Origin of the sequence: Devosia sp. WQ 349K1 (genome assembly GCF_016595685.1) — a bacterium.
Classification (GTDB): domain Bacteria; phylum Pseudomonadota; class Alphaproteobacteria; order Rhizobiales; family Devosiaceae; genus Devosia.
In genome coordinates this window covers 1-228,834 of the sequence record NZ_JAENGO010000004.1, presented here as the reverse complement: position 1 = coordinate 228,834, position 228,834 = coordinate 1, and the positions used below count along the sequence as shown (strand labels likewise).

Below are 228,834 nucleotides of genomic sequence, written 5' to 3'. Positions count from 1 at the left end.
TGTCTTCATAAGCAGGGCCGATACCACGGCGGGTGGTGCCGATCTTGAGACCGGAGTTGGCGTCTTCACGGATGCCGTCGAGTTCACGATGGACCGAAAGGATCAGCGGAGCATTGTCCGCGATACGCAGGATTTCGGGGGTGATTTTAACGCCCTGGGCACGCAGCTTGCTCATTTCCTGAACAAAGTGGTGAGGGTCGACGACGACGCCATTGCCGATAACCGAAAGCTTGCCCTGCACGAGGCCAGACGGCAGCAGAGCCAGCTTATAGCTGACGCCGTCGATGACCAGCGTGTGGCCGGCGTTGTGACCACCGTGGAAGCGCACGACAACGTCGGCGCGGTCCGCTAGCCAGTCCACAATCTTGCCCTTGCCCTCGTCGCCCCACTGAGAGCCGACGACAACCACATTCGCCATAATCAGTCTTCCTCTAGAATGCGCGTCCGGGTGTCGGACACGTCAAAAACCCGACGCTGCTGTGTCGAGCTACCAGATCAGGACTTACCCATCCGCGCGATATTGTCAGTTCATATACCGACGGATAACTCTAAGTCGGAATGTCCTTACATCACATGGCGTCAATGACAAAGCCGCAAGAACACCAAAACAGCGCCTTATCGTCCCAGATTCTCAATCAGCCCTATCTTCTGCTTGTATTGGCTCCTCTTTTTTGGGGCGGAAACGTCGTCGCAGCCAAATTGGTAGCCGATGAAATAGACCCATTTTTGCTGCTGGCGAGTCGGTGTGTTTTGGCGACCTTGTTCATTCTGCCGTTTGCATGGACGGCGTTGAAACGTGATTGGTCGGTTGTACGGATGTATTGGCCTGTGCTCATGGCCTTTGGCGCTGTGGGCTACGCGCTCTTTAACGTGCTGCTGTATTTGGGTCTTCAAACCACGACAGGGGTGAATGCCGCGATTGTGCAGGCGGCACTGCCAATGCTCATTCTGGCGGCAAATTTCTTCGTGTTCCGGGTGCGTGTGCGGCCCCTACAGGTATTGGGCGTGGTTCTCGCCATTCTCGGTGTCGTCTATACGGCCACACATGGCGACATTAGTCGCTTACTGACGTTGAACGTGAACCACGGTGACGGCTTTGTGATCCTCGCTTGCCTCGCCTACACCGCCTACACCCTCGCGCTGAAATATCGGCCGAAGATGGACATCATGAGCTTTATGGCTGTGACGTTTACGGGAGCGGCTATCACTGGCGTGGTGATGTTGGCGCTTTTCGGGGGCGGTCTCGGGCAGGTGGCCAAGCTTGCCGATATGCCGGGAGCGGTGTGGCTGGTGATCGCTTATGTGGCGATTTTCCCATCGATGTTCTCGCAGGTGGCCTACGCCCGTGGGGTGGAACTGGTAGGGGCAAACCGCGCGGCGCCAAGCCACAATCTCATTCCAGTTTTTGGGGCTTTGGGCTCGCTGCTCCTCTTGGGCGAGGCGCTGCAGCTTTACCACGTCATTGCTGCGCTCATTATTGTCGGCGGGATTATCTTGGCTGAAGTCGCTGCGCGCAAAACCAGAGCCTAAACAAAAACGGCGCTCCGAAGAGCGCCGTTTCGTTGTCGTCGAATGTGGCTTGATTAGAAGCGCAGAGCCTTAGCTTGCTTGACGCCTTCCAAAGCGGCGATCTGAGCGAGCTGTTCTTCGGTCAGTGTGCCGTCGATGGAGACCAGAGCAATCGCGTCGCCGCCAATGTCGGCACGGCCGAGATTGAAGTTGGCGATGTTGATGCCCAGCGTGCCGAGGAGCGTGCCGAGACGACCGATGTGGCCTGGCTTGTCTTCGTTGGTGACATAGAGCATCGAGTCGGAAAGCTCGGCTTCCATGTTGATGTTCTTGACCTGAATGACGCGTGGCTTGCCGTTGGCGAAGATGGTGCCGGCGATGGCGCGTTCCTGCTCAGCGGTGATCACTGTCAGGCGGATGTAGCCTTCATAAGAACCCTGCTGGTCGCGGTTGGTGGTTTCCACCACGATCGCGCGATCCTTAGCAATTTGCGGAGCCGAGACCATGTTGATGTCGCCAAGCGATGGCTTGAGAACGCCGTTGATGGCGGCGGCGATCATTGGCTTGGTATTGAGCTGAGCGACCGAGCCTTCGAACTCAATACGGATGCCCTTGATGGCGGTTTCGGTCAGCTGACCAGCAAAGCCGCCCAGAGTTTCAGCAAGCTTGACCCATGGGGTCAGGCGCGGTGCTTCTTCTGCCGAGATCGATGGGAAGTTCAGCGCATTGGTGATTTCGCCGGTCATCAGGTAAGCCGAAATCTGTTCAGCAACCTGAAGGGCGACGTTTTCCTGAGCTTCGGTTGTCGACGCGCCAAGGTGTGGCGTGCAGATGACGTTTGGAAGTTCGAACAGCGGGTTGTTCTCGGCTGGTTCTTCGAGGAACACGTCGAGAGCGGCGCCAGCAACGTGGCCGGACTTGAGAGCGTCGTAAAGGGCTGCTTCGTCGATGAGACCGCCGCGCGCGCAGTTGATGATGCGAACACCCTTCTTGGTCTTGGCGATGGTTTCCGCATTGAGGATATTGCGGGTCGCGTCGATCAGCGGGGTGTGCAGGGTGATGAAATCGGCACGAGCGAGGAGGTCTTCAAGCTCAACCTTTTCAACGCCCATGGTCTGTGCGCGTTCTGGGGTCAGGAAGGGGTCGAAAGCGACGACCTTCATCTTGAGACCCTGTGCGCGGTCGGCAACGATCGAGCCGATGTTGCCAGCGCCGATGAGGCCAAGGGTCTTGTTGGTGACTTCAACACCCATGAAGCGGTTCTTTTCCCACTTCGACGCGCGGGTCGATGCGTCCGCTTCTGGAAGCTGGCGGGCCAGAGCCATCATCATGGCAATGGCGTGTTCTGCCGTGGTGATCGAGTTGCCGAAGGGGGTGTTCATCACAATGATGCCCTTCTTGGTCGCAGCCGGAATGTCGACGTTGTCGACACCGATACCGGCGCGGCCAACAACCTTCAAATTGGTTGCTGCAGCGATGATCTTTTCGGTGACCTTGGTGGCCGAACGGATGGCAAGGCCATCGTAGTTGCCGATGACTTCAAGGAGCTTTTCCTTGTCCTTGCCGAGGTCCGGCAGGTAGTCAACTTCAACACCATTGTCCTTAAAGATCTGGACGGCGGTTGGGCTCAGCTTATCGGAAACGAGAACTTTTGGCATTTGGGGAACGTCCCTGAATTTGGTGTGCTTGCGGTGAACCACCCCCACCTAACCTCCCCCGCGAGCGGGGGAGGGATGGCTCCGAGTTTGGCAAATGTGTTGGTGCCGACTCGATCAGCCCCTCCCCCGCGGGCGGGGGAGGAAAGGGAGGGGGAAGCGAGAACTTAAGCGGCTGCCTTGAGGGCGGCCTTTTCTTCAGCGAAGGCCCAATCGAGCCATGGGGTCAGAGCTTCAAGATCGGAAGCTTCAATGGTCGAACCTGCCCAGATGCGCAGGCCAGCCGGAGCGTCCTTATAGGAACCGAAGTCGTAAGCGACGTTGAGCTTATCGAGACGGGCAACGATGGCCTTGGCAAAGGCTGCCTGAACGTCGGCGTCGAGCGCTGCGATTTCTGGATCAACGATCGAGAGGCACACGGATGTGTTCGAGCGCTGGTCTTCGTTCTTGGCCAGGAAGTCGACCCAGTCGGTCTTGGCAACCCAATCGGCCAGAACCTTGTAGTTCGCATTGGCGCGGGCCTGCATGGCCGGAAGACCACCGATCTCTAGGCCCCACTGCATCGCATCAATCGCGTCTTCGATGCAAAGCATGGAGACGGTGTTGATGGTTTCTGCCTTAAAAATGCCTTCGATCAGCTTGCCGCCCTTGGTCATGCGGAAAATCTTCGGCAGAGGACGGTTTGGCTTGTAGGTTTCGAGGCGTTCGACAGCGCGTGGCGACAGGATCAGAATGCCGTGGGCTGCTTCGCCGCCGAGGGCCTTCTGCCAGGAGAAGGTGACAACGTCGAGTTTGGCGAAATCGAGGTTCTGGGCAAACGCGGCCGAGGTGGCGTCGCAAATGGTCAGGCCTTCGCGGTCCGCTGGGATCCAGTCTGCGTTTGGTACGCGAACGCCCGAGGTGGTGCCGTTCCAGGTGAAGACAACGTCACGGGTGAAGTCGACCTGGGTGAGGTCTGGCAGTTCACCATATGGAGCTTCGAGCGTGCGGACGTCTTCAAGCTTGAGCTGCTTGGTCACGTCGGTGACCCAACCAGCGCCGAAGGATTCCCAAGCGAGCATGTCAACGCCGCGAGCGCCAAGAGCGCTCCAGAGGAACATTTCGACTGCGCCGGTGTCGGACGCAGGAACAATACCGATACGGTAATCAGCCGGAACCTGAAGCAGTTCACGGGTCAGGTCGATGGATTGCTGGATGCGAGCCTTAGCGATCTTTGCGCGGTGCGAACGACCGGTCAGCGCGCCTTCAAGGGCAGCGATGGTCCAACCTGGACGCTTCGAGCACGGGCCCGACGAAAAATTTGGGTTTGCCGGTTTTACTGCCGGTGCAGTCAGGGGCGAATTAGCCATCTTCTAGCGGCCCTCCCAGGCCTATGGTCTCGCGTTAGGGCGAGATGTCCTGAGGCCGCCAATACGCCTTGCATGGCAGAGTCGTCAAACAGAATTTTAGAGGCGCGTCGATTTCCTAGCGAATGTGGCTGGACTGAGCAGTTCTGGCTTAAGCGCTTGGACTACCGTCCAATTGCACGATGTTGGGTGCTGGTGCGCCCGCAATGGTGTCGGCAACATAAGCCCCACGGGAACCCAGAGGGCGCGCGGGGCCTAGGGTCGAGTCTCGGCCGGTTTGTAACTCAATAGATGCGTTCAAGACTGCGCCGACAATGACGATGGTGCTCGAGAGCCAAATCCACGTCATGAGGCCGATGACGGCGCCCAGTGAGCCGGAAGCTGCGTTGTGCTGCGGGAAATTGGTAACGTACCAAGAAAACCCGACCGAGGTCGCGGCGAGAAGGATCAGCGATATGAGCACGCCCGGCATGATCCAGCGCCACTTCGCCTGACGGCGACTTGGGCCCCAGCGATAGAAGGCTGACACCATAAAGGCGAGCGTGGCGAGCATGACAGCATAACTGCCGAGCCGTACGGCCCAATCGAGACCGAATGCCGGAAAAAATTGCAGCACCGCAGGCATGACGAGAACAACAGTGAGCACGACGACGGTGACGATTGCGCCAGCGAAGGTGAAAAACAGCCCCAGCGCGTTGACTGCTATGAAAGAGCGCCGTTCTTTCTCTTTGTAGGCGACGTTCATCGCTTCAAAGAGGGCTTTGACCCCCGCGCTGGCACTCCACAGGGCGATGACAAGCGAGAGCAAAAACGTCCACCCTAGGCTGTCATTTGATGCGGAAATGAGGCGCGTGAGTTGATCATTCAGAAGGTCCAGCGCGCTTGGAGGCATGAAGCCGGACAGCAATTGGATGTGATTGAGAACGCTGTTGCTGTCGTTAAACAGGCCATAAAGCGTGACCACGGCCGAGAGTGTGGGAACGAGCGAAAGCAGCACGAAGAAGGTTACGCCTGCTGCGGTGAGCAAGATGCGGTTCTCGAGAAAGTCGCTGACGACACGGAAAATAATCTCTTTCCAGCCGGACAATGGAATGTGCCAAGGCGCGTTGGCATGACGGCCCAGAGCTGCCCCTGATGTTGTTTCCGCAGCGTCCATTAAGTGCCCCACCAGTCAGCCGTGTCGTGTTTGGGTCAATGTGGAATGCTGGTCGCTGGTTCCGTGCGGTGGGCGGGAGCTTGGATGACAGTTAATCGACAAAACCACACCTCTTGGCGTGCTAGCGCTTGCCTGCCCGGCGGGTGGGTGACAAAAGAATGGTCACTGCCCCAATAGAGGTGCTCCATGATCAAGCAAGCCTTTGCCCAAGTCGTTGCCGTTATCGGCGCAACCGCGATTTCGCTGCGTCACCGTAACGACAATCTGACCACACGTTCGTTCGGCCTCAATCCCGCTATCCCAACCGCAAAGGCGCAGGGCACTGTGCCGACGCTCAAAATGCCGACGGGCAAAGGCTGGATTGGGGACCATAAGCCGACTGCAGCTGCTGGGCTGAAGGTCAATGCGTTTGCAACTGGTCTTGATCACCCGCGCAACATGCTGGTGCTGCCCAATGGCGACGTTCTGGTCGCAGAATCCATGGGTGAGGCTGGTAAGCCGTCCAACATTTTTGACTGGGCAATGCATGTGACCATGGAGCGCGCTAAGGCCTCTGGTTCAAGCGCCAACCGCGTGACGCTGTTGCGTGATGCTGATGGCGACGGCGTGGCCGAAGAACGCCATGTGATCGTTGACAACGTCCGCCAGCCCTATGGTTTGGTTTACCTCGATGGCACGCTGTACGTTGGTGCCAGCGACAAGGTTTTGGCCTTCCCCTATGAGCTTGGGCAGACCAAGATAACTGGTGCTGGCAAGGTTTTGATGACGATGAAGGCGGGCGGTCACTGGACCCGTAACCTCATCGCCAGCGCTGATGGCAAGAAGCTCTATGTCGCTGTTGGTTCGCTCAGCAATATTGCCGACGCCGGCATGGAAGTTGAAGAAGACCGCGCGGCGATCCACGAGCTGGATCTTGTCACAGGTCAGTCGCGTATTTTTGGTGCCGGTCTGCGCAATCCAGTTGGCATGGCTTGGGAGCCGCAGACCAATCAGCTTTGGACGGTTGTCAACGAACGTGACGGTCTGGGCGATGAAACACCACCGGACTATCTGACCTCGGTGGTTGATGGCGGCTTTTACGGCTGGCCCTATTGCTATTGGGATCGCGTGGTCGATGAGCGCGTGCCGCAGAATGCAGATCTCGTGGCGCGTGCATTGCAGCCTGATTATGCCCTCGGTGGGCATACGGCGTCGCTGGGGTTGTGCTGGTTGCCGGGAGGCACCTTGCCTGGGTTCCCGCAGGGCATGGCTATCGGCCAGCATGGTTCGTGGAACCGATCCAAGTTGTCTGGCTATAAGCTGACTTTTGTTGCTTTTGAAAACGGTAAGCCTGTCGGCATGCCGCGCGATATTCTCACCGATTTCCTGTCGGCTGATGAGAAGTACTCGTATGGCCGTCCTGTGGGCGTGGCATTGGCCGCGGATGGCGCGGTGCTGATGGCGGATGACGTTGGTGACGTGATCTGGCGCGTAACAGGCGCTTAAGCGTTCCAGTTGCTCATATGAAAGGACCGGCGCTGCGAGGCGCCGGTCTTTTTTATTTCCGATGCGGTGTGGCAGCCGCGATTGGATTATTTTTTAGTTGAAGCGATAACGAACAGTGCCGCGAACCTCATGGGTCCAGCTATCGTCTAAGCGATATGGGTAGGTTGGTGAGCTGTTTTCGATGCGGTTGATGTAGACCGCGCGGTAGCCAACGTCTGCGACCACCTGGCCGAAGTCATAGCCAAGGCCGACCATGCCCGCTGCGGCAAAGCTGGTATTGCCACCCCAAGAGTCGGGGAGGCCTGGACCTTCGGTGATCAGACGGTTGATCGCCACACCGGCACCGGCACCAACATAACCGAACGTGCCGCCAGCCGCGCCAAAGCCATCGCCGAAGCCGAAGTCGTAATAGGCGTTGGCGAGCAGAAGCGTCGAACGCAGCTTCAGTTTGTGGTCGCCCGCAGCAAGGCTTGCATGACCCGCTGGGACAGTGATGCCCAAGCCGTCGTTATGCAGGTAATCGGCCGTGACGTCCATGCGCAGGCCTGTGCCGGTTTCGTAACCCACACCGGCGCCGGCTGAGAAACCAAACCCGGTTTTGTTCGTTTCATAGCGACTGTTAGGCAGGGTGTAGTGATCGGCATTGCGCGCCCAAAGGAAATTGCCGGCTAAGCTGCCGCGCAAATACATCGAGCCAGCATAGCCGTAGTCAACATCCGGGATGTCGATGCCCGCGCTTGGGGGCGGAATAAAAATATCGGCGGCATTGGCTGGTGCCGCCATGCCAAAGGCAGCTGCTGAGAGCAGCGCAGCGGTTAGGGTACGCATCATAAGTTCCTCGGTTGCCACGAGACCAGTTGTCTCCTGCAATATGCGCAGAACTCATTAAAGCGCTCTTAACCTAACCGCTTAACTATGCAAAATTATAAAGTGCTGGGGCTCAATAAAAATACAAATACTTAATGAGCGCCCCTTAAATGCTTTAGGCGACTTGTTTGATTGCTGTCTCAATTTGGCTGACGACGGTTTCAACCAGTGAGGCGTCATCGGCTTCGCCCATAACGCGAATGACCGGCTCTGTGCCGGAGGCGCGTACGATCACTCGGCCACCTTCACCCAACGTCGCCTGACCATCTGCAATGGCCTGAATTACCTGCTTGTTTTCAAGCGGCTTGCCGGACTTGAATTTGACGCTGCGCAAGAGCTGCGGGACTTTTTCAAAGCGGGCGCAGATCGAGGAAATGCTGCCACCTTCTTCCTTGAGGACCGCCAACAGCTGGAGCGCGGCAACGAGGCCATCGCCCGTGGTGGTGAAATCGGACAAGATGATATGCCCGGACTGTTCGCCACCGACGTTGTAGCCCTTGGAGCGCATGGTCTCGAGTACGTAACGATCGCCCACCTGAGTGCGTTCGAGCTTGAGGCCGAGCTTGGCTAGGTGGCGTTCTAGGCCAAGGTTCGACATGATGGTGGCGACAATGCCGCCGCCGACGAGCATATCGCGCTTTGCCCAGCTTTCAGCGATGACAGCCATGAACTGGTCGCCATCGACGACGCGGCCCTTCTCGTCAATGATGATCACGCGATCAGCGTCGCCATCGAGAGCGATGCCGATGTCGGCGCGGACTTCTTTGACCTTGGCGGCAACAGCGTCTGGCGCGGTCGAGCCCACCTTGTGATTGATGTTAAAACCATCGGGTTCGGCCCCGATGGTGAAAACTTCTGCACCCAGCTCCCAAAGCGCGACTGGAGCGACCTTGTAGGCAGCGCCATTGGCGCAGTCGACGACGATCCGTAGACCTGACAGATCCATGCTGCGGGGCAGGGTACGCTTTGCGTATTCGATGTAGCGCGTGCGCGCTTCTTCGTCACGATGCGCACGGCCGATGTCACGCCCCTTGGCGAGGTGACGGGACATGTCGCTGTCAATCAGTGCTTCGATTTCTTTTTCAAGCTCGTCGGAGAGCTTGTAGCCGTCGGGGCGGAAAAGCTTGATGCCGTTGTCGTCATAGGGGTTGTGCGAGGCCGAGATCATCACGCCCAAGTCGGCGCGCAGGGATCGGGTCAACATGGCAACAGCAGGTGTGGGCATTGGGCCCAGCAAATAGACGTCCATGCCGACAGCGGTAAAGCCCGCCGTCAAAGCCTGTTCGATCATATAGCCGGAGCGGCGCGTGTCTTTGCCGATAACGACGCGATTGCGGTGATCGCCGCGCACGAACTTGGTGCCAGCGGCCATGCCGACCTTGAGCGCGAGTTCAGGAGTGAGCTTGTCGCCATTGGCTAAACCGCGGATGCCGTCGGTACCAAAATATTTGCGCGCCATGTTTCGCTCCCGATTCACTGGTGTTGTTTTTAGAATACCACTTGGAGTGGAATAGCCGAGACGGCCACAAAGAGAAAGGGCCACCCTTAGGTGACCCTTTTAAGGCGTAGAGATTAAGCGTTAGCTTTCAGGCTGCGGTTCCATGCCTGGTTCTTCGCCGCCGTCATTTTGCTTTTTTGCACCCTTGCCAGCCGCGGGAACGCCCGAAGCCTTTGGAGCAGACGGGCCATCATCTGGACGGACGGGCTGCTTGCCATCCATGAGGGCACGGAGTTCGTCGCCGGTGAGGGTTTCGAATTCCAGAAGGGCCTGTGCAATCGCTTCCCACTGGTCGTGGTAGGTCGTGAGAATGTCACGAGCAGACGCTTCGCCGTCTTCGATAAGCTTGCGTACTTCCTGATCGATCAGTTTGGCGGTTTCATCCGACATATTGGTCGACTGGGTGACCGAGTGACCGAGGAAGACTTCCTGATCATTGGACTTGTAGCGCACACGACCGAGGCGTTCGCTCATGCCCCATTCCATAACCATGGAACGCGCTAGGCTTGTTGCCATCTGAATATCGCCAGATGCACCCGATGTGACCTTTTCAGGACCAAACTTTATGATTTCCGCTTCACGGCCACCGAACAGCATGGTCAGACGCGCAAGCGCCTTTTCACGGCTGAAGGAATAGGTGTCGTTTTCTGGAAGGGTCATCACCATGCCCAGCGCGCGACCGCGTGGGATAATGGTCGCCTTATGGATCGGATCGATGCCAGCAACCTTGAGAGCGATGATGGCGTGGCCAGCTTCGTGATAGGCGGTCAGCTTCTTTTCGTCGTCGGTCATGGCCATGGTGCGACGCTCTGCGCCCATCATGATCTTGTCCTTGGCGTCTTCGAATTCCTGATGGGTGACGAAGCGCTTGTTCTTACGAGCGGCCATAAGGGCAGCTTCGTTGACGAGGTTCATCAGATCCGCACCCGAGAAACCCGGAGTACCGCGCGCGAGCACCTTGAGGTCAACGTCTGGGGCCAGTGGCACCTTACGGACGTGAACCTTGAGGACCTTTTCACGACCCGAAACGTCTGGGTTCGGCACAACGACCTGACGGTCAAAGCGGCCTGGACGCAGAAGCGCAGGGTCGAGAACGTCCGGACGGTTGGTCGCTGCGATCAGGATGATGCCTTCATTGGCTTCAAAGCCGTCCATCTCGACGAGGAGCTGGTTGAGGGTCTGTTCGCGTTCATCGTTACCGCCGCCAAGACCGGCGCCACGCTGGCGACCGACGGCGTCGATTTCGTCGATAAAGATAATGCACGGCGCATTCTTCTTGGCCTGTTCGAACATGTCGCGAACGCGCGATGCGCCCACGCCGACGAACATTTCAACGAAGTCAGAGCCGGAAATGGTGAAGAACGGCACATTGGCTTCACCTGCCACCGAACGGGCGAGCAGGGTCTTACCAGTACCTGGAGGGCCGACAAGCAGTACGCCGCGCGGTATACGACCGCCCAGACGCTGGAACTTGCCTGGATCGCGCAGGAATTCGACGATTTCTTCGAGGTCCTGCTTGGCTTCATCAACGCCAGCGACGTCTTCGAAGGTGATCTTGCCCTGGGTTTCGGTCAGGAGCTTAGCGCGCGACTTACCAAAGCCCATCGCGCCGCCACGACCGCCGCCCTGCATCTGGCGAATAAAGAAGAACCACACGCCAATGATGACGATGAACGGCAACCAGCTGGACAGCAAGATGGACCAGAATGGGCTCGATTCAGGGGCGCGAGCAGTGATGCCGACATTGCGTTCTTCGAGGCGCGTCACGAGATCTGCGCCCTGAGGAATGATCGTCTCAAAGCGGGTGCCATCATTCAAAACGCCGGAAACGACGTTATTTGTGATGGTCACATTGGTGACACGGCCCGCATCAACATCCGAGACGAACTGGCTGTAGCTCTTTTCGCCGACGTTCGAGGTCCGCGATGTCGATTGAAAGACCTGAAATAGGCCCATCAACATGAAGAGTACGACCAGCCAGATGGCAAAGTTGCGGAAATTTCCGTTCATTAATCCTGTCCCGGAGAGGCCGACGCGGAGAGCGCCGGGTATTGGGCAAATGTAAGTCCCCGCGTGGGGTGTTACAAGGGTGATGCCTGTTCCGTTCTGGACGAGATGTCCAGTCTTTTTGTAGCGAGAGCGTTAATGAAAATCGCAACTCGCCGGTATTTCGGATCGTGCACCCTTGTTGATCAGTGCCCCAAAGCAAGGGGCACTGCTTATTATTGAGTTCGAGCAGCCTGTTGAACTGCTTCTTGCACTTTTTCAAATGCACGCACTTCGATCTGGCGAATACGCTCGCGGCTCACGTCATATTGCTGGGCCAATTCCTCAAGCGTTGAGGGGCTTTCCTTGAGGCGGCGGGCCTGGAAGATGGCACGTTCGCGATCGTTAAGGACTTCCATTGCCTGGTTCAAATAGCCCATGCGTTCGGTGTATTCCTCGGTCTCGCCAAGCGTGGTTTCCTGATCTGGCGTGTCATCGACAAGCCAATCCTGCCACTCTGAAGAACCTTCGTCAGCGCGCATGGGCGAGTTCAGCGACGCATCACCCGAAAGGCGAGCATTCATCTGGACCACATCGGCTTCGGTGACCTTGAGTGTTGTCGCGATTTGCTTGATCTGATCAGGATGGAGCGCGCCATCCTCGAGCGCCGCAATTTGTCCCTTCACCTTGCGAAGGTTGAAGAACAAGCGCTTTTGCGCAGCGGTCGTGCCGATTTTGACCAAGCTCCAAGAGCGCAGGACATATTCTTGGATCGCAGCTCTAATCCACCACATGGCATAGGTGGCCAAGCGGAACCCCTTTTCGGGCTCAAAACGCTTAACCGCATGCATCAGACCGACATTGCCCTCTGAAATTACTTCCGAAATTGGCAAGCCGTAGCCGCGGTAACCCATGGCAATTTTGGCGACGAGGCGCAAATGGCTGGTGATCAGCTTTTGCGCTGCGGCAGGATCTGTGTGTTCTTTATAGCGTTTGGCGAGCATGTATTCTTCATCGGGTTCCAGCATTGGGAACTTCCGAATTTCTTGAAGATAACGGCTCAAGCCTCCCTCAGACGAGAGTACAGGCAAATTGGTCTGGGCCATTTATACGCACCCCTTTCAGCATCCCCCACTTAGCGCGGGCAGAAATACCACTCCCATCCATGTCGGCACAGAAGTGGATGTAGCCTCAATATAGGACACAGTTTGGCAATTTTAAGAGGACTGAACGCGATGCCGCGCACAATCCTCTCAATGCGAACCGAACTTTGCCGACTAGGCAGAACTCCTAGTGTTTGGATATTGTTCCGACACAGTCTGGTGACTATCGCGCTAGCGCCTTGTCATAGACTTGCAGCGCTTCTTCCAGTTCAGCCAAATCATCAGGGAGTTCGGCATCGAACATCATTTCTTCGCCAGTGGCGGGATGTTCAAAGCCCAACTCGGCAGCGTGAAGCGCCTGTCGACCTAAATTGCGGACGATGTCTGCGAGCTCTTCGGGCAAACGATTGACTTTGGTCGCGTAGCCGGGCGCGTAAAGCTGATCGGCCACGAGCGGATGGCCGATGTGGGTCATGTGCACACGGATCTGATGGGTGCGGCCCGTTTCAAGCTGACACTGGATGCGTGTCACATCCCAGCCCTCGCCGCCATAGCGCGCTTCCACAGCATAATGGGTGATCGCTTCGCGCCCACTCTTCAACACAGCCTGTTTCAGTCGATTACCCGGATCGCGGCCCAATGGAGCATCGACGGTGCCCAGACCTGATTGGGTGGTGCCCCATGCGAAGGCGATATAGGCGCGGTGCAGGGGACCGGTGCGCCCATGGTCCGCAAACTGGGCGGAAAGGTGCTTGTGGGCCTTCTCGGTTTTTGCGGCCACCATGACGCCGGACGTGTCTTTGTCCAGACGGTGGACAATGCCGGGCCGCTTGACGCCGCCAATGCCTTTGAGACTGTCTCCGCAATGGTAGATCAGAGCGTTGACAAGCGTGCCGTTCGGCGAGCCGGGCGCTGGGTGCACAACCATGCCAACTGGCTTGTTAATGACGATGAGGTGATTGTCCTCATACAGGATTTCGAGCGGGATATTTTCGCCCTGTGGCTCTGGATCTTCCGGAGGCGGGGCCTGAAGCACAATAGTTTCACCGGCCTTTAGCCGATAATTGGGTTGGCTTACGGGCTTGCCGTCGATAGAAACAGCGCCGCCGAGAATGAGTTCTTTGATGCGGCTACGGCTAAGGACATCATGTTCCTTGGCCAGAACAGCGTCGAGGCGACCACCGGCAAGTGTTTCGTCTATAGAAATTTCTACGGGCTCGCCCTCAACCTCGAAATCGGTATCGTCAGCCATGAGTAATCCTGATCAGAACCAGCCCGATAATGCCGACATGGAATTGTCGCCAGAAGCCAAGGCTGCGTTTGGCAAAGCACGCCGATCGTTCGCATGGTCGATCAGCATAATGTTGTTGGGCTTTATGGCGATTGGCTTTGCAATTGTCTATCGCGTGATGCGCGACGCACCGCCGCCTGCCACCGTCGCCACAGTCAGCGTGCCTGTCGGTAGCGAAGTTCTCTCTTCACTTAATATCGACGGCACAGTTCAGGTTACCTATCGCGCAGGCGAAAGCACGCTGCTCAATGTTTACGATTCGAGCACTGGCACACTGCTGCGCACGATCGAGATCGCAAAGCTCTAAGGTTTAGTTGCCGCGCAGCTCGCGCAGTGCGGCCAATCGATCAGTCACTGTTCCGCGCTGGGTGACAGCTGGTGCGGGCAGGAGATCTTCGGTTTCGCCATCGTCGGCAAAGCGTTTGATACGATCAAACAGGCTTTCTTCGATGACGGTGACAGCTGGTTTTTCTTCGGCGGCATAGACCAAGCGGCTGATGCCGCTGGCAACATCCATCAACTCGCGCCGAAGCACCGCTTCATCGAAATCATCGCTCGCCCAAGTCTCGTTAATGCTGGTTTCGAGCGCCAAGACCTGCTTGCGCAATGCGTCGGACGCCTCAAGGCTCGACAATTCGTCCGCCAGCAGACTTTGCCCTGTTTCGACTTCGTTGGCCTTTGATGGCTTGGTCAAAATCGCGTTCAGGCGCATTTCTGCGCGATTTAGGCTGGCCTCGGCTTCGCTCAGCTCAATGGGCGTGGCTTGCTCACGGGGCTCAGTTTCGCCACGGCTAAAGCGTCTTAGATCAAGATTGAGGCTTGCGACTTCTTTTTCCAGCTCGGCGACGCGCGCCCGCAGCAGGGACTCCCGCTTTTCGCCTTCAGCGCTGAAGGCTGCGTGTTGCTCGCGTTCCGTCCTGATCTGGACGGCGTCAACACGCGCTTGTGCAACGTCGCCCAATTGCTCGGAAAGGCGCTGACGCAGACTTTCGATTGTGAGTTCAAGTCGGCGTGTTTGTAGGGCGAAGTCGGCGCGCAAATGATCTTTGTCAGCTCGAAATTCGGCCATAGAGATTGGCGTGGCCGCTTCAATTCTGCGCTTGGTCAGGCGTACTGCGCGGCGCCAGACTGCGGGCATGATGACCAAGGCCATCAACCCTGCAAGCAGCAGGCCTAAAACGAAGTACATAATATTCTCGACCAACATAAAGCCAACTCTCCGGCTGCGCTGAGAGCTCGAGGTGCACCCGGACACAGCAATTCTACAAGGCGTTATAGCCTTTGGCGTTCCCCAATCTTAGCGAGAATTTGAGCCGCCGTCACGATCAAGCCAAAGCGCGCTTCGGCTTGATTAAAGGGGAGGGGCCTATCTAGAAGGGATTCCAGGTGGGTTGGGCTGTGAAGTTGAGATAGCCAACGTTAATTCCAAGGCGCGCACCGACACCGGAGCGGATTGGAACGATCACAACGTTGTCGCGCTTGGTGACAGTCATGCCGAAGCCGCCAAACACATAGGCGGAGCCATCGACGCCCGGATAACGTCCAAGAATTTCCTGAACGTTATTGAGGTTATAGACCAGCATCATGACTTTGGAGCCATCGCCGCCAATGTCGAAGCCGATGCTTGGGCCTTGCCAATAGATTTGGAACTGACCGGCATTGCGGGTGTGAACGACACCCTCGCCATATTTGGCGCCGAGGAACAGCGCGCCGCCAGCTTCCTCGCCGAGAACGTAGCCATTGGGCAGGCCGAACTGGCTCACTGCCTTCTCAACAACCGAGGCGAGGCCCTGGGCGGCACTGCCAAAGAATTGCTGTCCGCTCTCGACAAGTTCCTGACCAGAGTAAGTATCGCTGAGAGAACCCTGTGCATAAGTGGGAGCGGGGGACAGCGCCACTGCGGCTAAAAACGCTGCCAGCTGGGTTAGGCGCTTGAACATACATAAAACTCCCTTATTCGAGGCATGCGTCTTACGAAGACTTTAAGGTCTTGCCGCCACACTGGAGATGCGCCGGCCTGCCACTCGATCGTCCTCATGATGAAGCAAACCTCTAAACAAAACTTAACCATGATCGCCGCCTTCCTGCCATTCTTCTGGCTGGTTTCGGCCGTTTTTGCGCCTGCACAGGCGCAATCACTCGTCACCTATATTCTCACCGATCCCCTCACTGGCGTTGCCATTGAGGGCATGGATCCAGTCTCCTATTTTACTGACCCTGCACCATTAAAAGGTCAGCCTCAGTATGAGTACACTTGGATGGGGGTGCCCTGGCAGTTTGCCAACGAGGCAAATATGCAGGTGTTTATGGGCCATCCCGAAGTCTACTCCCCACAATATGGGGGGCATGGTGGCATGAGCATGGCACGAGGCTTCGTTTCTGATGCCGATCCCAAAATCTACACCGTTTTTAAAGGGCGGTTGTTCTTATTCTATTCGGCGGCTAATCGGGAAGCATTCCTCTTAGCCCCAGATGCGGCAGCCTTAAAAGGCGCTGAACATTGGGTCACATTGTCCAAAACGCTTTCAATACGGTAGTGCGTTCGACAAACGACCTTTATTCTTCCCCTGAACTGATTCCTCATAAAGCTTTGGAGCATAGGCGCATGGCCGATATCATTGAGCTCAATGCAACTGATCTGGCGGCTATGCTTTGCTCGCGCGTTTGCCACGATCTCATCAATCCCATTGGCGCAATTGGTAATGGCCTAGAAGTGCTTGCAGACCCTTCGCAGGGTGAAATGGCGGAAGGCGCGCGCGATTTGATCGCCAACGCGGCCACGCAGAGCCGAGCAAAGCTTGAGTTCGCTCGTTTGGCTTATGGCGCGTCGTCAACTTCGGGCACCGATATCGACACACGCGAATGCGAACGCGTTGCGCGCATTCTGTTCGAGGTCGAAAAGGCCGATCTTGAGTGGAATGTGCCACTGATCCTGCTGCCAAAGCATAAGGCAAAGCTCTTCATGAACATGCTGCTGATCGCAGCAGGTTCGGTGCCGCGCGGTGGTCAGGTAACCGCCAAGATCTCTGGCGGGACCGGCGAAGAAAAGTTTGAGTTTTATTCAAAGAGCGACACCGAAAAGCGTCAGCGCACATTGGTCCCTGCGGGCGCAGCGGGTCTGGTCATGGGCATTCCTGAAGAGGGTTATGTTGATGCGCGTGGCATTCAGCCATTCTATACGGGCCTCCTCGCGCGCATGACCGATATGGAACTGACGATCGGTCTTGAAAATGAGCAGTTCTATTTTACTGCAACGCCAAAGATGAAATCAGCTGAGACTGCAGGAAATACGGCGTCTGAGCAGGCTTAATAACCTTTCGCCAACCAGTTAGACTGCATAGTCCCCGGAACGACATTCGTTCCGGGGCTTTTTTATGCGCACGTGCCTAATCGTTGATGACTCTAGCGTCGTCCGTAAGGTTGCCCGCAGGATCCTGGAAGATCTCGACTATATTGTCGACGAGGCCGAGGATGGTCAGGAGGCAATCGAGAAATGTCGCGAGACCATGCCTGATGCCGTGCTGGTGGACTGGCACATGCCCATCATGAGTGGCCTCGAATTCATCAAGCTGTTGCGTACCTATGTTGGTGGTGAAAAGCCTCGCGTGATCTATTGCACAGTTGAACACGACATTGGCGCCATTGCGCTCGCCCTAAAGGCGGGAGCCAATGACTACATGATGAAGCCTTTTGATCGCCAGTTCCTAGAGATCAAATTCGACCCGCAATTGCTCTCTGCTTAGAGCGGGTCTGCTCTGGTAAAAGTGAGGTCAGACAAGACGCAGCCCTCAGCTTGGCCAAGTGTGAAGCCATCTTCGGCTTCTGAGTAAGGGCAGGTCATCGGGAACTGGGCTGCGCCCAGCCGTCCACTGGCCTCGCTTAAGGTCAGCTCTCCCTCTGCCATAACAAAGCGTCCGGAAACTTGGCGGTTGAGACTATCGGAGAGCGTGAAGCTGCCGGTATCGAGCAATGTCAGCTTGAGTCCGCGCTGTGTTTCGTATGTCGTTCCATTTAGGCTCGGCGCTATGGCCTGAGCGATATTGGTTTCGACGCTCTGTAACGCCGTTGAGCGTTGTGTAAGGTTGCGCGTCAGCTCTTCGACCTGCGGTTGGAGCGTTGTGATCTGCTCTGAATAGGCCGCGACCTGAGTTTCAAGAGTGGTTTTGGCCTGCGTCAGATCTGCCAGTTTAGCCTGAGCCTCTTGTGCCGCTGCGTTCGCCGTTTCCGTCGCGAGCTTTGCTTGCGCGAGGCGGTCCTGAGCCTCAAGGAGCTCGGTTCGTGAGGATTGTAGTTCTGACTGAAGGTCCGCAAGAGTTGCTGAGTTCGTGGCGACCTCTTGGGCCATTTGCGCAACATTGGTTGTCGCCGTCTGTTCTTGTCGACGCGCCTCCGTCAAGCGCGTGTCCACTTCGCTGAGTTGACGTGAGGCAGACTCCGTCTCCGCCTGGATAGAGGCCTGCCGCGACGCTGCTTCATTGAGCAATTGTTTAGCGGCGTCAGCCTGTTCGATCAGGCCCTGCGTTGCAGATTTGGTGTCTTCGAGGTGTGTGACGGCCTGTGCCAACTCATTCTGGCGGGCTTCGAGTTCGGTTGAAGCTGCCGTGAACGCGGTGCTCACCGACCCCAACTGTTGTTCAACATCCAAAAGCTTGGCATTGGCTTGCGCAATTTGCCCATGGGTGCGGTCACGCTCCGCCAAGGTGGCGGATAGCTGATCGCGCTCGCTTGTGAGCAGGGCAAGTGTCCCCTGCTGTTGGCGGTCCGAAAGGCCTGCGTTGATCCACATGGCTACGAAAGCAATCCAGCCAGCGACAGCTAAGACCAGTAGCACAAGGGGGAGAGGTTCGCGGAGGCGGCGCGATAGGTCGGTCATGGTTCTGCTCTCAACAGCGTGTTTGAAAGCGGAACGACATCAGGCGCGCGCCAGTTCCGATGGCGGTGCCCATAAAGAAAAACCTCGCGCTGTTGAGCACGAGGTTTTTGGAACGATCTGGGGGATCAGATTTAAGCGACGTTCTCGCTGTAAACGTCTGCCTCATCGGGCTCGCGCAGCACGTAGCCACGGCCCCAAACGGTTTCGATGTAGTTCTTGCCACCGGTGGCAACCGAGAGCTTCTTGCGAAGCTTACAGATGAACACGTCGATGATCTTGAGCTCGGGCTCGTCCATGCCGCCGTACAGATGGTTGAGGAACATTTCCTTGGTCAGGGTCGTGCCCTTACGCAGGGAAAGGAGTTCCAGCATCTGGTATTCCTTACCGGTCAGGTGAACGCGCTGACCCTGAACTTCGACGGTCTTGGTGTCGAGGTTAACAAGCAGGTCACCGGTCGAGATGACCGACTGGGCATGGCCCTTGGAACGACGGACAATGGCGTGGATGCGGGCCACGAGTTCGTCTTTGTGGAAAGGCTTGGTCATGTAGTCGTCGGCGCCAAAGCCGAGACCGCGGACCTTGTCTTCGATGCCAGCCAGACCCGAAAGGATCAGAATTGGCGTCTGGACCTTAGCGACGCGAAGCGTGCGCAAAACCTCATACCCGCTCATGTCGGGCAGGTTCAGGTCCAGAAGAATGATGTCGTAGTCGTAGAGTTTACCAAGATCCACGCCTTCCTCACCGAGGTCGGTGGTGTAGACGTTGAAACTTTCGGACTTCAGCATCAGTTCGATGCTCTGCGCTGTCGCGCTGTCGTCCTCAATAAGGAGTACCCGCATTATAATCCCCTTGTCATGTCGTTCCTGCTGGAACTTGCGGTAGGCAAGGCCAGATTGCCCTTTCCGCTCCAACCCTACTGGATATGACTGAACCCTAAGTGCAATTAGTTAACAAAGTTTAATTCTGATCCGCAATACGCAAAACGCGTTAGGGTGAATTAAGTTTAAATCGTTGAAAAACTTAGGAAAATTGCCTGAAAAATTCTTAAAGCATTACGTTAAGAAAGCCCTTCAATGGACTCTCTCGACTCAGGCATTTGGCGGTGGGGGTAAGGGTTTCGCCCAAGTCTGGGCAGGGGACACATATCCCCAATCATGAATGCTGATAGCGATTTTCAGTTAACGTTCAGTTACCCTCGTGAGGAATTACGCATGCCGATTCGCTCTCCCCGGTAACCTTTACCGCGCGACGGCCATATGGAGCGCATATAGGAAATATGAAGGCCCTTATCTCAGCCATAGACGCGGTCGAGGAAGTGGAGGTTTTTGGGCGGGTGAAATCCGTGCAAGGCCTGCTCATCGAGGTTGCCGGCCCTGTGCGTGAATTGCGCGTCGGTGGTCGGGTTGAGATCATCAACAGCGACGGCACAGTGCTGTTCGCTGAAATCATCGGGTTTCGGGACGGTCATGCGCTTTGCCTCCCATTTGGCGAGCTCGGTGGGGTGCGGCTAGGCTGCAAGGCGATTTTCCGGCGCCATGATGGCGCGGTAAATCCGAGTGAGGCCTGGCTCGGGCGCGTTGTGAACGCGAATGGCGAGCCGATCGACGGCAAGGGGCCTTTGCCGCGTGGGGCTATATCCTATCCGCTGCGTCAGTCGCCGCTGGCCGCTCACGACCGTGTCCGTGTTGGTGAGCCTATCGAGCTTGGCGTGCGATGCCTCAACACCTTCACCACGATGTGTGAAGGGCAGCGCATGGGTATTTTTGCTGGCTCGGGCGTGGGCAAGTCGGTGCTCATGTCTATGTTGGCCCGCAATACGGACGTCGACGTTTCCATCATCGGTTTGATCGGTGAACGTGGGCGCGAAGTGCATGAGTTTATCGGCGAGTATCTCGGCGAAGAGGGGCTCAAGCGCGCTATCGTTGTGGTGGCGACCTCGGACGAAGCGGCGCTGATGCGGCGGCAGGCATGCTATATGTCTATGGCTCTGGCGGAGTATTTCCGCGATCAGGGCAAACGCGTCTTGTGCATGATGGACAGTCTGACGCGCTTTGCTATGGCTCAGCGTGAAATCGGGCTGGCTGTTGGTGAACCGCCGACCGCGAAGGGTTATCCGCCCACAGTGTTCACAGAACTGCCTCGTTTGCTCGAAAGAGCGGGGCCAGGAACGCCTTTGACGGGTTCTATTACAGGTCTATTTACCGTTTTGGTGGAAGGTGATGATCACAACGAGCCAATTGCGGATGCCGTGCGCGGGATTCTCGATGGGCACATTGTGATGGAGCGCGGCATTGCCGAGCGGGGACGTTACCCTGCCGTCAATGTGCTCCGGTCCATCTCGCGTACAATGCCGGGGTGCGTGCCTGAAGAGGTGCGACCAACCCTGACACGAGCGCGAGAACTCATGTCCATTTTCTCGGACATGGAGGAGCTGATCCGGCTGGGGGCTTACCGGAAAGGGTCAGATCCGCTTGTGGACCGCGCAATCGCTATCAACCCGAAGCTTGAGGCTTTTTTGAGCCAGCGACGGGATGAGGTGACATCGATCCAGGACGGTTATGCCGGGCTGGCTGAGATTATCGCTGAAGCGGATGCACGGGGCTGATGGAGCAATGCGTGTATGGCAGGGCTCCGGAACTGACTTGGTGTGTAAGGAGTACAGGTCGTGAAGTCGCGCAATGAGAGTCTGATTAGACTCAAGAAATTTCAGGTGGATGAGAAGCGTCGCCAAGTCGCCCAGATCGAAATGATGATCGCCGACTTCGAACGCATGGCCACCGAACTCGATCAGCAGATCGAGATCGAACAAAGCAAAACCGGTATTACCGATATTGCTCACTTCGCATACTCAACCTTTGCTAAGGCAGCGATGGGTCGTAGAGACAATCTGCTCGCCTCGGCAAACGATATGCGGGTGAAACTGGAAGCGGCGCAGGATGCGCTGGCCGAGGCGCTCGAGGAGCTCAAGAAGATCGAGCTGCTTGATCAGCGCGAGCACCAGCGTGAACGTGATGAGCAGAACAAGCTCGAGCAGGCTGAATACGACGAAGTCGCTCGCTTGCGCTATCGCCGCTAAATACAGGTTAAAGAATACGAATAGGCCCGCCGTAGCGGGCCTATTGCTTTTGATCTCTCGAGATCAGATTACATCGCTGGTGCTGGGGTCACTTCGGTTGCTGGAGCAACAACAGCATCGGTTTCCCAAACGAAGTCTGGGGCGCTGGTCAGCGCTTCGGCGGTTGTTGGCATGACCCAACGTTCGGTGTTGTCAAAGGCGATCGCGTGGTCGAGGGCGGTGAAATCGACAGCAACGTTCTTTTCACCGATGCCGAGGAAACCGCCAACGCCCAGAACAACGGCCTGGATCGAGCCATCAAGGCCGATCACGAGATCCTTCACTGTACCGATTTCTTCAGCAGTGTCGGTGGTGTCTGAGTAAACTGGCGCGCCGATCAGCTTGCTGACGACGGCATCACCGTCGAGCACGACGTAACCGGTCGCCAGATCGATTGGCTGGCGGGTTGCATGCGCCAAGTCGGTCGCTGCATTATTTGCGGCAGCCGAGGCATTGGCAGCAGCATTGTTCGCGGCGGCACCTGCATTGTCTACGGCGTTATCGACAGCGGCGCCCGCGTCCTGTGCAGCGTCCTTAACTGCATCTCCGGCGTTCTGCATGGCGTTACCGGCCGCATCAAGAGCATTGTCGACCTTCTGGCCAACGGTTGGTTCTGCTGGGGCGACCACTACGGCGTCCTGGGCAATGGCACCCATGCTCAAAACAGCGGTCAGTGCGGTAGTAGCAAAAAGCGTGCGGATCATTGTAAGCTCCAATGGTTCGTCGTTGCGATGAACAGGGCCGTGCGGTGCAAAACTTGGCTGTGGCGCACCGTGCGGCCCATTATGTTTGAAACAACGCGTCTTCGGCGGCAGCCGTTCCGTTAAAATTTACTTTGTCGGTTTAGTGAAAATGAAAAAGCCGGTCGTTGGATGCCAACGCCGGCCTTCTCTGCCTCCCGTTAACGGGCTCATATCATTTAATCTTCCGCGCCTGCGCTAGGGCAGGGGATGATTATGACGCGCGCAATGTTTGTGCACTTAGGAGCCGACATTGCATCGACATCCTTAGCTTATCGGAAGTTATCTAAAGCAGCACCTCAAGGGCGTGTTAATGATTAACGATCCGCTAATCGATCAGCTGCGCAGTATCCTTGTCATAGGTGCGCATGGCTCGGTGTGGCATGCCGCCATCCTCAAACTCAGGCCCAAACGCAACAAACCCCAAGCTTTCATAAAAGCCTAGTTTGTCGGATTGGGCGCCAAGGAAGAAGCGGTCGTGCCCTTGTTCGGCTGCGGCGCTCATGGCTGCACGAAGCATGGCCTTGGCTATCCCGCGTCCCCGGAAGCTCTGTCGCACGGCCACCCGGCCGATTTTGACGTGCTCATCAAGAAAGATCAGCCGCAGTGTGCCTACAACTTCGCCCTCTTGGATGGCGACGAAATGGGTTGCGGTGAGATCATAGTCATCCATTTCGTCTTCTTCGGGGACTTTTTGTTCCCATACGAAAACTTCCCTGCGCAGGCCGAAGGCGGCGTTGCAGAGGGTGGAAAAAACCGGAACGGAAAGAATAGTGGTGCTCATGCCCCTCTTGTAACGACCAAGAGGGGCATGGCGCTAGACGCTGCCGACTGTTTTCAGGCGAACGCGTGGATGAACTTCGTTCTGGCTCATCACAAAGGTCTGCGGACGGAAGCGCTCTACGATCGAGCGAACGTGCGGACGAATTGAAGGCGATGTGATCAGAACTGGCATTTCGCCCGCCTGCGCTGCCTTTTCATAAGCGGCTTGCACGCCGGAAATGAATTGCTGCAGTTTGGATGGGGCCATAGCGAGATGGCGGTTATCCGCGTCACCAACCATGGCCTCAGCGAAGTCGCGTTCCCATTGTGGCGAGAGGGTCAACAGCGGCAAGCTGCCATCCTGACCCAGATTGGCTGCGCAAATCTGGCGCGATAGGCGCGAGCGAACATGCTCGGTAATGGCCTGCACAGAGCGACCTGCACCGGCGATTTCTGCAATGCCTTCGAGAATGGTCGACAGATCGCGGATCGAGATGCGCTCGGCCAAGAGAGCCTGCAGGACGCGCTGGATCCCCGAAACCGTAATCTGGCTCGGGATGATGTCTTCCACGAGCTTTTGCTGATCTTTCGGCAGGCCGGAGAGTAGAGACTGCACATTGGCGTAGCTGAGAAGATCGGAGACGTTGGCCTTGAGGATTTCGGTCAGGTGGGTCGATATGACGGTGGACGGGTCGATGATCGAAAGGCCGCGCAGCTCTGCCTCGTCGCGCAAAGCGGGATCGATCCAAGTTGCGGGCAGGCCAAAAGTTGGCTCCACAGTGGAATGGCCCGGGAGGTCGATCTTGTTGCCATAGGGGTCCATAACCATCAACTGGTTCGCAAAGATCTGCCCTGCGCCTGCTTCAACTTCCTTGATCCGAACTTTGTAGTCGTTGGGTTCAAGTTGCATGTTGTCGAGAATGCGGACAGGCGGCATGACGAAACCAAGCTCCATCGCCAACTGGCGACGCAGAGCCTTGATTTGCTCAGTCAAACGATCCGAACCATTACCATCGTCGCGTACAAGGCTCAGTAGGCCATAGCCCAGTTCAAGCTTGAGATCGTCGATTTTGAGGCTGTCGCTGATCGGAGCCTCAGCCAAAGGTGAGCCGGGAGCATTGGCCGGAAGGCCCGGTGCGCCGCCGGGTCCGGGCAGCGCCGACTTCTTGAGGGCGTTTGCTGCGTCATCGGCCGTTCTTAAAGCTTTCGACTTTGAGGCGCGGAACGCGGCATAGCCGACGCCGCCTGCGAGCGCCAGAAACGGTATAACCGGCATGCCGGGCAACATAGCCAGCATGGCCATAACAGCAGCGGACATGCCAAGGGCGCGCGGATAGCCAGAGAACTGCGAGCTAAGAGCTTTGTCAGCCGCGCCGGCAACGCCGGACTTGGACACCAGGATACCCGCTGCGGTCGACACGATCAGGGCTGGGATCTGGGAAACCAGGCCATCGCCGATGGTGAGAAGCGTGTAAACATTCGCAGCTTCACCAAAGTCCAAGCCTTGCTGCATCACGCCGATAAGAATGCCGGCAGAGATGTTGATAAAGGTAATGATCAGGCCAGCGATCGCGTCGCCGCGTACGAACTTGGACGCACCGTCCATGTTACCGAAGAAGGCGCTTTCCCCTTCCAGCTCGGCACGGCGCTTTTTGGCGGTATCTTCGTCGATCAGGCCTGCGGATAAGTCAGCGTCGATCGCCATCTGCTTGCCGGGCATAGCGTCGAGGCTGAAGCGAGCCGCCACTTCGGCGATACGGCCAGAACCCTTGGTGATAACGATGAAGTTCACAATCACCAGGATGATGAAAATCACCGTCCCGATGACGAAATTGCCACGGGTCACGAAGTTGCCGAAGGCCTCAATAACGTGACCGGCTGCAGCGGTGCCGTTGTGCCCTTCCGACAGGATCAAGCGCGTTGTGGCTAGGTTCAAACCCAGACGCAACATGGTCGCGATCAGCAAAACGGTCGGGAAGGAGGAGAATTCCAGAGGTTTCTGGATGAAAAGGGCAGTCATCAGGATCATCACAGAGAAGACGATCGAGATGGCCAGGAGTAGGTCGACCAGAATAGCGGGCAGTGGGACGATCAGGATAACGATCAGACCCATGACGCCGGCGGCTAGGGCAACGTCGCCCGAGCGTAGGACTTGTAGGATCTGCCCGAGATCGGGCAGACCAAAATTGTTACGCGAATTCGTGGATTGGTCAGTCATGCTCGCTCACGAACGGCTTGGCCGCGATAAACGAAGTCCGCGCATAGCGCTCGTTTCGCTGCATTCCGATTAACTCGTGGTTCTGCACAACCGCTCCTTTAAGCGCTCCGCCGTTCGCCTGGCTCAGGAACATGTAACCCTTCATCGGTGTACTGGTTGAGCTTATTGCGCAGCGTGCGGATAGAAATCCCCAGAATGTTTGCCGCGTGGGTACGATTCCCTAGCGTATGATCCAAGGTATCGAGAATGAGGTCACGTTCGACGTCGGCAACGGTGCGCCCAACAATGGCGCGATTCATCGCCTGGGCCGTTTGAGCCGCCATCTGAGCCGGGGAGGTAGCACGGGCTGCCTCAGCGAGACCCATGCCGTCTGGCAAAACGATCGACTCGGGACCAATGGTGTCGCCAGAAGACAGCAGCACAGCGCGGTGAAGCGTGTTTTCCAGTTCACGGACGTTGCCTGGCCATGGAGCCCGAACGAGGGCGTCACGGGCTTCAGGCGACAGCTGGCGCGGCGGAATGCCATTTGCCTTGGCGTACTTCGCGACGAAGTGTTCAGACAAAATGACAACGTCGCCCGGCCGCTCGCGCAGTGGAGGCAGCTTGAGGTTCACAACGTTGAGGCGGAAGAGCAAGTCTTCGCGGAACGAGCCTTCACGCACAGCGTCGCTGAGGTTGCGGTTCGAAGTCGCGAGAATGCGGATGTCGACCGGGACTGGCTTGCCGCCACCGACGCGGTCAATGACGCGCTCCTGAATGGCACGCAGCAGCTTTGCCTGCAGGCGAACATCCATTTCTGAAATTTCGTCGAGCAGCAATGTGCCGCCAGAGGCTTCTTCAAACTTGCCAATACGGCGCGCGACCGCGCCGGTGAAGGCGCCCTTTTCGTGGCCGAAGAGTTCGGATTCGAGCAAAGCTTCTGGGATCGCGGCGCAGTTGACCGAGATAAACGGCTTGTTGGCGCGCTTGGAACGAGCGTGGACGAACTTGGCCACAACTTCCTTACCCGTGCCGCTCTCACCGGTGATCAGGATCGAGGCTTCCGAGCCAGCGATCTGCTCGGCCATGCGGACAACGCGTTCCATGGATGGATCGCGGAAGAGGAAGTCCGAACTTTCGCGTGCAACTGCGGAAATGACAGCGGCAATGAGCTCCGCGTCGGGTGGCAAAGGAATGTATTCCTTGGCTCCGGCGCGGATCGCGTTGACCGCTGCTGCGGCATTGGCTTCGACGCCACAGGCGACGACCGGTATAACAATGCGTTCTGCTTCCAGAGCGGCGATTAGGCCGGTGATGTCCATCATGACATCGACCAGCAGCAGGTCAGCCCCTTTGCCAGAACGAAGCGAAGCCAGCGCAATCTCAACCGAGGGGGCGTGAGCGACTTTGGCTCCCCCATCCATAGCCATTTTGGTTGCCGTCGAGAGCTGACCCTCAAGCGCACCGATAATGAGAAGGCGCATGGCAGAGCTCCTATTGTGGCTTGATAATTTCGGTCATGGTGACACCCAGCCGGTCATCGACCAGCACGATTTCACCACGAGCAATTAGGCGGTCGTTGACATAGATTTCCACGGCTTCGCCAACTTGGCGGTCGAGCTCGATGACCGTCCCGGTATCGAGTTTGAGCAGCTGAGAAACAGGCATTTTGGTCCGGCCGAGAACGACCGAAACGCGTACTGGTACGTCAAAAACGGCCTCGAGGTCGCCCGCGGTCCGTTCGACATAGGTGACGTCGCGTTCGGCGCGCTCGGGCGCATCCATTTCGTCGAGCAGGCTCTCTAGTGTGTTGTCAGGATCGGCCATTAACCGCTCTCCTTCGCATTCGGGTTGCGCTGACGCGCAGCAAGATAGTCAGAAATTTGGCGTTCCATTTGAATGGTTGTTTGGCCGATGTCGCGTACGATACCGCCATTGACCCATTCCATACGGCCATCGCCAAGGCGAATGTCTTCGTCACCCATGATTACCAAACGCCCGGCAAAACCCGTGGCATTGACGTGTTGGGTGGCTGACTCGCGAATAGCGTCGGCCATTTCGGGGTGGCACCGCACCACAAGGTGCGGAACGGCCCCTAAGCCTTCGAGGCACTCTGCTATCAAAGCTTCGAGCTCAACCGTCGGCTGGCGTGCGACGAGTTGATGCGCGAGCTTTTTGCTAACAGCCAGTGCCAAGCTTGCGGCTTCTGACTGGTGGCGCAGGATGGCTTCATCCAGCGCCTGGGCGTAGGGTGCCACTTGGGTCGCTAGTGTCGTGCCGAGTGCGGCGATGGTCTGTGCTGCGGTGTTGGCAGCATTGCGTTCGCCTTGTGTTACACCCTCAGCGAACGCTTCGCGTTTGGCGTCGGCTATCAGCTGCGCCACCAAATCCTCGGGGATTGAGGGAACTGGTGGCGGAGCGGGTGCTTCCGCTTCGGCAGGAACATGTCTGATCACGTGTCCAGGTTCTTCGCCCAGATCGAGATCGAAAAGATAGCGGACCGGTTGGGCCATGGTTAAGCCACCATCTGGTCGTCGGCTTTGGACTTAAGGATGACGATCTCGCCCTTGGCCGCGAGATCTTTTGCCGTTGCCACCAAGCGGGTCTGGGCTTCGTCAACATCCTTGAGCCGGACCGGGCCCATATCGCGCATATCGTCTTGCAAGACCTTGGCAGCGCGACCAGACATGTTCCGGTAGAACACATCCTTGACGGTATCGCTGGCCCCCTTAAGGGCGATACCGAGGTCACGCTTGTCGAGGCGTGCAAGCAGGGTCTGGATGGCCGACGTGTCGAGCCGTGCCAGATCCTCAAAGGTAAACATGAGCGCTTTGATGCGCTCGGCATCGTCTCGGTTAATCTCCTCAAGACTTGTAATGAAGCGCGATTCAGTCTGACGATCGAATGCGTTGAAGATTTCAGCCATCTGTTCGTGGCTGTCGCGACGCTTCTGGTGGTTGAGCGTGGACATGAACTCGACGCGCAGCGTGTTCTCGATTTTCTCGAGAATTTCCTTCTGCACAGGGTCGAGGCCAAGCATGCGCTGCACCACGTCCATCGCCAATTCTTCTGGCAGGACGGCGAGGACCTTGGAGGCGTGGTCCGGATCGATTTTGGACAACACCACAGCGATGGTCTGCGGGTATTCGTTTTTGAGATAGGCGGCCAGAACATCCGCCTGAACGTTCGACAGCTTTTCCCACATATTACGGCCAGCCGGACCGCGGATTTCTTCCATGATCGCGTCCACACGTTCCTGCGGCAGGAAGGAGAGGAGCAAGCGTTCAGTGGAGTCCGTGGTGCCGGTCAGATTGCCGTGCGAGGAGATGTTCGTGACGAAATCGATCATCAAATCGTCGAGCATTTCCTGCGTGATCGGGCCCAGACGAGCCATGGCGCGGGAAAGCTGACGGATTTCGACTTCGTCGAGTTCGTCAAAAATGGGCTTGCCGTAATCAGGACCGAGCGCGAGGACGAGGGCTGCGGCCTTCTCGTCGCCCTTAAGGGTGCGCTGCTGACCGCCAACCTGCAAGAGTGCGCCGGCGCCGATTTGAAGGTTCTGATCTTTGCCAGACTGAGAAACGAGGGTCATTTCGATTACGCCGCGCTGCCGAGCCAGTCACGCACGATAAGTGCGGCCTGCTTGGGGTTTTCTTCAACGAGCGTGCCGACGGTCTTGAGCGTCTGCAGCTGGGTTTCGCCCATGGACTTGGCGTTAGCCACCCACGCTGGGGTTTTGTCCTTGGGTTGGAGCAACTGCTCGTCGAGCAGCTGTCCGTCGGCAGTGAGGACGGCGTGGTTGCCGAGCTCAGCTGCTTCGGGCAAAGCAAGCGTTTCGGTTTCTGGGCTCAGAACCTTCTTGAGCAGAGGGCGCATCACAAAGAACACGAGGGCCAGAGCGATGAGCAGGGTGACGGCCATTTCGGCGCCATTCATCAGGTCATCACGGGTGAAGTCGAGAAGGCCTGCGGTGTTGTCGGTGCCGACGCCAGCAAGGCCTGGGCGTTCGGCAAACTGCATGTTGACCACTTCAACAGTGTCGCCACGTTCTGCCGAGAAGCCGACTGCTGAGCGAACAAGGGTCAAAATTTGGCTGACTTCGTCGGCGCTACGCGGATTGTAGGCGAGGTTGCCGTTGCCGTCGTCGGCATAGCTACCGTCCACAACCACAGCAACGGAGAGGCGCTTAACAGCACCCGGCTCAGTGGTGGCTACCTGGGTGGTACGATTGATTTCGTAATTGGTGGTCTCTTCGAGCGAGGTGCCCTGTTCAGCAAAGCCATTGGCAGCGTTCTCGCTGGCGCCTGGAAGCTCGTTTGCAACCGTGACCTGACCATTTGCGCCGTTCGACAGGGTCTCGCTTTCACGCGACTGGATAGAACGTGCAACCTGGCTTTCTGGGTCAAAGGTTTCTTGCGTTACGGTCTGGCGATTGAAGTCGAGCTCTGCTGCAACTTCAACACGGGCGCGCCCTGCACCAACCACGTTTGCCAGCATGTCTTCGATGCGGGTGCGCATGCGGTTTTCATAAGAAAGCGTGCGCTCTTCATTCTTGGCGGTAACGAGGCTGCCTTCGTCGCCTTCGGCGCCCGAGGCGAGCAGATTGCCCTGGTCGTCTACGATGGAGACGCGGGTTGGGTTCAGGCCTTCAATGGCCGAGGCGACCATGTGCTGAACGGCGCGAATTTCGTTGTTCGAAAGTTGACCGCGGACCGAAAGTACGATGGAGGCTGAAGGATCCTTGCGTTCGCGACGGAATAGTTCACGCTCTGGCAGAACCAAATGCACGCGCGCACTTTTGATGCGGGTCAGGGACGTGATGGTCCGTGCGAGTTCGCCTTCAAGGGCGCGAACATTGTTGATGTTCTGGACAAAGCTGGTCGCGCCGAGCGTCGACTGCTGGTCGAAAATTTCATAGCCCACTTGGCCGCGGGTCGGCAGACCTTCGCCAGCAAGCTGCATACGGACGGTGGTGATCTGATCGCGCGGGATCAGAATGGTGTCACCGTCGCCGCGAATTTCGTGCGGCATGTTGAGCGTCTGCAGCTCGGTAATGATTGCCGATGAATCTTCTAACGTTAATCCAGAATAGAGGGGCGCCAGATTTGGGGTCTGGGCGCGCATGATAAGAAACCCGAAAAATCCGAGCATGAGAACCGCAACGAGAGCCATTGCCGCAAGGCGGGCCATTCCGATCCGGTTGATAAATGTAGTTAAGGTTTCCACGCGTTCACTCTGCGACTCGTTCGGTCGCTGGAGCCCCCACCAACCGCTGGGCAAAATTTACCTATTTGATGGTTAACAAGGTGTTAACCGATTGCCGCATTTTGCAAATACCCGGCAATAACTGCCTGCCACCCAAGCATTTGCTGGGGAGGCACGTTCGTCATAAGCTGTGGATTTACAATGCGAAAACCCGCCAGCTTTCGCCGGCGGGTTAAGATTTGTGGCAGACTTGTGACTGACCCTTTTTGAGGGTCTAGGGAAGATGCAACTGTGGGAAACCCAAGTTGGGCCGGAGCCCTACGCATTTTATCCCTCTCGGTAATGCTGAATCCAAGTGGTGCGCAGCCCCGCAAGGCCGTGCTTGTCGATGGCTGCCTGCCAATTGAGAAACTCATCGACGCTGAGCGTATAACGCTCACATGCTTCTTCTAGGCTTAGCAGCCCACCGCGAACGGCAGCAACAACTTCGGCCTTCCGACGGATAACCCACCGTCGTGTATTGGCTGGGGGCAGATCCGCAATAGTTAGCGGGCTGCCATCCGGGCCAATAACGTACTTCACGCGAGGACGCATCTGTACGGTCATTTTACTCTCTACTCAAACCTGACCATATGATGGTGAGAGTAGGGCAGTGGCCTTAAAATACCCCTAAGGGGAAACTTACAATAGGTTAACAGTAGCGTGTGATTGCGGACAGCTTTTGGCCTGCACACGGCAGTCTATTTCAACTGCCAGTGGCGGGTGGCGGTGTCGTCACTTGGCCGGTGCTGCGCACGCTGGTGACGTCCTTGAGGGCGACCTTGTTGCGTCCAACGGTGAGGACCGGCTCAGCACCGCTAAAATCGACGGCGGTGACGACTCCAACGCTGGAGGTCGATATCGAAATGGCGTTGCCGCTCACATTGGTGCCGGTGATCTCGATTGTGTAGACGCCGTCGGGCTGCTTGTTGCCGTCCGAACCCGCTCCGGTCCAGAGGAAGTTGCCGACGCCCGCATTGAGCGAGCCCTGCTCCACATAGACCACGCTGCCTGTCGCATTCTTGATGGTGACCGTCGCGTTGGCGACGGGTGAGGCGGCGTTGTACGTCCACATCGCCCCGCCCTCTTTGAGCTCCCCAGTTTTGCCCGAGGCGGTCACTTCCTTGCCAATATAGGAGACCGCATCGACGCGACCCTGATTCTGCGTATTGGCCAGCAGAGCTTCCAAGAAGTCATTGGTCTTGAGCTGCTGCTCAACCCCAGTGAACTGAACCAGTTGTTGGGTGAACTGGTTCGTATCCAAGGGGTCGAGCGGATTTTGGTTTCTTAGCTGCGTCGTCAGAATCGACAGGAATGTGTCAAAGTTCTGCGCGATCGTTGATCGCGCAGTTGACGAGGCCGACGTGGTTGATGAGCCAGTTACGCCGTTTACAGCCATTTGAGTTCACCTAAGCAAGGATGTTGAGCCCGCTAGCTTGGAGTGAGCCGCGGTAGAGCGTGACCTGTGGAACAGGTTCGGATGTCGTATCGTCGGATTCGAGCAACGCTTCTGCGCGATCAAATGGGCTGCCGTCGCGATTGGCTTGCTGGTCATTCTGCTTGAGTGAGAATTCGAGCGTAGCGCGATGGGCATCGATGCCGGCTTGTTGCAGCGCACGTTCAAGTGCGCGCTGGTCGCGTTGCATCATGTCGAGGGTTTCTGGCCGTTCGACAATCAGTTTGGCGTTCAACTGACCATTCTGGTCCACGTCGAGACGCACATCAATGCGACCCAGCTCGGCTGGATCTAGGCGAATCTGGAAGCGGGAGATGCCGCCCTCCATCTGCCTGGACATTTCAAAGGCTATCGCCGGAATGTTGAGCTGTTGTTGGCTCGACAAATAGGTCTGCGGAATAGTGCGCAGGGCGGCAGCTTCAATTTTTATGTCTGCGGTTTGCGCAGTTGGAACGTCAACGATCTGGGTCGACGCTGGAATTATATCTGCCAGCTTGGCAGTGGTCGGGGCAGCCACAGGGCGACGGTCAGCAGGTGCGCCGTCGTTCGACTGCTTGGCGTCACTGTTGTCATCGCCTGAAGATGCCGTGCCGGTTTCGGCAAACTTGGGCTCGGAAAGTGTCGTCGGCGCCGAAGACGTGTCCTCAGCACTGCCTGCCAGAAGCTGGTCGGACATTTTGAGCGACGGAACTGCCAATACCGGGCCGGTGGGTTGGTCTGCTGCTGATTTGGCGAGGCGGAGAAGAGATTGCTCGACGTCATTGGGGCGCGGCTTGTCGCCGGCAAGTCCCAAAGAAGCGAGCTTGTTGGCGTCGACTTCGCCAGCCTCGATAGCGGCAAGCAGCTTGGCCAATTTCTCATTGATCTGCGCGATAGCTTCCGCGGCCTCGGCAGATTTATCGAGGCCGTTGGTGCCCCCGAGCGACCGGATCAGCGTGGCGAAATAGCCTTCTGCCGAGGTCGCATCGTTCGGCACGCCATTGAGCAGCGCTGTGAGATCAGCTGAAGCGGTCAAAGCTTCAAAATCGACGCCCATCTGATTGGCCAGCTGGCTCAACGTGTTGTTGATTTGCGCCAGCAATTCAGGGTCCAATGCCTGGCCACTTTCCAAGCTGTCGCGGAGCTGCGCCAGAGCGTCGCTCAACGCAACCAATTGTGTGGTATCGATAGGCGGCGGCACCGGCGCAGCTGTGGGATCAACGACTTCGATTTCTTCGTTGTCTTCAATAGGAGCGGGTTCGTGCTGGTCACCGGCAGAATTAGTCGGCTCAGTAGGAGGCGGGGCATCCTTCTTGGGAGCAGGTTCCACCGCTTTGCTCGTATTGGTGCCTGAAAGCAGCGCTGCGAAATCGCTGCCGCCTGAGTTTTTGCCATTGCTGGGCTGGCTCTGCTGGCTTGCAAATGCCTGAGCCGCCGCACTGGAGCTGCCACCATTGATAGCGAAAGAATTAGGAGCCACTGGGAGCCTCAATACACAATACTGAGCGTTGTGATGCAAAACCCCTGCCATTTTGAGGTCTGCTCAGTAAACTCAAGGATTTCAGTGGTGTAGCGGGATTGTTATGCGGTAGCCGCTCTGGGTGTCCGAGTAAGAACTACCGTGTTGGGGCAAAAGCTGCCGGGTAGGAATGGACAGCGCTAACGCTTCGGCGTAGAACGCGCCCCACAGTTTCCGCTGGCCCTTGAACCCATCCGGACACAAAAGAGAAATGTTGAACTCGCTTGATATTGCCAAGCGCCCCGAAGACACTCGCGTTGTTGTCGCGATGTCCGGTGGCGTAGACTCCTCCGTTGTTGCTGGCCTTCTTGCCCGTCAGGGCTATGAAGTTGTCGGCGTTACGCTTCAGCTTTATGACCATGGCGAAGCCACCCACCGTAAGGGTGCGTGCTGTGCTGGCCAGGACATTCATGATGCGCGTCGCGTTGCTGCTAAGCTCGGCATTCCGCACTATGTTCTCGATTACGAAGAACGCTTCAAAAACTCGGTGATTGAGCCCTTCGCCAATGCCTACCAGCAGGGCGAAACGCCGGTGCCGTGCATTGCGTGCAATCAGTCGGTTAAGTTCGTTGATCTGATGACGGTCGCGCGTGACCTTGGTGCCGATGTTTTGGCAACGGGGCATTATGTGCAGGACCGTATTGGGGCCGACGGCAAGCGCGAGCTTTACCGTCCGGTCGATAGCGACCGCGACCAGACGTACTTCCTCTTCGCCACCACTCAGGACCAGCTCGACTTCTTGCGCTTCCCGCTCGGCGGGATGGGCAAGCCGCAGGTGCGTGAACTAGCGCGTGAGCTCGGGCTTGAGATTGCGGAAAAGCACGACAGCCAAGACATCTGCTTTGTGCCGCAGGGGAAATATTCCGACATCATCCGCAAGATGCATCCGGAAGCCTTCTCGACGGGCGAGATTGTGCATTTGGACGGGCGCGTGCTCGGCGAACATGACGGTATCGTCAATTACACTATTGGTCAGCGTAAGGGGCTCGGCGTTGCTGCCGGGGAGCCGCTTTACGTGATTAAGCTCGAGCACAAGACCGGGCGCGTCATTGTGGGTCCGCGCGAAGCGCTCAAGACCCATACCGTGCGTTTGCGCAATGTGAACTGGTTGGGTTCGGTGCCGTTGGCCGAAGCAGCGTCGGGTAATGGCGCCCCTGTGGAAGTGAAGGTGCGGTCCACGCGTGGTCCGCAGCCCGGCGTCATTCAAATGCGTGACGGCGAGGTTTATGTGACCTTGGTCACTGGCGAATACGGCATCTCGCCCGGGCAGGCTTGCGTCTTCTACGTTGACGATAGCCAAACCAGCCAAGTCCTCGGCGGCGGCTTTATCGCTGAAGCCGTGCCGCAGGCGCTGGTGGCATAGTTTGAAATTGAAGTGGGCCTCATCAATTCGGTGAGGCCCATTTTGTTTATTGGGCTGGTGCCACTTCGACCTGGGCTGGCGTTGCCGTTTTGGCAGCGTTGTTCGCTTCCTTCAGCGCCTCATAGGTGTGCAGACCACCCATCGACATCGAAATGGTGATGATGGCCAGCAGCGCGCCCATGCAAAGAATGAGAATGCGTCCACTGGTTAGGCCGAAGGGGAGGGGCTTTTTCTCGGTCATTGGCTCGTTCCAAACTTTTTTACCGCACACACCCAAGGAGTGGTGCTTGTGGGGCGTCTTACTCTGCACAATAGCTGTTCGAGTAAAAATGTGCATGCTCAAGTGATGGGACTGTCCGCCGCACCAGAGCCAAAAACTTCAGCGACGAGCCATGCGCTAGCGATCCGCGCGCGCAATGGTGATCCTGAGGCTTTTGGCGTGCTTATAGCTGAGCACTATGATGCAATCTACCGTACCGCTTGGCGGTGGTGCGGAAATCGAGACGACGCCGAAGACATCGCTCAGGAAGTTTGCGTCAAGATCGGCCAGGCCATTGCCGGGTTTGACGGACGCAGCGCTTTTTCAAGTTGGGCCTATCGCATTACGTTCAATGCCGTGCGCGACTTTCAACGCGCGCGGCAAACACGTGGGAACTATGCCAAGGCTTATTCGCAGGTCTCACTCGATAATCGGCCAGCCGAACAGGAAATGGCCACCACAAGCAATGAGCTTTGGGCGGCGGTGCGCACACTTCCTGAGAAACAACGCGACGCTGTGCTCTTGGTCTACGCCGAAGAGCTGAGCCACGCGGAAGCCGCAGACATTATGGGTATCAAGGAGGCCACTGTGTCCTTCCATGTCCACGAAGCCCGCAAGACTTTGAGGGGGTTCTTATGAGCCACCAGAACGATCCATTTTCCTCGTTGAACCGCGTAGAGCCGCCAGCACCGCGAAACGATGCGCGCGCTCGTGCTTTGGCCGCCGCGAGCGCTGCCTTTGCGACGGCTCAGGCCGAGGGAGCGCAAAAAAACGAAAGGCCGACCCAAGGTTCTGCTTGGGGGAACCGTCTTATGTCCATCATCAAAAACCTCTCGAAGGGTTCGATCATGGATATGCGTCTTCCTATCGGCAGTTTGGCCATTGCTCTCGTTGTGCTGCCACTCGGGTATCATCTGTATAACTCGACGGCGCTGACCCAAGCCCCGTCTGTTGTTCAAACCGAAGCAGAAACGCAGAAGCTTGAAGTGGTGCCGGCCGAGCCCGCTGTTGTGCCAGAGGTATTGGCAGAAGCTGCGCCCGCTATTGCGCAAGAAGCGCCTGCGGCGCCCGCGCTCGACATGGCCATTGCCCCGCCGCCCGCGCCATTGCCATCAGAGGCGATCATGCGTGCGCCAGCGCCATCGGTTGGAGCCATCGCCACCCGCCAAGCGGCGCCGATGGTGCAGGGCGGTGCACCTATGGCCGCAATAGCCGAAAACCCTGTAGGTGGCAGTTTTACCGAGTTTGACGAGCAACGCCTCAAGGTCGCGGCTGAAGAGCCGGTTTCGACATTTTCCCTTGATGTTGATACGGCCAGCTATGCCTTCACGCGCCGAGCGCTCAACGATGGCTTCGTGCCGCCAGCGGACGCTATTCGTATCGAAGAGCTGATCAATTATTTTCCTTATGATTATGCCGCGCCGGAGGCGGATGGCGCGCCGTTCTCCTCTGAGGTCAAAATCTTCCCGACGCCGTGGAACAATAAGACCCAGATCATGCAGATCGGCATCAAGGGTAGCGATGTGGTGCATGAAGAAACCAGCAGTAACCTGGTGTTTCTGATCGATACGTCTGGATCGATGGAGTATGCCGACAAGCTCCCGCTGCTCAAACGCGCCTTTGCGCTTCTGCTGGATCAGCTGTCGGATGACGATACAGTCTCCATCGTCACTTATGCAGGCTCTGCTGGCGTGGCGCTCGAGCCTACGAGCGCGAACAATAAAGCCAAGATCATGGACGCACTTGATCAGCTCTACGCCGGAGGCAGTACGGCTGGGGCGGAAGGGATTGAGCTCGCCTATAAGCTGGCTGAGCAAGCCAAGATTGCAGGGGGCACCAATCGGGTGATCCTCGCCACCGACGGTGATTTCAACGTGGGTATTGATGACCCGCGTGCCCTGGAGAAATTCATCGCGATCAAGCGTGACAGTGGCATTAGCCTGTCTGTTTTGGGTTTTGGGCGGGGCAATCTTGATGATGCGACCATGCAGGCGCTCGCCCAAAATGGGAACGGCAATGCCAGCTATATTTCGAGCTTTGCTGAAGCTCGAAAAGTGTTGGTTGAGGAGGTGGGTGGAACGCTCCACACCATAGCCAAGGACGTCAAAGTTCAGGTCGAGTTCAATCCGGCAGTCATCGCCGAGTATCGTCTGATTGGTTACGAGACCCGCGCATTGAACCGCGAGGATTTCAACAATGATGCGGTGGATGCGGGCGAGGTCGGTGCCGGGACGACTGTAACGGCGCTTTACGAAATTACCCCGGTGGGATCGGGTGGGGAGCACGTAGACCCGCTGCGCTATGGGCAGACCTCGCCAACTGGGGCGGCCGAGGAAATCGCCTTTTTGAGAATGCGCTATAAGGCGCCTGAAGGCACCGTTTCCGAGCTAATCGAAGTGCCAATTACGCCCGAGGTGGTTTATGGCGACATTGTCGATGCTGGCGTTGACGCACAGTTTGCCGCCGCTGTTGCCGCCTTTGGTCAGAAGCTGCGAGGCTCTTCTTATGGGAGATCTATGAGTTGGGATGAGATCAAAACCCTCGCGCAAGCTGGGCGAGGCAATGACGAGGGAGGGTATCGTGCTGAGTTTATCCGCCTCATCGGCGACGCGGCAGCGCTACAGCCAGACCGTGCGGTAAAATAATAGGAGGGGCCGGACAAACCGGCCCCTTGTTTTTTGGTTATGCTGGCAGATGCCTAGACGGAGGAGAGCGGACTGTGCGGGGATTTGATTTTTCGACTTGGCAGGGAGTGCTCACAAGTCTGATTGGCATCGCTTTGTTTGCTCTGGTTGGTATTGGCATTCGGCTGGTGATGATGACGACTATTCAGCAGCGCCAGCAGCGAATGAACCGGCAAATCAATGAGCGGCTTAAAACACTGATCGCTGCCTATAAGGTTTTGGGTGGCTCCTTTACGGGACGCCTATCGGTTGATCCGCGCCATTTGCGTGACATCCGTGCAGCAGAAAAAGCCGCTGCCGAAAGTGGGGAGGTCGAAAGCTCTCCGCGTACGATGAGTGACGAAATGTTCGAACGGGTGCGCCAGGTGCGCGATGCGGTGGAGGCCGCACTGTCGGACATTATTCTTTTGGGCACTGATGAACAGGTTCGGCTTGCCGAGAAGGCGGCGCGAGAGTTGGTCGCTGGCAATCAAATCCATACCCATGACCTCGTGGTGTCGCTGCGCAATTATATTCGTGACGCGCTTGACCTAGATCCCATTCCCAAAGACCTCGAAATTCCGATGCAAGGTCCCACACGTCCTGCCGCTGGCGGTGCTCGTGGCGGACGTGGCGCGGGTTCAGGCGGTGGACGTGAAGGAGGCGGTGGCCAAGGGGGAGGGGGCGCCGGTGGCACTGGCGGCGGGATGGGAATGGGACTTGGCATGGGAGGGCGCGCGGCAGACGACGGGCTCCCGCCATCTCGACCATAGGGCACAAAAGCAAAGGCCGGAGTTTCCTCCGGCCTTTAGTTTTTATTCGAGTGGTTTCAGGCCCGCTTCGATTTGAGCGCGGTGCGGCTCAAGGAATGGTGGTAGCGCTAGGCTTTCGCCCAGAGTTTCCATTGGTTCGTCGGCAGCAAATCCGGGAACGTCTGTCGCCAGTTCGAACAGGATACCGTTCGGCTCACGGAAGTAGAGCGAGGTGAAGTAGAAGCGCTCCACTTCGCCCGAGGAGCGAATGCCGAAGCTGTTGATGCGATCGATCCAGGCGCGCAGATCATCCTGATCCTTGGTGCGGAAGGCGACATGGTGCACCCCACCAGCGCCCGGGCGAGCCCGTGGCAGATCTGGGTTGACCGAGACATGCACTTCAGCGCCCGGACCGCCGGGACCCATTTCGTAAACGAAGACCTCGCCCTTGCTGTCGCGCGCCGGATAGTTGCGCACCTGACGCATGTTCATGACGCGGGTCAGCATGGCATCGGTTGGAGCCAACTCCGGCACAGACAGCGTGATCGGGCCAAGGCCGATAATCTGCTTGTCGGCAGGAACCGGCGACTTCGCCCAAGGAACAACCTTGTTCTTGTCGTCGACGAGGAGGCGGAAGCGTTGGCCTTCGAAATCCTCAAAATCCATCGATACATGGCCAAAGCGTTCTTTGATGCCGCTGGTCGCCACATTCTGATCAGCCAGATGCTCCTTCCACCATTGCAAGGTCGCTTCGCTATCAACACGCAGGCCGGTGCGGCCGACGGTGTGATTGCCGCGCTGTTCACGCATGGTGGGGAAGTCGAAGAAGGTCAGGTCCGCGCCCGGCGAGGCAACGCCGTCACCATAAAACAGGTGATAGGCCGAGGTGTCGTCCTGATTGACCGTCTTCTTGATCAGACGCATGCCCAGGGTCTTCGTGTAGAATTTCAGGTTGCGCGGTGCATCTGCCGTCACTGCCGTCAGATGGTGAATGCCGCCAAGTTCCAGGGTCATTTTGTATTCTCCTAGCGCGGCGCCAGTGCGCCGTTGTTCGAGACTGAATGTATGTCAGGATTAGGGGTTCAGAAACTGCGTAATAAGCAACGGATTGGTGTCGATTGATGAACAGTCGGGCGCAGCAGAAATAGAAGAGCCCCGACCGAGGCCGGGGCTTTGTGATTGGGGACTATGAGACGGATCAGTTCGCCTGTGGGGTCATGAACGTCTCAATGAGATATTTCCAGCCGCCAGAGTAGCGCGCGTATTCCTGAGCGCATTTGCTGACACGGCTGAACGGGACAAGATTGAGATCATCCGTTTTCGCGATCCATTCGGCTTCACGACCGACGATGAATTCAGGGTGGTCATTGTAGAAACTATTGAGCATCGTGCCGCCCGAGACAACGATCTCGGCATAGGTTTCCGGGGCGGCACCCATGAGCAGACACATGATGTCGATGCTGCGCTTGGCACCGAACGTATGGGTGTCGGCCCAATATCTTTGGTTCACCTCCACCCCCACCGGAAGCAAGCTTTCAAAGAAGTAGGCACCCAGTAGAGCGAGGCGTGAGGAGCGCTCCTGCAGGGGTTGCCCGGGTTCATCTGCCGCGAGCAAAAGGAAGGTGGCGAACTGGTCTACGGCATCTTCTTCGCGGCCCGTGACGGGTAGTTCGAACAAATCGACCATGCCGTGGCCGATCTCGTGGAGCATTACGAATGCTGTTGAGCCGAGAAGAACTTCGACCTGGTCGGCCCACTTAAAGGCGTTCCGATAGGTGTCCTCTTTCTCCTGAAAGCTCTGGTTGAACCCGGTTAAGAGCTCGTAGCACATACTTATTTCTTTTAAGGCCGGGCTCCAGTACGCGTTGGATTCCCCGCAGTTCTTAAATCGGACCGGTACGTCCTGCGGCAGGGCAATCTGATCGGCAAGTGAGTCCAGCAAGCCAACGAACGCTGGCTCGTTCTGCAGCGTCGTTCGTACGAGCGCTTCTGCGCGCGTTGTCGTTTCCTCGAAGGAGACGATGAACCGGTGCTCGCCGAGTTGCTGACCGGCCGCTGCACCAGGTTCGAGAGCCTCAAGGTCAGCTTTTTCGATCAGGGTTGGCGTTTCAACATTATCTGCGGCGCCGGTGTCCTGAGCCAAGACTGCGGTTACGCCAAGGGAGAGAACCGCTGTGGCAAGAACGAGAGATGTGAGTTTCATGTGTGTCTCCTCGTTCCCGCTCAGTTCGACTTCGGGGTCATGAAAGTTTCAATCAAATAGTCCCAGCTCGCCTCATATTTGGCATAGTCCATAGGGCACAGCCGAGCGCGCATCCACGGGATGAGATTGAGATCGTCCGCTCGGTTCAGCGCTTCAACCAGTGCAGGACCTGTGAAGGCGTCTGGGTTCTGCGCGGCGTAGTCGGCGATCATGGTGAAACCGGGCATTACTGGTAAGGAGTAAGCGTCGGGATCGGAGCCAAATACCATGCAGAGCATGTCCATGCCGCGCTGTTGCGCTAAGCTGTGCTCATCGCCCCAGTAGTGGCGCGGCGCACGTTCCATCGGCAGTTCTGTCCTCATCATGCCATAGGCGGCCAAGAGGGCTAGGCGCGACGGGCGCTCCGCCAGTGCCTGATCCTCTTCATCGGAGTTGGTGACGATAAAGATTGCAAATTGATCGACCACGTCTTCTTCGCGGCCGGTGATGGGCAAGTCGAAGAGTGTCACCATTCCATGGCCGATTTCGTGCAGGAGCACGAAAAGCGTTGAGCCAATGGTGACTTGGCGGTGGTCCGCCCATGGGAAAATTGGTGCGAACTTGTTGTCCAGCGTCGAATAATCATCAAAGAACTGGGCCGCGAGTTCGTAGCACATGGTTACGGTATGGTCGTTGCGGCTCCAGTAGGCATTGGGTTCGCCGCACTCTTGGAAAATCACGGGCACGGTTTCAGGAAGGGCGATCTGGTCGGACAGCTCGTCGAGAACGCTGGCAAAAACGCCAGTTCGTTCAAGCATATTCTTGATCAGAGCGAGTTCGTTGTTTTGTGTCGGAGCGAACTCTAAGGTGAATCTATATTGGCCAAGTGCATCACCGACGACTTCCCCGGGGAGTAGTTCGAGCGGGACGCCGGCTTCTAAAGCCATGAAATCTTGGTTGGTCTCGCTTGGCTCTGCTTGCGCAAAAGCCGGATTTAGGGCCAAAGCCAACATCCCCACTGCGCCGAAACACGCAAGTCTCATACTTATTCTCCTGCCCGCAATTTGTGCTCGCTCAGTGATTTACGCTGATCGCCTAGGGCGCGGTCAAGGATGTTCTGTAAATAGTACTTACTGATTTTTGCCGGTATGCAGCGGGTTAGGCTCAAGCACGGGCTTGGATTAGCTTCGCATGATTTTACTGAGTGCTTTGCCCTTGGCCAATTCATCGACCAATTTGTCCATGAAGCGGATGTTCTGAACGGTCTCATCGTCGATGTCTTGAACGCGGACACCGCAGATCACGCCCGTTATGAGTGACTTAGCAGGATTGAGTTTTGGCGCTCGGGCAAAGAAGGCTTCAAGCGTGCGTTCATCTGCTATCGCCTCGGCCAGGCTCTGCGCATTGTGGCCGGTGAGCCAGAACAAGACCTGGTCGAGTTCCTCTTTCGAGCGTCCTTTACGCTCAATTTTTTGCAGATAGAGCACATAGATTTTGCCGAATGTGTAATTGAATAGGCGTGTGTGATCGCTATCCATGTTCTGGCTCGTTCCAGTTAAGAGTATGGTGATTCACAAAACTTGCGAGAAATTATTGACTATGCTGAAATCCCTGCGGAGGATTTCATGACGAAGAATATTTCTATTGTGGCTCTCGCGCTTATCGCGATTGTTTTCTGTTTTCCGGTATCTGACAGCTTTGCGCAAGAAGGAACGCGTTGTAACATTAAGGGCAACGTCAGCACTCGTGGCGAGAAGATCTACCACGTTCCCGGGCAGCGTTATTACGCCGAGACCCGCATTAGCGCGTCGCATGGAGAGCGCTGGTTTTGTTCCGAACAAGAAGCTCGGGCCGCAGGCTGGCGTCGATCGAAGGTGTGAAGGCGGCTATAGTTCGTGACATCGGCCGGCTGACCATTCCATTCGCGGCGGTAATGTCGTTGAGTTGTGGTTCTGACTTCGGGTGATTGATCCTGCGTCTATTTGTGGATCGACATTCTGACAGGCTGTGAAGGGGCGGGGATAAGTCCACTTCACATTCCTGCAATCCTATTTTCATCCCGCCGCTTGTCGCGCTACAAGGGCGAGAACAAAGGATGAACAATGGCTCCGCTGACTCTCAACCGTAAGCTCGCTATTCTCGCCGATGCAGCCAAGTATGATGCGTCTTGCGCGTCGAGCGGCACGGCGAAGCGCAATAGTTCGGACGGCAAGGGGATTGGCTCGACCGAGGGGAGCGGCATTTGCCATTCCTATGCACCCGATGGCCGCTGCATTAGCCTGCTCAAGCTGCTGCTGACCAATTTCTGCATCTATGATTGTGCTTATTGCATCAATCGTTCGTCCTCCAATGTTCAGCGCGCGCGGTTCTCTGTCGAAGAGGTCGTCAACCTCACGCTCGATTTTTACCGTCGCAACTATATTGAAGGCCTTTTTCTATCATCGGGGATAATTAAATCGCCGGACCATACGATGGAGGAGATGGTGCGCGTGGCCAAAGCGCTGCGCGAAGTGCACCATTTCAAGGGCTATATCCATCTTAAGGTTATCCCAAATGCCGCGCCGGAGCTGCTTATTGAAGCCGGACGGTGGGCCGATCGCCTCTCGACCAATATTGAGCTGCCGACCGACGTGGCGCTGGAAACCTTGGCCCCCGAAAAGCGACCATCGGAAATCCGTACGGCCATGGCCAATTTGCGGGGCAAATTGGATGAGGCTAAGCCCGATAAAAAGCCGCTGTTGAGCAAGGCTAAAAAGCAGAAATTCGCGCCTGCCGGGCAGTCCACGCAGATGATCGTGGGCGCAGACGGGGCCAATGACAGCGCAATCCTTACCCGCGCGGCCGGGCTTTATTCGGGCTATCGGCTGAAGCGGGTGTACTACTCTGCATTTTCGCCCATTCCCGATGCATCGTCGCGCCTGCCGCTGAAGGCACCGCCGCTGATGCGGGAACATCGGCTCTACCAGGCCGATTGGCTTATTCGGTTTTATGGATTTGATGTCCCTGAAATTGTTTCGGGTGGGGATGATCAGGGGCTGCTTGATCTTGCGATTGACCCCAAATTGGCTTGGGCCCTGAAACAGCGACAGAATTTTCCCGTGGATGTGAACCGCGCTGATCGGGAAATGTTGCTGCGCGTGCCTGGGCTTGGCGTGCGTAGCGTTGATCGCATCATCGCTTCTCGTCGGTTCCAGCGCCTGAGGCTTGAAGATGTGGCGAGGATGGCCGCGTCTATCGACAAGGTTCGACCCTTTATCGCGGCCTCTGATTGGACGCCGGGCGGGTTGACCGATGATGCAAAGCTTCGTGAGCGCCTCGCGCCGCCACCTGAGCAAATGAGCTTGTTTTAAGCGCTATGTTGGCGATCCGACTGATCAAGCCCAACGATCTTGACGAATGGCGCGGCAAGGCGCGTCGCCTGTTGGCGGCAGGCGTTGCGCCGCATGACGTTGTTTGGCGCTATGGGACAGACCAAAACGGGCTGTTCGAAGCGGGGGAGGAGCTGCTGCCGGAAGCCAATGGCCCCGTGGGATCCGTGCCGAAGGAATTTATTGAGCTGGCGCGTGGCGCGATACAGCACTCCGATCCTGCTCGGTTCGACGGGCTTTATCGATTGTTGTGGCGGCTGCAAAAAGACCGCTCTCTGGTGCATGTCGCCTCTGATCGCGACATGCTTCTGCTGACGCGGCTCGCCTCCGGGGTGAGACGAGACAGCCACAAAATGAAAGCCTTTGTGCGGTTTCGGCGGCTCGAAGACGAGAGCTGCGCCAATGGCGAACATTTTTTCTCGTGGTTTGAGCCGGAACACTTTGTGCTCGAGGCGACGGCGCCCTTTTTCGTACGCCGCTTTGCCAGCATGGATTGGGCCATTATCACACCCTCTGCCAGCGCCTTTTGGGATACGGAGACGCTCACTTTTGGGCCTGGTGGCCAAAAGAGCGATGTTCCGCAAGAGGATAGCGTCGAGGACGATTGGCGCACCTATTATCGGTCCATTTTCAATCCGGCGCGGTTGAAGGTGTCGATGATGAAATCGGAGATGCCGGTCAAATATTGGAAGAACCTGCCTGAGGCCGAAGAGATTGGAAGCCTCATCCGTGATGCCAAGGCAATGGAATTGCAGATGATTGCGCAGGCAAGCTCGCAACCGCCAGCGCGCCATATGCGGATGCAGGACCGCGTTGTGGCATCGCAGCCGGTAGATATTGAAATCCTCGCCGACGCGCGGGAGGCAATTCATTCTTGTAAAAACTGTCCGCTTCACGAATTCGCCACCCAGCCCGTGTTTGGCGAAGGTCCGGAAAACGCAGAGTTTTTGTTTATCGGGGAACAGCCCGGCGACAGCGAGGACCTGGCGGGAAAGCCCTTCATTGGGCCTGCGGGGCAAGTGTTTGATGAGGTTTTGGGTCGGGTCGGGATCGACCGAAAAAAGATCTATGTGACCAATGCGGTCAAACATTTCAAATTTGAACCGCGGGGCAAGCGCCGGATCCACCAAAGGCCTAACGCTGGCGAAGTTCAAGCGTGTCGGTTCTGGCTCGATATGGAGATTGCTATGGTGAAGCCCAAAGTAATCGTGGCCTTGGGCGCGACAGCGGCCGAGAGCTTGCTCGGTCGGCGCGGCGTTTCTATTGCCGAGAGCCGCGGGAAGCCGTTCGCATTGGACAATGGTGCGCTCCTTTTTGTGACCAATCACCCCTCCTATCTCCTAAGGCTGCCGGACCCTGCAGTGCGGCAGGAGGAAATGGAAAAGTTCCAATCGGATCTGACACTTGTGCGAAACCTCATGATGGAAAAGGATATTCACAGCCTTGGTGCTGAAGCGCTTGACTTCAAAAGCAGACGGTTTTAGTAAGTCGCTCATCGGCGCACAACGCTGATGCCCTTGAGGCGGAGTAGCTCAGTTGGTTAGAGCGGCGGAATCATAATCCGTGTGTCCCCAGTTCAAATCTGGGCTTCGCTACCAATTTTAAGGCCCTGAAAACGAAAGTTTTCGGGGCCTTTTGGTATTCGGCGTTCTGTTTTTTGGTCGGCTTATGCTGCGGTTTTCGTGGCAGGGGACGACGCTATGCTCTGCTCAAACTTGCACAATTGTTATCAAGAGGAACCACCCACGCCGCCTGAGGTTTCGTTGTCATGACGTGATTTTAGGATGGTCGGGATGAAGCTGACGCGACGGAATGTGTTGCTCGGATCGGGAGGTCTTCTTCTGGCGGGTGCTGGCGCGATCACAATTCCCATGGCGTTGCGTCCGGGCAGTTTACAGGCGTCTAAGTCGCGTGCCCGGCCTGTGAGTGGGCAAGGAACCCCGCCAGCGGAAGCCGACGTTGTCATTATCGGCGCGGGGATCATGGGCGTCTCCACGGCGCTCTTTCTGGCCGAAAAAGGCCTTTCAGTCGTCGTTTGCGAAAAGGGCCAAGTGGCGGCGGAGCAATCGAGCCGAGCCTATGGTCAAGTCACCAATTTTGGTCTGCCGCAGGAGGTTGTCGAGCTTGGCCAGCAGAGCAAAATGCTCTGGCAGGGGATGAACGCCCGGATTGGGCAAGATACGAGCTATCGGGCCTATGGGCGGGTGCAGGCTTTCAAGGAAGACAGCGAGATCGAAGAGGCGCGTGCGTGGCTGGCAAAGGCCGAAGCCGTGGCGCCTGTTCAGGCTCCTATTCGGGCTCGATTTGTCGAGGGGGCAGAGCTGGAGCAGCTGTTGCCCGGGGCGCAATCGGAGTGGAAAGCTGGGTATTATCAAGATGATGATGGCGGGATGGAGCCTGCGTTTGCAGCGCCTGCTGTTGCCGAAGGAGCGATGGCGCGGGGCGTGACCATTGTTACCGAGTGTGCTGTGCGCGGGTTTGAAACTGAGGGTGGGGCGGTGTCCCATGTCATCACCGAAAAGGGGGGCGTGCGGACCAAGGCCTTGGTGGTTGCGGGTGGGAGCTGGTCGCGGTTGTTCCTTGGCAATGCCGATATCAACTTCCCGGTTCTGCCGGTTTACCTGTCCCAGCAACGCATTGCTGGGGTGGAGGGGCCGCCAGCGGTGGGGGCCGCAGGAAGGGTGGTTTGGCGCAAGGAAGTGGACGGGAGCTATTCGAACGGTCCTCGTTTTATGACCGCTCCGATTTTGCGCGATAGCTTCTCGCTGCTGTTTGATTTCCTGCCGGTTCTGCCGGAAATGCTTTCTGGTGATACGCCGCTTGATATGACTTTAGGCTCTGATTTGCCTCGGTCTTTTGGCATTGAGCGCTCTTGGAAGCTCGATCAGCAAACGCCGTTTGAGCGGGCCCGTATTGTGGCGCCAACGCATAATGATGGCACGCTGGATGCCTCTTTCGGCTGGCTGAAAGACGAGTTTCCGGCGTTCAAGGAGGGGCGTGTTATCGAGCGTTGGGGTGGCATGGTCGATGTCGCTAAGGACGAGATTCCGGTGATCAGTCCGGTGCCGAGTACGCAGGGACTTTTTGTCATGGGCGGATTCACTTTCGGCCTGACGCAGGGGCTTGGCGCGGGGGAGCTTATGGCGGATCTGGTCGCCGGGGATGTGCCGAAAATTAACGCCAAGAACTTTGAATTGGCGCGGATCACTGCGGGTTGAAATGTTTCTTTTCCACAGCGGGTGTTCTTGCTTGCGCGGAAAAAAGACATGTCCTATAAGGCCCTCGGTTCGCAGCAATGTTGCGAATTATGGTTGCCCGGGTAGCTCAGTTGGTAGAGCAGCGGATTGAAAATCCGCGTGTCACTGGTTCGATTCCGGTTCCGGGCACCACTTATTTCCCTAAATTGAAAACATGATCAGTCTAGCTGATCGCTCGTGCTGCACGAGTGGGCGTTGCTGTGGCTTTTGGCTGGCACTTATGGGCTTGAGCTTGGGCGCGGGATGGGCCTTTGGGGGCTTGTTGATGGCCGCAAGCGAGGCGGCTATGGGCGCTAAAGCTTGAGACATGTTGGGGATTTCAGACAGCGCAGTTGGCGCGGTGATGGCCGTCGAAATTCGACTGGCGGTTTCTCGATAATATCTCAAATTGATAGGGCGGGGATGGCGCTCAAAACTAAGGGCTACACCGAGGTGCAGCCCTTGAGAAAATGCGTGACGTCTAAACTCGATTAGACGAGCGTTGCGGTGATGGTTTCAAAACCCGGTGCGGTGATGGTGATGGTCTTGCCGTTGAGCGGCAGAGCGCCAATGCGCGCGCCGGTGATGATCACGTCGCCTGCCTTGAGTGGGGTGCCGCGCGAAACTGCGTGGTTGGCGAGCCAAGCGAGCGAGCGCAGCGTGCGTTCGGTGGTTGGGCCTTCGGTGACCTTGCCAATGGACGCGCCATCAACCAGCAGATCCATTTCCAGCGTGCCCAGTTCGGCCAGATCATCAAAGGAGCGGGACGCGCCGAAAATCACGGCGCCATTACTTTGCAGATCGGCAATGCCGGCGAGCGATGGGGTGGCTGCTGGATTGGCAAAGCGGGGTGCGAGGATTTCAATGGCCAGCTGCGTGGTACCAATGGCGGCGAGCACGTCCGCGGGGCCATAGGCGCCATCAAACGCTGGTAGGTCGCTCTTGAGCGTCACCGCAACTTCAGCCTCGACAAGCAGAGCGGCTTTGGTGTTGAGCGCGATTGCGTCGCCCGCTGGGAAGACGAAGCTGGCAGGAATAGGGGAGGTAAGTGGCTCAGCGTCGGCAGGATAGGGCTGCACTTTCCATGCGCCAATCGGGCCGAGCGCGGCGACGACTTCGGACTGCACCACATAGGCCTCAGCGCGGTCTTTGGGGACGAGGTTTTCGTCGAGGGTTTCGATCAGTGTTCCGGCATTATGCTGGGCAAGCAGAAGATTGGACAAGGCGAGCGACATAGAATTTCCTCGTGGTCTAGCGCGCGGGGGAGCGGGTTTGGCGATCAGAATATGGCCGTTAAGGCCAGCCAGGCGGCGAAGGCAAAGGCTGCAACGACGCCTGAAACGATAATGACTGAAACTATGGCTGTGACCGTGCCTGCGATGACCCATAGGCCATCACGCTGGATGAGCCCGAGCGCCAGAATGCAGATGGCAATGGCGGGGAGCATGTTGCCGAGCGGGATGGGCAGGAAAAGCACGATCGCCAGAACGAGCATGATCGCGCCGATGATGTATTCGGCGGGCGGCTTGGTCAGGACAGTGAGGCGCGGGCGCATAAGGCGTTCGGCCTTTGCCAGCCACGGGCCAATTTTATTGAGGATGCGGGCGAAGTCCGCCCGCGCAAACGAGCGGTCAGCGATCAGGGCAGGCAACCAAGGGGCGCGGCCCAGCATGAGCTGCGCGGCCAGAAACAGCAGCGGCGCACCCAAAACGCCCGAAACGCCGGGTGGCACGGGGATGGTGTTGGGGACGGCAAAAACAAAGAGCATGGCCGCAATGGCCCGCTGGTCGAGTTCGGCTAGAAGATCGCGAATGAAGATGCGGTCACGGTCGGTGCGGTCCGCGATCCGCTGCAGAGCGGTAGAGAGGCTATAGGCTTCGTCGGTAACGCTTGCGCTGGGATCTTCATTCAACATTGGCAATCCTTGGCCGAAAGGAGGAGCGCTGTAAGATCAATACCCTACAGCGCGCCAAAGGATTAGTCCTCTTGTTGCCCGGTCAGGCTGAGCAGCAGTTGGAAGATATTGATGAAGCTGAGGTAGAGCGAGAGTGCGCCCATCACAGCGAGCTTCTGATTGCCTTCAACGCCGTTATGTTCGGAATACTGGTCCTTGATCGACTGGGTATCCCAAGCGGTGAGGCCGAGGAAAACCAAGATGCCGATGATCGAGACCGCGAACTGCAGGACGCTCGAGCCGAGGAAAATGTTGACGATCGAGGCGATGACCACGCCGATCAGACCCATGATCAGGAAGGAGCCGAACTTAGCCAGGTTCGCCTTGGTGGTGTAGCCGTAAAGGCTCATCACGCCGAACATGGCCGCGGAGATAAAGAAGGTGCGGGCAATGCTCGCGCCGGTAAAGTTTAGGAAGATCGAGGCCATCGAAAGGCCCATGATGCCGCAGAAGGCCCAGAACATGGCCTGTGCCGCGCTGGCCGAGAGCGAGTTGATCTTGAACGAGAAGAACATCACGAAGCCCAGTGGGGCGAACATCACCACCCACTTGAGCGGCGACGAAAAGATCGGGACATAGAGCGCTGGCGTGTTGCCAACGAAGAAGGCAACCAGCCCGGTGATGACCAAGCCCAGACCCATGTAGTTATAAACGCGCAGCATGTGCTGGCGGAGGCCTTCGTCAAAAGCGGCGTTGCTCTGGGTCGCGGCCGCAGTGCCCCACCGCATATTGGGCTGAGATGACATCTTATTGGTACTCCATTCAAATATGCTTTCAGCGCGTGTGAGCGCCGCAATCACTGGTTTTGGTTTATCTCGTGAATTGACAAGGGCATAGGCTAAAGGCGCGCGGAAGTTCAGAAATTTGGATTTTCCGGCGGCACGCGCTGTGTCGCGCCAGTTCAGACCCTTGCTTACGCGAAATTGAGCGCTTTCATCTGCTGGTAGAGCGTTCGGAATTGGCCGTGGCGGGCAGCGTAAAACGCTGAGTTGGCGGCATTGGGCACAAAGGTTTTGTCGAAGTGGACGAGACTGCGGACGGCCGCAGGCAGGGAGGCGAAAACTTGGCTGCCAACGCCAGCGATAATTGCTGCCCCGAGCGCTGCAGTGGCGTCGCCGTTGGCGCGCGCAAGCGGGATGCCCAAGACATCGGCGCGAATTTGACACCACACATCGGACTGTGCGCCACCCCCGCCAATGCGCAGGGTTTGGGGGGCGAAATCGGCTGAGCTGATGAGGGCTTCAAGGGCCCAGCGGGCCGAGTGGGCGACCCCTTCGAGCACGGAGATGGCCATGTCGCCGGGCGTGGTGGCCGAGGAGAGATTGGCGAAAACACCGCGCGATTGCGCATCCCAGATCGGGGCGCGTTCGCCCGCCAGGTGGGGAAGGAAAAGCGGGGTTTGGGCGGTGATGTCGACATCTTTCGCCAGTGCCGCCAACTCGCCGATGGGGCGATTGAGGAGGCCCGAAAGCCATGTGAGCGAAGCGCCGCCCGACTGAGTGGGGGCGGCGTGCATGCGAATGCCCTGATAGGGCGGGAAGAGAATGACGCCGGGGGTTGGCACAACTGTGTTGGAGACAATGCCCATGACTTCGCTGGTGCCGGATTGGTACATGGCGTCGCCGTGTTCAACGACGCCGCAGCCGAACATGCCTGCCCAAGCATCCATGGCGCCAACGCAGACCGGCGCGCCAGCACCGGGAAGGTCCGACTTTACCGTGCCGACGACGTGTTCATAGGAAAAGAGCGGGGGGAGGCGCGCCTCGGCGCCGGGGAGCAGATCGAGCAGCTCGGAGACATAGGCGCCAGCCTCGTTGACGAGGCCGACAGCGGCGACTGGATCGGAGGCGAGTGCGCCTGTGAGCTGGAGAGCGATGTAGTCTTTGGGAAGCAGGACCTGCCAAGTCTGGTTCCAAACTGCGGGTTCTGTGCGGGCAATATAGGCCATGCGCGAGAGGGCGTGGCTGGCGTCTATCGGCACGGGGCCGCCGAACCAGCGGGTTTTCTGTTCGGTGGTGACGGCGTCGTCGAGCTTGGCGGCATCGGCGGCGGCACGGGTGTCTTGCCACGTGAGGGCTGGGCGCAGAGCCTTTCTGTCTTTGCCAACAAACACATGAGAGTTGACCTGCGAGGTGAGGCCAATGCCCGCTAGCTCAGACAAATCCGCGACCTTGGCAAATTGGGCGAGGGCGGCGAGGACACTTTCAACCCAAGTATCAGGGGATTGCTCGGCCTTGCCAGCCTCTGATCGATCCATTGGGTGGGGGCGCGAAAAGCTCGAAATTTGCTGGCCGGAGGCATCAATGAGGATGGCTTTGGTCGCGGTTGTCCCGACGTCAATACCGATTAGGGTCAGGGCCATGCTCGTCTCCGTCCAATTCGCTACTTGCTCAGCGCTATTTGGCTCATATAGTGCCCCCACCACAAAGGAAAACAACCGTAGGCAATTGGTTTGCCTCCGGAAATTATGTGGAGGGAATTTTTCCAATGTCGCGCACAAAGCTCGCCGTATCCGGCTTGGCTCTTACGCTTGCAGTTTTGTCTTCGAGTGCCGCATTCGCCGCGAGCAAGGTGGCGATTGTCACCCCTTATATGGCGCAGCCGGGCACGCAATTTTACGTTGAAGCCTTCCAGGACTATGCCGAGGGGCAGGACTGGGATGTCAATGTTATCGACACTGCAGGCGACGTCGCCGCTGTCATCAGCCGCATTGAAGATCTCGTCATTCAGGGTGTTGATGCCATTGTGATCAACGTTGACCCGGCACAGGTGACTGCAGGGCTGCAGACCGCCAAGGACGCTGGCATTCCAGTGTTCGGCATGGATGCGGGCGCTGATAGCCTGCTCGTGACCAATGTGACCTCCAATGGCTATGCCATGGCGGCCGAAACCTCGACCTATGTTGCTGATCGTATCGGCGGCGAAGGCAATGTGGTGATGTTCATCTTTGAAGCCTTCCCACCGGTGCAGGTGCGTGGCGTTGTGGCTGATGCCGTGTTTGGCAACTTCCCCGACATCAAGGTGATCGACCGCGTAACCCCAGACGTGTCGGACGGCGGTATCGCCGATAGCCGCGCCAAGATGGAAGCAATCCTTGCGGCAAACCCAGAGCCAGGCAGCATCAAGGCTGTGTGGGCGGCTTGGGATCAGCCAGCATTGGGCGTGCTACAGGCGATTGAAGCGGCTGGGCGCGAAGGCGAAGGCATCATCATCACCGGTATCGACGCCAACCCACAGGCCAAGGAAGCGATTGCTGCTGGCGGCAATTTCGAAGCCTCGGTGGCGCAGGACTTTGCGGGCATTGGCGCGGCAACGGCTGACGCAGTTGCGCGTGTTCTTGCCGGCGAAGACATCCGCCAGTCGGCGATTTATGTGCCAACCAAGCTCGTAACTTCGGCAAACGCTGCCGAATAAGTTGCGCGGGCTCAAATTTCCGCGTTAAGGGAGTGGCCATTATGGCCTCTCCCACTCCGCTTCTTTCCGCGACCCGAGTTACGAAATCCTACGCGGGCGTGCCTGCGTTAAAAGGGGCGGACCTTGTGGTCGCTCCCGGCGAAATCCATGCGCTTATGGGCGAAAATGGCGCGGGGAAATCGACGCTTATCAAAATTCTCGCCGGGGTGGTGACGCCCGATAGCGCTGAGATCCGTGTTGACGGCACGCTGGTGAGTATCGAAAGCACCAAGGCGGCCTATAATCTGGGCCTGCGATTTATCCATCAGGAATTCAACGTTGTGCCGACGCTGTCGGTGGCCGAGAACATTTTCATTGGCCGCGACTATCCGCGCCGGGCGGGTGTTTTTGTCGATTGGGCCGCGCTGAACTCGGAAGCGCAGCGGGCGCTGACGCGGCTGGGGATCGACCATATTGATCCGCGCCGCACGCTGGGCGAGCTGTCGCTGGGCGATCAGATGCTGGTGCGCATTTCGGCGGCGCTGCTCGATGACGCCAAGGTCTATGTGCTCGACGAGCCGACGGCGGCGCTGACGCGCGACGAGAGTGAGCGGCTGTTCAAGGTTTTGCGCGAGATTCGCGCCTCGGGCAGCTCGGTTCTTTATGTGTCGCACCGGCTCGATGAGATTATGGCGCTGTGTGACAAGGCCACAGTGTTGCGTGATGGCACCTCCATCGACAGCGGCGCGATGAGCAATATTACGCAGGACGATCTCATTGCTATGATGATCGGGCGGCGGGTGGACGAGGCTTTCCCTAAGGCTGTGTCGCAGCCGGGCGAGGGCGAGGCTTTTGCGGCTCAAGCGCTGATGGCCAAGGGTATTGGACCGATTGAATTTGCGGTCCGTCCCGGCGAGATTTTCGGCATTGCCGGGCTTTCCGGTTCGGGGCAGGGCGAATTGGTCCGGGCGCTGTTTGGCGACCAGAAGATCACGAGCGGGCGCTTAACCCTCGACGGGGTGGACTATGCGCCAAAATCGCCGGGCGCGGCTTGGGAAGCGGGCGTTGCCTATGTGCCGCGCGAGCGACGGGCTGAGGGGCTGTTCATGCAGCGCCCGATCTATGAGAACATTACCGTTGCCCATTTGAAGCGCCATAGCGCGGCGGGCGTCTGGCTCAAGCCGGGGCATGAAAAAGCCTATGCGAGCGAAACCGGCGCGGCGATGCGCCTTAAGGCGGCCAGTGTTGGCCAGCCGGTTTATGAGCTCTCCGGCGGCAATCAGCAGAAGGTTGTCTTTGGCCGCGTGGTGGCGGGGCCGCCAAAACTGCTGCTCTTGGAAGAGCCGACGCGCGGCGTCGACGTGGGCGCCAAGTTTGATATTTACACCATTTTGCGCGATCTGGCGGCCAAGGGCACGGCCATCATTCTGGTGTCGACCGATCTGCCGGAGCTTTTGGGCATGAGCGACAGGATCGCGGTGATGCGCGAGGGGCAGTTCGACACCATTGTCGAGGCTCAAGGGCTCGCGGAAGACACTCTTATCAATCTTTGCTACGGCCGGGCCTCCGGCGTGAAGGTGGCCTAATATGCAGCACATTCGTCGCTACGGCACGCTGATCGGCTTTATCGCCATCGTTCTGTTCTTCTCGATCATGCTGCCGGGTACATTCCCGACCGCGCGCAACTGGCTCAATATCACCCAGCAGGTGTCGATGTTGATGGTGGTGGCGGCGGGCATGACCATTGTCATGACCATGGGGGATTTTGACCTCTCGGTGGGTTCCACTGCCTCGCTAGCGGGGATTGTCGCTGCGCTGATGATGGCGGCGGGGATGCCGGTGAGCACGGCTGTGCTCGGGGCGCTGGCGATCGGCCTGCTTGGCGGGGTGGTCAATGGCGTGATGGTGAGCTTTGTCGGGATTTTGCCCTTCATCGCGACGCTGGCGACCATGACCATGTTCTCAGGGCTGGCCTTTGTAGTCAGTGGCGGTAAGACGATTTCGGGACGGGCTATTCCGGAAGACTTTGGCACCTTTGCGCGTGGGGGGATCCCGTTGGGCGAATGGGGCGGGGTGGCGATCAGCCTGCCGAACCTCTCCATTATCGCGATTTTGGTGGTCTTTGCCGTGTGGGTGCTGTTGGAGCAGACGACGTTCGGCCGTCGCCTCTATGCCATTGGTGGGAATATGGAAGCGGCGCATTTGGGCGGCATTCCGGTCAAGCGGTTGCGCACGATTGCCTTTGCGCTCACCGGTTTTGCTGCGGCGGTGGGGGGCATTATGTATGCCAGCCGCGTGGCATCGGCCAATCCGGTGCAGGGCTCGGGACTGATGCTCAATGCGATTGCGGCGGTGTTTTTGGGCTCGACCATGTCGCGGCATGGTGAGCCGCGTATTTTGGCGACAGTCGTGGGCGTGTTGGTGCTCGGGGTGTTGGACAACGGGCTGACGCAGATGAGCGTTGATAGCTATATCCGACAGATTCTGGTGGGCGCGCTCATCTTGCTGGCAGTGGGCTTGGGCTCGCTGAGCAAGGCGCGGCGCTAATCCAGCGCAGACACGAACCAAACGCCGCGTTGATGACGCGGCGTTTTTTGTTGGTTGTGGGGCAGTTGGCGGCGTTGTGGGCGGCAAAATGATGGAAGCCTGTGGACAGCGAAAAAACTTGTGTTCACACACGCGTCTAGCAATTGCGAAGCGCGAAATGATGCCCTAGAAAGCGGGTGTTCGCAGACGTAAGGCGAGCAGGTTGCCCGGGTAGCTCAGTTGGTAGAGCAGCGGATTGAAAATCCGCGTGTCACTGGTTCGATTCCGGTTCCGGGCACCACTTTTCCCCTCCAAAAATTCAAAACGTTTCCAACGATGCCGGTTGTGGCGTTTGCGCGGCTTTGCGCCTAGAAATGGGTCTGCATTTGGTGGCGTAGGCGGAGGGCGAGGAGCAGGCCGCGGGACGCCATAAAGCTGACGAGGGCGATCCAGAGGCCGTGGTTATGCCAGAGCGGGATGATCGTGGCGGTGAGGCCGAAGAAGATCAGGGCCGACGCGAACATCATATTGCGCAGATCGCGCGACCAGCTGGCGCCGATAAAAACACCATCCATGAGGAAGGCGAGGAGGCCTGTAATCGGGATGAGCAAGGTCCACCAATAATAGGTTGAGATAAGCTCGGACACCGTTTCGTTCGGCGACATGGTGGCGATGAGGACATCTTTGCCAAGGAGCAGAACAGCGACGTAAATTGCCGTCGCTATGGCGCTGAATTTGGCGGCGAGAGCAATGGCGGCTTTAAAGCCCGCCGCATCGCGCCCGCCGACAAAGCGGCCCGAAAGCTGCTGGGTTGCAGTCGCCAGCCCATCCATCACCGCGCCGGACATATAAAAGACTGTCATCAACACGGCATTGGCGGCCATGACGTCAGGCCCGAAACTCGCGCCAATGCTGGTGAACGAGGCCAAGACGATAATGAGCGCGAGCGAGCGCAGAACCATATCGCCATTGACGAGCAGCATGCGACGGACCGCTGTCCAGTTCGGCACGGCGGCGAAGGCGCGTCGCCAATTTGGACGCAGTTGGGTCGTGAGCAGTGCGGCCCCAAAAAGCGCGGTGAGCGTTTCCGCGCAAACAGTGGCAAAGGCCGCGCCTTGTAGTCCCCAATCCAGATGCCAGACGAAAAAGATCGAGAGGGCGATATTGCTCAGGTTCAGGACGAGTTGCAGAGCAAAACCCTTGTGCATTTCACCTCGCCCGAGCACCCATCCCGTGAAGCAATAGGTGAGGAGCAGCATGGGCGCTGACCAAACGCGGATGCTGAAATAGGTCGCTGCGGCTGCGCGGATCTCGTCGCTGAGACCCATCAGGCCGAGCCCGAGATGTTCAGCGGGAAGCTGCAGGCCGATGGCGAGAAGGCCCAAGGTGAGGGCAATGACAATGGCGCGGAGGGGAACGGCCAGGGCTTCGCTGGTGTCTCCGGCGCCAAGGGCCTGAGCGGTCATGCCAGTGGTGGAGGAGCGCAGAAAATTGAGGCTAAAAAAGAGGAAGTTCAGGAGGATATTGGCGGCGGCGACGCCACCGAGCAATGCTGTGTCGCCAAGGGGCGCGAGTACTGCCAGGTCCACCGCACCGACGAGCGGCGTCGACATCGACGCCAACATGACAGGGGCGGCCATGACCAAGAGCGTGCGTGCAGTGACTTGTGGCTGCCGGCGGTCATGCATGTGCTCGAGGTCCAAAATCGCTAAATTGGTAGTGTGGTCATATCACCTGATAAAAACTTGCCATATAGTGGGTTATGGTTTTCTTTTCGCTGGCTGTGCTGGGCAAGAGCGCGTATTTTGCGAGCTGGACAAAAGAATTTGGGGGCGGGGATGGCAGATAACGGTGGAAGCGCCGGTGGTGTGAGTCAGTTATCTCGCCGTGTTGAAAAGAGTCCAACGCTCGTCGAGGAAGTTACCACTCGACTATTAGCCGATATTCGCACTGGCAACTTGCAGCCCGGCGCGCGCCTGCCAACCGAACGCGAAATGATGCAGCAACTGGGCGTGTCACGAACTGTGATCCGCGAAGCCGTTGCGCAATTGCGTGCCAGTGGCGTGGTGACGACGCGTCAGGGGCTTGGTGCTTTTGTATCGGCCGGTGCCCATCACCGTACTTTGCAGATTTCCCCCAATGACATGAAAGTCGTGGGTGATCTGATCAATTTGAATGAGCTGCGACTGGCGATCGAGGTTGAGGCCGCAGCGCGTGCGGCGGCACGGGCCAGCGCTGAAAGCATAGAACGCCTGCGCACGGCTCTGGACGATATTTCCGCAGCGATTGATCGTGGCGAAGACGGTGCTGAGGAAGATTTCCGGTTCCACCAAGCTGTCGCGGAAGCATCTGGTAATCCACATTTTCCCCGAACCTTGGATTTCCTCGGCCAGTATAGCGTGCCACGCCGCGCGACCAATGTTGGTGGCGTGAAAGACGCGTCCTATCTCAGCCGACTTCAGAACGAGCATCAGCAGATTTTTGATGCAATCAACGATGGCAATGCCAATGCTGCGCGTGATGCAATGCGCCAGCATCTCGAAGCGAGCTTGGCGCGGCTAGGGCGGTTGGCGCAGCAGGCACTCTAACGTCGAGCGGACGACGATGCAGGCTGAAACACTGCTTTCTGGGGCTTGAGATCGGGTCGTCGTACAAGTAAAGCTGGGCCCATGATACCAGCTGTAAAATCGCCCGATGTGATGGCCGTGAGCTATCAAAACTTCCTCGATCACCTCAGGGTTGCGGGATTTTCGGGTGATTTGGAAACGGGCTTAGGTCATCGCCTTGTCCAGTCGACGGACAACTCGATCTATCAAATCGTTCCGGACGCTGTCGCTTACCCGCGTAGCATAGCCGACTTGCAACTGATCGCCAGCCTTGCGCGCGAGGAACAGCATCGCTCGATCATCCTGCGGCCTCGTGGTGGCGGCACTGGCACCAACGGTCAGTCGCTGGGCAATGGGGTGGTCGTTGATATGTCTCGGCATATGAACAAGATCTTGGCGATTGACCCGGTCCGTCGCGTTGCCATTGTTCAGCCCGGCGTCGTCAAGGATCAGCTGCAAAAGGCGCTCAAGCCTTATGGTCTGTTTTTCCCACCTGAACTCTCAACCTCTAATCGGGCGACGATTGGCGGGATGATCAGCACGGACGCCTCGGGGCAGGGATCTGTGCTCTATGGAAAAACCAGAGATCACGTTCGCGCGGTCAAACTGGTGTTGAGCGATGGGGCCTTGCTCGATACGGGCGCGCATGGCGATTGGGACCTCGCGCAACAACTCGACGCGCTGGAGCGGGACGTTGCTGAGCGCTGGCTGCGCGATGTGCCTCAGCTTAATCGCAATGTGACGGGCTATGATCTGGGGCATCTGCGGAAAGCCGATGGTTCGCTGGACTTGAACTCGGTCATCTGCGGTTCCGAGGGGACGCTCGGGCTCATCTCCGAGGCCGAGTTGGCGTTGACGCCTATTCCGGATCACATGGGTCTCGTCACCATCGTCTATGCCGATTTTGTGTCTATGCTGCGGGAAACAAAGAAGTTTCTCGGCTTTGGCGCAGCGTCGGTTGAGGTGTTGGACGAGCGTGTTCTTGGGCTGGCGCGGACCGACGCGGCCGGTGAAAAAGTCGCGCATTTCTTTAGGCCAAGTGCCGATGGGCGATTTGGCAGCGCCTGCATGGTCGAATTTGTCGCTGATAGCGCCGATGGGCTCGAGCAGCAGATGTTGCGCCTCGTTGAAGCGGTCAAAGCCGATGGGCAGTATTTGTCATTGGCGACCACGAACTCGCGCGCCGATATTGCCGATATCTGGGCGATGCGGAAACGCGCAGTGGGCATATTGGGCAATGTGACGGGCACGAGCGCCCCGGTTGCCTTTGTCGAAGATACGGCGGTACCGCCCGAGCAACTGGCCGACTATATTCAGGAATTCAGGGCCCTGCTCGATAGTTTCGGGCTTGGTTATGGCATGTTTGGACATGCTGACAGTGGCGTTATTCACGTCCGCCCGGACATGGATCTTTATGTTCCCGAACGCCGCGAGCAGGTGCAGGCCATTTCTGACAGTGTCTATGCGCTGACGCAGAAGTATGGCGGGGTGCTGTGGGGCGAGCATGGCAAGGGGGTGCGCGGGGCCTATACGCGCGCGTTCTTTGGGGAGCTTTATCCTGCGATCCAGCGCGTGAAGGCGCTGTTTGATCCGCATGAGCAGTTCAATCCGGGAAAGATTGCCAGCAATTTTGGCCCTCTGACAGATGTTGGGGATGTGCCGATGCGCGGCGAGCGCGAAGCGGGCTTGGCCCAGGCGCATAGTGATGGCTATAGCCGGGCGCTGACATGCAATGGCAATGGCGCGTGCTTCGACTTTGAATTTGACGCGCCCATGTGTCCGAGCTGGAAGGCGACGCGGGACCGCCGCCAATCGCCCAAGGGTCGCGCGACTTTGGTGCGTGAGTGGCTGCGCTTGGTGCAGGCGGAGGAGGGCACCCAGGCCGGTACGCGGTCTCGGTCATGGCGTCCGCGACTGTTTGCGCGGATGAGCAAAGGCGCTGACTTTTCTCACGAGGTAAAGGCGGCGCTCGACACCTGCCTTGGGTGTAAGGCGTGTAAGGGCACTTGTCCGGTTAAGGTCGATGTTCCCGCGTTTAAATCGCGATTTCTCGAACAATATCATACGCGCTATTGGCGCACGCCGGCTGATCGGTTGATCGCTGAGATTGAGTTGTTCTTGCCTCTTCTGCCGCTCGTTGCGCCGGTTTATCGCCTCATGGCGAATACCAAACTGGGGCAATCTGGCTTGCGGCTCTTGGGGCTTGAGGCGCTGCCTTCTTTGCCTAGAACACTGCTGAAAAGTGAGCTGGCCGAGCGTGGGGTCGGGGCCTTGGCTCCATCGGACATCGAGGCCCTGTCGCCGCGTGAGAGGCAGGATCTCGTTGCTATCGTCCCCGATGCCTTTGTGGCGATTTTTGAGCCAGCGCTGTTGTTGGATCTGGTTGATCTCTTGCAGGGCTTGGGCTTCCGGCCCTTCATTGTTCGGGTGCAAAACGGCAAGCCATTGCATGCCAAGGGGTTGCTGAAGCGTTTTGACGCCGTGGCGCGTCGGACCGCAGCGCGGTTGCGCGCTTACGATGCGCTCGGTGTGCCGCTGATCGGTGTCGATCCGGCGATGACCTTGGTCTATCGCGATGAATATGCGCCGATTGTCGACGGCGCGGTGAATGTGAAAACCATTGAAGAGTTTCTCGCGCAGAACCTTCATCGTCTGGCGGATGCGCGTCGTGATGGGGGGGCGATGAAGGCACGTTTGGCCAATCATTGTACCGCTACGACGAACCTCTCTGCCTCGTCGCGGCAGTGGGGTGAGGTGTTGGCAGCGGCTGGGATTGCCGCGCAAACGGAAAGTTTGGGCTGTTGCGGCATGGCCGGGACCTTTGGGCACGAGGCCAAGAACCGGCGCCTGTCGCAGCAGATTTATGGGCTCAGCTGGCGGTCTCGCGTTGAGGAGCCCTCTCTTGAGGCAGGTGAGCTAGTGGCGACCGGGTTTTCGTGCCGCTGCCAGGCGGAAAAAGAGAGTGATGCGCGTCTGCGGCATCCGGTTTCGCTAATTTTGGAGCAGTTGCGCGCACGGGGCGCATGAGCGGAGTTTTCAACGCGCGGCGGTCATGGCCTTGACATGGGTCATTTGTACGATAACCATATAACCAATGATAATGCCTCAGTGTTTTAAAGAAGGGCAGGACGAATGGTAGTGCGTACTGGCGGCCGTATTCTGGTTGATCATCTCATCGCTTACGGTGCCAAGGTGAGCTATTGCGTTCCTGGCGAAAGCTTTCTTGGTGCGCTCGACGCATTTTACGACAGTGCTGAGCAGATCTCTCTCATCGCCTGCCGCCACGAAGGTGGCGCTGCGAACATGGCTGAGGCCTATGGCAAGCTGACCGGCGAGCCGGGCATTTGCTTTGTTACGCGCGGTCCGGGGGCGACCAATGCCTCCATCGGTCTACATACGGCGCGCCAAGATTCGACGCCGATGGTTTTGTTCATCGGCCATGTCTCGCGCGAGCAGATCGGCCGTGAGGCCTTCCAGGAAATTGACTACAGACGCATGTTTGGCGAAGTCGCCAAGCACGTGGAGCAGATTGACGACACCAAGCGGATACCGGAAGTGGTGGCGCGCGCCTTCGCCATCGCAACGAGTGGCCGCAAGGGCCCTGTGGTTGTGGTGCTGCCGGAAGATGTTCTCACTGAATGCGTGGACGTGGTCGATGTGCCGCGCCCGGCGCGCGTTTCAGCAGCGCCGACCTCGCAGGCAATTGATCAGCTTTTGGCTGATTTGAGTGCAGCGGAGCGACCACTGATGGTAGTGGGGGGCTCTGGCTGGAATGATGAGGCACGCGTGCAGGCACAGAGGTTTGCGGAAGCTTATGGCGTGCCTGTTGTTGCGGGTTTCCGGTGTCAGGATCGGTTCGATAACGCGCATCCTCTCTATGTCGGTGAGCTCGGTACATCGGTGACGCCGGACCTTAAGGCGCGCGTGAGCCAGGCTGATTTCCTGCTGGTTGTGGGTGATCGCCTCGGCGAGATGACGACGGCCGGTTACACGATTATTGCGTCACCCGCTCCGACGCAGAAGCTTGTGCATGTCCATGCTGGCGCCGAAGAACTTGGCCGCGTGCACCATGCGGATCTAGCGATCAATGCCGATGTTGCGGCGTTCTTTGATGTTCTTTCGGCGGCGCCCGTGGTTGCGCATAACGACTGGGCCGAATGGGCCGAGGCGGGGCGTGCGGAATTTGAAAAGGGTCGCGTGGCGCGTGCGTTTGGCACGGAGCTCGAGCTTGGTGCGGTGATGGAGCAGCTGAGTGCTCTGGCCGATGAGAATGCGATCTTCACCAATGGGGCCGGGAACTACACGGCCTGGCTGCAGCGTCATTATCTCTTCCGCCAGTATCCGACCCAGATCGCGCCACTGAGCGGGGCGATGGGCTATGGCGTGCCAGCGGCTATCGCGGCGAAGTCTCTTTTCCCCGATCGTCAGGTCTTCTGCTTTGCCGGTGACGGCTGCTTCATGATGACCTCGCAGGAAATCGCCACGGCCATGCATTATGGTCTCAACCCGATCTTTATCGTGTTTGATAACGGCATTTACGGCACGATCCGCATGCATCAGGAGCGGGAGTATCCGGAGCGCGTTGTGGCGACCGAATTGACCAATCCTGATTTCGCCGCTTATGCCCGCTCGTTCGGCGCACTCGGAATAACGGTGAAAAAGACCGAGGAATTCACGCCTGCGCTGCAGCAGGCCTTGGCAAGCGATGTTCCGACTGTGCTTCATCTAGTCATACAACCTGATGTCGTGTCTGTTCGGGCGCGGTTGTCGGAGATTCGCGCTGCGTCGCTCGCCAAGGCGACGGCTTAAGTGCAGGAGATGAAAATGGCGTACAACACCATCGACTGTGATGTTCACCCGGCCATTAGCGGGTTGCAGGATCTGCTGCCCTATTACGATGACTATTGGCGTGACTTTGTCTCGATGCGTGAGCTGAACGGCATGGATCTGGGCATTTACCGCCCGTCTTTGCCGTTGAGTGCGCGCCCCGATTGGCTGGGGACTGAACCGCGCGCGGGGGCGAGCCTTGATGTGCTGCAGGGGCAGCTGCTCGATCCGTTTAAGGTCGATATCGCCATTTGCACCGTGCTCAACGGGGCATCCTCATTCTTCAATCCCTATTTCGCAGCGGCGACGTGTAAGGCCAGCAATGATTGGCTGATCGAGAATTGGTTGGCCAAGGATGCGCGCCTGCGTGGCTCGATCATGGTGTCGATCCAAGATCCAGATCTGGCCGCAGAAGAAATTGAGCGCCTGGCGGGCGATCGGCGCTTTGTGCAGGTGGTGATGCCTGTGGCTGGCGATATGCCCTTTGGACGCCGCTATTATTGGCCGATTTATCGGGCTGCGGCCAAGCATGGCCTGCCAATCGCGATCCACCCGGGTGGCGGTGGTCGCTATCAGCAGAGCTATATCGGCAATCACTCGCTCTATCTGGAAGACTATGCGCTGCAGTCGTCGACGATGGCGCACCAGATGTTGAGCCTGATCTACGAAGGCGTTTTCTCGGAGTTTCCGGACCTCAAGGTGGTGATGTTGGAATCGGGTGTGACCTGGGTTCCGTCCTATCTGACCGACGCGGAAAACAAGTGGATGGCGCTGCGCCGTGAAGTGCCGTGGGTTGATAAATCCCCATGGGATTACGCGCGCAAACACTTCCGCTTCACCACCCAGCCGTTTGATGCGCCGAACAATGGCGAGATCGTCAATCGGGTCATCGACATGCTGGGTTCTGAGGACATGCTGCTGTTCTCGACGGACTATCCGCACTTCCAGTTCAACGGCGACAACGCCTTGCCAACTGGCCTGAGTGACGAGCGGATCGCTCGCCTCAAAAGCATAAATCCACTCGCAACTTATTCGCGTTTGTCTGAGGCGGTCTGATGAGCTCTCCAACCTCTCCTGTTCAGAACGGCATCGTTGACTGCGATATCCATCCTGTCTGCCCGCCTGAGTTGCTGAAGACCTTCCTGCCCGCCAAGTGGCACGAAATGCACGACCTCTATCGCGGGGCATCGAAGGGACCATTCTTTGGCCTCGACCCCTATGCCGGTATCGAGCCGAACATTTCCCGTCGCGACGCTTATCCGCCGGGCGGTGGCATTCCGGGCACTGATCTAGCTTTCATGCAGGAGCAGTATCTCAATCCGCATAATGTCGAGATTGGTCTTTTGCAGCCTTTGTCGCCAACTGGTGGCATGCAGCGCCATTTGGATCTGGGCGTGGCCATGGCCTCGGCCGTCAACGATTGGCAGCTGGAACGCTGGTCGCAGGAAGACAATCGCCTGCGCACTTCGATCACGGTCACGCAGGATCATACAGAGGCAGCGGTTGAGGAAATCAATCGCCTCGGCAAGAACCCGCTGGTGGCGCAGGTTGGGCTGTTGCAGCGCAATACTGAACCGGCCGGGCGTCGTCGCTATTGGCCGATCTACAAGGCGGCTGTTGAGCACGGCTTGCCGATTGGTGTGCATGTCGGCGGCAATGGCGGCACACCGCCAATGGGCAATGCCGGATGGGCCTCCTACCACGTGCAGCAGCATCAGCTGACCCATGGTGGTTTCACCGCCTTTGCCATGAGCATGATCATGGAAGGCGTGTTCGAGGAATTCCCTGACCTCAAGCTTTTGCTGGTAGAAGGGGCGTTTACCTGGGTGCCCTCGACGCTGTGGCGCTTGGACAAGCTCTGGGAAACCATGCGTTCGGAAGTGCCGAACCTCAAGCGCAAGCCTTCGGAATACTTCGCCTCGAACGTCTATGTTTCGACCCAGCCCATGGACGTTTACAAGAACCCAGCGGACCTGCGTCAAATCATGGAATGGGTTGGTTGGGACAATCTGTGCTTCGCATCGGACTACCCGCATTGGGACTTTGACGATCCGCGTTACGTGTTCACCTTCCCGCTCTCGGCTGAGGAGCGCCGTAAGGTGTTCTCCGATAACGCCCGCAAGTTCCTGCGTCTCTAGGAGGTTCTGATGGCGAAATACGTTGTTGCCAAGGTCGGGGATATTGCTCCAGGCGCGCAGCTCGCTTTCAAGGCGGGTGGTCGTCCGATCGTCGTATACAATCTCGATGGCGAATATTTCGCCCTGCTGGACAAGTGCCCACACCAAGGTGCGCCGCTGAGTTCGGGTGTACGCTCTGGTCTGGCTGGCCATGATGGTCCGGGCCGTCCGTGCATGAAGCGTCAGGGTGAGATTGTCATGTGCCCCAACCACGGTTGGGAGTTTGACATCCGCACGGGGCAATCATGGTTCGACCCGGCGAACACCAAGGTGAAGACCTATTTCAGCGAAGTTGCCTCCGGCAATGAAGTTGTAAAAGGCCCCTATAAGGCTGAGACTTTTGAGGTTTCGGTCGATGATAACTATATCGTTGTGTCTGTCTAAAGAGCTGTTTGCGTATGTCGTCTAGTGTTCGTGTTGCTGCTGTCGCCGATGTCTCCGAGGGGGAGATTCTCAAGGTGTTTGTCGGGGATCGTCAGATCGCCCTGTACCATATGCCCGGCGGCGAATTCCGCGCCACTGACGACCTCTGCTCACACGGCCAAGCCTTCTTGTCTGATGGCTGGCTGACCGATGAAGGCCATGTTGAATGCCCATTGCATGGTGGGTGTTTCGACACGCTGACTGGGGAGCCAACTTTGGCGCCCTGCGAGGTGGCAATTCGGGCCTACAAGGTCCGGGTTGAAGGAGAAGAGATTCACGTCGAACTGGCTGATTGAAAAGAGAATTTCTAATCAGCGGTAAGGCTTGGATTTCTATTCTAGGGAACGCACCAAGGTTAGTCGTCCGTCAACTGGTACGATAACCCGACGTGTATTAGCGTGTCAGAATTGGGGAATTCCGACACGCATTAGAGGGTGAGAGGATAATAAGATGAATTTCAAGCTGAACCGCCGTGGATTTTTGAAGGCTGGTGCTGCGACGCTCGCCACCGGCTTGGCGATGCCAGCCCTGATCGGCCGCGCACACGCCGCAGGCGTGGTCAACATTGTTGGTCACGACTCTTACGTGCCGAAGGACCTGCGCGAGAAGTTCACGCAGGAAACCGGCATCGTCATCAATCTGCGCTCGACAACCGATCAGTCGCAGATTTTCAATCTGCTAGCTGCCGAAGGTGATCAGCGCCAGACCGATATGTCGATCATCGCGGGCCACCGCATGTTCGCTTACATCGCCACCGATTATCTGGCCGAAATCGACGAGTCCAAGCTTCCGGGCATGTCCAAGATCAACCCGGTCTACCGCGATGCGGACGCTCAGTTCATTCAGGGCAAGCGCTACGGCATTCCTGTCCTGACCGGTTTTGCCATGATGGCAAGCCGCAAGGGCGTGGTTGCGCCGGAAGACACCGAAACCTGGGAAACCATTTTCGGTGACAAATATGCCGGTCGCGTCACCCTGCGTCCGGGCAGCGCGCTCTATGCAGCCATGTTCCATCTTGGTTTGCAGGATGTCTGGACCGGTTACAACGGTGACTCTGCTGCCGTCGAAGCCATGCTCAAGGAATGCCGCGAATACGCCATTTCCCGTAAGCATGTTCTGCGCAAGTGGTATGACACCACTGCTGAATTCCAGCAGCTCTATTTCGGTAATGAAATTGACGCGGGCATGGGCTTTACCGAAACGGCAATGCTTCTTGCCGGTGCAGACAGCAGCGTTCAGCCGGGCATTCCGGTCGAAGGCACCACTGGCTGGACCTATAACTACTCGCTGTTCAAGAACTCGGCGAACCAAGAAAACACTTATAAGTTCATCGACTTCTTGCTGCAGCAAGAGAGCATTGGCTCGTCGATGACCCGTTCGTCTGGCAGCCTGTCGACCTTCCTTGATGCGACATCGGGCCTGACCGAAGCGGAAGCTCAGGCGATCCAATTCTCGGATGAACAGCTCCAGCGCATTACCTGGCTCGACGTGAAGGGCGCCGACGACAACCGTTACGGCTTGCTCGATCAGTACGGCGCTGGCTTGCGCGAAGCTTGATGCAAACACCCGCGCAGCTGAAACGCTGCGCGGGTCCCTGCGGCCCCCACGCATGTCTCGGTCTTTGATATGCGAAAGATATAGAGCAGACTATGAGCTCAACAGTTGTCGCCACAAAGCGCCGCAGCGAAGGGAAGGTCCACTGGTCGTACCTTCTCATGTCCAACGCGCCTTACCGCGCGCTTTCCGGTTTCCTCAATCGTAACCTGAAGTTGGCCTCCATCCTTATGGTGGTGCTTCCTGTTGCTTGGCTCGTTCTGTGGAACATTTTTCCGCTAGGACAGATGCTCAATATCAGCCTGCTCCAGCAATATCCTGTGCCAGCGGGACAGTCTGAAGTCCGGACTTTTGAGCATTACCTGCTCTTGTTTACCGACTACACGGTGTATCTGCCGTTCTTAAGGACAATGGGCTTTGCCGTTGTGGTGTCGTTCGTCGCGCTCGTGCTGATGACGCCGCTGGCCTATTTCATTGCCAAGAAAGTGCCGAAGAACTTGCAGGTGCGCCTCTTGCTGTTGGCCATGGTGCCCTCGTGGGTGGGCGAGCTTATCCGCGTGTTCTCTTATGTGCTGATTTTTGCCTCGAACGGCGCGATCAATCTCGTGTTGATGTGGGCCAATTTCATCGAGCGCCCGATCCCCTTTCTCTACACCTGGTTCTCGCTGGGGGCGGGGATGCTGTATGTCGTGGCGCTGTTCATGCTCGTGCCGCTTTATGCCGCCATCGAGAAGATCCCGACCAATGTGCTTGAAGCCGCTTCAGACCTCGGCGCCAACGGCATAACCCGCTTTTTCAAGGTGACGCTGCCGCTCATGCGCGATGGTATCGCGACGGGTGTGACGCTGGTTTTCCTGATTACGACCGGTGTTTATACCGTGCCGATGATCCTTGCTGGCACAGACAGCAATCTGTTTGCGCAGGTCATCGCCTCCTACTTCCATGAATCCAGCCTGACCTGGCCACGCGGCGCAGCGCTCGCGATCATCCTGTTTGTCAGTGCCTTGATCATCAGCGGCGTTCTGCATTCGCTTCTGCGCGCCAAGAAGAAGTACTGATCGATGAAGTTCTTCACTAAACTGACGCAAAACTGGAGCTGGCTCGGCTTCGCTTATGCGGCCTTTGCCTTCTACCTCCTCAGCCCGCTCATGATCGTTGTGATGATGAGCTTTAAGGATGGCGTTTTCCTCGGCTTCCCGATTGAGAAGTGGACCACGCGTTGGTTCCTCGAAGTCGCGCAAGATCGCGAGTTTCACAGCGCGCTGGGCCTGTCGCTTTACATCGCGGTGATTTCGACGCTGATTGCGCTGATCGTCGGCGTTTGGGTGGCGGTGCTGTTGGCCCGCGCCAAGCTTTGGGGGCGGCCGATTATTTTCGCACTGGCCTGTATGCCGCTGGTGGTCCCGTCCATCGTTTCGGCCATTTCGCTGCGCATCTTTGCGCAATCAGTGGGCATCCCGCCTGGCACGACAGCCATCATCATGGCGCACGCGATCCATAGCGTGCCCTACATGACCTTGATGGCGCTGACCCGTCTCAACGGCATGCCGAAGAACATTACCGAAGCAGCGCGCGATTTGGGGGCGGATAGCTTCGTCACCTTCGTGCGCGTGACACTGCCCTATCTCATGCCCGCGCTGATCGGCGGGACGGTGTTTTCAATGCTGTCGAGCTTTGACGACTTCGTCCGCTCGTTCTTCTTGGGCGGCTACAACCCGACACTTCCAGTCCTGATTTACGGCCGCATTTTCTCCGGTCTCACGCCTAGTCTGGCGGCTATGTCCACCATGATCCTCGTCGTGACGATCTGTATTGGCCTCTACACCGAGCGCATGGTTCGCAGAAGGATGAACAATGGCTAACGTTCTCAAGGTTGACGCCGTCACCAAAGAGTTTTCTGATTTCGTCGCCGTTAAGTCGCTGTCGCTCGAATTGAAGTCTGGCGAGTTCGTAACCCTGCTGGGACCGTCGGGGTGCGGCAAGTCGACGACGCTGCGTATGGTGGGTGGGTTTGAAGAACCGACCAGCGGCAAGATTTACATTGAGGGTGTGGATTCAACCAATATCCCGCCGCATAAGCGCAATGTGAACATGGTGTTTCAGGACTATGCCCTGTTCCCACACTTGACCGTTCGGCAGAACGTTGCCTTTGGCTTGCAGCTCAAGGGCCTGCCGGAAGCCGAGGTTACGGCGCGCGTTGATGAACTGCTCAAGCTGGTTCAGCTCGACACCATGCATCGCCGTATGCCGAGCGAATTGTCTGGCGGTCAGCGTCAGCGCGTGGCTTTGGCGCGTGCGCTTGCGCCGAACCCGCCACTGCTGCTGCTCGACGAGCCGCTGGGGGCGCTCGACGCCAAGCTGCGCCGCGAGATGCAGGACGAACTGCGTCGCTTGCAGCGCGCTACCGGCAAAACCTTCGTTCTGGTCACCCATGATCAGGAAGAAGCGCTGACCATGTCCGACACGATTGTGGTGATGAACGAGGGGCGCATCGAACAGATGGGCTCGCCGGAAGAGCTCTACAATTTCCCACGGACCGAATTCGTTGCCCGCTTTATCGGCGAGATGAACTTCCTGCCGGTTCAAGTCAAAACGCTGTCCGATGGTTTGGCCAACGTGGCCTGGGGGCTGTTCGATTTGCGCGCTGTGCCGGTATCGGCAGACGTAAAGATTGGCTCGAACCTCATCGGCGTGCGTCCGGACAAGATCACGCTGCATGCCAACCAGCAGGGCGTGGGGCAGGACAATATGCTTACCGGCCGTATCGAAGACCGCGTCTTCCGCGGCAGCTCTGTCCATTACACTGTTGAGGTCAATGGCGTTCGCTTCGCTGTCACCGCGTCAGCCGAGCAGAACTTTGCTGCTGGTGATCAGGTAGTTATGGCCTGGAGCACCCAAAATACCCTTCTCATGAACACGGCAGAAGCTAAGTGATCGAACTTCTCGCTCTCATCAAAATTCCATCGCCTGCGGCTGAGCGTATTGCTGAGCATTTCACTGTGCACCAGCTGCCCGAAGAGGGTGAGGCGCGCAGCGCTATGTTGGCCGAAGTGGGCCCGCGCATCCGCGGGATCGTGACCGGCTCGCGCGGGTATGTGCGCGAAGAGCTGCTGGAGCAACTGCCCGCGCTGGACATTATCGCCTGCTACACGGCCGGTGTTGATCCTATCGACGTGGAAGCGGTCAAGCGTCGTGGCATTGCGCTGTTCAACAACTCTGCGGCGCTGAACGACACGGTTGCGGATTTGGCGCTGGCGCTGTTGCTGGGTATCGCCCGCGATGTCACCGGGGCCGATGCGCATGTGCGGGCCAATCTGTGGCCGGAGCGCCGCTATCGTCCGGGCAACCTCTTGCGTGGGCGCAAGGTGGGTATTGTTGGTCTTGGGGGCATTGGCCTTCAGATCGCGCATCGCTGCGCGGCGTTTGGCATGGAGGTCGCCTACTACGGTCCCCGTCCTAAGGACGTCGACTACCGCTATGAAGCGGATCTGCTTGAGCTTGCAAAGTGGTCTGACACTTTGATGCTGTCATGCCCGGGTGGCCCGGAGACGCAGAACATTATCAACGCGGACGTTTTGGCGGCTTTGGGGCCGGGCGGATGGTTGGTCAATGTGGCGCGTGGGTCGGTGGTCGACGAGGCGGCGCTGATTGCGGCGTTGCAGAACGGCACGATCGAACGGGCCGGACTTGATGTGTTCGCCGATGAGCCGCGCGTTCCGGCAGAGCTGATGCAGATCGACCGTGTGTTGCTGAGCCCACATCAGGGCAGCTCCAGCGTCGAAGTGTTGCCGCTGCGCGCTGAGATCATTCTGGGCCAATTGCGCGACCATTTTGGCAACTGACAAAGAGCGGCCTCTTGGCATGACACAATCGATCGTAATCATTGGGGGTGGCTTGGCGGGTTATGCGCTGGCCACGGCTCTCCGCAAAGCCTCGGCTGATATTGCTCTGACGGTGATTTCTGAGGAAGCGTATGCCCCTTACGATCGGCCGCCGCTGAGCAAGGCGGTGCTGCTGGCCGATGAACCTGCGCCGCCCTATCTGCTCCCTCCGGAGGCTTGGGCGGAGCGCAGTATTGCGCTTTTGCTCAATAGCCGGGTTGCCGAGATCAATCGCGCTGAGCGTGTAGTGGTGCTGCAATCGGGGCAGACGCTGGCCTATGATCAGTTGATCTTGGCAACGGGCGGAAGCCCAAGGCGGCTTGCTGTTCCGGGCGCGGAGCATGTGTCCTATCTGCGCAGTTTTGAGGATGCTCTGGCCATCCGTCAAAATCTGAAGGCGGGGTCTTCGCTGGTTTGCATTGGCGCCGGGGTGATTAGCCTTGAGCTGGCTTCGGTGGCGCGAGACCTCGGGGTGAATGTGCATGTCGTTGAAGCCACCTCAAGCGTTATGGGGCGATTGCTGCCAGCGCCTGAGCGCGAGTTTTTCCACGCGGTCCATGTCGAGCGTGGCGTCGCGTTTCACTTTAACGCCGGTCTTTCCTCGATTGAGGCGAGAGAGGCGAGCTATCAGGTGGTCTTGGCCGATGGGCGGGCGCTGGAGGCTGATCTAATCGTCGCGGGTATCGGCATGTCGCCCAATACCGAACTGGCCACTGCGGCTGGGCTCGCGGTCGGTCGCGGGATCATTGTTGATACTTACGGTCAGACGTCCGATCCGGCGATCTATGCGCTGGGCGATGTTGCCGAGTTCTTCCATGACGGCTCCAAAACGCACGCCATGCTTGAGACCTGGTACAACGCCATGGACCACGCGGCGGCCATGGCGAAAACGCTGTCTGGTACGCCGACCGTCTATGCGCCGACGACACGGTTTTGGACAGATCAGTTCGGTCGCAATTTCCAGATGGCTGGCAATGCCGCTCTGGCCACGCAGGTGGTTGAAGAAGGCGACCGTGCGGAGGGGAAATTCTCGGTCCTTTATCTCAATGACGATGGGGTGATCGTGTTTGCGATGAGTGCTGACGACCCGCGACGGCTGCGTATGGCGCTCAAATCCATCCAAGCAGGCGAGGTCTATGGCGATCTCTCCAAGGCGAAGCGCCTCAACTCGTAAATTCAAATCTAGGAACACTTTGTCATGACGAAAGTCGCTATCGCAGGCGCTGGTGCCGTTGGTTTTACGTCCGCCTGTTTGCTCCGCCTCCTCGGCAATGACGTGACGCTCTGGTCGCCGTCGGGTCGCGGGACCATGGGCCTGCGCGAGAACAATAAAATCACCACGACGGGCAGTGTGAACGGCACGTTCGATGTGAATTTCGTCGAAGACCCAAAGCTTCTGGTCGAGTCCGCCAAGCTGATCCTGATCGCTATTCCGGCCTATGGTCAGCGCTCGATTTTCAATCAACTGGTGCCCTATTTGACCGATGAGCACACCGTGCTGATCACCGGTGGTCAAATGGGTCTGGGCGATCTCTATCTCTCCAAGCTCTTGGCTGATGCGGGCAAGAAGACCCTGATTGCTGTGCTCAATGGTCCAATGACCATGGGCCGTAAGCTTGGGCCAAATGACGCTGTGCAAGTGCCACCAAAGAAGATGGCGCGCATTTCAGCCATCCCTGCTGACCAGACTGACCGTGCTATCGCTGTTGTCTCGGAAGCCTTTGGTGACCGCTTCAAGGGCTTTGGCAGCGCCTTGGAAGTTGGCCTGATGGCCATGGGCGGCATTGTCCACTCCGGCCTTGTGATGGGAAATATCACCCGCATGGAAGAGGGTGAGGAATGGTGCGGCTATTACTACGTCACCGAGTCCATCAGTCGCCTGATCAACGCGCTCGACCAAGATCGCCGCGCTGTCGCCAAGGCCTTTGGTATCGATAGCCCAAGCGCTGCGGGGATTTTCACCCAGGGTCAGCGTCCTGACGCGACTGTCCGTGAAGTGCTGTTCCCACTGACCTACGAACGCACCTTCCGCAATGGTCCGCGCAAGATCGAGCATCGCTATGTTGAGGAAGAAATTCCATACAATCTGGTCACGCTTGAACGCTTTGGACGCCTAGCTGGCATCCAGACGCCAAATGTGACCCGTGTCATCGACATGTATCAAATCATGCGCGACCGCGACTATCGCACCAAAAACACCATGGCCGTGGCGCTGGGTATCGACGAGCTGTCGGTCGATCAGATCAATCAGAAGTTCACTCAGGGCTTTTAAGCTTTTTGCCAGCGGCCGCACTGTGGGCGCTGGCAACACTCTCGTCTGGCCCGTCATCGGGCCAGATCGCCGCTATCGCACTGCGGCAGACCCGCCCTTAGGGCAAGAGGCCGACCTCACGCAGATCGGCAAGTAGCGCTTCGTAAACAGCCTTCGCATGAACGTCACGACGGAAGTAGAGTGGCGACGTTTGCGGCTGGCGGGCCAGAGCCGCCGTGATTGCCGTTGCATCATTGCTGTTGGGCACGGGGGCCGTCAGCAATTGGGCGATGGCTGGCGATTGGTCCACATGACCAAAAATCGTAACATAGTCCTGCAGCACGCCTTGCGTGAGGGCGCTGAGGTCGTGGCCCTCTAAAATGCCCTTATCGGTCAGTTTGGAGGCGCTCAAAAAGGTCGCGAAGAGCGCCTGCTCGCCTGCGTGAGCGAAAACATAGTGATTTGTGTTCTCTAGTGTTTCGAACGGCCAATCGGCAACAATGGCCGGGGCATTGTCGCCACTCGCCGCTGCTATCAGCCATTCTGGTGATATTGCTATCGGACTCGCTGTTGGGACGGGACCACCTGCGAAAACGGCCTCTCCTTTCGCGGCGCTAGCGGTATACTCGAGACTTTGATGCCAATGCACATTGAGCGCTTTGCCATCGGTGGAGAAGGCAGCGGCCATCCGGGCGGGCGGAGCTATTTGGATGCCATTGATGGTTTCTCCCGGAAGGCTGCGCAGCTCTGTGGCGACACGCAAACGGCAATTCTGCTGGGCAGCCGTGGACTGAGTTTCGCAAATAATGACGCCGCCAAGGTCCGGTTGCGTGCTCTGGGTCGAGGCGGGATAGGTCAGGTGGAGCCGCGGGAATGGATAGCGCTCAAAGCGATCAATCGTCTCTTCGAGGGAGGCGGATTTGGGTACAGCAAGCCAAGCAGGTGGGGCGCCATACAGTGTCGCTAACTGGTTCGTCGAGTGGGACACGTCCATGCGGAGAATCCATGGCGGGCGAGCCCAAGGGGCAAAGGTGGAAAGCACCAGCCATAGGCACATGCCGGCGGTCAGCAGGGAGGCGATGACCTGCCCCCGCCTATAGCCCCAGAGTGGTGCCGTGAGCTTCTGCCTTAATTTCCACAATGGCATCGGCTTGCCGCGCCGCGCCGCGTGTGCGTCCCATTCCCGCAACAGCCGCCGAAACGCGCGTCGCAACAGGCTCACCAACACCCAAGATATGAAGATTACAATGAAGAAGGTCATGGGCTTAGATGAACAGGTATTGGCGGAAGACGAAGAATAAGACGGTGTAGATCACCAGAGCATACCAGCGCAGGAAGAGATGGACCGTGCGGCCCTGGGTCGGTACGGGCTTTGTGGTCGGGCTTGTGAGGAGCCCTGCGATATCGACTAGTACGTTCCCAGACGCGGGGTGTCGTCTTAGAAATCCGACGCTGTCGGTGGTCCATGCGTAGCGCGCGTCCACCAAACGCAACCAAGCCACTGGCGGGTAGAGTGCATATGGGGGCTTGGCCTGCAAACTCGTCACGATGAGCCCTTCGACCAAACCACTGGTATCTGGCGCGGAAATCTGGTCGGCCGAGATAAGCTGTTGCCAGATATCGAGGTCATAGTTTTTTTGGTTTAGGTGCTCAATGATGGCAGCGACAGCGCGGTCGGTTTCGGACGGTTGGGCAAGCTCTGGTTCGGCCGAAACTGTGTGTTCGGCAGCCCATATCTGGCGGATCGGCTCATCGTCTGGTGCAGTGAACTGGGTATCCGCCGGTGCAGAGGCTGGTGCATCTGCTGGTGCGGAGGCTGGGACATCTGCCGGTACAGAGGCTGGTGCATCTGCTGGTGCGGAGGCTGGGACATCTGCCGGTACAGAGACTGGTGCATCTGCTGGTGCGGAGGCTGGGACATCTGCCGGTACAGAGGCTGGTGCATCTGCTGGTGCGGAGGCTGGGACATCTGCCGGTACAGAGGCTGGTGCATCTGCTGGTGCGGAGGCTGGGACATCTGCCGGTACAGATGCCGGTGCACGGGGTGCTGGTGGGGCGTTCGAGGCAACATTGCGGAGTGCGGCATCATAGGCTGCACGGAGGGTCGCAAAACCCGCGATGTCGACGTCGACATCGATGGTGCGAAGCTTGGATGCATAAGCGCGTTTTACGGCCCGATCTGTTTGCGCTGGCGCATCCAGCCCCAGCTCCGACCATGGCCAGTTAACGGACAAATGTTTTCTCCAGAACCTCGATACTGATGCTGATCGCCTCGCGTTCAGCGGCGATGAACTTTGGGTCTTGGGTGCGAAGCGCCAGCTCGAACCGCACGAGCAAGTCGTGCGCGCTTGCGCGCTCGTCACCCAAGAGCATCTCATGCACCTGATTTATGGCTGCGATCAAAGCAACATTGGGAGCATCGTCGCGTGGATTGACCTTGAAGCGGTCCATTTCTTTGAGACGCTTGGCGCGTTCATCGGCGGTGAGTGCCTGCGCGAGATTGTCGATGAGTTCGGTGTATCTGGCGCCGGAGGAGCACACCTCAACATCGACGGCCAAGAGGCCGCTGGTGTCATAGGTAAATCGCACCTCGATTGCCTCACGGCCAGCAGGGCCCGGCAATAGAGGTACGCTTAGACTGCCGAGGTGGACATTGGCCGAAGCGAGGGCGGCCTCCCCCTGATAAATTTTCAGGTCAATACGGGTCTGATTGTCTACAATTGTCGAAAAAACACCGCTTCGGCTGGCAGGGAGCGGGGTGTTGCGGTCAATGATTGCAGAATAGAGCCCAGGAATTGTCTGCTTCTTTTGCAAGGCGGTGGTCTCTATGCCGAGCGAAAAGGGGGCAACGTCGGTCATCACCATGTCGCCGAGTCCAGCATCGCGCTGGACCAGGCCCGCCTGAATAGCGGCACCGAGCGCAACGGCGTGATCCGGATCGAGGACCTGCACCGGCAGCTGCCGGAATATGCGTGCGGCAAGGGAGCGAACGGCCTGTAAGCGTGTGGCGCCGCCGACCAAGATGACGCGATCAAGACCGTCGACATCGAGCTTTGAGTCATAGAGGCACCGCTCGATCGGGCGGCGCATGCGGGCGAGCAGATCTGCGGTCATCTCGTCAAACTTGGCGCGATCGAGCTTAAAATCGTGGTGCTGGCCGTTCAGTTCAAAGGCTGTGGTGACAGTTTCGGCCCCGGACAGTCCTCGTTTGGCGCGTTCGGAGATCGCTAGGAACGCTTCTTGGCGCTCTGGCGACATTGCGCCGTAGTCGAGACCGGCCGTTTTCGCGAAGTGTTCCGCTATGGTTCTGGTGAAATCTTCTCCCCCCAGATGGGCGTCGCCCGCGCTGGCGCGCACCTCCATCACGCCATCGAACATTTCCAGAATGGACACGTCGAAGGTCCCGCCACCTAAGTCGATGACCGCGAAGGTCGTCTCGGCGTCGCGCTCAAGCAGGCCAGTCGCCAAGGCGGCGGCGGTGGGCTCGTTGATCAGGCGCGACACGTTCAGGCCGATAATTTCTGCGGCGTCCTTGGTGGCCTGCCGTTGTACGGCGTTGAAATAGGCGGGAACGGAAATGACCGCATCCGTCACGGGTTTACCCAAGGCGATCTCGGCATCTTCCTTGAGCGATTTCAGGACGAAAGCCGATAATTGGACCGCATCGAACTGGCGTTTGCCGAGATTGATCTTGGTCTTGGTTCCCATGAGCCGCTTGAACCGGGCAGTGGTAAGGTCGGGGCGCAGCATGAGCCGGCTGAGAGCCGCTTTGCCCACGAGAACCGTCGCACCGTCATCAGCCAAGCCGACGGCGGACGGGGTCAAAACCTCGCCAAGAGCATTGGGGAGGAGGCGCGCTTGCCCGTCCTCAAATACGGCGACCAGAGAATTCGTTGTGCCAAGGTCAATACCGATGCAGCTCATGCGCTGGTTTTCTCGCTACGGACTAACAAGAGGGCGACAATAGACGCGAAGATGCAAGCTATGCTGGTGCATAAGAATACCAGAGCACTGTCGAGGGCGTAAAGCTGTCCGGCGACGAGGATGAAGAGGGCCGAGATGAGCCCTGTCCCAGCGGCATAGGTGCCGGTCGCACTTGAGAGTGCTTCGACCGGGATGTTGCGGCGCATATAGGTGGCGACACCGATTTGGGTCATGGCCAGCGAACCAGTTTGCAAGAGCTGCATGAAGAGCGTGGGGTAGAGATCTGCCGAATAGGCGAAGGTGCCCCAGCGCAGAACGCTCGCTATGGTGCCAATGGCGATAATTTTGCCAGCAGTGAGGCGTGCGGAAACGCGGCTAGAAAGCGCGAAGGCGAACACTTCAGCGCCAACGCCAAGCGCCCAAAACGCGCCAATGGCGAGTGTTGAGTGGCCAGCCTCGATCCAGCGGAACGTGCTGTAGGCGTAGAAGACGCCATGGCAGGATTGCGCGATTGCGGCGCTGCCAACGAGCAGCAAGAAGCTGCGGTTCCGTATGGCGGTGCTGATTGTGGCCAGCGAGGTCGCTTGATCGCGGGTGCGGGTTCTGCGCGGGAGGGCGCTGGCCAATACGGCTTGGCACAGCAGCACGACGCTGACCAAGACGATGACGGCTGCGGTGCCCTGCCAATCGACCAGATAGCCACACAGAAGCGTTGTGACGACAACAGCGCCCGAGCCCCAAGCGCGGACATTGCCGAACTCAAGACGAGAGGAGGCGAGGTTGGCGAGTAGGATGGACTCGCTCAAAGGAATGAATGGGGCGCTGACGAAGCGCGAGCAGAGGAAGATACCGGCTATGGCAACCGGCGTTGAGGCCAGCTGCAGCCCGGCATTGGCGAGCAGGGCAAGAGCGATGAGGCCAAGGAGGATGAACTTGGCTTGGCCGGTTTTGTCTGCCAATCCGCCAACGATGGGGTTGATCAAAACTGCCAATAGGGCCCCGGCGGCAGTCATTGTTCCAATGTCTTGGATGCTGAGGCCTTCAGACTGCAGCCACAGCGGCATGAAGCTTATGCCAATTGCGATTTGGGCATAGAGAGCAAAATAATAGGCGTAGAACGACATGATGCAAAAACTGCCCTGACCGCATGGCCGGTATCGTATTGCATCCTCTGATTAAGTCAGCATGGCAAAAAGAGATATTTGCCGGTCGTAGGGCGAATATTTTTTGGCGAAGATCTCGTTGCCGCGCGCGACGGCTGCGCCGGAGCGCAGCCGTGGTGGAGGGTGATCAGCTTGCCGCTTTGAGCGCGTGGCTCGGCGGCGCTGCACCTGGAATGGAGGCGATCAACTCGCGGGTATAGGCGTGCTGAGGATTTAGGAAAATTTCGTCGGGCGTACCGGACTCGACGATAGCGCCCGCTTTCATCACATGCACCTGATGGGCGATCATGCGGACGACGGCGAGGTTGTGGCTGATGAAGAGATAGGAGAGGCCCAGCTCTTCCTGCAGCTTGGCCAGCAGAATGAGGATTTGTTCCTGCACAAGCACGTCGAGGGCGGAAACCGCTTCGTCGAGGACGACGAGTTCGGGTTTTAGGGCGAGGGCGCGGGCTATGCCGACGCGCTGGCTCTGGCCGCCCGAAATTTCAGCAGGGCGACGATCGGCAAGGGCTGCGGGCAGCGCGACTTGCTGCAAAAGCTCATCGACCCGATCGCGGCGTTCGGCGGCCGTGCCGATGCCATGCAGGATCATCGGTTCTTCGACGGATTGGCGGACGGTGTAACGCGCGTCGAGCGAGCCGAAGGGGTTTTGGAAGACGGGCTGCACGCGGCGGCGGAAGTCGAACAGGTCTTTGCCGCGCAAATGGGTGATGGTGCCGCTGTCAAAGACGATGTCGCCCGAGGTGGGCTCCTCGATTTTGAGCAGCATTTTGGCAGTGGTAGATTTGCCTGAGCCGGATTCCCCGACTACCGCGACGGTCTGGCCGCGCTGGATGGTGAAGGAGGAGTTCTGGACGGCGGTGAAATCGGCCCCCTTGGAGAACATGCCCTGACGGCCCGGATAGACTTTTTGGACGGCGACAAGCTCGACGAGGGGTCGACGGCTTGTGTCTTGGGGCGTGGGGAAAGGCTTGACCAGCGGTGGGGTTACCATGGTTGGCACGGCGGCAATCAGGCGGCGGGTATATTCGTGCTGCGGATTGGCCATGACTTCGGCGGCCGTGCCGGTTTCAACGACATCGCCACGGTACATCACCACGACATCGTCACAGCGCTCAGCGGCGAGGGCGAGATCGTGGGTGATGAGGATGAGGGCAGTGCCCAGCTGCTGGGTGAGGCTTTCGAGCTCTTCGAGAATGACCTTTTGCACCGTGACGTCGAGCGCGCTGGTGGGTTCGTCGGCAATGAGGAGGCGCGGGCGGCAGGCAAGGCCCATGGCGATGAGGACGCGCTGGCGCATGCCGCCGGAAAGCTCATGCGGATATTGGCGAGCGCGGCGGGCGGGCTCATTGATGCCAACCATGTCGAGCAGTTCGACGGCACGGTTGAACGCTTGGGTGCTATTGGCCTGACCATGGACTTCGAGCGCTTCGGCGATCTGGGTGCCGACGCGCTGAAGCGGGTTGAGATTGGTCATCGGGTCCTGCGGAACCAGACCAATGCTCTTGCCGCGCAGGGCGCGCAGACCCTTTTGGTCGAGCTTGGTGACGTCCTGACCATCAAAGAAAATCTCGCCAGTGGAGACGCGGCCATTATCGGCCAGAAGGCCATTGATGGCGGCAGCAATGGTTGATTTTCCAGACCCAGACTCGCCAACGATGGCCAGTTTTCGGCCTGCAGGCAGAGTGAGATTGAAATTGCGGACGGCAGTAACGGGGCCGCGCGAGGTCTCAAATTCGATGGACACATCGCGAAGAACGAGCAGTGGGTTCGAGCTTTCAGTCATGACAATGTCTCCTGCGAAAGGGGTGCGGAATTGAGGGTTTTGGTGCTGAGAGCGAGGATGAGTGCGATCAGCGTGGACACGCCGCCAAGGCCGAAGAGCCAGTAAAAGCCTTCAGGGCCGGAGGGGGTGACGTAATCAAGGTGGAGCGCGACGATAACGGCTCCCGCGACGCTAGCGGCGGCCGCGCCCATCTGGCGGCTGAGCATATTGAAGCCATTGCTGGCGCCGAGCTTGTCGGTGGGGGTCGCGCTCATCAGGGCCACGGGCAAGGCCGCGAAGGCAAAGGAAATGCCGCCCGAGAGGAACATGGTCGAGAGCGCCACGTAGATGGAATTATCGAGATAAAAACAGCGCGCCAGAAAGGCTGCGATGGAGACGGCTATGCCGGCGGCAATTGCGGCGCGGACACCTGAACGGACGACCATGAGCCCGGCCAAGGGCGGCGCGACAATGGCGATGAGGCTGGCGGGCAATTGCACAAAGCCCGTGGTGAGGACGGTGCCGCCAAGGCCAACGCCATTGTGCATGGGCATTTGGCTGATGGTGATGGTGCCGGTGAAGCTGAGGAAGAAGCCGAAGCCGAGGAAGAGTGCGATGAGGTGGCTGGTGGAAACTGCCGGTACACGCAGGAGGCTAAGATCCACAAAGGGTTGTGGCGTGCGGTTCTGGTGCCAGACCCAAGCACAGAGAAGCGCAGCGGCAATGATGAGCAGGGTGGCGCTCATGGGAATGGACATTTCGCCATCGGCGGCCAGGCTCAACGGCAAAAGAATGAGGGTAAGGATCAGGCCAAGGCCCAGCGCGCCCGTGAGGTCAAAGCGCTGTCTTGAGATGGGGGCGACGGAGGGGACGAGGACCCAGATGAGCAGGGTTGCGAGAACGGCGGAGCCGCCCATGATCCAGAATAGGGTTTGCCAGGTGCCGAAGGAGACAATGAAGCCCGCTAAAGGCACGCCCAGGCTCGTGCCAATGCCGATGGTGCCGCCGATGATGCCGACGGCCATGGGCAGGCCTTCGACGTGCCAGAGACGGCGCAGCATGGCCATTGAGAGGCCGACGATCCCGACAGAAAAACCCTGCAGGACGCGCCCGATAATCATTGTGGTGAAATCAGTGGCGAGGGCGGAGATGAACGAGCCAATGGCCAAGGCGATCAGCGAGAGCATGATCATCGACTTGAGGCCAAAACGGTCACCCAGCCAGCCAACCAAGGGCGCGCCGATGGCGCCGACCAGCATGGTCGATGTCGCTACCCAAGAAGCGGCGGCGATGGAGACGTTGAACATCGAGGGAAAGAGCGGAAGCAGGGGCAGTACAAGGGTCTGCATCAGGGCACCGATGACCCCGGCAAACCCAAGCGCCACCAAGATTGCCGGCCGGGCCAAAGATTGGCCCGACCCTGCTGAGTGTGAAAGTGAAGACACAAGTGTTCCTAAGCAGCGTCGCTTGCAGAAGTCGCTGCCCAAGAGCGGGCGATGTCGGCGACGTTGACGACGTTGGCGAAGGACCAAGCCATGCCGAAAAGGGCATAGTGCTTACGCTCTGGGAGGAACTCGGCGACAGCATCGGCAACAACGAAGGTGCCATAGTCGCGCTGGCCTGCGTCGCGGACCGTGGTTTCCACGCAGATATTGGCGGTGACGCCGCAGACGATGACGTTGCGGATGCCCATGCCGGTGAGCACTGGCTCAAGGCGGGTGCCGTAGAAGGAGCTTGGACGGGACTTGTCGATGACGACTTCGTCGGGTTGTACGTTCAGCTCTGGGATGATCTCGATTTCGGCAGTGCCGTAGCCGAGCGAGTTGGTGGACTTACGGGCTTCGGGGTTTGCACCGTATTTGCGACCGAAATCGACCATGCCGGGGGAGTAGACATAGCGGGTGAAGATCACCGGCACGCCATTGGCGCGGGCAAGGTTGACCAGCTCGATGGTGCCCGGAATGGCTTCACGCAAAGGGGTGACGTCGAAACCGGCCTGACCCAGGCTATCGTTATTGTCGAAGAAGGCGCGCTGCATATCGACAACGATTACGGCAGTTTCGTGCTTTGGAACGTCGCCGGTGTATTCGCGGATTGGGTGGAGTTCAGCCATTTTAATATCCCTCTGAAATCAGTGAATTAGTTGAAAACGATCATGCCATCGGGGCGCGGGGACCATTCGACGTCTGGGGTGACAGCGTAGGAATAGGTGTCCACGAACAGCGGGGCGTAGAAGGTGTTTTCGGTAACGATGGTGCTGATCTGAGCCAGTGTTGCGGCGCGTGCGTTCTGGGCTGCAGTGCCAACCTGAACGTCGAGCAGAGCGTCGATGTCAGCATTGTTGGCGTAGCCCTGACCGCCCGAGCGGAGCAGCATGTTGAAGGGCAGGTCTGCGTCCATCACCGATGGGGCAAAGGCGTGGAGGTAGAAGCCGCCAAGCGAGGCCGAGAACCAGGAATTGGAGAAGGTGTTGGCTTCTTGCGGGTCGAGGGTCACGGTGATGCCCGCTTCGCCGAGGAAGAAGGCGATGGCCTGTGCAACCTGATCAATCTGCGGCAGACCGGTATTTGGGTAGGTTAGCGGGATGGCCGTGCCGTCATAGCCAGCCTCGGCAACCAGAGCCTTGGCCTGATCGAGATTGTAGGTCGTGGGGGCGATGTCTGGGCTGTAGCCGAAGGACACCGGGGCCACGAGCTGGGAGGCTGGCTCGGCAGCGCCATTGAGCAGGCGCGAGGACAGCAGCTGACGATCCAGCGCCAGATCGGCGGCCTTACGCAGCTTGGCATTGCTCAGCTGAGCCGTGGTGGCGTTAAAGCCAAGGTAGACAACGCGGTTGGACTGCTGGTGGACAACCTTGGCGCTGCCCGAACCTTCAACGGCTGGCACGCTGGATGGGCCAAGAAGTGCAATGTCGAGATCGCCGGACTGAACCGAGTTGGCGCGTGTGGTCTCATCTGGAACCGGCTGGAAGATGACGGTTTCGTAGGTGCCCTTATTGCCCCAATAGGCGTCAAAGCGCTGAAGAGTGATGGTGTCGCTATTGGCCCAGTTTTCGACCGAGTATGGGCCGCTGCCGATTGGCTTGCGGGCATAGGCTTCGGCGCCCATGGTCTCAAATGCCGCCTTGGAAATGATCGGGATCAGCGTCGCCTGACGGTCGAACGGTGCGTATGGGATTTTCAGCGAGAAGATGATGCGGTTGCCTTCCGCGCTGATGCTTTCGACCGTCGAGAGATAGCCACCCAGACGCGAGGTCTTGTCGGTCATGGCTGTTTCATAGGTGAAGAGCACGTCTTCAGCGGTGACAGGCGAACCGTCGTGGAAGGTGGCGCCTTCACGCAGGTTGAAGGTCCAGGTCTTGAGGTCTTCCGAGGCTGCCCAAGCGTCAGCCAAGCGCGGAACAACAGCGCCCGAGGCGTCAATGCCAGTCAGCTGATCAAAGACGTTATAGAAAACGTTCAAAGCTGGCAGGCTGGTGTCGTAGATCGGGTTGAGGCTGACAGGCTCGGCGACCAGTGCGGCGGTGACGCTGGTCTTGTCGGCAGCGAAGGCTGGTGACAGCGCGGTCATGGCGAGAAGGGCAGTGGTCGTTGCCAGCAGGGTGCGACGTGAGAGGATCATAGTGTTCTCCAGTGTTGGGTAGGTGGAGGAAACGGAAGGGCGGAAGTTCAACCGCGAGACGGGGCGCGATTGAGGGATTGGGAGGCGAACTGAATGCCGCCGATGAGGAAGAAGATGACCAAGGCCGGCAGGAGGGTGAGCGGCAAATAGGTCTGCAGGTAACGCTGCCCTTCGCTGATCATCAGACCCAGGCTCGGAGTCGGAGGCTGGATGCCCAGACCAATGAAGCTGAGTGAGGATTCAACGGTGATGATGACGCCGACGTCGAAAGCGGCGAGCACGAGCACAGCGGGCAGAACATTGGGCAGGAGATGCTTGCGCATGATCCACCAGCTGGAGCCACCGGCCGTGGTTACGGCGGTGATGAATTCGCGCTCCCGCAGCGAGATGACCTGAGCGCGGACGACGCGGCCATAGCCGACCCAGTTGACGCAACCGAGGAGGATCACCAGCAAAAGCGGGCTTGAGCCGAGGGCGGCGACCAGAACGATGAGCAGCAGAACAGTGGGGATAGCCAATTGCACATTGCCTAGCGCCATGAGGAGGCTGTCGACCGGGCCGCGCATCCAACCGGCCAAAAGGCCAATGACGATGCCGATCACGGCCGAGATGCACACGGCACCAAGAGCGACCAGAACAGAGACACTGGCCGCGACCGACAGGCGGCTCAAGATATCGCGGCCCAGAGCGTCGGTGCCCAGCGGGTGCGCCGGATTGGTGAAGGCGGGTTCGAGCGCAAAGAACAGGCTCTGCTTATTGGGATCAAACCCTGACCACAGAGGCACCAAGGCCATGAGCGCCAGAACACCGGCGAGCATGATGATTGCGATCCAAAGAGAAAAGGGCAGGCGGGGCAGGCGGATCGTTTTGGTGGTCTTTTCGGGCGTGACAGATGTTGGGGTCATGAGAGCCTCACGCGCGGATCGAGGACCGCATAGAGAATGTCGACAACGATGTTGATGAGGATGAACACAGCAGCGGTGACGACCACGCCGGCCTGCACGATGGGGTAATCACGCTGGGTGACGCCCTGGACGATGAGACGTCCCATGCCCGGCCAATTGAACACCATCTCCAGCACCACAGTGCCGCCAATGAGGATGCCCAGATTGATGCCTGCGACGGTGATGACCGGCAGAATGGCATTGGGCAGCATGTGACGGAAAACGAGGCGGTTGCGGCTGATGCCCTTGGCTATAGCGGTGCGCACCCAGTCGTTACGCCGCATCTCGTCAAAGAAGGTATTGAAGAGGCGCAGGTAGAGCGCGATTTCAAATGTCGCCATGGTCAGCACGGGGATGACATAGCTGGCGGTTGAATTGCGACCGATGGCGGGCAAGACGCCCATATTCACCGAGAGGATGAGAATGAGCAGGATGCCGAAAAGATAGGGCGGCACCGACTGGCGGAATGTTGCGACCCACAGGAGGCCGTTGCGCAGGCGACGATTGCCCGTGACTTCCCCCAAGACCGCCAGAAGCAGCGCAACGGCAAAGCCGATGACAAAGGATGTGATCGCGAGTTCTAAGGTCGCGGGGAGGCGCTCCAGCACGATTTCGAGGGCGGGACGCTGCTGACGCAGAGAGTCACCCAGATCGCCGGTGACGGCCTTCGCCATGAAGTCGAAGTATTGTTCTACAACAGGACGATTAAGCCCGAGCGTCTCGCGCATGGCATCGACATCGGCCTGTGTGGCTTGGTCTGGCAGCAGCAAACGAACCGGGTCGCCGGTCATTCGCGCCAGAAAAAACACGAAGGTAAGGATTGCCAGCAGGGTCAACAGACCCCATGCAATACGGGTGAGAATATAGCGTGGCATCGCTCGCCTCTAAATGTCCAACAATTAGAGGCTAAGGGGCTATCTCGCACTCCGGCAACAAAAAAGCTGTCCGGGAGGCGAAAAAAAGTTTAAATGATGAGCATGAAATCGTTGTGATTAAAATTTAATCGCGCGCTGTGCCGTGCAGGGCCGGAATGCTGATTTTGGGGGCTTCTTTGATAGAAAAACCAACCAAGGGTAAGGCTTTGGCCGTGCGCAAGGTGCAGAGTGCTTATTTGCAGATTGCTGAGCAATTGCGGGACTTAATCCTGCAAGGCGCGCTGCAACCGGGAGAGCAACTGCCTTCGGAGGCTCAGCTGTCTGCCAATTTTGGCGTCAGTCGGAACACCACTAGAGAGGCGCTGCGGGTGTTGAGCTCGCAGGGATTGGTGCAGACGTCGCGGGGAATCACCGGCGGCACATTCGTCGTCATTCCTGATGTGAGCTTTGTGCAGGCCAATATTGAGAACGGCCTCGGTCTCATGACCGCCGGGGAGCAGATTTCGGAAGCCGAGATTCTGGAAACACGTCTGGCACTAGAACTGCCTGCAGCGCGTTGGGCGGCGGAACGTCGGACAGAGCAAGACCTTGATCGCATTCGGCTGGCGGCGCGCAGCGTTGAGCGGGGCAAGGTGCTGAGTGAGCGCACCGATCACAGTGTGGATTTCCATCAGGCCGTGATGGAGGCGGCGGGTAACCGTTTGATGGCTGTTATCGCGCCGCCCGTGTGGCGCATCTTTGCCCATTGCGCCAAGAGCAGTCCGGGGCGACCTCACCTCTGGCATGACATTGATTGTGATCATGCCGAGATTTTGGATCATATCGAAGCGCGAGAGCCCGATAAGGCAGAGGACGCGATGCGCGTCCATCTGCTGCGTTTGCGCTCGATCGATTAAGCGGCGTTGGTGCGCTGAGGAGCGAGTTTCGACTCGGGACCGCTCAGCATCCACTTGTCGGCAGGCGCGTTCATATCGGCAAGGTATTCCTTGGCGATTTTGATGGCGCGATAGACGTCGCCCGTCATTAGGCAGCGATTGATCTCGGTGATGAAGGGGACCGAGTTCGGGTACTCGGCCAACATGTCGCCAACCACTTTGAAATAAGCGTCGTGATGGATGGCGACATTGGCATCGAGATACATCCTCTGCAGCACCAAGCGCAACTGAGAGGGCGTATCCTGCGCGGTATCAGCATCCACAGCAAACTCACCCCGTAGCACGGGCACGCTCCCACTGATCAACAGCGTAGATGATCCGCGTGAGACAATCTCTACACGCGTGTCGCCGATGAGAACGCTTTCGCCGGGCTTGAGGGTGAGCTTGAGGGACATGGTTCTTACCGCAGGTAGTCGAGCAGGCTCAGATTGCTGACCTTTGCCATGGTGGCGAAGGACGCTTGCAACTGCATTTCGTAGGATGTGAGGCGTACCGCCACCTGGGTGACGTCGACGTCGCGAACGCCTGACAGGTCCGCTTTGAACATTTCCTGGAAATCTTCTTCGCGGCGAACCGAGCGTTCGAGTGCGGCGGCATTGAGTGAGAGAGTGCCCTGCACGCCCGCTGCATTGTTGATCGCGTCCATAATCAGGTTCAGCGAGTCATCAACTGTGGTCGCGCCAAAAACGCCGTTTGTATCGGCGATAATGGAGAGCGCGCGGAAGGCCTTTTCAAAGGCCGGGTCGCTCGCCGCAACGCCATAACTTACCGACTGTTCTGCCGAGACCTGAGCCGACGCCAAGGCGTCGTTGCCCATGTAGTAGTCGGTATAGGGCTGGGTAGGATCTGCAAGAGTGTAGTTGGCCAAATCGACCGGAAGAGTGGTCGTTGCGCTACCGCCGAAGAGATAGCGGCCCTCGTACTGGGAATTGAGCAGAGCACCCAATTCGGTCATCGTGAAGGATGCATTGTTGGCGAGAGATGCCCGCGTCTCGGCATCGGAATTGACGCTCTTGATGCCGGCCAACGCCACACGGAAATTGCTCAGCAGTTCGTTGACGGTGTCCATGATGCCGTACATGACGGCAACACGGCTCGACGCTTCCTGGGCTGATGCTGTGTAGGTCTGCGAGCGGGCCAGAGAGATTTCGAGATCAATCAGGACCTTGCCGCTGGCGCCATATTCACCAAGCGCGTTGGACTTAATGCCACTCGCTTGCTGCATCTGCATTTCCGCCATGCGGGACTGGGTTTGTAGGGATGCTGAGAGCATCCGGTCATTTAGAGCGAACGTCGCTACGCGCATTGCCATGCGAAGTGCCTCCCTTACTTAACAACGCCCAGAAGGGCATCGAACATGTCATTGAGGACCTGCAGCAGTTGGGCTGCAGTGGTGTATTGCTGCTCAAGCTCAGAAACGCGGGCGATTTCTTCATCAACGTTCACGCCGCTTTGTGCGGAAATGGCGGTAGTGAGGGTCTCGTAGGTGTTCTGCTTGCTGTCGAGCGTGTTGCCAGCTGTGCTCGCGCTGATGGCTGAGCGCGAGGCGATCAGGCCTGCGTATGAGGCGAAGCTCGACGAGGCTGCGGCGAGCCCACCAGCGGCGGGGAAATCATGCTTATCGGTGACGCTCTTTTGGAGGGTCTTAGCGAGGGCAGGCGAGACGCCAGCGGCGCTAGCGCCGACGACGAGCGGATCGTCCGTGCTGAGTGAGGCTGTCGACAGCCCGGTCGGCGCGGCGCGGATGTCCGCCCGAACGGCGACGTTGCGGCCATCGGTTCCAACGATCAGATCGTTAAACCCGAAAGCGGCGGAAACGCCCTTGCCACCAATGTCGCTCGAAATGTCGGCGAAGGAGATGCCATTGCCAGCGGTCGAGCTGATGGAGAATTTGCCGCTCGCGTCAATGCTGGCATCAAGTCCTGGTACGGCATCGATCGCTGCTGCGAAGTCGTCGAACGTTGCGTAATTCGCAAGGTCGAAGTCGCTGTAGGCGACCAGGGTGCCGTCAGGATTGATCTCGGCGACGCGGAAAGTGCCGTTACCGTTGAGCGCGTCCGTGCCAACAACCTGGGCATTGCTGGTGACGCTGGACGGGGCAGGCAGGCTGGTGCCCTGATTGTAGGCCGCGTTGACGCTTTCGATCAGCGACTGCGCGAAGGTATCAATCTCGGCCTGGGTCGCGGGCAGGTTGACGTCGCGCTGATAGAGCTGCGCGCCAATCTTGCCAGAGGTGATCGCGCTGGTGACGTTCTTGCCGTCCAACATGATCGGGCTGAAGACCGTTTCGGTGGTGACGAAAGCCGAGCCGGTGTAGTTCAGCTTATGGACAGTGCCATCGAGAAGGGCTGCACCGGACGCGGTGTAGATCTTCATGGTGTTGTCTGGGCTGACATAGGCCGAAACGTTCATTTCAGCGGCAATGTCCTGAAGCGCTACGGCGCGGCGATCTTCGAGATCTGCGGTCATGTCGCCACGGGCTGCAGCTTGCTTAATGTCTTTGTTCAGCGCGTGGATGGCTTCGAGGCGCTGATTGACCGTGGTAACGCCGTCGGCAATGCCTTCGTCCGCGCTGGCGCGCAGGCTCTGGGTGCCGGTGGAGATGGCGCGCAGATTGCTGACCAGAGTGTCGAGCGTGTCGACAAGCTGAACCTGCAAGGTCTGGCTTTCCGGGGTGCCAGAGAGCTGAGCCAGCGCGGTTTCAAAAGCCGATACGTGGTTAGCGAGCGTGTTGCTCGAGCCATCGCTAGAGATGGTGCCGAACAGGGCCTGAACGCGATCAGCGAACTGCTTCAGAGCGGATGCTGAAGCGAGTTCGCTGGTTGCTGCATTGAGGCTTTTGAGCAGATATTTATCGGCTGAGCCACTGACTGAGGCGACTTCAACACCGGCTCCCAAACCGCCTGTGGCGGTCATCAATTGGGTGCCGGTTTTTCGCGTGTACCCAGCGGTATCTGCGTTGGCGATATTTGACGCCGCAATCTGCATATTCACCTGGGACGAGGCGAGTGCGCTGGTTGCGGTATTACGGATTGCAGCAAACGACATTGCGCGAGACCTTATACCAATAGGCTTGATGGGGCGTCGGAGATGCGGGCCCGTCGGCCGGTTGCATCATAGGCGCCTTCGGAAGTTGCTTGTTCGCGGATGGCGCTCATGATCGCCTCAACGCGGGTGCGGGTGGTTTCAATGCCCGCCTTCAGCCGCTCCATGTTCTCTTTGACGACAGCGTCAAGAGCTTCGGAGCTGGCGGTGACCTGCTCGCGGACGTCTGGTGATGCCAAGCCGAGATTGATCTGACCACTGCGGACCTGACTAACCCATGTTTCCAGCTCGGCGCTGAGTTCGGCCTTGCGCTCGTGGGTTCGCTCTGCAGCGAAAGCCAGAGAAGTGCGCAGTCCGGCCTCAAGGGCGCGGTTTTCACGGTCCAGCAATGCCGTCAGTTCGGTCATCAGAGTGATCAGGACGCCAAATTGAGTGTCGAGTTCGGTCTGTTCACTGGTCATTTCGGTTCGTTCCAAGTCCGGCTGAAGAGCGGTACGCGGCATTGGCTAGAAGGCCACTGGCGGAGCCCTGGAGTTGCTCACCGATTTCATCGCGCATGTGCGAGAGGTCTTCGATGAGGGTCTGTACTGAGGCGAGAAGCGCGATTAGGCGCGCTTCGCGTTCGGCAGGGGGCGGTTCCTTACCCGCGCCGAACTCTTGTTCGATTTGGGCTTTCAGAACGGCAAGACGCGCAAAATGCGCGTCTTCCTTTTGTTCTGAAGAACTCATCTAACGGCGGAGATGAGCGTGTCGAACATCGAGTTCGCCGCCGACATCACCTGGGCGGCTCCCGAGTAGGCTTGCTGCGCAGCCATCATCTTGGAGAACTCAGAGTTGGTATCGGTGGTTGATACTTCGAGACGGCTGCCAGAGATGGTCCCGGCTCCGCCTTCACCTGCGGTGCGCAGAGCTGCATTGCCCGAGGTTGTTGTTGCGTAATAAACGCCACCGTCGGAAACGGTCAGGCCGTTTGCGTTCGAGAAGGTTGCCAGTGGAACCTTGTAGATCGCGCGGGACAGACCGTTATCGTAAAGCGCCTTTACGATACCAGCGTCGGTTACTTCGATGCCGCTCAGAGCGCCCAGGCCTACACCATCGTGCGAGCTTTTCACTTCAACCGCTGGGGTTGTCGCGCCGCTCGAATACTGGCTCAGGCCAGACGACGTGCCCGGTGAGCCGAGGTTCAGCGAAATGGTCGAGTCCGCAGCGCCAGTGGCCCAACCAGTGACGAGCAGTTCTGGTGGGTTCGGGTTGGTGCTGGCCAGTGTGCCGTCAGCATTGAAGTTGATGGTAATAGCCGGGCTGGCTACGGTACCTGTTGCGGCGCCCCCGCCTGCCATGGTTGGGTCAGCAAACTGTGCCGTCCATTCACGTGGGCCAACCTTGGTCCAGGTGACGTCGATCGAGCCTGCAGTGCCCAAGCTGTCGTAGATTTCGAGCGCGGAGGTGAAGGTCGAACCGTCAGCTGCTTCAGCTGGGAGGTTGGCCATCAGCGTCATGTTCGACGTTGGCAAAGCAATGGTTGCAATGGCGTCTGTGTCGATCGAGCTGAGGGCGTCAGCGCTTTCGCTGCCGGTGACGACGCCAGAAGCGTCGGTTGCCCAGCCCATCAGATACTGGCCATTGTTGACGAGGAAACCTTCTTCGTCGACGCCGAATTCGCCGTTACGGGTGTACCCAAGTTCCTTCGATTCCTGCCCGCCCGAGACGATGAAGAAACCGTTGCCGGTGATCGCCATGTTGGTGGAGCTGGACGAGTGGCTGAGCAGGCCCTGCGAAAGGACGTTCTGACGGCTAGCGACCGATACGCCACCAGTGCCATTGCTGGCCTTGGATGTGCCGCCGGACAGGAGGCTGGCGAAGCTCGCGTCGATGGACTTGTAACCGTTGGTCGAGCTGTTGGCCAAGTTGGTCGAGATGATCGACAGGGCGGAGCTCTGCGAGTTCAAGGCGGTGACGGCTGCGCCCAGTGCTGCTGAAAGGCTCATTTAATAACTCAGACTTGAATATCGAGGGAGGTGGCGATGGTCTTCACGAGCTTGGTCAGCTCGGCCATGCTTTCGCGGGTCGCGGACTGTTCGTTGTAGCTGGCGTAGGAAACCATCTGGCTCAGCAACTGGTTGGAGTCAGTCGGATCGAGCGGGTTCTGGTTTTGGAGCTGTTCGACCATGAGGCGCAGGAAGGCGTCGGTATCGAGGCCACCCTTTCGCGCGGTAGACGTTGCTAAAGAGCTGGAGGTGCCCGCTGCGGATGAAAGCGCTGAAATGCTCATGGTGAACCCCAAGGCGTCGGTGGCGCTGGTGGGAGCAGCAAGCCGTCGACAGATTTCAAAAATGGACGCCATAGGGCGCTATTAGTGAAACGGGCGAGGTCAGGAATTCAGGCGCAGATTTTTTGCTGTCTGTAAGTTGTTTAGGGCTTTTGACTTGGAATTATAAAGTTGGTGCGCTGCAAATTTTGCAGGGAGAATAGAATAAAATCAGTAATGGGATTGTATAGGGTCGGCAATTTTTGCCGTAACAGCCAATGCGCAGCGTCAGGAGTTGCCGGGTGGTTGGTCTGTACTGCTGTAATGCGGGCGCTGCCAAACGCGATATAGCCAAACGGTTCGTGCAGTTCTTGGTAAACTACTCACCGGGGCAGGCGCGGCTGTTCAAGATCATGCACGGTGAATTCGCGTTTGGGCAGCGGAATGACTATGCGCGCCCATGTAAAATGGGCGGCAAAAAAATATCAAAAAAAGTTATTTTAGCGCGGATTGGTGTCGGACTGACGTGCCGCTAGCATGATCCGCTCGACGAGGTCCGCAGGAGCTCGGAGCTTGGGCTGTTCGGCAAAGATGGCCCGGAGGCGACTGTCTTCGTCGAGCAGCGACTTGGCCGTGGGGTTGAGCGAGGTGAGGATAAAGGCAGATGATCGCAGATTGGATGGCCAATCTTCGAACCGGTTGCCGAACTGCGCGAGATGCGCCTCAAACTCTTCGACGTCCACGTCCCCTCCTGGTTGTGGCCGATTGCTTTCACAATCAAGACCACTGAGGGGATCTATTTAGATAGCTGGCATGCCGGCCACTTCGGCCCAAGCATTGCGCAGTTCTTTGAGACCTTCAATGATCTTGTCATACCGTTCAACTGCATCAGGTTTCCCGAATGCGGTGTTCATTGCGATCATGTTCGCAATATAGGTATGCTTTAGTGTTTCAGCCATATCTGCGCCTTTTTCAGTGCGCAAGTTGGCTGCGAGTCCGCGCAAGATGAGGGAGGCGCGTGATATATTATTATACGCGTCTTCCATCCGCTTATTCTGATGGTCTAGTTGCGTACGTCGAATGCGGCGCAAGACTTCATCAAAAAGCTTGACCACTGCGACCATCGGATGAACTTGGGTCGCCGCTTGGCGATAGGCGTTAACCGCCATGGCTTGCTGCATCATGACTTGGCGTTCCAGGTGTCGAGCAGGGTGCTCAGATAGTCCTTCATGGAGTCAGCCTGGGCAATGGCTGCTTGGTATCGGGCATAGCGCATCGATATGGTGGTGCGATAGGCTTCTGCCTGCGACCGAATGTTATCGCTCCGCTTGGTCATCTCGGTGCTCTGAGACGATAAGTTGTTGATCAGCAATGTCAAAGAGCCGGAGCCACTGGTGGCGCCATTGGCCGCGTTGAAGAGCTTTTCTGCGATGCCCGTCTTGAAGGAGAGGTCAACGGCAGCTGGAGAGGTGCCGGTGTAAACCAGAGAGATGCCTTCGTACGCCGTGCCAGCGGCACCGACGAGGCGCGCGCCGGAAACAGTGAAGAGACCAGTTTGGCCGTTTACGGTGGCGCCTGTTAGAACGCCATTGACGTCGGTTTCGATGTCGAGCGTAAAATCCGGTGGTAGGCTGGAGCCGCGCGCCAACAGCTGGATGTTGGTATTCGACGTTGTCATGCCGAAGCTAAGCAAGTTCTGAACTGCCGATAAATTGGTCAGTAGAATATTATCAAGCTTGTCTTCTTCGATGACGAGTTTGTTCTGATTGTCGTAAGTCAGGCCAAGTAGGCTCATTGATTCTGAGCCAATGGCCGTTGCCAATGCGTCGCCGATAGAAGCGTTAACGCTGCGCATTGTGCCATCGCCAAACAGCGGTGGATCGTAGGTGCGGCTGGGCAATGTCTGCTGCTTTACAGCGAAGTCGCGGTAGGCGTTATAGGCCTCGACCAGCTGGAGAATGGCGGTTTTGACATTGTTGACGTTGGCGTCGACTTCCAGAGTGATCGAGGTGCCGGGCGGTGTGGCCTGATAGAGGTAGAGGGTCGTGCCGGTGATGATGTCGCTGATCTCATTGGACGAGCGGGTAACTTCCAGATCATCGACGCGGACGATCGCCTGCTGGGCGTCCTGAAGTACAGTTGCGAAATCACCTGCCGGATTGGTCAGGCCGAGTGCACCAAGCGCGTCATCGCCCGAGAGGACTTCGGAGGTGATCGACTTGCCGGTTTCGGTCGCCGTCAGGATCAAGCGGAAGTCGTTTGGAGTGACCTGGACGATGCTCGCCTGAACGCCCGATGAGGCCTTGGTCTTGTTGATGGCCTCGGAAATCTCCATTAGCGACATGTCAGCTGTAATGGAGAGGGTCGAGGGGGTGCCGCCTTCAACGCCCAGCGAAATGACGCTCGTGATGTTCAGGTCTGATGTTTTGGTAGCGACGGTGCCGCTAGAAATCTTGTGAGCGGTCGCGAGCTGCACGACTTCGAGCTTATAGGTGCCCTGATCGGCGGCTGGATCTACCGTTGCAGAGAAAACTGAAGCTGCATTGACGTTGCCATTGGCGGTCAAATAGGCGCTACGCGACAGGAAAGCGTCTGTGCTTCTTGCGGTGCTGCCAGATGGCGCGCGCAGAGCGTTGGCTGCGGTTTGAAGCGATGACAGTAGGTTTTTGGCGTCTTGATAGGCCGCCATCTTTAGGTCGTTCGCATCGATCTTGAGATCGATGGAAGTCGCTTTCGCCAGTTTGGCGTTGACGGACTCTTCGATCAGTCCGGCCCAGTCGATATTGGTGCCGTCACTCGGCTCTTTTACCGGCTTGGTCGTGGAGGTTTTCGGCGCCGCAACGACGGTCGTGGTCGCAGCGGGGGTTGCGGACGACGTGGTGCTAACAGTGCTCAAAATTCAACTCCATAGATAAAGAGTTCGGGCGCGCTGATGGTCAGCGCGCCCGATTAGACGATGATTAGTTCAGGAGCTTGAGGAGTTCCTGTGGCATCTGCGATGCCTGGGCAGCTGCTGCAACTGCAGCCTGGGTCTTGACCTTAGCCGAAGCGAGCTTTGCGGATTCAGCAGCGACGTCAACGTCAGCGATTGCCGAGTTAGCAGCCGAGAGGTTTTCAACCGAGGTTGCGATCGAAGCGCCGCGGAATGCGAAGCGGGATTCGAGAGCACCGATGTTTGCACGTGCGTTCGATACGGTGTCGATTGCGGTGTCGATCAGAGCGATTGCCGCGAGTGCGTTTGCCTGGGTGTCAACGGCTGCTGCGTCAACGCCGAGCGTCGTGGAGTCCAGCAGGCCAATCTGGAGCAAGATCATGTCGCCAGCGTCCGAGCCGACCATGATGTTGATACCGGTCGCAAAGTCCTGCGAAGAGGAACCGTCGAGCAGCGATTCACCGTTGTAACGGGTACCGGTCGAGATGCCGTCGATTTCTTCGATCAGCTGGGTGAATTCAGCGTTGATGTAGGTACGTTCGCCGTCGGTTACGGTACCGGAAGCCGACTGAGCAGACAGTGCCTTCATACGCTGAAGAATGTCGGAGATGTTTGCAGCGCCGCCGTCAGCAGTCTGCAGGATCGAGATGCCGTGGGAAGCGTTGGTCGCTGCCTGGGTCAGAGTGGTCACGTCGGACGAGATACGGGTCGAGATAGCAAGACCAGCAGCGTCGTCAGATGCCTGTGCGATACGGGTGCCGGAAGCGAGCTTGGCGAGCGATGCGCTCTGCTCAGCCGAGTTTGCGTTCAGGTGACGGACAGCCGAGTTTGCAGCAATGTTCGTGGAAATAACAGGCATGGACCTACTCCTAAGTACTGATGTCTGCGGCCCTTCATTCTGGGGCCGCTGTCGCAGCATCGCCGCGTCTGACAGTAGAACGGTGGGAGTGACGCAAGTCGGGCGGAGAAAATTCAGCCGATGTGAGGCTTATGGTTAACCCTTGGTAAAAGAGTCCAGAATGTCGACTTCGTCATTTCGCAAATTATGCCGCAAATGCTGGCGTCCGCGCTTCAAAAGGGATTCCACAGCCGAGACGGTCGTGTTCAAAATTTCTGCAATTTCGGGGTTAGATAAATTATCGTGGTAGGCCAAAATCACGGCAATGCGCTGATGGTCGGGCAGGCGGCTCATCGCTTTTTCGAGCAAGAGACCCACTTCACCCTGGTGGATGGTGGTGACGGCATCCGGGCGATCATCCTGAACATCAGGCGCAGTTTCGATGTCTTCGGTGCGTGGGCGACGACGCAGGTCAAGGCAGCGATTGGTGACGACGCGATAAAGCCAGGTTGAAAAACGCGCGCGACCTTCCTGCCACGTGCCGCGAGTGGTCCAAACCTTCAGCAGCACATCCTGTACGACATCATCAGCGTCGGCTTCGTTGTTGAGGATGCGCAAGGCAAGGGCGAAGGCGCGATCGACATGGCGTTCAACCAGCGCGCGGAAAGCAGCCTCGTCGTGTTCGGCAATGCGTCTTAAGAGGAGGTCGTCTTCGTCCATGGGGCGTTCTGTTGGCACTGGCGCCTGCACAACACGGGGCGAAAACTGATCGTTTCGCACTGGTACTGTGATGCTGTCGCCGAATTTCTCGGCAGCCATTTCAACCATCATGTCCGCTTCCTGCGTTTCTCCCTCGCAATGAGGGGTCAACAGTTACACGGCTGTCCGGCAGTTTTCAGGCGCTGATATTTTATAAAAATATATATGTTTCAATGAGTTAGTAGGTAATAAGTGCTCGCTTGCTAGGAAAAATGTGCCGCTTGGGCTCATGGTTAATTGAATTCGTTAGGAAATACAAAGCCTAGTGTGCGCAAGTTTTGCCTACTGCGACACAGAAGATTTTTTTTCGGAAAGGAAGCGCTTTGCGGCAGGTTAGAGCTTTTGCTCGACCTTATCGAACTCTTCGAACATCATGCAGCGGTTCCGACCTGCCGATTTGGCGGCGTAAAGAGCGCTGTCGGCTTGCTTGAGCCACGAGACGATGTCTGCGCTGTCGACCGTCAGCAGCGAGATGCCGACACTGGCGCCGATTTCGATCAGCTGCCCTGAGAGGTTGTAGGGCCGGGAGAGCGTTTTGACGATGCGCATGCCCACGAGATGAGCAACGCTGGGGTCCTGAATGTCATGCAGGACAAGGGCGAACTCATCCCCGCCCATGCGGGCAGCAATGTCTCCGGGCCGCGTTAGGCCTTGGAGGCGCTCGGCAACATGGCGCAGGATTTCGTCGCCAACGGCGTGGCCATAGCGATCATTGGCCTGTTTGAACCGATCAAGGTCGATATAGAGGAGCGCGCTTTGGCGCTGATGCTCTAAGCCTTCCCAAGCCTGTTCTAAGTGCTCATCCAATTGACTGCGATTGGCAAGGCCGGTGAGGCTGTCGTGATAGGCGAGATGGCTGATGCGCAAATGTTGGCGCTTCTGCTCATCGATATTCTCGAATGTGCCAATCCACTCGATGACGTCGCCCAGATCGTTGAGGATGGGAGCGCCTCGGCATTTAATCCACGCAGTATCATCTACGCCCACCCTGATGCGGAACTCCAAGACCAAGGGTTCTGGCGACCGACGTTTTTGCTCCCAGACGTCGGCTGTGTAGGGGCTGTCTTCGGGGTGAACGAGATTTGACCAGCTTGGATCGTGCTGCCACGGCTCATTGCTGAGCTCTTCCCAGCCTTCCAGTTCAAGTCTCTTGCCTTCAACGTCGGTGCGCCACGTAGCGAGCGCGCCAACTTTGACCAAGGCGCGGTACCGTTGATTGCTGATGGAGAGCTCACGTGCGCGTTCGAGCAGTACTTGTTGGGCGCGCGTCTGCGCCGTCTGGAGTTCGGCCAACTCAATGACTGGAGTTGGGGCCAAGTCCTCGGCCAAAGGTTCATCGCGCAATATACTGCGGGCGCGCTGCACAAGACCTGTCACCGGGGTGACAATGAGCGAGGCCATCCAGCTCGAGAGTGCAATGGTTGCGAAGACTGTAATAATTGCGCCGATGGCCAGCACGGCCATCGGTTCTTGCCAACGTGCTTGGAAGACCGCTTTCGGGAGGCCGATTACGACCGCCCAGCCGTCCGTGTTTTTCACCTTCGAGAAACCGAAGGTGATCATGTCACCCTCTAATGTTTCGGCGTCAAAAAGGCCGGTGTCGGCACCGACAGCTAGCAACGCGCTCCATGTTGGCACCGGACGGCCCAAAAACCGCTCCTGCTGAGCGGAGCGTGCAACCACGCGGCCATTGCCGTCGACGAGCGCGATCAGTAGGTCTGAATTGGCGCTGGACGAGAGATCGATATTGCGCGTCAACGCCTTGGCGTCGGCGTGTAGATTTATCTGGCTGTCGCCGTTGGCCAGAGGGATGGTGAGGGGGACGCGGGCACTCACCCCTTCTTCAATGTCGTAGAGATTGCCCAGCCGCCAGGTTTGCGGTTCGCTCTCAGCGAGGCTCTGACTGGGTTGACGGGTGATGTCGATATTGCCGTCAAAGTGACGGGCCAGCGGAATGAGTTGATCCTGATCTGCTGTTAGGGAGCTGATCATTGAAGCGTGGGCCGCCACCGCACTCTCAACAAGCCCGGCAATCAGCGCAGCGTTGTCGAGGAAGCGCTGTTCCGCCGTCTCACGGTCGGCGTCTGAAACGCGCATTAGGGTTAACGAGAGCATCACTACCGGAGGCAGCATGGCGATAAAAATCACCAAAGCGATAAATGATCGAAGCGGTAATCCGCGACGAGATTTAGGCTTATTGGCTGCTTTGGTGGGGCTCAATCATATCCTCTAAAGTATTGTATTGAAGTCTATTGGGCGTCTTAGATTGTGGCATCATTGTTATTTCAATGTGTTTAACGATATCGGTGTGGTTGTGTCATTCGAATTATCGCGGAAACGTGATTTGTGATCGGAGTGGGATGAACTCCGAGCGTTGCATTCAGTGCCATTGGGCGCACAGAATTTGAGTGCAAGGGTGCTTGAAGATGGTCAATTACGGCGGTATTAGCCAAGCAACGCAGTCAGAAATGATTGCAGTGCCTGACGGAGTATAGCGCAGCCTGGTAGCGCACCTGCTTCGGGAGCAGGGGGTCGAGTGTTCGAATCACTCTACTCCGACCAATTGTGCCCGGTCTCTTCTGAGGCCGGGTTTTTTTGTTGCTAGACGTGTTGTGACCCCGCAGAAATCGCGCAGCGCCGGTTCCTGCTGACCGCCTATAATTGAGCCCATAGAATGACTACACACCTTCGTGCCTCGATCGATGTTTTCCCTATCGCCGGCAAGTTCACTATTTCTCGGGGGAGCCGTACCGAACAGGCCGTGGTCAGCGTTGAGATCGAGCGCGACGGCGTCATTGGGCGGGGCGAATGCGTGCCCTATCCGCGATATGGTGAAACGCCTGCGGAAACGGTCGCAACGATTGAAACTATGGCCAGTTTGATCGCTGGCGGGCTGGATCGTCAGGGATTGCTCAAGGCACTGAAGCCAAGCGCCGCGCGCAATGGCTTGGATTGTGCGCTGTGGGATTTAGAAGCGCGGGAGCGGGGGCTTAAAGTTGCAGATATGTGTGGGCTGAAGTTGCCATCGCATGTCACGACAGCATTCACCATTAGCCTTGATCGGCCTGAGGTCATGGCCGAGGCGGCACGCACGGCTGCGCATATGCCTCTTTTGAAATTGAAGCTTGGTGCTGAGGGCGATGCGGAGCGGCTTAAAGCGGTGCGGGCGGCTGTGCCCAATGCACGGCTTTTGGTGGATGCCAATGAGGGCTGGACCGCGGACGTACTGGAGCCGATGTTGGCGCTCTCAGCGCAATTGGGGGTTGAGCTGGTCGAGCAGCCGCTGCCGGCATCGAATGATTGGCGTTTGGCCGAAATTGATCATCCGGTTTTGATCTGCGCTGATGAAAGCGCACATGCGCTCGCCGGGATCGACGAGTTGGTAACGCGGTACGATGCGATCAACATCAAGCTCGATAAGACTGGTGGACTGACGGAGGCTTTGGCGGTCGTGGAACGCGCTCAATACCTTAATATGTCGATCATGGTTGGCTGCATGGTGAGTAGTTCGCTGTCCATGGCACCAGCTGCGCTGTTGGCGGCATCGGCGCGCTGGGTGGATCTGGATGGTCCACTTTTGCTGGCGCAAGATCGTCCCGGTGGTCTTATCTATCGTGATGGGGTCATCGACATGGCGGCAATGACGCTTTGGGGTCAGTGATCAGCGCGGGTGGGTCACGTCGCGCGTGCGTTGTAGGGCGTCGATGGTTTCGTCATAGCGCTGGCGCGCGACGCCCATAAAGAGACAGTCGACAATGAGCAGTTGCGCAATGCGGCTCACCATAGCGCCCGCGCGGAGGTGACTTTCGCGGGCGCTGGTCGTGAGGCGATCCTGTGCGGCACGGGCGATAGAGGAATCTGGACTGCCGGTGATGGCCAGTGTGTGCAAGTGAGCGTCACGTGCCAGTTCTACGAACCGCACCGTGTCGGCCGTTTCACCCGAGTGCGAGAAGCCGATGGCCACTGTGCCTTTTGGCGCGAGCAGAACTGAGGACCACGCCTCATGTGTATCGGTGAGGAGAAACGCGCTGCGGCCGATACGGAAAAGCTTGTGGTGGAGGTCTCGCGCCACAAATTGGCTCGCGCCAATTCCAAACAGTAGAATGCGGGGCGCTTGGTCAATGAGCGCTACAACGCGATCCAGCACTTCATAATCGAGCCCGCTCACAGTCTCATCAATGGCGAGCATTTCGAGCGATGCGATCTTTGAGGCTATCTCTTGGAGGGTGTCGGACTTGGCGATTTCAGCGCCGAGCGTTTGGGCGGAGCCAAATTGAGCGGCTTCGCGGCCCAGTTCGGTCGCGAGCGTCATGCGCAATTGGGCATAACCCGAAAGACCGAGGATGCGGCAGAATCGCACCACGGAAGCCACTGATGTGTCGCAACAACTGGCCAATTCGGAAATCGTCTTTTCCATGACCAGGGTTGGGTTTGCGAGCACCGCAGAGGCCACACGCTGTGTTGCTGGGGTAAATTTACTGGTCGAAGCTTCAATCGTCGACTGTATGCCCAAAGCTGTTCCTCACATCCTCCTCTGCGAAACCGGTCTTAGCCAATTTGTTCGCAGATTTGACTCTTGTGTGTAACAAAAGTTCAAACGAGACAAGACATCTGAAAATTATTGACAGAGAAGGGTGTGGGTTCATACGCTAGCTGGAATTGCCCCAGACAGGTTTAATCCTGCCGGGCGTTCGCTTTGGCTCCTAAAAGAGCAAGGGCGTCGATACCAATCCAGCCGAGCTCTGTGTTCAGGCTGGTCCTATGGAGGGAAGTATGAACTGGATGACATCCCGTAAGCTCATCGCTGGGCTTGCCGTGGCAACGGCTCTGTCGACCGCAGCTTTTGCGCTGCCGGCACAGGCCGCAACTTTGAATATGGCTTGGTCGCAGGACGCCACTGGCCTTGATCCACACAAGCAGACTGCGTTTTCTTCGCTCCGCCTGCTTGAGCTGATCTATGAGCCTCTGGTTCGTCTGGACGCAGATCTGAACGTTGTTCCTGCGATCGCTGCGTCTTGGGAATTTGCGCCAGACGCAAAGACCTTGACCTTCAAGCTTGATCCAAAGGCCAAGTTCACCAACGGTGCCGCTGTTACCCCAGCTGACGTCAAGGCTTCGTTTGATCGTCTTATGGACGAAGCAACCGGTGCCGCTGCGCGCGCGAACTTCCTGACCATCGCCAGCATCGACACCCCAGATGCTGAGACCGTTGTTTTCAACCTCTCGACCCCAGACGTACCGCTGCTGGTTGCTATGGCAACCGTGAACGCGGCGATCGTTCCTGCTAGCGAAATTGAAGCTGGCAACGTCGGCAACACCGCTGTTGGCTCGGGTCCGTTCATTCTTGAATCCTGGGAGCCAAACTCCAAGGAAGTTCTCAAGACCAACACCGAATGGGCTGGTGGCGCAATTGCCATCGAAGGCATCAACATCTCGGTTCTGCCAGACGAAACCGCGATCCTGGCTTCGCTCCGCGCTGGCCAGACCGACTTCGCTCTGCTCAACGACCCGCTGGTTGCAACCCTCGTCCCGAACGAGCAGAACCTGACGCTCAACCGCGTTACCGGTCTTGCTTACAACGTGTTGCAGCTGAACCCATCGCGTGCGCCGATGGACAATCTGCTCGTGCGTCAGGCTATGAGCTGCGCGATCAACCGTCAGGAAATCGTTGACGCTGCGCTTGCTGGTGAAGGTGCTGTCACCGGTCCTCTGACCATGCCTGCATTTGCTCAGGACCCATCGACCCTGCTTTGCTACAACCAGGACATCGCAACTGCGAAGTCGCTGATGGAGCAGTCTGGCGTTGAGCCATTTTCCGTGAAGGTGATTGCAGCGACTGGCGAGCCGCCAACCGCAGCGTCGCAGGCTCAGGTTCTGCAGGCACAGCTGGCAGAAATCGGCGTCACGCTCGAAATCGAAATGATGGAACTCAACGTCTATGTCGACACCTGGCTCAAGGGTGATTTCGATATGGCAGTTGCGCAGAACGGCGGCCGTCCGGATCCATATCCGATGTACAACCGCTACTTCACCAATGAAGGCAACCTGCAGAAGGTTTCCAACTTCCTCGACGAAAAGTCTGACACTCTGCTCAAGCAGGGTCAGTGGGAAACCGATCCGGCTGCCCGCAAGGAAGTCTTCCAGGAATGGGAACGCCACATGGCCGAACAGGCTCCATGGCTGTGGCTCTCGACCGGTTACAGCTACACCGCTTCGCAGAAGAACGTTGTTGGCTTTGAATCGTCGCCAACAGGCACTCTGTTTGGTCTGACCACGGTCTCCATTCAGTAATTAATGCAATCTGAGGCTGGTCATTTCGGCCAGCCTCGTCCGCAGGACGGGTTTTATGAATTACGTGGTACAGCGGCTCATCACATTTCCGCTGATCCTTTTGGGGGTTTCGATCCTCGTATTCGTGGCAATCCGGATGGTTCCGGGTGACGCGATCACCGCCATGCTTGGCACTGAAGCAGGGCTGCTTACGCCCGACCAGCGCGCCGCATTGGCTAATTATTTCGGCATAGATCAACCGGTTTGGTCGCAGTATCTGCGCTGGATTGGTGGTGTGTTCCAGGGCGACTTGGGCATTTCAACGATTTATGGCAAGCCCGTCATGACCGTCATTCTCGAGCGTTTCCCGCTCACCTTGCAGCTGGCGCTGATGAGCATGGTTATTGCCATGTCCATCGGTATTCCGCTCGGTGTGCTGGCCGCGACTCGCAATGAGCGTCCAAGCGATCTTGGTATTCGTATGCTGGCCATGCTGGGGCAATCGACCCCAAGCTTCGTCGTCGGCGTACTGATCATTTTTGTGCTGTCAGTATTCTTCGGCTTTGTGCCTGCAATGGGGACCTTTACCCCGCTGTTGCAGGACCCATTGGCGAGCATTGGTCAGCTTATTTTCCCGGCAATCACGCTTGGTTTTGCCTTTGCTGCGTCTGTGACGCGCATTGCGCGCTCGTCCATGCTGGATGTGTTGAGTGACGACTACATCCGTACCGCGCGCTCCAAGGGCGCTTCGCCGCGCAGCGTTGTTTGGCGTCATGCACTGCCGAATGCGCTGATCCCGGTTGTGACCCTTGCCGGTGTCGAGTTCGGTTATTTGCTAGGCGGTGCCGTTATCGTTGAGCAGATTTTTGCGCTGCCCGGCGTTGGCCGTTTGACGCTCGATGCGATCACACAGCGCGACTATGCGCTGGTGCAGGGCTCGGTGCTGTTTATCGCCTTCAACTTCCTCGTGGTTAACCTGCTGGTCGATCTCGCCTATGTGGCGCTCGATCCGCGTATTCGTATCGGAAACCGCTGATGCGCAAAGTTCTTGGCGCTCTTGCTCGGCATCCGTCAGGTCGGATCGGGCTGGTTATCATTTCCGTCTATCTCATCGTCGCCATTTTGGGTGCGTTGAGTTTGACGCCGCACAACCCACTCAAGCTTTTTGCTATCGACCGCCTCAAGGGGCCGAGCGCTACCTATTGGTTCGGAACCGATCTGCTTGGTCGTGACACGTTGAGCCGTCTGATGGTTGGCATTCGTCAGTCGTTGATCATCGCCTTTGCGGCGGTGGCCATTGCGACGGTCGTTGGCACCATTATTGGCCTGTTGTCGGCTTGGTGGGGCGGATTGTGGGATGGCTTGTTCATGCGCGTCATGGACATTCTGCTGGCCTTCCCTGCGATCCTGCTAGCGCTTCTGATCATCGCGATTGTGGGTCCGGGCACGTTCACTTCGGTGTTTGCGATTGCGCTGGTTTACATCCCCATCTTTGCCCGCGTGGTGCGTGGCCCGGCGCTGTCGCTGAAAAACCGCGACTTCGTCGATGCAGCGCGCACTTTTGGTTCGTCGCAGCCCTATATTTTGAGCCGCCACTTGCTGCTCAATCTTGTGGCTCCGCTCGCCGTGCAGGTGACTTTGGCGCTGGCTTGGGCATTGCTCACCGAAGCGGGTCTCTCGTTCCTTGGCCTTGGTACACAGCCTCCGACCCCATCGCTCGGGGTGATGCTGGCCGAAAGCAAGAATTTGATGCAGCAGGCGCCGTGGCTGATGATCTTCCCGGCCGTGACCATCATGCTCGGCATTTTGGGCTTTAACCTCACCGGCGATGCGCTGCGTGACATTCTTGATCCGCGTACTCAGAGGAGGGCAGCATGACCACCCCACTGCTTTCCGTAACAGACCTGAAGGTCGGCTTTGGCCGTGATCCGCAGGCTAATGAAGTCGTGCATGGCGTAAGCTTTGACCTGCTGCCAGGACAAACGCTCGCCATCGTTGGCGAGAGTGGCTCAGGCAAGTCGGTGACAGCGCTGTCGATCAACCGCCTCGTCGATTTTGGCGGCGGCAAGGTGATCAGTGGGTCGATCAAACTGCAGCGTCAAGACGGCACTGTGGTTGATGTCGCCTCGGCTGATGAAGTGACCATGCGCTCGCTGCGCGGTCGCGACGTTGGCATGATCTTCCAAGAGCCAATGACATCGCTCAATCCGGTTCACACGATTGGCGATCAGATCGAAGAAGCCTTCCGCCTAAGCCATGGGCACACGGGGGAAGCTGCCAAAAAGGCGATGCTCGAGGTTTTGGCGCGCGTTCGTATTCCGGACGCGGCAACGCGCTCGGCATATTTCCCGCATCAGCTCTCGGGCGGTATGCGCCAGCGCGTCATGATTGCCATGGCCTTGGCCGCGAGCCCGCGCCTCCTCATCGCTGACGAACCGACCACGGCATTGGACGTTACCGTGCAAGCCCAGATCATGGCGCTCCTCTCTGAGCTTAAGGCTGAGACGGGCATGTCGATGATCTTCATCACCCATGATATCGGCCTTGTCGCCGGTATCGCTGATCGCATCATGGTCATGCAAAATGGCGTGTGCGTGGAGCAGGGCGCTGCTGATGAAGTGCTCGACAACCCGCAGCATGAGTACACCAAGCATCTGCTCAATGCCGTGCCACACTTCACCTCGGGCCGTTCGGTCCGCACCGATAGCCCGCGTGCCGAAGGCATGGAGCCAATCGTCAAGGTGTCTGATCTGGTCGTACGCTTCCCAATGAAGAAGAAGTTCTTCAAGTCGACAGGCGCGATCCATGCCGTTGATGGCGTGAGCTTTGATTTGATGCCGGGCGAAACGCTCGGGATTGTCGGCGAAAGCGGTTGCGGAAAGTCGACAACCGCGCGTGCTGTTCTCGGCCTCGTGCAAAAGCACCGTGGTGAGATCGACGCTAAAACCGGTCGCTCGCGCCGTCCGATCCAGATGGTGTTTCAGGACCCGTTTGCGTCGCTCAATCCGCGCTTGAACGTTGAGGCTTTGTTGGCCGAGCCAGCGATTGCCAATGGCGGCAAGATGGATGCTGCATTGCGCGAGCGTATGCTGTTTCTCTTGAAGCGTGTTGGCTTGCCAGAAGACGCGCTGGTGCGTTTCCCGCATCAGTTCTCCGGTGGTCAACGCCAGCGCCTGTGCATTGCGCGTGCGCTCATGCTGAACCCCGACGTCGTTGTTCTCGATGAAGCTGTGTCGGCGCTCGACGTTTCGGTTCAGGCCAAGGTGATTGAGCTTTTGGTTGAACTGCAAAAAGAGTTCAACCTCGCTTACCTCTTTATCTCGCATGATATGGCCGTAGTGGAACGCATCTCGCACCGCGTGGCGGTTATGTTCGCGGGGCAGGTGGTGGAAATTGGCGACGCCAAGTCGATCCTGGCCGATCCACAGCATAGCTATACCAAGCGCCTGATTTCCGCCGTTCCGGCGGTTGAGCGTCGTCGTCAGAGCTTTGCTGTCGACAATACGCAAGTGCCATCACTCGTGCGTCCGGTGGGTTATGAACCGCCAGCGGCGCAGTGGCGTCAGGCCGGGGCGGATCATCAGGTGCGGTTGGAGGCTTAGGCCTATGGGTATTTTGGAGAGCAAGCTCGATCGGGCGTTCGCGCCGGTTGCGGCAGCGATTGAGGCCGGTAAAATTCCAGGTGGGATTTTGGGCCTTGTCGATCGCGACGGCAATCGTGTCACCCGCGTTATGGGGCAGGCTCAGACCGTTCCTGCGGCGCGGGCGATGACCGAGGACGCTTGGTTCGATCTGGCCTCGCTCTCCAAAGTGCTTTTTACCACCGAGCGTATTCTGGCTTTGGCAGAAGCGGGGACGATCGACCTCGACAAGCCGATCACATCCGTCCTGCCAGACTTCCGCCATTACAATCTCGACAATTGGGAGCGGAAGGTTACCTTTCGTCAGTGCCTCGGGCATCAGACGCCGTTCCCAGCTGTCATTCCCTTCTACGCCTATGGGCGTGACCCGGACCTGCTGCGTACGCTTATTCTGCAATATGAGTATACGGCAGGACCTTCGGTCTATTCTGATATCAACTTCATCCTTCTCGGCTTTGTGCTGGAGCGGCTGAACAAGTGCTGGATCCGCGATCTTGATCCCGGCAAGGGTTTTGCTTGGGACGCTGATCCGGACAATTCTGCAGCGACCGAAGATTGCTATTGGCGTCATCGCGTTCTCGTTGGCGAAGTGCATGACGACAATTGCTCGGCGCTCAATGGTGCTGGTCACGCAGGGCTATTTGGCACGGTCTCTTCAGTCCTCGACTTCGCTGCGGGAAAACTGCAGTCTGCGGGCGAAAACGCACTGATCCGCACGCCGCTTTCGGGGCGTCGCACCCATGGCTGGGAGCGCCCCTATGAGGGCTGGTCAGGTGGTGAGCTCAGCTCTTCTTCCACGATCGGTCACACTGGATTTACCGGCACTGGCCTCTGGCTCGATTTCGAGCGCGGTCATGCCTGGACACTTCTTACCAATCGCGTTCACCCCACGCGCCATTTCGACAGCGGTATCATTCCGCTCCGTCGCGCTGTGGCTGACGCTATCAACGCAAACTAGGAGACGCACATGGAGCCGATTTGGGCTGTTGGCCTGATGACAGGCACGGTGCTGGACGGAAACATCGACGTTGCGCTGTTGCGCACCGATGGCGAGACGATCAGCGAATTTGGTGCTTATACGCTCGCGCCCTATCCCGCAGACATCCGCGAGATGCTGGAGCAGGCATTGGCGGAAGCCCGGGTTTGGAATTTTGAGGGCGAAGAGCCGGCCATTTTCGCCAAGGCTGAAGATGCGCTGACCCGTGCGCAATCTGCGGCTGTGGCTGACCTCGTCGCTCAGGCCGGTCTCAAGCCGTCGGACATTGGCGTCGTGGGTTTTCATGGCCAGTCAGTATTGCACCGCGCGCCGGTTCCGGGTCGCATTGGCGCGACACGTCAGCTGGGCAATGGCAAGCTGATGAACGAAATTCTCGGCATTCCTGTTGCCTATGACTTCCGCTCGGCGGACGTGCGTGCTGGCGGGCAGGGCGCGCCTTTGGCAGCTGTCTATCACCAAGCGTTGCTTCGCACGCTGGGCCATGTTGATGGCAAGACCGCAGTGCTCAATCTGGGCGGCGTTTCCAACGTTACCTATTGGGATGGTGCAGACACGCTCGTGGCTTTCGATACCGGTCCGGCCAATGCCCCGATCAACGACTTTGTAAAGTCGTTGGGCCTGGGCGAAATGGACCGCAATGGTGCCATGGCACTGCGCGGCACGGTTGACGAAGAGCGCCTCGCGCATCTCTTGACCCATAAATACCTCTCCGCCCCCTATCCCAAATCGCTCGACCGTTTCGACTTCCTCCACACCATGGCCGAGGGCCTTGGCGCGGATGATGGCGCGGCGACTTTGACGGCATTCACCACGGGCGCCGTTGGTAAGGCGCTCGACATTCTGCCCGGACGTCCAGACAAGCTGATCGTTTGCGGTGGCGGTCGTCACAACCCGGCAATCATGGCTATGCTCAATATCCGTGCGGGCGTTGAAGCTGTGCCAGCAGAAGCTGTGGGTTGGCGCGGCGACGCCGTGGAAGCTGAATGCTTTGCCTTCCTCGCAGTGCGTGTTCTGCGCAATATGCCGATTAGCTTCCCCACCACGACGGGTGCGCCGCATCCGATGACTGGTGGCATTCTGGTTCAGTAAAATGCTTGTATTCGACGTCACTGCCTCGCCTGCTGCTGAAAATCTCGACACCATCAGCAAGGGGCTTGCCTCTTTTAATCAGGCGATGGTGGGGCCGTCGGAAAAGCAGAATCTCGCCGTGGTCGTGCGTAACGAAGGCGGCGAGATTGTTGGCGGGATTTCCGGCTACACCGCTTGGGGCTGGCTCTATACCCAGTGGCTGTGGATCGATGAAAGCACGCGCGGGCAATCGCTCGCCGGTCGCATGCTTGAGGCGGCTGAGAACGAAGCGCGTCAGCGCGGTTGCCATTCGGCCCACATCGACACGTTTAGCCCGCACGCGCTGCATGTTTACAAAAAATCTGGTTACGAAGTTTTTGGCGAACTGCCCGATTTTCCCAAGGGTAACACGCGTAGCTTCCTCAAGAAGTCGCTGGTTGTAGGCCAGGACTAAGGTCTTGCACCGGTAGACGTTTTTGCACTTTATCGTCCATGCGTCGAAAGGCTATGTTCTCTTTTCGATGTAATTTGGGTTCATTCTCCTACTGGCCCAAAATGGGCGAATCTATTGAGGGGCGGTCATCGCTGGCCGCCCCTTCGACATGTGTAGGACCGTATGACCGTCGATAATTCCAGCCTGAAGGACGCAGCGCTTAATTTCCACGAGTATCCGACCCCGGGTAAACTCGCTATCGTCGCGACCAAGCCACTCGCGAACACGCGCGACCTCTCGCTCGCCTATTCGCCAGGCGTCGCCATTCCTTGTGAAGAAATTGCAGCGAACCCAGAGGCGGCTTACCGCTACACCTCCAAGGGCAATCTCGTTGCCGTGATTTCCAACGGTACTGCCGTTCTGGGACTTGGCAATATTGGTGCGCTGGCGTCCAAGCCGGTGATGGAAGGCAAGGCCGTTCTGTTCAAGACTTTTGCTGGAATTGACTCTATCGACCTTGAAGTCGACGAGCAGGATCCGAAGAAGTTCATCGAGATCGTTGCGCCGCTCGCTCCAAGCTTTGGTGGCGTGAACCTTGAAGACATCAAGGCTCCAGAGTGCTTCGAAATCGAAGAAGCGTTGCGCGAGCGCATGAACATTCCAGTGTTCCATGACGATCAGCACGGTACTGCGATCATCGTGGCTGCTGCTGTCCTCAATGCGATGAAGCTGATCGGCAAGGACATTGGCTCGATCAAGATCTGCACCTCGGGTGCAGGTGCTGCGGCTATCGCTTGCATGAACATGCTCATCGCTGTTGGCGCGAAGCGCGAGAACATCTGGTTGGCGGACAGCAAGGGTCTCGTCACGACCGCGCGTGTTGGCTCGGTAGATCGTTGGCGTGCAGCCTTCGCTCAGGATACCGACAAGACCCAGCTGAGCGAAGTTATGGATGGCGCAGACGTGTTTGTTGGCCTTTCCAAGGCTGGCGCGCTCAAGCCAGACATGATGACCAATATGGCGGAAAATCCGCTGATCTTGGGTCTCTCCAACCCAATTCCGGAAATCATGCCAGAACTGGCGAAGGCCACACGCCCAGACGCTATGGTTTGCACGGGTCGTTCGGACTATGCCAACCAGGTGAACAACGTTCTGTGCTTCCCATTCTTGTTTCGTGGCGCGCTCGATTGCGGCGCAACCACGATCAACGAAGCGATGAAGGCAGCTGCAGCGCAGGCAATTGCCGAGCTGGCGCAGGAAGCCGAACTCGACGGTTCTGCAAGCACCTTTGGTCGCGAGAAGCTGATCCCGAACCCGTTCGATCCGCGTTTGATTGAGCGTGTTTCGATCGCCGTGGCAAAGGCAGCAGAAGAGAGCGGCGTTGCGCGCCGTCCGATCTCTGATTTCGAGACCTATGCAGTGAACCTGCGCAAATTGCGCGGGCTCTAAGCCTTCTTGGAATAAAGACTAATAAAAAGGGCCCCGACCGAAAGTCGGGGCACAATCACTTCTGCTGGGAGTGCGCCCTTTTGAAGTGACTTCCTTGCACTTATTTGGTAAAGTGCAATTCAATCTGTCAAAAAACTAAAATATAGTTTTGTTACTGCCTGTTGTTCTGTCATTTTTGAATAAAAGTCAAACGTCAGTGTTTGAACTGCATCGTGCTCTGGTGTCATTGCATCAGAATGTCAGAGATGTGTGGCTTCCCGCTCCTGCACGTCATGTCGTTGCCGCGCTCGCTTCTTGCCGTAGCCGTCTTTGCCTCACAGTGATCCTCTGACCGGCCGGCGCGCCAATGCCAACGGCACGGCCCCTCGATAGCGCGCGCTTTAAAACCTGATAGGGTGCCATTCTGGAACTATTTGAGGGTGATTTCTGCCGGCAAGCAGCTGGGGTATCTTTTAGGTGTTTTCGGAACTAAGTTCTATTTGATCCAAGCAAAAGCAGGATTGGAGGCATTTTTTTCTTCATTCTCGCCGTTACGGCAAGCCAAAACCTTCTCAAAGGCGACCACGTTGATAGAGTTTAAAACATCAAACGAACGGGAGGTTCCCAATGAAACGGACAGCCAAGCTAGTTGCCTACTCAGCCCTCGCCGCATCCCTGCTCGTGGGCTTTTCTATCACCGCTCAGGCACAGGATCGCACCCTGATCAACGTGTCTTACGATCCCACGCGGGAACTCTACCGCGCTTATAACGAAGCCTTCATCACGCACTGGAACGCTGAAAAGGGCGAAACCGTCGCCATACAGGTGACCCATGGCGGTTCTGGTTCGCAGGCTCGCACCGTCATCGACGGCCTCGAAGCTGATGTCGTCACACTGGCGCTCGAAAGCGACATCAACGCAATTTCAGACGCCAATCCCGATCTTATTCCAGCCGACTGGCGTCAGGCCTTGCCGCATAATAGTGCGCCATACACATCGACCATTGTCTTCCTCGTTCGCAAGGGAAACCCAAAAGGCATCCAGGATTGGGGTGACCTGATTGCTGATGGCGTCGAGGTGATCACACCGAACCCGAAAACCTCCGGTGGCGCACGATGGAATTTCCTCGCCGCTTGGGCCTGGGCACGCGAAGCCAATGGTGGCGATGAAGCTAAGGCGCAGGAGTTTGTCTCCGAGCTCTTCCGCCATGTCCCCGTTCTCGACACAGGTGCACGGGGCTCAACCACCACTTTTGTGCAGCGTGGCATTGGTGACGTTCTGCTGGCTTGGGAAAACGAGGCTTACCTCGCCCTCGAAGAGCTTGGCCCTGACGCCTTCGATATCGTCACCCCGTCGCTGTCGATCCTCGCTGAACCGCCAGTTGCGGTTGTGAAGGGCAATGCCGACAAGAAGGGCACGACGGATTTGGCGCAGGCCTATCTCGAATATCTCTATTCGGATGAAGGCCAGACTATCGCAGCGCAGAACTATTATCGTCCTTCGGATTTCTCAAAGGTCCCGGCTGAAGACACAGCGCGCTTCGGTGAGTTGAACCTAGTGACGATCGAGGATTTCGGCGGCTGGCGTGAAGCGCAGCCGAAGTACTTCGGCGATGGCGGTGTGTTCGACCAGATCTATTCCGGTCCAACCCAGTAACGGAACAGCGCTCCCCGGCACTGTAAGCCGGGGAGCCTCACCCAGGAGAAGGAACATGGTCTACTTCTTCGGTATCTTCGGCCCCGGAAAGCTCCAACGTGCTCCGGCAGCGGAAGCCAAATCCAAAGCAAACTTTTTCGGTGGTGTGCCAGATATTGCTCAGGGCGCTGTGCCCTTGAGCCGAGCAGAGCAAGATGCCTGCTATCTGGCCAGTAAAGCGCCTGAACCCGACTATCGCGACACCCCTGCCAATAGTCGTGAGCGCGCAGGTGAGCCATGACCAGACCAGTTCTCATTGTGCCGGGCCTCAATGGCTCGAATGATGGCCATTGGCAGCACTATTGGCTGCGTGACAAGCCGGAAGCTGTTCTCGTTGAACAAGCCGAATGGGCTGACCCAAAGGCTGGGCGTTGGCTGCATCGGTTAGAGAAAGCGGTGATGACCTATCCGGGCGCCATCGTTGTCGGGCATAGCCTGGGCACTATCCTTGCGGCTCGCCTTGCCACAAGCCCGGTGGCGCCATTGGTGGGTGGGGTGCTGTTGGTAGCACCGGCGGACATAGAGCGCACTTCGACCTTGCACGCGCGCAGCTATGAGTTTGGCGCGCTGCCGGGGGATAAGCTGCCATTTCCGGGGCTTATGGTCGCCAGCCGCGACGACATCTATATGAACCTTGCTAAAGCGCGGACCCTCGCGCAGCACTGGGGTGTCCCTGTGCTGGATTTGGGGCACGCAGGGCATATCAATATTGCTAGCGGGTTTGGTCGCTGGGCACGCGGCTATGATCTGGCCCAACAGCTTGCCGATAAGGCTGATCGACAACAGCGGCACCGCCGCGCGATGGGCCCACAGAGCGTCCAGCGCTCTTGTCTAGTGCCTTAGTCGACTTTATAGTTTTCAGGCTGATCCCCAAAGCTTTCGTATTGGGTGATTTTCAGCCTGGCAGCGATGTGCCGTAGCTTCATTTTTGTGAGCGCGTGCAGCTTCCAGCTTATTATGGAAGGCGCAGTACATGGCTGATCCGAAGGACCTATCTAAGACCCCGGCTGAGAAATCGGTGACGATTATCGGTGGTGGTGCAAGTGGTGTCCTGCTGGCGGCCAATTTGCTCAAAAGCGACGATCCAGATTTGCGCGTCACCTTGCTAGAACGCCATGGGCAGTTCGGCCAAGGTCTCGCCTATTCAGCCCGCCGCAAGGACCATCGGGTGAATGTGCCAGCACGTGGCATGAGCGCATTCGCCGATGATAAGGATCACTTCTGGAATTGGCTGCAAGAGCACGAGCCGGGCGTTTACGACAGCTCGTATGTTTTCGTGCCGCGTCGCAAATATGGCAGTTACTTAGAGGATGTTTTGCGTCAGGCAGGCGCACGCATGCAGGGTCGTTTGCGTATCCTCGCTGAAGAGGCTGTATCGCTCCGTGAAACCAGTAAGGGTGTGGAAGTCGAGCTGGGCAATGGCACCAGCCTCGTGAGCCGTCGCGCTGTTCTGGCCGTTGGGCATGAGACGCAGCCTGCGCGCGGGCGGGGGATCGCGGTTCGTGTCGGGTCTGAAGAAGACACGCCGCTTGAGTCGAACGCTCCGGTGATGATCCTCGGCTCCGGCCTGTCGATGGTGGACGCTTGGGTGTCGCTGGTTGAGGCCAAGCATCGGGGGCCGATCACGGTTGTTTCGCGCAACGGGCTTTTGCCGAAAGGGCATAAGGACGTGCCGCCGCTGACGATCAGTGAAAGCGATGTCCCCTTCGGCACCACTATGCCTCAACTGGCAAAATGGTTCCGCGCGCTTGTGCGCGATACTGAGGGCAAAGGGGGCGATTGGCGCAGTGTTGTCGACGGCCTACGGCCCTTTAATCAGAAACTGTGGCAGAGCTGGTCTGATCCGGTTAAGCGGCAGTTCCTGCGCCACATCCGGCCTTGGTGGAATATCCATCGTCACCGCCTGCCACCTGATCTTTATCAACGTCTGGTCGATGCCATACGTTCGGGGCAGGTGACACTGCGCGCAGCTGAGTTTGTGGGGATTGAGCGGGACGGCGAGAATACCGTGGCGATCATCCGCGCGCGAGGGACCGAACAGCGCGAACGGCTTACGGTTGCGCGTGTCTATGACTGCGGTGGCGTGAGTGTTGATGTCCGTGCGAGCCATAATCCACTGCTCCAGCTTCTGGTGAGCACAGGGGCGGCACGTCCAGACTCAATGCATATCGGTATCGATGTGGATGGTGCCTGCGCGCTCATCACGGCGAACGGCGAAGTGTCGCCAAGAGTGCGTGTTATTGGCCCCCTCACGCGGGGACGATATTTTGAAATTGAGGCGGTTCCAGACATCCGCGTACAGGCGGCAGGACTAGCGCAATCTTTGCTCGCTGCAGGACAGGCTGAGGCGGCCGCGCAAAGCTCTTCGTGAATTGCTTGCTCCTTCCGGAACGATTTTCTACATTCTTGAGAAAACTCGCCCAGTCCGCTCCTTGAGAAAGTCGAGCGGAAAGCTAGGGTTAGGCCAGTTCTTGAGGGTAGATGTATGCATCGACCAAAGCATAGAGGCCGAACCCTGTCTAACAGGGGAGATCTCATATGAGCCGGAAGACTGGATTTGTTCAGCCTAGCGTCATACCGGGCTTCGGTTTGACCTTAGGTTTTACTCTTGCTTACTTTGGCCTGATCATTCTCATTCCGCTCATCGCGCTCGTGTTGCGTGCTGCGGGTATTGGTTGGAGCGGGTTTTGGGCGGTGGCGCTCGACGCGCGCATGCTTGCGGCGCTGCGCACCAGCTTCGTGACAGCGCTGATCGCTGCCGGGATCAATGTTGTTTTCGGCACGCTGATCGCTTGGGTGCTCGTGCGCTATCGTTTTCCCGGTCGGCGTATTTTCGATGCGGTGGTGGACCTGCCATTTGCGCTGCCAACGGCGGTGGCCGGGATTGCTCTGACGGCAATCTATGCGCCCAACGGGGTGATCGGGACGCTGTTTGCGCCTTTGGGTTGGCGGATCGCTTACACCCCAATCGGCATCACCATAGCCATGGTGTTTATCGGCTTGCCCTTTGTCGTTCGGACCATTCAGCCGATTTTGGAAGAAACCAGCCGAGAGGTCGAAGAGGCTTCAGCCACACTTGGCGCCAACCGCTTTCAGACAATTTCCCGAGTTCTGTTGCCGAGCCTCACGCCCGCAATTTTAACCGGCTTCGCTTTGGCCTTTGCCCGCGCTGTTGGGGAATATGGTTCGGTGATCTTTATCGCCGGCAATATTCCGTTCGTATCCGAAATCGCGCCGCTGCTGATCGTGATCCGGCTTGAGGAATTCAACTATTCTGCGGCAGCCGTGATCGCCACGGTGATGCTCTCGATTTCGTTTCTGATGCTCTTTGCGATCAATCTCATTCAGGCGTGGAGCCGCAAGAGGTATGGCTATGGCACGTAAGAACGCCCCATCCCGTCGCTACCACCCCACCAACGAGCCGCTCTGGGTGCGCGTGACCCTAATTCTGATCGGCGTCGCCTTCATGGGGCTGATCTTGGTTTTGCCGCTCGTGGCCGTATTCACCGAAGCTCTTCGGCAGGGCATACCCGGTTTTGTAGAAGCGCTGCAGACCGCTGATGCGCAGTCTGCCATCCGCCTGACGCTTTTGGTGGCGGCGATCTCCGTGCCCCTCAATGTGGTGTTTGGCATCGCGGCCTCGTGGGCCATCGCCAAGTTTGAGTTCAAGGGCAAAGCCTTTCTCATCACGCTCATCGACCTACCGTTCTCGGTGTCGCCCGTGATTTCTGGCTTGGTCTATGTGCTGCTGTTTGGCTCGGGCAGCTTGTTGGGGCCCTTCCTCAAGTCCTACAACGTCGAAATTCTCTTCGCGGTGCCAGGCATTGTTCTGGCGACGATATTTGTCACCTTTCCGTTTGTGGCCCGCGAGCTGATCCCGCTGATGCAGGATCAGGGTTCTGGCGATGAAGAGGCGGCCATTTCGCTTGGCGCTTCGGGGTGGCAGACGTTTTTCCGCGTGACGCTGCCCAATATCAAGTGGGGCCTGCTCTATGGCGTGCTGCTGTGTAATGCGCGCGCTATGGGCGAATTTGGTGCGGTCGCGGTGGTTTCTGGGAAGATCCGGGGGCAAACCACGACCATGCCGTTGCAGGTCGAAATGTTCTATAATGAGTATCAAGGGACAGCCGCCTTTGCGCTGGCGTCGCTATTGGCCTTGCTGGCCCTTGTCACTCTGGTGCTCAAAACGGCGCTTGAATGGCGCTTCGGCGATGAACTCGCCGCTACTGGCCGCGGCCACTGACAGGGTTGGGAATGGAAGTAAAAGTACAAGACGTCCGCAAGGAATTCGACCGGTTTCCAGCACTGCATTCGGTGTCTCTGGATATTCTTTCGGGCGAGTTGATTGCGCTTCTGGGGCCATCTGGTTCTGGGAAAACCACCCTGCTGCGCCTGATTGCTGGGCTTGAGCGCCCGACGGAAGGCAAGATTTTCTTCGGCGCTGAGGATGCTTCGGAAAAGAGTGTGCAGGAGCGGAACATTGGTTTTGTGTTCCAGCACTACGCGCTGTTCCGGCATATGACGATTTTGGAGAATGTTGCCTTCGGCCTGAAGGTGCGCCCGCGTTCGAGCCGCCCGCACAATAGTGAAATCCGCCGCCGGGCGTTGGAGCTGCTCGATCTGGTGCAGCTGTCTGGTCTCGAGAAACGCTACCCGAGCCAGCTATCGGGCGGGCAGCGTCAGCGTGTGGCGCTCGCTCGCGCATTGGCTATAGAGCCGCGCGTCTTGCTGCTCGACGAGCCTTTTGGTGCGCTCGACGCGCAGGTTCGGCGCGACTTACGCAAGTGGCTGCGTGAAATCCATGATCGCACCGGCCACACCACAGTTTTTGTGACGCATGATCAGGAAGAAGCGCTGGAGCTGGCCGATCGTCTCTGTGTCATGAGCCAGGGCAAGATCGAACAGGTGGGGACGCCTGATATGGTCTATGACCAACCGGCGTCGCCTTTTGTCTTCGGGTTTATCGGCGAAAGTTCAGAGCTTCCCGTCACGGTCGAGGGGGGGCAACTTCACCTCGATGGTCGCTCGCTCGGTCTTCCAGCCAGTGGAGCCTCGGGGGCTCAACGGCTTTATTTCCGTCCACATGATATCGAGCTGACAGACGCGTCCTCCGCACTGGGTGGCGACGTTGTTGCCAGCCGCCGCGTTGGTGGCACGCGCCGTGTTGAACTCGAATTGCAGGGAAGCGCACATCGCGTCGAGATCGACCTGCCGTTCGACCATCCGCTGGCAGATCGATCCCGCTTTGCGTTTCGACCCAAGCGGTTCAGACTCTTTCCGGCAGGATAAAGCAGAGAAAGCGCGGCTCCGGTCGCGCTTTTCTCTTTGGGGAGCTGCGCGCTCTTGGCATGGCCAAATTTGGCTCTTTTGCGCTATGAGAAGCCTCACTTCTTGTTAGGCAGGCCATGACGCAGCGGCACATCGGAATTCTTGGAGCTGGGCCTGCGGGGCTCATGGCAGCTGAGGCAGCAGCGAATGCCGGGGCGCGTGTCACCGTGTTCGACGCTATGCCCAGTGTCGGCCGGAAATTCCTCATGGCCGGTAAGTCTGGTCTGAACATCACCCACTCTGAGCCGCATGAAGCCTTGCTAGGACGGTTTCGGGCTTCACGAGCAAGGCTCGAGACGGCGTTGAACGCCTTTACGGGCGATGACGTTCGCACTTGGGCGGATCGATTGGGTGTGAGCACTTTTGTTGGCTCGTCGGGCCGTGTGTTTCCAGATGTGATGAAAGGCTCGCCTCTGTTGCGCGCTTGGCTCAAGCGGCTGGACGCGCAGGGCGTTGCCATCCGCACCCGTCATCGCTGGATTGGCTGGGCGGGGGAAAAGCTGGTTTTTGCGACGCCCGAGGGTGAGGTTCAGCACGCGTTTGATGCGGTGGTTTTTGCATTTGGAGGGGCGAGCTGGCCGCGACTGGGCTCGGATGCCGCGTGGGTCGCGCCCTTTTCAGAGCGCGGCATTGAAATCGCCGCGTTCCGGGCCGCCAATTGCGCTTTCGAGCGGGGGTGGAGCCCGTTTATCAGCGAGCGTTTCGCTGGACATCCGGTGAAGTCCGTTGTGGCGACGAGCGCGCTGGGCGGTATGCCAGGCGAGTTTGTGGTCACCCCTTACGGTGTTGAAGGCAGTTTGATCTATGCCCATTCCGCTGCGCTGCGCGACGCGATTGAGGCAGACGGTTCAGCAGTGCTGACCCTCGATTTGGTGCCGGGACGCAGTGTTGAACGATTGGCGGCGGATTTCGGTCGCCAGCCGAGCAAGGTGAGTTTTACCAACAGATTGCGTAAGGCCGCGGGGCTCGATGGGGTGAAGGCAGCATTGGTGCGCGAGCTGGCGCCTGAGGCTGCGCAGCTGGCTCCTGAGGCATTGGCGATAATGCTCAAGAGCCTGCCGCTGCGTGTCGAGAACACGCGTTCTATTGCTGAAGCCATTTCGGTGGCGGGTGGGGTGGTCTGGGATGAGATCGACCCCAACTATATGCTCAAGAAAATCCCCGGGACGTTTGTCGCCGGGGAAATGATCGATTGGGAGGCCCCGACGGGGGGCTATCTGCTCACGGCGTCCATGGCGACTGGGCGTTACGCAGGCTTGGCGGCAGCGCATTGGGAGCCGTGACCGGTCCAGTCAATCTCGATCGTGGCGTGATTGATGTCGTGGGTCTGTGCCAGGCGTTGCCGCACGGCATTTGAAACCGTGGCAGGGGCGATTTCGCCCGTCAGAGAAATGTCGAGCGTTGCCATGGTTCGACCCGACGACAGCGACCAGACGTGGAGATGGTCGACATTGGCGAGGCCGGGGATATTGGCCTTGAGATCAGCGGTGATCGCTGTGGGATCGACGCCATCGGGTGCGCCCTCCATGAGAATATTGAAGGTCCGCATCAGCAGCGCCCAAGCGCCACGCAGAATGAGCACGCTGACAAACACCGATAGGATCGGGTCAATCGGCGTCCAGCCGGTGAGCCAGATGATGATCGCGGCTGCAATAGCGCCCACCGAGCCCAAAAGGTCGCCCATGACGTGCAGCGATGCGCCCTTGATGTTGACGTGGTCTTTGTCGGCACCACCGAGAATGCGCAGCACCAGCAGGTTTATGAGAAGCCCAGCGACCGCGACGGCGAACATGGGCCCCGCGAGGACTTCGCTCGGCGCCATGAAGCGCTGGTACGCCTCATAGAGGATCCAGACCACAATGCCGAAGAGGGTTAGCGCATTGATCAGCCCGGCCAGGACTTCGACACGGGCATAGCCGAAGCTGCGCTTGCTATCTGCTACACGCTTGCCGATACGGAAGCCGAGCCACGACAGGAAAAGGGCAATGGTATCGGTCAGCATATGACCTGCATCGGCCAGCAGGGCGAGGGAGCCCGACACCAGGCCGCCGATCACTTCGATGACCATGAACGTGCCGGTCAGTGTTAGTCCGATCAGGACGGCGCGTTCGTTGGCGGAACTTACTTTTGGCGTATGATCGTGTCCGGCGTGATCATGACTATGACCTGCATGGTCATGAACATGGGCCGCGTGTTGATGCGCCTCATGATCGTGGTCAGTTTCGTCGTGGCTGTGGCCGGAGTGGTCGTGCGGATGTGCCATGATACCCTCGTTCTACAATCATATGAACATGTATTCATATGATGGTCAACAAGCATGGTAGACACGCTGGCGTGATCGCGACTGCGCGCATGAAGCTCGCCGGTTTAGAACTCTTAGACTTGGCTGGGTGCCTCGTCCGTCTTCGGTTCTGCCAAATCGTCGTCGTGCAGGTCGTGCTCTTCCATCGCGTGGGCAATCATATCGGCCAGGATTCTGGCGATGTGATCGTCCGCTGCTTGGTAGAACACCTGCTTATTGCGCCGGGTTCCGCGCACCAGTCGGGCCGCGCGGAGGAGGCGCAAATGGTGGCTAACGAGAGATTGGGAGGCACCGGTGGATTTGGCGATATCGCCCACCGCGATGGGGCCTTCGAGGCAGGTTAAGAGCACACGCAGACGGGTCGGATCGCCCAAGAGCTTATAGGTCTCGGCAATCAGTTGGATGGTGTGTTCTTCAGGAAGGGCCACGGGGCGATGCGCTCAATTTGCTGGTTCGCCCTGACCTTAAAGCCGCTTAGACGCGCTGACCATCCTTGTCGATCACCACCTCACCATCCTCTTTGGTGAAAGGGATGGTGGCCGCTTCTGGCAGAATGTCCAAAACAAGCTCTGAGGGGCGGCAGAGGCGCACGCCATGCGGAGTAACCACGAGAGGGCGATTGATAAGAATAGGCGTCGCCACCATGGCTGCGAGCAGCTGCGTGTCGCTCAACTCAGGATTGTCTAAACCTTGGGCGAGATATTCTGGCTGCTTGGTGCGGATCGCATCCCGCACCGAAATCCCGGCACGAGCGATCAGATCAGCCAGCGTTGCGGCCGACGGAGGGGTTTCGAGATAGAGCACAATTTCGGGCTCAATCCCGGCACCGCGGATCATCGCCAAGGTGTTGCGCGAGGTGCCGCATTCGGGATTGTGGTAGATGGTGATGTGCATCAACGATAGCCCGCCGCTTGCAATTCAAAGAGTTCGGCATAGCGCCCATTGAGCGCCAGCAATTCCTCGTGGCTTCCTGCTTCAAGAATAGCGCCCTTTTCAAGCACCAAAATACGGTCGGCCATACGGACAGTCGAGAAACGGTGCGAGATGATGACGGCGGTCGTGTTGGTCGCAAGGTTTTTAAAGCGGGCGAACACCTCTGCTTCCGCTTTAGCATCCAGCGCTGCGGTAGGTTCGTCGAGAATGACGAGATCGGCGTCACGCATATAGGCGCGGGCAATGGCGACTTTCTGCCATTCGCCGCCTGAGAGGTCGCGGCCCTTCTTGAAGAGACGACCGAGCTGTTGATCATATTGCTGCGGCAGCTTGGCGATGACCCCATCGGCAAGGCTTTGTTCAGCGGCCTGCTCGATCCGCGCCTGATCTGTTCGCGCTTCGATACGGCCAACGCCGATATTGTCGCGAGCGGAAAAGCTGTAACGGATGAAGTCTTGGAAAATCACGCCGATGTGCTGGTGGATGTCGGTGGGCGACATGTCGCGCAGGTCGATGCCGTCGATGGTGATGCGGCCCTCTGTCGGATCGTAGAGACGCGTCAGCAGTTTGACGATGGTGGTTTTACCGGCCCCATTCTCCCCAACCAGCGCAAGAGTTTCGCCTGCCGCGAGGGTGAAGTTGAGATTGCGCACCACCCAATACTCCGTCTCGGGATACTGGAAGCCGACGTTCTCAAAGACGATGCCGCGCTGGATCGGGGTTGGGAATGCTTTGGGGGAGGCCGGGGGCAAAACCGATGGTTCGATCTCGAAGAAGGAGAAGAGGTCGTCGAGGTAGAGCGACTGCCCCGCGATCTGGGTGAAGCCGAGAAGGATTTTTTGGAACAGGCCATTGAGCCTGAGGAAAGACCCCGACAAAAAGGCGAGATCGCCGAGCGTGAACTCGCCGGTAATGGTGCGCCAGACGATGTAGCCATAGGCGAGGTAATAGGCGAGGCTGGAAATGGCGGCAAAGAGGGAGCCCCAGCTGGCGCGCGCAATAGCGACCCGGCGATTGTCGACATAGATGCCGTGAGCCAGCTTTTTAAAGCGCCCGATGAGATAGTCGCCTAGGCCAAAGAGTTTGACCTCTTTAGCTGTTTCAGCGCTCGCACCAACGTGGCGGAGATACTCAAGTTCGCGGCGCTCTGGGGTGCGCCAGCGGCTGAGCATGTAATTAAGCGTGTTGAACCGCGTTTCGCCCCAAATCGAGGGGATGAAGCTCAAGGGCAGTAAGAGCACCAACCAAGGGGCGTAGATGACGAGACCCGCCGCAAGGGTCACGACCGTGATCATGTCCTGCGCTTGGCCAAACAGCTGGCTCAAGAGTTGATTGCGCCCTGCAGCCTGACGGCGTGCGCGCTCCAATCGGTCCTGATATTCCGCCGATTCAAAATGCATCAAATCGAGCTTGGCGGCGTGCGCCATCAACTCGACACTGACAGTGTTCGAATGCAGTTCGGAGAGAATGGAGTCGACCAGCCCGGTTGCTCGGTTGATCACATCATTGGCCAACACCAGGGCCAGCTCGATCAGCAGGAAGCCGAGAACCGTGTTGAGGGCACCGGCATTCCACCAGTCTAGAATGCTGGGGCCGGGGGCGGGCAGAGCGGTAAGCCGCACGACCTCATCAACAATCAGCTTCGCCGTATAGAGCACCGCGATCGGTTGGAACGCCGCCACGAGGCGTAAACCGATGCTCGCCGCCGTCAAGGATCTGCTGGTGCGCCAAATCTGCGCGATCAGGCGCCCTAGGTGGCGCATGTTGTCCAGTCGTTGACGGAAGGTGAGCGGCGTTTCGGGAATTGGTGGCGGGCGACGCCCTGGAAGATCGGTCATACGCGCAGTTTAGTCCGCAGCAGAGGGCGAAGAAATAGTCGTTATTTCAGATTGTGGAGAAACTTGGTCAGGTTTGCAGTGACGTGATGGACGTGCGGGCCGGAGGTTTGCTCCAGCTCCCAAGCATCGACGAGGTCGTGGCTATAGTCTTCGCTGGCCACCACCTGCACCGTGCTCATCCCCATTTCGTGCGGAACAACGAGGTTCTTTTCGAGATCGTCGAAAAACACCGAATTGCTGGGGGTGATGCTGTAGCGCGAGAAGAAGCCTTCATAAGCCTCTTTGCGTGGCTTGGGGATGAAGACCATGTCACGAATGTCGTGGAAGTCTTCAAAGAGGTCCGCGCCGCCGAGGCGAGTGAGCACTGATTTGGCGTGGTTGGTGTCCGCATTGGTCAGGATCAACTTACGACCTGGCAGGTTGCGAATGGCTGCCACCAATTCGAGATTCTGCTGAACCGGGGAATAGTCGATGTTGTGGACCGTATGGAGGAAATGGTCCGGATCGATTGAATAGCGGCTCATCAAGCCGTTCAGCGTCGTGCCGTAGTCCCGGTAGAACTCTTTCTGCAGCTTTCTAGCTTCAGTAAACTCAAGCCGCGTAACGTCCATCACATAGTGGGTGATGCGGACGTCCACTTGCTCCCACAAATTGCATTCACGCGGGTACAGCGTGTTATCGAGGTCAAAGACCCACTCGGATACGTGGCTGAGGTCGGCGGCGGGGGACGGGGAGATCACAGAGGTCATAAGCGCAGAATGCATCAATAGCTTGAAAAGGAAAGGGGCCCGAGGGCCCCTAGGAGATTTACTGGTTTGCCGTGAGGGTAATGCCCAGGGTCTTGATCAAACTTGCTGGGTTTGCCGCACCGGCCGCCAGAATGAGCATGCTTGTCTTCGTGGGTGGAGCAATCTTGAGTTCGATGTTCTCAGGCTTGTCGAGGAAGGCCTCGACCGGTGGCGCAACGAGATCAACGATTGCTGGAATGCCCACTTGCCCCAACGCCATGCGCACCATTGGTTTGAGGCTCGCTGCATATTGTTCGGTGGAGACGCCTGCCTGATCTGCGAAGACTTTTAGGGCACGCTGAGCAAAACCTGCGTCATCGTAGCGAAGCGTGAAGCCGCTGATCGAGAGCGCCTGCGCTAGCTCCAGCCCCGTCACCATGGCCTGTGCTTCAGCTTCTTCACTATTGGCAGCCGCCGCCGTTGTTGCGGACAGGGCAGATAGCTTTTCGAGCAGTGGCAGTGTGAAGCCCGAAATGTCGAAGGTCGAGTTGATCTGGCCAACGTCGGCGAAGTCGATCAGGAACTGATCCATGACCATGCGGCCATCGGCCAAGGTCCACTGCGCTGTCTGGTTCACTTCACCCTGCAGCGTTTGGAGGCCCAAGCCGTCGATCATCGCGGCGGCTGCTGGATCTTCGGCCTTGAGCGGCTCTAGGTCAGCCTGAATGTTGGCGATTGTGAAAGTGCTATCAACGGTTTCGAGAACGTCGGCGCTATCGAAGCCAAAGTCGTACTTCGCAAGCAGACTATCGTAGGTGAGAACGGTTGTGCCGTTCGTAATCACGGTCAGTGGGCCGGTGCTGATTGAGCCGAACGATTGCACGACATGAGCGGCGGTCACTTCGCCTGGCGGCGGGAGCCAAATGTCGGAGGCCTTGATGTCTTTGAGGGTAACGTTCGTCTGAGACTTCTTGGAGCCTTCAGCAACTTCCAAATCAGGGATCGAAACGGATTCGATCGTGAAATTGCCGCCACTGCCTTCGGCCACGCCGGAGAAGGTGATCGTCTGGTCGAATACGATAGGATCTTCGCCGGGCACATCCATGGTGGCGCCTTCGACGGTAATCGTATCGCCGTTCACCGTTGCTGGGCCAAAAGTAATCTTGCTGCCCGAATATTCCATGACAGCGCTGAAGCGCTCGAGCACGGCATCGGCCTCGAAAGCGAGAGCAGGCTGGGCGACAATCAGTGCCGTAACGCTTGTTGCCAGTAATGCGGTGGCCGTCTTGATAGTGCCGAGCATGAGCTGTGTCCCTTCTGAGTGAATGCGCAGGGCTGCACCGCCGCTGCAAAACCGTATCGTTGTCTTCGTATGACTTGTAGCAAAGCTAGTCTGACAGAAATGCGACCCAAACGGGGCGGTGCCCGGTGCTTTGCCTAAGCCAGATGCAAAAATTGCTTATAAGCTGGATTTTCGGTCTCGTCCCAATAAGGGAAACCAATCTCATCGATATGGCTAAAGAAGCTTTCCCGCGTTTCCGCCGGGACTTCGACACCCACCAGAACGCGACCGTAGTCCGAGCCATGGTTGCGATAGTGGAATAGGGTGATGTTCCACTCATCGTTGAGGCCCTCAAGGAATTTCAGCAGTGCGCCTGGCCGTTCTGGAAACTGGAAGCGGAACACCATCTCATTGTTCAGTCCACCGACGCGGCCACCCACCATATGGCGAGCGTGAAGCTTGGCCACTTCATTGTCGGTGAGATCGGTCACGGCCAATCCTTGCGCCACGAGATGGGAGATGATGTCGGCCTTCTCGGCATCACCGCGGGCGAGTTTGACGCCAACGAAAATTCGGGCCTTGTCGCCCTGCGCATAGCGATAGTTGAACTCCGTCACAGCGCGTGCGCCTATCTGGCGAATGAAGGAGCGGTAGCTGCCGGGCTGTTCGGGAATGGTCACGGCCAGCAAGGCCTCGGCGCGTTCGCCGATTTCGGCGCGTTCGGCGACATAGCGTAGGCGATCAAAATTGACATTGGCGCCAGAGTTGACGGCGATCAGAGCTCCGGTTGCGGGGGCGGTGCCATTCTCAATGTCGCGGCGGAGCCCTGCCAAGGCCAAGGCGCCAGCTGGTTCAGTGATAGCGCGATGGTCATCGAAAATGTCCTTGATGGCCGCGCAGATTTCATCAGCCGAAACAGTGACGATCCCATCGAGCAGCTCGCGACAAATACGGAAAGTTTCCTCGCCCACTTGGCGCACAGCGACGCCATCAGCAAAGAGGCCGACCTGATCGAGCGGCACAGGATGGCCGGCTTCAATCGCCGCCTTCATGCTGGCGGCTTCCTCTGGCTCGACACCAATAACTTTGACATCTGGGTTGAGGAATTTGACCAAGAGCGCAATCCCTGCGGCCAGACCACCACCACCCACAGGCACGTAAATCGCGCCGAGGTCGTGCGGGTGCTGGCGCATAATCTCGAGGCCAACTGTGCCTTGCCCTGCGATCACGTCGGGATCGTCGAAGGGGTGGACGAAGACATAGCCGTGGCGTTCCGCGAGGATTTCTGCCTGCGCGCGAGCAGCGTCAAAACCATCGCCAAACAGAACCACTTCACCGCCCAACCGTTTGACCGCGTTGACCTTGATCAGTGGGGTAGTGGTGGGCATGACGATGACCGATCGGATGCCCGCACGGGTTGAGGAGAGGGCAACGCCTTGAGCGTGATTGCCAGCGGAGGCGCAGATGACGCCGCGCGCTTTCTCTTCCTCGGTGAGATTGGCGATGCGGTTATGCGCGCCGCGGATTTTGAATGAGAATACGGGCTGTAGGTCTTCGCGTTTAACGAGGATCTGGCGTCCGAGCTTGGCCGATAGCAATTCCATCTGTTCGAGCGGCGTTTGAATAGCAGCTTCGTAGACTGAGGAGGAAAGGATCTTACGGACGTAGTCGGTCATCAATATGGCTCCAGCGCGTGCGTTTGATGGACGCTTCCGTGCGCTAAATGTCAATTGCGCCGCTGGGATGGCGGATCGTCACGGTTACGTGATCAGCGCGGGCAAGGCCGAGATTCTCACAGTATTTAGAGTTGGAAATTGCCAGAGCGCCCGACGGTGTGTGCCCGAAGCACGATGGTCGCGGAGTTCGCCTATGCAACGAGGAACGGCCGCCAGTACGTCACCGGCGGCCGTTGAAACAGGTTAGCGAACGATCAGCGTGCCGGCACCGAACTCGGTGAACAGCTCGACGAGAACGACGTGTGGCTGTTTGCCGTTTAGGATCACGACGCCTTCAACGCCGCTGTCGAGCGCGTCAAGGCAGGTTTCCACCTTGGGGATCATGCCGCCCGAAATAGTGCCATCGGCGATGAGCGCCTTGGCTTCGCGAACGGTCAATTCTGGAATGAGCTTACCATCGCGGTCGAGAACGCCCGGCACGTCGGTTAAGAACAGCAGGCGCTTAGCACCGAGCGAGCCAGCAATGGCGCCCGCGAAGGTGTCGGCGTTGATGTTGTAGGTATTGCCGTCGCGGCCCGGAGCAACCGGAGCGATGACCGGGATCATCTCCGAGCGGGCCAGCAGGTCGAGCAGGGTGCGATCGACTTCAACGGGTTCACCGACATAACCCAGGTCGAGCACGCGCTCGATATTGCTGTCTGGGTCGATCATGGTCTTTACCGCCTTTTTGGCGAAAACCATGTTGCCGTCCTTACCGCTCAAGCCGATGGCCCATTCGCCTTCAGCATTGATGGTGGCGACGATCTCTTTGTTGATCGAACCGGCCAGCACCATTTCCACGATTTCCATGGTGCGCTTGTCGGTGACACGAAGGCCGCCTTCGAACTTGGATTCGATGCCGAGGTTTTTCAGCATCGAGGCGATCTGTGGTCCACCCCCATGAACCACGATCGGATTAACCTTGGACTGCTTGAGCAGCGCGATGTCGCGCGCAAAGGCCTGACCCAGTGCGGCATCGCCCATGGCGTGGCCGCCGTATTTCACAACGACGGTTTTGCCTTCATAGCGCTGCATATAGGGCAGGGCCTGCGCAAGGATGCCGGCATCATGGCTGAACCGGTCTGTATCGGGGGTAGTCATTGCAGTGGGCGCTCCCTGGGAACAAAGCCTCAAATTGGGCCAAGGGTCTATAGGATTTCTGTGGCGGATGAAATCAGGATTCTTTGGACTTTAGAACGATCAATCGACAAGAATTTCGACCTTAATTCGATCATCAAACGACCATCCGCCCAATGCGACCACGTTTCCTGCCTCGTCGCGCAGAATGGGAGTGGTTCGAATGGCTTCCGATGGGGCGGTTACTTTGGCACCAAGCACTGTTTCAATGCGGTGGCGGGGCAAAAATTCCGATACTGAAGCGGTGAAACACTTGTCGGTCGAGAGATTGGTATAGAGGAAACGCTCGTCCCAAGTGAGCACGCCATTCGGCTCAAGAAACGCGTCTGCGGGCAATGTACGGCCGGGTTCGCGCGAAATGACAAGGGTCTTTTCGCGGACACGAGCAACGGCGCCAAGGGCGGTCGCGGCGCGCTGCAGTGTATTGGCAATGATCGAATCGTAGAGACGATCGACTTGCCCCAAAGCGCGCGGTTTCTGACGACCACCAACGATGGTGAGCACGCGCGAAAGCATGCGCCGACCGATGGCCGGGCTGAGAGCGGTAAAGGCGTCGCGTGAAATGGTGGCGGCGCCAAAGCCATCGAGATCAACGAGTTCGTCAAAAGCTGCATCAGCCATTTGCCCGATTGCAAGATCGGTCTCGGCCATGCGCTGGGCGAAGCGGGAGAGTGCTGCCCCGTCTAGGCCCTCAGCGGCCAGTGCAGGCAGGAGCTTGCGCCAGCGCACGCGTTCATAACTGGTGTCCTCATTTGTTGGGTCTTGCACGGCTGTCATGGCTTCTTGCTTGACGAGGGCAATGAGGTGCTTGGGGTCAATCTCCAAGAGCGGGCGGAATACAGTGATGCCTTCAACTTGCGAGCGAGCCGCCATGCCGCGTAGGCCCTCGATGCCGCTGCCGTGCGCGAGGCGCATGAGAACGGTTTCGGCTTGGTCGGAGCGATGGTGCGCAGTGAGAAGTAGGGTTGCCCCATCCTCTATCATTGCTGCGCCGATAATCCCGTAGCGGGCCGCTCGTGCCGCTTCGGAAATGCCGGTTTCTGGCTTTTCACCAGTCCACTTTAGAGCCCGCGCGGTCAGGCCCAAGCGCGCCGCCTCACGTAGTACCATCTCGACCTCGGCCGCGGCTTCTGGGCGAAGATCATGATCGAGACTATAAACGATGAGTTTTGGTGTGCGGGGCGCGCTTTGTACCCAGCGGTGCGCCAAGATCATCAGAGCTAGGCTATCCGCACCGCCGGAAACCGCTAGGCCGATGGTTTTCTCAAACGCTGCTGGCGCAAAAAGCTGCGCCAGCACGGTGGAGTTGGTAAAATCCGGCGTCAGACTGGCGGACATTGCGCCTGCGAATTGGCCTGCAACAGGCTCGTCTGGAACGTTTGACCGGTATTGGGATAGCGTGAGCGGACCTCGCCGAATGTCCGGCACGCGGTTTCGCGTTCACCGACACCAGCCAATGCCACGCCGAGGTTCATCAGCAATTCCGGAGCAACTGGGCTGCTCTGGTGCTTTTCATAGGCGGTGACCAGCACATCGGCAGCTTCGGTATAGCCGCCGCGCGCGATCATGGCTTTACCCAATCCGCTCGACGCATCGGCGAGATTTGGGTTGTCTGGGTATAGTTCGAGGAACTGTTTGAACTGGTCTTCGGCAAATTCGTAATCGCCAGTTTCAAGAGCCTGACGGGCTGCCGCAAACTGTGCATCGGCGTCAGCATTGCCGGTTTTGGCTGTGGGGTTATAGCTGAGATCAAGGGGTTGACCGGTCGCCAAGTTGATCCCGCCATTCTGGCCGGTACCAACGAGCGGATCGGCAGAATTGCCGAGCTCGTCGACAGCACTTTCGTCGCCAAAGGTGGGGTCAAATTCCTGCTCGCCCGGGAGAGGCTTAACGCCTTGCTCGGGAATGTCGGTCAGCGGGGCTGCTTCTTCGTTAGTGGCTGGGTCCTGCGGCAACGCCTGGGGCTGCATCACGCTGCCCGAGCGGGTTGCCGCTTCAGAGTTTCCCGAGTCACCGCCTTCTAATTGCTGGAAACGGAACTCAGCGTCTTCCTGGAAGCGGTTCAGCATTTCCTGCAGCTGGGTCAGCTGGAAGGTGAGGCCTTCAATCTGCCCGTTCAGGGTGCGGATCTGTTCTTCGAGCTGCTGAATGCGAACCATCGACTGCGCGTCGTTCGATTGCGCTACCAGAATGCGGCCGCCATTATTGTTGTAGGAGAGGCCGCCGAGTTCGGCAGCGGGCAGAGAGGTCTGCGCTTGTGCGGCTTGTGCGCCGAGGCTTAGCCCCAGTGCGCAAAGCGCCGCCCTTCCGAATTTCTTAGTTTTGAACAAGGTTACCCTAGCCTCCGAGTGTCGCCGCCGATGCGGATTAAATGGGTATCAATATGTGTCGATAAACCCCAATCGTGCCAAAAAAAAGAAAGCGCCCAAACCATTTCTGGTTTTGGGCGCTTTTACCTCCAGTTTTCACTGGGTCAGTGGCATTCTCCTCGAGAGGAGAGGCCTTTAGCTTACTGGACGACGGTTACCGCACGGCGGTTCTGCGACCAGCAGGAGATGTCGTTACAAATTGCAACTGGGCGTTCCTTGCCGAAAGACTGGCTGGTGATGCGCTGCGCACCAACGCCCTTGGAGACGAGGTAGTTGACCACGATGTTGGAGCGACGTGCACCAAGTGCAATGTTGTATTCACGGGTGCCGCGTTCGTCGGCATGGCCTTCGATCATGACGCGGTAGTTCGGATACTGGTTGAGCCACTGCGCCTGCTTGTCGAGGGTCGCCATGGCTTCTGGAGTCAGAGAGCTCGAGTCGGTGGTGAAGAAAATACGGTCGCCAACGGTGACGATGAATTCCTGCTGGCTGCCAGGGGCGCCGCCGCCCGGACCTGTATTACCAACGCCGGTCAGGCCAACATTGTCAGTTGCAGAGCGCGAGCACGCTGCCAACACCACGACGAAAAGCATCATGGCAGCAGCGCGCATTACATTAGAGATGGGTGCAGAGATGGCCACGAGCGGCTCCTCAAGAAGGCTTTAAACTTAAGCAGGGCATTTACCGCTCTTATTCTTAAAAGCGAGTTTGCTGCTATGGTTAATCTTGTCCTATTGAGGCTGGGATGTGGCGGGAATCCGGGCTTTTTTGTGGCGCGGTCGATCTCAGACAGCACCGCCATGAAAAGCTGTTAAGGTTAAGCCGTTTAGCTCTCGCCCATGATTTGAAGGGGAGAGAGAAACTCTCACCCCTCCGTTAGTTTGAACTCAATACGGCGGTTGCGGCGGTAGGCGTCGTCGGTCTCACCCTCATCGAGCGGGGTGAATTCACCAAAGCCAGCGGCAACCAAGCGATTTGGCGAAACGCCGCGCGAAACCAGATATTGGGCGACCGAAATGGCGCGCGCGGCTGACAATTCCCAGTTCGAGGGGAAGCGGGCGTTGGAAATCGGGCGCTTGTCGGTATGGCCGTCGATGCGCAGGACCCAGTTAATATCGGGTGGAATTTCGTCTTCAAGCTGCAGGATGGCGTCGGCTAGAGCATCAAGATCGGGCAGTCCGTCTTCGCCTAGAGTGGCCTGACCCGCGTCAAACAGAACTTCGGATTGGAAGACGAAGCGGTCTCCAACAACGCGAACGTCGGCGCGACCTTCAAGAATCTGGCGCAAGCGACCAAAGAAATCAGAGCGATAGCGCGATAGGTCCTGCACGCGTTGGGCCAGTGCAAGGTTCAGGCGACGGCCAAGATCGGCAATCTGCGTGCGCGATTCTGTATCGCGAGCCTCAGAGGCGTTGAGCGCGTTTTCGAGCGCGGCAATCTGAGTGCGCAAAGCGGCCAACTGCTGGTTGAGCAGGGCGACCTGCGCGTTGGCCTCGTCGGAGAGTTGTTCGGCCGCCAGCAGCTCCGATTGCAGCCCTGCGATGGCGTCGTCCTTGTCGCCGAGACCCGCGCCGATTCCGGCGAGGCGTGAGTTCAGCGATTGGTTTTCGTTCTCGGCGGAAGCGAGTGTTGCGGTGATGACGGAGATTTGGCCCAGCAAATCATCGGAATTGGCACGCTCAAGCTGCAAGAGCTCGGTCAGTTCGGCAATCTGGGAGTTGAGGCGAGCGAGTGCCGTATCGCGCCCCTGAATCTCCTGCCCCAGAAAGAACTGAGTCAGCATGAACAGCGACAGCATAAAAATGATGACGAGCAGAAGGCTCGATAGGGCGTCTACGAACCCCGGCCAGTAATTGGCCTCTTGCCTGCGACGCGAGCGGGCTCCCGGCATGGCTTAGTTCCGCCGCTCGTTGTCGAGCTCTTTGGTCATGGCTTCCAACAAATCGCGCAGCTTTTTGTTGGTTTCGCCTTGCTCCAGAATATGGGCGCGCAAATCGTCTTGCTCGGTGCGGATGTGTTTGACGAGGCCATCAATGCCGCGCGCCAGTTCGGCCATGGCGCGAATGGCGTTTTGCGAGGAATTGGCGTTCTGCATATTGGCGCCAAGCTTATCGAACATGGCCTGCATGTCCGGGCCGCCCGCATTGGCCTGCATGGCCGAAACAGGGTGATCCAACTCGGTCATGGACGTCATCCAGTCTTCCAGATCGGTGTAGAAGGCGTTCTGAGCCTGACTGGTTTGAAGGTCGAGGAAGCCGAGGATCAGCGATCCTGCAAGGCCAAAGAGCGATGACGAGAACGCCGTGCCCATGCCGCCAAGAGGGGCGGCGAGGCCCTCCTTGAGGTTGGAAAAGAGCGAGGCGCTGTCGGCGGAAGTCACATCAAGAGCATTGATAACGCCAGCAACGGAGCTGACGGTTTCTAAGAGGCCGTAAAACGTGCCCATTAGCCCCAGAAAGACCAGAAGACCCGTCAAATAGCGTGAGGTGTCTTTGGCCTCATCGAGGCGATTTCCCACCGAATCCAAGATCGAGCGCATGGACGACGGCGTGATAACCGCTTCGCCAATGCGTTCGCGCAGCAGCCCTGCAACCGGGGCGAGCAGTACTGGCGTACGTACATTGGCCTGCGTACCGTCTTGAAGCGAGTTCACCCACTTCACTTCTGGGAAGAGGCGGATGACCTGACGGAAGCTTAGGAAAATGCCGATTGCGAGAGCAAAAAAGATCATCGAGTTGATGAACGGGTTTGCCCAGAAGAAGCTGATGATTTGTCCGGCCAGAATGGCGGCAACCAAGCCCACTAGGATCAGGAAGATCACGATCTTGACCAGATACACACCCGGGCTTGCTAGGTGATAGGGATCATATCCTTGGCTCATCGACATTCACGCCCCTTACGCCGCAAATCAGGCATGGCAAAGACTAGAGGGGCTAGCGATGCGTGACAACTCGTAAGGTTAAGGATTTCTCAATCCACAAACTGGATTTCTTGGCCCGCACAAACAAAAGCCCCCGCCGGGCGCTAAAACGCTGGGCGAGGGCTGAAAATCAGTTTGGCTAAACTTAGTGGATTGGGCGCAGAGCCTTGAGCAGCAAAGGCTGCAGGGTTTCGTTGCCAGCCACGAGCTGACCGTTGGCAACCGAACCAGGCTGACCGGCGTAGTCCGAAACAACGCCACCGGCTTCCTTGACGAGCAGGAGACCCGGAGCCACGTCCCATGGCTTAAGGCCAGCTTCCCAGAGGGCATCGAAACGACCTGCTGCGAGCCAAGCCATATCAACGCAGATCGAGCCGGAGCGGCGAATGCCGGCAACGGCAGCATTGATCGACGCTACCTGCTTGATCTGGAGAACGTCGTTAGAAGTGCCCTGAGTCTTGATGCCTGTGGAGACGACAGCGTCAGCAAGGTGGCGACGCGCGCCAACGCGCAGGCGCTTCTTATCAGCAAGCCATGCGCCACCACCCTTTTCGGCGGTGTAGAGTTCGTCGAGCACTGGGTTGTAAATCACCGAAGCGACAATGTCGTCGCCGCGCTGCAGCGCGATGGCGACTGCGAACAGTGGAATGCCGTGTAGGAAGTTGGTTGTGCCATCGAGCGGGTCAACGATCCAAGTGTGCTGGCCGTCGGTACCTGCAACTTCGCCGCCTTCTTCCATCAAGAAGGCATAGGATGGGCGGGCCTTGCGCAGTTCATCATAGATGATTTGTTCGGCGCGAAGATCGGCCTTGGAAACAAAGTCTGCTGGGCCCTTGCGGGAGACCTGCAGATTTTCGACTTCGTTGAAGTCGCGGGTGAGGGATTTACCGGCTTTAATGGCCGCGCTGACCATAACGTTTAGAAGGGCGGAACGCGCCATATCGGATTTGCTCGCTAGCTCATGCGGATTAAATGCATCGGGCCCGTGTGGATGGAACCAGTGCAGAAGGAGAAAAGCTCCGCCGCAAAATAAATGTGTGGCGGGCTTATTGCCTCAGAACGGGGCGCGGTTCAAGGGTCTTGGCCCGCATCATCTTGTCCCGGCGCAGCTTGTTCAGTCTCGACCGCCGGATCCACCACGAGGCTTGGTGCATTTTCGGGATCAAGAGTGGTGGGTAAAACCTCACCAATGGGCTCGATGGCCTCAACAGTGGCGCTGGCGGTTGAACTCGGCGCCGGCAACGGCCAGAAGCGAGCACGCTCCTCAGCCCGTGCCAAAGCCTCAGGGCGGATCGATACGAGAAGTCGGTCCAATGAAGGGTCCGTAAAGCCCTGGCGGCGCGCCAAAGAGCGCCACATTGCCGCTTCTTCAAGATCGAGTGATATTCCTTCGCCAACGGCAAGAAGCTTGGCGTAGCGGTTCTGTGCGACAGCGCTGCCGCTATCGGCGGCGCGTCCGTACCAGCGCGCTGCTTCTTCAAGATCGCGATCAACACCCTGACCGAGATAGAGCAGGGTCGCGTAGTCGATCTGAGCCGAAACCAGATTTTCTTCTGCTGCGCGCTTGATGAACTCTGCGCCCTCAACGGCATTGGGCAGAACGCCAACGCCTTCGATGAGCATGGTGCCATAATCATAAAAGGCTTCGGGCAGTTCAGCGTCGGCGGCCTCTTTCATAAGACCAGCCGCTTTGCTCATGTTGGGTTCGGCGTAAATGCCCTCAACATGCAAGAGCGCCATATTATATTTGGCGGGAGCATAACCAGCGTCCGCAGCCATTTTGAACAGTTCGGCAGCCTTGGCGCGATCTTTCTCAACACCGATTCCCTGCTGGTACAGCATGCCGAGCTCAAACGTCGCGAGGCGGTCGCCCGAGCGGGACGCGAGTTCATACCAGCCGCGAGCGCGCTCAGCATTTTGTGCCACGCCTAGGCCTTTGGAATAAATTTCGGCAATGAGCGTTTGCGCTGCGCCATCGCCCTTTTCAGCGCGTGGCAGGGCGAGCTCGAGAGCGGTTAGATAATAGCCGCGCTGGAACGCGCCATAGGCATAGTCGGGTTCGCGCGTGGAGCCGAATATGGAGTTATTGATCTCAATCGCGCCGGGCATGGGAGAGGCCGGTGGTGCGGCCTCTTCAGCAACAGAGGCCTGCGCTGGCTCAGCCGGTTCTGCATCCTGCGCGAAAGCGGGGAGGGGCAGGGCGAGCAGCGCTAAGGCGAAAAGGCGCGATGTGCGGATCATTCTGTCTCCCGAAGGGCACGATCAATAGCAGCCAAAGCCGCTGCAGGATCAGCGGCGGACCATACGCTATCAGACACTGCAATAAATTCCGCCAAAGTTGCGGCAGCGTCGCCCGCCTCTGCACTCGGGTTCGAAAAAACAGCGGGAACCTCAAAAGCTTCTGCCCACCAAGCGCTGAGTTCAGCGGCTTGTGGGTCGGCTTTGTCGCCAATCGGGCCAAAGAAGACATAGTCGACGTCCATTTCGCCAAAGCTCATGGCGTCGTGGCGCGTGCGGATGTGTCCGGCGCCAACAATGCCCTGAGGCTTGAGGAGCTTGATCGCCTCCTCAATGTCTTCAACGTCCCCGGTCGAAATATGCACGCCATCGGCGTCGAGCTTTTTAGCGAGCTTGGCGTCGTTTTCGACCAGAACAGCTGCGCCTGCTGCCTGTCCGACCTGAACGAGGCTGGCAACGAACTTGGCATAATCGGCGTCAGAAAGCGTGCCGCGCTGCACCAAAATGGCTGCAATTTCGGGGCCGGTCAGCACAGCCATCAGCTGGCGCGGAAACTGGGCGACATCCGGATTGGCCGGGGTGATGAGATAGAGCTGCGGCGCCATGGGCATTTCCGATACTGCAAAGCATTGTTGCCTTCATCGCCAATGTGGCGAGGTGCAGGCATGCCTCACATAGGGGATGAGAGCGGGTTGGCGCAATGGTGCAATAAATAAGGCGCGCATCGATCCAGTCGACGCGCGCCCAAATCCACAGTGATGCGGAGCGTTAAGCTGCGCGATCTACAGCGTTATTCCACTGACCCAGTGCAGCGAGCGAGTTCATGTGGGCGCGGTGTGCAAAAGCGGTACGCGCTGCCATGAAGTTCTCACGACGGCCTGCCCAGGTGCGCAGTGCAACGTTCTGCAAAGCACGGCCGTAGGAGAAGGTCATTGGCCAAGGCTTGCCACTGATCTGGTTCATGGCAGAGAGGTGGGCTGTTGCTTCTTCGTCGGTCTGACCGCCGGAGAGGAAGGCAATGCCCGGAACGGCCGCAGGAACGTGGTCGCGCAGGACTTCGACAGTGCGCTTTGCCACTTCTTCGACGCTCGGACGGTCGCGGGAGTTGATGCCCGGCAGGATCATGTTTGGCTTGAGCAGCATGCCAGCAAGGTCAACACCGGCAAGGCGGAGTTCCTTGAAGACGTTTTCGAGAACGTCGCCGGTGACCTGCGCACAGCGCTCCAGCGAGTGATTGCCGGGTTCGCCGTCGCCGACAACTTCTGGCTCAACGATTGGCACAATACCAGCTTCCTGGCAGAGCACGGCATAGCGGGCCAGAGCGTGCGCATTCGCGCGGATGTTGTTGCGGGTTGGAGCGATGTCGTTGATGGTGATCACAGCGCGCCACTTGGCAAAGCCTGCGCCGAGTTTGGCGTATTCTTCCAGGCGCTGACGCAGGCCATCCAGACCTTCGGTGATCTTTTCGCCAGACTCACCGGGCATGGGGAACGCGCCGCGGTCGACCTTAATGCCCGGGATAACGTCGCCATCAGCCAGAATAGCGCGGAACGGTGTGCCGTCTGCCGCTTCTTGCTTGAGAGTTTCTTCGGTGAGGATGACACCGGAAATATAGTTGCGCATGGCATCGGACGCGCCAAAGAGCATTTCGCGGTAGTCGCGGCGCATTTCGAGAGTATTCGGCAGGTTAATCTTTGAAAAACGCTTGCCGATAGTGCCTTCGCTCTCGTCGGCAGCAAGAATGCCCTGTCCGGGCGTCATAAGTTTCTGCGCAATCGCGTTAAGGGACTTCGTCATCGTGTGCACCTCAGTTGGGAACTTGAGGCGACATTAGACTTTTGGACTTCTGCTTTCGATTAGACCTGTGGTTATTAGACGAAAGGCTAATCTAGTATGGTAGTGGGCGTTGGCCTTGCGATGACGTGGCAAAACACTACATCTCTCGTCGAGATGAAAGACGCGCATCGAGGGATCCAAATGACCACTGCACCGACCCAGACTTTCCACGACGGCTACATTATTCCCCAGATTGGTCTGGGCGTGTGGAAAACCCCCGATGATGTGGCTGTGGATGCTGTCGCCACGGCTCTGCGCTCTGGATACCGTCATATCGACACGGCGGCCATCTACGGCAATGAAAATGGCGTTGGTGAAGGCATGCGCCAAAGCGGGGTGGAGCGAAAGGATATCTTTCTGACCACCAAGCTCTGGAATGAGGACCAGGGTTATGACAGTGCGTTTCGCGCGCTCGATGCGAGCCTAGACAGACTGGGCACCGACTATGTCGACCTCTATCTTATCCATGCCCCGTCAGCCTTTCGCGGCAAGTATGTTGAGAGCTGGAAGGCGCTCATAGATATCCAACAGACGGGCAAGGCGCGCTCCATTGGTGTGTCGAATTTTACGACTGGCTTTTTGAACGAGATCATTGATGCCACTGGCGTCGTGCCGGTGATCAACCAGATCGAGCTACATCCAAAGTTCCAACAGCGTGAACTGCGGGCTCTTCACGAGAAGCTTGGCGTCATTACTCAGAGCTGGAGTCCTTTGGGACAAGGTCAGCAGCTTGATAATCCGGTGATTGCGGAAATCGCCAAGCGGTATGGCAAAACCCCTGCGCAGATCATTATTCGCTGGCATTTGGACAGCGGCCTCAATGTCATCCCAAAATCGGTGACAGCGAGCCGCATTATTGAGAATTTTGCCGTGTTCGACTTTGCGCTTGATGCCGAAGCGATGGCGGCCATCAACGCCCTAGACGAAGCTGGCGGCCGCATCGGCTTCGATCCGGCGACGATGACGTTCTAACAATCAAAAGAAAAAGGCCGGGAGTGGTCCCGGCCTAAATTCTTACTTCTTAAGCGCTTCAACGCCTGGCAGAGGCTTGCCTTCCATCCATTCAAGGAAGGCACCGCCAGCGGTCGAGACATAGGTCAGCTGATCCTTGACGCCAGCGTGAGCAAGCGCGGAGACCGTGTCACCGCCACCACCAACTGAGACCAAGTGGCCATCATGAGTGCGCTTAGCGACATGTTTGGCGATAGCGACTGTTGCTGTATCGAAGGGCGCGATTTCAAACGCGCCCACTGGGCCGTTCCAGATGACGGTTTTTGCGTCGTCGATAGCTGCATTGATGCGCTCAACCGAGGACGGGCCGATGTCGAGGATCATGCCGTCGTTAGCAATGGCATCGACGCCATACAGCATGGTTTTCGTGTTTGCCTTGAACTCCCAAGCGACGACGGCGTCGATAGGAAGGATGATGGCGCAATTGGCCTTGTCGGCCTTTTCCATGATGCGGCGGGCGGTATCGGCAAGGTCCTTTTCGCAAAGCGACTTACCAACGCCCAGACCCTGTGCGTAAAGGAAGGTGTTGGCCATGCCGCCGCCGATAACGAGGGCATCCACCTTGGAAACGAGGTTTTCCAGCAGGTCGATCTTGGAAGAGACTTTAGCACCGCCAACAATGGCAACGACCGGTTTCTTTGGCTTGCCGAGGCCGGCTTCAAGCGCTTCAAGCTCGGCCTGCATCGCAAGACCGGCTGCAGCGGGCAGGAGGCGCGCTAGGGCTTCGGTCGAGGCGTGGGCGCGGTGCGCAGCCGAGAAGGCGTCATTGACATAAACATCGCCAAGGCTGGCCATGCGCTCGGCCAGTTCGACGTCGTTTTCTTCTTCGCCTGGGTGGAAGCGGGTGTTTTCGAGGATCAGGACGCAGCCTTCTGGCGCATCGTCGATCGCGGCACCTGCTTCAGACACATCGATCCAATCGGTAGCAATGAAGCCAACTGGAAGCTTGGTGACATTGGCAACAGCTTCACAGACCTGCTCAAGCGAGAATTCAGGATCAACCTTGCCCTTCGGACGGCCGAAGTGAGAGAGGATGATAGCCTTGCCATCGCGCTTGACGATTTCGCGGATGGTCGGGACCAAGCGTTCGATACGGGTCGCATCTGTGACCTTGCCGTCTGCAACCGGAACGTTGAGATCGCCTCGCAGCAGCACGCGCTTGCCGGTCAGATCGAGTTCATCCAGGGTCTTGAAACTATCGCTCATGGTGCTGCTCCGAGTGTGTGGCCGCTGGGTAGCAGAGTGGCACGTTTGGCGGAAGGGCGAAACATGCACACTAGTCTATCGATTTGAACAAGCCCGGATAGTTGACCACCAAACCATCAGCATCGAGGGTGATTTCAGCGTCGGTCTGGGCAGATTGAAAGCGCGCAGCTGTGTCGGAGAGCTTGGTGTAAATCTGCTCGACACGGCTGAAGCTGAGGTCTGTAGCGTCGATATAGACGAGGGCTAGGTGCTGTGGCGCGCCCACCTCCGGCTCCAGCCGCCAGAGGGGCAGGGAATTGGTCATCGGGGTGGGCCAGATGTCGAGATCGAGACACCCTTTGAGCGCGGCGACGGGCTCGGCGCGATTGTCGCTCCAATTGCCGAGGCCGTCTGAGAAAAGTTCGAGCAAGCCGCCATTGGTGTGTTCGATTTTTGCGGCACGAACACGCGCTGCACCGTCAATGTCGAGCCGATAAAACAGGCCAAAGTCGGGGCCAATGATCGTGCCGCGAATGCGGGTGTCGCGTCCGTTGAAAATTACGTGGGCATGTTCGAGCGTATCAAGCTCAAGCCCTTTCCAAGCAATCGTGCGATTGAGCGTCATCGTCCTGTCCCTCTGGGTGAGGATGGCACGTGGGTTCTCATTTTGTCACCCGGTGGCGCTCAAACAAAAAGGGCGCCCCGAGGGACGCCCTTAAATAGTTTGTCTGACGAGCCCTTAAAGGGTCTTTGCCAGTGCCACTGCGGTGTCGGACATACGGTTGGAGAAGCCCCATTCGTTGTCGTACCAGGACAGGATCGACACGAAGTTGCCGCCCAGTACCTTGGTCTGATCCAGAGCCATGGTCGAGGAGTGCGGATCGTGGTTGAAGTCGATCGAGACGTTTGGAACTTCGGTGTAGCCGAGAACGCCCTTGAGTTCGCCATCGGCGTACTTCTTGATCGCAGCGTTGATTTCTTCGGCCGTTACATCGCGCGACGCGATGAACTTGAAGTCGACGCAGGATACGTTCGGGGTTGGTACACGAACCGAAACACCGTCGAGCTTACCAGCGAGTTCTGGCAGAACCAGACCGATCGCCTTAGCAGCGCCGGTCGAGGTTGGGATCTGCGAGAGCGCAGCTGCGCGGCCGCGATAGAGATCCTTGTGCATGGTGTCGAGGGTCGGCTGGTCACCGGTGTAGGAGTGGATGGTGGTCATCATCCCCTTCTCAATGCCGAATTCCTTGTGCAGCACATAGGCGACTGGCGCCAGGCAGTTGGTGGTGCACGATGCGTTCGAGATCACCACGTCATCCTTGGTCAGGCTGGCGTGGTTGATGCCGTAAACGATGGTCTTGTCAGCGCCGTCGCCCGGAGCCGAGATGATCACCTTCTTCGCGCCGGCCTTGAGGTGAGCCGATGCCTTTTCCTTCGAGGTAAAGATACCGGTGCACTCAAGAGCGATGTCGACGCCCATTGCGGCGTGCGGCAGGTTCGCCGGATCGCGCTCTGCGGTGACCTTGATTGGGCCACGACCAACGTCGATGGTGTCGCCATCCACCTTCACTTCATGAGGGAAGCGACCGTGCACGCTGTCAAAGCGCAGCAGGTGAGCATTGGTTTCAACCGGGCCCAAGTCATTGATCGCTACGACTTCGATGTCGGTACGGCCCGACTCGATGATAGCGCGCAAAACGTTACGGCCAATACGACCAAAGCCATTGATGGCGACGCGAACTGCCATAGTTTTAAACTCCAAAGAAGGAAGATTGGGAGGGAGGTCCCGATCTGTTACAACTGCGCGGTGACGGCTTCAACAACGGCCTTCGGCGTAATGCCAAAGTGGGCATAGAGCGCATCGATTGGGCCAGAAGCACCGAACGAGCTCATGCCAACAAAGCGGCCCTTGTCGCCAAGGAGCTTGTTCCAGCTCATTTCAATGCCAGCTTCCACAGCAACGCGTGCCTTAGCCGAACCAATCACTTCAGCCTTGTAGGCATCGGACTGCTTGTTGAAGAGTTCCATGGACGGAACCGAGACGACGCGAGCGGAAATGCCCTGTGCGGTCAGTTCCTTCTGCGCTTCAACAGCGATGGCAACTTCCGAACCGGTCGCGAAGATGACAGCGTCTGCATTGGCATCGCCGAGGATGGTGTATGCGCCCTTAGCCGACTTGTTCTCAGCCGAATATTCGGTGCGCAGCGCCGGAAGGTTCTGGCGCGACAGCGCGAGGATCGACGGCGTCTTCTGCGAAGCAAGAGCGATTTCCCAGCATTCTGCAGTTTCCATGGCGTCAGCTGGACGGAAAACGTAGAGGTTCGGGATCGCGCGCAGAGCGGTCAAGTGCTCCACTGGCTGGTGAGTTGGGCCATCTTCACCAAGACCGATCGAGTCGTGGGTCATGACGTAGATCGAACGGATTTCCATCAGCGCAGCAAGGCGGATCGCTGGGCGAGCATAGTCGGTGAAGACCATGAAGGTGCCGCCGTATGGGATCAGGCCGCCGTGCAGGGTGACGCCGTTCATGGCAGCACCCATTTCGTGCTCGCGGATACCGTACATCATGTAGTTGCCAGAGCGGTTGTTCGCCTGGAACGGCACGGTGTCCGGGGTGTTGGTGAGGTTCGAGTGGGTCAAGTCGGCCGAACCAGCCAGAATTTCCGGCACGTTCTTGGTGACGACTTCGAGAGCCATCTGCGAAGCCTTGCGGCTGGCGACCTTTGGCTTGTCTTCAGCAAGCTTCTGCTTGTAGGCGGCGAAAGCTGCGTCCAGACCGGTTGGGAGCTTGCCCGACATACGGCGGGTGAACTCGGCCTTATGCGCGGAGGCAGCAAGGGTCGCTTCCCAATCGCCACGGATGTTTGCACCGCGCTGGCCAGCGGCGCGCCACGTGTCGAGGATATGAGCAGGGATTTCAAAGGCTGGGTAGTCGATGCCGAGTGCGGCCTTGGCGCCAGCGAGTTCTTCAGCGCCAAGTGGAGCGCCGTGAACCTTTTCGGTGCCCGCCTTCTTTGGCGCGCCGCGACCGATGACGGTCTTGGCAGCGATCATGGTTGGCTTGTCGGTCGACTTCTTGGCTTCGATCAGTGCCGCTTCAATGGCTGCCTGGTCGTGGCCGTCGATTTCGATGGTGTTCCAGCCCGAAGCCTGGAAACGCGCGATCTGGTCGGTGGAGCAGGCGTTGGACACTGCGCCATCGATGGTGATGCTGTTGTTGTCCCAGATGACGATCAGCTTGTTGAGCTTGAGGTGGCCAGCAAGGGAAATTGCTTCCTGGGAGATGCCTTCCATGAGGCAACCGTCACCAGCAAGAACATATGTGTAGTGGTTGACAAGGTCGGAGCCGAATTCGGCCGCGAGCTTGGCTTCTGCAACAGCGAAACCAACAGAATTACCGATACCAGCGCCGAGTGGGCCAGTGGTGGTTTCGATGCCGGTGGCGTGACCGTATTCTGGGTGACCAGCGGTCTTGGCGCCGATCTGGCGGAAGTTCTTGACCTGGTCGATGGTCATGTCTTCATAGCCCAGAAGGTAGAGCGACGAGTAGAGCAGCATCGAGCCGTGACCGGCCGAAAGAATGAAGCGATCGCGATCTGCCCAGTGGGGCGCCGCGGCGTCGAACTTCATGATTTTTGTGAACAGCACGGTTGCGATATCCGCGCAGCCCATGGGAAGGCCTGGGTGACCAGAATTAGCTTTCTCGACGGCATCCATGGAGAGAGACCGGATGGCATTGGCCAATTCGTTCTGCTGGGCTGTGTTCGTCATGGGGCGGACCGCTCTTTCAAAAGGCTGAAAACGTGGGAGTGGGCACGCAAATGTCACCCTCCCAAGGCGGTTTTGAGCCATAACAGGTTCCCTTTGGCTGTCAATGTCGGCATTAGGGCAATACGTTCGCCTCTTCTTGCAAAATAAGGGGGTATGGATGGCGACTCGGTTGCAATGCCGGGTAGGGTGGGCCAAGTTTATGTGCTCGAAACGATGCGCCTAAAGGGCAGTACCGGCAATGAGTGAGACGGAACTTCAAGAAGGGCTGCAAGCAGCCGACGCCCGTTTCAACCGGGCAATAGAAAGACTGGAAACCAGCCTGCGCGACCTTAATGGGCGTATCCAGAGGCGTCAGCGCATGGAAGTGGACACCCAACGGCTCGTGCATGAACGCGCGCGGCTTGCCACTGAGCTCGATAAAACGGCAGCAAAGGCGAAGCGGCTGGATGATGGTGCACACGAAGTGTCGCGTCGTCTCGTCGAAGCCATGGAAACCGTGCGGTCCGTGCTCCAAAAAACGGAGAGTTGAGTGCCCGAGGTCAATGTTGAAATTAATGGCCGTAAGTACCGTATGGCTTGTGAAGCAGGTCAACAGGGTCATTTGATGCGGCTTGCCGAGCGTTTTGACGCTGAGGTTGAAGCGCTTAAGGGTGCCGTCGGCGAAATCGGGGATACCCGTCTTACGGTCATGGCTGGCATTGCCGTCATGGACGAATTGACGGAAGCGGAAAAACGCATCGCCGCTCTTGAAGAGCAAGTGGCGCTTTTGACCGAGGCTGGGCAAGGCATTGCCGAAGAGCTTGAGCAGACCGAGCGCAAGTTTACCCAGAAGCTCGATGAAGCTTCGCGGACGATCGAGAGCATCGCCAGCGTTCTGGAGCAAACTGCGCCAGTTGCGAATTGAGCTATCAACCTCGTTGAAAGCGCGATGGTGGCCTTTGCAGCGCGGTGGGAAGCGCCTATATGTGTAAGCGCTGCCCGGCGCGTGAGGACACAGAATCCCCGGGGCCTTAATCGATCCTAAGGGAGCTGTCCCTGACCAGGCCCGTGGGCTTGGACATACGGCGCCCACCTACGTAAGTAGGTTCCCGGGATCGCAATTCCCACGGCCTGGGCGGCACAAATATCTGAGGTTTGATGGCGCAGCTGAGCGTTGATGAGATCAAGTCAGACCTGCGGCAGGAAGTATACCTCGCCCGCGCGGCGTTGAGTGCCGCCTATCGACGGGATGCCGCATTGGCCGTCGCTTCCCATTTTTTCCAATCATCGCTGATGTCTGACGCCGATACCGTCGCTGGGTATTGGACACTGCGCGATGAGCTCGATTGCCTGCCGATCTTAAAGGCGCTGATCGACCGGGGCGGAAAAGTCATCTTGCCGGTGGTGACAGCATCTAGTCAGCCGCTCGATCTAAGGCTCTGGGAGCCTGATGTTCCATTGGAAAAAGCCGGTTTTGGTACCCTCGGGCCACCCAGCACTGCGCCACGGGCGATACCCGATGTCCTATTGCTGCCGCTCGTTGCCTTTGACAAAACAGGCACGCGTCTGGGATATGGCGGTGGTTACTACGACCGGACGCTTGCGTCCCTACCTAAAAAGCCACGGCTCATTGGATTGGCCTACGCGGTTCAAGAGCTCGATGAGATACCTCGCTTAGACCACGACGTGCCGCTAGATGCCGTCATTGCAGAGACTGGCCTGCGCATGTTCGGAGACACTTTATGAGACTGCTTTTTCTTGGCGACGTGATGGGTAAGGCCGGACGTGATGCCATAACCGAACGCCTGCCGGGCTTGATCCAAGAATACAAATTCGATTTCGTGGTCATCAACGGCGAGAACGCCAGCCATGGGCGCGGTCTCACTGAGGGCCATTACAACGCATTGCGTGACGCGGGCGCGGACATTGTCACGCTTGGCGACCATGCTTTCGATCAGCGTGAAGCGCTTTCTTATATCGAGCGCGAACCCAATTTGGTGCGCCCGATCAATTATGTCTCCGGTACTCCGGGCCGCGGCGCAATGATGGTCGAAGGCCGTAATGGTCATCGCGTCTTGGTGGTCAACGCGCTCGGTCGCGTGTTTATGCCCCCGATCGATGATCCATTCCGCGCGGTTGAAGCGGCGATCGCGCAAGCGCCACTCGGCCATGTCGCCGACGCTATTCTCGTCGACTTCCACACTGAGGCCACGTCGGAAATTCAGGCGATGGGCTATTTCTTGGATGGTCGAGCCACCCTCGTGGTTGGCACACATACCCATATCCCCACCTCCGACCACCGCATTTTGCGTGGCGGCACGGCGCTCATGGCCGACGCTGGCATGTGCGGAGATTTCGACTCTGTCATCGGCAGTGATTATGAGGAACCGCTAAACCGCTTTCTCAGTGGTATACCGACTGGCCGATTTGTTCCGGCAGATGGTGAAGCCACGCTCTGCGGCGTCGCCGTTGAGACCGACCCACTGACGGGTCTGGCGCGTTACGTTGCACCTTTGCGGGTTGGCGGCGTACTGGCTCAGGCATTGCCTGACTTCCCCGCATAAAGACTAGCATAAGCGACTCACGGAACCGTGAGTCGCTGTTCTCGTTACCTCGATGATTGTGTCCGGCTTTAACCAGCGGCTCGTTAACGGGGGAAATGGGTATATGCTTGATCCCATCATCAATTTTCTGAACGACATATTCTGGGGCTATGTCCTCGTTTATGGCCTTATTGCCGTTGGTTTATTCTTCACGATCCGCCTCCGGTTCGTGCAGTTTCTCCATTTCGGTGAGATGTTTCGAGCGGTTGTCGGTTCAAAGGCCAACGACAAAGCCGGGATCACACCCTTTCAGGCGCTCTGCACCTCACTGGCATCCCGTGTTGGCACGGGGAACCTCGCCGGTGTCGCGGTGGCTCTTTATCTTGGCGGTCCCGGCGCTATCTTTTGGATGTGGGTGGTTGCGCTCCTCGGCATGGCCACGGCCTATTCTGAATCGACGCTCGCTCAGCTCTATAAAATCAAAAACCAAAACGGCGATTATCGCGGTGGGCCCGCGTTTTATATCGCGCGTGGCCTCAAAGCTCCGTGGGCCGGTGCTCTGTTTTCGGTCTGCCTGATCCTCGCCTTTGGTCTGGTCTTTAATGCCGTTCAAGCCAACTCAATCGCCGATGCTGCCGCGGGCGCATTCGGCTTCGATAAGCTCTGGGTCGGCATTGCTCTGGCTGTGCTGACCGGCATCGTGATTTTCGGCGGTATTCGCGGCGTCGCTTATGTGTCGCAAGTGGTCGTGCCGATCATGGCCGGTATCTACCTTCTGGTTGCGCTTTGGGTCGTGGCCATGCACATCACCGAGGTGCCAGACATGCTCGGCCTCATTGTCCGCAGCGCGTTCGGTCTTGAAGCTGCTGGTGGCGGGATCGCGGGCGCGATGCTCAACGGTGTGAAGCGTGGTCTTTTTTCCAACGAGGCCGGCATGGGCTCTGCGCCCAATATCGCCGCAGTTGCAACGCCTGACCCACACCACCCTTCATCGCAGGGCTTCGTGCAGGCGCTGGGCGTATTCATCGATACCATTCTGGTGTGTACTGCAACTGCGCTGCTTATTCTGCTTTCCGGGGTTATGGTTCCGGGCAGCGAGTTGACTGGCACTCCGCTGACCCAGGCCGCCATGACTGTTCACATCGGTGGGTTCGGCAATGCCTTTATCGCCATTGCGATCTTCTTTTTCGCCTTCACCTCCATCATCGGCAATTACACCTATGCCGAAAATGCCATGACCTTCCTCAAGCTGGGCAATTTCCCTGCGCTTACAGTTCTGCGCTTGGCCGCTATGGGCATGGTGATCTGGGGCTCTGTTGAAACCGTGGCGACGGTCTTTAATGCGGCCGACGCGTCCATGGGGCTGATGGCGACGATCAATTTGATCGCCATTGTTCTGCTCTCCGGCACGGTTGCAAAACTGACCAAGGACTATGTTGATCAGCGTAAGGCGGGGAAGGTGCCAACCTTCCAGGCCTCGGATTATCCTGAGCTCGATGGCAAGATCGATCATTCGATCTGGAACAGGCAGGACCCCGGCTAAACTGTTTTTGGCCTAAAAAACCTGCGCTCGCTGCCGTGACACCGGGGGCGGGCGCTTTATTTTTGCCCTCGCGGGCCCTATAAGCAGCCCGATTTTACAAATTCTCGCCGAGGTAACGAATGGCTGGCCATTCCCACGCCAAGAACATTATGCACCGCAAGGGCAAGAGCGATGCTATTCGCTCTAAGATCTTTTCGAAGCTCGCCCGCGAAATCACCGTGGCGGCCAAGATGGGTCAGCCTGACCCAGCGTTTAACCCACGTCTGCGTTTGGCCATCACCAATGCGCGCTCGCAGTCGATGCCAAAAGACAATATCGAACGCGCAGTGAAAAAGGCGTCCGGTGGCGACGCTGAGAACTATGACGAAATCCGCTATGAAGGCTACGGCCCGGGTGGTGTTGCCGTCATCGTTGAAGCGCTGACTGACAACCGCAACCGCACGGCCTCGAACGTTCGTTCGTACTTCTCCAAGAACGGTGGCGCCTTGGGTGAAACCGGTTCGGTCGGCTTCATGTTCGATCGCGTTGGCGAAATCACCTACCCGGCTGCAGTCGGTTCGGAAGACAAGGTCATGGAAGCGGCGATTGAGGCCGGTGCCGATGACGTTGAGAGCGACGACGAAGGCCACTACATCTACACCAGCTTTGAAGGCATGGCCGAAGTCTCGGCCGCGCTTGAGCAGGTGTTGGGCGAAGCTGAATCGGTCAAGGCCGTCTGGAAGCCTCAGAACCGTACGCCGATTGACGCTGAAAAGGGTGCAACCCTGATGAAGCTGATCGCGACCCTCGAAGAAGATGACGACGTTCAGAACGTCTACTCTAACTTTGACATGAGCGAAGAAGACGCTGCCAAGCTCGTCTAATTGAGCAGCATTTCGAGTTTGAAATCCCCGCCTCGCGCGGGGATTTTTTTATGCGCGGCGCACAGGGGCCGGGGGCAAAGAAACGGCCGCTACTTCCACCATATTGCGCCCGGCCTTTTTGGCCGCATAGAGCCCCTGATCAGCACAGCGGAACAGTTCTGAAAAACTGATTGGTGCGGCGAAACTTGCGCCCCCAATACTCACGCTGAGCGGATAGGGCACGCCTCGCGGTGAAAAGCTCGCCCTGCGGATGCCGCGGCGAATGCGTTCTGCCACCAGAAAGGCGCTCATGCGATTGGCGCCCGGTAAGTAAACGCCAAATTCCTCGCCGCCCAACCGCCCGACCAGCGCGCCGGTGCGCACAATACGGCGCAGCGTCGCCGCAATGAGGGTCAGGGCAATGTCCCCCTGATCATGACCATGGGCATCGTTGATCGCTTTAAAATTATCTGCGTCAATAACGAGAAGGGCACCACTGGGCGTGCCTTCGCGGTCACTGAGAAACTCCTGCGTTAGCTCCGTGAACGCACCTCGGTTCAGGCAGCCGGTGAGGCTATCGGTATTGGCCAAGCGCGCCAGTCGAAGGTTTTCGACCGCCAGCTGGCGCATTCGCATTGTGAACAAGTAGAATAAGGGCAGACCGACCAGCAGCGGGGAGAGGGTCGCCGCGCCAAACAGGCGGATCGAAAGATCGGATGTGAGCTCTGCGCTCGAGAAGAACACAGCCACCACAATCCACGAAACGACCACGCAGCAAACCGGGCCGAAAATGCTCCAACGGGTTACGCTCGACCAGCTATGAAATGGCCCCGCTTTCCTGTGGCTTGCAACGCGTTTGAAGCGTTGTCGTGCATATAAAATAGCTGAAAGTCGCCAGTTGGTAACGCGCTGCGTGTCCATGCCGTTTGCCCCCAAAAGCATGCGCGTGACGCTAGGCGAGGCTTTCTCAATTAATGCTTGCCCGAATTGTTAAAGCTTTATTCATCCACTGGTATATCGTTTGTTGCCAATTTGTTCACTTTGGCCTTGGTAGGCTGCGCGAAGCTGACTACAAGGTAATCCATGAGCACTCCCGTTCGAATCATCGGCATCGACCCTGGCATCCGCCGTTGTGGCTGGGGCGTTATCGAGGCGCAGGATAATCGGTTGCGCTTTGTCGCTGGTGGTACGATTACCCCTCCGACAACAGGCGAACTGGCCTCGCGGCTGGCATTTTTGTCCGAAGGGCTAAATGGCGTTTTGGACGCTCATCAGCCTGATGAAGCCGCAGTGGAAGAGACATTCGTGAGTGCGGGCGCTCGCTCAGCGCTTATCCTTGGCCAAGCGCGCGGCGTTGTTTTGGTGACGCCTGCTTTGCGCGGTCTGCCCGTGGCAGAATATGCCGCCAATCTCATCAAGAAATCCGTTGTCGGCACGGGCCACGCGGATAAGGCGCAGATTGGCCTCATGGTCAAAACACTGATGCCGACAGCTGTTTTTAAGGGCGCGGACGCAGCCGACGCTTTGGCGATTGCGATTTGCCATGCCCATCACCGTGTTTCAGCGATGCGCATGGGAGCCTATGCATGATCGGCAAGCTTAAAGGTCTGGTCGATAGTTTTGGTGATGATTACGCCCTGATCGATTGCGGTGGCGTCTGCTACCAAGTGTTCTGTTCGGGCCGCACGCTGCAGTCATTACCCAGTGTTGGCCAAGCTGGTGTGGTCTTTATCGAGACCATCGTGCGCGAGGACATGATCCGGCTTTATGGCTTTGCCACCGAAGCCGAAAAGAGCTGGTTCAATCTTCTCACCTCAGTGCAGGGCGTGGGTGCACGCGTGGCCTTGGCCATTCTGTCAATCCTCACGCCGTCTGAACTCTCGAGCGCTGTGGCTCTGCAAGATAAGGCCATGATCGGGCGCGCCAATGGTGTGGGCCCCAAACTGGCTCTGCGTGTTGTGACCGAACTTAAGGGCAAGGTTCCAGCCATTGGCGCTGTCGATGCTGGCACTCTGGGCTTGCAGGCCGCGCTTGGCGAGGGCGTTGCCGCAACCAATATTTCCGATGCCGTGTCGGCGCTGACCAATTTGGGCTATTCCAGCCAGCAGGCGTCTGCTGCCGTGGCGCGCGTGGTGCAAAAGGAAGGCGACGATACCGCAACCGAAAAGCTTATTCGTCTGGGACTTCGCGAGCTCAGCAGTTAAGCTCTCTTCAAATTGGGGGAGAGTGATTTTGGCAACGAAACTTCAGTCTGCATGTGTGGCACTGGTTATGCTCGGCGCGGCGAGCTCTGTAACGGCGGCCCAGGCCGACCAAAATGAAGCTGTCGCTGTGGCGATTTGGTTTGTGGAAGCGGATGGGACGTCAAAGCCCTATTATTTCCACGATTTGAATAACCCCTTGCCGCGCTGGTCGTGCGAAGCGCGACTTGACTACCTAACGAAATTGCATTTTCGCAATACAAGATCCAATCCGGACCTCAAGAACAAGCAGGCGACAAGGTCGTCCTGTGTTCCGGTCCGCAACATAAAGTAAGCTTGCGCGTGCCCTCAATTACCAACCCTTCCACCGGTCGCGACGAAAATCTCGATGTGTCGTTGCGCCCGTCAGGCTTTTCTGACTTCGTCGGACAGGCGGCGGCGCGCGCCAATCTGGAAGTGTTCATTCAGGCCGCAAAACAGCGCGGTTCGGCGCTGGACCACGTTTTGTTTGTTGGCCCGCCCGGCCTCGGCAAAACGACGCTCGCGCAGATTATTTCCAAGGAATTGGGCGTGGGTTTTCGCGCGACCTCGGGCCCGGTGATCGCCAAGGCGGGGGATCTTGCGGCGCTGCTGACCAATCTTGAAGAGCGCGACGTGCTTTTCATCGACGAAATCCATCGTCTCAATCCCGCCATCGAAGAAGTTCTCTATCCCGCTATGGAAGACTTCCAGCTCGATCTGATCATCGGGGAAGGGCCTGCGGCGCGTTCGGTTCGTATCGATCTGGCCAAGTTCACGCTGGTTGGTGCAACCACACGTGCGGGCCTACTCACCACGCCACTACGCGATCGTTTCGGCATACCGGTTCGTCTCAATTTCTATACGCCTGAAGAGCTGGTCAAAATCGTCACGCGTGGGGCGCGCCTTCTCGGCATGCCAATGTCGCCCGATGGCGCCATGGAAGTCGCGCGTCGCTCGCGCGGCACCCCGCGTATCGCCGGACGCCTGCTCCGTCGCGTCATCGATTTTGCCATGGTCGGCGGCGCTCATGAAGTGACACGCCAGATTGCCGACGCTGCACTCTTGCGTCTCGACGTCGATAGCCGGGGTCTTGATCAGCTCGACCGCCGTTATCTCACAACCATTGCCGATTTCTACAATGGCGGTCCCGTCGGTATCGAAACGATTGCCGCTGCGCTCTCCGAGCCGCGCGATGCGATTGAAGAAATCGTCGAGCCTTACCTCTTGCAGCAAGGCTTTATTCAGCGCACACCGCGCGGGCGCATGCTCACCTCAATCGCGTTCCAACATATGGGACGCGGTGTGCCGCAAGGCTTTGTGGGCATACAGTCGACCCTGTTTGAGGAACCCGAAGAGTGAATGAACGGCATATCATCAGCTTTCCCATCGGTTCTCAGCGGTTCAACTTCCGCGTTGCCGGGATCATTGTGGTCGATAATCACGTCCTGATTTGCAGCGAAGATGATGATGACTATGCCATGCTGCCTGGCGGCCGGATTGAGCTGGGCGAAGACAGCAAGTTTTCGCTATCGCGCGAGATCGCCGAAGAACTGGATATGCCCGGCCGCGTTGGGGCTCTGGTGGCCACCTCTGAGAGTTTTTACCGCCGCGTCGGCGAAGATTTTCATGAGCTCGGCTTTTTCTACGAAGTCGCCTTGCCGGGGCAGGGGCCTGACGGGAATGACCCTTGGCTCCAGCGTTGGGATGAGGGGCATTTGCTCAAATTCTCATGGGTGAGCCTTGAAGGGGATGCGCTGGAGAAGCGCAATCTTCTCCCTTCGTGGTTGCCGAACTATCTGCGGACCCGGTCCCGCACCCTGACCCACATCATTCACGACGAGCGCGTATGACGACGCATAGTTTTCCTGTCCGCATTTACTACGAGGACACTGACTTTTCGGGGAATGTCTATCACGCGGCCTATCTCAAATTCTTTGAGCGGGCGCGGACCGAGTTCCTGCGTGAGAATGGTATTCACCATTCTGAATTGGCGGCGCAGGGCATCGCCTTTGCCGTCCGTTCAATGCAGCTCGAGTTTATCGGCGCCGCTCACATCGATGATTTGCTGTCTGTCTCTACACAAGTTGTTGCGGCAACTGGTGCTCGTCTCAAGCTTGAGCAGAAGATTTTCTGCGATGATACGCTGCTCACAACCGCTCAACTTGATGTTGTCGCAATAAAAACCTCTGGTGGCCCTGCGCGGCTCCCGGCTGTGCTTCGCGCCCTCGCTCCATAAATAACAAAGCGAACACAAGGGGTTTTCCGGAATCTCTTTGTTAACCCATTGGTGACCATAACCAAGGAACAGAGACCGCAGTTCGGTCTCCGCGCTGCTTCGCGGCCGGAGAAACGAAGCATTTCTCTTAATTTTGACAGAATTGGCCCCCATCGCAGCCCGATGTGGACCCGCGCCTCGTCGGCCGAAAGGATCGTTTAATGGAAGCCATGGATGCAGTTGGAGTCGCCACCGCCGCCGCTCCGCATGCTGACCTCTCCATCTGGGGCCTCTTCTGGGCTGCCGATTTCGTCGTCAAAAGCGTGATGATTGGCTTGCTCGCGGCATCTGTTTGGTGCTGGGCGATCATTGTCGAAAAGGCTTTGATGTATCGTCGCGCCGCCGCTGAAATGAACGCGTTTGAACGCACATTCTGGTCCGGCCAGTCCCTCGAAGAACTCTATCGTCAACAGGCTGAAAAGCCCTCTGGTGGTATGGGCGCGGTCTTTGTCGCCGCTATGAAGGAATGGAAGCGCAGCCACGAGCAGAACGCCTCGAGCTTTGCTGGCATGCAGCAGCGCCTCGACAAGGTTCTCGATGTTGCCATTTCCCGCGAGAGCGATAGCCTCGAAAAGCGCCTCGGTTTCCTCGCCACTGTCGGTTCTGCGGGCCCATTCATTGGTCTTTTCGGTACCGTGTGGGGCATCATGAACGCCTTCACCAATATCGCGGCCTCGTCCGACACCAGCCTTGCCATTGTGGCGGGTCCGATTGCGGAAGCGCTGTTCGCAACTGCGATTGGCCTTGTTGCCGCTATTCCTGCCGTTATCGCCTACAACAAGCTCTCCGCTGATGCAGGCAAGATGATTGGCCGTCTCGAAGGCTTCGCCGACGAGTTCTCGACCATCCTCTCGCGCCAGCTCGAAGCACGGAACCGCTAATATGGGCATGGGTGTTTCCTCAGGCGGGGGCGGAGGCGGGCGTCGCAGACGCCGCAAGAGCCGCGCCGTTATTAGTGAAATCAACATCACGCCGATGGTGGACGTGATGCTGGTGCTGCTGATCATCTTCATGGTGGCCGCGCCAATGATGACCACTGGCGTGCCAGTTGACCTGCCGCAATCCGCTGCAGGATCGATGCCAAACCAGACCAAGCCGATCACCGTGTCGGTCTCGCCGGAAGGCGCGATCTTTGTTGATCAGACGCCTGTGGCTGAAGCCGAACTCATCACCACTCTTTCTGGATTAGCGACCACTGAGGACCGCGTTTATTTGCAGGGCGACACCACCGCCAACTATGGCGTTGTGATGCGTGTCATGGGCCAGCTGTCGGCTGCCGGTTATACCAAGATCGGGCTCGTTACCGAGCGTGAGCGATAGGCCCGGGCCCATGCGCACAGGTCTAGTTGTCTCTGTTTCTGCCCACGTGATCGTCCTCGTGCTGGGTCTGGTCAATCTGGGTATGACTGAACGGCTTGAGCCGAGCGTGCAGTCAATTGCCGTTGATTTGGTGCCGATCGAAGATTTCTCCAATATCCGTAAGGGGGTGTTGGATAGCGAGGTCGTGGAAACCGACACGCCATCGGTAACCGATAGCGAAGAACCGGCAGAGTTGGCCCAGCCGACTGGCAATACGGAAGAAGATCAGCTGACCCCGTCGCCGGCCGATGTTCCCACGCCTGCGCCAGTGACTGAAACCGCACCTGCGCCGGAAACGGCACCAGAGCCTGAGCCCGAACCAGAGCCGGAACCGGTGGAACCACCGCCGCCACCAGAACCTACGCCGCCACCAGCGCTGCCTGAGACGCGTCCTGCGGACTTAACGCCTGCACCGCCGCCACCAGAGCCTGAGCCTACGCCTGAGCCGACCCCAGAGCCTGTTCCGGAACCAGAACCGGTTCCAGAGCCCGTGCCAGAACCAGAGCCGACAACACCAGAGCCGACGCCGGAGCCAACTCCTCCTGCGGCGCCAACGGTGAACGTGGCCATGCCGACATCACGCCCAACCGATCTTGCACAGGTTCGTCAGCAAGCCTTGGCTGCTGAGGAAAAGCGTAAGGAGGAGGCTGCTGCCGAGGCCGAACGTAAGCGCAAGGAAGAGGAAGAGCGCAAGAAGCGCGAAGCCGCTGCCGCTGCTGCACGCCAAAACCAACCGACAGCGCCATCTGAGCGCCCACCGCCAGATGATATCTCCTCGATCATCAATAATGCGCCGACGACAGGCGGCACGACTGGACAGGGTGGAGCGGCAAGTTTGGGTGACACAACTGGCACCTCAGCGCGCTTGAGCCAGACCGCAATTGACGGCTTTGCTGCCAAGATCAAGGCGTGCTGGAATTTGCTGCCGAGCGATTACAACTCGGGCATGAATGTAACGCTGCGCGTGAACATGAACCAGGACGGTTCACCGGCTGGCACCCCACAGGTGATTTCGGCTGATCCGTCGACTGCCGGGCAGGCCATGGCGCGCGCCGCTCAGCGCGCTGTCATTCAGTGTGGCCCCTATACGATGCTTTCCGCAGACTCCTACAGTGAGTGGCGGACGATTGAACTTGAACTAAGACCGTGACCTTGAATTTGCCCGTTTGTTAGCCTTAGTGCAGCAAAACAGGCGAGATCGGAGATAGAGAATAATGACGCTTCTATCGCGGCGCGATGCGCTGAAATTGGGCTTGGCAGGCGGCGTCATGCTTGCCACTGCCCCTATGGCTTTGGCACAGCTGCGTGTTGTGGTCGAAGGCGCTAACTTCCAGCCGCTGCCGATTGCTATCCCTGATTTCGCGTCTTCGGACCCGGCCTTTGGTAAAGAGATCGCCGATATCGTGCGCAACAATTTGCGCCGGTCTGGTCTTTTCCTGCCGCTCGATCCTGCCTCGCTCCCAGTGCAGGTTGGTGATGTGAACAACTCGCCGGACTTCACCGTCTGGCGCACGGCCAATGTCGACGGCGTCGTCATGGGTTCGGTAGAGCGCGGCGGCCAGATCAATTCCATGGTCCGCGTCTGGGACGTTCAGGCTGGCGCGCAGGTCGTTGGCAAGAGCTATGCGACCGATCCAAGCTCGGCGCGTCGTATCGCCCACATGGTGTCGGATGCTGTTTATGAGCAGCTGACCGGCGGTTCGGGCTATTTCGATACCCGTGTTGTCTATGTCGCTGAAAGCGGCCCGAAGGCGAACCGTACCCGTCGTCTCGCGATGATGGATCAGGACGGTGCCAATGTGCGCTATCTGACCGATGGCTCATACATGGCGCTCACCCCGCGCTTCTCGCCCAATGGTGATCTCATCACCTATATGAATTTCGCTGAAGGCAATCCGCAGGTTTACCTGCTGCAGCTTTCGACAGGTCGCCAGCAGCGCCTCGCCAATGTTGGCGCGATGACGTTTGCGCCACGCTTCTCCCCCGATAGCAACACGGTTGCATTCTCGGTTGAGCAGCAGGGCGCAACCAATATTTACTCGGTTGGCGTCGGTGGCGGGCAGGCGATGCAGCTGACCTCTGGCGCAGCGATTGATACAGCGCCGTCCTATTCCCCAGATGGTGGCCGGATCGTCTTTGAAAGCGATCGTGGTGGCTCGCCGCAGATCTATATGATGGGTGCCTCGGGCGGCAATCCGCAGCGTATCAGCTACGGCCAGGGCAGCTATTCGACCCCCGTGTGGTCGCCAAAGGGCGATCTCATCGCCTTTACCCGTCAGTCCGGTGGTCAGTTCCACATTGGCACCATGGCTCCGGATGGCTCGGGCGAACGCCTGCTCTATTCGGGCTATCACGCCGAAGGCCCGACTTGGGCACCTAATGGCCGTGTCATCATGTTCTTCCAGGATCCGGGTGGCAATGATGGCCCGCGCCTTATGTCGGTCGACATTTGGGGCCGCGCAGCCCAGTCTATCCAGACGGAAAGCTACGCTTCTGACCCGGCTTGGTCTAACCTGCTGGTCTAGTGCCAAACCTCAATTGAATACAAAAACACCCCGGTTTGCGCCGGGGTGTTTTGCATTAAAGCCTGAGCATTTTTACATAGCAGGCATAATAGCGATATCTCGGACGTTTGCGCCGTCGATCTTGCCAGCCTCCGTGGTCGCACCGGTTTCCAGATTAACCGTGTGGAAGCTGCCCTCGATCACCAGCCAGGCTTCATTGCCACCCTTGCCATCTGAGGCGATGTCAAAGCCCGCTTCGGTCGGCATGACGCCAATTTCGCCCACCGCGTTCAACACACCATCATTTGGTGGGTCTTGTAGAACCAACCAACCGGCCTTGCCGTCAATGTTAAAGAGCTGGGTCTTTTCCGTGCCGGCGTAGGAATTGGTGTAAGCGCCCGCGATCACATTTGGGCTCGCACCGTCCGCGTAGCTGTGGCTACCATCGGTGACGGTTTCACCGGTATCAACAGTGACGCGTAGGCTGGTGCCATCGCTGCCCATGACACGCAATTTGTCGGCAACTGGATTGAAATCAACGGTCGCTGAGACGCCATCTGCGAGTTTCGTCGCCAAAGTGCTGACCTTGGTGGCGACACCGGTTTCGGGGTCGATAGTGGCGAGCGTGCCATCGGCAAACACACCATAAAGCATCCCGTCTGCGGGGCGAACGTCGATCCCGAGAAGACGGCCATCAACGCCTGTGACATCAATCGAACCCGTTTCAGTCCAGCTGTTGGTGTCGAGCCAGTGAAGGGTGTTTTCGCCGGACAGGCCAACGACATTTGCGGCCATTGCGGGTGCAGCAAAACTGGTGAGCAGCAGTACTGCAGTGAGGGTTTTAAGCGCGGTCATCTTGGGTTTCCTTTCGGTGTCATCGAACTTGCGGATCGGGTAGGGGCCTCGATGTGCAGAAGGGAGACTGCATCGACGAGGCCCCGCCGCGAGCGATTAGCTCGCTGGCATCAGCACTTTGTCGATGACGTGGATAACGCCGTTCGACTGGATCACATCAGCGATGGTGACGGTCGCGGTGCCACCGGTTTCATCGGTGAGGGTGACCATGCCGTCGGTAACTTCGGCGGTGAGCTTGCAGCCGCCAAGGGTGTCGATGACGTGCTTGCCGCTACCGTCTTCAACCATCTTGATAACGTCCGCAGCGAGGGCCTTGGCACCAACCACGTGGCAGGTCAGGACCTTGGTGAGCATGTCCTTATTTTCTGGCTTCAGCAGATCTTCAACCGCACCTGCTGGGAGAGCATCAAAGGCAGCGTTGGTTGGGGCGAAGACGGTGAAAGGACCGGCCCCCTGCAGGGTTTCCACCAGACCTGCTGCGGAAACAGCGGCCACGAGCGTGGTGTGGTCCGCCGAGTTCATGGCGTTTTCGACAATGTTCTTGTCCGCGAACATTGCAGCGCCGCCCACTTCTGGATTGTCCTGTGCCAGTGCTGCACCGGCAGTGGTCAGAGCAAAACAGCCTGCGATAAGGGTCTTCGAGATCATGTTCATGGCGTTCCTCCATGTGTAGATCGCCTCAGGATTGAGGGACATAAACAGACACGGGAGCAACGGCAGATAAGTTTCAGCCCCACGCATTTTGTTTTGCGCAGGGCTGGTAAGGTGCTGAAGTGTAAGGAAAAAAAGTTAGATCTCGAGAAGATCGCCTAATGCGACAACGTCTCCTGTCGGTTGTCCGGTCGGCGATCCCCCCGGTGGTTCAACGCTGATCGCCATGTGGGCACGGTTGTTAAGCAACGCTCGTACGCTGTCATTGAGGGGCATACGGGCTGCGCCGCCGACTGGGATGACACCCAGCGAGGTTGGAGCAGCGTCGCCTTCCGCGACCCAAAGCTCAAAGACTTGCCCCGGGGCGGGCTCGCCTGCAAGATGGGCGAGCCGGATCTCGCCGCTGCCCGCGTCGTAAATGGCCATATAGCGCACTTCGCTTGTCTCAGCTGCGAGCGAGGCCATAATGCTGGTTTGAGGCGCTGGTGGTGCCTGCATCATGGGTAGAGTGACGGCCAGCAGGAATGCCGCCGCGATACCAGCGGCAAGGCCGCGCCATAGCGCCACACTGCCCCAAAAACCCTTGCTCTGAGGCGCGCCGGCGACGCCAAATAGATGCCTGTCGAGTGCGGTCTTCAAACGTGGCGATACATCCTGGGGCACAAAACCCTCGGCGAGCGGGGCTAGGCGCTCTTCCCAGGCGTAGACGGACTGCGCAAATGCTGCGTCGGTTTCGACCCGGCGCGCGAGCATCGCCTGTTCGCTCGCGGGTAGCACACCAAGAGCGAATTCAGCCGCAAGAATATCGTCACCGCCTTCGGGCAGATCGTCATCTTTGATCACGCTCATCGCTCCAAGCACTCCTTCAGTCGCATCAGGCCTCGTCTTAGCCATGTGCGCATGGTGTTCAGCGGAACCGCATAGCGGATCGCGAGATCCGCATAGCTATCGCCTTGCATATAGGCTGCACGCAGGGCGTTGGCCTTTTGCTCTTCCAGTTCGGATAAGCACCCATCAAGTTGGGTGGCTTCACCAGCGGCAACAGTTTGCGCTTCGGGGTCAGGGCTCGGGTCTTTCACGGCCAAAGCCGCATCATCGATCTGCCCTAGGCCCTCACGCCGCGCCCGCAACCGGTCAATCGCGTGGTGTCGGGCCACGGCAATCAGCCACGTCATCGGGCTTTGTCCGGTCACCGCAAAGCGATCTGCTTTGAGCCAGATTTTGACGAAAACCTCCTGCAAGGCGTCCTCAGCTTCGGCTCTGTTGTTTAAGACACGTAGGCAGGTGCCAAAAAGTTTCGCAGCCGTTGCGGTATAGAGCCGATCGAATGCTGACCGGTCACGCAAGGCGACCCGGAGAATGAGCCCGCCTATGTCGTCTCGCGTAGTGTTTGTAGACATGCGTCCTCCGGGGAAACTGCGGCGCAACTATGCGGGCGCCCGATTGGACGTGCAAGTCACACTCATCTTCGGTGTCAAAATCGGTTCTTTACGGTGATCAAGGTCGATTGGATCACACCAAAAACTTCGCCCAGAACAAGCGTTTTTGTCTCGTGAAAATTCCGTAAGTCATTGATATTTCGTTGTAATGAGGTTTTTGATCCTCGCTCATGTAAAAACCAATCCAGTGCAGATCGCTCCCCGTAATTGTCGCAGCTCCAATGGTTGGAGCCCCAGACAATGGAAGGTGCATTCTATGATGACGCTTCGTACTCTATCGGTTGCTGCAGTACTCGCATTTGGCTCCCTGTCGGTTACGGCTCAAGACGCAATGATGGCGAGCACCAGCACCGTGGTTGAAACCGCTATCGGTTCGCCAGATCATTCGACCCTTGTTGCAGCAGTTCAGGCCGCTGGTCTTGTGGACACCCTCAATGGCGCAGGCCCATTCACCGTATTCGCGCCAGTGAACGCAGCCTTTGACGCGCTGCCAGCTGGCACTGTTGAAACTCTGCTGAAGCCAGAAAACAAAGATCAGCTGACTGGCATCCTCACCTATCACGTGGTCGCTGGCGACATTCATGCCGCTGACCTCATCAAGCTGATCCAGGACAACGGCGGTACCTTCAAGGCGGCAACTGTTGCAGGTGGCGAGCTGAGCTTTAGCCTCGATGGCGAGACCGTTAAGATTGCGGACGCAGCGGGTGGTTCCGCAAACGTCACCACTGCCGACATCGACGCCTCCAATGGCGTCATCCACGTGGTCGATGCCGTGCTTCTTCCGGCAAACTAACGATCAAAGCCATGTGACGGGCTGGACAGTGCTTCAGCCCGGCACCACCATGGTCTAGAACTCAAATCTAAGCGTAACCACAAATCAGGGAGTGCGCGCATGCAACGCCGATCATTTGTTTTGTCACTGGCCGCCCTCTCTGCCGCTGCATTCCCCATGCGTGGCGCCTGGGCCGCTGATGGCGAGTTCCCCTTCAGCCTGACCGATGAGGAATGGCGGGATCGTCTGGACCAAAAAGCCTACATCGTTCTGCGTAAAAAGGGCACCGAACGCCCCTATACGTCGCCATTAAACGAAGAAAAGCGCGCCGGGGTCTTCCACTGCGCTGGCTGTGACCAGGCCCTCTTCGTCTCTGAAACCAAGTATGACAGCCAAACCGGCTGGCCGAGCTTTTATGATTTTATCCCCGGCGCACTCGGCACCGAGGAGGACCTGACGCTTGGCATGATGCGCATCGAGGTCCATTGCAGCAATTGTGGCGGGCACCAGGGCCATGTCTTTGAAGATGGGCCAGCGCCAACCGGTCTGCGCTATTGCATCAATGGTATCGCTATGCGGTTTGAGCCGAGCGCCTAACCCATTGCCGGGTGATGGCGAGCCAGTTACTTTCGGGCTGATCTCATATTGGCCTATTCTCGCATGAAAATTACCATCGTTCAGACCGGCGCCGTGCCTAGCCACCTGCAAGCTGAGCACGAAGACTATCCGCAGATGTTCCGCAAAATGTTTGGCTCGACCGGCGTTGAGGGCTTCACCTTTGACGACATCGACGCCTGCGCGGCAGACGCCTTGCCCGATCCGACGACGCTTGATGCCATTTTGATCACCGGCTCGCCTGCTGGGGTCTATGAAGACCACAATTGGCTCGATCCGCTTCGTGCGTTCATCCGCTCGGCCTATGCTGGCAACATCCCCATGCTGGGGATTTGCTTTGGTCATCAGATTATCGCTGACGCCTTAGGTGGCGAAGTGCGGAAGTCAGAAAAAGGCTGGGGCCTTGGTCGCCACACCTATTCTGTTGCCAATGATCTCCCCTTTGCCCGTGAGCTGCCCGCCGTCATCAACGTTGCTTGCTCGCATCAGGATCAGGTCATTACGCCACCGACTGAGGCGCGTGTGTTTCTCTCCTCGCCCTTCGCGCCCAATGCCGGACTGACCTATGCGAATGGTGTGACCCTGACACTTCAGCCTCATCCCGAGTTTGAAGACAGTTACGCGCAGGCCTTGGTCGAAATGCGCCGTGGTCGCGCAACCGACGATGTTATCGAGACGGCGCTTCAATCTATGCGGATAAATTCCGATAGCATGGCGCTGCGCCACACGATTATGCGTTTTTTTAGCGCTGCGAGCAGTTTGCGATAAACAACGCTTAACCAACTATGGTTCAGCATGACGCGATTTCTTGTGGCGTCAGTGATTTACCATGGCTCGTTTGCGGCAGTCTTCGATCACCCAGAAGCTCGTGGGTGTGTTTCTGGTATTCGGTGCACTTGTTCTCGTTTTTGGCGGCGGTGCGCTGTTTGAACTCTACCGTCAGGGCAACACCAGCGTCATCGCTTGGTTGGTTCTGGCGGGTGCCTCTGCGGCCGCGGGCTGTACGGCTGTTTTCTTCTTTTTCCAGCGCTTAGTCGCTCAGCGCCTTCGTACACTTGTTGGCATCACAGCGGCCCTCACATCGGGCAATCGCGAGATCGCTATCCCCAAGCAAACGACCAATGACGAGCTGACCGTCATGTTCGATGCCTTTGAACGCTTCCGTGCGGCGCTGATCGAGCAGGTTGCGCTCTATGCGGCCGAGCAGGAACACGTTGCCCAAGAAAACAAGCGACAGGTCGACGCCAATCACCTCACCACCGACTTGCGCGACACTATTCGCGCGGTCATGCAGGGGCAGTTGAGCCGCCGGGTCGATGCCCATTACGAGCAGGCGGACCTCCGTCAGCTGGCCATCGAGGTCAACGGTCTCTTAGGCGCGATGGACAGCGGTCTCACCAGCACCGGCCTTGTACTGTCCGCACTGGCCCGGGCCGATCTCTCTAAGCGTGTCGATGGCGAGTTCACCGGAGCCTTCGCTGACCTCCGCGACAATACCAATGCTGTGGCCAATCGTTTGGCCAGCGTCATGGGCGATCTACAGTCCACGTCCTCGCGTTTGAAAACGGCCGCCGGGGAAATCCTCGCCGGATCTGAAGATCTCTCGCAGCGCACCAGTCGTCAGGCCGGCATGGTCGAGCATACCTCCGCTACCATCCAGCAATTGGCCACAACCGTGGAGGCTAATGCCACGCGTGCTGAAGACGCCAATAGAGCCGCTGAAGATGCTTCACGCATTGCGGTCGAAAGTGGCTCGGCTATGGAAACGGCAAAGCTGGCGATGGAGAAAATTTCTGCGTCCTCGTCCAAGATTTCTAAAATCATTGGTTTGATCGACGATATCGCATTCCAAACCAATCTTCTGGCACTCAACGCTTCGGTTGAAGCCGCTAGAGCCGGGGAGGCGGGTAAGGGCTTTGCGGTCGTCGCAATTGAGGTGCGGCGCTTGGCCCAGTCTGCCGCCGAGGCGTCGGCAGAGATTAAACACCTGATTGATTTGTCTGCGGGTGAAGTGCGCTCTGGCACTCAGATTGTGTTGCAGATCGGGGAGCGGATTAGCGCGCTGAATGCGTCAGTCCTCGAAAGCGCTTCGGTGATTGCTGAAATCACTGCGGCGGGACGGCAGCAGTCGCGGGCCATTGGCGAGGTTAATGTCGCCATGCAGCAAATGGATGAGATCACGCAACACAATGCGGCCTTGGTAGAGGAGACCAACGCCACCATCGAACAGACCGAAGCCCAGGTGGAAGAACTAGACCGGATCGTTGCGGTCTTTACCATCGCAGAGGTGCGGTCCGGGGGGCAAAAGATGGGGCGGCGGGCCGCATAAAAAAGGGGCGCTTCGGCGCCCCTTTTGCATTTCTATTGGGAGAGCTTTTAGCTTTCCAGCAGCAGCGCGATTTCGCTGCGCAGGTGCTCCATGCCGTCACCCTTCTCACTGGAGGTGAGAATGACGTCTGGGTGGGCCGCAGGGCGCTTGGCGATGGCTGCCTTGGTCATCGCAATCACAGCTTCCAGATCCTTGGCCAATGGCTTGTCGATCTTGGTCAGCACGACCTGATAGCTCACAGCGGCGCGGTCAAGCTCGTTCATCACCGAGATGTCGTTGTCCTTGGGGCCGTGGCGGCTGTCCACCAGAACATAAACACGGCGCAGGGTGGCGCGGCCAACGAGATACTGGTGAACCAGCTTGGTCCATGCCTTCACCTTAGGCTCAGGCGCCTTAGCGTAGCCATAGCCGGGCATGTCGACGATGCGCAGGGGTTCGCTCTGGCTCTCAAAGATATTGAGCTCCTGCGTGCGCCCTGGCGTATTGGACGTGCGTGCCAGGCCCGAGGTGCCGCACAGCGCGTTGATCAGGCTCGACTTACCGACGTTGGAGCGGCCCGCAAAGGCGATCTCAACACGGTCCATGTCGGGCAGGTCATTGAGGCTGACGCAGCCCTTGGTGAAGATAATCGGGCGCGCGAACATCAGGCGGCCACGCTCGATGATATGGGGCGAAAAGTCTGGTTGGGTCATGTCGATCCCCTTAAATATCAGAGCCCGCCGGGTTTACCGGCGGGCCCATTGTTTCGTTGCGTGGGCTTATTTCTTAACTTCAGCGGCCGGTTTTGGCTTGCGCTTGAAGCTATCGATGATGTTGCCGAACAGGTTCACTTCAACGCCGTGGCGCTTCATGATGAACCACTGCTGCGCCACCGAGAGGGTGTTGTTCCAGGCCCAGTAGATCACCAGACCAGCTGGGAAGGTCCCGAGCATGAAGGTGAAGATCACTGGCATCCAGTTGAAGATGGCTGCCTGGGTTGGATCTGGTGGCGGCGGGTTCAGCTTCATCTGGACCCACATGGTGATGCCCATGATGACCGGCCAAATGCCAAGGTGCAGGAAGCCACCGATGAGTGGAGCCGCAGTCGGATCCCAAGGAATGAGACCAAACAGGGTGAAGATGTTGGTCGGATCTGGCGCCGCCAAATCCTGAATCCATCCGAAGAATGGCGCGTGGCGCATCTCAAGCGAGATAAAGATAACGGTGTAGAGGGCGAAGAACACCGGAATCTGCAGCAGCACAGGCCAGCAACCAGACAGCGGGTTGATCTTTTCCTTCTTGTACAGCTCCATCATCGCCTGCTGCTGGGCAGCACGGTCGTCCTTGAGACGTTCCTGGATGGCCTTCATTTCTGGCTGAACGCGGCGCATTGCAGCCATGGAGGCGTACGAACGGCTTGCCAGCGGGAAGAACAGGGCCTTGACGATAACGGTCACAGCGAGAACGGCGAGACCGAAGTTGCCGAGAACGCCATAGAGGGTAACCAGCAGCCAATGCATTGGCTTGGTCAGGAAGTGGAACCAGCCCCAGTCGATCAGGAGTTCGATACGGTCAAAGCCGTACTGTTCCTGATAGGCGCTGATGACGCGGTCTTCCTTAGCGCCAGCGAAGACATAGGCTTCGTGGCTGATGGTTGCGCCAGCCGGGATAACGACCGGCTGGGTCTCAACATAGTTGGACTGATAGACGTTCTTGCCGTTCTGCTGGTTGTAAGCAAAACGCGCATTGATGCTGGTGCCAGCCTTTGGCAGGACAGCGGTTGCCCAATACTTGTCAGCAATACCGAGCCAGCCAGTGGTCGAGGAGAAGTCGACCTGTGGCTCGCCGTGCAGATCCTGGTACTTGCGCGCAACATAGTTGTTCGAGCCCAGAACGCCGATCGGACCTTCATGCTGGATGAAGAAATTGGCGACCTTCGGGTTACCGTGACGGATAACGCGCGAATAGGGGAACAGGGTGATGTCGCCCGCGCCGTTATTTTCAACCGACTGGGTGATGGTGAAGAGGTAATAGTCGTCCAGCGCGATGGTGCGACGGAAGACGAGGCCCTGACCATTGTCCCAACGAAGGGTCACTGGGGTGGTGGCGGTCAGCGTTGCCGCGTCGCCTTCTACACTCCACTGGGTCTGGCCATCAGGAACGACGACAGTCGAACCGCTGGCCGGAACAAATCCCTGCTCGATGAAATAGGCGTCCTCAAGACCGGCTGGCTTGAGAAGCGCAATGATAGGAGAATCTGGTTCAACCGTTTCGCGATACTGCTTGAGCGACAGGTCGTCGATGCGTGCGCCGGTCAGGTTGATCGAGCCTGCAAGGTCGAGCGTGTCGATCGAGACGCGCTCAGTGGCCGCAAGAGCGGTGTCGCGGTCCGCATAAACGAGCGTGTTTGGATCAGCCACTGGTGTGGTGCCATCGGCAGCCACGGTCGGCATAGCGAGATTTTCCGCTTCCGCCTGTTGGGCAGCGCGAATCTCAGCCTGACGCTGTGCCTGCTCGAGCTGGGGCCCGTTTACAAAGATCTGCCAGCCGAGCAGCACCATCATGCTGAGCACTACGGCTAGTATCACATTACGATTGTCAGAATTCATCATCTGGCGTTCCGTTGGCCGCGGCTCTGTCCTTTACGCTTTTCAGCTTCAGGATCGTGCACGCGGGTAATGAGGGAGCCGAGATCGGCAACCAATTTGGCGAACGGCAGGCTTATAGCCTCTCGTCGCGCCAGAAGCACATAGTCATGTCCGGGATGAAAGTCACGCGCGCAAGCATCCGCGGCGGCGCGTAAGCGGCGCTTTATGCGGTTGCGCTCGGGCGAATTGCCGATTTTTTTGGTGACAGTGAAGCCAACCCCAGCATCCTCCTGCGGGGCGGTAACCACTTGCATCCCAAACGCAGAGCGCCCGGCGCGATTGCCCCGGGCAGCTCTTTGAAATTGCGTGCGCCGCTTGAGGCGGCGCAATTTAGCTTTCGACTGAGAATCGTCGGCCGTCATCCGGCCACCAATCCTTAGGCGGTCAGCTTCTTGCGGCCGTCTGCACGGCGGCGATTGATAATCGCACGGCCGTCCTTGGTTGCCATACGTGCACGGAAACCGTGACGACGGGCACGCACGAGCTTGCTGGGCTGGTATGTACGCTTCATAACATCAGACCGCGCTCGCGCACGGTTCCTCTAAATTCTAGCTGCTAAACGCAGGAATTGTCTTTGGGGCAGGCCCACGAGACCCACCTACAGGCTGGTGCGGTCTATAGGGAAAAGCTGACATCAAGTCAACGCGCCTCATGCCTAATGCCGCGAATTCAGCAACAGTTGTAAACCGAACCAATCACCCTCATAAGTGAAGAAACCTTATACGCCTAGGAAGATATGGCTGAACCTCTTCGACCTGAGCTGTGCATTATTGGCGCTGGTGCGCTGGGGATTGCGTTAGCCAAATATGCCCAGAGCTTGGGCGCCAACGTCGTTCTGGCCAGTCGAGAGGCTGCAGAATCGGGCGATAATCCTCACTTAAACCTGCATTTGGCAGCTTTAGGCGCCAGTGCAGGCCTCGTGTCCGCTTTGCGCAATGGGCAGTCTATGGGGCTCACCTCGGTTGACGCAAAGGTGAGTGTCAAAGCGGTTCAAGAGCGCGCCGCGCGCATTGTCGAGGGGGCGAAGGCGCAGGTTGCGCCCTATACCCTTGCGGCCAGCGACATCGAATTTGTCGCAGGTCCGGTACAGTTCTTGGACCAGCGCACCATTGTTGTCGGCGAAAAGCAGATTCGTCCTCGCAACACGATTCTGGCTCTGGGCGCGCAATGGACGGTGCCACCGATTCCAGGCCTTTCCGAAATTGACTACCTCACGCCTGAGGCCTTGCTGGAAAACACGCGAAAGCTTTCGCATCTTCTGGTTATCGGCGGGTCCGGTGAGGCGTTCACCATTGCCCAGATTTATGCCCGCCTAGGCTCAATGGTCACCCTGGTTCCGCAAGGCGATGCCCTTCCCGGATTTGATCGGGAAACGGTCAATCTTCTCCTCGCCGATTTGCGGCGCGAAGGTGTACGCGTTTTTGAAGGCGCTTATGTGCAGTCCATTCATCCTCGTACCCAAGGCACGGGGGCGACTGTTGCCCATCCTAATGGCGATATAGAATCTCTTGATCTCTCGCATGTCGCAATTGCCGGCACGCGACACACAAAGAGCGACGGTCTCGACCTCGATAAGGCGCGGGTACGCTCGCTGCCGGGGCTTGAAGCGCTGTTCGCTTCTGCCTCTTTGGGCGAAACCACCAATCCGCGTGTGCGGGTTGTGGGCTATGCGGCTGGCATGCCCCATTGGCAGATGGCACTCGATCATGGCCGCGCGGTTGTGGACTCTCTTATACAAGGGCAAACCACAAGGCGCTGGCAAGGTTCGGCCCGCATGGTGGGAACCGACCCCGTCATCATCGAGATCGGTACCGTCCCTGATGCAGCGAGTATCGCCAAAGCTGGTTACAAAATTTACCGGTCCAATCTGGCCGAGAATGAACTGGCTCAGGCCGCCGATAAGGCGCGTGGGCTCGTCAAAATCATTACGCGCGCCAATGGATCGATTGTGGGCGTTAGCGCGGTTGGCCCAGGGGCGAGTGAAATCTGCAGTGTCCTGTCATTGGCAATGGCTGCGGGTATGCCAATCCAACGTCTCGGAGAGCTGCCGAGCCCTCAGTTAAGTTATTTATCAAACATAATTCGGCTGGTGGCGAACCAAACCACGCCCAAAACCGTATCTTGGGTAGATGTCCAATTGCGCACCTTACGAAAGCACCTGCCTTGGTAAGCTGAAAACGCGCAGTTGCGGGATATCTAGGTCAGAATGGAAAACTTGGTAACCGCGCTCAAGCGACGCTTTTCAGGACTGTCCTACCAGTTGATCACGACGATCACCTGCGTGATTCTGCTCGTCGCGGTCGTGATCTATCTGCCCGCTGTCGCCAGCTATCGCACAACTTGGCTTGAGGATCGCGTTCGTATCGGCGTCACCGCCACACGTGTTCTCGATGCCGTCCCCGACGTGATGGCTTTGCCGCGAGAGTTGACCGACCGCCTTTTGGATTCGGCGGATGCCTTGGCGATTGTTTACCGCCGCGAAGGGCATTCCCAGCTGATAGAGCACGCCGAGCCTACTCAGGTGCGCAGCGTGGTGGTGGCCGATCTGCGCGATAATGGCCTAATCCAGTCCATTGTTGGCGCGCTCGACATCTTGTTCTCGACAGAGAACCGCACCTTGCGCGTGATTGGCGCGGCTGATGAGGGCGATACGCTTGTCGAACTGCTGATGCCCGAGCGTCCGCTACAGCGTGATCTCGTCGACTTCTCGCGCTCTATCGCGCTGGTCTCAGCCGGCATTGCCGCCGTCACTGCCTTTGTTCTTTATCTCTTGGTCAGTCGGCTCTTCCTCGCGCCGGTCTATCGCCTCACCAATAATATTCTGCGCTTCCGGCAGGCGCCCGAGAATGCCGCGCTCATCTTAAAGCCAACCAAGCGCAAGGATGAGATCGGGATTTTGGCGCGTGAGCTTTCTGCGATGGAAAGCGAACTCTTCACCATGCTGCGTCAGCGACGCCATTTGGCCGACCTTGGCTTGGCTGTTGCCAAGATCAATCATGATCTGCGCAACACATTGGCCTCCGCCCAAATGCTCTCCGATCAAGTGGCGACGCTCGACGATCCAAAAGTGCAGCGTCTCGCGCCGCGACTTGTGACAACGCTGGATAAGGCCATCGGCTTTGCGCAGTCCGTTTTGGATTATGGCCGTCAGGCGGAGTCTATTCCTAATTTTGAAGCGGCCAAGCTGCGACCTTTGGCGGAAGACGCGGCATTTGAAGCGCGCCTCATCAATCATCCGGGCATCAGCTTTATCAATGCCGTGCCCGATCAGCTCACGATGACTGTCGATCGGGGACAGTTCTCACGCGTCCTCGTCAATCTCCTAAAGAATGCCCGCGAGGCGCTCGAAACCCAAGCGGCCGATGCGCCGGACAATCAGGTGCAAGTGGATGCTCGTGTGGTGGGCTCTCATATAATTGTCTCCGTTAGTGATAACGGTCCGGGCCTGCCCGAGCGCGCCAAGAATAATCTCTTTGTTGCCTTCAAAGGTTCTGCGCGGGCAGGGGGCACGGGACTGGGTCTCGCCATTGCCCGAGAAATCACTGAGGCGCATGGTGGGCGGCTCACCCTCGCCAACGCCCCGATTGGCACGCGTTTCGATATTGCTATCCCCATTCATCCACAGGCAGTTTAATCGATCACAGCGAAATTTTTCCTGCCCTGCTTGCCAATCCCGATAACGCACTGTAGGTAATGCGCATCTTCAGAGGGGCGCCGCAGACGCGGGGTTCTAAAGAAGATGAAGCCACTAAAAATGGCATGCGCGCCCGTAGCTCAGCTGGATAGAGCATCAGACTACGAATCTGAGGGTCGGACGTTCGAATCGTTCCGGGCGCGCCATTTACATCACTTCCTGTGATGCGACGATGTTGAAAGACATCACTGAAATATATGCGCGCCCGTAGCTCAGCTGGATAGAGCATCAGACTACGAATCTGAGGGTCGGACGTTCGAATCGTTCCGGGCGCGCCATTTCACTGACAACCTCCCAGCAAAAACGATCTTTGTTATCACGCCGTTAGCGTGTGATATGCGCTGTTTCTAAGCCCTGACACCTCAGTCGCTCCCCGGGCACTCTGCACGCGTAGAGGTGGATCGCTGTATGTCTCCGCCCCATCGCATCCACTGCGCCTCGGGCAGGATCCGCAAGCTTTTCACTTGGCATCACCTCCCGGCAACACCGCTTCATTGAACGCGCTTTCTCGACATCTGCAATCCTTAACGCACATCGTTCTGCTCACGGTCTCAGGGGCCGGGCGGTGTATGACGAATGTTGAGGAGGTCGGTGAGAGTCGAATTGGGTTATTTGACGAAGTTGTCCTATGTTTAGAATCGGGAGTGAGACAGTCAATTCCTAATCGAATACCTGGTCGCTTGCGTGTTCTACTTACTTGCTAAATACTGCCTTTAGACTGGTGCTAAACTTACGCTGGGGTAGCGGTCGCAAACTGGATGCGGGGGCGCATTTGCCATTCTATATTCGGAAATCGGTTTCGGCTGGGCCGTTCCGATTTAACTTCTCTAAATCCGGGCTGGGCGTCTCTGTCGGCGTGAAAGGCCTTCGCATTGGAACGGGCCCCCGCGGGCATTACATTCATGCGGGGCAAGGAGGTCTCTACTATCGCGCGACTCTGGGGCGAGCCGGCCAGCGCCGGAGCCCGGGCCGTCGTTCGAGAGATGCCGTTGCCCCGACCGTCTTGGCCAACACAGACGACCCCCTGATGATCGAAGTCGAATCCGGCGATGTCATGCACATGCGTGACGAGTCCTTTTCAGAAATACTCGACGAGATTAACGAAAAGGCACAACAAGTGCGCATGTCTGTGGCCTTGTTTTGGGTTTCATCGGCGATCGGTATCATTGCTATGCTGGCATTGGGCGGCCTTGGCATTCTGATATGGGCCAGCATTGCCGTGGTAGCGGTGGCGGTCGGCCGATGGTTGGACTCGTATCGCAGAACGACAGTCCTCTACTATGACTTGGAGAGCGATGCCGAGACAGCTTACTCGATACTTGCCGAAGGCTTCGATGCCCTGAGCGGTTGTGCTGGCAAATGGCACATAGAAGCGGGCGGTGCTATTGAGAACCTGACGGCATGGAAGCGCAACGCTGGTGCCTCCCATCTAGTCCGCCGGAAGCCGACCACTCTTGCCTTCAAACTTCCAAGTGTAGTCAAAAGCAATCTGAACCCTCCCGCATTGCATGTCGGGAGGCAGATCCTCTTCTTCATGCCTGACATCTTGCTTGTGCAGGATGGTGGTCGTTTAGGGGCCGTGAGCTATTCCGACTTAAACCTTAGATGGCAGGATTCCCGGTTCATAGAGGCAGAAAGGGTGCCCGGCGACGCCCGTATCGTAGACCATACATGGCAGCATCCGAATAAGAGCGGTGGACCCGATCGACGCTTCAAGGACAATCGCCAGATCCCGATCTGCCTGTATGAGACCATGTACCTCACAAGCGCTAACGGCCTCAACGAGTTGGTAGAGTTCTCCAGGACCGGCGTGGTAGCCGGTTTCGAGGAGGGGCGTCGGATGCTTGCGGGCTTGTCACGACATCGGTCTGTCGGGTCGGTTTTAACGCCCGCGAACGATACTGTTGGGGTGCCAACGGTACACCCGACCAAGCAACCAGCAGCTCGCACCGGAAGAGGTCTGGTTGTAATCGGCCTACTCGCCTGCGCTGGCTTGCTTGTGAACGCGCTACTATCCAGCAACGGTGGTTCAACTTCTGGCCCGCTGGCCTCTGTTTCTAGCGCACCGTCCGCTTCTCGCATGCCAGATGAAACCGGTCCTGCTCCCGACATATCCCGTTTGCCGGTCGCTCCCCAGCCGATTGAAGCGGTCGCGGATGTGGAGAAAACCGAGCCGACTAGCCTCATCGACGCTGGAACTGCGCGCAATGCGCTGAGATACACCACGACTGACGTCAATCTGAGGTCCGGGCCCGGCAGGCAGTTCGCGGTCGCAATGGTGGTGCCGGGCGGAACCGAGGTCTTGCTCGTAGAAGCCGGAAGAGGTTGGAGCCGCGTCCGGGTCGGAGAAGATCGGGTTGGCTGGATTTCTAATTCTACTTTCGAGGAGCGCTGACCTCGCGCCGACACTGCCGTGGCAGGGTGGTTCTTAGCCATGGAAGGCCCCATCTCTGGAACGTAATTCCTTGATAGTGGGCCCCGTCCATCAGTGTATGCATTGATGTCGTTTTAGCAAACTCCGCCGGTCAGCTTCCGGCTGCGATATTGTCCACCCCGCAATCAGACTAGGCCGTCCTCTCAAAATCGCACCGGCATCAAGCACCCATTCAGTGGTTAACGAATTACACTGTCATTTGCGGTAGTGCTGAATAATCATCGCGCTCCGAGCCATTGGGGCGCTGCACCACACTATCTCTTGCCGCATCGTCGGGGGCTCCACCATGAAGAAAACCGCTATAGTCGTGGGGCTCCTCTTCCTGACCCTTTTGGGACTGGTTTTCCTGCTGCCCTTTGCGGTCAGTTCCACGGCGTTGCGGACCGCGCTTGCCGATCAGCTGTCCCGTGCCTCCGGCGCAACCATCGCGCTGAATGGACCGCTGCAGTTTTCCATCGTGCCGGAGTTTGGCATTGTCGTAGAAGACTTCTCATTTGCGGCAGAGGACGGCTCCCTCTCAATGACAGCGGCCCGCTCGGTCGCCTCGGTCGCGCCACTGTCGCTGCTTTCTGGCCAGATCAAGGTGACAGGCATCGAGATCAAAAATCCCCGGATTGTGCTGTCAGCAGGCGCAGGGGAGACGGTGGCAGTGCCACAAGAGCCTAGCACCGAAGATATTTTTCAGGTCGTCGCCGGCTATCTGGAGAAAATCTCCATCGATCATATTGGGGTGATTGACGGCGAGGTCGTGCAAGACCAAGCGGGGACACTCGCGTCTCTCGCCAGCGCCATTAACCTGAAGATGTCCTTCCCCAGCATCAGCGCGCCAGTTTCCGTTGCCGTTTCCGGTGTTATGGATAGCAATAAATTGGAGCTTGGCGCCGAAATCGGCTCGCTGCGAGATCTGCTAGCGCGACAGCCTGCAACATTCGCCATCTCAGCCAAGGCGTCCCAGCCGCTGCATCCTGCGCTCGCCGATGTCAAAGCCTCGGGCAATATTCAACTGGCCGACGATGGCAGCTACCGCGTCACGGGTGGTGAAATCGACAGTATCGGCCAAAAGATGTTGCTCGACGCCAGCTATGTTCCCGGAGAGCAGCCGGTCGTTATCGCGCGTGTCAAAGCTGGTGTTCTCTCTTACGCAGATTTCCAACCGGCAAACGCCGATCCGGCTCCGAACGCCGCGCCTTCCACCACTACGGCGGCCAGCGCGCCCGACCTCTCCGCGCTGAAGGCGCTGGATGCCGATATCGAGTTGCATGCCGAAGCCATCCAGGTCGGTGACGCTGTCGCACGGGACGTGGTTATCGCAGCGCAGCTCCAAAATGGCCGTCTCGTCTCAACCGTCGATTCCACCAGCGTGGCTGGCGGTAGCCTTGTTGCCAGTGTCGCTCTCGACGCCAATGACAGTCCTTCGGTCGCGAGCGGCTCAGTCAATCTGGCCTCAATCGATATTGAGCAGCTGACCAAGTTGCTGGGCCAGAAAACGCCTGTAACGGGTCGGCTCTCCTCTGAGCTTCAATATGCCTTCAAGGGGCTGGATGGTGCGTCCATCCGCAACTCCCTCAACTTGCGCGGATCGGTGTCGATCGCGGGCGGCAGCGTCGCTGTTCCTCAGCTTGTCGCTATTGCTGGTCAAGGGGCGGGCGTGGTGGACGCGCTGGAGGCAAATGTTCAAATCGACGACATTCGCCAGCCTGTCAGTGCGTCCGGATCAGCGCGTTGGAATGGCGAAGCCGTTAGTTTTGCGGCTTCCGTCACCCCAACGCAATTTCTATGGGAGGAGCCGGGCGCAGTCGCCTTCGATCTCAAATCCCAGCCTCTCAATGCCAACTTCTCAGGGACAATCACGCCCTCCGGCCAGGTCAGTGGCAAAGCGGATATCGCAACGCCATCCATGACCCGTGCTCTTGCTTGGCTCGGGCAATCTGTCGGTAGCCCGCTCGGCCAGTTCGCCTTCTCTGGTGGGGTTTCGGCTGGCGGCAACCAGTTCGCTGTGACCGATGCAACAATCCGCCTTGATGACATTCGCGCCAATGGCTCCGTGTCTGTGGCAATGGCGAGCAAGCCCAGTGTCACGGCGTCTTTGTCCGTTGACACGCTTGATCTCCGCTCGCTGGTCGGCGGAGGCGGCTCCGCGCCTGCCGCTGCGGCATCCGGCCCATCGCCCATCGATCTTTCCATCTTGCGCCTGTTCAATGCCGACATTCGGTTTGCAGCAAACCAGCTGGCCTATGGCGATGTGAAACTGGGACCGACCACGGCCACGCTGTCGGTTGCCGAGGGCGTTGCCAAGCTCAATATTCCGCAGGCGGGTTTCTATAATGGCGTGGTCGCGGCCAGTGTCACCGCCAATGGCGCCGGGAGTGTTCCCGCGATTGATCTTACGGCTTCCATGGAAAATGTGCAGGCATTGCCGCTGCTGACCGACGCCGCAGGGTTCGACAAGATTGAAGGGCAATTGCAGGCCAGCGTTCAGGTGAGTGGCGCTGGCGCTGATAGCCAAGCCTTCGCGCGCTCGCTCAATGGCCCGGTTAATGTCGTTGTGTCGAATGGCGCGATACGCGGCATCGATGTGGCGGGCCTTGTGCGCAATGTGCGCTCGCTCATCGACGCTGGTTATACGCAGGACGCCGAGGCCAAGACCGAATTCACCGAATTGTCGGTGAACGTCAATATTGCCAATGGTGTCGCCACGGCCGAGACAATCCGCGTGCTTGGGCCGTTTGTCCGCATGAGCGGCGCTGGCAGTGTTGATCTCGCTGCACAGACCATCGACATGCGTCTTGATCCGCGCGTTGTCGGGTCTCTGGATGGGCAAGGTGGGGACTTTGACGTTTCCGGCCTCGGTATGCCGATCATCATCAATGGGCCATTGTCCGGTCCGCGCATTTATCCCGATCTCACGGCCGTTCTGTCCGATCCTAATCGTGCTCTACAGGCGCTGTCACAGCTTGGCGTCGACGTCGGTGGTCTCACCGGCGGTGCTTCGGGCGTGCTCGAAGGCATCGGTAGCGCACTTGGCGGCGAAGCCGGCGGGCTCAACAATGAGGTGTTGACCAATGCCATCGGCCAGATGATTGGCGGGCAGGGTCTCGCGACCGATCCGAACGCGCCGCCGAGCCAACAGAGTATTCTGAACTCGGTGCTGGGCAATGTTCTCGGGCAGCAGGCCCCGACTAACGTCACTCCAACTGCGCCTCTGCCAGCTCCAGTGGATACGACAACTTCTCCGGCGCAGCAGCCGGTCAATATTGCCCTGCCCAGACCCGACCCTCGCGGGCCAGCGCCTGTAGTGCCGCCGACACCAGCGCCTGCAGCTCCTCCAACGCCGCAGGACATCATCACAGACTTCTTTGCGCCGCAGGCCGAACCACAGCCGGACCAGATCGGACGCGATGCTCTTGAAGGTCTGATCAATCAGCTCGGTCTGTAACCAGCCCGCGCAATCCTGTGCTGTGATGAGATCGTACCAGGCAGTGTCAAAGTCTTGAGATAGCGAGGCGGCGCATATGCGTTGCCATCGCGCCTTGTCGTCATGACGCAGATACCAGAGAGAAGGCAGTAATCACCACGCTTTGCTTTGCGCGGCTTGTGTGTAAAACTGGACGTATCAAAAATACAATTTCGTAGTGCAGTGTATTTTACTTCGTTTTGTTTGTGACAATGTTCAGGAACGCGACTTGGTTGATGCAGATCTGCAGGATCAGTTGATTGGCGATATTTACGAAGCTGGTGCAGATCCGGCTGCCTGGTCACTCGCGCTCAACAAGATCAGTGATGCACTCGGAGTTGTTGATGCCGTTCTGGGCGGCTTTACGTCCGGTGGCAGGCCATTGTTCGTCGCCCCTCGTACCGACCCGGACATGGTCCATCTTTATGCGCAGCATTATCATGCGCGAAACCCATTGCCTTTGGCACTGCTGCGAGCGCCTTCTGGGCTCGTTATCCAAGATCGCCAGCTCACCGACATCGAAGCCTTTCGCAATAGCGCTTTCTACAATGAGTGGTGTCTGCCTCAGGGGCACGTCGTTGGGGCGGGACTGAAGATTGACACTTCCGGAGGATGGACCGCCACTCTGATGGTCTCGGGCCGTCAGGCCATGTCGCACGACGTGTTGCAGGGCCTGGAAGCATTGGGGCCCCACTTCACCCGAGCGCTACGCATCAATCAGGTGCTGGCCGAGCATGAGGCGAACACGCTCAGTGCTTTTGCGGCGTTGGACCATTCTGACCGGGGCATTTTCTATGTCTCGGAAGACCTGCGATGTGAGCCGGTCAATAGGCTGGCCGAAGAGATCGTCGCGCGGGCTGACGGGATGGTGCTGTCTCAGGGCATGCTCGTTTGCGTCGATAGTACTGCTCAGGCGAGTTTACAGCGGATCGTTGCTGCAAAGTTCGGCGGAACCGGGGGCACTGTGGTCGTGCCCCGAGCCCCACCACAATTGCCGCTGACGATCTTGGCTGTGCCGATGTCAGGACGTGGGGCCGCGGGCAGCAAGTGTAAGATGATGCTGGTGGTCACCGCGCCAGAGCTTATCCTGCTCCGGCGCGTCGAGCGCTTGCAGGCCGAGTTTAGGCTCACTCCGGCAGAAGGAGAGGTGCTGCGCGAGCTTGCGTTTGGCGGAGATCGCGTCGAGATTGCGCAACGTCTCGGAGTTTCAATACCCACTGTGCGGACGCAATTGACCAGTATTTTTGATAAGTCCGGCGTGCGCAAACAAGCCGAACTCATTCGCTTGCTGATGTCGCCCTTCTAGTCCTCGCCATAAAAGGTTTTCAGCGCGCCCGCGATGTCCTGTTGCGCGGTCACGGACAGCTCGTTCCAGAGTGCTTTGCGGTTTGCCTCCGACAAGCCGCTGTTCTCATTCACCAGTAGACCCGCCAGTTGATAGTCTTTGGCCCGCAATGCCGTAATCATGCGCTCGGCACTTTCGGCAGCGTCGATATCATCGCCAGATTGCAAGAGTAGCGCGAGATCAAGGCCCGCATTGGTGTCGCCGTCGTCATCCGCAGCGGCAACAAGCAATGCAATGGCTGTGCTCCGGTCCTCGAGCGGCGGCGTGCCTTCGAGCAGCAAATGGGCGAGATTGACCTTGGCCCAAGTGTAATCTTGGGCAACGGCGCTTTTGTAATACTCGCGCGCTTTCTCTGTGTCGCGAATGAGGAGTTTGCCTTCGTCGTACATCACGGCGATATTGTAGGCGGCGGCACTATCGCCCAATTCCGCAGCTTTTGCGAAATAGGACAGCGCCTGCGCTCCATCTTCATCGTGATCGAGTGCGAGCACGCCCAGATTGTAAAGCGCGTTGATGTTGCCGCTCTCTGCGGCCGTTTGCATGAGCGCTCTTGATCGTTCCGTAGCGCTTGCGACCAGCGCTTGCGCAAGACCCGTCATAGCCTCGGTGTGACCTTGGTCTGCAGCTGTTTGATACGAGCGGATCGCTTCATCAAAGCGTTCTGCCTGCATGAGGGTGCGACCGAGCTGGAAGGCAAACCGTGGGTTGGGGTCGGTCTCTGAGGCGGCGCGGCATGCCGTTTCCGCCTCTGCCACATTGATCTGGCCAAAGGGCACTCCGCTCACCTCGCTCGGAAGGGTCGGGTCGAGCGGACTTGCGGCCAGCACATCGCAGGTTTCGGTCGGGGACTGAGCAAGACTGGGAAGGCTCAGCGCGATAAACGCGGTACAGGCGAGCAGAGTGGATTTATACATGAGCGCCTCCGGCGAGGGGCCGGTGCCCGAAGGAGGGACGGGCACCGGTAAAGGTTAATAGCTGCGGCGCGGCGCCACGTAAGGCGCTGCTGCGGGGGCGCGTCGGTTGTAGTTGGCCGAGCAATAGTTGGCGTCCCAAGACAGATAGCGTGCAGCGACCCAACCCCAACGGCCATTCCATTGCACGCGGTACCAATTGTTTTGGTTCTCGCCCACGGTGACCTCGACGCAAGCGCTGATAGCGCCGAGTTTGTAGTAGGAGGTGCCGGGACCGTCGCGGAAATTGACGCTGGCAGTCGTCCAGGCGCTGGCGGCCATTGAGGCCGAAGTCATAGCGGCAAGTAGTAGTGCGGCGGCGAGTGGTTTCTTCAACATAGGTCTACGCTCCAAGCAAAGAAGATGAGGTAGCCTAGCCAGTGGTGTGCACATGGCATCGAACACGTGTTTGATGCCGGATAGAAAACTTTCAGTATTTTGGGGCACTGGTTATGACCCTGCGGAGGTGACGATGTCACGCGCTCGAAATTGCCTCACATCCATCGCGTTCTTGGCCGCGTCCTGTGGCGTCGCTTCGGCCGAATTGAGCTCTTTCATTGTTCATAGCGACGGCACCGCCTGCTGGTATCGCGCTTACACCGAGCAGCATTTGCGTGATCACCCGCAGCAGAATGTGACCTCCCTCAGCTTCACCCTGACCTATCAGGAACCTGACGAGTTTGGGCTCGAAGAGTTTGTCTTTCGGCTCGATGCGTCCTTGCGCGACGGTCGGCAAGGCACGGCTGTGGGGCCCTGTGCCGTAGAAGGGTTAGAGCTGTGGTGTGGGGTGGAATGCGATGGTGGCGGTATTTACGTCAGCGCGCGAGAGGGCCGCCGCGTGTTGATCGACCTTGCCAGAACAGGGCGCATCGCCATGAGCTACGACTGTGGGAGCGAAGACTTCGAGAGCGGGTTTTCCCTCGATGCCGGTCTAGACGATAAGCAGTTTCTGCTCAGCGATCTGCTGCCGCAGTTTTGCATGCCCGCTGAGTATTGAACGAACTTCATCCCGTCTGCGCCCACCAAAACGGCTCGTGCGGAATAGGACCGCGTTAGACGACGCAGATACGCCGGTCTGTGGTGCGGGCGGTGTCGAGATTGTCTGAAGCCGAGCGCACCAAATCGTCGGCGGGCCTGTCAGACTCTGCGAACACGATGCCGCCAACATCTACGCCAAGCGGGGCGATGCCGTCGCTGGTCAGAAAGATAGTGTTGTCGACCGACTGCAAAATACGTTCGGCCACGCTTGCCGCGATCTCTTGCTGTGCGCCACGGAGCAACACAGCGAATTTGTAGCCCTCAACGTGGGACACAAGGTCGTCGCTGCGCACGCATTGCACGATGGCCTGCGCCAGCCAGATCAGGGTCTCGTCGTGCAGTTCGGCAATCTCGGGTGTCATCCGCGCTGATTTTGCGTTGAGATCGATGAACAAAAGCGCCCCGCCGGGATGGCTCTTTTCCTGCTCAACAACGCGCGTAAATGTGGAAAATGAAATCGTGCCGAGCGATGGGTCGCGATCCGCATCAGAGATGTCTGCTGGCACGATCGGCGCCGAGGCGCGGCGCTGCTGAGGTTCCACATCGCCTGCGGCAAATTTGCTCAACCAAGATCTGACCACAGGGTCACTCCACTTTTACATTTTGCGGATGGTGCACCAAAAATCCCAACTTGGCATCAGTTTACACGGTAAAGTTTTAGAGATTTACTCTTGGTGAACAATAAAAACTTATGCATGGACACGAATGATTTATAACCGTTCGGATTGTCAAATGTTTAGGCGTTGTGTTGGAAGCTCTCGATGAAATTTTATGGAGAGTTCCGTTTTGCCTATAAGGTCAGTTTCCCAGTTTGCAGCCATGATGGTTGTAATGTGTTCCGTCGAGGGAGCGTCTGCACAGTCGCTTTCCGATAACGGGCAGGGGGCTGCGCAGCTTATAGAAACGGCGACGATTTCTCCGACTGCGGGCGCTTTCCCAGAAGCAGAAACGGTTCTTCCGAAGGCCAAACTTGACGTTTTTCAGTCTGTGGCGATCTCGGCGCAGCGCCTTCCTGTGGCCTCAAAATGGCATGACATTCGCGCTCAGGATCACAGCGGGTTCTTCTCTAACAACTGCGCCGAGTTTGGATTTGATGGGTGTGAGACACAGTTTTCGCAGTCCTTGCGTGATGTTGTCTCTCAGGCCGAAGGTCGCTCGACACTCGATCAGCTGACAATGGTCAATGCTGCCGTTAATGGCGCAATCACCTATCGGGACGATCGCACGGTTTGGGCTCAAACCGACTATTGGGCGACACCCAGCGAAACCGCTGAGCTTGCTTGGGGCGACTGCGAAGATTACGCGATTACAAAATACTGGATGCTTCAGGAACTCGGGTTCGATGAAAGCCAGCTGCAGGTCGTTGTGCTGCAAGACACGCGCCGTCGGCTTTTCCATGCAGTGCTTGTGGTCCACACGGACCAAGGCGCATACGTGCTCGACAACACCACCGACCGCCTAGAGCTCGACACCGCCTACTCGCGTTATTTGCCCCTGATGAGTTTTGCGGGCAGCAAAAGCTATATCCATGGCTTTGCGGGTGGCAGCGTCTCGGTTGCCAATATGCCAAAGGACCTCAGCGCGATCTCGCCGGGCTCCTCGTTCTAAGCGTCTCACTTAGTTGATGATGAACCCGACCAGAATATTGGCGGGGGCAGGTGGCGGGATGATGATCCGCGCCTGCGTCCGCCGCTCATGATTGTCGACGTGGATCGAGAGGCCACACTCGATGGACGATCCGGCCGGGATTTCGGTTAGAAGCACATCGGCAGGGCGTTCAAGGCGCAACTGCGCCCGCTCGACCGCCCCCGCCTTGGCCATGACCGAGCGCAGATAGCGCACAAACTCATCGTTCACGCGCACCAGTTGCTTGTTTCTGTCTAGCGCGAACGAGGGCGTCGGTACGGTCTGCAACAGCCGCACCACCGACAGGGCTGAAGCGAGGGGGGCAAGGCGGTCGTTTTCGACGAGGAGTTGATGGGTGACGATGCTGCGCAGCGCACTCGAGAGATTGGTTGCCTCTTCACTGCTCCGCGAAATCAAGTCGCGCACCATATCGGTTGGCTTGATGCTGGCGCGATGGGCCATAGTGGCGATGGCATCCCAGAACACCGCTTCCAGCCGCAAGGCCACACGCCCTTTGTGCGTATTCACGGTCCGAAAGATCGGCGTCGCATAATCGGCATGAGCCAGATCGCTCGCGATGACGCCATTTGTGTCAGGAGCGCTATCGTTCAATCAGGGCCTCCTGTTGGACCTTGTTCAATGGCTTGAGCAAATATTGTAAAATCGAGTGCTTGCCGGTGATGATGTCGACCGTCGTCACCATGCCCGGTAAAATCGCCAGATCGATCCCTCTGTGGTGCAGCACGGTTTCATCAGCCCGCACTGTCACGAGGTAATAGGTTTCGCGCGTTTGCTCATCGACGAGGCTGTCCGCTGAGATCGTCTCCACCACGCCCTGCAATCCGCCGTAGACCGAGAAGTCATAGGCCGTGAATTGAATGCGGGCGGACTGGCCGGGAATAACGAAGGCCACGTCAGCTGGCTTGAGCCGCGCTTCGACGAGCAGGAAATCGGATTTGGGCACCACATCCATCAGGCGCGAGCCAGCGGTTACGACCGCTCCGATGGTTGTGACTTCAATGGCATTGATAACCCCATCAACCGGAGAGCGCACTTCAGTGCGGCTCACCCGGTCGACGGCACCACGCAATTGCTGTTGCGCGCTAGCCAATTCGGCCCGCCTGAGCGTCAGTTCAGCCAAAGCCTCCTGCTGCATTTGCTGATCGGCTTGACCCACCTGCAATTGCGCTTCCTGCAGCGCCGCGCGCAGCCGCGCCATGCTTTCTTCTGCGGCACTAATTTGCCCGCTGAGATCTGCAGCCTCCGAGCGCAATGCCAAGAGATCTGTTTGCGCCACGAGGGCGCGTTGTGCCATCGGCTCGATCAAGTCGAGACGCTCTTGGGTGATCGCAAAGGTCGTCTGCATCCGCGTCCGGTTGATCTGCACCTCATTGAGCTCGCGCTGCCGCTGCTCAACACGCTGTTGCAACACCTCTGCATTGCCAGCTTTGCTCGCGAGGCGCGAATGGAGCAGGGCCAATTCGGTGGCGCAAACGTCCGGCGCCTGCTCTTGCACAAAATCCGCGCAGATAAAGTCGGTGGCTGGCAGCCCCTCGCTTTCAACGCGTAGGCGTTCGCTCTGTGCCGTTAGGGCCAAAACGCGCGCCTCAACCTCACCCGCACTGGAAGACGTGTTGGTATCATCGAGCCGGATCAGCAATTGCCCCGCGCTAACCTGCTCGCCCGAGCGCACCAAAATATCGCTAATCACGCCGGGCTCGGCGCTTTGCACAATTTGGGTTTTACCGGATGGGATCACCTTGCCTTCCGCGCGGCTGATCTGGTCAACCTCTGCCCAGTTCGACCACGCTAGAAACGCCACGACCGTAATGATCACGAGGACGATAATAGTCGTCCATTCCCGTGGTGGTCTGCTGGAGGGGTGATGGTGTTTATCGATCGCTTCTGCGTTGGGGCGATGCTGGTTCATGAGGCGTCAGCCCGCATGCGCAACTGCTTGAGAACCTCTTCTTTGGGTCCGTCAGCAACCAGCTTGCCATTGTCGAGCACCATCATGCGGGTGACCAGCGAGAGCAGGCTATAGCGGTGGGTGGCAATCAGCACGGTCTGATCCGGCATGAGGCTGTTTTCCAAATGCTTGATCAGCTGCTTTTCAGTCGCCAAATCCATCGAGCTTGATGGTTCGTCGAGGAACAGGATTTTGGGCTCAACCAGCATGGTACGCGCCAGCGCAATCGTCTGGCGTTGCCCGCCCGAAAGCAGCACGCCACGCTCGCCCACGGGCATGTCGTAGCCCTGCGGATGGCGCGAGACAAAGCCTTCAACGCCAGCGCGCCGAGCGGCTGCCATAATGCGCTCTTCGCTCGCACCGGGGTCGCTCATAATGATGTTGTCGCGCACGCTGCCGTTGAAAATCTCCGGGTCCTGCACGACAAGGCCAACAGCGCGCCGCAAGTCTTCAGGGTGATATTGGTCGATATCGACCCCATCGAGCAGCACTTCGCCTTCGGTGGCGCGGTGGAAATTGACCAGCAGCCGCCCGATGGTGGTCTTGCCCGAGCCAATGCGGCCGATAATGCCGATCTTCTCGCCCGGCCGGACACTGAACGATATGCCATCGAGCACGTAGCTCTTGGACCCCGGATAGGTGAACCGCACCTTGTTGAAGGAAATCCTGCCTTCCCTCACGACGCGCTGCGCTTGCGCAGGGCGGTTGGGACGCTCATCGGGCAGTTTCATGATCTGGTCGACAGATCGATAGGCCTCTATCGCCGCGCGGGTTTTGAGCAATGTCCCGGCGATCATTCCAATAGGCGCGATCAGGCGGTTAGACAGCATCATCGCCGCAATGATCGAGCCGGTGGTGACATCGCCAGAGGTGAACATATAGCTGCCGCCAACGATGATCCCGACCAGTGAGAGCTGCGAAAGCGTGGCGGTCGTGTTGGTGGCCAGAGATTGGTAGGAGCGCAGCTTATCCTGCGTATGGGAGGAGGCCAAAACCGCCGCTTCCCACCGGTGCAGCAATTGCCCTTCGGCGCGCGAGGCTTTGACCGATTGGACGCCTGTCAGCGCCTCAACGAGCACGGCATTACGGGCCGAGGACTCTGCCAATGCCGACTTTACCGCTTTGCTTGAGAGCACGGCGATAACAATGGTGATAATCAGCGCGATCAGGCCCGCCAAAAGGGGGAAGAGCACCAACCAGCCGACGAATATCGCAATGATGTAGGCGAAGAGGCCGAGAAACAGCAGGTCAACAAACATGACCAGCGTGCTCGCTGCCACAAATTCGCGGAGCACCTCATACTGGCCGATCTTGCTGATGAAAGCGCCGGTGGAATTGGGGCGCGATGACATGGGTGTATTGAGCACCCGATCAAACAATGCTGACGACAGGCGGAAGTCGATCGAGCGCCCCACGTATTCGATCACGCCCGAGCGGGCGAGTTTGAGCAGCAGGTCAAAAATCGAGACCATGCCGATGCCGATGGCCAAAACCCAGAGGGTTGTCTGGGCCGAATTGGGCAGCACGCGGTCATAGACGTTCATGGTGAAGAGCGGGAAGGCCAGCGCAAACACGTTGACGAACGCCGCCGCCAGAAGCACGTAGACAATACTGCGTGTGTGCCCGCGCACAGCCGACCAAAACCAGTGTTTGGTATTGGCAAAGCGCGTGCCTGTGCTTTCCTGCACCACGGAGTAGTCCGGGGAAATCTGCAGCAGATCCACACCCTGGCGTGCATCCAGCGCCTTGGCTGAAATTGTTTTCTCGTCACCTATGGTCGGATCGAAGACTCGATAATTGCGGGAATTGAGCCGCCTCAGAATGACCAGCGGAGGCTGTTCGGAGCGCAATAGGACGACGGGAAAATCAAAGGGCTGTAAGCGCGCAATCGATTGATGCAGCGGGTTTGCTGAAACACCCACTCGGGCCAATGCTGGCTCGATCAACTGGGTGGTCATGCGCCCGTTCTGTAGGGGAAGTCCGGCGGTGAGAATAGCCGGGGAGTCTGACTTGCGCCACGCACGGGCCAGAAACCGCACACAATCCAAAACCGGATCTGCCGTACCAAAGCTTTGGGCATTTTCAGGTGGTGTGGCAGAACTCTGTTCTGCCACGTCCGGGATTCTCATGATTTCCTACCGCAATGACCCAAATCTACGTTAGTAATAACGCTCAATTTGATCGAAGGTTCGGCTCTCAGTAGTTGCCTACTTTTTGCAGGTTCAGCGGTTCCAAAGTGCGTGGTTCGAACTGTTCCCAAGACTTCAAGTCAAAGGCTGAGAATGTACCAGCACTGGCGGCGTCGTGCGTTTGAACACCAAGGAAGTCGATCAGTGTGCCGCTTGCTGCCAACACGCGGTATTCGGCGAACATGACGCTATAGCGCGCCGTTTCCTGCAGAATTTGCACGTTAAAGCGGGTGTTCTGGGAGTCGAGCAGGTCCAGCAGTGATCTCTCACCAATGGTGAACTGTTCGCGGTAGGAGTCGACGAGGCCCGATGAGGAGTTCAACTGCTCATTATAGACCCGTGACAGCTCCGCCTGGCTCTTCATGCGGAGCCAGCTTTCCCGTACCGCCTGTTCAACTTCACGAGCGGTCTGGTCAAACACCATCTTGGCTTCGTTCTCACGGCGCATTTCTTCCTGCACGTGATTGCGTGCAATGCCGCCGTCATAAATGTTCCAGCGCAGCGATACGCGAGCGCTCAAATCGTTCTGCCATTCATGGGCGCCCGAGACGTCGTAACCTGTTGCGGCACGGCCTTCGAGCTGGATTTTCGGCATGAAGTCGGAGGCTGCCTGCTCCACCAAGGCCGAAGCGGCGTTGATGTCCGCGCCTGCCGTCTTCACCCGAGGGTTGTTGACGATGGCATTGGCGATAGCAATTTCCAGCGAGCCCGGAATGCCCGACGACGCCCGCGGCGGTGCATTTACCGCGCCAGGCATCAGTCCAACGAGCGTTTTATATTCGATCTGCGCGGCAGCCAGTTCCACACCGGCTTCTGTCACCCGAGCGCGCGCTGCGGCCAGACGTTCAATCGACTGCAGGCGGTCAGCTTCGGTGAGTTGACCGTTTTCGATGGCGCTCGACACGTCCGAGGCGACGCCCTCGTGGAAGGAGGCATTCTGGCGCGTCAGGTTGACGATCTGCTGCTGCAACAGCACCTGATAATAAACGCGTGCAATTTGCAGAGCGATAAACTCGCTGCGTTCCAGCACGCGATAAGAGGCGCTGTCGACGCGCGCTGCTTGCCGGGCAAGCTCGGCGTCACGAAAACCGCCGTCGTAAAGGTCCCAGCGTGCCGTGACGCCTACTTGCGAGGGATAGAGCGCATCATTTTCGATGCCGGTCGCGCGGCGCGACGGCGTGTTCAAATATTGGATGCCGGTTGACGCTTCAAGATCAACGCGTGGTGCCCAAAGACCTTCTGCTTGACGCAGTTCAAAGCCGATTGCGTCATGGTTTTGGATTGCCGCGCCGATTTGCGGATTGCTGTCGAGTGCCGTCTGTACAGCTTCACGCAAGCCCATGGCCTGCGCCGATAGCGGCATGACAAAAGCGATCCCGGCCAGCAGAGCGGACTTCAGGAGGGAGTTCATGATCTTGATGCTCACTTTATGTCTGCCCTCTACCGAAACGACAGATAGCGTTGGTGGAAGCAGTCGCACTTTTGGACGGACTCAACGTCCACAGTGCCGCCGTTCAGATACCCGACTGCGGCAGCACAGGCCCAACGTGCTTCCATCGCCCAGATGAATGCTGGGTCGCTGTCGCGTAGAACGGATTGGCTATTCATGCCGTCAATGGCGCTGGCCAAATTCTGGGACACGGTTTGGCGTATCTCGCTGACTTGGCGTTGTGGCAGCACCGACTGGCGGTGGTTGGAGCAGTAGCTCCCTGATGGGGATTGATAGCTAGGTAGATCTGCCGCACTTACAGAGCCTACCAGTGTCGAAAACAAAACAAGCGCGGAAAGTCGTCTCTTCCAGGGGCTGTTCATGGACGAGGTCCTCAAGCATACTAACGTTCGATTTTATAACAACATTTCCGTCAACTTCTGGGAAGCTAGATGAGTGGTCGTTGTTGATCACTTTTACTGCCCAGCTGCTGGTTTGGTCTGGATTTTTGGTTGGTGCGCAAGTAGAAAACCAGTGAGGTATGGTTTTCTTCTTTTTCGTTTTTTGTAAAATTATAGTGTTCGTGTTCAACATTATTTGAACACGCAAGCGCCACCGTCTTCAGACGTCAGCGCGTTGTCCGAAACGGTCGGAACAGCGTCCGATCCCGGGCTTTTTCCCTAGGTCAAAATTTTTCCGTATTTTTGCCGGGTTTATATTTGGGTATGCCTTCGCCTCTGAGCCTAGCTCCCGCGGCTACGTATTTTCCGAATCACACGTCTGTGATTCGAGATCCACCCTTGTCTTTTTGTGGTTGGATTTTGGACATAGTCTGCCATCTCGTGGCCCTTCCGGGGGGCTCGACCCGAAAGCGCTTGGCCAGTTTCAGTCCTGCGCCAAAGCCAGACCAGCCGCCAACCAACATCCCAGTCAAGGCCCAAGGGCGTCTGATAAGCGCGTGAAGCGCATAGTACACACCCGGGCAATAGCGCTGTCCGATGGCAATAAAATAAGCGAAGTACTTGGTCCTTTGCCAAAGAGTGGCGAAGGCGAGGTCGGTGGCGACAGTATTTGCTGTGTGGATGAAACAATTGTCGGCGCTATAGTTCTCACGCTCGCCATCGGCGCGATCTGCCGCAAAGTGGTCGACGTCCACTTCTGGGCTCAGCACGATATGCCATCCTGCGTGAATGAGATTGGTGCAGAGCCAGCTTTCATTGCGATACTGCGCGCCTTGGCCGAGTAACCGCGTGTCAAAGTGCAAGCTTCCGAGGGCCGCTCTCCGCACCAGGAAATTGCAGCCCTTGATGGTGTCGACTACGCGCGCCGCGCCATAGGCGAGGTGGTGATCGCCGCGCAGAACGCCAAACCAGTTTCGCACGCCGGGGTGCTTGGCCACACCCTCGATCACATGCCCGCGCTCATGTAGTCGATCGCGCGCACCGGCTGCCGCGACGCGCGGGTCTCTCATGATCCTCAGTAGCCTCCGCAGCCAATCGGGGCTTATCAGAACGTCGTCATCCAAAAACGCGATGTAGTCACCATCCGCGACCGCAAGCCCCGCGTTGAGTGCTGCGACTTGGCCCGGCACGTCGACGGTGATGATCTTTAACTCCGGCGCAAGGCTCAGCTGCGCGGTCAGCCACAACAAGCTTTCCGGGTCCTCTGTGGGGCGCACCACGACAATGATTTGCGCAAAGGGGTGATCGGAAATCCGCAGCCCCGTCAGGCAGCGGCGCAGGGTGTCGAGACGGCGAAAGGTGGGTACGACGGCGCTAACGCGCGTTGCGCTCATGACCAGACACCGTCGCCCCATGTGGGCCAAGATGCTTCCCGGATGAAGTCTTGCGACAACCGATGTGTGGACAATTTATCCCCCAGCAAAAACGACTGACGATAATCGTGGTCCTTGGCGTGGCGCGTGTGGGCATGAATAGTTTTTCAGTTCATCAATAAAGCGCGCCGCTTCTGCTCATTCTGTAGAGGGGATTTACAAACTTGCTAGAGAATTCTTTGTCTATCAGCGCTGCGCCACGATCTGCGGCTGCGCTTCGACATGGTCTGCCATCATCGGCATCCTGTATTGGGCTCTATGATCCTTCTGATCGCTCTAGCCTTTTTCAGGATGCCGCCATGACCATCGCGGTCTTGGCTGATGGCGACCCGGTCGGCGCGATGTGTGATCTCAGTGGACGCGGCCACCACCTGCTTCAGACAAGCAGCGCTTCGCGTCCCGTGTATAAAACGAACGCAGGTCTGCACTGGCTTGAGGGCGACGGGATTGACGACTTTCTGGTCAGCACCATCGTTCTCAACAGCTATCCCTTCCAGCTTATGGCGGGATTTTCGATGCTGGCTGCAGCTGACGAGGGCGGTATTGTTGCTTTGCGCAAAGATAACAGTGCGTACAAAACACTGATGCAATCCAGTGCTGGCAGCTACCAGCTTCGGGCGACGGATCGGGCCAGCCTTACGCTCGATGCCCGCTCGAACGTCAGCGACGCACCGCAGATTGCCACAGCCAGTTTCGATGCTGGTTTTATGTCCTTAGCGGTCAACGGCGTGGTTAAAAACACCACGACGAACACAAATACTTCCGGTGACATGGTCGACCTAAGGCTCTTCTCTTTCCGCGATAATGACCGCTGGCAGGGCCGAATTTACGCTGTGGCCCTTGCCACAGGCAGCGTCGGGCCGGATGTGCAGGTGTGGTTAGCCGCGCGCAGCGGTGTCACCCTTTAATGCTGCTCTCATGCGCGCCTGCAGCCACAGCTGGCGCGTTCTCCGTCCCGTCTGACTGTGCGGCCATGGTCCGGAGTGCCTGCCAGACGGGCGGCAATGTGAGCTCAAGCGCAAAATGCTGTTCGGCGTAACGCCGCGCCGCAACCGCCATGCTCCGGCTCTGCTCGGTCTCGCGCAGGGCCGCTTCTATTGCCGTAGCTAGGGCCGTGGCACTATTGGGCGTGATCAATCGCCCCGTGACGCCGTTCTGCACAATTTCTGGCACGCCCCCACCATTGGTAGCGATCACGGGCGTTCCGGCAAGCATGGCCTCGACGATGACCCGCCCAAAGGGTTCGGGCAAAGTTGATGCGTGGATGACAACGTCTACCCCACCCATGATCTCGGCAATGTCGTCCCGGTGCCCGAGACAGAAAACATTGCAGGTTTGGGTGTAGCGGGTGGCACTCTCGTGAAAATCCTGCCTGAAGTTTTCGCTCTCAAAAAGTGCCTCGCCAACGACCAGTAATTGCCAGTCGGTGCCCATCGAGAGGCCCAAAAGTGCCAGCGCTTGGCCCTTCCAAGGCCCAATGCGGCCAATCATGCCGATGATCGGGTGCGTGGGGTCTAAACCATGTTCCACGACCAGCTGCGCGCGCAGTTCTGCCCGCTTTTCGGGCCTGAATTTTTCGATAGAAAAGCCGTTATAAGCTCTAACTGGCAAGCACTTGCCGCCATTGCTCTGATAAGCGCGGGCGGTGGCGTCGGAGTTGGCAATCACCAGATCAGCCCCCCAATTGCCGCACCATCGCGCGACCAAACGCGCCAGCGGCGAGAAATGCTCGGGGATCAGCAGCGAGCGTAAATGCCAGACCATTTTTCGCCGATGGAAGGGCTTTGTTAGAACCGCAATCACCGCCGCCTTCATGCTGTTGGCATAGATCAGATCATATCCGCGGCTGAGGCGAACTAAACCAATCGCGACCACAATAGGTGAATACAATCTGATGGTTAGCGTGATCCATTTTCGACGTGTCGCCCGCTGAAAACCGCCGCCGAGCACAGGGGTATCCACGCCCGCAGTAATTAGATCGTCATAGAGCGGCCCAGCCTGCATCAGTACGACCCGGCAATGTCCGGGATAGTTCGTCACCAGATCGTAGAGCGACCGCTCCGCCCCGCCGTAAAGCCCTGTCTGATTGAAGAATAATACGCGGGGCATCGCCATTGTCATAGCGCGAGCCCGTAGGCGTCTCGGATCCGACGCGCGATTATGGGCCAGTCAAAACCGGCGGCATACGCTTGGCATTCTGAGGCGCTTGGCAAATTCTGACTAAGCATCGCGGCGGTGATGGCATCCGCCAATGCATTGGAATGCGCTGCTGGAACAATGAGTTGCGGGGCGAATGGCAGCATCAGTTCAGCAAGCCCGCCAACATCTGTGACGACAACCGGCGTGCCCGCGGCGAGCGACTCCAGAACCACAAGCCCAAATCCTTCCAAAGCGATAGATGGCACAAGGGTGATATCTGCGGCTCGATAGACTAAAGGAAGTTTCTCGTCTGGGACGTGGCCAGTTAATTGCACATTGTTTTCAAGCTCTTGAGCTTTAATTACCGCGCTTAGGCTGGAGCCCAAGAGGCCACTCCCGACCAGCTTGATTTCAGCGTCAGGGGCCCTGGATCTGAGAATTTCGGCAGCAGCGAGCACGGTGGCATGGCCCATGCGCGGCACCAATCGCCGCACGCAGGCTGCGATAAACCGGCTCTGGCTCCAGCCTAAAATCTCGCGGGCTTCACGGCGGCTTGTGCTCGAATTGAAGCGCGAAATGTCGACGCCTCCGGGGACGATGTCGATCTTAGAGTGTGGAAACTTGTAGGTTTTTTCTAAGATGTCCGCGAATGCACTCGATAGAACTATCGCTCGGTCTGTTCGTTTGTAGACCTGTTTTTCAATATGGAATTTGAGCGCCGCCTGAACCCGGTTCTGTCCCGACGCGATGCCTTCTAACGCCCAAGGGCCATGGAAATGACTGACCAAGGGAGTGTCGATTTGGCCGAGCACAGGAAGCGTTGAAAGCGCGAAGTGACTGGCAACTACATTCGGCTCTATGGTGGCTTTTAGCGCCCTAAAGCAGCGCCTTGCGCCGATGGCTTTCGCCACAAAACTAGCTTTACGCTTAGCGAAAGCCACAATGGCGCCCCGGCTCTCGTTGTCGACATTGTCTGTCCCGAGGACCATGCCGGCAAAGCCGAATAATCCATCGGACGCTCGCCATAATTCATTGTAATAACGCGGCAATCCGCCCGCGCGGTCAGAAAGCCATTCAAGTCCGATTTGGATGGTTTTCATTCGGTCTGGCTCTCCCCCGAACGAGACGGCAGTGCCAACGCCAGCAATGTAAAAAATAGCACCCCAGCCAAACCAACCAGGATGTTGAAGAACACCATCTGCAGGACAAGGGCATAAAGCGCTGCAGTGAAGGGCAGCGATTGTGGCGCGCCCAGTGCGCTATGCAGTGCTGCCCAAAGCCAGCACCCCAGCAGCATCCATATGGCCAGTCCCGCCCAGCCTAAGGTGTAGGTAATGTCCAGAAATCCGCTGTCGAAAATCGGAAATGTATTCTCGTCCTGCTGCCCGACGATGGTCGAAATACCCGTAGAGCCAAGGCCATAGCCTAAGGGATTGGCCAGAACTGTCGGGACAATTTCGCCAATAATGGCGAGGCGCGCCCAAAGACTGTCGTCGTCCGTAAGGCCAAAGATCGTCGCCACTCGGCTGAGCAACACGCTGGGAACATCCAAGGTGCTCGCGCCCAGGATCAGTAGGCAGGCGCAGATCAGCCCGCCAACAAGCACATCGAACTTGATCCTTATGGGGCTCAGTACGAGCAAAATGGCGAAACCTAGTGCAGCGCCACCCCAGGCCGAACGCACTAAGGTCAGCCAGAGACAGAGCGCAGTTGGCACCGCCAGCACCACAAACGCTTGCGGTTTTTTGAACGTGGTAAGCAGCAGCGCCACCATCAGAAAAACGGCAAGTATCCCCGGGGCATTTAGGGTGGCGTATATTCGTACCAAAAACGGCAAAGGTTGGCCGATGGATTGAATGGCCGCTTCCCGCATCCACTCGGCGTCCCACGGCAAAACATAAACGAACTGGATGACGCCATAAGCTGAGACAACCAGTCCATGCAGGATCAAAAGTCTGACGATCCGCTGCCGTATTGAGCTCAAATGGTCCCTCGCTGCGAGCAAATGCAGACCAAAGCCCATGGGGGCGAGATAGGCGAGACAGTCAAATATGGCGGCAGCGCCATAGCCTCGCAAAACGCCATTGAGGCAGCCAAAGCAGATGAGGCTCGAATAGGTCAACAACGCACCGGCCTCGTGAGAGGAGATCATGCGCAGCGCTTTGGCGCCACTGAGTAGGGCTATTGCGGTGATTATGTATGGCGCGATGATGATAAGACTGGCGTCCGTTCGGCCTAATTGCCAATCAATGATCCGTCGCATCATGGGGGCGTAAAGCCATAAGGCGAGAACCAGCCCAATGAAGCTGTTGTACGGGGACGTCATATAGGCCCATGCACCCAGCGCTACGACAACGGGTAAAAAGCCAAGTTGCACGACGTCCGCTCTACCGCTGTAAAGCAGTCCAACCATGATGACCGTCAGCCCCGCCACAACCCAAGAAAAGGGCAGGGCGAGCGGGCTCATGCCGGCGTTTTTGTTCGCCGCGATGCGGTCTGAGTGAGCTCGAGAACGTGTCCCACAAGCTGGGTGTGGAAGCGTCGCGATGAGAACCGCTCTGCCTGTGCCCGACAGTTCGCGCCACTGATGCTGCCTTCGGCTTCTTCAAACTGGGCGATTGCGCGACGGAGGCTCGACGCGGTTTGCTGGTCAAAATGGACCCCGCTTGGTTGTGAGCGATTGAGCCCCCGAATGGTTTCTGCCGTACCGCCGCCATCGAAAGCAATGACCGGTGCGCCGCAGGCCTGCGCTTCGACAGGCGCAATGCCAAAATCCTCCTGCGCCGCGAAAATGAAGGCACGGCAGCGCTGTAGATAGTCAATCACGACTTCCGTGGCCTGATAGCCCAAGATTGTAACATTGGCTGGTGCCATGCGCTGGATCTTGCCCAAATCTGGTCCGTCGCCAATCACCACGAGCTGACGCTCTGGGGTGCCGGCAAAGGCTTCAATCATCAGCGGGATTTGTTTGTAGGGCACAAGGCGAGAGAGGGTGAGGTAGAATGCTTCGCGTGGCTTCGCACCGGGCTGGAATTTGTCGATATCGACAGGCGGGTAGATTACCTCGGCTTCGCGTCGATAGAACTTCCAAATGCGCTCGCGGGTGAAACGGGAATTTGCGATGAAGTGGTCTATACTGCTCACGGTTCGCATGTCCCAGACGCGATAGCGATGCATCATTTCATGGGCAATCAAGCGTCGGAGCGGGGCAAGTGGTCCTTTGATTGTCGCCAGATAATCATGCGTCAGATCCCACGCATAGCGCGTCGTCGAATGCATGTAGGCGATGTGATGTTGATTTGAGTTGGTGATAACGCCTTTCGCCAAGGCGGTGCTGGACGACAGAACGAGGTCATATTTGGAGACATCGAAGCGCTCGATGGCCCGCGTCGCCGCAAGCAAAAGATTGCGGTAGTAGTGCTGGACCTTGGGCAATTTATTGAGGCCGCTTGCGGTCACGCGCGCATTCCCCAACAGTTCGGAGCGGTCTGTCGCGTTCAGGAAGTCGAAGACTGTGAACACATCTGCCTGTGGGCAGCAGGCGATCATTTCGGCCAGAACGCGCTCGGCGCCGCCGATAACCGGCATCCAGTCATGAACGAGCGCTGTTCGATCCGGCAGTGTTGGACAGGAATACGACAATGAGCATACTCCCAGAGCCGGCGTAGGGCGTGAATGGTGAACGGTTTTTCGGTGAACGAGAGTTGGCTCTTTCGTGTTGTTGACTGATATTTTCCGTTAATGTCGCCTATATAGTAAATAGTACAAAATATCGACCATGTACTTTTGTTAGATTTATTGCGTTAAATTTCTAACTTTGTTGTTTTTATTGTTGATGGATTCGGTTTTATTGTGGTTTGTCGAAGTGGGTTTTAGAGACCTCCGCTAGTCCCCACGGGGAATAACTTACGAATTTCTCACAGTGGAATTTCCGTAATTTGCATGAACCCTTGGCTAGGGCCTGCTTGTGCCAGAAGCTTGGTGTGAGTGGCGCGAAGGGTAGGCGCTGGCCCGTTAAGCCACTATATGACACTCGACACTTAGGGCGCGTCAGCGTAGCGGCGCGACGGTGTCGAGGAGTATACAATGCGTGTGGTGCTGACACAGCCAAGTGTGCGGGGAACTGCCCAAGACAATTTCACTTATGTCACGCGACTGCTCGATACGCATCGCCCGCGACTAGAGAGCCCTGATGTAATTGTCCTGCCCGAGCTCATTGGTTTCGGCTTGACCATCGAGCAATACCGTAATGCGCTGGTGGAATTGGCTTCGCGCTATCAAGCGCACATCATTGGTGGCAGTCATTTTCGCGATGCGAAAGATCACCTTGTTAATCAAGGGCTTGTAGTTGCGCCGGACGGTGAGGTCCTTGCTTCATACGAAAAGGCCAATCCCTATTTCGGCGAGCGGGACCATGGAGCGGGTCGTGGCAATGGTGGCGCTCATGTCGTCCTCAACGGTGTCGCTTGCTTTGTCACCATATGCGCTGACTTTTTCCATGCAGACACCTTTATGCGTTTCCAGGAGCGCGCCGATATTGTGTTTGTTACGGCCAGTTCGGTGAGCCGCAAACCAACACCCGATATGGCGAGAGCGCGGTGGAAGCATGCCATGATTGCTCGGGCCTTCGAGCAAACCGCTCATGTCGCTGTCAGCGATTGGGCCTATCCCGTTGGCGGACAAAACGAACTGCCAGCAAGTGGTGTTGCCGGCATTGCTTATCCGGACGCAGAACAGCCGGACAATCTGATTTCAACTCTGGGCGAGGCTGAGATCGCAGTTTACGATATTGATATCAGCCGTGGTCGGATGCTGTTTGCCGATCAAGAGGCACGCGGCTTCGCTATCGCCGGAACAAGGGGACACGCATGAGCTTGGTCGGTAAGCGCATTCTGCTGATCGTTACCGGTGGTATCGCCAGCTATAAAAGTCCCGATCTCGTCCGCCGCCTGCGTGAGGCTGGAGCGGTGGTTCGCTGTGCCATGACAGAGGCCTCAAAGAACTTCATTCAGCCAACTGTCCTGGCGGCGGTGAGTGGGACGCCTGTCGTTTCCGAACTCTTTGACCCGATTGAGGGCATGGATGTTGGCCATGTGCGCCTAGCGCGTGAGGCTGACCTCATCATCATTGCCCCCGCGACGGCCGACATTTTGGGCAAGCTCGCTCATGGCATTGCAAACGATTTGGCGTCGACAATTCTGCTTGCTGCCGACGGCCCAGTGCTCATTGCGCCAGCCATGAATCCTAAGATGTGGGATCATGCTGCTGTTAAGCGCAATGTTGCGACACTCAAGGCGGACGGCTACCAGTTTGTTGGTCCTGAAAGTGGGGAAATGGCGGAGAGCCATGAGGCGGGCGTTGGTCGCATGTCTGAGCCGCTCGCAATTCTTGCTGCGGCCCAATCCATCTTCGTAGCTTCAAGCTCGGCTCTTGCGGGACGTCATTTTGTGGTAACGTCTGGCCCAACAGAAGAGCCTCTCGATCCAGTGCGCTATATTTCCAATCGCTCTTCGGGCAAGCAAGGCCATGCCATCGCCGCCGCTCTCCTGGCGGAAGGCGCCCGCGTCACCCTCGTCTCCGGTCCTGTCTCTGTGCCAGCCCCCGCAGGTGCTGAGGTCAAGAAGGTGTCAACCGCTGCGGAAATGCTCGATGCTGTCGAGGCAGCGCTCCCGGCAGATGGTGCCATTTTCGCTGCTGCTGTTGCAGATTGGCGTGCCGCCAGCGTCGCCGACGAGAAAATGAAAAAGCAGGATGGCCAGGAGGAGCTGGTTATTCGCCTCGTGCGAAACCCAGATATTCTGGCTACGATTGGTCATCACGCGACGCGGCCTGCACTGGTGATTGGCTTTGCCGCCGAAACCCAAGATCTGATTGCGAATGCCCAGCGTAAACTGTCGAGCAAAGGTGCAGACTGGATCTTTGCCAATGACGTCTCCCCCGCCCAAGGGGTGTTTGGCGGCGATAGCAATCATGTTCACCGCGTTTCACGCGACGGTGTCGAAGATTGGGGTGTAGCCGGTAAGGATCAAACCGCGCGGATTATTGTTGAGAAAATCGTAGAGCACTTCGGCCGCGCGGAGCCCTAAGGCTCTGACGCGGTTCGGTTCTGGGCTTGTTCCTAGGGGCGGATCGCAACGTCTTCCATTGAGCGTCGCAAGCGAGGCGCCGCCAGTGCGCTGAGCACCTGGTTGTGGGTCTCGAAATTATGTTCAATGATGGCGCTGCGGACGCTCTTTAAGTCGCGCTTGCGTAGTGCATTAACGATAGCAACGTGATCTTCGTTCAGGTCCCGGCTAAGCTCTGGCAACCGTGCCCCGCGGTGGAAATATCGTTCCATCTCATCGAAATGATGCTCAGCAATCGTGAAAATACGCTTATTCTGATGGGCCTTTGCGAGAGCCAGATGGAACGCGCGATTGGTGTTGATGATATCGCTGGCCGTTTGCACCTGCGCCGGATCGCGGCTGGCGTGGGCGAGCGCTTCGAGCGCGTCTAGCTCTTCATCCGAAATGCGTTCGATAATGTCTTCGACAATCGCGCTTTCTAGGATGCCGCGGATTTCGAATAGTTCGGTCAAATCGTCGATAGTCAGCGGCGTGATCTGATACCCGCGGCGCGGTAGAGGTTTCACAAAACCTTCGAGTGCAAGACGACCCAGAGCTTCTCGCACTGGGGTCTTGCTCATTCCCAAACTGTCGGCAATTTCGCCTTCAGATACTTCTGAACCCGGCTGTAGGGTGCAGTTTCGGATATCTAGGCTGATGCGGTGATAGGCCTGTTGGGTGAGTGACTCACTTGAGGCTTTTCCGGCTTTATTCTTCTGCACTCGATTCCCCCCGAAATCTCAGCATGCGCAGGCGATGAGGAGTTCTATTGCGTTGTATGGACGCTCGAATTTCATCGTCAGACGTTGCTATCGCGCTGTAGAAATTACTCGACGCTACGATCAGTCGCTCGCCAGTATTCTACAAAATATTCTATTTCATCCGATGTATTTGTCAAAATACAGCAGCCGCGTCTGCTTCGATAATGGTGTACGTAATATTTGCAGTGAATTCTTTGATTGCTTGTAGGGGGTTAGGGCGTGCGACCTGTCTAGTTCGTTCCTAGTTATGCTTGTCGGCTTCGATCTGCGCGTCGGTCACTTCGCGTCCCGTGTGACGCGGGACAATCAGCTGGTCAAGGTCGAACCCTTGGCGCTGAGCTTCAAGGAGATATTCTGCTTTGACGTTGTCTTCTATGTGCGCAGAGCGGGATAGGAGCCAGAGGTTCTTATTGTCCGGCGTACCGACTAGGGCATGCTGATAGTCGCTGTCGAGCTTGATAATCCAATAGTCGCCACTGGTAAAAGGCAGCCAGCGGATGAACTCGGGCAGGAAGGTGACTTTCAACTGACTGTTGGCGTCGTTTTGAACGCTGGCTTCACCAATCGATTGGCTGGCTTTTCCGTCCTCATCAAAGCAGCGGTTGTCCACGCGCACTGTACCGCGCTCGTTAAGAGAATAGTTGGCGGTAATATCGGTCGCTTTGGGATCTTCCCACTTCAGGGGCAGACGGGCCACCTCATACCAGCGGCCCAAATAACGATTGAGGTCGACATGAGGAACAGTCGTTACTGTAGTCATCAACTATCTCCGTTCTTTAGTAGTGAACGACTTGATCTGTTCTCCGTTCCCACTCGTATCAGTTTGTGGCGATGCGTCGCAGGCGGTGCAGCAATGCAATTGGATTGATTGTTTGCGGCGTAAAGATCGTTTAGTAGGGACTGAACGATAGGGGTGTCCCGTGTCCGCAATCGACGCATTCATCGAAGAAATGGGCCTGATGGCTCAGGAGCATGGTGATGCACGCATCTCTGGGCGCGTGCTCGGACTGCTCGTCGCCGAGGGACAGGAGATGAGTCTTGCGCAGATAAGCGAACGTCTGGGCGTCAGTCGAGCAAGTGTTAGCACCAATGCTCGGCAACTGACTCAACGCGGGATGATCCGGCGCGTGGCGCACTCCGGTGATCGTCAGGACTACTATCTTGTCGACGGGACGTTTCATCAACACATGTTGGAACGCATGGCGACGCAAGCTCGACGCAATGCGAGCAGGATAATGGCCTGCGCCAAAGGAATTGAGGGAGAGGACGCAGCGGCCGCAATACGCGTTCTCGAACTCCATAAACTATACGAAAAATCTGCAGATATTCTTGCCTACTGGGCTGGCGACTTGCAAAACGACGCCACGCCGCGAAAGGAACCGACATGACGGACGCACATAAGAAGCCCGAATGGGCGCAAAGCAAGTTCGATAAAATGAACGAAGAGCGCATCGCGCAGGGGCTCAAGCCGAAGAAAAAGGTTCTTCGTTGGGCCGTTCTTGGCGTTATCGTTGTCGGGGGCGCAGCGTTTATGCTCACTCGCCCACAGCCAGAGGCGCCCGCAGTGGTTGAGGACACCACCGCCGTTGCCAAGCAGCTGATCCCGACCGAGATTGTGGAGATCGCGCCGACAACCCTCAAGCAGTCGGTCAAGGTCACCGGGTCACTTGTCCCTGGTCATCAGGCGAGCGTGTCCGCGCAGGCGTCGGGTCGTGTTCTTTCCGTCACCGTAAGCCCAGGCGACGCTGTGAATGAAGGTGACGTGCTCGCAGAAATCGATCGCGCTACCCTCGAAATTCAGCTTAATCAGCAGCGTGCGACGGCGGAAGCCACCCGCATTCAGCTCTCCAACAGCCGTCAGCAGCTGGAGCGCACGGAAGAATTGGCTCGTCAGGGGCTGACGAGCCCTTCGGCTCTTGAGCAGGCCCGTTCGGCCACTGCTGCTCTGGAATCCAATCTAGCAGCGCTTGAAAATGGTGTCGCAGCGGCTGAGATCGCACTCGACAACGCCACTGTGCGCTCGCCACTCTCTGGCGTGGTTTCCGCTCGTAGCGTTGAGCCCGGTCAGATCATTGGCGCAGGTACACCATTGTTCACTGTGGTGAATCTTGACTCGATGGAGTTCCAAGCGTCCGCTTCGGTCAACTCTAGCGCACTCGTCACCGCTGGCCAGCCAGTTGCTGTGTCGGTCAATGGCGTGAGCGGCAAGGCCTTTGAAGGCAAGGTTGTGCGCGTTAATCCGGTCGCTACAGCAGGCACGCGGACCGTGCCGATGTACATCGAGATTAACAATGTCGATGGCATCCTGCGTGGTGGCATGTTCGCCGTGGGCGAAGTGACCGTCGCTGAAAAGCCAGATGCGATAGCGCTGCCGACAGCAGCAGTGCGTGAGGATGCTGATGGCGAGTTTGTTCTCGCTCTCAATAATGGCACACTTGAGCGCAAGGCTATCGAAGTCGGCGCAGCGTGGGACCGTGGTCGCATCGTTGAGGTCACAGGCCTCACCGTTGGCGAAAGCGTTATCGCAGCAGCGTTGTCGGAAGTTTCGGCTGGCGATACCTACGAACTCGTGGGGAAATAACCAATGTTCTTAACGCGCATAAGCGTAAACAACCCAGTTTTCACGACCATGATCATGGTCGCGATCCTGGTGTTTGGTATCTTTTCTTATTCACGGCTGCCGGTTGAGCAGCTTCCCGACATCGACTTGCCAGTCGTTGCGGTGGTGGTCTCCTATCCAGGGGCCTCGCCGGAAGCGGTTGAGCAGGATTTGATCGAGCCGATCGAAGACGCGGTCAACACCATTGCTGGCCTTGATACGGTTCAGTCGATTGCGCAGCCTGGCCGCGCCATGGTCATCATGATGTTTGACCTTGAAGCGAACTCGCAGCAAAAGGCGCAGGACGTTCGCGACAAGATCGATCCGATCAAGGCGAATTTCCCAGCGGCCGCGATGGACCCGCAGGTGTTGCGCTTTGACCCGTCGGCATTGCCGGTGCTTTCCCTTGCGGTCAGCTCGGATACGCTCTCGGCTCGTGACCTAACGGCTCTGACCGAAGAGATCATCGTCAAGCGCCTGTCCAACATTAATGGTGTTGGTTCGGCGACTGTTGTCGGTGGCACGCCACGTCAGCTTAACATCCAGCTCGATCCAAACCTGCTCAGCGCCTACAATATTAGCCCCGCGGCTGTTATCAATGCGCTCAAGGCGGCCAATAAGGATCTGGCTGCCGGCTCGATCACTGAAAACAGCATTGTGCGCTCGATCCAGGTTCTCGGTCGCATTGAAGACCAGCAGGACTATTACGACATCACCGTGGGCAACCAAGGTGGTCAGCCGGTCACGCTGCGCGACGTTGCAATCATTGAAGATGGCACTGGCGAGACAGACTCTCTGGCGATCTTGAATGGTGAACCCGCTCTCGCCATCAATATTCTGAAGACGCAGGGTGCCAATACCGTTGGCGTTGCCACCGATATTCGCAAGACCATTGATCGTCTTCTGGCGACAGAACTGCCAAACGGCGAAGTGAATATCGAGGTTGTGGTCGACAACGCTAAGCCCGTTGAAGACAGCTTCCATGCCGTTCAGAACATGCTGATTGAAGGCGCGGTTCTCGCCGTCGTCATCGTCTTCCTGTTCCTGAACTCCTGGCGTTCGACCATCATTACCGGTCTGACCCTGCCGATTTCGATCATCGGTACCATGGTGGCGCTGAGCTTCCTCGGCTTCTCGCTCAACACCATGACCCTGCTCGCGCTATCGCTTGCCGTTGGTATTCTTATCGACGACGCGATCGTGGTTCGTGAAAACATCACGCGCCATCTGCACATGGGCAAGAGCCACCGTCAGGCGGCTTTTGATGGTACCAATGAAATCGGTCTGGCTGTTCTGGCCACCACGCTCTCCATCGTTGCGGTGTTCCTGCCGGTGGCGTTCATGGACGGCATCATGGGCAAGTTCTTCTTGCAGTTTGGTGTCACCGTTTCTGTTGCCGTTCTCATCTCGCTGTTCGTAGCGTTTACGCTCGATCCGATGATGTCGAGCGTGTGGTATGATCCGGCCTCGAACCCCAATGCAAAGCGTGGCCCTGTTGGTCGTGCCATTCAGGGTTTTGATCGCTGGTTCGAAGGCATCACCGAAGGCTATCGTCACCTCATTCGTTGGGGTCTCAAGAGCCGCAAGACAGTGCTGCTGATCGCATTGCTGTCGCTGGTTGGTGCTGTTGCCCTGTTCCCACGGGTCGGCGTCGAATTCGTTCCGGCGACTGACAACGGCATTTTTACCGTTAAGGTGGAAACCCCGTCGGGTTCTTCTAAGGAGTATACCGAAAGCAAGCTCCGTCAGGCTGAACTGATCGTTCGTGCCCACCCAGAAGTGGAGCGTACATATTCCACTATCGCTGGTGGTATGTCTGCGGACGGCGCCAATGTTGGCACGATGACCGTCACTCTGGTCGGTGCAGCGGAGCGTGATATTAGCGTTGCTGACTTCATGCCTAAGCTGCGTCGTGATCTGCAGGCGATCCCAGGCAGCAAGTTCGAAGTTGCCGTTGCCTCGATGATGGGCCCGAGCACAGCGCCGGTGTCCGTCACTCTTTATGGCGACAGCTTTGAAGTGCTCGGAAGTCTCGCAGATGGCTTCATGGAGGATCTCCGCCAGATTCCTGGCCTGATCGATATTTCTTCCTCGCTTGATGAAGCCCAGCCCGTTGTCGGCATTCAGATTAACCGCGAGCTCGCCGATAGCCTCGGCGTTTCGCTTGGTCAGATTGCTGCAACCTTGGGGCCACTGATCTCGGGTGAAGACGTATCGGATTGGGTCGCGCCAAATGGTCAGGTCTATAAGGTTGTCGTGCGTCTGCCAGAAAGCCTGCGCAATGACATCGAAGCCATCGGCAATCTGCCGATTGCACAAACCGGCACCGGCACCCAGGAAATGATCACGCTCGGTCAGGTTGCTGAAGTCGTTGAAAGCAATGGCCCGGCCACTATCAACCGGCAGGATCTTCAGCGTGGCGTAACCATCTCAGCCAACCTTGAAGGCGTTGAGTTGGGGACCGTTATTCCGCAGGTCCAGGCTGCGATCGACAAGATCGAGTTCCCAGTGGGCTACCGTAGTGGCTTTGGTGGTGAAGCTGAGCAGATTGCCGATACCATGGGTTCGGTTGGCTCGGCCTTGCTGCTGGCTGTGATCTTCATTTACCTCGTTCTGGCGTCCCAGTTTGGCAGCTTCTTGCAGCCACTGGCGATCATGGGCTCGCTCCCATTGGCTCTGATCGGGGTGATGGTCGGCTTGCTCGTTGGCGGTTCGACGCTGAATATGTTCTCTGCAATCGGCTTCATCATGTTGATGGGTCTTGTGGTGAAGAACGCTATTCTGCTGGTCGACAATGCTAACCAGCACGTCAAAGACGGCATGAACCTCTACGAAGCGCTCGTGGAGGCCGGTGTTACCCGTTTCCGTCCAATTATCATGACCACACTGGCCATGATCTTTGGCATGCTGCCGCTGGCTCTAAGCCTGCACGAAGGCAGCGGGCAGAACGCACCGATGGCACACGCTGTTATTGGCGGTTTGATCTCCTCGACGGCATTGACGCTGTTGGTGGTGCCTGTGCTGTTGACCTATATCGATAGCTTCAGCGCCTTCACCCGCCGCTTCATGCCAAAGGGCCCGGATGATGGGCACCACGGCGAAGAAGAGACCAAGCCGACCCCGGCTGAATAATCAAATAAGAAGCCGCCCTATGGGGCGGTTTTTTTTATGGGCAATAGTCTTGCGCGCGGGCCTTATGCCGTTATGGTCGGCGCATATTTTTCGAGCTGGCAACGAGTTATTTTATGAGTGGATTAGACCGCACCGAGCCGAAGACAATTTTGGTTGCTGGCGGTGCGGGGTTTCTAGGCTCGCATTTGTGCGAGACCCTTCTGGGGATGGGCGCAAAGGTTCTTTGTCTCGATAGTTTCCAGACCGGACGCCGACAAAATATTGCGGCGCTAGAAAACCACCCTAGGTTCAAGCTGATTGAGGGTGACGTTCGTTCGCTGCCGATGATCAACGATCGCCTCGATGAGATTTATAACCTCGCATGCCCCGCTTCACCTCCGCACTACCAAGCCGATCCAATCGGCACGATGATGACCTGCGTTCTAGGCACCAAAAACCTGCTTGATCTGGCCGAAGCAAACGGCGCGCGCTTGGTGCAGGCCTCCACCAGCGAAGTTTATGGCGATCCAGACGTTCACCCTCAGCGTGAGGACTATGTCGGGCATGTAAACTGCACTGGTCCGCGCGCTTGCTATGATGAGGGCAAGCGCGCCGCAGAGGCCCTCTGCTTTGATTATCTGCGTTTGGGCAAGGCCAACGTCCGCGTCGCTCGCATCTTCAATACCTACGGGCCTCGCATGCGGGCGGACGATGGGCGGATTGTTTCCAATCTTATTGTTCAGGCGCTTGCTGGGCAGGCCCTGACCATCTACGGCGACGGGACACAAACACGGTCGTTCTGCTTTGTGTCGGACCTTGTTGCGGGCCTGTGCGGTCTCATGGCGCTCCAGCTCAACCCGGAGGCGCCGGTCAATCTGGGTAATCCCGGTGAGTTCACGATTTCGGAATTGGCAGAGAAAGTTTCGCAACTTATCCCCGGCCAGAGCAGGCTCGTTTATTCTCCATTGCCAGCGGATGATCCAAAGCGTCGTCGCCCAGACATTTCGCGTGCGGAAGAACTTATGGGGTGGCGGCCAAGAATTGCGCTCGATGAGGGATTGATGCGCACCGTTGCGTGGTTCGCACAGACCGAGAAAGGTCCTGCGCTAGACGTGGCCTAGCGCAGGGGAGCTTCTTAGCGGAAAGCCGGGATGACGTGACGGCCGTAGTTGGCGATGATTTCTTCTTCATCACCGCTGTCGAGATAGATGTTGAACTGGGTCACGCCAGCGTCTTCCAGTTTGCGGATCTTGGCGATGTGGTCGTCGGGCTCTCCGAGCACGCAAAAGCTCTCAACGACGTCATCGGAGATGAAGTCGAGGAATGGGTTATCGGCTTGACCATGCTTGGAATAGTCGTAGCCGCGGCGCTTTTCGATGTAGCTGGTCAGACTTGCCGGGACTTTGTCGCTATCAGAGCCATATTTTTCGACGATGTCGGCGACGTGGTTGCCGACCATGGCCGGGAACCATTTGACCTTCTCGATAGCGCGCTTCTTGTCGCCGAAATAGGCCGGGGCAGCGGCCATGGAGCGGTAGTTGCTCATGTCTCTGCCTGCGGCCTTGCCAGCGTCGATGCACTGGTCGGTAAACCACTTGCAGAGGCCGGGGTCGGCAATCTGTAAGACAACGCCGTCGGCGCTTTCGCCAGCGGTCTTGAGGGCCAGCGGACCATAGGCAGCGATCCAGCTCGGCATGTCATGGCCGACCGCCCACGGAAACTTCACAGCCGCTGGGATTTCGCCGTAGTGAACTTCTTGGCCACGCACCATAGCCTTTGTTTTGTCGATAAATTCGGCAACGCGGGCGAGGGTGGCGGGCTTTTTGCCCATGACGCGCATGGAGCTGTCACCACGGCCAACGGCGAGGTCGAACCGACCGCCGGACTGTTTGGCGAGAGAGCCAAAAATTGAGGCAGCGACGGACCAGTCGCGCACGTCCGGATTGGTCACCAGTGGGCCGAAGCGCATGTCCGTTGTGTGTTCCATGCACATGGCAATAGCGGCGTAGCAATCGCGCCAGAGGATGTGGCTGTCGTAAAACCAGCAGTAGGAAAACCCGGCATATTCCGCCGCACGGACCAGATATCGTGCCCGCTCGTGTTCTATAAAGCCCTTAAATGTAATGCCAAATTCCATTTATTCCCCCGCGCTCCCTGCCAGCAATAAATTTGACCAGATGATCAAATTTTTCATGCTCTAATTGTGGTTTGTCAATCTCAATTCCAACTGTCGGAGACATCTTCAAAAAAGACGCTGATGTGATCGCCATTTTGAAGATGTGCTTTCACCCCGTAGACTGTGCGCAGAAGATCATCGGTGATGATTTCTTTGGGTCTGCCTTGGGTGATAACTTTACTATGGTCCATGACGACCAGATGGTCGCAGAAGCGGACGGCGTGGTTGAGATCATGAATTGCCAAGACAATTGTCATGCCGCTCTCCGCTAGGCGCCGCAGCAGTGTCAGCAGTTGCAATTGTGCCTTGATATCGAGGTGACTGGTCGGCTCATCAAGCAGCAGGAGGCGCGGTGCTTGGGCTAGGGCACGTGAGATCAGCACGCGCTGCTGCTCCCCGCCTGAAAGAGTATGAAATCTCTGAGCGGAGAACGCCGTCATTCCGGTTGCGCTTAGCGCAGCGCCGACAATGAGTTCGTCTTGAGGTGAAAGGGCGCTTGCCCAAGCGGGCTGATGTGGAATGCGCCCGAGTGCAACGACATCGGCAACGGTGAGCCGCTCTTCAGTTGAAACCGACTGCTCCACAAAGGCAGCAATCTTGGCGCGCTCGTGTCGCGGCATGGCGTGAAGGTCAGAGCCCTCAAAGCCAACGGTGCCGCGTGCAGGGGTAAGGCCGAGGATGGCAGTGAGCAGTGTTGACTTGCCCGCACCATTGGGGCCGATGAGGCCGGTGATCGCTCCGGCGGGCGCTGTCAAGCTAGCATTGGAAACAATGGTTTTGCCGCCATGGGCAACAGTGAGCTGGCGAACGTCCAAACTCATGTCAGCCTCCGATAGCGCATGAGCACGACTAGGAAGATCGGGGCGCCGAGAAGAGCGGTAATAATGCCCACCGGCAGCTCGCGCGGCTCGAAGAGGGTACGGGCGGCCGTGTCGGTGCACAGCATGAAAACTGCGCCGCAGAGGGCGGCATGGGGCAACAAAAGACGGTGGCGTGGCCCGGTTGCAAGGCGCACGACATGGGGAACAACAAGACCTACAAAACCGATAGCGCCGCCAATCGACACCATGATGCCGGTGAGGAGGGCTGTGACGGCTAGCAAGGAAAAGCGCAAGCGCGGCACATCAATGCCAAGGCTGGCGGCAGCGATATCGCCAAAGGCAAAGGCGTCCAGCGCTTTACCAGCATGCAGAATGATTGGGACGGACACGACGAGCACGACGAAGATGAGACCGGTTTCGGACCACGTGGTCCCGGCAAGGGAGCCCATCAGCCAGCTTAGGATTTCGCGATAGCTATCGCCTGTTGCGGACCAGAAGATGAGGAACGAGGTGGCAGCGGTTGCTAGGGCCGAGATGCAGATGCCCGCCAGAATGGCGCGGCTCGGTGTGGTGCCGCCAAGCAATTTGGCAATTGTAAGCGCGAGGGTTAGCGCGGCAAGACTGCCGATGAACGCACCGAAGGACAGAACCAGCGTCCACCCCAGCAGCATAAAGATAACAGCGCCAAGCGCGGCGCCCGAGCTGAGGCCCAAGAGATAGGGGTCAGCCAATGGATTGCGGGTGAGGGCCTGCATCACTGTTCCTGCCAAGGCTAGGCCCGCTCCGGTGCCTATGGCGGCAAGCACGCGGGGCAGGCGAAGGTCCCAGATAATGGCGGTGCGGAGGGCTGAAAGTGGGCTCTCGGGCAGAAGGCCGAGCTTATAGGCGATAACGGCAAGCGCATCACTTGGGGTGATGTCGGCTGGGCCGATGGTGATTGCGACAATAGCTCCCAAGAGAGTCAGGATAACGAGAAGCGGGAGCGACATTCGGGTCATGGTGCCCCCTCTGTGTTCTTCTCTTCCGATGCGCTGACGTCATTTATTGGCGGCCAATATGTCATGGTATGCTGAGGTTCGACAGCTGCTTAGACAGGTCAGCAATCGCGGGGATGGTCCGAACACCAGCTTCCGCAGCGGGGAAGGGCAGAGTGAGGTAGCGGGTGTTTTTGACCGCATCCATTTCCTTGGTCACCGGGTTCTCCGCCAGCAAAGTTATCTTCTGCTCGGCAGTGTTCCAAGGGGTTTCAACGAGGATAATGATGTCCGGGTTGGCATCAGCAACGGCTTCCCAGCTTACAGAGGTCCAGCCTTCGGCGATGTCGGCAAAGACATTTGTGAGGCCGAGAGCTTCCATCATCATGGCGGGTGCATTGTTGCCGGCTCCGACATAAGGGGTTTTTGTCGCAGAGGAATACCAGACGGCGGTCAGGCCACGTGTGTCGGGCGTAATGCTCGCGAAGGTCGACTTTTGTTCTGCGATCAGAGCATTGGCGGCGGAGGTGGCATTAAAAATGCTGCCCATTTCGGTGATTTCAGCAAAGAGGTCGTCGAAGGTCAGTTTGGGGGGAGCAATGCTCCGGCAGGCTGCGGGGGCGACGTAGTTGGCGACGCCAAGCTTAGTGAGAGTTGAGCGCTCACCCGCGCCGTCGGCGGTGAAATTGCTCTCCCAGCCGCCATAGATAAAGTCTGGTTCGACTTCGAGAACCACTTCTTGGCTGGGCAGCGCATCAGCAAGAACATTGAGCTGCGTCCCAGAGAGATGCGCTGGGAGCGGAGCATCTTGAAAACCGACACCAACGATTTTGTCGCTTAGGCCAAGCGAGAGTAGAAGCTCGGTTGCGGTCGACTTGATGGTAACGACGCGCTCGGGGGCTTGCGGAATTGTGATGGTCTCGCCGCAGTTTTCGACGGTGAGGGGATAGATCGTCTGGGCATGGGCCGGGACGCTGAACACGGCCGCAGTGGCAATAAACATAAGTGTACGCATGCGACGGTTCCTGCGGAGAGCGGTGAGCTAGAGTGCATTTCCCTTGTGGGAGCTGGACCTGTTTTCTGCTTTTGGTGGGCTTTGGGAGGTCGCTGCATCCGGTTCCGCCGAACGCGCTCTGCGCCTCGGACGAGGCGACGTGTTTTGCTCTGCCAGAGCCGCCTGATAGCCGAGCCGATAGGCTTCGGCGGAGCCAAAGCGGAACATGTCATCGTCGCCCGTTCGGGTAAGGGTTCGCGCGCCAGGCGTGTCCAAATCGCGGACGAAGTGGCCAAGGCCGCGCACGATGGCGACCGGGATATTGGTGGTTTTGCCTTTCACCAAGTCGGCAGCGCCAGCGATCTCATCGGCGATGACGGCCTGAGTGACATGCAGCGGACGCCCATTGGCGTCATTGGCACCCCGCAAATCGTCGGTGAGCTGTAATCCTGCCGCGCCAATGGCTTGGTCTGTCTGACCAACTCGCCAAGGGCGACCGATGGTGTCGGTGATAATGAGGCCGAGATCAAAGCCAAATGTCTCGCGCAGTCCCGCACAAAGGGTGCGGGCGGAGGCGTCAGGGTCGGTGGGCAGGCGAAGGGCTATGCCCTCAGGGACATTGGACATGTCGATGCCAGCGGCCGCCATGACGAGACCTTGACGGGTTTCGACAATCCGAGTCACGCCGCCGGGATGAATACGTTCGGCGACGACGCGCACTGTATCTTCGGCGATAGCCCTTTCACGGTCTTGCGCGGGCACCTGCATGCCTTCGGCTTTCGACACGATTTTGGAGGTGACGACCAGAATATCACCAGCTTGCACGGCACAATCTGGCTCTGCGACGGCCTGCTCGATCAATGCTTTCCCGATGAGAGCGACGAGGTCGTCGCCCTTGATGATTTCAGGAATTCCGGGGACCCCCCAAGCCGAAATTCTTGCCATTTTTAGCCTGCCAGTTTCCGCAACCGAGGGAGAATTTCTTTCGAATAGAGATCCAAGAAGCGATGCTGGTCTGGGCCGGGGGCGTGGAAGACCAGATGATCAAACCCATAGTCGATATAGGTTTTGATCTGCTCGACATGCTCGTCGGGGTCGGAAGACACAATCCAGCGCTTAGCGACACGCTCAATCGGCAGGGCATCTGCGAGGCGTTCCATCTCCTCGGCATCTTGCACCGAGTGCTTTTCTTCAGCGGAGAGGGCGAGAGCGGCCCAATGGCGGCAATCATTTAGAGCGCGGTTCGCGTCTGGATCAAAGGAGACTTTCACCTCGATCATGCGCTCAAAGGGCTTTGCCGCGCGTTCGCTTTCACCTCGACCAATTTCAACATTGGGCAGCAGTTCTTTGGTGTAGAGATCTGCACCCTTGCCGGAGGTGCAGATAAAACCATCGCCAGCGCGGCCGGCATATTTGGCATTCAGCGGACCGCCAGCTGCGATGTAAATCGGCACAGGTTCGGCAGGCTTGTCGTAGATGGTGGCGTTGACGGTCTTGTAATACTCGCCCTCAAAACTGACGCGATCTTCGGTCCAGAGGGTGCGGATGAGCTTGACTGCTTCGCGTAGGCGGGCTGAACGTTCTTTCAGCTCTGGCCATTCCATGCCGGTGGCAGGTACTTCATTGAGACCTTCACCCGTGCCAACCCCGAGAATGACGCGGCCGGGGAACATCGCCCCCATAGTGCCAAAGGCATGAGCGACAACGGTCGGGTGCAAGCGGAAGGTGGGGGTGAGCACCGAGGTACCCAGGATAATGCGCTCGGTGCGAGCGAGAACCGCAGACATCCAGCCCGGAGCGAAAGGGGCGTGGCCGTCCGTGTGTTTCCACGGTTGGAAATGGTCAGACACGAAGACGGAGTCAAATCCGGCCTTTTCGGCCGCGACAGCAAAATCGAGAAGCGTGCTTGGCCCGAACTGTTCTGCCGAAGCCTTATACCCGAAACGCATCATGACCCTCCCAAGTCAGACGAACGTATTTTTGATCGTTTGGTCAAAAATGGTTCATAGTCAAGCGGGATGTACTAGGGGGACGCCGATATTTGCTATACACCAGCCTCAGACACAAAGGACTAATGGCATGAAGGTCATTTTCGACACCGATCCAGGCATCGATGATGCTATGGCGCTGCTGTATATCAGCAAGCTGCCACAACTCGAACTTCTGGGCATTACCACTGTTGTGGGCAATGCCGACATTGCGACGACGACCCGTAATGCGCTGGTACTGCGTGAAATGTTTGGCATTTCTGCTCCGGTCGCGCGCGGCGCCGGCGAAACGCTGGACGGCGTCTACAAGGAAGAGCCTGCCGCTATTCACGGTGTGAACGGCTTGGGTGATGTGGAGCTGCCGGAAGTCGACGAATCTGGTCTGGCGCCGGTTTCGGCGACCCAGTTCATCATCGATACCGTGCGCAAGTATCCAGGCGAAGTGACCATTATTGCTGTTGGCCGTATGACCAATCTGGCTCTGGCGCTGCGTCAGGACCCAGAAGTGGCCAAGCTGACCAAACAGGTCATCATCATGGGCGGCGCGTTCGGCTATAAGGGCCGTTCGGGCAATATGACCCCGCTGGCCGAAGCCAATATCTGCGGCGATCCAGTGGCGGCCGACGAAATGTTTGCGGCAGAATGGCCGGTGCATGTCATCGGGCTCGATGTCACGCACGATATTATCGTTACCGATAAGATGCTTGACGTGGTTGCTGAAAAGGGCGGCGACAACGGCAAGTTCATTCGTGACGTGTCGCAGCTCTATGCTGGTTTCTACAAGGCCGTGATGGACATCGATGGCGTGGTTGGCCATGACATGGTTGCAGTGACCTACGCCCTGTTCCCGGAATGGTTTGAAACCCGTACTGGTCCGATCGTGGTGATCCGCGATGGCCTGGCCGCAGGTCAGACGGCGCAGTGGCCCGATAGCCGCAAGGGTGGTCACCCGGCGTGGACAGGTCGTCGCTCCAACACGATCTGCACGGAAATTCAGGCCGATAAGGTGCTGCAACATTTTATGGACACAGTCGGGCGCTAACGCGCCCGATATAGGGCCGGTTTGATAGGATATATCCACACACGGAATGGGGTGTTTCGGCACTCGCATATCCCGGAAAATACCTTCCCCTTTTTGGCGTACATCTTATTAACCGGCTGTTATTCCAAAATTATCTCGAATTGGCTTGGCAGAATATTCGTTTATTCGATAGCCTAGCTGCAGTCCTCGACCGTGGGGCCCCGATTGCATTTTTACAATTGGGAAGGTCGAGGCAGTCGCTGCGGGCGGTGCTGGCTTTGGTCGGCGCGGTCGTAGCGATACGTGTGGTGCGGTGGCAGCGACATTGGTGGTGGCCGGATATCCAACACCCGTCGCCGTCGCCGCCGCACTGTTGATGCGCTCGGTGTAAGCGCTCCCATTGCTCTGGCGTTCCTCCGTCGCCACTCAGCGCTCACATAGCCTCTGTGTGCGGACCCGAGCCTGCAGTATTTCTCTGCGTCGGGACAAAACTGAGGACTTTACTGCCCGTAAAATTTGCGTAGGTTCTTGCCCTAGAGGCGCGTACCAATGGCAGATGACGATTCCAGCAGCGGCTTTGGAGAGGCGGCCCAAGCGTTCTTTGACTATTCAGAGATCGCCACCCTCGCTAACCGCTTGATGGAACAATACCGTTTCCGCTGTGCGGTGAGCGGCGCGGATCTTTCAAACAAAAATCTTGAGCCCACGGTGTTCTTCCTCCAGCCCTTGGAGCATGGTGGACCTATTCATCCTGAGAATGCGGTTCTGGTTGAGCGCGCTACCGGACGCTTGTTACAATCGGGATTAGTCCTGATATCCGACGCTTTCGAGGCCTTTATTGCTCGCGCTGATCTCATGGATAGCAGTGCGCGATCACTGCCGAATGGCGGCCGGAAATTGTTTCTCCCTGACAGTGCAGAATTTTGGCCAAGCACGGCCATGATCGCCTATCATCGAAGTCTATTCCGCGCGCAGTGATTTGTGCTGCGTGCGCTGTCCTGTTGACCGGAGCTTTGAAAGTGCCCTTTCCCGATCTGCAACACCCCGCTATCGACGCCTATGAAAGCCAGGTGACGATGCCTGATGATTTTGCTGCCTTTTGGGACAGCACATTGGCAGAGGCGCGTTCCGTGGGCGGGGAAGTGGTGATGATCCCGGCTGAGACGACGCTCAAGCTGGTGGAGGTTTTTGACGTGACCTTCCCCGGTTTTGGTGGGCATCCGGTAAAGGGATGGCTTGCGCTGCCGAAACTTCGGCCAGAAAAACTGCCGCTGCTCGTGCAGTTTGTCGGCTATGGCGGTGGCAGGGGGTTCCCTCATGAACTCTTGCACTGGGCGGCATCTGGCTATGCTTATTTCCGTATGGATACTCGCGGACAAGGCTCAAGTTGGAGCATGGGGGCAACGCCAGATCCTGTCGGCTCGACAAGCCAGATCCCGGGCATGATGACCAAGGGCGTGCTCGACAAAAACGACTATTACTACCGCCGCGTCTTTACTGACGGCGTTCGTGCGCTCGACGCGATGATTGGGCAAGACTTCGTTGACCCTACCCGCGTAGCTGTCAACGGTGGCTCGCAGGGCGGTGGTATTGCCATTGCTGTGGCCGGGCTAGATCCTCGCGTTAAAGCTGTGATGCCAGACGTGCCGTTCCTCTGCGATTTCCCGCGTTCGGTCCGTCAGGCCGGTCGCGACCCCTATCTCGAGATCGTACGTTTCCTTGCTCAGCATCGGGAAAAGACCGCACAGGTGTTTGATACCCTGCGTTATTTTGATGGGGTCAATTTTGCGCGGCGCAGCTCGGCAGCAGCGCTGTTCTCTGTTGGTATGATGGATGACATCTGTCCACCATCGACCGTGTTTGCGGCGTTTAAGGCCTTCTCGGGCAGCGATAAAACGCTCGTTGAATATGAATTTAACAACCACGAAGGCGGTGGCCCTTTCCAGGACCGTGAGCAGATGAAGTGGCTCACCGAGCGCTTCCAGCCTTAAGGGTCACGCTTTAGTTAGTACGGAACAAGTGGGGCGCTCGCGCGGTTGATGGATTACGTGATCTTTCAACGGTGTGGGTGCCTAAGTGCATAAAAATACGGTTATGGCGGAGCGAGTTCGTCAGACAGCCTATTTTCTTTGGGAGCAGGATGGGTGTCCGGAAGGGCAGGCCATGGACTATTGGCTCAAGGCCAAGGGCGCGCATCAGCGCCAGCTCGCCTATGATCGTTGGCTGGCTGAAGGGACCCCGCCTGGCCGATCTTCGTCGCACTGGTATGCCGCCGAAAACGCTATCGACGACAAATAAAAAAAACGGGCCCTGAGGGGCCCGTTTGTATGTCCTGCGGACGCGTGGAAGATTACTTCGCGCGTTCAACGTAGGAGTTGTCTTCGGTCAGGATAACGATCTTGGTGCCAGCGTCGATGTGCGGTGGGACCATGACACGCAGGCCGTTGTTGAGGATTGCAGGCTTGTACGAAGACGAAGCTGTCTGGCCCTTAACTACTGGCTCGGTTTCAACGATTTCGAAGGTCATGCGCATTGGCAGGTCCATCGAGAGCGCGATGCCTTCGTGGGTCAGAAGGTGAACCTTCATGCCGTCCGAAAGATAGGCCTTCTGGTCGCCAATAACGTCGTCACCAACGGTGATCTGTTCGTAATTGGTTGGCTCCATGAAGTGGTGGCCTTCGCCATCCGAGTAGAGGTAATCGTATTCACGATCATCAACGTCGGCTTTTTCCACCATTTCAACGGTGCGCCAGCGGCCGAGAACCTTAACGCCGTCCGAGATGCGGCGCATGGTGACGTTGGTCACCGAATTGCCCTTACCTGGGTGGACGTTTTCTGCCGTGAGGACGACGTGCAGGGCGTTGTCCTGCTCGACGACGTTGCCCTTACGCAGGGACGAGGCAATCACCTTGACCATAATTATTCCTTGTTCGTGTCGCTGGCGCGGTCTAGAGGCAATGCCATCCAGGCGCCGGAATATGTTCTGTGGAGCGCCGGATACAATATTCTGCGCCTTTTCGCCAGACCGGACCGCAAGAAACACCATGACCAAGCCATTTCCATCGGGTGAAACGCCCTGGTGGCACCCTGATCGCCATGCAGACCGCCGCCCGCTGCTCATTGGCCGGGCCAAGATCGATGCTGCTGTGCGCCTTTGGATGGCCGAGCGTGACTTCCTTGTGATCGATCCACCGGGGCTGCAACGCTCACCGGGGAATGAGACTCACCTGCATGCCTTTGGCACGCAGATGATCGGCAATGACGGACTGGCACAGGCGATGTATCTGCACACCTCGCCCGAGTTCGCCATGAAGAAACTGCTGGCTGCGGGAGAGCGCCGCATAGCTAGCCTGCAGCACGTCTGGCGCAATCGTGAACGCTCTGCGACCCACCATCCCGAGTTCACCATGCTGGAGTGGTATAGGGTTGGCGAAGCTTATGATGTCATCATTGAGGACACGGTGGCGCTGATTAAACTGGCAGCAGAAACGACCGGGATTGCTGAGTTCGCCTTTAAGGGCAGAACCTGCGACCCGCGCTTGCCCGCAGAACGTGTCAGCGTGGCCGATGCTTTCTTGCAGTTCGCTGGTGTCGATCTCTTAGCGACCATGGACGAAGACGGTATGCCGGACGGGGAAAAGCTTGCGGCGCAAATGACGGCTGTCGGAATGGCAATTCCTGACGATAAATCATGGAGTTACCTCTTTACTCATGTGCTCGTGGAAAAGGTTGAACCGGAACTGGGCAACGGCCGGGTGACAGTGCTCGACCGCTATCCTGCCTGTGAGGCAGCGCTGGCCCGACGCGTCCCGGGGGATCGGCGCGTGTCTGAGCGGTTCGAGGTCTATGCTTGTGGTGTGGAGCTTGCCAATGGCTTTGGCGAGCTGACAGACCCAACTGAACAGCGTGTACGCTTTGAGGATGAGATGCGCGAAAAAGCGCGCATCTATGGTGAGCGCTATCCAATCGACGAGGACTTTCTAGCAGCATTGGCCTTTATGCCGGAAGCTTCGGGTGTAGCCCTTGGCTTTGATCGCGTGGTGATGCTGGCGACGGGGGCCCAGCGCATCGATGCTGTTTTGTGGGCTCCTGTGGCGGAATGAACTCCTTGCCTAGTGTACCTGCCGATGACGTTTCATCTCTCACCCCAAGCCTTTCCCCTGAAGGGCGAGGGAGTAGTCCTGCGCGCTCGATAAAGTCGGTTGCAGAACTACAGGCCGCAGGTTTTGCTCTGAATGTAACAGGGCTGGATGCCGTCGGGGATAAGTATGCCATTGGCATTACGCCTGCTGTCGCGGCATTGATCGACCCTAACGATCCCAATGACCCGATGGCCCGCCAATTTGTGCCGCGGGTAGAAGAGCTTACGACCACGCCGGAAGAGCGGGACGATCCCATTGGCGATCTTGCGCATTCGCCGGTTGAGGGGATTGTGCATCGCTATCCGGATCGAGTTCTGCTCAAGGCTGTGCATGTCTGCCCGGTCTATTGCCGCTTCTGTTTCCGCCGCGAAATGGTGGGGCCGCAGGGGTTAGGGACGCTGACGCCAGCGGAGCTGGACGCTGCGATTGCCTATATCGCTGAGCATGAGGAAATCTGGGAAGTCATCCTCACCGGTGGCGATCCGCTGGTGCTATCGCCGCGCCGGTTGCGTGATTTGATGGAGCGTCTGGCGCCGATTGAACACGTAAAAATCGTTAGATTTCATACACGTGTGCCGGTTGTTGAGCCGGAACGGGTTGATGATGCGATGGTTTCGGCGCTCAGGGCTTCGGGCAAGACGACCTATCTGGCGGTGCATGCCAATCATCCGCGTGAGTTTACGGCAGCTGCCAAAACCGCGTTCGCCCGGTTGGTGGAAGGTGGTGTTGCTCTAGTCAGCCAGAGTGTTCTCTTGGCGGGGGTCAATGACGACTTTGATACACTCGCCGCTCTGATGCGTGGTTTTGTCGAAAACCGTATTAAACCCTACTACTTACACCATCCGGACCTGGCGCCGGGGACGGGGCATTTCCGGGTTTCGGTCGAGCGGGGGCAGGAGTTGGTGGCGCAATTGCGCGGACGGTTATCGGGCCTGTGCCAACCGACCTACGTGCTCGATATTCCCGGTGGACATGGGAAATCTCCTTTGGCCGTTTCTATGGCCCAATTGGCCGATCAGGGGCATTTAGTGGCCGATTGGCAGGGCAATGTGCATCAATACCCGCCCAAAACGCCAAATTCTGAACAATAAAAAAGGGGCGCCGGAGCGCCCCTAAATTTTGTTTACTCGACGATCCGAGGATCAACGTCCTTGGAGTAGTCCACGCCGCCAACGGCAAAGCCGAAGAGGCGCATGAACTCTTCACGGTACTTCGGCAGGTCCGCGAGATCGGCAAGGGTCTCGGTGGACAGTTCTGCCCAACGCTTCTTGAGTTCGGCCTGCATGGCTTCGGAGAGTTCCCAATCGTCAACACGAATGCGGTTCTCGTCGTCCAGCGCAACGTCGCCCTGAAGCTTTTCGCGGAAGAGGCGATCGATCTGGTGGATTGGGCCTTCGCCCAGACCCAGTTCGTCCTCGACCTTGATCAAGAGCGTACCATAGAGCGGAACGACGGGGATTGCCGAGCTTGCCTGTGTGACAACAGCCTTGAGCGCAACAACGTTTGCCGAGTCCTTGCCGTGGCTGGCGCGGATTGCAGCAGCAGCACGGTCGAGGTCAGCCTTAGCGCGGCCAAGAGTGCCCTTGTGGTAAATCGGCCAAGTCAGCTCGGAGCCGAGATAGGTGTAGTTGAGGGTGCGGAAGCCATCAGCGAGAACGCCAGCTTCGGCGAGCGCCGCAATCCAGAGTTCCCAGTCTTCGCCGCCCATGACCTTTACGGTCGCCTGAGCTTCTTCTTCGGTCGCCGGTTCAACGGTGATTTCAGAAACTTCACCAGTGCCCGTGTTCAGCGTCTTGGAGGTGACCTGCGAACCGTATGGCTTGATGGCCGAACGGTAGGTGACGCCGTCCTTGGGGTCGGTGCGGACTGGAGAAGCGAGCGAGTAGACGATGAGGTCAACCTGACCCAAGTTCGCCTTGATCGCTTCGATGGTTTCAGCCTTTACCGCGTCCGAGAAGGCGTCGCCTTCAATGGTGACGGCCTTGCGACCAGCAGCCTTGGCGCGGTTCTCGAAGGCACGGTTGTTGTACCAGCCAGCCGACGCTGGCTTGGCTTCACCCGGCTCGCGTTCGAAGGAAACACCAACGGTGTCGGCATCAGAGCCGAACGTGGTGACGATGCGCGAGGCAAGGCCATAGCCCGTGGAGCAGCCGAGCACGAGAACGCGCTTGCGATCTGACGGGATAGCGCCCTTGATCGTGACGTGATCAATCTGGTTTTGCACATTGCGGGCGCAACCAGTTGGGTGAGCGGTAGTGCAGATAAAGCCGCGAATTTTGGGCTCGATAATCATGAGAATAACTCCTCGATCTTGCCACGCTGATAGCGTTTATGGCGGCTGGTTTCCAGCGGCCACGGGTTGTTTTGCCCGCTAGGGGCAAATTTCGGGTGATTTATGCGCTTTCCTTGGCCTTGCCGGCCGGGAAAATGCCCGACATGACCATGAAGCCGGGTATGCGACGGACGCGGTCTGTCCAACGGCGGAGCGCTGGATAGTCCTGACGGGAAATGCCGCCTTCTTCCGAAAGCATGACATAAGGGAAGCAGGCGATGTCGGCCGTGGTCGGGTGGGATGGCGAGCAGAGCCAATCGCGGCCCTGGCGTTCGCCGAACCACAAGTGCTCGTCCATCAGGCGGAAGATGCGGTGAGCACCGGCCTGAACCTTTTCGATGTTGAAATCATAACCATAGCCGAGGGCAAGACGCGCTGCCGAGCTGGTGGAGGTGATGTCATCCGCGACCGAGTGCCAACGCAGGATTTCTGCGGTGACGGCAGGATTGTCCGGGAACCACTGGCCAGTGGTGTCATATTTCTTGGCCAGATAGGCGAGGATTGCCCCTGAGTCCGACAGGACGACTTCATCGTCTTTCAAGACGGGCAGCTGGCCGAAGGGATTGAGGCGCAAGAACCAATCGGACTTGTGCTCCTTTCCGGGGAAAAATTCCACCGGATGCATATCGGCAGGCTGGTTCAGGATGTTGAGCAGCAGGCGGACTTTGTAGCAGTTGCCCGAAAGCTCGAAATCATAAAGCGTGATGGCCATGGGTTAGATATCCAATACCAGACGAGAGGATTTGGCACGGCTGACGCAGGTCATCATGCAGGTGTTGGAAGCTTTCTCGGTCTTGTTCAGGTAGACGTCCTGATGGTCAACCTCGCCTTCCATGACGCCGGTGAGGCAGGTGCCGCAGGCGCCTTGTTCACACGAGGACGGCACGGTGAGGCCAGCTTCACGCATGATTTCTAGAATGGTCTTGCCAGCCGGGACGTGCAGAGTCATGGCCGAACGGGCCAGTTCGATGTCGAAAGCAGAGGAGCTGTCGATCTCGGTGGTGTTCTGGAAATATTCGAAGTGGATGGCTTCATCCGGCCAGCCGAGTTCGGTGGCGGTGTCGCGGACCATTTCCAGCAAGGGGCCGGGGCCGCAGATGTAGACGTGGTTGGAGAAGTCGTAAGCGCCGAGGACTTCGGTGACCTTCGCCTTCACCGCTGCCGGATCGAGGCCGAGGTGATTGGTGATCGCACCATGGAGCGCGCCAAGCTCGCTCTTGAAAGCGAGGTTTTCTTCGTTGCGCGCGAAGTAGTGCATTTCATAGGGCAGGCTCGACTTGTCGAGGAAGCGAGCCATGGAGAGGATCGGCGTGATGCCGATGCCGCCAGCGATAAGCACGGTGCGGGTCGCATCGCGGCGGAGCGGGAAGTTGTTGCGTGGCTCGGAAATGGCCAGTACGTCGCCTTCGCGCACGGTTTCTACCAGCGCTTTGGAGCCGCCCTTGGAGGCGTTCTCAAGCTTGACGCCGATAACATACGACGAGAGGTCGCCCGGACCGTTGGTCAGCGAATATTGGCGGATGAGACCGTTGGGCAGGTGCACGTCGATATGCGCACCGGGCTGGAAAGTCGGCATGTGCTTGCCGTCGCGGTCAGCAAACTGGAAGGCCATGATGCCGTCGGCGGTCTGCCACTTGCGCTTGACCACGACAGGCATGGTGTTGCCGCGCGGTACGGCAATATCGGGCATGGTGGAGAGCTCTACCGATACCTTTTCGAACGCTGGTTCGAGCGGTGTTGGCTGGCTGGCCTTACGGATTTGCGCGCGTTCGAGACGATCGCGCAGCTTGCTGAGAAGCTCATTGTAGTGGCGCAGGATCGCCAGCTCGTCGGACGGAGTGCCTTCTACGAGGCCGCGGATTTGTGCGCGGGTGGCGTCAATCGGCTGGACGAAGAAAATAGCATGGCCAAGACGGACCGCCATTGCGGGCAGGATTTCGGCGGGCTGATCATCGGGCGCGAGGCGCGCTAGACCGGCGACCACGTCTTCAGGTTCAGCATTGATCGGGATGGGGCGCAACGCAAACCATTCGCCGCTTTCCGAGCCCGGGAAGGGCGAGAAGGGGAGGTCTTCATTGGCAGCCGACCAGATGAGGCCGAAAGCTTCTTTGACGGGGTATTTGCGGTTCTCAATGCGGCGCGCAGGAGCGTCGGCGGGGTGAGCCGGAATGTAGGTGCAGCCAGCGGACTGATTGGCATAACGCCAGCCGTGGTATTGGCACTTGAGTTCTTGGCCTTCGTTGATGCCGATGGAAAGACGGACGCCGCGATGCAGGCAGCGATTTTCCCAGACGTTCACATTGCCGTCGTCAGCGCGCCAAACGGCGAGCTCGCGGCCAAGCAATTGTCCTTGGTAGACGTGGCGGAATGGTAGGTCATCGCTTGAGGCGATTGGGTACCAATTGGGGTCGGAGAGGGACAGGGCCATGTCGATCTGATCCGAGTGGTTGGATCGCGCCACGATCTTGATTTAGTCGTCGCACTCCCTGGCGTACGGGGAGGCCGAATGCGTCTCGGAAGAGAGGCGTGATTAGCTCGCTTGTGGGATCACACCGTAGGTGATGCCCTTTTGGCTGAGCCAGCGGCGGTAGGCGATGGCGCTTTTGTCAGCGCGGATCGGGGTTTCAGAACGCGGATCAAGCGGAAGCTTTTTCGGGTACTGGTTTTCGAGGATCGGCTTATCCTGACCGAAAATGGTCTGCTGGAAGCGGCGGAGATCTTCGAGGGAGGAATAGCTGTCGATCATCGACTGCAGCAGGTGAGCGCGGCAGGTTTCCTGAGTCATCGGCTGGAGAAGAATTGCGATGACGTCGCGACGGCTTTCGTCTTCTGGGCAGGACTTATAAAGCACAGCACAGTAGGGATGCGGCACGCGGTAGACATATTCCACTTCCATCGGCTTGGTGGCCGACTTGGCAGCGCGTGGCTGGATGAACTTGCACTTGGTGGCGAGCACTTCGTCGCGTTCTTCCGACACTTCTACGTCGTATTCCTTCACTTCCGTATGGGGTTCAGCGCCGAGAATGTCGGTGTGAACATAAGGGAAGTGGCCCATGTCGAGGAAGTTCTCGATGGCACGGGGCGCCGAGCAGGCAATGCCGATGGAGCCGCAGTTCATGTTCTTGCGGTCGGGTTCGGTAAATTCTGGGATGGGGAACAGGGCTATGGTTGGATTGCCAAGGCAAGTCCACGTGTAGCCATAAGCGGTTTTCACCGGGAGGCGGTCGAGGATGGACTCGGCGTCGATATCGTCGCCGTCTTCCTCATTGCTGCGCAGCCAAACAACCGGTTCGCCATCAACCCCACGGGTCATGGAGATTTTGCGGTCGAGCAGCATGGTGTTTTCAACGAGCCCCATCTTAAGCTCGTCCGTGGCTGCAATCACGTGCCAAAGGTCACGTGTGAATGGGTCCAGGTCAGTTGTCATGGGGCCTATCTCATTATTGCCCCACGATCATACAAATCTAAGCGCGCGGCGTCACTGGAAACTTGGCCGCAGCCGCGCGCCCTCGTGCGACCTATTTCTCGCGGTAGATGTCAAACGCGCCGATCGCTTGGGTCGTCGCCATAAGCTGGATCTTGTTGACGTTCACGTGTTCGGGCAGAGAGGTGGCCCAGAAGATGCTTTCAGCAATGTCTTCGGCCGTCATCGGCTTGGTGCCCTTATAGACATTGTCGGCCTTGTTCTGGTCGCCTGCAAAGCGAACGACAGAAAACTCGGTTTCGGTCAGGCCTGGCTCAATATCGGTGACGCGGACGTTCTTGCCTTGCAAGTCCGAGCGAATGGCGAGGGCGAAGTGTTTTACGAATGCCTTGGACGCCGCATAGACGGAAGCGCCGGGATAGGTGAACTCACCCGCAACCGAGCCCAAAGTTACAACGTGGCCGCCGCCGCGTTCAACGAGCCCAGGCAGCAGCAGGCGCACCGTGTAGACAAGGCCAGAAATATTGGTGTCGATCATGGTCTGCCAGTCGTCGAGGCTGGCTTCGTGGGCAGGGCCGAGGCCAAGCGCCAGGCCAGCGTTGGCGAGGACAATGTTGATGTTTTTGAAGGGACCGGGAATGTCAGCGATGGCCGCTTCAATGGCGGCGCGATCGCGGACATCGAGCTCGATGATGTGGCAATTCTCGGCGCCAAGCTCGATCTGCAGATCGATCAAGCGATCCATACGACGCCCAGTGGCAATCACTTTGGCACCCGCTGCCACATAGCGACGAGCGGCGGCCTGACCAAAACCAGAGGTTGCGCCTGTGATGAAAACGATAAAGCGGCTTGCGTCGAGCAGCTGATACATACCGGGTCCTAGAAGGAATTTCAGTGTTGAGTGGTGGCTATGCTGTACCGCCATGCCGCGCGCGTCAACGTCGTTGCCCATGCGCCACTCTGATCAAGGAATGCCACGAAAAATACCAAGAAGGGTATTTTTGAGCTCTGGATCAGCTTAAACTGGTTAACGGTCGTTCACGACTATGCGATCCGCTGGGGAGTTGCTGCAGGTTTAACTCTTTGTTTCCGTAACGGAATCAATTGTGTGCTTCAGCCCCGTATCTGGTTTGTTGCGTAATAGGGCAGGTTACCTTTGTTCAAAGTGCGTCTCGTTTCGAGTTTTGGCGCTCTGTGTATCGCTGCGGCCGCACTGTCGGTTTCGGTGCTACCTGCCTCTGCGTTCGACTTTTTCGGCCTCTTCAAGAGTGATGCGGACAAGGCGGCTGAGGCCGTCGTTGTCGATCCCAAAAACTATACCGTCGTGTTTTCCAGCTCTGAAGGGGGCGCGGTAGAATCGGCGTTGCGCAGTGCTTCGGGATTGCTCGCTGACCAAGCTGAACCCGCTTCGGGCGCAGCGGGGCTGATTGCAAAAGCGCGCGGCGATTATCGTCGTTTGCTCGCCGCTCTCTATAATGAGGGCTATTACGGCGGGGTCGTGAGTATTCGCATTGGCGGGCAGGAGGCATCAAACCTTCCGCCCGATACCAATCTGCCCGATCAGGTTGAGGTGACGGTTTCCGTCAATCCCGGACCCGTTTTCCGTTTCAACAGTGTGGCTATTGCCAATCAGGCAGCACCGACCAGCGATCCGGGTGATCAGGTCGATGCGCCGATTATGCGTGGCTACGCGGCGGGAGAAATTGCGCGCGCCGGGGTTATTACCCGCGCCGAAGGTCTTGCGTTGGAAGCATGGCGCCAGCAGGGCTATCCCAAGGCCGAGATCGTCTCGCGCGATGTGGTTGCTGATCACAAAACCAATACGATTGACGCGTTGATCACTGTTAATCCGGGCCGCAAGGCTGGGTTCGGCGCCATCCGCGTGACCGGCGCTGATCGGATGAACCCCGATTTCGTCGCCCAGCAGACGGGCCTTGCCGTGGGGCAGGAATATGATCCGGACGAACTGAAAAAGGCGCAGAAGCGGCTTGATCGTCTCGAGGTCTTCCGTTCTGCGCGCTTTGACGCGGCGCAGGACATTGGCTCGGATGGCTTGCTGCCGTTTGAATTGACGGTCGAAGAAATGGCCGGTCGGCGCTTTGGCGTTGGCGCGAATTATTCCACGACCGATGGTCTGGGCGTGGAAGGCTATCACCTGTGGCGCAATCTTTTCGGGCAGGCCGAACGTTTGCGGCTTGATGCGCGTGTGGCCTCGATTGGTTATCCGATCGATACCGCGCAGTTTGACTATCTCCTGGGCGGCACTTTCACCAAGCCTGGGTTTTACCATCCCGACGTTGATCTGGTCGCTGCGATTGCCGCTGAGCGCAACGTCTACACGACCTATGCTGAAACCGCCGTCGGTGGCTCGCTGGGGTTGAAGTGGTATTTCTCCGATGAAATTACGCTGACAGGCGGGGTGCAGGCGAAACGGGCACGCTTTGACGATAGTTTCGGAACGCGTGACTTCGCCTATTTCGGCGCCTATGGCGGTGTCGTCTTTGACAATCGCGACAGCGCGGTGGATGCCACCGAAGGCTTCTATGCCGCTGCCACCGTCGCTCCTTGGTATGACGTTATTTATAACAAGCCGGGAGCCAAGGTTGAGGTTGAGGGACGCACCTATTTTGGCTTTGGCGAAGACGACCAGTTCGTGCTCGCAGGGCGCGTGAAGCTAGGCGCGTTGCTCGGCCCCGATCTGGCAGAAATTTCACCCGATCAGCTGTTCTTTGCTGGCGGTGGCGGCTCGGTGCGTGGCTATGGCCACAAATCTATCGGTGTCGACAATGGGGCAGGGGCCGAAACTGGCGGACGCTATTTGGTGGAAGGTTCGATAGAAGCCCGCGCCAAGGTGACCGAGGATATCGGCGTCGTCGCCTTCGTCGATGCTGGCTATGTCGCTGCCGACACGATCCCGAGCTTACAGGACATGCGTATCGGCGCGGGTCTTGGGGTTCGCTACTACACCGGCCTTGGGCCGCTTCGCCTTGATGTCGCCGTTCCGCTCAACAAGCGTGCGAATGATGCGCACTGGGCCATCTACGCAGGTATCGGACAGGCATTCTAATGGCAAAATTTTCGACCAAGCGCCGTCTTGTCCTTGCTGCGCTGCTGTTGGGCGGGGCCGCTGTCCCAGTGACCCTGTTCGCGCAGGACATGAGCAATGAAGAGCAGAAGGATTGGCTGACGAGTTTCGTCGAGGGCCAGCTTTCGACGCCTGAACGCCAGATCCGCCTGTCCAATATCGACGGCGTGCTTGGCTCGGACGTAACTATCCGCGAAATCAGCATTGCCGACGAAGAAGGCGTTTGGTTGCGGATCAACAATGCGGCGCTGAACTGGAACCAAGGCGCGCTGTTCTTTGGCAAGCTTGAGGTCAATTCACTCAAGGCAGAGAGCATTGATTACCTGCGCAACGCCAAACCCGCCGAAAATTCGGTTGATCTGCCGGCGCCGGAAGCTGGCGGATTTGAAGTGCCGCAATTCCCGGTGGCCATCCAGATTGGCGAAATCGCTGTCCCAAGCGTGACTTTTGGCGAAAGCGTCTTTGGGCTTGGCTCGCGCATTGGCCTCAAGGGCTGGGTGACGCTGGAGAACGGCGATCTTGACGTCTTTGCTGATATCGACCGTGTCGATGAGCCGGGCGGAACGCTTGATCTTGATCTCAAGTATCGTCGTGAAAATGCTGAAGTGGACGTCACTTTCAATTTGGCGGAACCGCCAGATGGGGTGATCGCCAATCTGCTCAATATCGAGGGACGACCAGCAGTTGACCTCAACCTTATCGGCAAGGGGCCGGTGACTGATCTCAACGCTGAGCTGAAATTGCTGGCCAATGGCCAAGAAGCATTGGCCGGTACGGGCCGTATAGCGCAGGCGAGCGCCGGTCTGGCGGTGAGCGTTGATCTTGGTGGTCCGCTCTCAACGCTGGTGGCTCAGCCCTATCGTCCGTTCTTTGGTGCGGACACGCGCCTTGGCGTCAACGCGTTGGTGCGGACCGCGGGCGGCTTTGACATTTCTGACATTCGCCTCAGTGGCGGGCAGTTGGGTCTGGTGGGCTCGGCCGAGACCACTGCGGACAATTTCCTTTCCAAGCTCGATTTGACTGCAACCATTGCTGATCCAGCGGGTGGGAAAGTGGTGCTGCCTCTGGCGGGCGCTGACACCAGCGTGCAGGGCGCAGAATTGCGCATTGGCTTTGGTACTTCGGCAGATGACAGTTGGAAGGCTGATCTCACCGTCGCCAATTTTGTTACAGACGGCTTTGCCGCGCGGGACCTGGAATTCGGCGTTGGTGGCGTGGCCAAGAACTTGGCGGATCCAGCCGCGCGCCTCGTCACCTTTAATGGCGACGGCGTTTTGTCGGGCATCGCTGCTGATGCGGGCGTAGAGGCCGCACTCGGCTCCAACGTCGGTCTGGGCCTTGCAGGCGTTTGGAACGCTGGGCAGCCGATCGATCTCGCCGAGTTCCGCATTGCCGGTAAGGCGCTGACGGCTGGGCTGGTCGGCAAGATCGACGGTACTGATTTTGACGGCACGATTTCGATCGACACAGCGAGCATTGCGCCGTTCTCGTCGCTGGCCGGGCGCTCGCTGAGCGGTGGGCTAAACCTCACTGCAACTGGTCGGGTGGAAGCCGTGGGCGGTGGGTTCGACCTCGTGCTTGATGGCGCGGGTGATACGCTGCGTATTGATGATCCGATTGTGGATCGTTTGCTCAACGGCGAAATGAAGCTATCGGGCCGCGTGGCGCGCGATGGCGGCGGGTTCTCGGCAGAGAATTTCAAGCTCGGCAACCAGCTCATTCAGGTCACTGCGGATGGCGTCTATGCGAGCGATAGCGCCGATTTCAATATCGGGCTTGATCTGTCCGATCTCGGTCTGGTGGCGGAAAATGCCTCCGGTGCCTTGCGAGTGAAGGGTTCGGCCCGTTCGGTAAATGCCGAAGCGCCGCTGGTGCTGGCTTTGGACGGTGTTGTTCCGACAGGGACACTGTCTGACTACGATCTTCGCGACGCTAAGTTCGGCGTTGCAGCGTCGCTGTTCAATGGCGTGACCGACGGTACGATCACCGGCAGCGCAGCGCTCGACGGGCATTTGGCGCAGCTGGCCTCGCAGTTCAAACTCGACGAAGTTGCCCAAACGCTCTCCGGTCTGTCGTTTGACATCGCCGGAACCAAGGTAACCGGGCAGGCGCTGCGTGATGCGGAGACTGGTCTCATCAACGGCGGCTTTGATATTGCTGCACCAGATGTGTCTTTGGCAGCAGCTCTGGCGCTGACCGAAGCCTCTGGCGCGCTCAATGCCAAGGTGACGCTGGCGCCAGTGGATGGCGAGCAAGGCGCGCAACTCACCGCCAATGCCAGCGATCTCAAGGTCAGCGGCATCGCCATTGGGCGGGCGGATGTGGCCGCAACTATTGGCGATCTCTTTGGTGTTCCGGCGATTGACGGCGTGGCAAATGCATCGACCATCGTGGCCGGGGGCACGGTGATCAACTCCGTGACCGCCAATGCCAACCAATCTGGCGATACCACCAATTTTGATGCGCAGGCGGCGCTGGCAACGGGTACGAATATTGATCTCGCTGGCGCGTTGAGCCCGATTACTGACGGCTATCGCCTGGCGCTCAATCGCGCCAACCTCACGCAGGGGCAGTTGGCGGCGACATTGGCGAGCCCAACTGAGCTTATTGTGGCGGGCGAAAGCGTGTCGCTCGATGCCTTGCGCTTTAATGTCGGTTCGGGCTCGATCACTGCGTCCGGCACGGCGGGCGATATCTTGGATATGCGCGTCGTCATTGACGCGCTGCCGCTCAACATCGCCAATGCCATCGTTCCATCGCTGGGTGTCGCGGGCACGCTGAATGGTGAAGCGATTGTGACGGGCGCTGCGAGCGATCCAAATGTGCGTTTCAACGCCAACGGCAACGGCATTTCGACAGCGCAGATCGCGCCCTTCGTGATCGCCCCAATCTCGGCCTCGCTGGCGGGCAGTTTTGCGGCCAACACTGTGACCATTGAGAGCCTCACTGCCAATGGGAACGGTGGGCTCAATGTATCAGGTTCGGGCCGCATTCCACTTGCTGGTGCGGACATGGCCGTGAGCATCAAGGGCTCGGCGCCGCTGGCGCTGGCAAACCGCTTCGTTGCTGACCGTGGCGCGCAGGTTTCGGGCACGGCCAGTTTTGATGCACAAGTTGGGGGATCGATTTCCAGCCCGCAATTTGGAGGCAGCGTTTCGCTCGCTGACGGCGGCTATATCGACCCAGAACTAAACCTGCGACTGCAGGGGATCACTGGTCGCGCTTCGCTTTCGGGCACAACCGCAACGGTCGAAAACCTCACGGCAAATCTTGCGACGGGCGGAAGTGTGTCGGTGGGTGGGACTATTGGTCTTAACGGCAATCTGCCTGCCAACCTTACGATAGCGATAAATTCGGCCCGCTATGCCGATGGCGATCTTTTCATCGCGACCATACGTGGTGGCCTCAAGGTAACGGGTGGCCTCATGGCGACCCCGCTCCTATCGGGCGGCTTGACCGTAGAGCAGGCCAATATCACGGTACCAGACAGCTTTGGCGGCGCAGGGCAGATAATCGATGTCGACCATCGTTCAACCCCAGCCGACGTTGAGCAGACTTTGGTTCGTGCGAAGGTCGGCACGGATGCTGCCTCACGCTCTGCTGCTGCGGGGGCCGGTCCTCAGCTTGCGCTCGACGTCACGATTGACGCGCCTAACCAGATCTTTATTCGCGGCCGCGGGCTCGATGCTGAAGTTGGCGGTTCGCTGCGCCTGACTGGGCCGGCAAGCAATATTCAGCCGGTTGGTGCGTTCAACTTGATCCGCGGCAGGCTGTCGATCCTCGGTCAACGCATTACCTTCACCTCGGGTGGGGTAACTCTGCTGGGTGATCTGGATCCGCAGATCAATCTCGTTGCGACGACATCAAACGACGATATCGACGTGACGGTGACTGTGTCTGGGCGCGCTTCGGCCCTAGACGTTACCTTCGGCTCCAGCCCGACGTTGCCGCAAGATGAAGTGCTCAGTCGTTTGATCTTCAACCGTCCGATCAGTGAACTGTCGCCACTACAATTGGCGCAACTGGCGGCGGCGGCGGCTGAGTTGGTTGGCGGCGGAGGAGGAGGTCTCGTCGACAGTCTGCGCGGTGCTGCGGGCTTGGCTGACCTCGACGTTGTCACCGATGCGGAAGGCAATGTTGGCGTGAAGGCCGGGACCTACATCCAAGACAATGTCTACCTTGGGGTAACGGCTGGGGCCAATGGCCAGTCCAAGGTCAACATCAACCTGGATGTGACCGACGATTTGACTGTGCGGGGAGCTGCCGGACAGGACGGAAGTTCAAGCCTGGGCGTCTACTTCGAGCGCGATTACTAAAATTTTGGGCCGGGCTGATCATCAGTCTGGCCGTTTCTTTTGCTGTTTCGGTTCAAATGGACCAAACACGCCTTGCCAAGTGCGCACTTCCCCCATCTAGTCGGCGCACCATATTGCGCGAGGGGGAAGCGTCATGCGGCATCGGTCATTGATCGCCTTGGCCTTGGCAACAATAGCCTCGGTTGGCGGGACTCGACTTTCGGCCGTGGCGATTCCGTGGCTGGTGCTCACCACCACCAATTCTCCCGTGCTCACTGGCGCCGTCGCCATGGCGGAACTGCTACCCTATGTGGTGGCCCAGTTTTTGGCCGGTCCCTATATTGATCGTCTCGGGGCCCGCAAAATCGCGATTTTCTGCGATCTGCTCTCCTGCCTATTGGTGCTCTGCATCCCCCTGTTGTTCGCCATTGGACTGTTCTCGGTCTGGGTGCTCATTCCGGTTGTCGCCCTCTTGGGCATGTTGCGCGGCCCGTCGGATATTTCCAAACGCTCGCTCGTCCCCGTTGTGGCACGGGCGGAAAAGATTTCGTTGGAACGTGTCACTGGCATTTTGGGCACAAGTGATCGCTTGGCTGCTACCTTGGGTGTCGCCGTGGCAGGGGTGCTCATTGCCGCCGTCGGTCCAATCCTCGCCCTTTTCGTCAACGCCGCAACATTCTTGCTCTCGGCTCTGCTGCTCATCTTTGCCGTGGTTTTGCCCAAGGACGAGGCCCACGCCCCAGCCCAGGGGATGAAGCCCCGCCAAAACTATCTCGCCGAGCTGGCGTCTGGGGTAAAAGTCGTTGCCGGCAGTCCGGTCTATCTCGGTTTTGCCGGTATGATGGTTGTCACCAATATGCTCGACCACGCCTATGGCGCGGTGATGCTGCCGGTCTGGGTGCGCGAAAATGGCTATGACGTCTCCTGGATGGGCATATTGCTCGCCTGCTTCTCGAGCGCCGCTATTCTGGGGGCGGCCGTTGCCTCGATCTATGCCGAAAAACTCCCTCGCAAACCGATTGTCATCATCGGCTTCATGATGGCTGGCCCTGTTCCTTTCCTCGCCTTGGCGCTGAGCCCGTCGATCTGGTTCACCATGGGTCTCTTGTTCGTCTGCGGGTTTGGGGGAGGGTTCCTCAATCCGGTGATCAGCGCGGCTTTGTTCGAGCGGGTGCCGAGAAACTACATGGGCCGCATGGTCGCCACTTTCACCGCTATGACCTATGCCCTCATGCCCTTTGGTGGACTGTTCGCCGGGAGCCTGGTTGAACTTTCTTCCATCCGAGACACGCTGATCATCGCCGCCATCCTCTATGGCCTCGCTGTCCTGCTCCCCTTCCTGATCCCTGGCTTTTCCGAGTTTGCAAAACGTCGGACGAGGGAACCGATGGGTGCCACCCCGTAAATTTATGCACAGAGGGTGGAACCGAATTTTCTGGTGAAGCATTTCAGCTCTCTGACGCCGACAAAACTTAGGCTTTCGCCTCGGTTTTGCACATTGCTTGAGCAGTAACGGGCTCAAAAATCATGCAATTTTGGCCGACCCTGTTGACGGGAAAAGGGGCTGCCCCTATAACCCGGTCATCGCTGCAGAGCACAGCGCCTTCCGGCACTGAGTTCTAGTGGCACAGAAATCTGAAAGATCAGGCAGTTTGGCCGGTAACGGCGCAAAAAGCTTTGTCTCTAAGAACTCCGGAAGCTTTGCTTCCAAAATGACGTGTCCGGTTTGTAGCCGATGGGTCAGCTCTTTGACATTGTGAAGATTGAAGAAAGAGAAACGTGGACGGCGAGGTTCTTGCGAACGGAAGCTGGGGTTTACTCCAGTGGAAGTTATACAAGACTTCGATGGGTGCACGTTTCTAGAGGTACACTCTTTTAGCGCTTTTTAGCGCAATTTGATGTGTGTCCTCGTCAAAACGCAAACGTGCATCTAGCGACAATAGTCATGATTAAACTTGAGAGTTTGATCCTGGCTCAGAAC

208 protein-coding genes, 6 tRNA genes, 1 other RNA gene and 2 pseudogenes (1 of these 217 only partly in view) are annotated in these 228,834 nt (G+C 57.9%); 103 read left to right on the top strand and 114 right to left on the bottom strand.

Going from position 1 to position 228,834, the window contains the following annotated elements; translation table 11 throughout:
- On the bottom strand, positions 1-418 hold the 5' end (the start) of the coding sequence (locus JHL21_RS09985) for an adenylosuccinate synthase (protein WP_169195339.1). 872 nt of this gene lie to the left of the window's left edge; 418 of the gene's 1,290 nt are visible here — the first part of the coding sequence; the start codon lies at positions 416-418; the stop codon falls past the left edge of the window.
- A gap of 140 nt (positions 419-558) precedes the next feature.
- Between JHL21_RS09985 and JHL21_RS09980 the strand changes: the two genes are divergently transcribed.
- The gene (locus JHL21_RS09980) at positions 559-1,530 is read left to right on the top strand and encodes a DMT family transporter (protein WP_367948176.1); all 972 of its coding nucleotides are present in this window, start codon (positions 559-561) and stop codon (positions 1,528-1,530) included.
- 53 nt (positions 1,531-1,583) lie between these two features.
- On the opposite strand, the gene serA is transcribed toward JHL21_RS09980, so the two are convergent.
- The 3 genes from serA to JHL21_RS09965 all read right to left on the bottom strand — a co-directional run bounded on the left by serA (position 1,584) and on the right by JHL21_RS09965 (position 5,666).
- A complete protein-coding gene (serA, locus tag JHL21_RS09975) occupies positions 1,584-3,167 on the bottom strand; it encodes a phosphoglycerate dehydrogenase (RefSeq protein ID WP_169195341.1) in 1,584 nt (527 codons plus the stop codon).
- 164 nt (positions 3,168-3,331) lie between these two features.
- A complete protein-coding gene (locus JHL21_RS09970; RefSeq protein ID WP_200213233.1) occupies positions 3,332-4,513 on the bottom strand; it encodes a phosphoserine transaminase in 1,182 nt (393 codons plus the stop codon).
- A 148-nt stretch (positions 4,514-4,661) separates the two neighbouring features.
- Positions 4,662-5,666 carry a YihY/virulence factor BrkB family protein gene (locus JHL21_RS09965; RefSeq protein ID WP_200213231.1) on the bottom strand — a complete coding sequence of 335 codons (1,005 nt, stop codon included), beginning with the start codon at positions 5,664-5,666 and terminating at the stop codon, positions 4,662-4,664.
- 186 nt (positions 5,667-5,852) lie between these two features.
- On the opposite strand from JHL21_RS09965, the gene JHL21_RS09960 reads away from it, so the two are divergent.
- The gene (locus JHL21_RS09960; protein WP_200213228.1) at positions 5,853-7,151 is read left to right on the top strand and encodes a sorbosone dehydrogenase family protein; all 1,299 of its coding nucleotides are present in this window, start codon (positions 5,853-5,855) and stop codon (positions 7,149-7,151) included.
- A 93-nt stretch (positions 7,152-7,244) separates the two neighbouring features.
- Here JHL21_RS09960 and JHL21_RS09955 read toward each other — a convergent pair whose 3' ends face one another.
- The 5 genes from JHL21_RS09955 to JHL21_RS09935 form a co-directional block, all read right to left on the bottom strand.
- A complete protein-coding gene (locus JHL21_RS09955; protein ID WP_200213226.1) occupies positions 7,245-7,982 on the bottom strand; it encodes an outer membrane protein in 738 nt (245 codons plus the stop codon).
- A gap of 151 nt (positions 7,983-8,133) precedes the next feature.
- Complete coding sequence (glmM, locus tag JHL21_RS09950) at positions 8,134-9,477, bottom strand: phosphoglucosamine mutase (RefSeq protein ID WP_169195346.1); 1,344 nt, start codon at positions 9,475-9,477, stop codon at positions 8,134-8,136.
- A 120-nt stretch (positions 9,478-9,597) separates the two neighbouring features.
- Positions 9,598-11,526: an ATP-dependent zinc metalloprotease FtsH gene (gene ftsH, locus JHL21_RS09945; protein WP_200213224.1), complete on the bottom strand. Its 1,929-nt coding sequence runs from the start codon at positions 11,524-11,526 to the stop codon at positions 9,598-9,600.
- A 212-nt stretch (positions 11,527-11,738) separates the two neighbouring features.
- Positions 11,739-12,608: an RNA polymerase sigma factor RpoH gene (gene rpoH / locus JHL21_RS09940; RefSeq protein ID WP_169195348.1), complete on the bottom strand. Its 870-nt coding sequence runs from the start codon at positions 12,606-12,608 to the stop codon at positions 11,739-11,741.
- A gap of 220 nt (positions 12,609-12,828) precedes the next feature.
- Entirely contained in the window at positions 12,829-13,857 is a 1,029-nt protein-coding gene (locus tag JHL21_RS09935) for an RluA family pseudouridine synthase (RefSeq protein WP_199531890.1), read from the bottom strand.
- On the opposite strand from JHL21_RS09935, the gene JHL21_RS09930 reads away from it, so the two are divergent.
- Positions 13,856-14,203, top strand: coding sequence for a hypothetical protein (locus JHL21_RS09930; protein WP_169195350.1), 348 nt, complete (start codon positions 13,856-13,858; stop codon positions 14,201-14,203). The genes JHL21_RS09935 and JHL21_RS09930 overlap by 2 nt on opposite strands.
- Before the next feature lie 3 nt (positions 14,204-14,206).
- Here JHL21_RS09930 and JHL21_RS09925 read toward each other — a convergent pair whose 3' ends face one another.
- Both JHL21_RS09925 and JHL21_RS09920 read right to left on the bottom strand, forming a co-directional pair.
- A complete protein-coding gene (locus tag JHL21_RS09925) occupies positions 14,207-15,103 on the bottom strand; it encodes a hypothetical protein (RefSeq protein ID WP_200213219.1) in 897 nt (298 codons plus the stop codon).
- Positions 15,104-15,266: 163 nt separating this feature from the next.
- Entirely contained in the window at positions 15,267-15,836 is a 570-nt protein-coding gene (locus tag JHL21_RS09920; protein WP_169195352.1) for a DUF1134 domain-containing protein, read from the bottom strand.
- A 96-nt stretch (positions 15,837-15,932) separates the two neighbouring features.
- Here JHL21_RS09920 and JHL21_RS09915 point away from each other — a divergent pair, with 96 nt between their 5' ends.
- From JHL21_RS09915 to JHL21_RS09905, 3 genes are all read left to right on the top strand, one after another.
- A complete protein-coding gene (locus JHL21_RS09915) occupies positions 15,933-16,433 on the top strand; it encodes a YHS domain-containing (seleno)protein (RefSeq protein WP_169195353.1) in 501 nt (166 codons plus the stop codon).
- A 68-nt stretch (positions 16,434-16,501) separates the two neighbouring features.
- Positions 16,502-17,206: a histidine phosphotransferase family protein gene (locus JHL21_RS09910; RefSeq protein ID WP_200213218.1), complete on the top strand. Its 705-nt coding sequence runs from the start codon at positions 16,502-16,504 to the stop codon at positions 17,204-17,206.
- 64 nt (positions 17,207-17,270) lie between these two features.
- Complete coding sequence (locus tag JHL21_RS09905; RefSeq protein WP_182394349.1) at positions 17,271-17,639, top strand: PleD family two-component system response regulator; 369 nt, start codon at positions 17,271-17,273, stop codon at positions 17,637-17,639.
- On the opposite strand, the gene JHL21_RS09900 is transcribed toward JHL21_RS09905, so the two are convergent.
- On the bottom strand, positions 17,636-18,769 hold the full coding sequence (locus JHL21_RS09900; RefSeq protein ID WP_200213216.1) for a hypothetical protein: 1,134 nt from the start codon (positions 18,767-18,769) through the stop codon (positions 17,636-17,638). The genes JHL21_RS09905 and JHL21_RS09900 overlap by 4 nt on opposite strands.
- A gap of 131 nt (positions 18,770-18,900) precedes the next feature.
- A complete protein-coding gene (gene ctrA / locus JHL21_RS09895) occupies positions 18,901-19,608 on the bottom strand; it encodes a response regulator transcription factor CtrA (RefSeq protein WP_169195357.1) in 708 nt (235 codons plus the stop codon).
- 437 nt (positions 19,609-20,045) lie between these two features.
- Between ctrA and fliI the strand changes: the two genes are divergently transcribed.
- A complete protein-coding gene (gene fliI, locus JHL21_RS09890) occupies positions 20,046-21,374 on the top strand; it encodes a flagellar protein export ATPase FliI (protein ID WP_200213215.1) in 1,329 nt (442 codons plus the stop codon).
- Between the two features lie 60 nt (positions 21,375-21,434).
- Positions 21,435-21,845, top strand: a complete 411-nt coding sequence (gene fliJ, locus JHL21_RS09885; RefSeq protein ID WP_169195359.1) for a flagellar export protein FliJ — start codon at positions 21,435-21,437, stop codon at positions 21,843-21,845.
- Positions 21,846-21,913: 68 nt separating this feature from the next.
- On the opposite strand, the gene JHL21_RS09880 is transcribed toward fliJ, so the two are convergent.
- The 11 genes from JHL21_RS09880 to JHL21_RS17990 all read right to left on the bottom strand — a co-directional run bounded on the left by JHL21_RS09880 (position 21,914) and on the right by JHL21_RS17990 (position 33,742).
- Complete coding sequence (locus JHL21_RS09880) at positions 21,914-22,588, bottom strand: PRC-barrel domain-containing protein (protein WP_248305979.1); 675 nt, start codon at positions 22,586-22,588, stop codon at positions 21,914-21,916.
- A gap of 364 nt (positions 22,589-22,952) precedes the next feature.
- The gene (locus JHL21_RS09875; protein ID WP_200213214.1) at positions 22,953-23,408 is read right to left on the bottom strand and encodes a GNAT family N-acetyltransferase; all 456 of its coding nucleotides are present in this window, start codon (positions 23,406-23,408) and stop codon (positions 22,953-22,955) included.
- A gap of 33 nt (positions 23,409-23,441) precedes the next feature.
- A complete protein-coding gene (gene flhA, locus JHL21_RS09870) occupies positions 23,442-25,604 on the bottom strand; it encodes a flagellar biosynthesis protein FlhA (RefSeq protein WP_200213213.1) in 2,163 nt (720 codons plus the stop codon).
- A gap of 98 nt (positions 25,605-25,702) precedes the next feature.
- Positions 25,703-27,067 (bottom strand): sigma-54 dependent transcriptional regulator, encoded by a 1,365-nt coding sequence (locus JHL21_RS09865; protein ID WP_200213212.1) that lies wholly within the window; start codon positions 27,065-27,067, stop codon positions 25,703-25,705.
- Between the two features lie 10 nt (positions 27,068-27,077).
- Positions 27,078-27,368 carry a flagellar motor switch protein FliN gene (gene fliN / locus JHL21_RS09860; protein WP_248308976.1) on the bottom strand — a complete coding sequence of 97 codons (291 nt, stop codon included), beginning with the start codon at positions 27,366-27,368 and terminating at the stop codon, positions 27,078-27,080.
- Between the two features lie 41 nt (positions 27,369-27,409).
- Positions 27,410-28,096 (bottom strand): FliH/SctL family protein, encoded by a 687-nt coding sequence (locus JHL21_RS09855; protein ID WP_199531880.1) that lies wholly within the window; start codon positions 28,094-28,096, stop codon positions 27,410-27,412.
- 2 nt (positions 28,097-28,098) lie between these two features.
- The gene (gene fliG, locus JHL21_RS09850) at positions 28,099-29,175 is read right to left on the bottom strand and encodes a flagellar motor switch protein FliG (protein WP_199531879.1); all 1,077 of its coding nucleotides are present in this window, start codon (positions 29,173-29,175) and stop codon (positions 28,099-28,101) included.
- Positions 29,176-29,180: 5 nt separating this feature from the next.
- Positions 29,181-30,809: a flagellar basal-body MS-ring/collar protein FliF gene (gene fliF / locus JHL21_RS09845; protein ID WP_199531878.1), complete on the bottom strand. Its 1,629-nt coding sequence runs from the start codon at positions 30,807-30,809 to the stop codon at positions 29,181-29,183.
- A gap of 306 nt (positions 30,810-31,115) precedes the next feature.
- Positions 31,116-31,394, bottom strand: coding sequence for a DUF1153 domain-containing protein (locus tag JHL21_RS09840; protein WP_035085775.1), 279 nt, complete (start codon positions 31,392-31,394; stop codon positions 31,116-31,118).
- Positions 31,395-31,533: 139 nt separating this feature from the next.
- Positions 31,534-32,226, bottom strand: a complete 693-nt coding sequence (locus JHL21_RS09835; RefSeq protein ID WP_182394347.1) for a flagellar hook assembly protein FlgD — start codon at positions 32,224-32,226, stop codon at positions 31,534-31,536.
- Between the two features lie 10 nt (positions 32,227-32,236).
- Positions 32,237-33,742: a flagellar hook-length control protein FliK gene (locus JHL21_RS17990; RefSeq protein WP_200213211.1), complete on the bottom strand. Its 1,506-nt coding sequence runs from the start codon at positions 33,740-33,742 to the stop codon at positions 32,237-32,239.
- A 250-nt stretch (positions 33,743-33,992) separates the two neighbouring features.
- Here JHL21_RS17990 and mnmA point away from each other — a divergent pair, with 250 nt between their 5' ends.
- Complete coding sequence (gene mnmA / locus JHL21_RS09825) at positions 33,993-35,144, top strand: tRNA 2-thiouridine(34) synthase MnmA (protein WP_200213210.1); 1,152 nt, start codon at positions 33,993-33,995, stop codon at positions 35,142-35,144.
- 46 nt (positions 35,145-35,190) lie between these two features.
- Here the strand turns inward: mnmA and JHL21_RS09820 are convergent, their stop codons facing one another.
- On the bottom strand, positions 35,191-35,385 hold the full coding sequence (locus JHL21_RS09820; RefSeq protein ID WP_169195368.1) for a hypothetical protein: 195 nt from the start codon (positions 35,383-35,385) through the stop codon (positions 35,191-35,193).
- Between the two features lie 105 nt (positions 35,386-35,490).
- Between JHL21_RS09820 and JHL21_RS09815 the strand changes: the two genes are divergently transcribed.
- The 3 genes from JHL21_RS09815 to JHL21_RS09805 all read left to right on the top strand — a co-directional run bounded on the left by JHL21_RS09815 (position 35,491) and on the right by JHL21_RS09805 (position 38,839).
- Positions 35,491-36,042 (top strand): RNA polymerase sigma factor, encoded by a 552-nt coding sequence (locus tag JHL21_RS09815; protein ID WP_200213209.1) that lies wholly within the window; start codon positions 35,491-35,493, stop codon positions 36,040-36,042.
- Positions 36,043-36,215: 173 nt separating this feature from the next.
- Positions 36,216-38,048, top strand: coding sequence for a VWA domain-containing protein (locus JHL21_RS09810; protein WP_254082002.1), 1,833 nt, complete (start codon positions 36,216-36,218; stop codon positions 38,046-38,048).
- Between the two features lie 74 nt (positions 38,049-38,122).
- A complete protein-coding gene (locus JHL21_RS09805) occupies positions 38,123-38,839 on the top strand; it encodes a hypothetical protein (RefSeq protein WP_182394342.1) in 717 nt (238 codons plus the stop codon).
- 42 nt (positions 38,840-38,881) lie between these two features.
- Here JHL21_RS09805 and JHL21_RS09800 read toward each other — a convergent pair whose 3' ends face one another.
- From JHL21_RS09800 to JHL21_RS09785, 4 genes are all read right to left on the bottom strand, one after another.
- A complete protein-coding gene (locus JHL21_RS09800) occupies positions 38,882-39,832 on the bottom strand; it encodes a ring-cleaving dioxygenase (RefSeq protein ID WP_200213206.1) in 951 nt (316 codons plus the stop codon).
- Between the two features lie 184 nt (positions 39,833-40,016).
- Entirely contained in the window at positions 40,017-41,021 is a 1,005-nt protein-coding gene (locus JHL21_RS09795) for a DUF4344 domain-containing metallopeptidase (protein ID WP_200213204.1), read from the bottom strand.
- 20 nt (positions 41,022-41,041) lie between these two features.
- On the bottom strand, positions 41,042-42,043 hold the full coding sequence (locus JHL21_RS09790) for a DUF4344 domain-containing metallopeptidase (RefSeq protein WP_182394336.1): 1,002 nt from the start codon (positions 42,041-42,043) through the stop codon (positions 41,042-41,044).
- Between the two features lie 138 nt (positions 42,044-42,181).
- The gene (locus JHL21_RS09785; RefSeq protein ID WP_200213203.1) at positions 42,182-42,538 is read right to left on the bottom strand and encodes a DUF2200 domain-containing protein; all 357 of its coding nucleotides are present in this window, start codon (positions 42,536-42,538) and stop codon (positions 42,182-42,184) included.
- A gap of 87 nt (positions 42,539-42,625) precedes the next feature.
- Here JHL21_RS09785 and JHL21_RS17720 point away from each other — a divergent pair, with 87 nt between their 5' ends.
- The 6 genes from JHL21_RS17720 (at position 42,626) to JHL21_RS09755 (ending at position 47,757) form a co-directional block, all read left to right on the top strand.
- A complete protein-coding gene (locus JHL21_RS17720; protein ID WP_248305980.1) occupies positions 42,626-42,880 on the top strand; it encodes a hypothetical protein in 255 nt (84 codons plus the stop codon).
- A gap of 222 nt (positions 42,881-43,102) precedes the next feature.
- The gene (locus JHL21_RS09775; protein WP_200213201.1) at positions 43,103-44,350 is read left to right on the top strand and encodes a putative DNA modification/repair radical SAM protein; all 1,248 of its coding nucleotides are present in this window, start codon (positions 43,103-43,105) and stop codon (positions 44,348-44,350) included.
- A gap of 5 nt (positions 44,351-44,355) precedes the next feature.
- Positions 44,356-45,852: a UdgX family uracil-DNA binding protein gene (locus JHL21_RS09770; RefSeq protein ID WP_200213199.1), complete on the top strand. Its 1,497-nt coding sequence runs from the start codon at positions 44,356-44,358 to the stop codon at positions 45,850-45,852.
- A 37-nt stretch (positions 45,853-45,889) separates the two neighbouring features.
- Positions 45,890-45,966, top strand: a tRNA-Met gene (locus JHL21_RS09765).
- 195 nt (positions 45,967-46,161) lie between these two features.
- Positions 46,162-47,586 carry an FAD-binding oxidoreductase gene (locus tag JHL21_RS09760; protein ID WP_200213198.1) on the top strand — a complete coding sequence of 475 codons (1,425 nt, stop codon included), beginning with the start codon at positions 46,162-46,164 and terminating at the stop codon, positions 47,584-47,586.
- Positions 47,587-47,681: 95 nt separating this feature from the next.
- Positions 47,682-47,757 (top strand) — tRNA-Phe (locus tag JHL21_RS09755).
- Positions 47,758-48,095: 338 nt separating this feature from the next.
- Here the strand turns inward: JHL21_RS09755 and JHL21_RS09750 are convergent.
- The 4 genes from JHL21_RS09750 to JHL21_RS09735 form a co-directional block, all read right to left on the bottom strand.
- Entirely contained in the window at positions 48,096-48,839 is a 744-nt protein-coding gene (locus JHL21_RS09750) for a fumarylacetoacetate hydrolase family protein (protein ID WP_200213196.1), read from the bottom strand.
- 44 nt (positions 48,840-48,883) lie between these two features.
- Positions 48,884-49,519, bottom strand: a complete 636-nt coding sequence (locus JHL21_RS09745) for an exopolysaccharide biosynthesis protein (protein WP_200213192.1) — start codon at positions 49,517-49,519, stop codon at positions 48,884-48,886.
- Between the two features lie 62 nt (positions 49,520-49,581).
- Positions 49,582-50,304, bottom strand: coding sequence for a Bax inhibitor-1/YccA family protein (locus tag JHL21_RS09740; protein ID WP_200213191.1), 723 nt, complete (start codon positions 50,302-50,304; stop codon positions 49,582-49,584).
- A gap of 167 nt (positions 50,305-50,471) precedes the next feature.
- Entirely contained in the window at positions 50,472-51,920 is a 1,449-nt protein-coding gene (locus tag JHL21_RS09735) for an FGGY-family carbohydrate kinase (RefSeq protein ID WP_200213190.1), read from the bottom strand.
- A gap of 125 nt (positions 51,921-52,045) precedes the next feature.
- Here JHL21_RS09735 and JHL21_RS09730 point away from each other — a divergent pair, with 125 nt between their 5' ends.
- From JHL21_RS09730 to JHL21_RS09715, 4 genes are all read left to right on the top strand, one after another.
- Positions 52,046-52,972, top strand: coding sequence for a substrate-binding domain-containing protein (locus JHL21_RS09730; RefSeq protein ID WP_169195397.1), 927 nt, complete (start codon positions 52,046-52,048; stop codon positions 52,970-52,972).
- A gap of 41 nt (positions 52,973-53,013) precedes the next feature.
- Complete coding sequence (locus JHL21_RS09725) at positions 53,014-54,537, top strand: sugar ABC transporter ATP-binding protein (protein ID WP_200213189.1); 1,524 nt, start codon at positions 53,014-53,016, stop codon at positions 54,535-54,537.
- 1 nt (position 54,538) lies between these two features.
- A complete protein-coding gene (locus JHL21_RS09720) occupies positions 54,539-55,498 on the top strand; it encodes an ABC transporter permease (protein ID WP_200213187.1) in 960 nt (319 codons plus the stop codon).
- A 204-nt stretch (positions 55,499-55,702) separates the two neighbouring features.
- A tRNA-Phe gene (locus JHL21_RS09715) sits at positions 55,703-55,778 on the top strand.
- Between the two features lie 67 nt (positions 55,779-55,845).
- On the opposite strand, the gene JHL21_RS09710 is transcribed toward JHL21_RS09715, so the two are convergent.
- Positions 55,846-57,165, bottom strand: a complete 1,320-nt coding sequence (locus tag JHL21_RS09710; protein WP_200213186.1) for an MATE family efflux transporter — start codon at positions 57,163-57,165, stop codon at positions 55,846-55,848.
- A 180-nt stretch (positions 57,166-57,345) separates the two neighbouring features.
- Between JHL21_RS09710 and JHL21_RS09705 the strand changes: the two genes are divergently transcribed.
- The 14 genes from JHL21_RS09705 (at position 57,346) to JHL21_RS09640 (ending at position 73,217) form a co-directional block, all read left to right on the top strand.
- Complete coding sequence (locus JHL21_RS09705) at positions 57,346-58,065, top strand: FadR/GntR family transcriptional regulator (protein WP_169195401.1); 720 nt, start codon at positions 57,346-57,348, stop codon at positions 58,063-58,065.
- 81 nt (positions 58,066-58,146) lie between these two features.
- Positions 58,147-61,110 carry an FAD-binding and (Fe-S)-binding domain-containing protein gene (locus JHL21_RS09700; protein WP_200213185.1) on the top strand — a complete coding sequence of 988 codons (2,964 nt, stop codon included), beginning with the start codon at positions 58,147-58,149 and terminating at the stop codon, positions 61,108-61,110.
- Positions 61,111-61,215: 105 nt separating this feature from the next.
- Positions 61,216-62,892, top strand: coding sequence for a thiamine pyrophosphate-binding protein (locus JHL21_RS09695; RefSeq protein ID WP_200213184.1), 1,677 nt, complete (start codon positions 61,216-61,218; stop codon positions 62,890-62,892).
- A gap of 15 nt (positions 62,893-62,907) precedes the next feature.
- Entirely contained in the window at positions 62,908-63,966 is a 1,059-nt protein-coding gene (locus tag JHL21_RS09690) for an amidohydrolase family protein (RefSeq protein ID WP_200213183.1), read from the top strand.
- Entirely contained in the window at positions 63,966-65,048 is a 1,083-nt protein-coding gene (locus JHL21_RS09685) for an amidohydrolase family protein (protein WP_169195405.1), read from the top strand. Before JHL21_RS09690 ends, JHL21_RS09685 begins: the two co-directional genes overlap by 1 nt.
- A gap of 9 nt (positions 65,049-65,057) precedes the next feature.
- Positions 65,058-65,471 (top strand): Rieske (2Fe-2S) protein, encoded by a 414-nt coding sequence (locus JHL21_RS09680; protein WP_169195406.1) that lies wholly within the window; start codon positions 65,058-65,060, stop codon positions 65,469-65,471.
- Positions 65,472-65,485: 14 nt separating this feature from the next.
- On the top strand, positions 65,486-65,806 hold the full coding sequence (locus tag JHL21_RS09675; protein WP_169195407.1) for a non-heme iron oxygenase ferredoxin subunit: 321 nt from the start codon (positions 65,486-65,488) through the stop codon (positions 65,804-65,806).
- 154 nt (positions 65,807-65,960) lie between these two features.
- Positions 65,961-67,067 carry a PotD/PotF family extracellular solute-binding protein gene (locus tag JHL21_RS09670; RefSeq protein WP_200213182.1) on the top strand — a complete coding sequence of 369 codons (1,107 nt, stop codon included), beginning with the start codon at positions 65,961-65,963 and terminating at the stop codon, positions 67,065-67,067.
- A 92-nt stretch (positions 67,068-67,159) separates the two neighbouring features.
- Positions 67,160-68,122: an ABC transporter permease gene (locus tag JHL21_RS09665; RefSeq protein WP_200213180.1), complete on the top strand. Its 963-nt coding sequence runs from the start codon at positions 67,160-67,162 to the stop codon at positions 68,120-68,122.
- A gap of 3 nt (positions 68,123-68,125) precedes the next feature.
- The gene (locus JHL21_RS09660) at positions 68,126-68,926 is read left to right on the top strand and encodes an ABC transporter permease (protein ID WP_169195410.1); all 801 of its coding nucleotides are present in this window, start codon (positions 68,126-68,128) and stop codon (positions 68,924-68,926) included.
- On the top strand, positions 68,919-69,998 hold the full coding sequence (locus JHL21_RS09655) for an ABC transporter ATP-binding protein (protein WP_200213179.1): 1,080 nt from the start codon (positions 68,919-68,921) through the stop codon (positions 69,996-69,998). The genes JHL21_RS09660 and JHL21_RS09655 overlap by 8 nt, the downstream gene beginning before the upstream one ends.
- Complete coding sequence (locus tag JHL21_RS09650) at positions 69,995-70,906, top strand: NAD(P)-dependent oxidoreductase (RefSeq protein ID WP_200213178.1); 912 nt, start codon at positions 69,995-69,997, stop codon at positions 70,904-70,906. The genes JHL21_RS09655 and JHL21_RS09650 overlap by 4 nt, the downstream gene beginning before the upstream one ends.
- Positions 70,907-70,925: 19 nt before the next feature.
- On the top strand, positions 70,926-72,119 hold the full coding sequence (locus JHL21_RS09645) for an NAD(P)/FAD-dependent oxidoreductase (protein WP_200213177.1): 1,194 nt from the start codon (positions 70,926-70,928) through the stop codon (positions 72,117-72,119).
- 24 nt (positions 72,120-72,143) lie between these two features.
- The gene (locus JHL21_RS09640) at positions 72,144-73,217 is read left to right on the top strand and encodes an NAD/NADP-dependent octopine/nopaline dehydrogenase family protein (protein WP_200213176.1); all 1,074 of its coding nucleotides are present in this window, start codon (positions 72,144-72,146) and stop codon (positions 73,215-73,217) included.
- A gap of 97 nt (positions 73,218-73,314) precedes the next feature.
- Here JHL21_RS09640 and JHL21_RS09635 read toward each other — a convergent pair whose 3' ends face one another.
- From JHL21_RS09635 to JHL21_RS09590, 10 genes are all read right to left on the bottom strand, one after another.
- The gene (locus JHL21_RS09635; RefSeq protein WP_200213174.1) at positions 73,315-74,457 is read right to left on the bottom strand and encodes a hypothetical protein; all 1,143 of its coding nucleotides are present in this window, start codon (positions 74,455-74,457) and stop codon (positions 73,315-73,317) included.
- 4 nt (positions 74,458-74,461) lie between these two features.
- Entirely contained in the window at positions 74,462-75,430 is a 969-nt protein-coding gene (locus tag JHL21_RS09630; protein WP_200213173.1) for a hypothetical protein, read from the bottom strand.
- Positions 75,420-77,120, bottom strand: coding sequence for an Hsp70 family protein (locus JHL21_RS09625; protein ID WP_200213172.1), 1,701 nt, complete (start codon positions 77,118-77,120; stop codon positions 75,420-75,422). The genes JHL21_RS09630 and JHL21_RS09625 overlap by 11 nt, the downstream gene beginning before the upstream one ends.
- Positions 77,117-78,244 (bottom strand): MFS transporter, encoded by a 1,128-nt coding sequence (locus tag JHL21_RS09620; RefSeq protein ID WP_200213171.1) that lies wholly within the window; start codon positions 78,242-78,244, stop codon positions 77,117-77,119. The genes JHL21_RS09625 and JHL21_RS09620 overlap by 4 nt, the downstream gene beginning before the upstream one ends.
- 166 nt (positions 78,245-78,410) lie before the next feature.
- Complete coding sequence (locus JHL21_RS09615) at positions 78,411-80,069, bottom strand: ABC transporter ATP-binding protein (RefSeq protein WP_200213170.1); 1,659 nt, start codon at positions 80,067-80,069, stop codon at positions 78,411-78,413.
- Positions 80,066-81,454, bottom strand: coding sequence for an MFS transporter (locus JHL21_RS09610; protein WP_200213169.1), 1,389 nt, complete (start codon positions 81,452-81,454; stop codon positions 80,066-80,068). Before JHL21_RS09610 ends, JHL21_RS09615 begins: the two co-directional genes overlap by 4 nt.
- A 47-nt stretch (positions 81,455-81,501) precedes the next feature.
- Positions 81,502-82,161 carry a cysteine hydrolase family protein gene (locus JHL21_RS09605; RefSeq protein WP_200213167.1) on the bottom strand — a complete coding sequence of 220 codons (660 nt, stop codon included), beginning with the start codon at positions 82,159-82,161 and terminating at the stop codon, positions 81,502-81,504.
- Positions 82,162-82,187: 26 nt separating this feature from the next.
- On the bottom strand, positions 82,188-83,669 hold the full coding sequence (locus tag JHL21_RS09600; protein ID WP_200213166.1) for an ABC transporter substrate-binding protein: 1,482 nt from the start codon (positions 83,667-83,669) through the stop codon (positions 82,188-82,190).
- 47 nt (positions 83,670-83,716) lie between these two features.
- Positions 83,717-84,574, bottom strand: a complete 858-nt coding sequence (locus JHL21_RS09595) for an ABC transporter permease (RefSeq protein ID WP_200213165.1) — start codon at positions 84,572-84,574, stop codon at positions 83,717-83,719.
- Positions 84,571-85,488, bottom strand: coding sequence for an ABC transporter permease (locus JHL21_RS09590; protein WP_169195420.1), 918 nt, complete (start codon positions 85,486-85,488; stop codon positions 84,571-84,573). Before JHL21_RS09590 ends, JHL21_RS09595 begins: the two co-directional genes overlap by 4 nt.
- A gap of 176 nt (positions 85,489-85,664) precedes the next feature.
- Here JHL21_RS09590 and JHL21_RS09585 point away from each other — a divergent pair, with 176 nt between their 5' ends.
- The gene (locus tag JHL21_RS09585) at positions 85,665-86,384 is read left to right on the top strand and encodes a FadR/GntR family transcriptional regulator (protein WP_200213164.1); all 720 of its coding nucleotides are present in this window, start codon (positions 85,665-85,667) and stop codon (positions 86,382-86,384) included.
- On the opposite strand, the gene JHL21_RS09580 is transcribed toward JHL21_RS09585, so the two are convergent.
- The 13 genes from JHL21_RS09580 to JHL21_RS09520 form a co-directional block, all read right to left on the bottom strand.
- Positions 86,381-86,818 carry a flagellar biosynthesis repressor FlbT gene (locus JHL21_RS09580; protein WP_200213163.1) on the bottom strand — a complete coding sequence of 146 codons (438 nt, stop codon included), beginning with the start codon at positions 86,816-86,818 and terminating at the stop codon, positions 86,381-86,383. The genes JHL21_RS09585 and JHL21_RS09580 overlap by 4 nt on opposite strands.
- Before the next feature lie 5 nt (positions 86,819-86,823).
- Positions 86,824-87,735 (bottom strand): flagellin, encoded by a 912-nt coding sequence (locus JHL21_RS09575; RefSeq protein ID WP_200213162.1) that lies wholly within the window; start codon positions 87,733-87,735, stop codon positions 86,824-86,826.
- A gap of 14 nt (positions 87,736-87,749) precedes the next feature.
- Complete coding sequence (gene flgK / locus JHL21_RS09570; protein WP_200213161.1) at positions 87,750-89,471, bottom strand: flagellar hook-associated protein FlgK; 1,722 nt, start codon at positions 89,469-89,471, stop codon at positions 87,750-87,752.
- 11 nt (positions 89,472-89,482) lie between these two features.
- Positions 89,483-89,929 (bottom strand): hypothetical protein, encoded by a 447-nt coding sequence (locus JHL21_RS09565; protein WP_200213160.1) that lies wholly within the window; start codon positions 89,927-89,929, stop codon positions 89,483-89,485.
- Complete coding sequence (locus JHL21_RS09560; protein WP_169195426.1) at positions 89,919-90,197, bottom strand: hypothetical protein; 279 nt, start codon at positions 90,195-90,197, stop codon at positions 89,919-89,921. Before JHL21_RS09560 ends, JHL21_RS09565 begins: the two co-directional genes overlap by 11 nt.
- Entirely contained in the window at positions 90,194-91,456 is a 1,263-nt protein-coding gene (gene flgE / locus JHL21_RS09555; RefSeq protein WP_169195427.1) for a flagellar hook protein FlgE, read from the bottom strand. The genes JHL21_RS09560 and flgE overlap by 4 nt, the downstream gene beginning before the upstream one ends.
- An 8-nt stretch (positions 91,457-91,464) precedes the next feature.
- Complete coding sequence (locus JHL21_RS09550; protein WP_182394321.1) at positions 91,465-91,740, bottom strand: flagellar hook capping FlgD N-terminal domain-containing protein; 276 nt, start codon at positions 91,738-91,740, stop codon at positions 91,465-91,467.
- 476 nt (positions 91,741-92,216) lie between these two features.
- Complete coding sequence (locus JHL21_RS09545; RefSeq protein WP_200213159.1) at positions 92,217-92,459, bottom strand: hypothetical protein; 243 nt, start codon at positions 92,457-92,459, stop codon at positions 92,217-92,219.
- Positions 92,460-92,516: 57 nt separating this feature from the next.
- The gene (locus tag JHL21_RS09540) at positions 92,517-92,900 is read right to left on the bottom strand and encodes a flagellar export chaperone FliS (protein WP_169195430.1); all 384 of its coding nucleotides are present in this window, start codon (positions 92,898-92,900) and stop codon (positions 92,517-92,519) included.
- Positions 92,897-94,612 (bottom strand): flagellar filament capping protein FliD, encoded by a 1,716-nt coding sequence (fliD, locus tag JHL21_RS09535; RefSeq protein WP_200213158.1) that lies wholly within the window; start codon positions 94,610-94,612, stop codon positions 92,897-92,899. The genes JHL21_RS09540 and fliD overlap by 4 nt, the downstream gene beginning before the upstream one ends.
- A 64-nt stretch (positions 94,613-94,676) precedes the next feature.
- Complete coding sequence (locus JHL21_RS09530; protein WP_200213156.1) at positions 94,677-95,507, bottom strand: flagellin; 831 nt, start codon at positions 95,505-95,507, stop codon at positions 94,677-94,679.
- 135 nt (positions 95,508-95,642) lie between these two features.
- Complete coding sequence (locus JHL21_RS09525) at positions 95,643-96,317, bottom strand: RNA polymerase sigma factor (RefSeq protein WP_254082001.1); 675 nt, start codon at positions 96,315-96,317, stop codon at positions 95,643-95,645.
- A 261-nt stretch (positions 96,318-96,578) separates the two neighbouring features.
- Entirely contained in the window at positions 96,579-98,465 is a 1,887-nt protein-coding gene (locus JHL21_RS09520; RefSeq protein WP_200213155.1) for a diguanylate cyclase, read from the bottom strand.
- Between the two features lie 265 nt (positions 98,466-98,730).
- On the opposite strand from JHL21_RS09520, the gene JHL21_RS09515 reads away from it, so the two are divergent.
- Positions 98,731-98,807: transfer RNA gene (locus JHL21_RS09515), tRNA-Pro, on the top strand.
- 112 nt (positions 98,808-98,919) lie between these two features.
- Entirely contained in the window at positions 98,920-99,906 is a 987-nt protein-coding gene (dgcA, locus tag JHL21_RS09510; RefSeq protein ID WP_200213153.1) for an N-acetyl-D-Glu racemase DgcA, read from the top strand.
- Here the strand turns inward: dgcA and JHL21_RS09505 are convergent, their stop codons facing one another.
- Complete coding sequence (locus JHL21_RS09505; RefSeq protein WP_200213152.1) at positions 99,907-100,758, bottom strand: MurR/RpiR family transcriptional regulator; 852 nt, start codon at positions 100,756-100,758, stop codon at positions 99,907-99,909.
- A 260-nt stretch (positions 100,759-101,018) separates the two neighbouring features.
- Between JHL21_RS09505 and JHL21_RS09500 the strand changes: the two genes are divergently transcribed.
- The 16 genes and pseudogenes from JHL21_RS09500 to JHL21_RS09425 all read left to right on the top strand — a co-directional run bounded on the left by JHL21_RS09500 (position 101,019) and on the right by JHL21_RS09425 (position 118,388).
- On the top strand, positions 101,019-102,536 hold the full coding sequence (locus tag JHL21_RS09500; protein ID WP_169195439.1) for an ABC transporter substrate-binding protein: 1,518 nt from the start codon (positions 101,019-101,021) through the stop codon (positions 102,534-102,536).
- A gap of 55 nt (positions 102,537-102,591) precedes the next feature.
- Complete coding sequence (locus JHL21_RS09495) at positions 102,592-103,551, top strand: ABC transporter permease (protein ID WP_182394312.1); 960 nt, start codon at positions 102,592-102,594, stop codon at positions 103,549-103,551.
- A complete protein-coding gene (locus JHL21_RS09490; RefSeq protein WP_200213151.1) occupies positions 103,551-104,393 on the top strand; it encodes an ABC transporter permease in 843 nt (280 codons plus the stop codon). Before JHL21_RS09495 ends, JHL21_RS09490 begins: the two co-directional genes overlap by 1 nt.
- The gene (locus JHL21_RS09485; RefSeq protein ID WP_200213150.1) at positions 104,390-106,117 is read left to right on the top strand and encodes an ABC transporter ATP-binding protein; all 1,728 of its coding nucleotides are present in this window, start codon (positions 104,390-104,392) and stop codon (positions 106,115-106,117) included. The genes JHL21_RS09490 and JHL21_RS09485 overlap by 4 nt, the downstream gene beginning before the upstream one ends.
- A 4-nt stretch (positions 106,118-106,121) precedes the next feature.
- A complete protein-coding gene (locus tag JHL21_RS09480) occupies positions 106,122-107,114 on the top strand; it encodes a serine hydrolase (protein WP_200213149.1) in 993 nt (330 codons plus the stop codon).
- Between the two features lie 9 nt (positions 107,115-107,123).
- On the top strand, positions 107,124-108,242 hold the full coding sequence (locus tag JHL21_RS09475) for an anhydro-N-acetylmuramic acid kinase (RefSeq protein WP_200213148.1): 1,119 nt from the start codon (positions 107,124-107,126) through the stop codon (positions 108,240-108,242).
- A 1-nt stretch (position 108,243) separates the two neighbouring features.
- Positions 108,244-108,675: a GNAT family N-acetyltransferase gene (locus tag JHL21_RS09470; protein ID WP_200213147.1), complete on the top strand. Its 432-nt coding sequence runs from the start codon at positions 108,244-108,246 to the stop codon at positions 108,673-108,675.
- A 162-nt stretch (positions 108,676-108,837) separates the two neighbouring features.
- A pseudogene (locus JHL21_RS09465) lies at positions 108,838-110,070 on the top strand (malic enzyme-like NAD(P)-binding protein); the annotation flags it as partial.
- Positions 110,071-110,709: 639 nt separating this feature from the next.
- The gene (locus JHL21_RS09460) at positions 110,710-111,738 is read left to right on the top strand and encodes a sulfate ABC transporter substrate-binding protein (protein ID WP_199532024.1); all 1,029 of its coding nucleotides are present in this window, start codon (positions 110,710-110,712) and stop codon (positions 111,736-111,738) included.
- 55 nt (positions 111,739-111,793) lie between these two features.
- Positions 111,794-112,018, top strand: coding sequence for a hypothetical protein (locus JHL21_RS09455; protein ID WP_199532025.1), 225 nt, complete (start codon positions 111,794-111,796; stop codon positions 112,016-112,018).
- A complete protein-coding gene (locus tag JHL21_RS09450; RefSeq protein ID WP_200213144.1) occupies positions 112,015-112,620 on the top strand; it encodes an alpha/beta hydrolase in 606 nt (201 codons plus the stop codon). Before JHL21_RS09455 ends, JHL21_RS09450 begins: the two co-directional genes overlap by 4 nt.
- 130 nt (positions 112,621-112,750) lie before the next feature.
- On the top strand, positions 112,751-114,148 hold the full coding sequence (locus JHL21_RS09445; protein WP_200213143.1) for an FAD/NAD(P)-binding protein: 1,398 nt from the start codon (positions 112,751-112,753) through the stop codon (positions 114,146-114,148).
- Between the two features lie 167 nt (positions 114,149-114,315).
- A complete protein-coding gene (gene cysT / locus JHL21_RS09440) occupies positions 114,316-115,161 on the top strand; it encodes a sulfate ABC transporter permease subunit CysT (RefSeq protein WP_200213142.1) in 846 nt (281 codons plus the stop codon).
- Positions 115,151-116,020 (top strand): sulfate ABC transporter permease subunit CysW, encoded by an 870-nt coding sequence (gene cysW / locus JHL21_RS09435; RefSeq protein WP_254082000.1) that lies wholly within the window; start codon positions 115,151-115,153, stop codon positions 116,018-116,020. Before cysT ends, cysW begins: the two co-directional genes overlap by 11 nt.
- A gap of 11 nt (positions 116,021-116,031) precedes the next feature.
- Positions 116,032-117,066 (top strand): sulfate/molybdate ABC transporter ATP-binding protein, encoded by a 1,035-nt coding sequence (locus JHL21_RS09430; protein ID WP_200213140.1) that lies wholly within the window; start codon positions 116,032-116,034, stop codon positions 117,064-117,066.
- A gap of 116 nt (positions 117,067-117,182) precedes the next feature.
- The gene (locus tag JHL21_RS09425) at positions 117,183-118,388 is read left to right on the top strand and encodes a TIGR03862 family flavoprotein (RefSeq protein ID WP_200213139.1); all 1,206 of its coding nucleotides are present in this window, start codon (positions 117,183-117,185) and stop codon (positions 118,386-118,388) included.
- On the opposite strand, the gene JHL21_RS09420 is transcribed toward JHL21_RS09425, so the two are convergent.
- The 17 genes from JHL21_RS09420 to JHL21_RS09340 all read right to left on the bottom strand — a co-directional run bounded on the left by JHL21_RS09420 (position 118,352) and on the right by JHL21_RS09340 (position 136,364).
- Positions 118,352-119,368 carry a cation diffusion facilitator family transporter gene (locus JHL21_RS09420; RefSeq protein WP_200213138.1) on the bottom strand — a complete coding sequence of 339 codons (1,017 nt, stop codon included), beginning with the start codon at positions 119,366-119,368 and terminating at the stop codon, positions 118,352-118,354. The genes JHL21_RS09425 and JHL21_RS09420 overlap by 37 nt on opposite strands.
- A 113-nt stretch (positions 119,369-119,481) precedes the next feature.
- On the bottom strand, positions 119,482-119,835 hold the full coding sequence (locus tag JHL21_RS09415) for a metalloregulator ArsR/SmtB family transcription factor (RefSeq protein ID WP_200213137.1): 354 nt from the start codon (positions 119,833-119,835) through the stop codon (positions 119,482-119,484).
- A gap of 46 nt (positions 119,836-119,881) precedes the next feature.
- A complete protein-coding gene (arsC, locus tag JHL21_RS09410; protein WP_200213136.1) occupies positions 119,882-120,301 on the bottom strand; it encodes an arsenate reductase (glutaredoxin) in 420 nt (139 codons plus the stop codon).
- Complete coding sequence (locus JHL21_RS09405) at positions 120,301-122,178, bottom strand: ABC transporter ATP-binding protein (RefSeq protein ID WP_199368565.1); 1,878 nt, start codon at positions 122,176-122,178, stop codon at positions 120,301-120,303. The genes arsC and JHL21_RS09405 overlap by 1 nt, the downstream gene beginning before the upstream one ends.
- Before the next feature lie 41 nt (positions 122,179-122,219).
- Positions 122,220-122,942 (bottom strand): pyrimidine 5'-nucleotidase, encoded by a 723-nt coding sequence (locus JHL21_RS09400; protein WP_254081999.1) that lies wholly within the window; start codon positions 122,940-122,942, stop codon positions 122,220-122,222.
- 43 nt (positions 122,943-122,985) lie between these two features.
- A complete protein-coding gene (locus tag JHL21_RS09395) occupies positions 122,986-124,209 on the bottom strand; it encodes a hypothetical protein (protein ID WP_200213135.1) in 1,224 nt (407 codons plus the stop codon).
- A gap of 134 nt (positions 124,210-124,343) precedes the next feature.
- Positions 124,344-125,864, bottom strand: a complete 1,521-nt coding sequence (gene ilvA / locus JHL21_RS09390; protein ID WP_182394307.1) for a threonine ammonia-lyase, biosynthetic — start codon at positions 125,862-125,864, stop codon at positions 124,344-124,346.
- 243 nt (positions 125,865-126,107) lie between these two features.
- Positions 126,108-127,004, bottom strand: a complete 897-nt coding sequence (argB, locus tag JHL21_RS09385) for an acetylglutamate kinase (RefSeq protein ID WP_169196021.1) — start codon at positions 127,002-127,004, stop codon at positions 126,108-126,110.
- Between the two features lie 99 nt (positions 127,005-127,103).
- On the bottom strand, positions 127,104-128,378 hold the full coding sequence (gene tilS, locus JHL21_RS09380; protein ID WP_200213134.1) for a tRNA lysidine(34) synthetase TilS: 1,275 nt from the start codon (positions 128,376-128,378) through the stop codon (positions 127,104-127,106).
- On the bottom strand, positions 128,363-129,370 hold the full coding sequence (locus JHL21_RS09375; RefSeq protein WP_200213132.1) for a tetratricopeptide repeat protein: 1,008 nt from the start codon (positions 129,368-129,370) through the stop codon (positions 128,363-128,365). Before JHL21_RS09375 ends, tilS begins: the two co-directional genes overlap by 16 nt.
- 179 nt (positions 129,371-129,549) lie before the next feature.
- Entirely contained in the window at positions 129,550-130,020 is a 471-nt protein-coding gene (gene pal / locus JHL21_RS09370; RefSeq protein ID WP_169196039.1) for a peptidoglycan-associated lipoprotein Pal, read from the bottom strand.
- Between the two features lie 254 nt (positions 130,021-130,274).
- Positions 130,275-131,300: a peptidoglycan -binding protein gene (locus tag JHL21_RS09365; protein ID WP_169196018.1), complete on the bottom strand. Its 1,026-nt coding sequence runs from the start codon at positions 131,298-131,300 to the stop codon at positions 130,275-130,277.
- A gap of 3 nt (positions 131,301-131,303) precedes the next feature.
- The gene (locus JHL21_RS09360) at positions 131,304-132,296 is read right to left on the bottom strand and encodes a flagellar motor protein MotA (RefSeq protein WP_349236542.1); all 993 of its coding nucleotides are present in this window, start codon (positions 132,294-132,296) and stop codon (positions 131,304-131,306) included.
- Positions 132,297-132,474: 178 nt separating this feature from the next.
- The gene (locus JHL21_RS09355; RefSeq protein WP_169196016.1) at positions 132,475-133,269 is read right to left on the bottom strand and encodes an inositol monophosphatase family protein; all 795 of its coding nucleotides are present in this window, start codon (positions 133,267-133,269) and stop codon (positions 132,475-132,477) included.
- Positions 133,270-133,400: 131 nt separating this feature from the next.
- Positions 133,401-134,570 carry a tetratricopeptide repeat protein gene (locus JHL21_RS09350; protein ID WP_200213131.1) on the bottom strand — a complete coding sequence of 390 codons (1,170 nt, stop codon included), beginning with the start codon at positions 134,568-134,570 and terminating at the stop codon, positions 133,401-133,403.
- Positions 134,567-135,172 (bottom strand): thiamine phosphate synthase, encoded by a 606-nt coding sequence (locus JHL21_RS09345; protein WP_200213129.1) that lies wholly within the window; start codon positions 135,170-135,172, stop codon positions 134,567-134,569. Before JHL21_RS09345 ends, JHL21_RS09350 begins: the two co-directional genes overlap by 4 nt.
- A 163-nt stretch (positions 135,173-135,335) precedes the next feature.
- Complete coding sequence (locus tag JHL21_RS09340; RefSeq protein WP_199532042.1) at positions 135,336-136,364, bottom strand: class I fructose-bisphosphate aldolase; 1,029 nt, start codon at positions 136,362-136,364, stop codon at positions 135,336-135,338.
- A gap of 180 nt (positions 136,365-136,544) precedes the next feature.
- Between JHL21_RS09340 and JHL21_RS09335 the strand changes: the two genes are divergently transcribed.
- A complete protein-coding gene (locus JHL21_RS09335; protein ID WP_200213128.1) occupies positions 136,545-137,375 on the top strand; it encodes an aldo/keto reductase in 831 nt (276 codons plus the stop codon).
- A gap of 42 nt (positions 137,376-137,417) precedes the next feature.
- On the opposite strand, the gene pgk is transcribed toward JHL21_RS09335, so the two are convergent.
- The 4 genes from pgk to tkt form a co-directional block, all read right to left on the bottom strand.
- Positions 137,418-138,620 carry a phosphoglycerate kinase gene (gene pgk / locus JHL21_RS09330; protein ID WP_200213127.1) on the bottom strand — a complete coding sequence of 401 codons (1,203 nt, stop codon included), beginning with the start codon at positions 138,618-138,620 and terminating at the stop codon, positions 137,418-137,420.
- A gap of 70 nt (positions 138,621-138,690) precedes the next feature.
- Positions 138,691-139,224 carry a putative glycolipid-binding domain-containing protein gene (locus tag JHL21_RS09325; RefSeq protein WP_200213126.1) on the bottom strand — a complete coding sequence of 178 codons (534 nt, stop codon included), beginning with the start codon at positions 139,222-139,224 and terminating at the stop codon, positions 138,691-138,693.
- Positions 139,225-139,338: 114 nt separating this feature from the next.
- A complete protein-coding gene (gene gap, locus JHL21_RS09320) occupies positions 139,339-140,346 on the bottom strand; it encodes a type I glyceraldehyde-3-phosphate dehydrogenase (protein ID WP_200213125.1) in 1,008 nt (335 codons plus the stop codon).
- Between the two features lie 47 nt (positions 140,347-140,393).
- Positions 140,394-142,370 (bottom strand): transketolase, encoded by a 1,977-nt coding sequence (gene tkt, locus JHL21_RS09315; protein ID WP_200213123.1) that lies wholly within the window; start codon positions 142,368-142,370, stop codon positions 140,394-140,396.
- A gap of 238 nt (positions 142,371-142,608) precedes the next feature.
- Between tkt and JHL21_RS09310 the strand changes: the two genes are divergently transcribed.
- From JHL21_RS09310 to JHL21_RS09280, 7 genes are all read left to right on the top strand, one after another.
- Positions 142,609-142,899 carry a DUF4164 family protein gene (locus tag JHL21_RS09310; RefSeq protein ID WP_169196007.1) on the top strand — a complete coding sequence of 97 codons (291 nt, stop codon included), beginning with the start codon at positions 142,609-142,611 and terminating at the stop codon, positions 142,897-142,899.
- Entirely contained in the window at positions 142,900-143,274 is a 375-nt protein-coding gene (locus JHL21_RS09305) for a cell division protein ZapA (RefSeq protein ID WP_169196006.1), read from the top strand.
- Positions 143,275-143,338: 64 nt separating this feature from the next.
- A non-coding RNA gene (gene ssrS, locus JHL21_RS09300) (6S RNA) lies at positions 143,339-143,495 on the top strand.
- A gap of 12 nt (positions 143,496-143,507) precedes the next feature.
- Entirely contained in the window at positions 143,508-144,095 is a 588-nt protein-coding gene (locus tag JHL21_RS09295) for a 5-formyltetrahydrofolate cyclo-ligase (RefSeq protein ID WP_200213122.1), read from the top strand.
- A complete protein-coding gene (locus tag JHL21_RS09290; protein WP_169196004.1) occupies positions 144,092-144,913 on the top strand; it encodes a TIGR00282 family metallophosphoesterase in 822 nt (273 codons plus the stop codon). The genes JHL21_RS09295 and JHL21_RS09290 overlap by 4 nt, the downstream gene beginning before the upstream one ends.
- A 103-nt stretch (positions 144,914-145,016) precedes the next feature.
- Complete coding sequence (locus JHL21_RS09285; RefSeq protein ID WP_200213121.1) at positions 145,017-146,435, top strand: sodium:alanine symporter family protein; 1,419 nt, start codon at positions 145,017-145,019, stop codon at positions 146,433-146,435.
- 119 nt (positions 146,436-146,554) lie between these two features.
- Positions 146,555-147,298: a YebC/PmpR family DNA-binding transcriptional regulator gene (locus JHL21_RS09280; protein ID WP_200213120.1), complete on the top strand. Its 744-nt coding sequence runs from the start codon at positions 146,555-146,557 to the stop codon at positions 147,296-147,298.
- Between the two features lie 48 nt (positions 147,299-147,346).
- Here JHL21_RS09280 and JHL21_RS09275 read toward each other — a convergent pair whose 3' ends face one another.
- On the bottom strand, positions 147,347-148,048 hold the full coding sequence (locus JHL21_RS09275; RefSeq protein ID WP_200213118.1) for a GGDEF domain-containing protein: 702 nt from the start codon (positions 148,046-148,048) through the stop codon (positions 147,347-147,349).
- A gap of 312 nt (positions 148,049-148,360) precedes the next feature.
- Here JHL21_RS09275 and ruvC point away from each other — a divergent pair, with 312 nt between their 5' ends.
- From ruvC to tolB, 10 genes are all read left to right on the top strand, one after another.
- A complete protein-coding gene (gene ruvC / locus JHL21_RS09270; protein WP_169196000.1) occupies positions 148,361-148,867 on the top strand; it encodes a crossover junction endodeoxyribonuclease RuvC in 507 nt (168 codons plus the stop codon).
- Entirely contained in the window at positions 148,864-149,481 is a 618-nt protein-coding gene (gene ruvA, locus JHL21_RS09265) for a Holliday junction branch migration protein RuvA (RefSeq protein WP_169195999.1), read from the top strand. Before ruvC ends, ruvA begins: the two co-directional genes overlap by 4 nt.
- Before the next feature lie 28 nt (positions 149,482-149,509).
- Positions 149,510-149,812, top strand: coding sequence for a hypothetical protein (locus JHL21_RS09260; protein WP_200213117.1), 303 nt, complete (start codon positions 149,510-149,512; stop codon positions 149,810-149,812).
- Positions 149,813-149,820: 8 nt separating this feature from the next.
- The gene (gene ruvB, locus JHL21_RS09255) at positions 149,821-150,858 is read left to right on the top strand and encodes a Holliday junction branch migration DNA helicase RuvB (protein WP_200213116.1); all 1,038 of its coding nucleotides are present in this window, start codon (positions 149,821-149,823) and stop codon (positions 150,856-150,858) included.
- The gene (locus JHL21_RS09250) at positions 150,855-151,349 is read left to right on the top strand and encodes an NUDIX domain-containing protein (RefSeq protein WP_199532050.1); all 495 of its coding nucleotides are present in this window, start codon (positions 150,855-150,857) and stop codon (positions 151,347-151,349) included. Before ruvB ends, JHL21_RS09250 begins: the two co-directional genes overlap by 4 nt.
- A complete protein-coding gene (gene ybgC / locus JHL21_RS09245) occupies positions 151,346-151,735 on the top strand; it encodes a tol-pal system-associated acyl-CoA thioesterase (RefSeq protein ID WP_169195995.1) in 390 nt (129 codons plus the stop codon). The genes JHL21_RS09250 and ybgC overlap by 4 nt, the downstream gene beginning before the upstream one ends.
- 209 nt (positions 151,736-151,944) lie before the next feature.
- Positions 151,945-152,655, top strand: coding sequence for a protein TolQ (gene tolQ, locus JHL21_RS09240; RefSeq protein WP_200213375.1), 711 nt, complete (start codon positions 151,945-151,947; stop codon positions 152,653-152,655).
- 1 nt (position 152,656) lies between these two features.
- Positions 152,657-153,094, top strand: coding sequence for an ExbD/TolR family protein (locus JHL21_RS09235; RefSeq protein ID WP_169195994.1), 438 nt, complete (start codon positions 152,657-152,659; stop codon positions 153,092-153,094).
- 10 nt (positions 153,095-153,104) lie between these two features.
- Positions 153,105-154,283, top strand: coding sequence for a hypothetical protein (locus JHL21_RS09230; protein WP_200213115.1), 1,179 nt, complete (start codon positions 153,105-153,107; stop codon positions 154,281-154,283).
- A 64-nt stretch (positions 154,284-154,347) separates the two neighbouring features.
- Positions 154,348-155,658, top strand: a complete 1,311-nt coding sequence (gene tolB / locus JHL21_RS09225) for a Tol-Pal system beta propeller repeat protein TolB (protein WP_199532054.1) — start codon at positions 154,348-154,350, stop codon at positions 155,656-155,658.
- Positions 155,659-155,730: 72 nt separating this feature from the next.
- On the opposite strand, the gene JHL21_RS09220 is transcribed toward tolB, so the two are convergent.
- From JHL21_RS09220 to JHL21_RS09205, 4 genes are all read right to left on the bottom strand, one after another.
- Positions 155,731-156,492, bottom strand: coding sequence for a DUF4394 domain-containing protein (locus JHL21_RS09220; protein WP_200213114.1), 762 nt, complete (start codon positions 156,490-156,492; stop codon positions 155,731-155,733).
- Between the two features lie 96 nt (positions 156,493-156,588).
- Positions 156,589-157,146, bottom strand: a complete 558-nt coding sequence (locus JHL21_RS09215) for a fasciclin domain-containing protein (RefSeq protein ID WP_169195991.1) — start codon at positions 157,144-157,146, stop codon at positions 156,589-156,591.
- A gap of 135 nt (positions 157,147-157,281) precedes the next feature.
- Positions 157,282-157,992, bottom strand: coding sequence for an anti-sigma factor (locus JHL21_RS09210; protein WP_200213113.1), 711 nt, complete (start codon positions 157,990-157,992; stop codon positions 157,282-157,284).
- A complete protein-coding gene (locus tag JHL21_RS09205; RefSeq protein WP_200213111.1) occupies positions 157,989-158,543 on the bottom strand; it encodes a sigma-70 family RNA polymerase sigma factor in 555 nt (184 codons plus the stop codon). The genes JHL21_RS09210 and JHL21_RS09205 overlap by 4 nt, the downstream gene beginning before the upstream one ends.
- 295 nt (positions 158,544-158,838) lie before the next feature.
- On the opposite strand from JHL21_RS09205, the gene JHL21_RS09200 reads away from it, so the two are divergent.
- From JHL21_RS09200 to JHL21_RS09185, 4 genes are all read left to right on the top strand, one after another.
- Positions 158,839-159,375, top strand: a complete 537-nt coding sequence (locus JHL21_RS09200) for a fasciclin domain-containing protein (protein ID WP_200213110.1) — start codon at positions 158,839-158,841, stop codon at positions 159,373-159,375.
- Between the two features lie 156 nt (positions 159,376-159,531).
- Entirely contained in the window at positions 159,532-159,951 is a 420-nt protein-coding gene (gene msrB / locus JHL21_RS09195) for a peptide-methionine (R)-S-oxide reductase MsrB (RefSeq protein ID WP_254082016.1), read from the top strand.
- Positions 159,952-160,014: 63 nt separating this feature from the next.
- The gene (locus tag JHL21_RS09190) at positions 160,015-160,737 is read left to right on the top strand and encodes a type 1 glutamine amidotransferase (protein WP_200213108.1); all 723 of its coding nucleotides are present in this window, start codon (positions 160,015-160,017) and stop codon (positions 160,735-160,737) included.
- Between the two features lie 61 nt (positions 160,738-160,798).
- Entirely contained in the window at positions 160,799-162,298 is a 1,500-nt protein-coding gene (locus tag JHL21_RS09185; RefSeq protein WP_200213106.1) for a methyl-accepting chemotaxis protein, read from the top strand.
- A 47-nt stretch (positions 162,299-162,345) separates the two neighbouring features.
- Here JHL21_RS09185 and yihA read toward each other — a convergent pair whose 3' ends face one another.
- The 4 genes from yihA to rpmH all read right to left on the bottom strand — a co-directional run bounded on the left by yihA (position 162,346) and on the right by rpmH (position 165,436).
- The gene (gene yihA / locus JHL21_RS09180; RefSeq protein WP_199532062.1) at positions 162,346-162,990 is read right to left on the bottom strand and encodes a ribosome biogenesis GTP-binding protein YihA/YsxC; all 645 of its coding nucleotides are present in this window, start codon (positions 162,988-162,990) and stop codon (positions 162,346-162,348) included.
- 66 nt (positions 162,991-163,056) lie between these two features.
- The gene (gene yidC / locus JHL21_RS09175) at positions 163,057-164,886 is read right to left on the bottom strand and encodes a membrane protein insertase YidC (RefSeq protein WP_182396032.1); all 1,830 of its coding nucleotides are present in this window, start codon (positions 164,884-164,886) and stop codon (positions 163,057-163,059) included.
- The gene (rnpA, locus tag JHL21_RS09170) at positions 164,886-165,287 is read right to left on the bottom strand and encodes a ribonuclease P protein component (protein ID WP_169195984.1); all 402 of its coding nucleotides are present in this window, start codon (positions 165,285-165,287) and stop codon (positions 164,886-164,888) included. Before rnpA ends, yidC begins: the two co-directional genes overlap by 1 nt.
- A gap of 14 nt (positions 165,288-165,301) precedes the next feature.
- On the bottom strand, positions 165,302-165,436 hold the full coding sequence (gene rpmH, locus JHL21_RS09165) for a 50S ribosomal protein L34 (RefSeq protein ID WP_169195983.1): 135 nt from the start codon (positions 165,434-165,436) through the stop codon (positions 165,302-165,304).
- Positions 165,437-165,661: 225 nt separating this feature from the next.
- Between rpmH and JHL21_RS09160 the strand changes: the two genes are divergently transcribed.
- The 8 genes and pseudogenes from JHL21_RS09160 to JHL21_RS09130 all read left to right on the top strand — a co-directional run bounded on the left by JHL21_RS09160 (position 165,662) and on the right by JHL21_RS09130 (position 175,813).
- Entirely contained in the window at positions 165,662-167,095 is a 1,434-nt protein-coding gene (locus JHL21_RS09160; protein ID WP_200213105.1) for an FAD-dependent oxidoreductase, read from the top strand.
- A gap of 36 nt (positions 167,096-167,131) precedes the next feature.
- A complete protein-coding gene (locus JHL21_RS09155) occupies positions 167,132-168,559 on the top strand; it encodes a PAS domain-containing sensor histidine kinase (RefSeq protein WP_200213104.1) in 1,428 nt (475 codons plus the stop codon).
- Positions 168,560-168,688: 129 nt separating this feature from the next.
- Positions 168,689-168,765 (top strand) — tRNA-Arg (locus tag JHL21_RS09150).
- 55 nt (positions 168,766-168,820) lie between these two features.
- A tRNA-Arg gene (locus tag JHL21_RS09145) sits at positions 168,821-168,897 on the top strand.
- Positions 168,898-169,340: 443 nt separating this feature from the next.
- Positions 169,341-169,538: pseudogene (locus JHL21_RS17715) on the top strand (DUF4236 domain-containing protein); the annotation flags it as partial.
- Positions 169,539-169,646: 108 nt separating this feature from the next.
- Positions 169,647-171,014, top strand: a complete 1,368-nt coding sequence (locus JHL21_RS09140) for an SH3 domain-containing protein (RefSeq protein ID WP_254082015.1) — start codon at positions 169,647-169,649, stop codon at positions 171,012-171,014.
- Positions 171,015-171,339: 325 nt separating this feature from the next.
- Positions 171,340-174,489: an AsmA family protein gene (locus JHL21_RS09135; protein ID WP_200213101.1), complete on the top strand. Its 3,150-nt coding sequence runs from the start codon at positions 171,340-171,342 to the stop codon at positions 174,487-174,489.
- Positions 174,490-174,736: 247 nt separating this feature from the next.
- Positions 174,737-175,813, top strand: a complete 1,077-nt coding sequence (locus JHL21_RS09130) for a helix-turn-helix transcriptional regulator (RefSeq protein WP_200213100.1) — start codon at positions 174,737-174,739, stop codon at positions 175,811-175,813.
- On the opposite strand, the gene JHL21_RS09125 is transcribed toward JHL21_RS09130, so the two are convergent.
- Both JHL21_RS09125 and JHL21_RS09120 read right to left on the bottom strand, forming a co-directional pair.
- The gene (locus JHL21_RS09125) at positions 175,810-176,766 is read right to left on the bottom strand and encodes a tetratricopeptide repeat protein (RefSeq protein WP_200213099.1); all 957 of its coding nucleotides are present in this window, start codon (positions 176,764-176,766) and stop codon (positions 175,810-175,812) included. The genes JHL21_RS09130 and JHL21_RS09125 overlap by 4 nt on opposite strands.
- Positions 176,767-176,820: 54 nt before the next feature.
- Positions 176,821-177,141 (bottom strand): SH3 domain-containing protein, encoded by a 321-nt coding sequence (locus JHL21_RS09120; protein WP_200213098.1) that lies wholly within the window; start codon positions 177,139-177,141, stop codon positions 176,821-176,823.
- A gap of 133 nt (positions 177,142-177,274) precedes the next feature.
- Here JHL21_RS09120 and JHL21_RS09115 point away from each other — a divergent pair, with 133 nt between their 5' ends.
- Positions 177,275-177,799: a hypothetical protein gene (locus tag JHL21_RS09115; RefSeq protein ID WP_200213097.1), complete on the top strand. Its 525-nt coding sequence runs from the start codon at positions 177,275-177,277 to the stop codon at positions 177,797-177,799.
- Between the two features lie 55 nt (positions 177,800-177,854).
- Here JHL21_RS09115 and JHL21_RS17985 read toward each other — a convergent pair whose 3' ends face one another.
- Positions 177,855-178,421, bottom strand: coding sequence for a diguanylate cyclase (locus tag JHL21_RS17985; RefSeq protein WP_200213095.1), 567 nt, complete (start codon positions 178,419-178,421; stop codon positions 177,855-177,857).
- A gap of 250 nt (positions 178,422-178,671) precedes the next feature.
- Between JHL21_RS17985 and JHL21_RS09105 the strand changes: the two genes are divergently transcribed.
- Positions 178,672-179,448, top strand: a complete 777-nt coding sequence (locus JHL21_RS09105) for a transglutaminase-like cysteine peptidase (RefSeq protein WP_200213094.1) — start codon at positions 178,672-178,674, stop codon at positions 179,446-179,448.
- 9 nt (positions 179,449-179,457) lie between these two features.
- Here the strand turns inward: JHL21_RS09105 and JHL21_RS09100 are convergent, their stop codons facing one another.
- The 5 genes from JHL21_RS09100 to JHL21_RS09080 all read right to left on the bottom strand — a co-directional run bounded on the left by JHL21_RS09100 (position 179,458) and on the right by JHL21_RS09080 (position 186,848).
- Complete coding sequence (locus JHL21_RS09100) at positions 179,458-180,078, bottom strand: ribbon-helix-helix domain-containing protein (RefSeq protein WP_200213093.1); 621 nt, start codon at positions 180,076-180,078, stop codon at positions 179,458-179,460.
- Complete coding sequence (locus tag JHL21_RS09095) at positions 180,068-181,396, bottom strand: HlyD family type I secretion periplasmic adaptor subunit (protein WP_200213092.1); 1,329 nt, start codon at positions 181,394-181,396, stop codon at positions 180,068-180,070. Before JHL21_RS09095 ends, JHL21_RS09100 begins: the two co-directional genes overlap by 11 nt.
- Positions 181,393-183,549 (bottom strand): type I secretion system permease/ATPase, encoded by a 2,157-nt coding sequence (locus JHL21_RS09090; protein WP_200213091.1) that lies wholly within the window; start codon positions 183,547-183,549, stop codon positions 181,393-181,395. The genes JHL21_RS09095 and JHL21_RS09090 overlap by 4 nt, the downstream gene beginning before the upstream one ends.
- An 82-nt stretch (positions 183,550-183,631) precedes the next feature.
- Positions 183,632-185,050, bottom strand: a complete 1,419-nt coding sequence (locus JHL21_RS09085) for a TolC family outer membrane protein (protein ID WP_200213090.1) — start codon at positions 185,048-185,050, stop codon at positions 183,632-183,634.
- A 775-nt stretch (positions 185,051-185,825) separates the two neighbouring features.
- Positions 185,826-186,848, bottom strand: a complete 1,023-nt coding sequence (locus JHL21_RS09080; protein WP_200213089.1) for a glycosyltransferase family 2 protein — start codon at positions 186,846-186,848, stop codon at positions 185,826-185,828.
- 338 nt (positions 186,849-187,186) lie between these two features.
- Here JHL21_RS09080 and JHL21_RS09075 point away from each other — a divergent pair, with 338 nt between their 5' ends.
- A complete protein-coding gene (locus JHL21_RS09075) occupies positions 187,187-187,795 on the top strand; it encodes a hypothetical protein (RefSeq protein WP_200213088.1) in 609 nt (202 codons plus the stop codon).
- On the opposite strand, the gene JHL21_RS09070 is transcribed toward JHL21_RS09075, so the two are convergent.
- From JHL21_RS09070 to JHL21_RS09055, 4 genes are read right to left on the bottom strand one after another with little or no spacing between them, the layout of a single operon-like run.
- Positions 187,785-188,996 (bottom strand): glycosyltransferase family 4 protein, encoded by a 1,212-nt coding sequence (locus JHL21_RS09070; protein ID WP_200213086.1) that lies wholly within the window; start codon positions 188,994-188,996, stop codon positions 187,785-187,787. The two genes, JHL21_RS09075 and JHL21_RS09070, sit on opposite strands and share 11 nt — an antisense overlap.
- A gap of 8 nt (positions 188,997-189,004) precedes the next feature.
- Positions 189,005-190,126: a glycosyltransferase family 4 protein gene (locus JHL21_RS09065; protein WP_200213085.1), complete on the bottom strand. Its 1,122-nt coding sequence runs from the start codon at positions 190,124-190,126 to the stop codon at positions 189,005-189,007.
- Entirely contained in the window at positions 190,123-191,493 is a 1,371-nt protein-coding gene (locus tag JHL21_RS09060) for an O-antigen ligase (protein WP_200213084.1), read from the bottom strand. The genes JHL21_RS09065 and JHL21_RS09060 overlap by 4 nt, the downstream gene beginning before the upstream one ends.
- Positions 191,490-192,668 (bottom strand): glycosyltransferase, encoded by a 1,179-nt coding sequence (locus tag JHL21_RS09055; RefSeq protein ID WP_200213083.1) that lies wholly within the window; start codon positions 192,666-192,668, stop codon positions 191,490-191,492. The genes JHL21_RS09060 and JHL21_RS09055 overlap by 4 nt, the downstream gene beginning before the upstream one ends.
- Positions 192,669-193,112: 444 nt before the next feature.
- Between JHL21_RS09055 and JHL21_RS09050 the strand changes: the two genes are divergently transcribed.
- Positions 193,113-193,898, top strand: a complete 786-nt coding sequence (locus tag JHL21_RS09050) for a carbon-nitrogen hydrolase family protein (protein ID WP_200213082.1) — start codon at positions 193,113-193,115, stop codon at positions 193,896-193,898.
- Positions 193,895-195,112, top strand: coding sequence for a bifunctional phosphopantothenoylcysteine decarboxylase/phosphopantothenate--cysteine ligase CoaBC (gene coaBC, locus JHL21_RS09045; protein WP_200213081.1), 1,218 nt, complete (start codon positions 193,895-193,897; stop codon positions 195,110-195,112). Before JHL21_RS09050 ends, coaBC begins: the two co-directional genes overlap by 4 nt.
- Before the next feature lie 32 nt (positions 195,113-195,144).
- Here coaBC and JHL21_RS17980 read toward each other — a convergent pair whose 3' ends face one another.
- Both JHL21_RS17980 and JHL21_RS09035 read right to left on the bottom strand, forming a co-directional pair.
- Positions 195,145-195,852, bottom strand: a complete 708-nt coding sequence (locus tag JHL21_RS17980; RefSeq protein ID WP_200213080.1) for a GntR family transcriptional regulator — start codon at positions 195,850-195,852, stop codon at positions 195,145-195,147.
- 280 nt (positions 195,853-196,132) lie between these two features.
- Complete coding sequence (locus JHL21_RS09035) at positions 196,133-196,651, bottom strand: lipocalin family protein (RefSeq protein WP_200213079.1); 519 nt, start codon at positions 196,649-196,651, stop codon at positions 196,133-196,135.
- Positions 196,652-196,811: 160 nt separating this feature from the next.
- On the opposite strand from JHL21_RS09035, the gene JHL21_RS09030 reads away from it, so the two are divergent.
- From JHL21_RS09030 to JHL21_RS09015, 4 genes are all read left to right on the top strand, one after another.
- Positions 196,812-197,279: a GbsR/MarR family transcriptional regulator gene (locus tag JHL21_RS09030; RefSeq protein WP_169195960.1), complete on the top strand. Its 468-nt coding sequence runs from the start codon at positions 196,812-196,814 to the stop codon at positions 197,277-197,279.
- Entirely contained in the window at positions 197,276-198,472 is a 1,197-nt protein-coding gene (locus tag JHL21_RS09025; protein ID WP_200213078.1) for an efflux RND transporter periplasmic adaptor subunit, read from the top strand. Before JHL21_RS09030 ends, JHL21_RS09025 begins: the two co-directional genes overlap by 4 nt.
- 3 nt (positions 198,473-198,475) lie before the next feature.
- A complete protein-coding gene (locus JHL21_RS09020) occupies positions 198,476-201,622 on the top strand; it encodes an efflux RND transporter permease subunit (RefSeq protein WP_169195958.1) in 3,147 nt (1,048 codons plus the stop codon).
- Positions 201,623-201,735: 113 nt separating this feature from the next.
- Positions 201,736-202,722 (top strand): UDP-glucuronic acid decarboxylase family protein, encoded by a 987-nt coding sequence (locus JHL21_RS09015; RefSeq protein ID WP_200213077.1) that lies wholly within the window; start codon positions 201,736-201,738, stop codon positions 202,720-202,722.
- Positions 202,723-202,736: 14 nt separating this feature from the next.
- On the opposite strand, the gene JHL21_RS09010 is transcribed toward JHL21_RS09015, so the two are convergent.
- From JHL21_RS09010 to fgd, 6 genes are all read right to left on the bottom strand, one after another.
- Positions 202,737-203,738: a TIGR03842 family LLM class F420-dependent oxidoreductase gene (locus JHL21_RS09010; protein ID WP_200213076.1), complete on the bottom strand. Its 1,002-nt coding sequence runs from the start codon at positions 203,736-203,738 to the stop codon at positions 202,737-202,739.
- An 80-nt stretch (positions 203,739-203,818) separates the two neighbouring features.
- Entirely contained in the window at positions 203,819-204,598 is a 780-nt protein-coding gene (locus tag JHL21_RS09005) for an ABC transporter ATP-binding protein (protein ID WP_169195955.1), read from the bottom strand.
- The gene (locus JHL21_RS09000; protein WP_200213075.1) at positions 204,595-205,596 is read right to left on the bottom strand and encodes an iron chelate uptake ABC transporter family permease subunit; all 1,002 of its coding nucleotides are present in this window, start codon (positions 205,594-205,596) and stop codon (positions 204,595-204,597) included. Before JHL21_RS09000 ends, JHL21_RS09005 begins: the two co-directional genes overlap by 4 nt.
- A 61-nt stretch (positions 205,597-205,657) precedes the next feature.
- On the bottom strand, positions 205,658-206,587 hold the full coding sequence (locus JHL21_RS08995; RefSeq protein WP_200213073.1) for an ABC transporter substrate-binding protein: 930 nt from the start codon (positions 206,585-206,587) through the stop codon (positions 205,658-205,660).
- 27 nt (positions 206,588-206,614) lie between these two features.
- A complete protein-coding gene (gene cofE, locus JHL21_RS08990) occupies positions 206,615-207,511 on the bottom strand; it encodes a coenzyme F420-0:L-glutamate ligase (protein WP_200213072.1) in 897 nt (298 codons plus the stop codon).
- A 2-nt stretch (positions 207,512-207,513) separates the two neighbouring features.
- Positions 207,514-208,515 carry a glucose-6-phosphate dehydrogenase (coenzyme-F420) gene (gene fgd, locus JHL21_RS08985; RefSeq protein ID WP_254081997.1) on the bottom strand — a complete coding sequence of 334 codons (1,002 nt, stop codon included), beginning with the start codon at positions 208,513-208,515 and terminating at the stop codon, positions 207,514-207,516.
- Between the two features lie 130 nt (positions 208,516-208,645).
- On the opposite strand from fgd, the gene JHL21_RS08980 reads away from it, so the two are divergent.
- From JHL21_RS08980 to JHL21_RS08965, 4 genes are all read left to right on the top strand, one after another.
- Positions 208,646-209,596 (top strand): nucleoside hydrolase, encoded by a 951-nt coding sequence (locus tag JHL21_RS08980; protein WP_200213070.1) that lies wholly within the window; start codon positions 208,646-208,648, stop codon positions 209,594-209,596.
- Positions 209,597-210,124: 528 nt separating this feature from the next.
- Positions 210,125-210,553 carry a hypothetical protein gene (locus JHL21_RS08975; protein ID WP_200213069.1) on the top strand — a complete coding sequence of 143 codons (429 nt, stop codon included), beginning with the start codon at positions 210,125-210,127 and terminating at the stop codon, positions 210,551-210,553.
- Positions 210,554-210,594: 41 nt separating this feature from the next.
- Positions 210,595-211,566 (top strand): acetylxylan esterase, encoded by a 972-nt coding sequence (locus tag JHL21_RS08970; protein ID WP_200213067.1) that lies wholly within the window; start codon positions 210,595-210,597, stop codon positions 211,564-211,566.
- Positions 211,567-211,651: 85 nt separating this feature from the next.
- The gene (locus tag JHL21_RS08965) at positions 211,652-211,873 is read left to right on the top strand and encodes a DUF2934 domain-containing protein (RefSeq protein WP_169195947.1); all 222 of its coding nucleotides are present in this window, start codon (positions 211,652-211,654) and stop codon (positions 211,871-211,873) included.
- Positions 211,874-211,925: 52 nt separating this feature from the next.
- Here JHL21_RS08965 and efp read toward each other — a convergent pair whose 3' ends face one another.
- Positions 211,926-212,492: an elongation factor P gene (efp, locus tag JHL21_RS08960; protein ID WP_169195946.1), complete on the bottom strand. Its 567-nt coding sequence runs from the start codon at positions 212,490-212,492 to the stop codon at positions 211,926-211,928.
- Between the two features lie 127 nt (positions 212,493-212,619).
- Between efp and epmA the strand changes: the two genes are divergently transcribed.
- Together epmA and JHL21_RS08950 are read left to right on the top strand one after the other, a co-directional pair.
- On the top strand, positions 212,620-213,678 hold the full coding sequence (epmA, locus tag JHL21_RS08955; protein WP_200213066.1) for an EF-P lysine aminoacylase EpmA: 1,059 nt from the start codon (positions 212,620-212,622) through the stop codon (positions 213,676-213,678).
- An 89-nt stretch (positions 213,679-213,767) separates the two neighbouring features.
- Positions 213,768-214,808: a lysine-2,3-aminomutase-like protein gene (locus JHL21_RS08950; protein WP_367948178.1), complete on the top strand. Its 1,041-nt coding sequence runs from the start codon at positions 213,768-213,770 to the stop codon at positions 214,806-214,808.
- Between the two features lie 32 nt (positions 214,809-214,840).
- Here the strand turns inward: JHL21_RS08950 and fabV are convergent, their stop codons facing one another.
- The 5 genes from fabV to JHL21_RS08925 form a co-directional block, all read right to left on the bottom strand.
- Positions 214,841-216,010: an enoyl-ACP reductase FabV gene (gene fabV / locus JHL21_RS08945; RefSeq protein ID WP_199532097.1), complete on the bottom strand. Its 1,170-nt coding sequence runs from the start codon at positions 216,008-216,010 to the stop codon at positions 214,841-214,843.
- Positions 216,011-216,110: 100 nt separating this feature from the next.
- Complete coding sequence (locus JHL21_RS08940) at positions 216,111-216,761, bottom strand: glutathione S-transferase family protein (protein WP_200213064.1); 651 nt, start codon at positions 216,759-216,761, stop codon at positions 216,111-216,113.
- Between the two features lie 3 nt (positions 216,762-216,764).
- Positions 216,765-218,477 (bottom strand): Rieske 2Fe-2S domain-containing protein, encoded by a 1,713-nt coding sequence (locus tag JHL21_RS08935; RefSeq protein WP_200213063.1) that lies wholly within the window; start codon positions 218,475-218,477, stop codon positions 216,765-216,767.
- Between the two features lie 102 nt (positions 218,478-218,579).
- Positions 218,580-219,476, bottom strand: coding sequence for an aromatic ring-hydroxylating dioxygenase subunit alpha (locus JHL21_RS08930; protein ID WP_200213060.1), 897 nt, complete (start codon positions 219,474-219,476; stop codon positions 218,580-218,582).
- A 91-nt stretch (positions 219,477-219,567) separates the two neighbouring features.
- Positions 219,568-220,344, bottom strand: coding sequence for an SDR family NAD(P)-dependent oxidoreductase (locus JHL21_RS08925; RefSeq protein ID WP_169196035.1), 777 nt, complete (start codon positions 220,342-220,344; stop codon positions 219,568-219,570).
- A gap of 294 nt (positions 220,345-220,638) precedes the next feature.
- On the opposite strand from JHL21_RS08925, the gene JHL21_RS08920 reads away from it, so the two are divergent.
- The 3 genes from JHL21_RS08920 (at position 220,639) to JHL21_RS08910 (ending at position 228,258) form a co-directional block, all read left to right on the top strand.
- Positions 220,639-222,540: an autotransporter assembly complex family protein gene (locus tag JHL21_RS08920; protein ID WP_367948177.1), complete on the top strand. Its 1,902-nt coding sequence runs from the start codon at positions 220,639-220,641 to the stop codon at positions 222,538-222,540.
- Positions 222,540-226,874 (top strand): translocation/assembly module TamB domain-containing protein, encoded by a 4,335-nt coding sequence (locus JHL21_RS08915; RefSeq protein ID WP_200213059.1) that lies wholly within the window; start codon positions 222,540-222,542, stop codon positions 226,872-226,874. Before JHL21_RS08920 ends, JHL21_RS08915 begins: the two co-directional genes overlap by 1 nt.
- 133 nt (positions 226,875-227,007) lie before the next feature.
- Positions 227,008-228,258, top strand: coding sequence for an MFS transporter (locus tag JHL21_RS08910; protein WP_200213057.1), 1,251 nt, complete (start codon positions 227,008-227,010; stop codon positions 228,256-228,258).
- The last annotated feature ends 576 nt before the right edge of the window (positions 228,259-228,834 follow it).

What these genes read in the sequence shown, in the direction of transcription:
- JHL21_RS09875 (WP_200213214.1), bottom strand. Translation starts at nt 23,408, where the DNA reads ATGAGCACCACTATTCTTTCCGTTCCGGTTTTTTCCACCCTCTGCAAC.
- JHL21_RS09625 (WP_200213172.1), bottom strand. Translation starts at nt 77,120, where the DNA reads ATGAGCTGCATCGGTATTGACCTTGGCACAACGAATTCTCTGGTCGCC.
- yihA (WP_199532062.1), bottom strand. Translation starts at nt 162,990, where the DNA reads ATGACCCAACCAGACTTTTCGCCCCATATCATCGAGCGTGGCCGCCTG.
- rnpA (WP_169195984.1), bottom strand. Translation starts at nt 165,287, where the DNA reads ATGACGGCCGACGATTCTCAGTCGAAAGCTAAATTGCGCCGCCTCAAG.
- JHL21_RS09125 (WP_200213099.1), bottom strand. Translation starts at nt 176,766, where the DNA reads ATGTATAAATCCACTCTGCTCGCCTGTACCGCGTTTATCGCGCTGAGC.
- JHL21_RS08980 (WP_200213070.1), top strand. Translation starts at nt 208,646, where the DNA reads ATGAAGGTCATTTTCGACACCGATCCAGGCATCGATGATGCTATGGCG.
- JHL21_RS09855 (WP_199531880.1), bottom strand. Translation starts at nt 28,096, where the DNA reads ATGGCCCAACCGGTCCGCTATCTTTTCGATCTCGATCTGGGCGAAGAA.
- JHL21_RS09115 (WP_200213097.1), top strand. Translation starts at nt 177,275, where the DNA reads ATGTCACGCGCTCGAAATTGCCTCACATCCATCGCGTTCTTGGCCGCG.
- JHL21_RS09200 (WP_200213110.1), top strand. Translation starts at nt 158,839, where the DNA reads ATGATGACGCTTCGTACTCTATCGGTTGCTGCAGTACTCGCATTTGGC.
- JHL21_RS09490 (WP_200213151.1), top strand. Translation starts at nt 103,551, where the DNA reads ATGCGCAAAGTTCTTGGCGCTCTTGCTCGGCATCCGTCAGGTCGGATC.
- JHL21_RS09345 (WP_200213129.1), bottom strand. Translation starts at nt 135,172, where the DNA reads ATGGCGCCGCAGCTCTATCTCATCACCCCGGCCAATCCGGATGTCGCC.
- JHL21_RS08915 (WP_200213059.1), top strand. Translation starts at nt 222,540, where the DNA reads ATGGCAAAATTTTCGACCAAGCGCCGTCTTGTCCTTGCTGCGCTGCTG.
- rpmH (WP_169195983.1), bottom strand. Translation starts at nt 165,436, where the DNA reads ATGAAGCGTACATACCAGCCCAGCAAGCTCGTGCGTGCCCGTCGTCAC.
- JHL21_RS09160 (WP_200213105.1), top strand. Translation starts at nt 165,662, where the DNA reads ATGGCTGAACCTCTTCGACCTGAGCTGTGCATTATTGGCGCTGGTGCG.
- JHL21_RS09140 (WP_254082015.1), top strand. Translation starts at nt 169,647, where the DNA reads ATGATCGAAGTCGAATCCGGCGATGTCATGCACATGCGTGACGAGTCC.
- JHL21_RS09750 (WP_200213196.1), bottom strand. Translation starts at nt 48,839, where the DNA reads ATGTCGCTCGCCTTGTCCAATCTTCTGCTTGCCCAGCATAATGCCGGA.
- JHL21_RS09800 (WP_200213206.1), bottom strand. Translation starts at nt 39,832, where the DNA reads ATGACCCTGGAACTTGGCGGCATTCACCATCTGACGGCAGTGACGGCA.
- cofE (WP_200213072.1), bottom strand. Translation starts at nt 207,511, where the DNA reads ATGGCAAGAATTTCGGCTTGGGGGGTCCCCGGAATTCCTGAAATCATC.
- epmA (WP_200213066.1), top strand. Translation starts at nt 212,620, where the DNA reads ATGACCAAGCCATTTCCATCGGGTGAAACGCCCTGGTGGCACCCTGAT.
- ruvC (WP_169196000.1), top strand. Translation starts at nt 148,361, where the DNA reads ATGAGCACTCCCGTTCGAATCATCGGCATCGACCCTGGCATCCGCCGT.
- JHL21_RS09000 (WP_200213075.1), bottom strand. Translation starts at nt 205,596, where the DNA reads ATGACCCGAATGTCGCTCCCGCTTCTCGTTATCCTGACTCTCTTGGGA.
- JHL21_RS09970 (WP_200213233.1), bottom strand. Translation starts at nt 4,513, where the DNA reads ATGGCTAATTCGCCCCTGACTGCACCGGCAGTAAAACCGGCAAACCCA.
- JHL21_RS09185 (WP_200213106.1), top strand. Translation starts at nt 160,799, where the DNA reads ATGGCTCGTTTGCGGCAGTCTTCGATCACCCAGAAGCTCGTGGGTGTG.
- JHL21_RS09690 (WP_200213183.1), top strand. Translation starts at nt 62,908, where the DNA reads ATGGCGTACAACACCATCGACTGTGATGTTCACCCGGCCATTAGCGGG.
- JHL21_RS09655 (WP_200213179.1), top strand. Translation starts at nt 68,919, where the DNA reads ATGGCTAACGTTCTCAAGGTTGACGCCGTCACCAAAGAGTTTTCTGAT.
- JHL21_RS09020 (WP_169195958.1), top strand. Translation starts at nt 198,476, where the DNA reads ATGTTCTTAACGCGCATAAGCGTAAACAACCCAGTTTTCACGACCATG.
- pgk (WP_200213127.1), bottom strand. Translation starts at nt 138,620, where the DNA reads ATGAGCGATAGTTTCAAGACCCTGGATGAACTCGATCTGACCGGCAAG.
- JHL21_RS09445 (WP_200213143.1), top strand. Translation starts at nt 112,751, where the DNA reads ATGGCTGATCCGAAGGACCTATCTAAGACCCCGGCTGAGAAATCGGTG.
- JHL21_RS09815 (WP_200213209.1), top strand. Translation starts at nt 35,491, where the DNA reads ATGGGACTGTCCGCCGCACCAGAGCCAAAAACTTCAGCGACGAGCCAT.
- JHL21_RS09425 (WP_200213139.1), top strand. Translation starts at nt 117,183, where the DNA reads ATGACGCAGCGGCACATCGGAATTCTTGGAGCTGGGCCTGCGGGGCTC.
- JHL21_RS09405 (WP_199368565.1), bottom strand. Translation starts at nt 122,178, where the DNA reads ATGACCGATCTTCCAGGGCGTCGCCCGCCACCAATTCCCGAAACGCCG.
- JHL21_RS09820 (WP_169195368.1), bottom strand. Translation starts at nt 35,385, where the DNA reads ATGACCGAGAAAAAGCCCCTCCCCTTCGGCCTAACCAGTGGACGCATT.
- JHL21_RS09135 (WP_200213101.1), top strand. Translation starts at nt 171,340, where the DNA reads ATGAAGAAAACCGCTATAGTCGTGGGGCTCCTCTTCCTGACCCTTTTG.
- JHL21_RS09695 (WP_200213184.1), top strand. Translation starts at nt 61,216, where the DNA reads ATGGTAGTGCGTACTGGCGGCCGTATTCTGGTTGATCATCTCATCGCT.
- JHL21_RS09065 (WP_200213085.1), bottom strand. Translation starts at nt 190,126, where the DNA reads ATGAAAACCATCCAAATCGGACTTGAATGGCTTTCTGACCGCGCGGGC.
- arsC (WP_200213136.1), bottom strand. Translation starts at nt 120,301, where the DNA reads ATGCACATCACCATCTACCACAATCCCGAATGCGGCACCTCGCGCAAC.
- JHL21_RS09660 (WP_169195410.1), top strand. Translation starts at nt 68,126, where the DNA reads ATGAAGTTCTTCACTAAACTGACGCAAAACTGGAGCTGGCTCGGCTTC.
- JHL21_RS09665 (WP_200213180.1), top strand. Translation starts at nt 67,160, where the DNA reads ATGAGCTCAACAGTTGTCGCCACAAAGCGCCGCAGCGAAGGGAAGGTC.
- cysW (WP_254082000.1), top strand. Translation starts at nt 115,151, where the DNA reads ATGGCACGTAAGAACGCCCCATCCCGTCGCTACCACCCCACCAACGAG.
- JHL21_RS09880 (WP_248305979.1), bottom strand. Translation starts at nt 22,588, where the DNA reads ATGATCCGCACGCTTTTTGCTACTACCGCACTGACCGCTGTTTTGAGC.
- ruvA (WP_169195999.1), top strand. Translation starts at nt 148,864, where the DNA reads ATGATCGGCAAGCTTAAAGGTCTGGTCGATAGTTTTGGTGATGATTAC.
- cysT (WP_200213142.1), top strand. Translation starts at nt 114,316, where the DNA reads ATGAGCCGGAAGACTGGATTTGTTCAGCCTAGCGTCATACCGGGCTTC.
- JHL21_RS09550 (WP_182394321.1), bottom strand. Translation starts at nt 91,740, where the DNA reads ATGAGCATTTCAGCGCTTTCATCCGCAGCGGGCACCTCCAGCTCTTTA.
- JHL21_RS09340 (WP_199532042.1), bottom strand. Translation starts at nt 136,364, where the DNA reads ATGACGAAGTCCCTTAACGCGATTGCGCAGAAACTTATGACGCCCGGA.
- tilS (WP_200213134.1), bottom strand. Translation starts at nt 128,378, where the DNA reads ATGTCCGCCAGTCTGACGCCGGATTTTACCAACTCCACCGTGCTGGCG.
- JHL21_RS17720 (WP_248305980.1), top strand. Translation starts at nt 42,626, where the DNA reads ATGACGAAGAATATTTCTATTGTGGCTCTCGCGCTTATCGCGATTGTT.
- JHL21_RS09310 (WP_169196007.1), top strand. Translation starts at nt 142,609, where the DNA reads ATGAGTGAGACGGAACTTCAAGAAGGGCTGCAAGCAGCCGACGCCCGT.
- msrB (WP_254082016.1), top strand. Translation starts at nt 159,532, where the DNA reads ATGCGTGGCGCCTGGGCCGCTGATGGCGAGTTCCCCTTCAGCCTGACC.
- JHL21_RS09740 (WP_200213191.1), bottom strand. Translation starts at nt 50,304, where the DNA reads ATGTCATCTCAGCCCAATATGCGGTGGGGCACTGCGGCCGCGACCCAG.
- JHL21_RS09075 (WP_200213088.1), top strand. Translation starts at nt 187,187, where the DNA reads ATGACCATCGCGGTCTTGGCTGATGGCGACCCGGTCGGCGCGATGTGT.
- JHL21_RS08930 (WP_200213060.1), bottom strand. Translation starts at nt 219,476, where the DNA reads ATGACAACTGACCTGGACCCATTCACACGTGACCTTTGGCACGTGATT.
- JHL21_RS09735 (WP_200213190.1), bottom strand. Translation starts at nt 51,920, where the DNA reads ATGGCCCTGACCCTAATCGGTATTGACGTCGGGACAACCGCGACCAAA.
- JHL21_RS09060 (WP_200213084.1), bottom strand. Translation starts at nt 191,493, where the DNA reads ATGAGCCCGCTCGCCCTGCCCTTTTCTTGGGTTGTGGCGGGGCTGACG.
- JHL21_RS09155 (WP_200213104.1), top strand. Translation starts at nt 167,132, where the DNA reads ATGGAAAACTTGGTAACCGCGCTCAAGCGACGCTTTTCAGGACTGTCC.
- fabV (WP_199532097.1), bottom strand. Translation starts at nt 216,010, where the DNA reads ATGATTATCGAGCCCAAAATTCGCGGCTTTATCTGCACTACCGCTCAC.
- JHL21_RS09470 (WP_200213147.1), top strand. Translation starts at nt 108,244, where the DNA reads ATGCTTGTATTCGACGTCACTGCCTCGCCTGCTGCTGAAAATCTCGAC.
- JHL21_RS09775 (WP_200213201.1), top strand. Translation starts at nt 43,103, where the DNA reads ATGGCTCCGCTGACTCTCAACCGTAAGCTCGCTATTCTCGCCGATGCA.
- glmM (WP_169195346.1), bottom strand. Translation starts at nt 9,477, where the DNA reads ATGGCGCGCAAATATTTTGGTACCGACGGCATCCGCGGTTTAGCCAAT.
- JHL21_RS09475 (WP_200213148.1), top strand. Translation starts at nt 107,124, where the DNA reads ATGGAGCCGATTTGGGCTGTTGGCCTGATGACAGGCACGGTGCTGGAC.
- JHL21_RS08925 (WP_169196035.1), bottom strand. Translation starts at nt 220,344, where the DNA reads ATGTATCAGCTGCTCGACGCAAGCCGCTTTATCGTTTTCATCACAGGC.
- JHL21_RS09730 (WP_169195397.1), top strand. Translation starts at nt 52,046, where the DNA reads ATGTCGCGCACAAAGCTCGCCGTATCCGGCTTGGCTCTTACGCTTGCA.
- pal (WP_169196039.1), bottom strand. Translation starts at nt 130,020, where the DNA reads ATGCGCGCTGCTGCCATGATGCTTTTCGTCGTGGTGTTGGCAGCGTGC.
- JHL21_RS09920 (WP_169195352.1), bottom strand. Translation starts at nt 15,836, where the DNA reads ATGTTCAAGCGCCTAACCCAGCTGGCAGCGTTTTTAGCCGCAGTGGCG.
- tkt (WP_200213123.1), bottom strand. Translation starts at nt 142,370, where the DNA reads ATGACGAACACAGCCCAGCAGAACGAATTGGCCAATGCCATCCGGTCT.
- JHL21_RS09280 (WP_200213120.1), top strand. Translation starts at nt 146,555, where the DNA reads ATGGCTGGCCATTCCCACGCCAAGAACATTATGCACCGCAAGGGCAAG.
- JHL21_RS09725 (WP_200213189.1), top strand. Translation starts at nt 53,014, where the DNA reads ATGGCCTCTCCCACTCCGCTTCTTTCCGCGACCCGAGTTACGAAATCC.
- JHL21_RS09795 (WP_200213204.1), bottom strand. Translation starts at nt 41,021, where the DNA reads ATGAAACTCACATCTCTCGTTCTTGCCACAGCGGTTCTCTCCCTTGGC.
- ctrA (WP_169195357.1), bottom strand. Translation starts at nt 19,608, where the DNA reads ATGCGGGTACTCCTTATTGAGGACGACAGCGCGACAGCGCAGAGCATC.
- JHL21_RS09355 (WP_169196016.1), bottom strand. Translation starts at nt 133,269, where the DNA reads ATGGCGCGTTCCGCCCTTCTAAACGTTATGGTCAGCGCGGCCATTAAA.
- JHL21_RS09485 (WP_200213150.1), top strand. Translation starts at nt 104,390, where the DNA reads ATGACCACCCCACTGCTTTCCGTAACAGACCTGAAGGTCGGCTTTGGC.
- JHL21_RS09810 (WP_254082002.1), top strand. Translation starts at nt 36,216, where the DNA reads ATGTCCATCATCAAAAACCTCTCGAAGGGTTCGATCATGGATATGCGT.
- fgd (WP_254081997.1), bottom strand. Translation starts at nt 208,515, where the DNA reads ATGCGTTTCGGGTATAAGGCTTCGGCAGAACAGTTCGGGCCAAGCACG.
- JHL21_RS09670 (WP_200213182.1), top strand. Translation starts at nt 65,961, where the DNA reads ATGAATTTCAAGCTGAACCGCCGTGGATTTTTGAAGGCTGGTGCTGCG.
- efp (WP_169195946.1), bottom strand. Translation starts at nt 212,492, where the DNA reads ATGGTCAAGGTGATTGCCTCGTCCCTGCGTAAGGGCAACGTCGTCGAG.
- JHL21_RS09480 (WP_200213149.1), top strand. Translation starts at nt 106,122, where the DNA reads ATGGGTATTTTGGAGAGCAAGCTCGATCGGGCGTTCGCGCCGGTTGCG.
- JHL21_RS08910 (WP_200213057.1), top strand. Translation starts at nt 227,008, where the DNA reads ATGCGGCATCGGTCATTGATCGCCTTGGCCTTGGCAACAATAGCCTCG.
- JHL21_RS09235 (WP_169195994.1), top strand. Translation starts at nt 152,657, where the DNA reads ATGGGCATGGGTGTTTCCTCAGGCGGGGGCGGAGGCGGGCGTCGCAGA.
- JHL21_RS09080 (WP_200213089.1), bottom strand. Translation starts at nt 186,848, where the DNA reads ATGAGCGCAACGCGCGTTAGCGCCGTCGTACCCACCTTTCGCCGTCTC.
- flgE (WP_169195427.1), bottom strand. Translation starts at nt 91,456, where the DNA reads ATGAGCCTTTCAGCAGCACTGGGCGCAGCCGTCACCGCCTTGAACTCG.
- JHL21_RS09010 (WP_200213076.1), bottom strand. Translation starts at nt 203,738, where the DNA reads ATGGAATTTGGCATTACATTTAAGGGCTTTATAGAACACGAGCGGGCA.
- JHL21_RS09230 (WP_200213115.1), top strand. Translation starts at nt 153,105, where the DNA reads ATGCGCACAGGTCTAGTTGTCTCTGTTTCTGCCCACGTGATCGTCCTC.
- JHL21_RS09190 (WP_200213108.1), top strand. Translation starts at nt 160,015, where the DNA reads ATGAAAATTACCATCGTTCAGACCGGCGCCGTGCCTAGCCACCTGCAA.
- JHL21_RS09015 (WP_200213077.1), top strand. Translation starts at nt 201,736, where the DNA reads ATGAGTGGATTAGACCGCACCGAGCCGAAGACAATTTTGGTTGCTGGC.
- JHL21_RS09105 (WP_200213094.1), top strand. Translation starts at nt 178,672, where the DNA reads ATGTGTTCCGTCGAGGGAGCGTCTGCACAGTCGCTTTCCGATAACGGG.
- JHL21_RS09005 (WP_169195955.1), bottom strand. Translation starts at nt 204,598, where the DNA reads ATGAGTTTGGACGTTCGCCAGCTCACTGTTGCCCATGGCGGCAAAACC.
- JHL21_RS09455 (WP_199532025.1), top strand. Translation starts at nt 111,794, where the DNA reads ATGGTCTACTTCTTCGGTATCTTCGGCCCCGGAAAGCTCCAACGTGCT.
- tolB (WP_199532054.1), top strand. Translation starts at nt 154,348, where the DNA reads ATGACGCTTCTATCGCGGCGCGATGCGCTGAAATTGGGCTTGGCAGGC.
- JHL21_RS09205 (WP_200213111.1), bottom strand. Translation starts at nt 158,543, where the DNA reads ATGTCTACAAACACTACGCGAGACGACATAGGCGGGCTCATTCTCCGG.
- JHL21_RS09460 (WP_199532024.1), top strand. Translation starts at nt 110,710, where the DNA reads ATGAAACGGACAGCCAAGCTAGTTGCCTACTCAGCCCTCGCCGCATCC.
- JHL21_RS09035 (WP_200213079.1), bottom strand. Translation starts at nt 196,651, where the DNA reads ATGACTACAGTAACGACTGTTCCTCATGTCGACCTCAATCGTTATTTG.
- JHL21_RS08975 (WP_200213069.1), top strand. Translation starts at nt 210,125, where the DNA reads ATGGCAGATGACGATTCCAGCAGCGGCTTTGGAGAGGCGGCCCAAGCG.
- fliG (WP_199531879.1), bottom strand. Translation starts at nt 29,175, where the DNA reads ATGACCCTCGTTTCTCAGTCTGGCAAAGATCAGAACCTTCAAATCGGC.
- JHL21_RS09215 (WP_169195991.1), bottom strand. Translation starts at nt 157,146, where the DNA reads ATGAACATGATCTCGAAGACCCTTATCGCAGGCTGTTTTGCTCTGACC.
- JHL21_RS09645 (WP_200213177.1), top strand. Translation starts at nt 70,926, where the DNA reads ATGACACAATCGATCGTAATCATTGGGGGTGGCTTGGCGGGTTATGCG.
- flhA (WP_200213213.1), bottom strand. Translation starts at nt 25,604, where the DNA reads ATGACTGACCAATCCACGAATTCGCGTAACAATTTTGGTCTGCCCGAT.
- JHL21_RS09365 (WP_169196018.1), bottom strand. Translation starts at nt 131,300, where the DNA reads ATGCCGGGAGCCCGCTCGCGTCGCAGGCAAGAGGCCAATTACTGGCCG.
- JHL21_RS09840 (WP_035085775.1), bottom strand. Translation starts at nt 31,394, where the DNA reads ATGACCGTACAGATGCGTCCTCGCGTGAAGTACGTTATTGGCCCGGAT.
- JHL21_RS09430 (WP_200213140.1), top strand. Translation starts at nt 116,032, where the DNA reads ATGGAAGTAAAAGTACAAGACGTCCGCAAGGAATTCGACCGGTTTCCA.
- fliN (WP_248308976.1), bottom strand. Translation starts at nt 27,368, where the DNA reads ATGGATGCGCCCGAGCGCGCCGAACGCGACGTCACCTATGTCGAACGG.
- tolQ (WP_200213375.1), top strand. Translation starts at nt 151,945, where the DNA reads ATGGATGCAGTTGGAGTCGCCACCGCCGCCGCTCCGCATGCTGACCTC.
- JHL21_RS09360 (WP_349236542.1), bottom strand. Translation starts at nt 132,296, where the DNA reads ATGTCGATGAGCCAAGGATATGATCCCTATCACCTAGCAAGCCCGGGT.
- JHL21_RS09900 (WP_200213216.1), bottom strand. Translation starts at nt 18,769, where the DNA reads ATGACCGACCTATCGCGCCGCCTCCGCGAACCTCTCCCCCTTGTGCTA.
- fliI (WP_200213215.1), top strand. Translation starts at nt 20,046, where the DNA reads ATGAAGGCCCTTATCTCAGCCATAGACGCGGTCGAGGAAGTGGAGGTT.
- JHL21_RS09350 (WP_200213131.1), bottom strand. Translation starts at nt 134,570, where the DNA reads ATGATCCGCACATCGCGCCTTTTCGCCTTAGCGCTGCTCGCCCTGCCC.
- JHL21_RS09525 (WP_254082001.1), bottom strand. Translation starts at nt 96,317, where the DNA reads ATGATGGTTGAAATGGCTGCCGAGAAATTCGGCGACAGCATCACAGTA.
- JHL21_RS09615 (WP_200213170.1), bottom strand. Translation starts at nt 80,069, where the DNA reads ATGACTGAAAGCTCGAACCCACTGCTCGTTCTTCGCGATGTGTCCATC.
- JHL21_RS09785 (WP_200213203.1), bottom strand. Translation starts at nt 42,538, where the DNA reads ATGGATAGCGATCACACACGCCTATTCAATTACACATTCGGCAAAATC.
- JHL21_RS08935 (WP_200213063.1), bottom strand. Translation starts at nt 218,477, where the DNA reads ATGGCCCTGTCCCTCTCCGACCCCAATTGGTACCCAATCGCCTCAAGC.
- JHL21_RS09540 (WP_169195430.1), bottom strand. Translation starts at nt 92,900, where the DNA reads ATGATGCAGCAAGCCATGGCGGTTAACGCCTATCGCCAAGCGGCGACC.
- JHL21_RS09560 (WP_169195426.1), bottom strand. Translation starts at nt 90,197, where the DNA reads ATGAGTTCTTCAGAACAAAAGGAAGACGCGCATTTTGCGCGTCTTGCC.
- JHL21_RS09925 (WP_200213219.1), bottom strand. Translation starts at nt 15,103, where the DNA reads ATGTTGGTCGAGAATATTATGTACTTCGTTTTAGGCCTGCTGCTTGCA.
- JHL21_RS09500 (WP_169195439.1), top strand. Translation starts at nt 101,019, where the DNA reads ATGAACTGGATGACATCCCGTAAGCTCATCGCTGGGCTTGCCGTGGCA.
- JHL21_RS09960 (WP_200213228.1), top strand. Translation starts at nt 5,853, where the DNA reads ATGATCAAGCAAGCCTTTGCCCAAGTCGTTGCCGTTATCGGCGCAACC.
- JHL21_RS09595 (WP_200213165.1), bottom strand. Translation starts at nt 84,574, where the DNA reads ATGACCCCAACATCTGTCACGCCCGAAAAGACCACCAAAACGATCCGC.
- JHL21_RS09675 (WP_169195407.1), top strand. Translation starts at nt 65,486, where the DNA reads ATGTCGTCTAGTGTTCGTGTTGCTGCTGTCGCCGATGTCTCCGAGGGG.
- JHL21_RS09335 (WP_200213128.1), top strand. Translation starts at nt 136,545, where the DNA reads ATGACCACTGCACCGACCCAGACTTTCCACGACGGCTACATTATTCCC.
- ftsH (WP_200213224.1), bottom strand. Translation starts at nt 11,526, where the DNA reads ATGAACGGAAATTTCCGCAACTTTGCCATCTGGCTGGTCGTACTCTTC.
- ybgC (WP_169195995.1), top strand. Translation starts at nt 151,346, where the DNA reads ATGACGACGCATAGTTTTCCTGTCCGCATTTACTACGAGGACACTGAC.
- JHL21_RS09965 (WP_200213231.1), bottom strand. Translation starts at nt 5,666, where the DNA reads ATGGACGCTGCGGAAACAACATCAGGGGCAGCTCTGGGCCGTCATGCC.
- JHL21_RS09530 (WP_200213156.1), bottom strand. Translation starts at nt 95,507, where the DNA reads ATGCCTGTTATTTCCACGAACATTGCTGCAAACTCGGCTGTCCGTCAC.
- JHL21_RS09565 (WP_200213160.1), bottom strand. Translation starts at nt 89,929, where the DNA reads ATGACCAGTGAACAGACCGAACTCGACACTCAATTTGGCGTCCTGATC.
- JHL21_RS09620 (WP_200213171.1), bottom strand. Translation starts at nt 78,244, where the DNA reads ATGTCGTTCTACGCCTATTATTTTGCTCTCTATGCCCAAATCGCAATT.
- JHL21_RS09980 (WP_367948176.1), top strand. Translation starts at nt 559, where the DNA reads ATGTCCTTACATCACATGGCGTCAATGACAAAGCCGCAAGAACACCAA.
- JHL21_RS09930 (WP_169195350.1), top strand. Translation starts at nt 13,856, where the DNA reads ATGAGTAATCCTGATCAGAACCAGCCCGATAATGCCGACATGGAATTG.
- yidC (WP_182396032.1), bottom strand. Translation starts at nt 164,886, where the DNA reads ATGAATTCTGACAATCGTAATGTGATACTAGCCGTAGTGCTCAGCATG.
- JHL21_RS09400 (WP_254081999.1), bottom strand. Translation starts at nt 122,942, where the DNA reads ATGCATTCTGCGCTTATGACCTCTGTGATCTCCCCGTCCCCCGCCGCC.
- JHL21_RS09095 (WP_200213092.1), bottom strand. Translation starts at nt 181,396, where the DNA reads ATGAACCAGCATCGCCCCAACGCAGAAGCGATCGATAAACACCATCAC.
- JHL21_RS09935 (WP_199531890.1), bottom strand. Translation starts at nt 13,857, where the DNA reads ATGGCTGACGATACCGATTTCGAGGTTGAGGGCGAGCCCGTAGAAATT.
- JHL21_RS09285 (WP_200213121.1), top strand. Translation starts at nt 145,017, where the DNA reads ATGCTTGATCCCATCATCAATTTTCTGAACGACATATTCTGGGGCTAT.
- ilvA (WP_182394307.1), bottom strand. Translation starts at nt 125,864, where the DNA reads ATGACCGACTACGTCCGTAAGATCCTTTCCTCCTCAGTCTACGAAGCT.
- JHL21_RS09680 (WP_169195406.1), top strand. Translation starts at nt 65,058, where the DNA reads ATGGCGAAATACGTTGTTGCCAAGGTCGGGGATATTGCTCCAGGCGCG.
- serA (WP_169195341.1), bottom strand. Translation starts at nt 3,167, where the DNA reads ATGCCAAAAGTTCTCGTTTCCGATAAGCTGAGCCCAACCGCCGTCCAG.
- JHL21_RS09590 (WP_169195420.1), bottom strand. Translation starts at nt 85,488, where the DNA reads ATGCCACGCTATATTCTCACCCGTATTGCATGGGGTCTGTTGACCCTG.
- JHL21_RS09290 (WP_169196004.1), top strand. Translation starts at nt 144,092, where the DNA reads ATGAGACTGCTTTTTCTTGGCGACGTGATGGGTAAGGCCGGACGTGAT.
- JHL21_RS09025 (WP_200213078.1), top strand. Translation starts at nt 197,276, where the DNA reads ATGACGGACGCACATAAGAAGCCCGAATGGGCGCAAAGCAAGTTCGAT.
- rpoH (WP_169195348.1), bottom strand. Translation starts at nt 12,608, where the DNA reads ATGGCCCAGACCAATTTGCCTGTACTCTCGTCTGAGGGAGGCTTGAGC.
- JHL21_RS09700 (WP_200213185.1), top strand. Translation starts at nt 58,147, where the DNA reads ATGATACCAGCTGTAAAATCGCCCGATGTGATGGCCGTGAGCTATCAA.
- argB (WP_169196021.1), bottom strand. Translation starts at nt 127,004, where the DNA reads ATGACTACCCCCGATACAGACCGGTTCAGCCATGATGCCGGCATCCTT.
- JHL21_RS09070 (WP_200213086.1), bottom strand. Translation starts at nt 188,996, where the DNA reads ATGCCCCGCGTATTATTCTTCAATCAGACAGGGCTTTACGGCGGGGCG.
- JHL21_RS09495 (WP_182394312.1), top strand. Translation starts at nt 102,592, where the DNA reads ATGAATTACGTGGTACAGCGGCTCATCACATTTCCGCTGATCCTTTTG.
- JHL21_RS09050 (WP_200213082.1), top strand. Translation starts at nt 193,113, where the DNA reads ATGCGTGTGGTGCTGACACAGCCAAGTGTGCGGGGAACTGCCCAAGAC.
- JHL21_RS09910 (WP_200213218.1), top strand. Translation starts at nt 16,502, where the DNA reads ATGGCCGATATCATTGAGCTCAATGCAACTGATCTGGCGGCTATGCTT.
- JHL21_RS09600 (WP_200213166.1), bottom strand. Translation starts at nt 83,669, where the DNA reads ATGATCCTCTCACGTCGCACCCTGCTGGCAACGACCACTGCCCTTCTC.
- JHL21_RS09395 (WP_200213135.1), bottom strand. Translation starts at nt 124,209, where the DNA reads ATGCTCGGCACTATCAAGACGGCCACCGCATTACTGGCAACAAGCGTT.
- JHL21_RS09210 (WP_200213113.1), bottom strand. Translation starts at nt 157,992, where the DNA reads ATGAGCGTGATCAAAGATGACGATCTGCCCGAAGGCGGTGACGATATT.
- JHL21_RS09710 (WP_200213186.1), bottom strand. Translation starts at nt 57,165, where the DNA reads ATGCATGACCGCCGGCAGCCACAAGTCACTGCACGCACGCTCTTGGTC.
- JHL21_RS09835 (WP_182394347.1), bottom strand. Translation starts at nt 32,226, where the DNA reads ATGGCTGTAAACGGCGTAACTGGCTCATCAACCACGTCGGCCTCGTCA.
- JHL21_RS09770 (WP_200213199.1), top strand. Translation starts at nt 44,356, where the DNA reads ATGTTGGCGATCCGACTGATCAAGCCCAACGATCTTGACGAATGGCGC.
- JHL21_RS09720 (WP_200213187.1), top strand. Translation starts at nt 54,539, where the DNA reads ATGCAGCACATTCGTCGCTACGGCACGCTGATCGGCTTTATCGCCATC.
- JHL21_RS08995 (WP_200213073.1), bottom strand. Translation starts at nt 206,587, where the DNA reads ATGCGTACACTTATGTTTATTGCCACTGCGGCCGTGTTCAGCGTCCCG.
- coaBC (WP_200213081.1), top strand. Translation starts at nt 193,895, where the DNA reads ATGAGCTTGGTCGGTAAGCGCATTCTGCTGATCGTTACCGGTGGTATC.
- JHL21_RS09790 (WP_182394336.1), bottom strand. Translation starts at nt 42,043, where the DNA reads ATGAGACTTGCGTGTTTCGGCGCAGTGGGGATGTTGGCTTTGGCCCTA.
- gap (WP_200213125.1), bottom strand. Translation starts at nt 140,346, where the DNA reads ATGGCAGTTCGCGTCGCCATCAATGGCTTTGGTCGTATTGGCCGTAAC.
- JHL21_RS09220 (WP_200213114.1), bottom strand. Translation starts at nt 156,492, where the DNA reads ATGACCGCGCTTAAAACCCTCACTGCAGTACTGCTGCTCACCAGTTTT.
- JHL21_RS09420 (WP_200213138.1), bottom strand. Translation starts at nt 119,368, where the DNA reads ATGGCACATCCGCACGACCACTCCGGCCACAGCCACGACGAAACTGAC.
- JHL21_RS09915 (WP_169195353.1), top strand. Translation starts at nt 15,933, where the DNA reads ATGATGAAGCAAACCTCTAAACAAAACTTAACCATGATCGCCGCCTTC.
- JHL21_RS09905 (WP_182394349.1), top strand. Translation starts at nt 17,271, where the DNA reads ATGCGCACGTGCCTAATCGTTGATGACTCTAGCGTCGTCCGTAAGGTT.
- JHL21_RS09580 (WP_200213163.1), bottom strand. Translation starts at nt 86,818, where the DNA reads ATGTCCCTCAAGCTCACCCTCAAGCCCGGCGAAAGCGTTCTCATCGGC.
- JHL21_RS09760 (WP_200213198.1), top strand. Translation starts at nt 46,162, where the DNA reads ATGAAGCTGACGCGACGGAATGTGTTGCTCGGATCGGGAGGTCTTCTT.
- JHL21_RS09575 (WP_200213162.1), bottom strand. Translation starts at nt 87,735, where the DNA reads ATGGCAATGCGCGTAGCGACGTTCGCTCTAAATGACCGGATGCTCTCA.
- JHL21_RS09745 (WP_200213192.1), bottom strand. Translation starts at nt 49,519, where the DNA reads ATGTTGAATGAAGATCCCAGCGCAAGCGTTACCGACGAAGCCTATAGC.
- JHL21_RS09295 (WP_200213122.1), top strand. Translation starts at nt 143,508, where the DNA reads ATGGCGCAGCTGAGCGTTGATGAGATCAAGTCAGACCTGCGGCAGGAA.
- JHL21_RS09605 (WP_200213167.1), bottom strand. Translation starts at nt 82,161, where the DNA reads ATGGCTGAACTCCACCCAATCCGCGAATACACCGGCGACGTTCCAAAG.
- JHL21_RS09865 (WP_200213212.1), bottom strand. Translation starts at nt 27,067, where the DNA reads ATGCGCCTTCTCATTATCGGTGCGCTTGAGGGTCAGCTCTCGACGGCA.
- JHL21_RS08940 (WP_200213064.1), bottom strand. Translation starts at nt 216,761, where the DNA reads ATGGCCATCACGCTTTATGATTTCGAGCTTTCGGGCAACTGCTACAAA.
- JHL21_RS09635 (WP_200213174.1), bottom strand. Translation starts at nt 74,457, where the DNA reads ATGACCTTCTTCATTGTAATCTTCATATCTTGGGTGTTGGTGAGCCTG.
- JHL21_RS09685 (WP_169195405.1), top strand. Translation starts at nt 63,966, where the DNA reads ATGAGCTCTCCAACCTCTCCTGTTCAGAACGGCATCGTTGACTGCGAT.
- JHL21_RS09955 (WP_200213226.1), bottom strand. Translation starts at nt 7,982, where the DNA reads ATGATGCGTACCCTAACCGCTGCGCTGCTCTCAGCAGCTGCCTTTGGC.
- JHL21_RS09120 (WP_200213098.1), bottom strand. Translation starts at nt 177,141, where the DNA reads ATGTTGAAGAAACCACTCGCCGCCGCACTACTACTTGCCGCTATGACT.
- JHL21_RS09450 (WP_200213144.1), top strand. Translation starts at nt 112,015, where the DNA reads ATGACCAGACCAGTTCTCATTGTGCCGGGCCTCAATGGCTCGAATGAT.
- JHL21_RS09325 (WP_200213126.1), bottom strand. Translation starts at nt 139,224, where the DNA reads ATGACGCTCAATCGCACGATTGCTTGGAAAGGGCTTGAGCTTGATACG.
- flgK (WP_200213161.1), bottom strand. Translation starts at nt 89,471, where the DNA reads ATGTCGTTTGCTGCAATCCGTAATACCGCAACCAGCGCACTCGCCTCG.
- mnmA (WP_200213210.1), top strand. Translation starts at nt 33,993, where the DNA reads ATGTTGAACTCGCTTGATATTGCCAAGCGCCCCGAAGACACTCGCGTT.
- JHL21_RS09640 (WP_200213176.1), top strand. Translation starts at nt 72,144, where the DNA reads ATGACGAAAGTCGCTATCGCAGGCGCTGGTGCCGTTGGTTTTACGTCC.
- dgcA (WP_200213153.1), top strand. Translation starts at nt 98,920, where the DNA reads ATGACTACACACCTTCGTGCCTCGATCGATGTTTTCCCTATCGCCGGC.